Annotated in this window: 226 protein-coding genes, 1 tRNA gene and 8 pseudogenes (1 of these 235 running past the window's edge); 123 read left to right on the top strand and 112 right to left on the bottom strand. The window is 53.2% G+C overall.

Annotated features, from left to right (window positions below):
* The 6 genes from LIX00_RS16865 to LIX00_RS16840 all read left to right on the top strand — a co-directional run.
* Nucleotides 1-548, top strand: partial view of an amidase gene (locus LIX00_RS16865; protein WP_227356143.1) — the 3' portion only. It extends 922 nt beyond the left edge of the window; the window shows 548 of its 1,470 coding nt (coding positions 923-1,470); the start codon falls outside the window, past its left edge; it ends in the stop codon at nt 546-548.
* Complete coding sequence (locus LIX00_RS16860) at nt 548-1,285, top strand: ABC transporter ATP-binding protein (RefSeq protein WP_227356142.1); 738 nt, start codon at nt 548-550, stop codon at nt 1,283-1,285. Before LIX00_RS16865 ends, LIX00_RS16860 begins: the two co-directional genes overlap by 1 nt.
* A gap of 1 nt (nt 1,286) precedes the next feature.
* A complete protein-coding gene (locus LIX00_RS16855; protein WP_227356141.1) occupies nt 1,287-2,006 on the top strand; it encodes an ABC transporter ATP-binding protein in 720 nt (239 codons plus the stop codon).
* Nucleotides 2,007-2,087: 81 nt separating this feature from the next.
* A complete protein-coding gene (locus LIX00_RS16850; protein WP_227356140.1) occupies nt 2,088-2,963 on the top strand; it encodes a branched-chain amino acid ABC transporter permease in 876 nt (291 codons plus the stop codon).
* Nucleotides 2,960-3,952 carry a branched-chain amino acid ABC transporter permease gene (locus LIX00_RS16845; protein WP_227356139.1) on the top strand — a complete coding sequence of 331 codons (993 nt, stop codon included), beginning with the start codon at nt 2,960-2,962 and terminating at the stop codon, nt 3,950-3,952. The genes LIX00_RS16850 and LIX00_RS16845 overlap by 4 nt, the downstream gene beginning before the upstream one ends.
* Before the next feature lie 150 nt (nt 3,953-4,102).
* Nucleotides 4,103-5,392, top strand: coding sequence for an ArgE/DapE family deacylase (locus tag LIX00_RS16840; protein ID WP_227356138.1), 1,290 nt, complete (start codon nt 4,103-4,105; stop codon nt 5,390-5,392).
* Between the two features lie 191 nt (nt 5,393-5,583).
* Here the strand turns inward: LIX00_RS16840 and LIX00_RS16835 are convergent, their stop codons facing one another.
* The 3 genes from LIX00_RS16835 to LIX00_RS16825 form a co-directional block, all read right to left on the bottom strand.
* On the bottom strand, nt 5,584-5,820 hold the full coding sequence (locus LIX00_RS16835; RefSeq protein ID WP_227356137.1) for a putative DNA binding domain-containing protein: 237 nt from the start codon (nt 5,818-5,820) through the stop codon (nt 5,584-5,586).
* A 44-nt stretch (nt 5,821-5,864) separates the two neighbouring features.
* Nucleotides 5,865-7,181, bottom strand: a complete 1,317-nt coding sequence (locus LIX00_RS16830) for an amidase (protein ID WP_227356136.1) — start codon at nt 7,179-7,181, stop codon at nt 5,865-5,867.
* A 66-nt stretch (nt 7,182-7,247) separates the two neighbouring features.
* Nucleotides 7,248-7,321: transfer RNA gene (locus LIX00_RS16825), tRNA-Thr, on the bottom strand.
* Nucleotides 7,322-7,800: 479 nt separating this feature from the next.
* Here LIX00_RS16825 and LIX00_RS16820 point away from each other — a divergent pair.
* The 4 genes from LIX00_RS16820 (at nt 7,801) to LIX00_RS16805 (ending at nt 11,986) form a co-directional block, all read left to right on the top strand.
* Nucleotides 7,801-8,079, top strand: coding sequence for a helix-turn-helix transcriptional regulator (locus tag LIX00_RS16820; protein WP_227356135.1), 279 nt, complete (start codon nt 7,801-7,803; stop codon nt 8,077-8,079).
* A gap of 557 nt (nt 8,080-8,636) precedes the next feature.
* Nucleotides 8,637-10,103, top strand: coding sequence for an arginine/ornithine antiporter ArcD (gene arcD, locus LIX00_RS16815; RefSeq protein WP_227356134.1), 1,467 nt, complete (start codon nt 8,637-8,639; stop codon nt 10,101-10,103).
* A 322-nt stretch (nt 10,104-10,425) separates the two neighbouring features.
* Complete coding sequence (locus LIX00_RS16810; RefSeq protein WP_227356133.1) at nt 10,426-11,532, top strand: nitrilase-related carbon-nitrogen hydrolase; 1,107 nt, start codon at nt 10,426-10,428, stop codon at nt 11,530-11,532.
* Nucleotides 11,533-11,764: 232 nt separating this feature from the next.
* Nucleotides 11,765-11,986: a hypothetical protein gene (locus tag LIX00_RS16805; RefSeq protein ID WP_227356132.1), complete on the top strand. Its 222-nt coding sequence runs from the start codon at nt 11,765-11,767 to the stop codon at nt 11,984-11,986.
* Nucleotides 11,987-12,227: 241 nt separating this feature from the next.
* On the opposite strand, the gene LIX00_RS16800 is transcribed toward LIX00_RS16805, so the two are convergent.
* Nucleotides 12,228-12,938: a haloacid dehalogenase type II gene (locus LIX00_RS16800; RefSeq protein ID WP_227356131.1), complete on the bottom strand. Its 711-nt coding sequence runs from the start codon at nt 12,936-12,938 to the stop codon at nt 12,228-12,230.
* Between the two features lie 688 nt (nt 12,939-13,626).
* Here LIX00_RS16800 and LIX00_RS16795 point away from each other — a divergent pair.
* From LIX00_RS16795 to LIX00_RS16785, 3 genes are all read left to right on the top strand, one after another.
* On the top strand, nt 13,627-13,794 hold the full coding sequence (locus LIX00_RS16795; RefSeq protein ID WP_227356130.1) for a DUF1931 domain-containing protein: 168 nt from the start codon (nt 13,627-13,629) through the stop codon (nt 13,792-13,794).
* Between the two features lie 158 nt (nt 13,795-13,952).
* Nucleotides 13,953-15,407 (top strand): lamin tail domain-containing protein, encoded by a 1,455-nt coding sequence (locus LIX00_RS16790; RefSeq protein ID WP_227356129.1) that lies wholly within the window; start codon nt 13,953-13,955, stop codon nt 15,405-15,407.
* Nucleotides 15,404-15,694, top strand: a complete 291-nt coding sequence (locus tag LIX00_RS16785) for a DUF3006 domain-containing protein (RefSeq protein ID WP_227356128.1) — start codon at nt 15,404-15,406, stop codon at nt 15,692-15,694. The genes LIX00_RS16790 and LIX00_RS16785 overlap by 4 nt, the downstream gene beginning before the upstream one ends.
* 78 nt (nt 15,695-15,772) lie before the next feature.
* On the opposite strand, the gene LIX00_RS16780 is transcribed toward LIX00_RS16785, so the two are convergent.
* From LIX00_RS16780 to LIX00_RS16770, 4 genes are all read right to left on the bottom strand, one after another.
* Entirely contained in the window at nt 15,773-16,216 is a 444-nt protein-coding gene (locus LIX00_RS16780; protein ID WP_227356127.1) for a type II toxin-antitoxin system VapC family toxin, read from the bottom strand.
* Nucleotides 16,217-16,382: 166 nt separating this feature from the next.
* Nucleotides 16,383-16,931, bottom strand: a complete 549-nt coding sequence (locus tag LIX00_RS26335; protein WP_438267090.1) for a DUF7344 domain-containing protein — start codon at nt 16,929-16,931, stop codon at nt 16,383-16,385.
* Between the two features lie 366 nt (nt 16,932-17,297).
* A complete protein-coding gene (gene ddfA / locus LIX00_RS16775) occupies nt 17,298-17,627 on the bottom strand; it encodes a DdfA family disk-determining factor (RefSeq protein WP_227356126.1) in 330 nt (109 codons plus the stop codon).
* Between the two features lie 237 nt (nt 17,628-17,864).
* Complete coding sequence (locus tag LIX00_RS16770) at nt 17,865-18,839, bottom strand: endonuclease/exonuclease/phosphatase family protein (RefSeq protein ID WP_227356125.1); 975 nt, start codon at nt 18,837-18,839, stop codon at nt 17,865-17,867.
* Nucleotides 18,840-19,544: 705 nt separating this feature from the next.
* Here LIX00_RS16770 and LIX00_RS16765 point away from each other — a divergent pair.
* From LIX00_RS16765 to LIX00_RS16720, 10 genes and pseudogenes are all read left to right on the top strand, one after another.
* The gene (locus LIX00_RS16765) at nt 19,545-20,645 is read left to right on the top strand and encodes a metallophosphoesterase (protein ID WP_227356124.1); all 1,101 of its coding nucleotides are present in this window, start codon (nt 19,545-19,547) and stop codon (nt 20,643-20,645) included.
* A gap of 210 nt (nt 20,646-20,855) precedes the next feature.
* Entirely contained in the window at nt 20,856-21,806 is a 951-nt protein-coding gene (locus LIX00_RS16760; protein ID WP_227356123.1) for a glycerophosphodiester phosphodiesterase, read from the top strand.
* Between the two features lie 237 nt (nt 21,807-22,043).
* Nucleotides 22,044-22,472, top strand: coding sequence for a hypothetical protein (locus LIX00_RS16755; RefSeq protein WP_227356122.1), 429 nt, complete (start codon nt 22,044-22,046; stop codon nt 22,470-22,472).
* A 350-nt stretch (nt 22,473-22,822) separates the two neighbouring features.
* Nucleotides 22,823-24,907, top strand: coding sequence for an alkaline phosphatase PhoX (locus tag LIX00_RS16750; RefSeq protein ID WP_227356121.1), 2,085 nt, complete (start codon nt 22,823-22,825; stop codon nt 24,905-24,907).
* A gap of 208 nt (nt 24,908-25,115) precedes the next feature.
* Nucleotides 25,116-26,168, top strand: coding sequence for a DUF6454 family protein (locus tag LIX00_RS16745; protein WP_227356120.1), 1,053 nt, complete (start codon nt 25,116-25,118; stop codon nt 26,166-26,168).
* A 935-nt stretch (nt 26,169-27,103) separates the two neighbouring features.
* Nucleotides 27,104-28,054, top strand: a complete 951-nt coding sequence (locus tag LIX00_RS16740) for a TIGR03557 family F420-dependent LLM class oxidoreductase (RefSeq protein WP_227356119.1) — start codon at nt 27,104-27,106, stop codon at nt 28,052-28,054.
* A gap of 176 nt (nt 28,055-28,230) precedes the next feature.
* Nucleotides 28,231-28,545: an SWIM zinc finger family protein gene (locus LIX00_RS16735; protein WP_227356118.1), complete on the top strand. Its 315-nt coding sequence runs from the start codon at nt 28,231-28,233 to the stop codon at nt 28,543-28,545.
* A gap of 167 nt (nt 28,546-28,712) precedes the next feature.
* On the top strand, nt 28,713-29,297 hold the full coding sequence (locus LIX00_RS16730) for an alpha/beta fold hydrolase (RefSeq protein ID WP_227356117.1): 585 nt from the start codon (nt 28,713-28,715) through the stop codon (nt 29,295-29,297).
* A 674-nt stretch (nt 29,298-29,971) separates the two neighbouring features.
* Nucleotides 29,972-30,178 carry a hypothetical protein gene (locus tag LIX00_RS16725; protein ID WP_227356116.1) on the top strand — a complete coding sequence of 69 codons (207 nt, stop codon included), beginning with the start codon at nt 29,972-29,974 and terminating at the stop codon, nt 30,176-30,178.
* A 153-nt stretch (nt 30,179-30,331) separates the two neighbouring features.
* Nucleotides 30,332-31,182, top strand: a pseudogene (locus LIX00_RS16720) (IS5 family transposase).
* Nucleotides 31,183-31,237: 55 nt separating this feature from the next.
* On the opposite strand, the gene LIX00_RS16715 reads toward LIX00_RS16720, so the two are convergent.
* The 4 genes from LIX00_RS16715 to LIX00_RS16700 all read right to left on the bottom strand — a co-directional run bounded on the left by LIX00_RS16715 (nt 31,238) and on the right by LIX00_RS16700 (nt 34,099).
* Nucleotides 31,238-31,450 (bottom strand): hypothetical protein, encoded by a 213-nt coding sequence (locus LIX00_RS16715; protein ID WP_227356115.1) that lies wholly within the window; start codon nt 31,448-31,450, stop codon nt 31,238-31,240.
* 528 nt (nt 31,451-31,978) lie between these two features.
* The gene (locus tag LIX00_RS16710; RefSeq protein WP_227356114.1) at nt 31,979-32,281 is read right to left on the bottom strand and encodes a HalOD1 output domain-containing protein; all 303 of its coding nucleotides are present in this window, start codon (nt 32,279-32,281) and stop codon (nt 31,979-31,981) included.
* A 2-nt stretch (nt 32,282-32,283) separates the two neighbouring features.
* Entirely contained in the window at nt 32,284-33,135 is an 852-nt protein-coding gene (locus tag LIX00_RS16705; protein WP_227356113.1) for a DUF7344 domain-containing protein, read from the bottom strand.
* A gap of 757 nt (nt 33,136-33,892) precedes the next feature.
* A complete protein-coding gene (locus tag LIX00_RS16700; RefSeq protein ID WP_227356112.1) occupies nt 33,893-34,099 on the bottom strand; it encodes a hypothetical protein in 207 nt (68 codons plus the stop codon).
* Between the two features lie 286 nt (nt 34,100-34,385).
* Here LIX00_RS16700 and LIX00_RS16695 point away from each other — a divergent pair, with 286 nt between their 5' ends.
* Entirely contained in the window at nt 34,386-35,060 is a 675-nt protein-coding gene (locus LIX00_RS16695; RefSeq protein ID WP_227356111.1) for a bacterio-opsin activator domain-containing protein, read from the top strand.
* 433 nt (nt 35,061-35,493) lie between these two features.
* Here the strand turns inward: LIX00_RS16695 and LIX00_RS16690 are convergent, their stop codons facing one another.
* Nucleotides 35,494-35,823, bottom strand: a complete 330-nt coding sequence (locus tag LIX00_RS16690) for a hypothetical protein (protein ID WP_227356110.1) — start codon at nt 35,821-35,823, stop codon at nt 35,494-35,496.
* A gap of 7 nt (nt 35,824-35,830) precedes the next feature.
* On the opposite strand from LIX00_RS16690, the gene LIX00_RS16685 reads away from it, so the two are divergent.
* Together LIX00_RS16685 and LIX00_RS16680 are read left to right on the top strand one after the other, a co-directional pair.
* Entirely contained in the window at nt 35,831-36,082 is a 252-nt protein-coding gene (locus LIX00_RS16685) for an AbrB/MazE/SpoVT family DNA-binding domain-containing protein (protein ID WP_227356109.1), read from the top strand.
* Nucleotides 36,083-36,517: a type II toxin-antitoxin system VapC family toxin gene (locus LIX00_RS16680; protein ID WP_227356108.1), complete on the top strand. Its 435-nt coding sequence runs from the start codon at nt 36,083-36,085 to the stop codon at nt 36,515-36,517.
* A gap of 289 nt (nt 36,518-36,806) precedes the next feature.
* On the opposite strand, the pseudogene LIX00_RS26535 reads toward LIX00_RS16680, so the two are convergent.
* Nucleotides 36,807-37,148, bottom strand: a pseudogene (locus tag LIX00_RS26535) (DUF8008 family protein); the annotation flags it as partial.
* A 185-nt stretch (nt 37,149-37,333) separates the two neighbouring features.
* Here LIX00_RS26535 and LIX00_RS16670 point away from each other — a divergent pair.
* From LIX00_RS16670 to LIX00_RS16660, 3 genes are all read left to right on the top strand, one after another.
* Nucleotides 37,334-37,576 (top strand): SWIM zinc finger family protein, encoded by a 243-nt coding sequence (locus tag LIX00_RS16670; RefSeq protein ID WP_227356106.1) that lies wholly within the window; start codon nt 37,334-37,336, stop codon nt 37,574-37,576.
* Between the two features lie 90 nt (nt 37,577-37,666).
* Nucleotides 37,667-38,125, top strand: a complete 459-nt coding sequence (gene lrp, locus LIX00_RS16665) for an HTH-type transcriptional regulator Lrp (RefSeq protein WP_227356105.1) — start codon at nt 37,667-37,669, stop codon at nt 38,123-38,125.
* A gap of 117 nt (nt 38,126-38,242) precedes the next feature.
* Nucleotides 38,243-38,521, top strand: a complete 279-nt coding sequence (locus tag LIX00_RS16660) for a hypothetical protein (protein ID WP_227356104.1) — start codon at nt 38,243-38,245, stop codon at nt 38,519-38,521.
* A gap of 540 nt (nt 38,522-39,061) precedes the next feature.
* Here the strand turns inward: LIX00_RS16660 and LIX00_RS16655 are convergent.
* The 8 genes from LIX00_RS16655 to LIX00_RS16620 all read right to left on the bottom strand — a co-directional run bounded on the left by LIX00_RS16655 (nt 39,062) and on the right by LIX00_RS16620 (nt 44,845).
* Nucleotides 39,062-39,217, bottom strand: a complete 156-nt coding sequence (locus tag LIX00_RS16655; RefSeq protein WP_227356103.1) for a hypothetical protein — start codon at nt 39,215-39,217, stop codon at nt 39,062-39,064.
* 517 nt (nt 39,218-39,734) lie between these two features.
* Complete coding sequence (gene ddfA, locus LIX00_RS16650) at nt 39,735-40,076, bottom strand: DdfA family disk-determining factor (protein WP_227356102.1); 342 nt, start codon at nt 40,074-40,076, stop codon at nt 39,735-39,737.
* A gap of 248 nt (nt 40,077-40,324) precedes the next feature.
* Complete coding sequence (locus tag LIX00_RS16645; protein WP_227356101.1) at nt 40,325-40,693, bottom strand: HalOD1 output domain-containing protein; 369 nt, start codon at nt 40,691-40,693, stop codon at nt 40,325-40,327.
* Between the two features lie 76 nt (nt 40,694-40,769).
* Nucleotides 40,770-41,246 carry a DUF7344 domain-containing protein gene (locus tag LIX00_RS16640; protein ID WP_227356100.1) on the bottom strand — a complete coding sequence of 159 codons (477 nt, stop codon included), beginning with the start codon at nt 41,244-41,246 and terminating at the stop codon, nt 40,770-40,772.
* Nucleotides 41,247-41,835: 589 nt separating this feature from the next.
* On the bottom strand, nt 41,836-43,029 hold the full coding sequence (locus tag LIX00_RS16635) for a low temperature requirement protein A (RefSeq protein WP_227356099.1): 1,194 nt from the start codon (nt 43,027-43,029) through the stop codon (nt 41,836-41,838).
* 674 nt (nt 43,030-43,703) lie between these two features.
* Nucleotides 43,704-43,898 (bottom strand): hypothetical protein, encoded by a 195-nt coding sequence (locus LIX00_RS16630; RefSeq protein WP_227356098.1) that lies wholly within the window; start codon nt 43,896-43,898, stop codon nt 43,704-43,706.
* Nucleotides 43,899-44,204: 306 nt separating this feature from the next.
* Nucleotides 44,205-44,600 (bottom strand): PIN domain-containing protein, encoded by a 396-nt coding sequence (locus LIX00_RS16625; protein WP_227356097.1) that lies wholly within the window; start codon nt 44,598-44,600, stop codon nt 44,205-44,207.
* A complete protein-coding gene (locus LIX00_RS16620; RefSeq protein ID WP_227356096.1) occupies nt 44,597-44,845 on the bottom strand; it encodes a hypothetical protein in 249 nt (82 codons plus the stop codon). The genes LIX00_RS16625 and LIX00_RS16620 overlap by 4 nt, the downstream gene beginning before the upstream one ends.
* An 807-nt stretch (nt 44,846-45,652) precedes the next feature.
* Between LIX00_RS16620 and LIX00_RS16615 the strand changes: the two genes are divergently transcribed.
* Entirely contained in the window at nt 45,653-45,910 is a 258-nt protein-coding gene (locus LIX00_RS16615; RefSeq protein ID WP_227356095.1) for a hypothetical protein, read from the top strand.
* Nucleotides 45,911-46,839: 929 nt separating this feature from the next.
* Nucleotides 46,840-47,316, top strand: a complete 477-nt coding sequence (locus tag LIX00_RS16610; protein WP_227356094.1) for a helix-turn-helix domain-containing protein — start codon at nt 46,840-46,842, stop codon at nt 47,314-47,316.
* 149 nt (nt 47,317-47,465) lie between these two features.
* Here the strand turns inward: LIX00_RS16610 and LIX00_RS16605 are convergent, their stop codons facing one another.
* Complete coding sequence (locus LIX00_RS16605; RefSeq protein WP_227356093.1) at nt 47,466-48,095, bottom strand: helix-turn-helix domain-containing protein; 630 nt, start codon at nt 48,093-48,095, stop codon at nt 47,466-47,468.
* A gap of 164 nt (nt 48,096-48,259) precedes the next feature.
* Here LIX00_RS16605 and LIX00_RS16600 point away from each other — a divergent pair, with 164 nt between their 5' ends.
* Nucleotides 48,260-49,141, top strand: coding sequence for an NmrA/HSCARG family protein (locus LIX00_RS16600; RefSeq protein WP_227356092.1), 882 nt, complete (start codon nt 48,260-48,262; stop codon nt 49,139-49,141).
* A 172-nt stretch (nt 49,142-49,313) separates the two neighbouring features.
* Nucleotides 49,314-49,835 (top strand): annotated as a pseudogene (locus LIX00_RS16595) (alpha/beta hydrolase).
* 140 nt (nt 49,836-49,975) lie between these two features.
* Here LIX00_RS16595 and LIX00_RS16590 read toward each other — a convergent pair.
* The 5 genes from LIX00_RS16590 to LIX00_RS16570 all read right to left on the bottom strand — a co-directional run bounded on the left by LIX00_RS16590 (nt 49,976) and on the right by LIX00_RS16570 (nt 59,040).
* Nucleotides 49,976-52,768 (bottom strand): type IV secretory system conjugative DNA transfer family protein, encoded by a 2,793-nt coding sequence (locus LIX00_RS16590; protein WP_227356091.1) that lies wholly within the window; start codon nt 52,766-52,768, stop codon nt 49,976-49,978.
* Between the two features lie 84 nt (nt 52,769-52,852).
* Nucleotides 52,853-53,905 (bottom strand): DUF8128 domain-containing protein, encoded by a 1,053-nt coding sequence (locus LIX00_RS16585; protein WP_227356090.1) that lies wholly within the window; start codon nt 53,903-53,905, stop codon nt 52,853-52,855.
* The gene (locus LIX00_RS16580; protein WP_227356089.1) at nt 53,905-57,123 is read right to left on the bottom strand and encodes a VirB4 family type IV secretion system protein; all 3,219 of its coding nucleotides are present in this window, start codon (nt 57,121-57,123) and stop codon (nt 53,905-53,907) included. Before LIX00_RS16580 ends, LIX00_RS16585 begins: the two co-directional genes overlap by 1 nt.
* A 57-nt stretch (nt 57,124-57,180) precedes the next feature.
* Nucleotides 57,181-58,413 (bottom strand): TrbL/VirB6 family protein, encoded by a 1,233-nt coding sequence (locus LIX00_RS16575; protein WP_227356088.1) that lies wholly within the window; start codon nt 58,411-58,413, stop codon nt 57,181-57,183.
* 135 nt (nt 58,414-58,548) lie between these two features.
* A complete protein-coding gene (locus LIX00_RS16570) occupies nt 58,549-59,040 on the bottom strand; it encodes a hypothetical protein (protein WP_227356087.1) in 492 nt (163 codons plus the stop codon).
* A gap of 54 nt (nt 59,041-59,094) precedes the next feature.
* Between LIX00_RS16570 and LIX00_RS16565 the strand changes: the two genes are divergently transcribed.
* Nucleotides 59,095-59,409, top strand: coding sequence for a helix-turn-helix transcriptional regulator (locus LIX00_RS16565; protein WP_368410768.1), 315 nt, complete (start codon nt 59,095-59,097; stop codon nt 59,407-59,409).
* On the top strand, nt 59,399-59,701 hold the full coding sequence (locus tag LIX00_RS16560; protein ID WP_227356085.1) for a hypothetical protein: 303 nt from the start codon (nt 59,399-59,401) through the stop codon (nt 59,699-59,701). The genes LIX00_RS16565 and LIX00_RS16560 overlap by 11 nt, the downstream gene beginning before the upstream one ends.
* A gap of 164 nt (nt 59,702-59,865) precedes the next feature.
* Here LIX00_RS16560 and LIX00_RS16555 read toward each other — a convergent pair whose 3' ends face one another.
* From LIX00_RS16555 to LIX00_RS16495, 14 genes are all read right to left on the bottom strand, one after another.
* Nucleotides 59,866-60,576 carry a phosphoglycerol geranylgeranyltransferase gene (locus tag LIX00_RS16555; RefSeq protein WP_227356084.1) on the bottom strand — a complete coding sequence of 237 codons (711 nt, stop codon included), beginning with the start codon at nt 60,574-60,576 and terminating at the stop codon, nt 59,866-59,868.
* Nucleotides 60,577-60,629: 53 nt separating this feature from the next.
* Nucleotides 60,630-61,172, bottom strand: a complete 543-nt coding sequence (locus LIX00_RS16550) for a hypothetical protein (RefSeq protein ID WP_227356083.1) — start codon at nt 61,170-61,172, stop codon at nt 60,630-60,632.
* Between the two features lie 137 nt (nt 61,173-61,309).
* Nucleotides 61,310-62,719, bottom strand: coding sequence for an FAD-dependent oxidoreductase (locus LIX00_RS16545; protein WP_227356082.1), 1,410 nt, complete (start codon nt 62,717-62,719; stop codon nt 61,310-61,312).
* Nucleotides 62,720-62,963: 244 nt separating this feature from the next.
* Complete coding sequence (locus LIX00_RS16540) at nt 62,964-64,112, bottom strand: MBL fold metallo-hydrolase (protein WP_227356164.1); 1,149 nt, start codon at nt 64,110-64,112, stop codon at nt 62,964-62,966.
* A 55-nt stretch (nt 64,113-64,167) separates the two neighbouring features.
* A complete protein-coding gene (locus tag LIX00_RS26330) occupies nt 64,168-64,416 on the bottom strand; it encodes a DUF7344 domain-containing protein (protein ID WP_438267094.1) in 249 nt (82 codons plus the stop codon).
* Between the two features lie 180 nt (nt 64,417-64,596).
* The gene (locus tag LIX00_RS16535; RefSeq protein WP_227356081.1) at nt 64,597-64,863 is read right to left on the bottom strand and encodes a HalOD1 output domain-containing protein; all 267 of its coding nucleotides are present in this window, start codon (nt 64,861-64,863) and stop codon (nt 64,597-64,599) included.
* A 415-nt stretch (nt 64,864-65,278) separates the two neighbouring features.
* Nucleotides 65,279-66,310: an NAD(P)/FAD-dependent oxidoreductase gene (locus tag LIX00_RS16530; protein WP_227356080.1), complete on the bottom strand. Its 1,032-nt coding sequence runs from the start codon at nt 66,308-66,310 to the stop codon at nt 65,279-65,281.
* Between the two features lie 61 nt (nt 66,311-66,371).
* Complete coding sequence (gene trxA / locus LIX00_RS16525; RefSeq protein ID WP_227356079.1) at nt 66,372-66,779, bottom strand: thioredoxin; 408 nt, start codon at nt 66,777-66,779, stop codon at nt 66,372-66,374.
* A gap of 320 nt (nt 66,780-67,099) precedes the next feature.
* Entirely contained in the window at nt 67,100-67,501 is a 402-nt protein-coding gene (locus LIX00_RS16520; RefSeq protein WP_227356078.1) for a helix-turn-helix domain-containing protein, read from the bottom strand.
* A gap of 66 nt (nt 67,502-67,567) precedes the next feature.
* Nucleotides 67,568-68,563 (bottom strand): sulfite exporter TauE/SafE family protein, encoded by a 996-nt coding sequence (locus LIX00_RS16515; protein WP_438267089.1) that lies wholly within the window; start codon nt 68,561-68,563, stop codon nt 67,568-67,570.
* Between the two features lie 2 nt (nt 68,564-68,565).
* Nucleotides 68,566-68,715 carry a DUF7512 family protein gene (locus tag LIX00_RS16510; protein WP_227356077.1) on the bottom strand — a complete coding sequence of 50 codons (150 nt, stop codon included), beginning with the start codon at nt 68,713-68,715 and terminating at the stop codon, nt 68,566-68,568.
* A 364-nt stretch (nt 68,716-69,079) separates the two neighbouring features.
* Entirely contained in the window at nt 69,080-69,547 is a 468-nt protein-coding gene (locus LIX00_RS16505) for a YeeE/YedE family protein (RefSeq protein ID WP_227356076.1), read from the bottom strand.
* Nucleotides 69,544-70,038: a YeeE/YedE family protein gene (locus LIX00_RS16500; protein WP_227356075.1), complete on the bottom strand. Its 495-nt coding sequence runs from the start codon at nt 70,036-70,038 to the stop codon at nt 69,544-69,546. The genes LIX00_RS16505 and LIX00_RS16500 overlap by 4 nt, the downstream gene beginning before the upstream one ends.
* 1 nt (nt 70,039) lies before the next feature.
* Nucleotides 70,040-71,221: an MBL fold metallo-hydrolase gene (locus tag LIX00_RS16495; protein WP_227356074.1), complete on the bottom strand. Its 1,182-nt coding sequence runs from the start codon at nt 71,219-71,221 to the stop codon at nt 70,040-70,042.
* Nucleotides 71,222-71,426: 205 nt separating this feature from the next.
* Between LIX00_RS16495 and LIX00_RS16490 the strand changes: the two genes are divergently transcribed.
* The 3 genes from LIX00_RS16490 to LIX00_RS16480 are packed head-to-tail and all read left to right on the top strand — an operon-like array spanning nt 71,427 to nt 72,644.
* The gene (locus tag LIX00_RS16490; RefSeq protein ID WP_227356073.1) at nt 71,427-71,669 is read left to right on the top strand and encodes a sulfurtransferase TusA family protein; all 243 of its coding nucleotides are present in this window, start codon (nt 71,427-71,429) and stop codon (nt 71,667-71,669) included.
* A gap of 4 nt (nt 71,670-71,673) precedes the next feature.
* Complete coding sequence (locus LIX00_RS16485; protein WP_227356072.1) at nt 71,674-72,057, top strand: DsrE family protein; 384 nt, start codon at nt 71,674-71,676, stop codon at nt 72,055-72,057.
* A gap of 2 nt (nt 72,058-72,059) precedes the next feature.
* The gene (locus LIX00_RS16480; RefSeq protein WP_227356071.1) at nt 72,060-72,644 is read left to right on the top strand and encodes a DsrE/DsrF/DrsH-like family protein; all 585 of its coding nucleotides are present in this window, start codon (nt 72,060-72,062) and stop codon (nt 72,642-72,644) included.
* Nucleotides 72,645-72,974: 330 nt separating this feature from the next.
* Here LIX00_RS16480 and LIX00_RS16475 read toward each other — a convergent pair whose 3' ends face one another.
* A complete protein-coding gene (locus tag LIX00_RS16475) occupies nt 72,975-73,427 on the bottom strand; it encodes a pyridoxamine 5'-phosphate oxidase family protein (protein WP_227356070.1) in 453 nt (150 codons plus the stop codon).
* Between the two features lie 257 nt (nt 73,428-73,684).
* On the opposite strand from LIX00_RS16475, the gene LIX00_RS16470 reads away from it, so the two are divergent.
* The 4 genes from LIX00_RS16470 (at nt 73,685) to LIX00_RS16455 (ending at nt 78,164) form a co-directional block, all read left to right on the top strand.
* A complete protein-coding gene (locus tag LIX00_RS16470; protein ID WP_227356069.1) occupies nt 73,685-74,269 on the top strand; it encodes a flavodoxin domain-containing protein in 585 nt (194 codons plus the stop codon).
* Nucleotides 74,270-74,599: 330 nt separating this feature from the next.
* Nucleotides 74,600-75,400 (top strand): ZIP family metal transporter, encoded by an 801-nt coding sequence (locus LIX00_RS16465; protein ID WP_227356068.1) that lies wholly within the window; start codon nt 74,600-74,602, stop codon nt 75,398-75,400.
* 548 nt (nt 75,401-75,948) lie between these two features.
* The gene (locus tag LIX00_RS16460; RefSeq protein WP_227356067.1) at nt 75,949-77,079 is read left to right on the top strand and encodes a demethoxyubiquinone hydroxylase family protein; all 1,131 of its coding nucleotides are present in this window, start codon (nt 75,949-75,951) and stop codon (nt 77,077-77,079) included.
* A gap of 272 nt (nt 77,080-77,351) precedes the next feature.
* Nucleotides 77,352-78,164, top strand: a complete 813-nt coding sequence (locus LIX00_RS16455) for a HoxN/HupN/NixA family nickel/cobalt transporter (RefSeq protein ID WP_227356066.1) — start codon at nt 77,352-77,354, stop codon at nt 78,162-78,164.
* A gap of 46 nt (nt 78,165-78,210) precedes the next feature.
* Here LIX00_RS16455 and LIX00_RS16450 read toward each other — a convergent pair whose 3' ends face one another.
* The 4 genes from LIX00_RS16450 to LIX00_RS16435 all read right to left on the bottom strand — a co-directional run bounded on the left by LIX00_RS16450 (nt 78,211) and on the right by LIX00_RS16435 (nt 83,222).
* Nucleotides 78,211-79,212, bottom strand: a complete 1,002-nt coding sequence (locus LIX00_RS16450) for an ion channel (protein ID WP_227356065.1) — start codon at nt 79,210-79,212, stop codon at nt 78,211-78,213.
* A gap of 184 nt (nt 79,213-79,396) precedes the next feature.
* The gene (locus LIX00_RS16445; RefSeq protein ID WP_227356064.1) at nt 79,397-80,044 is read right to left on the bottom strand and encodes a plastocyanin/azurin family copper-binding protein; all 648 of its coding nucleotides are present in this window, start codon (nt 80,042-80,044) and stop codon (nt 79,397-79,399) included.
* Between the two features lie 689 nt (nt 80,045-80,733).
* Complete coding sequence (locus LIX00_RS16440; RefSeq protein WP_227356063.1) at nt 80,734-81,612, bottom strand: DNA-3-methyladenine glycosylase family protein; 879 nt, start codon at nt 81,610-81,612, stop codon at nt 80,734-80,736.
* A 62-nt stretch (nt 81,613-81,674) separates the two neighbouring features.
* Nucleotides 81,675-83,222, bottom strand: coding sequence for an FAD-dependent oxidoreductase (locus tag LIX00_RS16435; RefSeq protein ID WP_227356062.1), 1,548 nt, complete (start codon nt 83,220-83,222; stop codon nt 81,675-81,677).
* Nucleotides 83,223-83,307: 85 nt separating this feature from the next.
* On the opposite strand from LIX00_RS16435, the gene LIX00_RS16430 reads away from it, so the two are divergent.
* Both LIX00_RS16430 and LIX00_RS16425 read left to right on the top strand, forming a co-directional pair.
* Nucleotides 83,308-83,616, top strand: a complete 309-nt coding sequence (locus LIX00_RS16430) for a cupredoxin domain-containing protein (protein WP_227356061.1) — start codon at nt 83,308-83,310, stop codon at nt 83,614-83,616.
* Between the two features lie 243 nt (nt 83,617-83,859).
* Nucleotides 83,860-84,171: a hypothetical protein gene (locus tag LIX00_RS16425; protein WP_227356060.1), complete on the top strand. Its 312-nt coding sequence runs from the start codon at nt 83,860-83,862 to the stop codon at nt 84,169-84,171.
* Between the two features lie 16 nt (nt 84,172-84,187).
* On the opposite strand, the gene LIX00_RS16420 is transcribed toward LIX00_RS16425, so the two are convergent.
* Nucleotides 84,188-84,496: a hypothetical protein gene (locus LIX00_RS16420; RefSeq protein WP_227356059.1), complete on the bottom strand. Its 309-nt coding sequence runs from the start codon at nt 84,494-84,496 to the stop codon at nt 84,188-84,190.
* 270 nt (nt 84,497-84,766) lie between these two features.
* Nucleotides 84,767-85,120: an SHOCT domain-containing protein gene (locus tag LIX00_RS16415; protein WP_227356058.1), complete on the bottom strand. Its 354-nt coding sequence runs from the start codon at nt 85,118-85,120 to the stop codon at nt 84,767-84,769.
* A gap of 245 nt (nt 85,121-85,365) precedes the next feature.
* On the opposite strand from LIX00_RS16415, the gene LIX00_RS16410 reads away from it, so the two are divergent.
* On the top strand, nt 85,366-85,926 hold the full coding sequence (locus LIX00_RS16410) for a DoxX family protein (RefSeq protein ID WP_227356057.1): 561 nt from the start codon (nt 85,366-85,368) through the stop codon (nt 85,924-85,926).
* Nucleotides 85,927-86,063: 137 nt separating this feature from the next.
* Here the strand turns inward: LIX00_RS16410 and LIX00_RS16405 are convergent, their stop codons facing one another.
* Together LIX00_RS16405 and LIX00_RS16400 are read right to left on the bottom strand one after the other, a co-directional pair.
* On the bottom strand, nt 86,064-86,951 hold the full coding sequence (locus LIX00_RS16405; protein ID WP_227356056.1) for a complex I NDUFA9 subunit family protein: 888 nt from the start codon (nt 86,949-86,951) through the stop codon (nt 86,064-86,066).
* Between the two features lie 93 nt (nt 86,952-87,044).
* On the bottom strand, nt 87,045-88,409 hold the full coding sequence (locus tag LIX00_RS16400; RefSeq protein WP_227356055.1) for a vitamin K epoxide reductase family protein: 1,365 nt from the start codon (nt 88,407-88,409) through the stop codon (nt 87,045-87,047).
* Between the two features lie 332 nt (nt 88,410-88,741).
* Between LIX00_RS16400 and LIX00_RS16395 the strand changes: the two genes are divergently transcribed.
* The gene (locus LIX00_RS16395; RefSeq protein ID WP_227356054.1) at nt 88,742-89,230 is read left to right on the top strand and encodes a CBS domain-containing protein; all 489 of its coding nucleotides are present in this window, start codon (nt 88,742-88,744) and stop codon (nt 89,228-89,230) included.
* A gap of 78 nt (nt 89,231-89,308) precedes the next feature.
* Here LIX00_RS16395 and LIX00_RS16390 read toward each other — a convergent pair whose 3' ends face one another.
* Nucleotides 89,309-89,506 (bottom strand): heavy-metal-associated domain-containing protein, encoded by a 198-nt coding sequence (locus tag LIX00_RS16390; protein WP_227356053.1) that lies wholly within the window; start codon nt 89,504-89,506, stop codon nt 89,309-89,311.
* A 128-nt stretch (nt 89,507-89,634) separates the two neighbouring features.
* Here LIX00_RS16390 and LIX00_RS16385 point away from each other — a divergent pair, with 128 nt between their 5' ends.
* From LIX00_RS16385 to LIX00_RS16370, 4 genes are all read left to right on the top strand, one after another.
* Nucleotides 89,635-90,234 (top strand): AsnC family transcriptional regulator, encoded by a 600-nt coding sequence (locus LIX00_RS16385; RefSeq protein ID WP_227356052.1) that lies wholly within the window; start codon nt 89,635-89,637, stop codon nt 90,232-90,234.
* Nucleotides 90,235-90,338: 104 nt separating this feature from the next.
* Entirely contained in the window at nt 90,339-92,933 is a 2,595-nt protein-coding gene (locus LIX00_RS16380) for a heavy metal translocating P-type ATPase (protein WP_227356051.1), read from the top strand.
* 293 nt (nt 92,934-93,226) lie between these two features.
* Nucleotides 93,227-94,132 (top strand): DUF7282 domain-containing protein, encoded by a 906-nt coding sequence (locus tag LIX00_RS16375; protein ID WP_227356050.1) that lies wholly within the window; start codon nt 93,227-93,229, stop codon nt 94,130-94,132.
* A gap of 661 nt (nt 94,133-94,793) precedes the next feature.
* Nucleotides 94,794-95,795 carry a sulfite exporter TauE/SafE family protein gene (locus LIX00_RS16370; protein ID WP_227356049.1) on the top strand — a complete coding sequence of 334 codons (1,002 nt, stop codon included), beginning with the start codon at nt 94,794-94,796 and terminating at the stop codon, nt 95,793-95,795.
* A 228-nt stretch (nt 95,796-96,023) separates the two neighbouring features.
* Here the strand turns inward: LIX00_RS16370 and LIX00_RS16365 are convergent, their stop codons facing one another.
* The 5 genes from LIX00_RS16365 to LIX00_RS16345 all read right to left on the bottom strand — a co-directional run bounded on the left by LIX00_RS16365 (nt 96,024) and on the right by LIX00_RS16345 (nt 99,780).
* Nucleotides 96,024-97,253, bottom strand: a complete 1,230-nt coding sequence (locus LIX00_RS16365) for a permease (RefSeq protein WP_227356048.1) — start codon at nt 97,251-97,253, stop codon at nt 96,024-96,026.
* A 279-nt stretch (nt 97,254-97,532) separates the two neighbouring features.
* Nucleotides 97,533-97,805 (bottom strand): DUF7521 family protein, encoded by a 273-nt coding sequence (locus LIX00_RS16360; protein ID WP_227356047.1) that lies wholly within the window; start codon nt 97,803-97,805, stop codon nt 97,533-97,535.
* Nucleotides 97,805-98,167, bottom strand: coding sequence for a winged helix-turn-helix domain-containing protein (locus LIX00_RS16355; RefSeq protein WP_227356046.1), 363 nt, complete (start codon nt 98,165-98,167; stop codon nt 97,805-97,807). The genes LIX00_RS16360 and LIX00_RS16355 overlap by 1 nt, the downstream gene beginning before the upstream one ends.
* 231 nt (nt 98,168-98,398) lie before the next feature.
* On the bottom strand, nt 98,399-99,007 hold the full coding sequence (locus LIX00_RS16350; RefSeq protein ID WP_227356045.1) for a DUF7475 family protein: 609 nt from the start codon (nt 99,005-99,007) through the stop codon (nt 98,399-98,401).
* A 179-nt stretch (nt 99,008-99,186) separates the two neighbouring features.
* Nucleotides 99,187-99,780: a winged helix-turn-helix transcriptional regulator gene (locus LIX00_RS16345; protein WP_227356044.1), complete on the bottom strand. Its 594-nt coding sequence runs from the start codon at nt 99,778-99,780 to the stop codon at nt 99,187-99,189.
* Between the two features lie 176 nt (nt 99,781-99,956).
* On the opposite strand from LIX00_RS16345, the gene LIX00_RS16340 reads away from it, so the two are divergent.
* Complete coding sequence (locus tag LIX00_RS16340; protein ID WP_227356043.1) at nt 99,957-100,310, top strand: four-helix bundle copper-binding protein; 354 nt, start codon at nt 99,957-99,959, stop codon at nt 100,308-100,310.
* 232 nt (nt 100,311-100,542) lie between these two features.
* Here the strand turns inward: LIX00_RS16340 and LIX00_RS16335 are convergent, their stop codons facing one another.
* The 4 genes from LIX00_RS16335 to LIX00_RS26530 form a co-directional block, all read right to left on the bottom strand.
* Nucleotides 100,543-101,322 carry an SDR family oxidoreductase gene (locus LIX00_RS16335; protein WP_227356042.1) on the bottom strand — a complete coding sequence of 260 codons (780 nt, stop codon included), beginning with the start codon at nt 101,320-101,322 and terminating at the stop codon, nt 100,543-100,545.
* A 930-nt stretch (nt 101,323-102,252) separates the two neighbouring features.
* The gene (locus tag LIX00_RS16330; RefSeq protein ID WP_227356162.1) at nt 102,253-102,453 is read right to left on the bottom strand and encodes a SprT-like domain-containing protein; all 201 of its coding nucleotides are present in this window, start codon (nt 102,451-102,453) and stop codon (nt 102,253-102,255) included.
* A gap of 126 nt (nt 102,454-102,579) precedes the next feature.
* On the bottom strand, nt 102,580-102,705 hold the full coding sequence (locus LIX00_RS25995; protein WP_255679362.1) for a hypothetical protein: 126 nt from the start codon (nt 102,703-102,705) through the stop codon (nt 102,580-102,582).
* A gap of 27 nt (nt 102,706-102,732) precedes the next feature.
* Complete coding sequence (locus LIX00_RS26530; RefSeq protein ID WP_497007349.1) at nt 102,733-102,846, bottom strand: DUF8118 domain-containing protein; 114 nt, start codon at nt 102,844-102,846, stop codon at nt 102,733-102,735.
* A gap of 1,157 nt (nt 102,847-104,003) precedes the next feature.
* Here LIX00_RS26530 and LIX00_RS16325 point away from each other — a divergent pair.
* Complete coding sequence (locus LIX00_RS16325; RefSeq protein WP_227356041.1) at nt 104,004-104,423, top strand: YybH family protein; 420 nt, start codon at nt 104,004-104,006, stop codon at nt 104,421-104,423.
* Between the two features lie 222 nt (nt 104,424-104,645).
* Here LIX00_RS16325 and LIX00_RS16320 read toward each other — a convergent pair whose 3' ends face one another.
* Nucleotides 104,646-105,332 (bottom strand): DUF2270 domain-containing protein, encoded by a 687-nt coding sequence (locus LIX00_RS16320; protein ID WP_227356040.1) that lies wholly within the window; start codon nt 105,330-105,332, stop codon nt 104,646-104,648.
* A gap of 270 nt (nt 105,333-105,602) precedes the next feature.
* Here LIX00_RS16320 and LIX00_RS16315 point away from each other — a divergent pair, with 270 nt between their 5' ends.
* The gene (locus LIX00_RS16315; RefSeq protein WP_227356039.1) at nt 105,603-106,667 is read left to right on the top strand and encodes a pentapeptide repeat-containing protein; all 1,065 of its coding nucleotides are present in this window, start codon (nt 105,603-105,605) and stop codon (nt 106,665-106,667) included.
* A 357-nt stretch (nt 106,668-107,024) separates the two neighbouring features.
* On the opposite strand, the gene LIX00_RS16310 is transcribed toward LIX00_RS16315, so the two are convergent.
* Nucleotides 107,025-107,204, bottom strand: coding sequence for a hypothetical protein (locus LIX00_RS16310; RefSeq protein WP_227356038.1), 180 nt, complete (start codon nt 107,202-107,204; stop codon nt 107,025-107,027).
* A 366-nt stretch (nt 107,205-107,570) separates the two neighbouring features.
* Between LIX00_RS16310 and LIX00_RS16300 the strand changes: the two genes are divergently transcribed.
* On the top strand, nt 107,571-109,127 hold the full coding sequence (locus LIX00_RS16300) for a flippase (RefSeq protein ID WP_227356037.1): 1,557 nt from the start codon (nt 107,571-107,573) through the stop codon (nt 109,125-109,127).
* A 42-nt stretch (nt 109,128-109,169) separates the two neighbouring features.
* On the opposite strand, the gene LIX00_RS16295 is transcribed toward LIX00_RS16300, so the two are convergent.
* A complete protein-coding gene (locus tag LIX00_RS16295) occupies nt 109,170-109,571 on the bottom strand; it encodes a lysylphosphatidylglycerol synthase domain-containing protein (protein ID WP_227356036.1) in 402 nt (133 codons plus the stop codon).
* Between LIX00_RS16295 and LIX00_RS16290 the strand changes: the two genes are divergently transcribed.
* On the top strand, nt 109,561-109,842 hold the full coding sequence (locus LIX00_RS16290) for a hypothetical protein (protein WP_227356035.1): 282 nt from the start codon (nt 109,561-109,563) through the stop codon (nt 109,840-109,842). The genes LIX00_RS16295 and LIX00_RS16290 overlap by 11 nt on opposite strands.
* 577 nt (nt 109,843-110,419) lie before the next feature.
* On the opposite strand, the gene LIX00_RS26325 is transcribed toward LIX00_RS16290, so the two are convergent.
* A complete protein-coding gene (locus tag LIX00_RS26325) occupies nt 110,420-110,602 on the bottom strand; it encodes a hypothetical protein (RefSeq protein WP_438267088.1) in 183 nt (60 codons plus the stop codon).
* Between the two features lie 335 nt (nt 110,603-110,937).
* Complete coding sequence (locus LIX00_RS16285) at nt 110,938-111,375, bottom strand: DoxX family protein (RefSeq protein ID WP_227356034.1); 438 nt, start codon at nt 111,373-111,375, stop codon at nt 110,938-110,940.
* 112 nt (nt 111,376-111,487) lie between these two features.
* Here LIX00_RS16285 and LIX00_RS16280 point away from each other — a divergent pair, with 112 nt between their 5' ends.
* On the top strand, nt 111,488-111,790 hold the full coding sequence (locus tag LIX00_RS16280; protein WP_227356033.1) for a hypothetical protein: 303 nt from the start codon (nt 111,488-111,490) through the stop codon (nt 111,788-111,790).
* Nucleotides 111,791-111,814: 24 nt separating this feature from the next.
* Here the strand turns inward: LIX00_RS16280 and LIX00_RS16275 are convergent, their stop codons facing one another.
* Both LIX00_RS16275 and LIX00_RS16270 read right to left on the bottom strand, forming a co-directional pair.
* The gene (locus LIX00_RS16275) at nt 111,815-112,927 is read right to left on the bottom strand and encodes a flavin-containing monooxygenase (protein ID WP_227356032.1); all 1,113 of its coding nucleotides are present in this window, start codon (nt 112,925-112,927) and stop codon (nt 111,815-111,817) included.
* 109 nt (nt 112,928-113,036) lie between these two features.
* Entirely contained in the window at nt 113,037-113,450 is a 414-nt protein-coding gene (locus LIX00_RS16270; protein ID WP_227356031.1) for an SRPBCC domain-containing protein, read from the bottom strand.
* A gap of 332 nt (nt 113,451-113,782) precedes the next feature.
* On the opposite strand from LIX00_RS16270, the gene LIX00_RS16265 reads away from it, so the two are divergent.
* The 18 genes and pseudogenes from LIX00_RS16265 (at nt 113,783) to LIX00_RS16175 (ending at nt 132,250) form a co-directional block, all read left to right on the top strand.
* Nucleotides 113,783-114,427, top strand: a complete 645-nt coding sequence (locus LIX00_RS16265; protein ID WP_227356030.1) for a helix-turn-helix domain-containing protein — start codon at nt 113,783-113,785, stop codon at nt 114,425-114,427.
* Nucleotides 114,428-114,532: 105 nt separating this feature from the next.
* Nucleotides 114,533-114,949 (top strand): DUF8172 family protein, encoded by a 417-nt coding sequence (locus LIX00_RS16260; protein ID WP_227356029.1) that lies wholly within the window; start codon nt 114,533-114,535, stop codon nt 114,947-114,949.
* A gap of 37 nt (nt 114,950-114,986) precedes the next feature.
* Entirely contained in the window at nt 114,987-115,127 is a 141-nt protein-coding gene (locus LIX00_RS16255; RefSeq protein WP_227356028.1) for a hypothetical protein, read from the top strand.
* 501 nt (nt 115,128-115,628) lie between these two features.
* Complete coding sequence (locus tag LIX00_RS16250; protein ID WP_227356027.1) at nt 115,629-116,009, top strand: hypothetical protein; 381 nt, start codon at nt 115,629-115,631, stop codon at nt 116,007-116,009.
* A 153-nt stretch (nt 116,010-116,162) separates the two neighbouring features.
* On the top strand, nt 116,163-116,552 hold the full coding sequence (locus LIX00_RS16245; RefSeq protein WP_227356026.1) for a hypothetical protein: 390 nt from the start codon (nt 116,163-116,165) through the stop codon (nt 116,550-116,552).
* Between the two features lie 502 nt (nt 116,553-117,054).
* Nucleotides 117,055-117,720, top strand: coding sequence for a thiaminase II (gene tenA / locus LIX00_RS16240; protein ID WP_227356025.1), 666 nt, complete (start codon nt 117,055-117,057; stop codon nt 117,718-117,720).
* Nucleotides 117,717-118,469, top strand: a complete 753-nt coding sequence (locus LIX00_RS16235) for a TenA family protein (protein ID WP_227356024.1) — start codon at nt 117,717-117,719, stop codon at nt 118,467-118,469. The genes tenA and LIX00_RS16235 overlap by 4 nt, the downstream gene beginning before the upstream one ends.
* Nucleotides 118,469-120,031 (top strand): sodium:solute symporter family transporter, encoded by a 1,563-nt coding sequence (locus LIX00_RS16230; RefSeq protein WP_227356023.1) that lies wholly within the window; start codon nt 118,469-118,471, stop codon nt 120,029-120,031. The genes LIX00_RS16235 and LIX00_RS16230 overlap by 1 nt, the downstream gene beginning before the upstream one ends.
* Nucleotides 120,032-120,243: 212 nt before the next feature.
* On the top strand, nt 120,244-121,569 hold the full coding sequence (locus tag LIX00_RS16225) for an NRAMP family divalent metal transporter (protein WP_227356022.1): 1,326 nt from the start codon (nt 120,244-120,246) through the stop codon (nt 121,567-121,569).
* Nucleotides 121,566-122,099: a hypothetical protein gene (locus tag LIX00_RS16220; RefSeq protein ID WP_227356021.1), complete on the top strand. Its 534-nt coding sequence runs from the start codon at nt 121,566-121,568 to the stop codon at nt 122,097-122,099. Before LIX00_RS16225 ends, LIX00_RS16220 begins: the two co-directional genes overlap by 4 nt.
* Nucleotides 122,100-122,597: 498 nt before the next feature.
* Nucleotides 122,598-123,461, top strand: a pseudogene (locus tag LIX00_RS26525) (DUF8008 family protein).
* A 351-nt stretch (nt 123,462-123,812) separates the two neighbouring features.
* Nucleotides 123,813-124,496 (top strand): nucleotidyltransferase domain-containing protein, encoded by a 684-nt coding sequence (locus LIX00_RS16205; protein ID WP_227356018.1) that lies wholly within the window; start codon nt 123,813-123,815, stop codon nt 124,494-124,496.
* A gap of 3 nt (nt 124,497-124,499) precedes the next feature.
* Entirely contained in the window at nt 124,500-124,994 is a 495-nt protein-coding gene (locus LIX00_RS16200) for a DUF8154 family protein (protein ID WP_227356017.1), read from the top strand.
* Nucleotides 124,995-125,428: 434 nt separating this feature from the next.
* Nucleotides 125,429-126,094 carry a helix-turn-helix domain-containing protein gene (locus tag LIX00_RS16195; RefSeq protein WP_438267093.1) on the top strand — a complete coding sequence of 222 codons (666 nt, stop codon included), beginning with the start codon at nt 125,429-125,431 and terminating at the stop codon, nt 126,092-126,094.
* A 108-nt stretch (nt 126,095-126,202) separates the two neighbouring features.
* Nucleotides 126,203-128,152: an ABC transporter substrate-binding protein gene (locus LIX00_RS16190; protein ID WP_227356015.1), complete on the top strand. Its 1,950-nt coding sequence runs from the start codon at nt 126,203-126,205 to the stop codon at nt 128,150-128,152.
* Between the two features lie 143 nt (nt 128,153-128,295).
* Nucleotides 128,296-129,288, top strand: a complete 993-nt coding sequence (locus tag LIX00_RS16185; protein ID WP_227356014.1) for an ABC transporter permease — start codon at nt 128,296-128,298, stop codon at nt 129,286-129,288.
* Complete coding sequence (locus tag LIX00_RS16180; protein ID WP_227356013.1) at nt 129,288-130,199, top strand: ABC transporter permease; 912 nt, start codon at nt 129,288-129,290, stop codon at nt 130,197-130,199. Before LIX00_RS16185 ends, LIX00_RS16180 begins: the two co-directional genes overlap by 1 nt.
* A complete protein-coding gene (locus LIX00_RS16175; protein WP_227356012.1) occupies nt 130,196-132,250 on the top strand; it encodes a dipeptide ABC transporter ATP-binding protein in 2,055 nt (684 codons plus the stop codon). Before LIX00_RS16180 ends, LIX00_RS16175 begins: the two co-directional genes overlap by 4 nt.
* Nucleotides 132,251-132,296: 46 nt before the next feature.
* Here LIX00_RS16175 and LIX00_RS16170 read toward each other — a convergent pair whose 3' ends face one another.
* Nucleotides 132,297-132,455, bottom strand: a complete 159-nt coding sequence (locus LIX00_RS16170; RefSeq protein WP_227356011.1) for a hypothetical protein — start codon at nt 132,453-132,455, stop codon at nt 132,297-132,299.
* Between the two features lie 145 nt (nt 132,456-132,600).
* Here LIX00_RS16170 and LIX00_RS16165 point away from each other — a divergent pair, with 145 nt between their 5' ends.
* Nucleotides 132,601-133,650 carry a TrmB family transcriptional regulator gene (locus LIX00_RS16165; protein WP_227356010.1) on the top strand — a complete coding sequence of 350 codons (1,050 nt, stop codon included), beginning with the start codon at nt 132,601-132,603 and terminating at the stop codon, nt 133,648-133,650.
* A gap of 246 nt (nt 133,651-133,896) precedes the next feature.
* On the top strand, nt 133,897-135,231 hold the full coding sequence (locus tag LIX00_RS16160) for a glycoside hydrolase family 68 protein (RefSeq protein ID WP_227356009.1): 1,335 nt from the start codon (nt 133,897-133,899) through the stop codon (nt 135,229-135,231).
* 129 nt (nt 135,232-135,360) lie between these two features.
* On the opposite strand, the gene LIX00_RS16155 is transcribed toward LIX00_RS16160, so the two are convergent.
* Both LIX00_RS16155 and LIX00_RS16150 read right to left on the bottom strand, forming a co-directional pair.
* Nucleotides 135,361-136,443 carry a class I SAM-dependent methyltransferase gene (locus LIX00_RS16155; protein WP_227356008.1) on the bottom strand — a complete coding sequence of 361 codons (1,083 nt, stop codon included), beginning with the start codon at nt 136,441-136,443 and terminating at the stop codon, nt 135,361-135,363.
* A 16-nt stretch (nt 136,444-136,459) separates the two neighbouring features.
* On the bottom strand, nt 136,460-136,633 hold the full coding sequence (locus tag LIX00_RS16150) for a DUF1059 domain-containing protein (RefSeq protein ID WP_227356007.1): 174 nt from the start codon (nt 136,631-136,633) through the stop codon (nt 136,460-136,462).
* A 234-nt stretch (nt 136,634-136,867) separates the two neighbouring features.
* Here LIX00_RS16150 and LIX00_RS16145 point away from each other — a divergent pair, with 234 nt between their 5' ends.
* Entirely contained in the window at nt 136,868-137,830 is a 963-nt protein-coding gene (locus LIX00_RS16145) for a winged helix-turn-helix domain-containing protein (RefSeq protein WP_227356006.1), read from the top strand.
* Nucleotides 137,831-137,917: 87 nt separating this feature from the next.
* Here the strand turns inward: LIX00_RS16145 and LIX00_RS16140 are convergent, their stop codons facing one another.
* Complete coding sequence (locus LIX00_RS16140) at nt 137,918-138,355, bottom strand: ester cyclase (protein ID WP_227356005.1); 438 nt, start codon at nt 138,353-138,355, stop codon at nt 137,918-137,920.
* A gap of 962 nt (nt 138,356-139,317) precedes the next feature.
* Here LIX00_RS16140 and LIX00_RS16135 point away from each other — a divergent pair.
* On the top strand, nt 139,318-141,039 hold the full coding sequence (locus LIX00_RS16135; protein WP_227356004.1) for an outer membrane protein assembly factor BamB: 1,722 nt from the start codon (nt 139,318-139,320) through the stop codon (nt 141,037-141,039).
* 375 nt (nt 141,040-141,414) lie between these two features.
* Here the strand turns inward: LIX00_RS16135 and LIX00_RS16130 are convergent, their stop codons facing one another.
* Entirely contained in the window at nt 141,415-142,050 is a 636-nt protein-coding gene (locus tag LIX00_RS16130; protein ID WP_227356003.1) for a helix-turn-helix domain-containing protein, read from the bottom strand.
* A 146-nt stretch (nt 142,051-142,196) separates the two neighbouring features.
* Here LIX00_RS16130 and LIX00_RS16125 point away from each other — a divergent pair, with 146 nt between their 5' ends.
* From LIX00_RS16125 to LIX00_RS16115, 3 genes are all read left to right on the top strand, one after another.
* On the top strand, nt 142,197-142,640 hold the full coding sequence (locus LIX00_RS16125) for an ester cyclase (protein ID WP_227356002.1): 444 nt from the start codon (nt 142,197-142,199) through the stop codon (nt 142,638-142,640).
* Between the two features lie 99 nt (nt 142,641-142,739).
* Nucleotides 142,740-143,231, top strand: a complete 492-nt coding sequence (locus tag LIX00_RS16120; protein ID WP_227356001.1) for a hypothetical protein — start codon at nt 142,740-142,742, stop codon at nt 143,229-143,231.
* Between the two features lie 876 nt (nt 143,232-144,107).
* On the top strand, nt 144,108-144,341 hold the full coding sequence (locus LIX00_RS16115; protein WP_227356000.1) for a hypothetical protein: 234 nt from the start codon (nt 144,108-144,110) through the stop codon (nt 144,339-144,341).
* A gap of 417 nt (nt 144,342-144,758) precedes the next feature.
* Here the strand turns inward: LIX00_RS16115 and LIX00_RS26520 are convergent, their stop codons facing one another.
* A complete protein-coding gene (locus LIX00_RS26520) occupies nt 144,759-144,878 on the bottom strand; it encodes a DUF8139 family protein (protein ID WP_497007348.1) in 120 nt (39 codons plus the stop codon).
* Nucleotides 144,879-145,079: 201 nt separating this feature from the next.
* Between LIX00_RS26520 and LIX00_RS16110 the strand changes: the two genes are divergently transcribed.
* Both LIX00_RS16110 and LIX00_RS16105 read left to right on the top strand, forming a co-directional pair.
* Nucleotides 145,080-145,883 carry a DUF8081 domain-containing protein gene (locus LIX00_RS16110; RefSeq protein WP_227355999.1) on the top strand — a complete coding sequence of 268 codons (804 nt, stop codon included), beginning with the start codon at nt 145,080-145,082 and terminating at the stop codon, nt 145,881-145,883.
* A 419-nt stretch (nt 145,884-146,302) separates the two neighbouring features.
* Nucleotides 146,303-146,512 carry a hypothetical protein gene (locus LIX00_RS16105; protein ID WP_227355998.1) on the top strand — a complete coding sequence of 70 codons (210 nt, stop codon included), beginning with the start codon at nt 146,303-146,305 and terminating at the stop codon, nt 146,510-146,512.
* A 575-nt stretch (nt 146,513-147,087) separates the two neighbouring features.
* Here the strand turns inward: LIX00_RS16105 and LIX00_RS26320 are convergent.
* A complete protein-coding gene (locus LIX00_RS26320) occupies nt 147,088-147,933 on the bottom strand; it encodes a DUF7537 family lipoprotein (RefSeq protein ID WP_438267087.1) in 846 nt (281 codons plus the stop codon).
* An 87-nt stretch (nt 147,934-148,020) separates the two neighbouring features.
* Between LIX00_RS26320 and LIX00_RS16100 the strand changes: the two genes are divergently transcribed.
* A complete protein-coding gene (locus LIX00_RS16100; RefSeq protein WP_227355997.1) occupies nt 148,021-148,272 on the top strand; it encodes a hypothetical protein in 252 nt (83 codons plus the stop codon).
* A 29-nt stretch (nt 148,273-148,301) separates the two neighbouring features.
* Here the strand turns inward: LIX00_RS16100 and LIX00_RS26315 are convergent, their stop codons facing one another.
* Nucleotides 148,302-148,880 (bottom strand): hypothetical protein, encoded by a 579-nt coding sequence (locus LIX00_RS26315; protein ID WP_438267086.1) that lies wholly within the window; start codon nt 148,878-148,880, stop codon nt 148,302-148,304.
* Between the two features lie 834 nt (nt 148,881-149,714).
* On the opposite strand from LIX00_RS26315, the gene LIX00_RS16090 reads away from it, so the two are divergent.
* Both LIX00_RS16090 and LIX00_RS16085 read left to right on the top strand, forming a co-directional pair.
* A complete protein-coding gene (locus LIX00_RS16090) occupies nt 149,715-150,359 on the top strand; it encodes a helix-turn-helix domain-containing protein (protein ID WP_227355996.1) in 645 nt (214 codons plus the stop codon).
* A 159-nt stretch (nt 150,360-150,518) separates the two neighbouring features.
* The gene (locus LIX00_RS16085; RefSeq protein ID WP_227355995.1) at nt 150,519-150,878 is read left to right on the top strand and encodes a group I truncated hemoglobin; all 360 of its coding nucleotides are present in this window, start codon (nt 150,519-150,521) and stop codon (nt 150,876-150,878) included.
* Nucleotides 150,879-151,089: 211 nt separating this feature from the next.
* Here LIX00_RS16085 and LIX00_RS16080 read toward each other — a convergent pair whose 3' ends face one another.
* On the bottom strand, nt 151,090-151,506 hold the full coding sequence (locus tag LIX00_RS16080) for a hypothetical protein (protein ID WP_227355994.1): 417 nt from the start codon (nt 151,504-151,506) through the stop codon (nt 151,090-151,092).
* Nucleotides 151,507-151,827: 321 nt separating this feature from the next.
* Entirely contained in the window at nt 151,828-152,775 is a 948-nt protein-coding gene (locus LIX00_RS16075) for a malate dehydrogenase (protein ID WP_227355993.1), read from the bottom strand.
* 266 nt (nt 152,776-153,041) lie between these two features.
* Here LIX00_RS16075 and LIX00_RS16070 point away from each other — a divergent pair, with 266 nt between their 5' ends.
* Nucleotides 153,042-154,208 carry an enolase C-terminal domain-like protein gene (locus tag LIX00_RS16070; RefSeq protein WP_227355992.1) on the top strand — a complete coding sequence of 389 codons (1,167 nt, stop codon included), beginning with the start codon at nt 153,042-153,044 and terminating at the stop codon, nt 154,206-154,208.
* A gap of 126 nt (nt 154,209-154,334) precedes the next feature.
* On the opposite strand, the gene LIX00_RS16065 is transcribed toward LIX00_RS16070, so the two are convergent.
* Nucleotides 154,335-155,237: a dihydrodipicolinate synthase family protein gene (locus LIX00_RS16065; RefSeq protein ID WP_227355991.1), complete on the bottom strand. Its 903-nt coding sequence runs from the start codon at nt 155,235-155,237 to the stop codon at nt 154,335-154,337.
* A gap of 141 nt (nt 155,238-155,378) precedes the next feature.
* Here LIX00_RS16065 and LIX00_RS16060 point away from each other — a divergent pair, with 141 nt between their 5' ends.
* Nucleotides 155,379-155,657 carry a ubiquitin-like small modifier protein 1 gene (locus LIX00_RS16060; protein ID WP_227355990.1) on the top strand — a complete coding sequence of 93 codons (279 nt, stop codon included), beginning with the start codon at nt 155,379-155,381 and terminating at the stop codon, nt 155,655-155,657.
* Nucleotides 155,658-155,694: 37 nt separating this feature from the next.
* Here the strand turns inward: LIX00_RS16060 and LIX00_RS16055 are convergent, their stop codons facing one another.
* The gene (locus LIX00_RS16055) at nt 155,695-157,365 is read right to left on the bottom strand and encodes an aldehyde ferredoxin oxidoreductase family protein (RefSeq protein WP_227356161.1); all 1,671 of its coding nucleotides are present in this window, start codon (nt 157,363-157,365) and stop codon (nt 155,695-155,697) included.
* Between the two features lie 353 nt (nt 157,366-157,718).
* Between LIX00_RS16055 and LIX00_RS16050 the strand changes: the two genes are divergently transcribed.
* The 6 genes from LIX00_RS16050 (at nt 157,719) to LIX00_RS16025 (ending at nt 163,577) form a co-directional block, all read left to right on the top strand.
* Nucleotides 157,719-158,903, top strand: coding sequence for a UxaA family hydrolase (locus LIX00_RS16050; protein ID WP_227355989.1), 1,185 nt, complete (start codon nt 157,719-157,721; stop codon nt 158,901-158,903).
* On the top strand, nt 158,900-159,211 hold the full coding sequence (locus LIX00_RS16045; RefSeq protein WP_227355988.1) for a UxaA family hydrolase: 312 nt from the start codon (nt 158,900-158,902) through the stop codon (nt 159,209-159,211). The genes LIX00_RS16050 and LIX00_RS16045 overlap by 4 nt, the downstream gene beginning before the upstream one ends.
* A complete protein-coding gene (locus LIX00_RS16040; protein ID WP_227355987.1) occupies nt 159,208-160,341 on the top strand; it encodes a UxaA family hydrolase in 1,134 nt (377 codons plus the stop codon). The genes LIX00_RS16045 and LIX00_RS16040 overlap by 4 nt, the downstream gene beginning before the upstream one ends.
* A 112-nt stretch (nt 160,342-160,453) precedes the next feature.
* Nucleotides 160,454-161,185: a fumarylacetoacetate hydrolase family protein gene (locus tag LIX00_RS16035; protein WP_227355986.1), complete on the top strand. Its 732-nt coding sequence runs from the start codon at nt 160,454-160,456 to the stop codon at nt 161,183-161,185.
* A gap of 46 nt (nt 161,186-161,231) precedes the next feature.
* A complete protein-coding gene (locus LIX00_RS16030; protein WP_227355985.1) occupies nt 161,232-162,356 on the top strand; it encodes a zinc-dependent alcohol dehydrogenase in 1,125 nt (374 codons plus the stop codon).
* A gap of 45 nt (nt 162,357-162,401) precedes the next feature.
* A complete protein-coding gene (locus LIX00_RS16025) occupies nt 162,402-163,577 on the top strand; it encodes a mandelate racemase family protein (protein WP_227355984.1) in 1,176 nt (391 codons plus the stop codon).
* An 18-nt stretch (nt 163,578-163,595) separates the two neighbouring features.
* Here the strand turns inward: LIX00_RS16025 and LIX00_RS16020 are convergent, their stop codons facing one another.
* The 4 genes from LIX00_RS16020 to LIX00_RS16005 form a co-directional block, all read right to left on the bottom strand.
* Nucleotides 163,596-164,774 carry an ABC transporter ATP-binding protein gene (locus LIX00_RS16020; RefSeq protein ID WP_227355983.1) on the bottom strand — a complete coding sequence of 393 codons (1,179 nt, stop codon included), beginning with the start codon at nt 164,772-164,774 and terminating at the stop codon, nt 163,596-163,598.
* Between the two features lie 90 nt (nt 164,775-164,864).
* Nucleotides 164,865-165,638, bottom strand: a complete 774-nt coding sequence (locus tag LIX00_RS16015) for a carbohydrate ABC transporter permease (RefSeq protein WP_227355982.1) — start codon at nt 165,636-165,638, stop codon at nt 164,865-164,867.
* Between the two features lie 56 nt (nt 165,639-165,694).
* On the bottom strand, nt 165,695-166,648 hold the full coding sequence (locus LIX00_RS16010; protein WP_227355981.1) for a carbohydrate ABC transporter permease: 954 nt from the start codon (nt 166,646-166,648) through the stop codon (nt 165,695-165,697).
* Between the two features lie 82 nt (nt 166,649-166,730).
* Entirely contained in the window at nt 166,731-168,236 is a 1,506-nt protein-coding gene (locus LIX00_RS16005) for an ABC transporter substrate-binding protein (RefSeq protein ID WP_227356160.1), read from the bottom strand.
* A 172-nt stretch (nt 168,237-168,408) separates the two neighbouring features.
* Between LIX00_RS16005 and LIX00_RS16000 the strand changes: the two genes are divergently transcribed.
* Nucleotides 168,409-169,989 (top strand): TCP-1/cpn60 chaperonin family protein, encoded by a 1,581-nt coding sequence (locus LIX00_RS16000; protein ID WP_227355980.1) that lies wholly within the window; start codon nt 168,409-168,411, stop codon nt 169,987-169,989.
* On the opposite strand, the gene LIX00_RS15995 is transcribed toward LIX00_RS16000, so the two are convergent.
* Complete coding sequence (locus LIX00_RS15995; protein WP_227355979.1) at nt 169,986-171,668, bottom strand: TCP-1/cpn60 chaperonin family protein; 1,683 nt, start codon at nt 171,666-171,668, stop codon at nt 169,986-169,988. The genes LIX00_RS16000 and LIX00_RS15995 overlap by 4 nt on opposite strands.
* A gap of 42 nt (nt 171,669-171,710) precedes the next feature.
* Here LIX00_RS15995 and LIX00_RS26310 point away from each other — a divergent pair.
* A pseudogene (locus tag LIX00_RS26310) lies at nt 171,711-171,991 on the top strand (zinc ribbon domain-containing protein); the annotation flags it as partial.
* Nucleotides 171,992-172,011: 20 nt separating this feature from the next.
* On the opposite strand, the gene LIX00_RS15985 reads toward LIX00_RS26310, so the two are convergent.
* Nucleotides 172,012-172,935 (bottom strand): dihydrodipicolinate synthase family protein, encoded by a 924-nt coding sequence (locus LIX00_RS15985; protein ID WP_227355978.1) that lies wholly within the window; start codon nt 172,933-172,935, stop codon nt 172,012-172,014.
* Between the two features lie 115 nt (nt 172,936-173,050).
* Between LIX00_RS15985 and LIX00_RS15980 the strand changes: the two genes are divergently transcribed.
* The gene (locus tag LIX00_RS15980; RefSeq protein ID WP_227355977.1) at nt 173,051-173,500 is read left to right on the top strand and encodes a mandelate racemase/muconate lactonizing enzyme family protein; all 450 of its coding nucleotides are present in this window, start codon (nt 173,051-173,053) and stop codon (nt 173,498-173,500) included.
* A 4-nt stretch (nt 173,501-173,504) separates the two neighbouring features.
* A complete protein-coding gene (locus LIX00_RS15975) occupies nt 173,505-174,758 on the top strand; it encodes an MFS transporter (RefSeq protein WP_227355976.1) in 1,254 nt (417 codons plus the stop codon).
* A gap of 149 nt (nt 174,759-174,907) precedes the next feature.
* Here the strand turns inward: LIX00_RS15975 and LIX00_RS15970 are convergent, their stop codons facing one another.
* The 10 genes from LIX00_RS15970 to LIX00_RS15925 form a co-directional block, all read right to left on the bottom strand.
* Nucleotides 174,908-177,115 carry an LUD domain-containing protein gene (locus LIX00_RS15970; RefSeq protein WP_227355975.1) on the bottom strand — a complete coding sequence of 736 codons (2,208 nt, stop codon included), beginning with the start codon at nt 177,113-177,115 and terminating at the stop codon, nt 174,908-174,910.
* Nucleotides 177,112-177,618 carry an LUD domain-containing protein gene (locus LIX00_RS15965; RefSeq protein WP_227355974.1) on the bottom strand — a complete coding sequence of 169 codons (507 nt, stop codon included), beginning with the start codon at nt 177,616-177,618 and terminating at the stop codon, nt 177,112-177,114. Before LIX00_RS15965 ends, LIX00_RS15970 begins: the two co-directional genes overlap by 4 nt.
* Before the next feature lie 463 nt (nt 177,619-178,081).
* The gene (locus tag LIX00_RS15960) at nt 178,082-179,287 is read right to left on the bottom strand and encodes an ABC transporter ATP-binding protein (RefSeq protein WP_227355973.1); all 1,206 of its coding nucleotides are present in this window, start codon (nt 179,285-179,287) and stop codon (nt 178,082-178,084) included.
* Nucleotides 179,288-179,306: 19 nt separating this feature from the next.
* The gene (locus LIX00_RS15955) at nt 179,307-180,185 is read right to left on the bottom strand and encodes a carbohydrate ABC transporter permease (RefSeq protein ID WP_227355972.1); all 879 of its coding nucleotides are present in this window, start codon (nt 180,183-180,185) and stop codon (nt 179,307-179,309) included.
* Nucleotides 180,182-181,135 (bottom strand): carbohydrate ABC transporter permease, encoded by a 954-nt coding sequence (locus LIX00_RS15950; protein WP_227355971.1) that lies wholly within the window; start codon nt 181,133-181,135, stop codon nt 180,182-180,184. The genes LIX00_RS15955 and LIX00_RS15950 overlap by 4 nt, the downstream gene beginning before the upstream one ends.
* A 16-nt stretch (nt 181,136-181,151) precedes the next feature.
* Nucleotides 181,152-182,690, bottom strand: a complete 1,539-nt coding sequence (locus tag LIX00_RS15945; RefSeq protein ID WP_227355970.1) for an ABC transporter substrate-binding protein — start codon at nt 182,688-182,690, stop codon at nt 181,152-181,154.
* A gap of 265 nt (nt 182,691-182,955) precedes the next feature.
* Entirely contained in the window at nt 182,956-183,963 is a 1,008-nt protein-coding gene (pdxA, locus tag LIX00_RS15940; RefSeq protein ID WP_255679361.1) for a 4-hydroxythreonine-4-phosphate dehydrogenase PdxA, read from the bottom strand.
* The gene (locus LIX00_RS15935) at nt 183,960-184,310 is read right to left on the bottom strand and encodes a cupin domain-containing protein (RefSeq protein WP_227355969.1); all 351 of its coding nucleotides are present in this window, start codon (nt 184,308-184,310) and stop codon (nt 183,960-183,962) included. Before LIX00_RS15935 ends, pdxA begins: the two co-directional genes overlap by 4 nt.
* 27 nt (nt 184,311-184,337) lie before the next feature.
* Entirely contained in the window at nt 184,338-185,627 is a 1,290-nt protein-coding gene (locus tag LIX00_RS15930) for a four-carbon acid sugar kinase family protein (protein ID WP_227355968.1), read from the bottom strand.
* The gene (locus tag LIX00_RS15925) at nt 185,617-186,939 is read right to left on the bottom strand and encodes a nickel pincer cofactor-dependent isomerase, group 22 (protein ID WP_227355967.1); all 1,323 of its coding nucleotides are present in this window, start codon (nt 186,937-186,939) and stop codon (nt 185,617-185,619) included. The genes LIX00_RS15930 and LIX00_RS15925 overlap by 11 nt, the downstream gene beginning before the upstream one ends.
* 253 nt (nt 186,940-187,192) lie before the next feature.
* On the opposite strand from LIX00_RS15925, the gene LIX00_RS15920 reads away from it, so the two are divergent.
* The gene (locus tag LIX00_RS15920) at nt 187,193-188,062 is read left to right on the top strand and encodes a fumarylacetoacetate hydrolase family protein (RefSeq protein WP_227355966.1); all 870 of its coding nucleotides are present in this window, start codon (nt 187,193-187,195) and stop codon (nt 188,060-188,062) included.
* A 434-nt stretch (nt 188,063-188,496) separates the two neighbouring features.
* Here the strand turns inward: LIX00_RS15920 and LIX00_RS15915 are convergent, their stop codons facing one another.
* The gene (locus LIX00_RS15915; RefSeq protein WP_227355965.1) at nt 188,497-188,847 is read right to left on the bottom strand and encodes a cupin domain-containing protein; all 351 of its coding nucleotides are present in this window, start codon (nt 188,845-188,847) and stop codon (nt 188,497-188,499) included.
* Between the two features lie 98 nt (nt 188,848-188,945).
* Here LIX00_RS15915 and LIX00_RS15910 point away from each other — a divergent pair, with 98 nt between their 5' ends.
* Complete coding sequence (locus LIX00_RS15910; protein ID WP_227355964.1) at nt 188,946-189,239, top strand: hypothetical protein; 294 nt, start codon at nt 188,946-188,948, stop codon at nt 189,237-189,239.
* A 4-nt stretch (nt 189,240-189,243) separates the two neighbouring features.
* Entirely contained in the window at nt 189,244-190,365 is a 1,122-nt protein-coding gene (locus LIX00_RS15905; RefSeq protein WP_227355963.1) for a hypothetical protein, read from the top strand.
* Nucleotides 190,366-190,446: 81 nt separating this feature from the next.
* Here the strand turns inward: LIX00_RS15905 and LIX00_RS15900 are convergent, their stop codons facing one another.
* Nucleotides 190,447-191,664: a mandelate racemase/muconate lactonizing enzyme family protein gene (locus LIX00_RS15900; RefSeq protein WP_227355962.1), complete on the bottom strand. Its 1,218-nt coding sequence runs from the start codon at nt 191,662-191,664 to the stop codon at nt 190,447-190,449.
* 120 nt (nt 191,665-191,784) lie between these two features.
* On the opposite strand from LIX00_RS15900, the gene LIX00_RS15895 reads away from it, so the two are divergent.
* Nucleotides 191,785-193,458 carry a thiamine pyrophosphate-binding protein gene (locus LIX00_RS15895; protein WP_227355961.1) on the top strand — a complete coding sequence of 558 codons (1,674 nt, stop codon included), beginning with the start codon at nt 191,785-191,787 and terminating at the stop codon, nt 193,456-193,458.
* Here LIX00_RS15895 and LIX00_RS15890 read toward each other — a convergent pair.
* Nucleotides 193,451-194,668, bottom strand: coding sequence for a mandelate racemase/muconate lactonizing enzyme family protein (locus LIX00_RS15890; protein WP_227355960.1), 1,218 nt, complete (start codon nt 194,666-194,668; stop codon nt 193,451-193,453). The genes LIX00_RS15895 and LIX00_RS15890 overlap by 8 nt on opposite strands.
* A gap of 157 nt (nt 194,669-194,825) precedes the next feature.
* Here LIX00_RS15890 and LIX00_RS15885 point away from each other — a divergent pair, with 157 nt between their 5' ends.
* The 4 genes from LIX00_RS15885 to LIX00_RS15870 all read left to right on the top strand — a co-directional run bounded on the left by LIX00_RS15885 (nt 194,826) and on the right by LIX00_RS15870 (nt 199,616).
* On the top strand, nt 194,826-196,115 hold the full coding sequence (locus LIX00_RS15885; protein WP_227355959.1) for a nickel pincer cofactor-dependent isomerase, group 22: 1,290 nt from the start codon (nt 194,826-194,828) through the stop codon (nt 196,113-196,115).
* Between the two features lie 49 nt (nt 196,116-196,164).
* Entirely contained in the window at nt 196,165-197,508 is a 1,344-nt protein-coding gene (locus tag LIX00_RS15880) for a nickel pincer cofactor-dependent isomerase, group 22 (protein ID WP_227355958.1), read from the top strand.
* Nucleotides 197,509-197,597: 89 nt separating this feature from the next.
* On the top strand, nt 197,598-198,554 hold the full coding sequence (locus LIX00_RS15875) for a mannonate dehydratase (RefSeq protein WP_227355957.1): 957 nt from the start codon (nt 197,598-197,600) through the stop codon (nt 198,552-198,554).
* Between the two features lie 294 nt (nt 198,555-198,848).
* The gene (locus LIX00_RS15870) at nt 198,849-199,616 is read left to right on the top strand and encodes an IclR family transcriptional regulator (RefSeq protein ID WP_227355956.1); all 768 of its coding nucleotides are present in this window, start codon (nt 198,849-198,851) and stop codon (nt 199,614-199,616) included.
* Between the two features lie 384 nt (nt 199,617-200,000).
* Here LIX00_RS15870 and LIX00_RS15865 read toward each other — a convergent pair whose 3' ends face one another.
* Entirely contained in the window at nt 200,001-200,762 is a 762-nt protein-coding gene (locus LIX00_RS15865; protein ID WP_227355955.1) for an IclR family transcriptional regulator, read from the bottom strand.
* Nucleotides 200,763-201,029: 267 nt separating this feature from the next.
* On the opposite strand from LIX00_RS15865, the gene LIX00_RS15855 reads away from it, so the two are divergent.
* The 5 genes and pseudogenes from LIX00_RS15855 (at nt 201,030) to LIX00_RS15835 (ending at nt 207,591) form a co-directional block, all read left to right on the top strand.
* Nucleotides 201,030-201,821, top strand: coding sequence for an SDR family oxidoreductase (locus LIX00_RS15855; RefSeq protein WP_255679360.1), 792 nt, complete (start codon nt 201,030-201,032; stop codon nt 201,819-201,821).
* A 2-nt stretch (nt 201,822-201,823) separates the two neighbouring features.
* On the top strand, nt 201,824-202,645 hold the full coding sequence (locus LIX00_RS15850) for a fumarylacetoacetate hydrolase family protein (protein WP_227355954.1): 822 nt from the start codon (nt 201,824-201,826) through the stop codon (nt 202,643-202,645).
* A 64-nt stretch (nt 202,646-202,709) separates the two neighbouring features.
* Nucleotides 202,710-203,813, top strand: a complete 1,104-nt coding sequence (locus tag LIX00_RS15845; protein ID WP_227355953.1) for a mandelate racemase/muconate lactonizing enzyme family protein — start codon at nt 202,710-202,712, stop codon at nt 203,811-203,813.
* An 874-nt stretch (nt 203,814-204,687) separates the two neighbouring features.
* Nucleotides 204,688-205,026, top strand: a pseudogene (locus tag LIX00_RS15840) (zinc ribbon domain-containing protein); the annotation flags it as partial.
* A gap of 1,134 nt (nt 205,027-206,160) precedes the next feature.
* Nucleotides 206,161-207,591, top strand: coding sequence for an ABC transporter permease family protein (locus LIX00_RS15835; RefSeq protein WP_438267092.1), 1,431 nt, complete (start codon nt 206,161-206,163; stop codon nt 207,589-207,591).
* Here LIX00_RS15835 and LIX00_RS15830 read toward each other — a convergent pair whose 3' ends face one another.
* Entirely contained in the window at nt 207,592-208,656 is a 1,065-nt protein-coding gene (locus tag LIX00_RS15830) for an iron transporter (RefSeq protein WP_227355951.1), read from the bottom strand.
* 102 nt (nt 208,657-208,758) lie between these two features.
* Between LIX00_RS15830 and LIX00_RS15825 the strand changes: the two genes are divergently transcribed.
* Nucleotides 208,759-209,493, top strand: a complete 735-nt coding sequence (locus LIX00_RS15825) for a CPBP family intramembrane glutamic endopeptidase (protein WP_227355950.1) — start codon at nt 208,759-208,761, stop codon at nt 209,491-209,493.
* Nucleotides 209,494-210,481, top strand: a pseudogene (locus LIX00_RS15820) (transposase); the annotation flags it as partial. It lies immediately after the preceding gene.
* A 234-nt stretch (nt 210,482-210,715) separates the two neighbouring features.
* On the opposite strand, the gene LIX00_RS26305 reads toward LIX00_RS15820, so the two are convergent.
* Nucleotides 210,716-210,901: a DUF7333 family protein gene (locus tag LIX00_RS26305; RefSeq protein ID WP_438267091.1), complete on the bottom strand. Its 186-nt coding sequence runs from the start codon at nt 210,899-210,901 to the stop codon at nt 210,716-210,718.
* A gap of 131 nt (nt 210,902-211,032) precedes the next feature.
* Here LIX00_RS26305 and LIX00_RS15815 point away from each other — a divergent pair, with 131 nt between their 5' ends.
* Nucleotides 211,033-211,998, top strand: a complete 966-nt coding sequence (locus tag LIX00_RS15815) for a transcription initiation factor IIB (protein ID WP_227355949.1) — start codon at nt 211,033-211,035, stop codon at nt 211,996-211,998.
* A gap of 113 nt (nt 211,999-212,111) precedes the next feature.
* Here LIX00_RS15815 and LIX00_RS15810 read toward each other — a convergent pair whose 3' ends face one another.
* Entirely contained in the window at nt 212,112-212,654 is a 543-nt protein-coding gene (locus LIX00_RS15810; RefSeq protein WP_227355948.1) for a plastocyanin/azurin family copper-binding protein, read from the bottom strand.
* Between the two features lie 233 nt (nt 212,655-212,887).
* Between LIX00_RS15810 and LIX00_RS15805 the strand changes: the two genes are divergently transcribed.
* The gene (locus tag LIX00_RS15805; RefSeq protein ID WP_227355947.1) at nt 212,888-213,169 is read left to right on the top strand and encodes a hypothetical protein; all 282 of its coding nucleotides are present in this window, start codon (nt 212,888-212,890) and stop codon (nt 213,167-213,169) included.
* Nucleotides 213,170-213,662: 493 nt separating this feature from the next.
* On the opposite strand, the gene LIX00_RS15800 is transcribed toward LIX00_RS15805, so the two are convergent.
* On the bottom strand, nt 213,663-214,223 hold the full coding sequence (locus tag LIX00_RS15800) for a hypothetical protein (RefSeq protein WP_227355946.1): 561 nt from the start codon (nt 214,221-214,223) through the stop codon (nt 213,663-213,665).
* A gap of 447 nt (nt 214,224-214,670) precedes the next feature.
* Between LIX00_RS15800 and LIX00_RS15795 the strand changes: the two genes are divergently transcribed.
* Both LIX00_RS15795 and LIX00_RS26515 read left to right on the top strand, forming a co-directional pair.
* Nucleotides 214,671-214,961, top strand: coding sequence for a PadR family transcriptional regulator (locus LIX00_RS15795; protein WP_227355945.1), 291 nt, complete (start codon nt 214,671-214,673; stop codon nt 214,959-214,961).
* Nucleotides 214,962-216,913: 1,952 nt separating this feature from the next.
* Nucleotides 216,914-217,198 carry a DUF7975 family protein gene (locus LIX00_RS26515; RefSeq protein ID WP_497007350.1) on the top strand — a complete coding sequence of 95 codons (285 nt, stop codon included), beginning with the start codon at nt 216,914-216,916 and terminating at the stop codon, nt 217,196-217,198.
* On the opposite strand, the gene LIX00_RS15790 is transcribed toward LIX00_RS26515, so the two are convergent.
* Nucleotides 217,095-217,874, bottom strand: coding sequence for a helix-turn-helix transcriptional regulator (locus LIX00_RS15790; protein ID WP_227355944.1), 780 nt, complete (start codon nt 217,872-217,874; stop codon nt 217,095-217,097). The two genes, LIX00_RS26515 and LIX00_RS15790, sit on opposite strands and share 104 nt — an antisense overlap.
* A 557-nt stretch (nt 217,875-218,431) precedes the next feature.
* On the bottom strand, nt 218,432-218,527 hold the full coding sequence (locus LIX00_RS26300; protein WP_438267085.1) for a DUF7835 family putative zinc beta-ribbon protein: 96 nt from the start codon (nt 218,525-218,527) through the stop codon (nt 218,432-218,434).
* Between the two features lie 199 nt (nt 218,528-218,726).
* On the opposite strand from LIX00_RS26300, the gene LIX00_RS26140 reads away from it, so the two are divergent.
* A complete protein-coding gene (locus LIX00_RS26140) occupies nt 218,727-218,897 on the top strand; it encodes a DUF1272 domain-containing protein (protein ID WP_368410763.1) in 171 nt (56 codons plus the stop codon).
* Nucleotides 218,898-219,438: 541 nt separating this feature from the next.
* Here the strand turns inward: LIX00_RS26140 and LIX00_RS26135 are convergent.
* Nucleotides 219,439-219,576 carry a hypothetical protein gene (locus LIX00_RS26135; RefSeq protein WP_368410762.1) on the bottom strand — a complete coding sequence of 46 codons (138 nt, stop codon included), beginning with the start codon at nt 219,574-219,576 and terminating at the stop codon, nt 219,439-219,441.
* 523 nt (nt 219,577-220,099) lie between these two features.
* Here LIX00_RS26135 and LIX00_RS15780 point away from each other — a divergent pair.
* Together LIX00_RS15780 and LIX00_RS15775 are read left to right on the top strand one after the other, a co-directional pair.
* A complete protein-coding gene (locus tag LIX00_RS15780; protein ID WP_227355943.1) occupies nt 220,100-220,543 on the top strand; it encodes a hypothetical protein in 444 nt (147 codons plus the stop codon).
* A gap of 60 nt (nt 220,544-220,603) precedes the next feature.
* Nucleotides 220,604-221,017, top strand: a complete 414-nt coding sequence (locus LIX00_RS15775) for an FxLYD domain-containing protein (protein WP_227355942.1) — start codon at nt 220,604-220,606, stop codon at nt 221,015-221,017.
* 53 nt (nt 221,018-221,070) lie between these two features.
* Here LIX00_RS15775 and LIX00_RS15770 read toward each other — a convergent pair whose 3' ends face one another.
* Both LIX00_RS15770 and LIX00_RS15765 read right to left on the bottom strand, forming a co-directional pair.
* A complete protein-coding gene (locus LIX00_RS15770) occupies nt 221,071-221,304 on the bottom strand; it encodes a DUF8156 family protein (protein WP_227355941.1) in 234 nt (77 codons plus the stop codon).
* 520 nt (nt 221,305-221,824) lie between these two features.
* The gene (locus LIX00_RS15765) at nt 221,825-222,052 is read right to left on the bottom strand and encodes a hypothetical protein (protein WP_227355940.1); all 228 of its coding nucleotides are present in this window, start codon (nt 222,050-222,052) and stop codon (nt 221,825-221,827) included.
* Nucleotides 222,053-222,380: 328 nt separating this feature from the next.
* Between LIX00_RS15765 and LIX00_RS15760 the strand changes: the two genes are divergently transcribed.
* Both LIX00_RS15760 and LIX00_RS15755 read left to right on the top strand, forming a co-directional pair.
* Entirely contained in the window at nt 222,381-222,800 is a 420-nt protein-coding gene (locus LIX00_RS15760; protein ID WP_227355939.1) for a hypothetical protein, read from the top strand.
* A 698-nt stretch (nt 222,801-223,498) separates the two neighbouring features.
* Nucleotides 223,499-224,878: a Cdc6/Cdc18 family protein gene (locus tag LIX00_RS15755; RefSeq protein WP_227355938.1), complete on the top strand. Its 1,380-nt coding sequence runs from the start codon at nt 223,499-223,501 to the stop codon at nt 224,876-224,878.
* Nucleotides 224,879-224,973: 95 nt separating this feature from the next.
* Here the strand turns inward: LIX00_RS15755 and LIX00_RS15750 are convergent, their stop codons facing one another.
* A complete protein-coding gene (locus tag LIX00_RS15750) occupies nt 224,974-225,384 on the bottom strand; it encodes a helix-turn-helix domain-containing protein (protein WP_227355937.1) in 411 nt (136 codons plus the stop codon).
* A gap of 119 nt (nt 225,385-225,503) precedes the next feature.
* Between LIX00_RS15750 and LIX00_RS15745 the strand changes: the two are divergent.
* Nucleotides 225,504-226,081: pseudogene (locus LIX00_RS15745) on the top strand (DUF8170 family protein).
* Here the strand turns inward: LIX00_RS15745 and LIX00_RS15740 are convergent.
* Together LIX00_RS15740 and LIX00_RS15735 are read right to left on the bottom strand one after the other, a co-directional pair.
* Nucleotides 226,082-226,486: a DUF7970 domain-containing protein gene (locus LIX00_RS15740; RefSeq protein ID WP_227355936.1), complete on the bottom strand. Its 405-nt coding sequence runs from the start codon at nt 226,484-226,486 to the stop codon at nt 226,082-226,084.
* A complete protein-coding gene (locus LIX00_RS15735) occupies nt 226,483-227,364 on the bottom strand; it encodes a ParA family protein (protein ID WP_227355935.1) in 882 nt (293 codons plus the stop codon). The genes LIX00_RS15740 and LIX00_RS15735 overlap by 4 nt, the downstream gene beginning before the upstream one ends.
* Nucleotides 227,365-228,143 lie beyond the last annotated feature (779 nt).

Below are 228,143 nucleotides of genomic sequence, written 5' to 3'. Positions count from 1 at the left end.
AAGGAACATGGGAAGAACGACACGATGCACTTGAATTGATTCTCCAATCCCGGTATGTTGGACTATATGAGAATTTGAAGCGAGATTCAGACGTTGATCTACTTGCAGATGATATCGAGGTCACCCCAGAAGTTCGATCTCGCATTCAGAAGGGTCTTCAAATCGGGACTCGAGAACTCGCTGAAGCACGACGGGTTAGAACCTCGATATTCCGAGAAGTCCAAGAGGTCGTCTCTCAGTTCGACATTCTTGCAACACCAACACTTGGACGAACCGCGTTTGAGCTAAATACTGATCACCCGACTGTTGACGGCGTCTCGGTGCATCCAATGCATGGGTGGACCCTCACGTGGCTCCTTAACCTAAGTGGGAATCCAGCTGGGTCAGTACCAATCGGATTCTCAGACGAGGGGCTCCCTATCGGAATGCAACTGATTGGACCTCGCTTCGGTGACCGAACCGTAATCATGGCCAGTTCATTCGTCGAACAAACACTGCCATGGGAAGGATCCTATCCGCCAACAGCTATCGCGGAGGGAAATGAGTAATGGCTGGACAGACTCCACAATCAGACCGAAAGCAGATTCTCGCAACAGATGGCCTCAAGAAGTCATTTGGAGGTGTGATGGCAGTCGATGGTCTCGATATCTCGATTAAATCCAGCGAGTTGGTCGGATTGATTGGTCCCAATGGATCCGGGAAGACGACTACACTGAATCTCATTACCGGATTTTTATCGCCAAGCAACGGTGAGATCGTCTTCAATGGGGATGACATCACGAATAAGAAACCGTATGAGGTGTCCACGCTTGGTGTTGGTCGAACATTCCAGATCTCGAAACCATTCGGACGACTAACCGTCGTAGAAAATATGATGGTTCCAAATGTGTCGGTGGGACCGGATGAGCGTGATGAACGGATCTGGAAACTACTGGAAGAGTTACATCTTGCTCAAGTTGCTGAAAACCGTGCTGATGAACTTAGCGGAGGACAAAAGAAACTCCTCGAACTTGCTCGTGTACTAATGCTCGAGCCAGAGCTAATCCTTCTCGATGAACCGGCTGCTGGTGTCAACCCGGCACTCATGGATGAAATCATGGCAGACATCAAACAAATAAACAATCGGGGGACTGCCATTCTTGTGATTGAGCACGATATGTCAGTTATAAGTGAGCTATGTGAACGAGTTATCGTGATGAACGCCGGGAGACAGGTGATGACAGGTACATTCGAAGAGATCCAAGCGGATGACCAGGTTCGCGAAGCCTATCTCGGAGGGACATAATATGTCCTTGGTAAATTTAGAGTCAGTCAATGCAGGGTATGATGAAAATCAGGTGTTACACGATATTACCCTCGATATCAAACCCGACCGTGTCAACTGTATCATTGGCCCAAATGGATCTGGCAAATCGACCCTTCTAAAAACGATTTGTGGTCTCGTTGAGGTTTGGGATGGGTCAATTCGGATTCGAGACACCGATGTAACAAACGCTCACCCACGTGACGTTATCGAACAGGGTGCAATCATGCTACCTCAAGGCGGAAACGCCTTTCCGGAGATGACGGTCCAAGAAAATCTTCGGATCGGAGCTTTCTTAGTCGATGATAAGGAGTTTTTGGAGAATCAATATGAGACAGTGTTCGAGATGTTTCCGGTGCTCAAGGAGAAACGGAGCCAACGAGCTGGAGAACTTAGCGGTGGCCAACAAATGATGGTCGCGTTTGGCCGTGCACTAATGTCAGATCCGAAAATATTGCTCCTCGACGAACCGAGTGCAGGACTTGCTCCAGATCTCGTTGAACTTGTCTTCGAACAAGTAGCCAGGCTCAAAGAGGAAGGACGAGATATGATAATCATCGAGCAAAATATTCGAAAAGTCCTCAACATCGCTGAGTACGTTTACGTCCTTGATCAGGGAAGAGTCGTGTTCGAAGGGTGGACAGATGAACTACGGAATGAGGATGAAATCATGAAAATGTACATTGGAGAGCGTCACAAATGAACTGGCAAGTAGATGAATTGATCATAGACATCTCCAGGGTAGAGAGTGTTCACGCAGTAGTGAGCAGGAGTGTGAACTAATATGGTCAGTCTTGAACTCGTTGTACAGCAAATCGTCAATGGAGTATTCTTTGGTGGGCAGCTTGCACTGATCGCGGTCGGGCTGACTCTTATTTGGGGTGTCGCTCGTGTCCTCAACTTTTCCCATGGAGCGATGTTTATGATCGGCGGATTTGTCGGATTTTTCGCTCTAAGGATATCTGGTAGTATTTTCGTGGCGATTCTCAGTGCGATTCTCGTCGTTTTTATCGTTGGGTGGATTATCGAGTATTCACTGATAGAGCCATTGCGGGATCGAGAGGAATTCGATATCGCTTCAATGGTGATCACACTCGGGTTTGCGATTTTCATTGAAAATACGATTCTCGTGGGGATCGGCTCAAGTCGGCGGGCATTTCCACAGATAACAAATGCAGCATGGGAAATAGCGGGGATAACCGTGAATGCACAGCGACTTCTGATCTTTTTGATTTCAGTTGTTGCACTAAGCCTGCTTTTTCTAATCATTTCTCGAACGAAATTGGGACTTGCTATTCGGGCAGTCTCGCAGGATAGTCAGACAGCACTCCTCATGGGGGTACGCCCAAAACGAATCTATGCAATTACTTTCGGCGTGAGCGCAGCACTTGCGGGGCTAGCAGGAGTGCTGCTTGCACCACTCTTTGCGATCTATCCATCAGTCGGGTGGTATCCATTTCTACTCGCGTTTATCGTCGTTATGGTCGGTGGGCTTGGTAGTGTTCGGGGAACACTTATAGCGGCGATAGGGCTCGCGGTGATTCGGAGCATTAGCATGATCTGGGTAGCGAGCGAAACGGCAATGATCATCCTCTTTGTGATCATGATCGTCATTCTAGTCGCCACGCCGGACGGTATTGGAGGGTGGATCAGCGGATGATTGGGCAAACACTCCGTGCTGCGTTCGAACGAACCACGACACGACTCAAAGAAGACGCCCGAACTCGAAATGGGGTACTTTTCCTTCTTGGTGGATTCATTGCTGCGATTGCTCCACTGATCTTCACATCCTATGGGATTGAGATCCTCATGCAGCTATTCATAATCGTGCTATTGGTTGGGAGTTGGATCTTCATTGCAGGATACTTTGGGATCTTCACGTTCGCCCACGTTGCATTGTATGGCGTTGGAGCGTATGCAGCGGTACTGGTTGTGGGCGAACTTGGCGTACCGCCACTTATATCGATCCTCATTGCAGGGCTTGCAGCAGGTGTGTTCTGCCTTCCGATCGCGTATCCAGTACTGCGACTCAAGGGTGCCTACGTTGGGATGGTGACGTTGGCCTATGCAGAAATCATCTACCGAGGTACGATCATTCTTCGGGATGTAACCGGCGGTCCGACAGGGTATACGAGTTTCTCACCCCTTTTCGGTGGCGATCAGCTGCTCATGTATTACTTCGTCGTGGGTATTGTCGTGTTACTCATGGGTGTTCAATACGGATTTCTTGTAAATCGGTTTGGGCTCGTTGCCCGTGCAATTCGCGAATCAGAAGAAGCTGCAGAAATGCTCGGAAATAACGTCCCACGCTACAAGCTCTCTGGATTCATCATTGGATCAGCAATCGCTGGTGTTGCTGGTGCACTGCAAGCATATACACTGCTCATTATCTCGCCGCCGATGCTCCAACTGTCCCAGATGATTGAGGTAATGGCGATGGGTATCATTGGGGGACCACGGATGATCGGTGGTGCCATTTTTGGCGGCGTTGCTGTCTTTGGTCTCTCAGAAATGCTTCGTGATGTCGGTGAAGTTCGGCTGATCATTTGGGGAGCGTTGTTGGTTATTGTGACGCTGTTCTTCCCGAATGGGCTCGCTGGAAGTGATTTCGGAATTCAATCCCGTTTCCAGGAGTTGTTCGACCGATGAGGATGAGTTTTCGAATCAGAGGTTACACTCAGTTCCGAGGAGAGCGTTGGCCACCGCCACGTGACATCTACAACTAGATACCATTGCCTACTGAACAGCGAGAAGAACTAGCAACGAAAAACCACAACCAACGCTCACGATATAACGATAATGTCCACGAAAGCTACACTCGAAGAAACGATCGACTCCAAGGAATCGGATCTCATAGAATTAGTAACTGAACTTGTCGAGGCCAACACGGTAACCGGCAATGAAAAACCTGGACAAGAGGTTGTTAGAAACCAACTTGAGTCGATTGGCTACGAACCAGATGTCTGGGAACCATCGGCAGACGAACTCGCGGATCACGAGGGATATTTTCAAACCTCCTCGTACGACGCTGTTGGATACGACGGGCGGCCAAATGTTGCTGTTCGAATCGAGGGTGGTGATGGGCCGACACTTACGCTCGGTGGTCATATCGATGTAGTCGATGTGACTGAAAGCGAGTGGGAGCGAGAACCGTGGACGGTTACCCAAGAGGGAGAAATCCTTTATGGGCGTGGTGTGGCCGACATGAAGGGAGGATTGGCATCAGTTCTACTAGCGATCGAAGCACTTGAGGATAGTGGGGTAGAACTCGGTGGCGATATCATCTTCCAAAGCACCATTGAGGAAGAGGATGGTGGCATTGGCGGTGCTTTGTCAGCCCTCGAACGCGGCTATGTCCCAGATGCAGCCGTAATTGCTGAACCATTTGACATCCCGAATATTGGCATTGCAAGTGCTGGTGTCATGTATTTCCGGGTCGTGGTTCCCGGAAAAAGTGTTCATGCTGCATGGGGGCATCAAGGTGTCAATGCAATCGGTAACGCAACGAAGATCTACCAGGCGATCGAGGAACTCGACCAACAACGAAAAGCCGAGATTGACTATGAGCCTGCCTATCGAAGTGATCCTGAACTCGAAGGAAATGTAACGAACATCAATATCGGCATGATTGAGGCCGGCGATTGGCCATCGACTCTCCCAGGAAAAGCGATTCTTCAGGGCCGTGTTGGATGGCCACCAGGTGAAAGTCGTAAAAGTGTTCGAGAACAGATCGAGAGTGCGATTCATGAAGCAGCAAACGATGATCCGTGGCTCAAAGACCATCATCCATCGATCGAGTGGTTTGGATGGCAGGCTGTCCCCCATGAAATCAGTCCGGACGCTGAGATCGCACAGATCTCGAAGCAAAATGCTGAACGGATTACGAAACAGTCTGGTTCATTTGTGGGGGGCAATGCAGCACTAGATGAGCGATTTTACGAACTCTACTACGATGTTGATGCAGTTTCAGTGGGTCCGATGGGCTGGAACCTCCACGGTGCCGATGAGCACACTACGGTTCCTGCATTGCTTGAGACGGCGAAAACGATCGCTGGGATTGCTGTCGACTATTGTGGAGTTGACGGCTGAATAGCATTCTTGCGTTCCCAAAGTAGTTGGTACTGGAGGTCATTGTGAAATGAAATGAGTACTAGCCTCACTCAATGTCCTGACTGTGGATGGACCGGTAATACAAGCGATTGCGTGATCGATGAACTCGAACGACAGTGTCCTGTTTGTCACTACATCTTTCGACGTACTTCGTGAATTGAGGAATCTCTTCATTCTTTCTCTGGAATCCACCAGATCACAACCCGCGGACTCAACTTCCCACGCTCAACCCCTCCATTCTCGTGTAGTTCCTCAAGCCGTCGATGAGCGGAGGGCCGCTCAATGTCAAGCGTATCCGCCACCCACCGAGCGGTCACCGCCGGAAACTCCGACGTGCGTATCGCCGCGAGAATATCGTCGTCAGTCGCTTGCTCTGTATAATTGACCGCGGTATCGAACTGCATCATACGTTTGAGATACATACCGTTCACGTCAAAGAATCGTATAGCAATTATTCCGTTATCGTTCCGAGGTCATCAGCGAGGGTCGTCGCCCACCCGAGGAGTTCCTCATCTGCATTAGGTGCTGCCGCACACTGGAGACCGAGCGGAAGGCCTGCGTCAGTCTGGTCAACTGGAAGTGTCACCGTCGGAACTCCAGCATTTGTCCATGGCAAGTTCATTATCGGGTCGCCGGTGCTATCGATGCCTTTTGGTGCTGGTCCGGGTGCAGCAGGACTTATCCATACATCGATGTCAGTCTCGGCCATCTTCGTCCTGAGTTCCGTCCGAAGGTTCGCACGATCAGCGCGACCAGCTGCAACTTCCTTAATAGAAACTTCCCTCCCCTCCTCAATAAGGTCGCGCGTTTTCTCGGCGTAGCGATCCTGATAGGCGGGGTACCACTCGTTCTCCTGATGGACAAGTGCTGCCTCGGCTGCCATGAGACGATTGTGCCGACTGTTGATACCGCCGATGTCTGCGAAAAGATCGGTTTTGATTACGCTGTATCCTGAATCTGATAAATCATTGAGATGACGCTCGAAATGCGATTGGCCCGTTTCACCAGCTTGGTTGAGGTAGGCGTCCGCTGGCACACCGAGCGTTGGTCGTTCCACGGGATCGGGGAGGGTTCGCCAGTTGTCACAGAGAATCGCCGCTGGAAGAGCAGCGTCTGCGATGGTCTGAGTGAAAAACCCAACGTGGTCGAGTGATGGTGAGAGCGGAATTACCCCATCTATGGGAATGCGCCCAAAGGTAGGCTTGAAGCCGACAATGCCACAGAACGCCGCAGGGCGGATGACTGATCCGATGGTCTGGGTACCCAGTGCAAGTGGGCATCCCCCGGCGGCGACAAGAGCGGCCGACCCGCTGCTCGACCCACCAGGGGTTCGGTTGGCGTCGTGTGGATTGCGTGTTGGGCCTGGATCAAAGTACGCAAACTCAGTGGTTACTGTCTTTCCGAACGGGATCGCACCTGCTTCTCGGAGTCGATGCCACGCCACCGATTCCCTTCCGGCAAGCGCACTAAGAGGGAGATCCGATCCTGCACGGGTCGGCATACCGTCGACCCGAAAGATATCCTTTATGCCGACCGGAATACCGTACAACGGCGGTCGACTGGTCGGGTCCGACCTGCTATTTGCCTCGCGTTCACGCGTCTGACGCTGAAGTCGCTCCCAGCGATTAGCCTCCGGAACCAACGCGCAAATGTCGTCTTCAATCGCTTCCACTCGGTCGCGGCAGTCCTCGACGTAGGTTGTCGGCGTCTCGCACCCCGAACGGAGTGCATGGATCGCTTCCGTGAGCTGTGCGTTTCCTACAAACATGTGTCTCGATATCGTTCATCATAACGTAAGCATTATCCTCTATGATATTCGAGGAGAGCTCAAGAAAGCCTTGGGAGAGATTTGAACTCCCGACCGACTCCTTACAAAGGAGCTGCTCTGCCAGCCTGAGCTACCAAGGCATCTCGAGATTAATACGCTCACGACAAAGGTCTTCTCCTTCCTTTACCCTTCTCCTTGTGACTTTGACGTTAATGGATCCTAAAGCAACTCAGAATCAAACTACAACCGTGATTCTCTACGATGCCAATCGAGTAAAATCTCGTAGGCCGACGTGGCCATCCAAGCAACTCCATACTCTTGCTCGTCACAACGGGGTTAATTGACTGCTCCCGGCATAAAAGCCAGCTCTTAGCGCCCCCCACAAGTAGTAAACCACTTATTCTGAACGGAGTAATCGACTGGCAGGCGAGGATTGCCAAGCCAGGCCAACAGCGGTGGGCTTAAGACCCGCTCGCGGAGGCGTCCATGGGTTCGAATCCACCCTCGTATTCACCTTCACACTCACCCCGACCAATATTTGTAGGCGATCAGTTTCGACCCGACAGACCTCTCTGCCATATCAACGGTGTCTTGACTTGTTAGCCACATTTGTCGTCTAATGCAACAACGTGTACAAACTCCAGAAGACACAGACAATCCACAAATAAAACCGCCGATTAACGTGCTTTCCGAGCTCCCACCAAGTGCAAAACTGGTTGCGAAAGTGCTCGAATACAACGACGATGCGCTCACGCAGGCTGAACTTGCCGATGAAACCTTGCTCCCGCCACGCACGGTTCGCTACGCATTGACTCGACTCGAAGAACATGATCTCGTTGACTCACGCTTCTCGTTTGCCGATGCACGAAAACGATGCTATTCTCTTGCCTTCGACTAATTACGTACAACAGACGTAAAAGATAACTGCTCTACACAATCAATTCTAAATTAGCATCGGTTGTAACGACATCTGCATGGGTCACTAATCAGAGCCACAACAACCCCATAGCCCACCAGTACACCATCTCCATCGACGACGTGACCCACGAACTGATGGCCTGCACCTGCATGTATCACGTCCACCGCAACGCCTCCTGCAAACATATGGCCGCTGTCGAGAACGCAGCCCAAGACGGGACACTCGATGCCTTCCCTTCGGATGACGAAGGCGATGCCAAGCGAGAGGAGTGTGACTGTGATACAGAATCGAGCGCATACCCGCATCTTTAGGCGTGGGAGGAGGTCAAGCTGAGGTGGTTTGCGCCAACGTTGTCGAACGATTTGTTCGTGACTCTCGAATGTTGACAAATTCCTTTTATTCGCAGCTCTCCGAGTGACCGTGAACGTTTAGATATTTGGTTGAAAACTGCCCTTTCATTTGTAATCTTTTGTTATTGTAGGTTAACGGTTAGGAAATGGACAAACTCAAATACTGATAGTCAATAGCACTCTCTCATGGTCAAGTTAACGTTCGAACCAAGATCATTCGATGATATTGTACCTGAGCGCCAACCAACGCTCGGTCAAGCACTCACGCCGGTTATTGGAATGGTTCTATTCTTAGGGGTTGGTGCAATTGCGCTCGATCTCGATCCACAAATGCCGTTGATTTGGAGTATCGCACTTACTGGGCTCGTGGGCCGGTATTGGTTGAACATCCCGTGGGCAGAGATGTACGAAGGAATCGTTGATGGCCTACGGATGGGAATGCAAGCGATTTTGATTCTGTTCGTAATTTATATGCTCATTGCTACACTCACAGCGGCAGGGACGATTCCAGCGATCATCTATTATGGCCTTGAAGTGCTTACCCCAGGCGTATTTCTCCCGCTTACAGCGATTTTCGCCGTTATCATTGCATTCACCATTGGGTCTTCGTGGACAACAGCTGGAACACTTGGCGTGGCGTTCATGGGTATCGGTGCCGGCCTCGGTGTACCGGCACCGATGACGGCGGGAGCAATTCTCACCGGTGCGTACACCGGCGATAAGGTTTCACCCCTCTCAGACACAACGAATCTCGCCGCAGCTGTGACGAACACCGAGTTGATGACCCACGTCAGAACAATGCGCGTCGGCACTGGCATCGCATTTGTACTCTCGCTTCTCGGCTACATCGCACTCGGATTCCAGTTTACCGGTTCAATACCGCTCAACCAAGTTGAGACGATTCAAACGGCAATTATGCAGAACTATTCAGTAACGCCGATCGTCTTTCTCCCACTTCTCATCACCTTTGCATTTGCGCTGTACGGATATCCGGCGCTGCCATCGCTCGGAGCTGGCGTCTTTGCAAGCGTTGGGACGATGCTGCTAGCACAAGGGATTTCGTTTACGAAGGCGTGGGATATTGCGCAGAATGGAGCTGCCCCGCAGACAGGGACAAAGGTTGTCAATGAATTGTTGGCTACGACAGGACTAATTGGATCATCGTGGACGATTACCATCGTCGCTGCTGCCCTTGCACTCGGTGGCCTACTAGAGCGCACTGGAATTCTTGCAGCTCTGGCTTATCATATGCGGCGGATTATCAGTGGCACGTCGAGCCTTACAATCGGCACTGGCCTTTCAGCGATCACGATGAATATCCTCACTGCTGAACAGTACATGAGTATCGTTATCCCGGGGATGACTCTTCGGGGCCTCTATAATGAGTACGACCTCGAAAACCGGAATCTCTCGCGAGCTGTCGAAGCGGCTGGCACGACAACCAGTGCTCTAATTCCCTGGAACGCTGGCGGTGTCTACATGGCTGGCGTCCTTGGTGTCCCAACGCTCACCTATGCACCATACTATTTCCTCGGATTCCTCTCGCCTCTCATTCTCTTTGCTATGGGGCTGACCGGATGGCGCATTACGCATCGCGACACAACCACTGAGAGTTCGACGAACGCTCAAACGAGTTCACCGACCGATGATTGAGTGCCGTGTGCGGAGGGCATCGAGAAGTACCGGGAGACACTTCGCGAGAACAAGCGCTCCAAGTTCGCACGATTGTTCAAGCAGTTCATCGACTTTTTGAATACCGAAAGTGGCCACCGGTTCACGCCACTTCTTCTTTTCTTTTCTGTGTCTATCATCCATCGGTCTATTAGCCCCAATCAACTTACGAGAAATCGATTTGCCCACGAGATGAGTTAACGACATATGTCGCTGATTATACTATCCCTGCTTGCCAACCTTGGTCAACAATAGCACCCCGCATAATTATATCCTGCCCAGAAATAATACTAATCAAGTACCAATGGCGAAGATCGAACAATACACGGCGGTTGGTCTCTCTCCAACCGTCTGGGGCGCGACAAAACGCAGCGATATACAGAAGAACCTTGACCACATCCACGACAATCTCAAAGCAGCGACGTGGCTGAGTGGACTCGAGTTGCCAGTGAAGCTTGCTGTCATTCCCGAGGGAGCGCTGCAGGGATTCACTGATGAGGTCATGGACATGGATCACGCGACGTACGCAAACAAAATCGCGATAGACATCCCCGGTGACGAGACCCACACACTCGGTGAATATGCTGCAGAATTCGAGACCTTCATCGTGGCCTCAGCGAAGGAGAAAGCTGAACCGAAGTTTCCAAATAAGTTCTTTAATACCGCATTCATTATTGACCCAGACGGTGACATCATCCTAAAACACCGGAAAGTGACGCCACTCCTCCCCGTCGAACGATCAGTCAGTCCCCACGACGTCTGGGATGCATGGATTGACGAACACGGGAAGGATCTTGACGCATTTTTCCCAGTTGCAGACACGGATATTGGACGTCTTGGCATCTCATTGGCTATCGAAGGTGCCTATCCGGAATATGTTCGCGGCCTTGCGATGAATGGAGCAGAAGTTATTTGTCGGATTTCTTGTCCCGAACCTCTCGTTGCTAATGACGGGTGGCGTATTCAGAATCGGGCCCGGGCACTCGACAACACCGCCTACCTCGTTGCACCGAATTTGGGTACCTACTATCTTACACCGGATGAAGAGACGCCCGTTGACACCTTCGGTGGAGGGTCGATGGTCGTTAACCATCGAGGTGACGTACTTGCCGAACACGACTATGGTGCCGGATCTTCATATGTCGGTGCCCCCATCGATATCGAAGGATTGCGTGAACACCGTACTCGATCGCCGCTGACGAATTGGCTGAAAGATCTTCGCACCGAGCTCTGCCAGGTCATTTACGATCAGGAACTCTACCCGAAGAACCGGTATCTCGATGCACAACCACCCCACCATGACGAGTATGCCGAAGAAGTTACGCAGGCGCGTATCGACTCCATGATTAAACAAGATATTTGGGTACCACCGTATCAAGATCGAGACGAAGCTAACGAGTCTATAGAGTAACCATTTCGAACATGCTTTTCACAACCAAAAATAGTGTTTAGCTAATGAGCAAGCAGCTCTTGAAGGTAGGTCTCAGACATCCAAGGTCCGTCCACCATCGCTCTCAAATCCGATTCTATTGAATGCTGGATTGACGAACGCAACGCACGCAAATCCATAGCCCGTGACACTGACGAGACGGCACAGCAACGCGCAGTGGGAACAATTCAGTTTCGGGGTCGAGGCTCCCGGAATGGTCGAAGTGACCAACGAGAGCTACGACAACCCCGCTGACCACCACTACGTCGTCACGCTGGGCAACGTGATGGCGTGTACCTGCCCGCACCACGTTCACCGACATGCCTTCTGCAGCCACGAGATCGGCCACATGGCGGCGTTGATCGACGCTCCGCCCCTCGACCCGCTCTCGCCCGGCGAGTGGCTCACGAAGTTCCTCGCCAACTCTGATGACTAACACCCCCCTGACGCTTCGATCCTCCCCCTAGTCTCTCATTCGTTCGTTTCCGAACGGACTGGTGCTGACGCTGGTTAGTAGGTTATACTAACCGTAGCGTATTCACATTCAATCTGACTGACAACTGTTTGCAGCGATTTGGAGCAAACCGTCCGTGTAGAGTTCGTGAAGACCGTTCGAGACGACTACTGCGATGGGCTCATAGTCTGAGCCGAGTGGTTTCAGAGATACGGAACGTCTTTCAGAGCAGTTCCTCAGTCAGCTGTCCAGTGTCATCGACGACTACGTCCGGTTGGTATGGCCACCCACCAAAAGGATTTGCGTGGCGGTTGAGAAATACTCCTCGCATACCAACTGCCTTGGCACCGACCAGATCGAACGTATGTGCGGTCACGAACATGACCTCGTGTGGCGCGACATCAAATCGCTCACAGCAGAGATCATAGGATGCACGGTGGGGCTTATATGCACCTGCTTCCGCAACTGAAATGACGCCGTCGAGATCCGTCTTGAAGTTCGGCCGAACCGCAGCGAGCATGTCTGGATCGCCGTTCGAGAGGCCGACCAAGGTATACTCTTCACCGAGGTCGCTCAGTGCGGCATCGACATCGGGATACGGTTGCAACTCCTTCCACTGACGAATGAGGTCGCGAACCTCCTCATCGGAAATGTCGAGACCGAGTTGCTTGACACGATATGTGAGGGCACGTCGACTGATCTCTTTGAATGGTGTATGGGGTCCAGGTATCAATGAATCGATCATCGAATCACGAAAATGCATGGCCAAATAGCGTCGAAGCAGGATTTCGGCGTCGTAGTCACTCCCATTAGCATCGAGGAGGTCTTTGAGCGCCGGAACGAGTGTTGATTCCCGGTCAAGTAGCGTATCCCAGAGATCGAAAGCGAGCACCTCAGTCTCTTCGCGAATCGTGCTTATGCCAGTCGTTGCCATGCTGAATAGTGGCAAAGGCGATTCGATAAATATACTGGTTCTTTCTTAATCAGATGTTTTGACTGCCGCTACGTCTTCAAATAGACCCATAAGCCGACACAGCTCCCGACCCAATACAGGGAGAGATTGGCCGCAGCCCAATAACGGATTATTAGTCGAAAGCCACTACCTTTGCACCGCCATCTGCAAGTATATGGCCGCAGTTGGGAATGCAACCGATGACGGCAGATTCAAGACCTTCTCCTCGGAGGACGATGAAGATAGTGCTGAGCCAGAGGAATGCGACTGCGACGGCCTCAGTGGTCTTCCTTGCTGGCCGTGCGTGTGGACGGGACGGAAGGAACTGCCGAACGAAGAACTGCACCTCGGAAAGGAACTATGATACTTCAAAGTACGATACTTCAGAGTATGATTAGAAGAAGTATTATACGCTACGAGAGAGTACGGTCATCATGATCGATTTTCGCATGCTCGAGAACATCGAGATACTTATCTTCGACTTGCTGACTCTTCGATGAGCGGACGATCGATTGATCCTAAGCGTATCCGCCAACCACCGAGCGGTTACCGCCGGAAACTCTGACTCGCGCGTATCGCCGTCAGAATATCACCGTAAGTGATCCAAATCATTATTCCCCCGACTATTTTCCGCTGCATTTTTGTAGTATTATACCGTCTAGAGGACTGGATGGCTAATTTAATCACCAAATCTGCAGTCAAAGAACAGTTAGAAGGACAAAATGTTGCAAGTGACTTCTATGACGCACTTGACGAGGAAGTTGTAACAGTTCTTGAAAACGCCGCCCGCCGAGCCGAGGAAAACGACCGCAAGACCGTCCAAGCGCGCGATTTGTAGCGGTCCGCCCTTTTTCATTCGCAATTTCCTGCACGAGGGTGCGATAGCCTTTCGAGGTTCTTCATGTATGAACAGCACCTCTGATCCATAGATCACCGCACGAACCCCACCCTCAAAGCGCAGGCAACCTTTTTACACCTTCCTTGTGAGTACAAGATATGCGACCGAAACGTGCGTTGCTTGTGCTACTTATCGCGTGTCTCGTTGTTCTCGCCGGGTGTGCAAGTAGTGGACCCAATCCAACACAGACATCGACCACTACATCCACAGACACCCTCTCCAGCGCAACAACACACTCACCCCCAACTTCCTCGACCACAACATCATCAGCGGGGTCACTCAAAGTCCACTACATCAATGTAGGACAATCCGCAAGCACCCTCATCGTCTCTCCAACGGGCGAAACAATGCTCATCGATTCCGGTGACTGGCGGAATGACGGTGAGTATGTCCTTCAGTATCTCAAACAGCACAATATCTCCCGCATCGACTATCTTGTCACCTCCCACGCAGACGCCGATCACATCGGCGGCCATGCAGCCATCATCAACTACTACGAAACCAAAGCGAACGGCATTGGTGCCGTGTATGACCCAGGCATTGCATCCAGCTCCAATACGTATCAACGCTACCTGGATGCTGTCAAACAACACAACGTTACGCTCTACAAGACCCAAGAAGGAGATCGCATCCCATTCGAATGTGCCACGGTGAACGTCCTTGGTCCCCCAGACCCCTATATTGCCAACAAAGAACGCAACGAGAACAGTATTGTCCTCAAAGTCACGTACGGGCAAACAAGTTTTCTCCTCCCAGGCGACGCCGCCGAACACGAAGAGCAGTACCTCATCGAGCACCATCGCTCAGCACTCAACTCGACGGTGCTCTACGCTGGGCATCATGGGAGTCGCTCTAGTAGTAGTGATGCATTCCTCGATGCCGTCACGCCACAAGCAGTAGTAATTTCAAGCGCCTACGACTCTCAATACGGCCATCCACACGAAGAGATGCTGGATCGGCTCGCTGCACGCAATATCCCGACCTACTGGACTGCCGTCCACGGCAATATCGTACTCGAAAGCACTGGTACGCAAATCACCGTGAAAACACAAGCGAAAGCACCAACCGATCCCCACTCCCTTCGGTCTGCGTCACCTTTCGAGCCGGGCACCACGACACCAGTAACGGAGCGAACGACGATTGATGTCGGCGGTTCTAGTGGGCCTGGCGGAGGCTCTCCAACAACAACAGCGCCGACAATGACAACGTCACAACCAGCTAATGCACTTCAACTGACTGAAGTCCATGCTGATGCTGCTGGCGATGACGCTGACAATCTCAACGATGAATACATCGTCCTCAAGAACACAGGGAACACGCCACTCGACCTCTCGGGATGGCAGATCCGTGACGAAGCAGATCATAGCTATACTGTTCCAAATGGTGTTACGCTCGAACCTGGTGCGCAAATCACTATCCATACTGGGAGTGGTGAGAAGACGAACACCGACCTCTACTGGGGCTCAGGGCAGCCAATCTGGAACAATGGAGGCGATACCGTCATTGTTGTGGATACCGAGGGGACGACTGTACTTCGGGAGACCTATCAATGACTGAATCGCCGCAGACGTTCACGGCCGTTCTCGATCGGTTTGAGGAGGAGCAGGCAGTCTTATTGCTCGAAACCGATGGCGAGACCGTCGATGAACTCGTCATGCATCGCGATAAGCTTCCTGAATCCGGGCGTCACCAAGACGCGATCTTCACTGTGACTGTTGATGAAGAAACAGTACTAGAAATGGAGTACATGCCAACAGAAACGGAAGAGCGAGCAAAGGCTGCCCAACAGCAATTCGACCGCCTTGCACGCCGACCACCGAGTGAGGACGAAAACAGCTGAACGTCCAATTTTATTAAAATCTATTTCGCAAACAGTATACAGTCATCCGTTTGTAGCGACTTACAGAACCAAGATAATTCACTCCGAGAAGTGAATATCCGCAGGAATCCGAGTGAGCCCGAGCATTGTGAAATTCTGATCAAAGGTAAAGATATGGTCGATATCGTACTCACGAGCAAGGACCGCACTTGTGTGGTCGACGAACGAAATCTGCTGGTCGTCACATCGCTCGAACTCATCAGACGCTGCAGCAAACACACCCTCTCCAACGGGGAGAATATTGAAACTCTCTGAACGACGAATCGTCTGAAGCGCATCAACCGCCGTCTTATGATTAACTTTCCTGGTGAGCGTCGCTAACTCCGAGAGCACATATCGACTCGTGAACAACGGCTGATACGGAATCGCTTCTCGGCGAAGCGCGTCGAACACAGACCGAGCGGTTTCATGCCGTCCAGCACAAGTGTTTACCCAGGCAAAGAATGCCCCTATATCGATGAATAGGTGGCTGTGGCTGCTCACTCATCGCCACATGAGATTCGTGCTGGTACCGCATATGTCCAGGCTCACGCCGGTTCAGAAGGCACGAAAGTGATCCGAGGGCAACTCGGCTAATACTGTTAACAAAAGTCATACAATCTATCTCCCTCATTATACCGTCAGGACTCGATTTTACAGCAAACCATCATTACTGATCTTCGACAATACCCAGTTCTGGTGGTGTCTCTGGTACAGTATTTTGAGTATAGCAATAGTGGCTCACGGCTACGATTCCATACAGCGTCAGAATTCCTAGTACGGCCGTGCCCCAAGAAAAATGTGCTAGGAGGACAATTTCGGCCCAAATACCTCCAAGAACCAGTACACTGCCGAGCGCAAGCCCAAAATAATATCGATACCATGGCCGAGTTGGCTTGGTGAATGCACCAAGATAGGAATCGAACAGTCGAATCCGACGAGTGGGCTGGATTTTCCCAGTATCACGATCGTAGTCTACTATGCCAGCATCGGCCAAAGCGGGGAGATGTGTTTGATACAGTGAGATATACACTCGTTTTCGTTGCTTGCTCGCGAGCTCTTCCGGTGGTGTCTCATACTCCCAGGCCGCGACGTGATCGGTGAGATCAGATAAATTGACAGTGTGATTCACTCGTCGAAGATAGTGAAGTGCGTAGCGCCGCCGCACGTTCCGCAACAAATCGAATACTTGGTCTCGTGAGAGTCTGGATTGATTCATTGATTAGCGTACATGATTGGCTGCCATCAATTCACCACTCGTTTCCAGATCGGACATGGTCATCGACATACAACCCCCATTCTAGATGTAATCCCTATTCTTCGACTTTGTTATCATGGGACTGTTCGTGGGTAGCCATATGATACGCCCGAGGTGCCATGATATCTAATATACCATATACACCTTCCGATGGGAGTGCGTGCAAGCAGGACGGAAGAAACTGCCGAACTAACCTCGATCTCTTCTATACATATCGTCGATAACCGCTACCGGAATTCACCGATCAGCGAACACTCTGGTGTCCACAGGGAGAGCGACTGAGGAGCGTGCCTCCCACCCTTTTGTGTCACAATCACACCGCTGGATTCAGCTGTTTGTCGCCGATTTGGCGTTCTCGAGAGTAATCGTCCCACCGCTGTCGACCGTGACGTGATATGAGTCGTAGGTGAACTCAACCTGGCCGTCGGTTTCACGTGGGGTACCATCCACTCGTGGCTTAAACAGTGCATCAAGAGCGTCTGGGTCAATAAAATCCGCCAAGACTGCCAGCTCGGTAGGATCGGCGTTGTTACGTGTTGCAACAGTCTTGACGAGTTCCTCGCTGACGCTGTCTGTGATGGGATCAAACTCCAGAGAATAGGGGGTAGTGGTTACCTGCTCCTTACTCTCGGTATCTAGCGGAGTGTCATTACTCATGGTAAAATACAGACGGACAATTTGTGGTACGGTACTTTAAACAGAACACCGGCTATATTTGGTGTCAAGTCAACATTGTCTATTCAACCGGGAGCTCGCACAAAATAGTCTGTTAAATCTAGAATATAGCAACTATCATGGAGGCAGCTACCATCGAGGACTTCTGATTTGATGGCCTGTATCCCGAAATTTCAGACACAAGAAACGTGGTAGTTTGGATCTAACGAGGAGGTACTGTTAGTTCTCTTCGTTGGGCCGGTGACGGGCACGATACTCAAATTCAGTCACGACTGGGAGATGGTCAGACCGATAATTCCCTTCTCTAACATCGAGTGTTCGGTACCACTCAATGGCAGCGGTATCCAAAGTGAAGATGTAGTCGATCCGATCCTTGATTTCGTTTGTAAATCCGTGATAGGTTCCCCATGGCCCGTAGACCGTGTCGGTGTCGGCTTCTCTCCGTGGGTCGAACAAGGGGCTGTCGGTGGTACCGTTCGTCCCAGTCATAATCTGGTACGGGCTCCGACTTGGTTTGGAGTTGAAATCGCCAGTTATTACGACCTCCTCACCGTCTTCTGCACGCTTCCGTGCGCGCTTGGTGAGGAGCTTCGCTGACTCCACCCGAGCTGTTTCCCCGACGTGGGAAAAGTGCGTATTGCAGAACCAGACCCGCCGTCCAGTCTTGCGGTGACGCAGACTCGCCCACGTCGTCACACGCGGAAGATCGGCGTCCCATCCGACACTTGGCTCGGCAGGTGTTTCCGAGAGCCAAAACGCGCCGGTCTCAACTGCGCGAAATCGGTCGGGGTGCCATGCGACGGGTACCATCTCACCTTCCCGGTCACCATCTTCTCGGCCAACACCATACCACTCGTACTCAGCAACCTCTTTTCGAAGGTCGTCATACTGATTTGGCTGGGCCTCTTGCACGCCGAGAAGACCTGGCTTAATATCGGTGATTGTCTCAACGACACGACTCAACCGTTCGTCCCACGAATACTCATCGTCAGGGTTGTCATAGCGAATATTAAACGAACATGCCCTGAGGCGGGTTGGGTGGGTGTTGGACATAGATGAATCGTCGGTTCGGTCTGTGTTCTCTTGGTTGGTTGCGTCCTCGGTTGCTGATCCAGTCGCTGATCCAAGTGCGACTCCAGTTGTGGTTACTCCTGTCCGTTGGAGGAACGTTCGCCGTGAGAAGTCATCGAACATTGCGTTTCTCCCTTCCCCAGATATCATTAAACCGTTTATAATTCGCGTAAATAACCCTATTTTGTCTCACCGAGAGATCCCCAATCGTATCTCTCGATTACTCCAGTGAACTACTCGATCAGTAACTTTGAAAACACGCAAACAAGTTGAATAAACAAATTCTTGATGGAGTGGTATTCATAGAGGTATTTACGCAACAGAAAATGTATTATAAAGGTATTCAAATGGCCGACGGCATCCTTCAGTTGCCCTTGGACGTGAGGGCAACCAGCCGAGAAGAAGTCAGGCTCAATAGGTTCGAGACCTGTTTCCACCGGCACGAAGCGTCCTGGTATTATCAGCCCCGCCGTACTCCATGGTCATATCATGGCTCACCCTAAGGGAGCGCACTCCGCTCCCTTCACACTCCCTCGTTACCTCTCGTTAAGCTAATGGCATTCCATTGTCCACTTCCGATAACCGTGTCACTTGTTTTTCCTTTCGTTACTTGCCCACTGCAACCTGTATCTCTTCACCCGGACGCAGTTCCTTTCAGAGGACAAAGTGATGGTTACGATAGCTCTCTCCGATGAGGTTTGCTCAAGTCTATTTTCGGCGTACACGACTGAACCGTTCCGGGACCAAACCCACATTCTACAGAATATTATTTCTCGTATATAGAAGAATTATAAACGGATTTTACAAACGCATGCATTCGCGAAACCGATGTCAGAGACGCACACAGAGAGCGCCACAGAATCGAATCAGCGGAACGTACCGTCTGCAACGCGACGCCAAACGCTGGCGTTCCTCGGCGGCCTTGGCGGACTGGGGCTCACGACAAGTCACCGAACTGCAGCGCAGCGTGCGAGTGAAAGGGGCGAACCAACTGTTGACCCTGACACTGAGTTTAGTATCGCAATATTCCCGGATACACAGTACTACGCAGAGCAAGCTAATGGCATCTTCGAGCAGATGGGGCAGTGGGTCGCCGATAATAAGGAGCGGTACAATATCCAGATGTTCCTGCACGAAGGGGACATCGTGCAGAATTACGGGTCAGATAACGATTCCGAGTGGGATATTGCCCAAGATGCGATCGGCAGGATGGACGATGCGAATGTCCCAACCGTGCTGTCTCTTGGAAACCACGATGCGGACAATATCCGAAATCCGCAAACCTTCCGCAGTCGGTTCCCGGCGACCCGCTACAAGGAAACCACACAGAGCAACGAGACGATTCTCGACTGGGGGACGTTCGAGGGATATGCCGAAAACGCGTATTTCCTCCAAGAGATCCATGGAGAGCGATTTCTCTTCCTCACGTTGGAGTTCGGGCCGCGCGACGCGGCGTTGAAATGGGCCGGGCAGCTTCTGAAAACCTATACTGACGCGACCGCGATTCTCGTCACGCATACATACACGTATCACGACGGTACCCGAACGGATGCAAACGACAATTTCGCCCCGAATTGGTACGAAGGTGGGGGCCTCCCTGAGGGCAGCAATTATAATAACGGAGAGCAGATGTGGCAATCTGAATTGCGGTACCACGAGAACTTAGCGAATGTACACTCTGGGCACCACATCACTGGCCCATACGTTGCACGAAAAACCGCCCGTGCAGAAGGCAATCGTACCACTCAGATGTTCATGGATTACCAAACGATTGACAATGGTGGTGATGGGTGGTTCCGCCTCTTGACGGTAAACACACAGACGTACGAGGCGGAGATTAACACGTATTCACCGTACCTCGAGAAGTGGAGTGACAACGAAGAGGAGTCATTCGAGTTTAATCTCTACCCGTACAAGAAAGGCGCATAAGGATCAGAACTCGATAGTGAGTTAGGCAATCGAGGTGTAGAAAATCATCTCGCATGGTGTGATGAAGATTGGATAACGTTGCCATTGTCGACGCTTCCCTCGAAGCAATCATTCATCACTACGACCGGTTATTGAGAAGGACATAGACTCGTGAACAAATCCGTATTCATATTATAAATCTACTTTTTGGTGCCCTAACGGCTCCTTCCTATGGTGTCCGATCGACTCCAAACGCTGAACCGGCGCACGTTCGTGGGAGCCAGCGCAGCTATTGCAAGTACGGCGATGACTGGTCTTGGGACAGCTCACGAAGTAGACGATAAAGAGCAAGAGGATGATAACGAGAACGGTGATGACCTTACAGATATTGCCCACCGTGGCTATATGGGCCAGTATCCAGAAAATACACTTCTTGCGTTCGAAGAGGCGTCGCAAACCGCCGACATGATCGAACTTGACGTCATGCCGTGCAAAGAGGGCGACGTTGTCGTCTTCCACGACGAGAAACTCAGCAGCCGTGATGGCGGAACTCGTGGTCTCACCGATGTAGATGGCTACGTCTGGAAGACACCTTGCGAGACAGTACACGACGCAGAAGTGCTCGACAGTGGGGAGACTATTCCGCTTCTCTCAGAGGCCTTGGAGACCATCCCTGACGATGTTGCTGTCAACATCGAGTTCAAGAACCCTGGCTCGTCTGACGTGAAATCCTCGACGAATCTCTCGGGCGACGAACTCGAAAAAGGAAAAGACCGCTGGCGGTCGTTCACCGAGAAAACCCTCGAAATCGCTACGGAGTACAACAATGACATTCTCGTCTCATCGTTCTACGAAGCGGCCATCGCCACCGTCCGAGAAACTGATTCGAGCATCCCTGTAGGCTACCTGTTCTGGGATTCTATCGAACGCGGCCTTGACATCGCTCGTGAGTACGACTGTGAAGCACTCCACCCACCATACAATATGGTGAAAGGCTCACCCTACTTCAACGACGACTACTATATCGACGACCCGGACTTTGCGGATATCGACCTCGTCGAGATAGCCCACGAAGAGGGGCGTGCAGTCAACGTCTACACCCTCGATACGTGGTATCAAACTGACGAACTCGTGGAGGCAGGTGTTGACGGTGTCATCGTCAACTACCCGAATCTGCTTTGAGTGCGTTGTTGCCTTCGAATTTCAGCCAACTATCTCTTTTTGTGCGTCTCAAGAGGTGCCAGTAAGATGAACCAGCGACCAACAAGCAATTGATCGAGAGGGAGTACGAGTAGCTCTATAGCAGTATATATTGGAATTACAAACGTTCAAATTACCGCCCGTCACTCACTACAATGCCGAGTATTCACACTAGTCGCCGGTTCTCTAGAGGAGTCAGATTACGCCACAACACGTGCTATGACAACAGCCAATCAAAGCAGGACGTTCGAAGCGGACGAATCGATTTTCGAGGAATATATACTGGATGTCCGGATTATCGAATCACAGTGTCCAGATGAGGACAGAACACGGTATCGGTTTGAAGCGCCTGGTCATACGGAGATTTACTTCGACGATCCAGACTTGGCGAAACTGTACACTGACATCTACTTCGACGTAAACGGGTTTGAAGAAGCCGGCACGGGTGACCGTGGCGTCCCACCAGAGATAATTCAAGCTGGCCGAGATACACTGGCCGCGTACTTTCTTACACAACCGTACACGGACATCAACTGGGTTGCGTCATTTTACGGGAAGAATCCTACGAAAATCGAACGATATGTGGCTGCAGTTCAAAAGCGTGCGCAAGAAATCCGTGCCGGTGCGAAGGAACACGGAATAAAATAGCTCTTCGACTCTTTCGACCATCAAGTACCGTTGGAACTATTGGCCGCTTGTGGATCGAGACGATTAACCTGCATCGATACGGGGCGGCGATGCGCATGCTCGTCACGGCCGATTTATTCTGCATCTTAAATCGAGTCTAGTTCTTATAGATTGATAGAGATAGATTCGGAACCGACTAGCGTTCAAACCATCCATTTCCAGTAGCCATAGCTACTTTCGCGACCCTATTTTCTACCTATCAATAATATCAGCGACAGGTACAGAGGAAGCAGTAACTCTCGGTTTTGGTATATAAACTCTGTACTCCTATTATAAATGTACATCATTCACGGATAGAAATGCGCGGCTGTATGGTGGAGTTCACCCGCCGGAAATTGATGGCAACGTCCATGGCTGCCGCATTGGGAGCAAGTGTCGCAGGAACAGGCGTCTCAGGGGGCAAGAGCGGCAATCCTCCAGAAGATAAGAATACACCGCGAGCTCCCTACGTGAAGGGGGGACTCAAGCGATTTTCGTCGACGGCATTCGGCGCTGAGGTTACAGGGCCATTCGTGTTCGCAGACGGCACCCCACTTTACAGTCTCCAACACCCGAGTCGGGACAATCCTGCACCCTACAACAAGGCAGGTATTGGATACTTCAAGGGATTCCAGTTCTCGATGGACGGGAACAATGACGACTTCAGTGGGCTCTCAACACCACAAACGAACGAGGAGAAAGGAAAGATACGAAGCGCCAACGGCACGTACGAATTCCTCGCGCAAGAGGAAGACCGCATCAACGGCGGTGCTGAACGCCTCGGCGTCGTCCAAACGCCGGACGGGAAAAACATTACCCAAGACAACTTCGCTGGCACCCAATATGGAAACGCTGCGTCCAACCCGGACTGCAACCAGTTCATCCCAACGAACGACGACGGAACCGAAGGCTACCTCTTCACGAACTGGGAGAACAGCCCCGGAAACGTTTCCCGAATCCCACTCAGGCAGACCGATGACGGTGAATGGAACGCCGATCTGGAGAATGCGATCAACCTCGCCAACACGGCCCTGCTGCGTGAACTTGGTGGAACCCGGATCAACTGCTACGGTGACCGGTCTCCGTGGAATACGATGCTCTCCTCCGAGGAGAACTACGCCCAACCGCGTGTCTCGCTCACCGCGACGGTGAGCGACATCGTCGATCAGGGGACTGGAAAGGGACTCATCGGTGCGTGCCAGTTCTGGAACCGCCCCAACCCGACTGGGATTCAGAAGGCCATCGAGGAGTACTACGGCAGTGACTCTTGGGACGTTCAGGGCTACTGGGCACTGACGGGCCTCGAATTCCTTGCCTACTACCTCGGTGCCGACCCCGTCGACCAATCGTCCGACAACAAGAGCAACATGACCACGCCGATTGGCGATGTTTACCCGAACCCCTATCGCTACGGGTACCACGTCGATTTCCGTGAGCCAACTGCCGACCCACCGAAGCCGGTCAAGTATTACGTGATGGGACGAGCTGCCTGGGAAGCGCCGGACATCCAGAGTGATAAACAGACGGTGTACGGCTGCTCGGACGGCGACAGCAAAGGCATCTACAAATTTGTCGCCGACCGGCCAATCGACAGTTACCGTGACCCCATGGACATCGCTGGCACGCTCTACGCGCCGAAGGTGACCAACGAGGACGCCGCAAAGAAGAACCCACCTGCTGACGTCAATCTTGAATTCGAGTGGCTGAAACTAGGTCACGCCACCAATCGTGAAATTGAGGAGTGGATCGCCGCGTACGACGACATCACGCAAGAAGACTACCTCGAAACCCACGCCGACACCGATTGGCAGGACGACCTCGCCGCGGCGCTCAAAGAAGCTGATAAGGAGGTCGTCGAGAACGGCAACCAGAACTACATCACGAACCAGGAGATCGTCGAGTGGGCAGAGCAATACGACCGTGAGGGTCCAGAGGGCGTCAGTGATGACCTCCGAAAGGTGCCGTTCCTCGAAACGCGTGCGGCCGCGAAAGAAATCGGCGCAACTATCGAGTTCAACAAGGCCGAAGGGGTCGACAGCATCGATGGTGCAGCACCCGGCGACTACGTCTACTTCGCCGTCTCCGAACTCAACGATGACATGGCCACCGGCCAAGGCGACATTCAATTAGACCGCGTCGATGGCGGCGTTGTCTACCGCGCCGAACTCGAAGAGGACTACAACGTCTCGACGCTCGAACCCGTCATCGTCGGCCCGGACGCCAGCGACCCGGCCGCTGTCGCGGACGACGCGCTCATCAACATCGACAACGTCTACGTAATGGACGACGGGCGCGTTCTCTGCTGTGAGGACGCGGACAAATTCGGTCGGTCGTACAGCAACGACTGTCTGTACGTCTACGAACCCGATGGGGATGCACGCCGTAGTCGCGGACAGAACGAGACTGGCGGCTGCTAATACACGCTCCAGCGCGGAAATCGAGCACCTAATCGCTCCTGTTCGATGGAGCTTGGCTCGGGCCGTCAGTTATTCTCACTTCCTTGTTGGCAATCAAACGCAAATATCGGAGTATATTCTATCATTCCTCTCTGTTGTTCTGAATATGGCTATGTTTGTCTATCTTATCCCAGATTTTAATTAAGGTAATAAACTACGTATTGATGCAATGCGAGAATCTAACGACTACGGCCAGTTCAAGACATCGACGGCAAACGGGACGAGTCGACGAACGTATCTTTCGGTTTTCGGACTTGGATCGCTCGCTCTCGGTAGTGGCACCGTATCGGCGGGAACAGATGACCGGGCCGGGTCGAACCTCGGAAGGTCGGCACTTCACGGACAAGGTGCAACTCGAAACTCACTCGCAAAGAAATTCAAAATGCTCTCACGAGAAACTGAGTGGAAGCGCCTGAACCAACACCAGGTAAATTTCGACACGCATCATCCTCAGGGGATGAGTAACGTTGGCGAAGAGTTCTTCCTCTCGTCCGTCGAGGTGCTCGAACTTCCCGGTCGATACACGAAACGAGACGATGATAACGACGATCCCGGCCGTGGTGTCGGGCATTTATTTAAGATGGACGTCCGCGGTCAACTTCTCGATAGCATCGAACTTGGCGATGGGGCAATCTACCACCCCGGTGGTATCGATTTCGATGGGGAGTATTTGTGGGTGCCCGTCGCAGAATATCGGCCAGACAGCCGGTCGATCATCTATCGCGTCGATCCAGATACGCTTGAAGCGACGCCAGTGTTCCGCGTCGCCGACCACATCGGCGGGGTAATCTTCGATACGGACTCCGAGTCACTCTACGGATTAAACTGGGGTTCCAGAACGTTCTATCGATGGAGACTGTCTGGCTCTGGGGAAGTCATCAACCAGAACAAACCATTGGCAGAGCGAGCAATGAAGAATCCGGAGCATTACGTCGATTACCAGGACTGCCAATATATCGGAGATGGATTGGCGATGTGCTCTGGCATGGCTGGGTACCAGCCACCGAACACGGCTGATGTAAAGCTCGGTGGCATTGATTTGGTTGATCTTCGATCAGCGGCACCGATCTACCAAGTCCCCGTTACGGAGTGGACGGACGATGGCTTGGTCATGACGCGCAATCCGTTTTTAGTTAAAGAACGCTCTAATGGCCTGCGGTTTTACTTCCTGCCGGAGGACGATACGTCGTACCTGTTCGTATACGATGTCAAAACTTCCTAAGAGCTTTATCAGGCTCGCTTCGAAACGTCATCTGTGAACCGATTTCTCTCTTTTCCCATGTGTTAGTTGATGTATGATGATGCAAGAAACAGCGGTCCACGAACAATTCGGGTATCTCCAGACTGTTCCATTGTCGTCAAACCCCCACAGGTCGATGGGTATCGATACCTTTGTCCATCAAATTCTATTATATAGATTTACTATGTAAAGTCGTAGAAATTCGCCGAAGAGACAATGCCTAACGATAAACAACCTAGCCGGCGAACTATCCTCCAATCGATCAGCACACTTGGGGCAATGGGAATTGCGCCAACAGAGATCACGGACGTGAGAGCGGGGTCTCGCGCAGAATACGTGAAACGGATTAAAGGACATTTAGAACCCGATACGCCCGATTGGGTGTACGTTCCATTCGAGGTTACCGACGACACTGCCGAACTAACCACGCTCTCTCGTTTCTATCTCATCAGACTACAAAAAGAACGTATGCCATTCGAGGTACCGCTATTACGCAGGCTACTCCTTCACTATCAGTATGATCGATTCCTTCGAGAGCGATCCACGTACGGCTCCTTTTCATGACAGCCCTTGACAGCCTTTGGCTCACCTCGTGTGTCCTTATCCTCTGTTTCACCTAACGTATCAAAAGGCAGAAATACAGCCAAAGCGTCTATAGCTATTACAGTTGTGCCTTACAAATGGGGGTACGGTTAGGTGTCGAGATCTGCATGACAGATTCGTGTGACCTGGAGGTGATGGTACTGCATCGGAACTGGTTCGTCGATGAACTCGGCGAATTGCTTCGCTGACGTCCTTCATTGGGATCTCGTTTCGTTGCAGTCAGCGTTCGAGGACCGAGATATTCAACAGTTCGGTCGGTTCGAACAGAGGGTAGTAGGAGTATCAGCCGTGATAATCGAAAGTGGTGATAAAGCATGACAAAATTTGGATTCAACCTTGCGAGTGAGACGCACGGCCCGAACGAACTAACAGAGTATGCTCGTCGTGCCGAAGATGCGGGCTTTGACTTCGCCGTCATCTCGGATCACTACCATCCGTGGACGAGAAAACAGGGAAACAGTCCGTTCGTGTGGGGGACGATCGGCGCGATCGCACAGCAAACTGAGGAGTTGGAACTCGGTACGTCGGTTACCTGTCCGACGATTCGAACGCATCCTGCAATTGCTGCGCAGGCTGCGGCCACGGCACAGGTGCAAATGGACGGTCGATTCTTCTTTGGCGTCGGCACGGGCGAACGGCTCAACGAACATATCCTGGGTGACCCGTGGCCACCCTTCAGCGTTCGCCTCGACATGCTCGAAGAAGCGTTGGAGGTGATACGAGCTCTTTGGACCGGCGAGATGCTCACCCATCACGGCGAGCATTATACCGTGGAAAACGCGCAGTTGTTCACGCTTCCCGAGGAACTTCCACCGATACACGTGTCCGGACTGGGCCCTCGCGCTGCGAAGGCGGCGGGGCGCCTCGGCGACGGATTCATTGCCACGTCGCCCGACGGTGAGCTAGTAAACCAATTCGAGAAGGGCGGGGGAGACGGCCCACGATACGGAGGGATGATGGTATCGTATGCTGAAACCGACGAGCAAGCGCGAAATAACGCCCACGAATGGTGGCCAAATGCGGGTTTCAAAGGTGGAGGACAAGAGTTACCGACTCCGAAGCACTTCGAGGATGCCCTCCAATCAGTCACCCCGGAGGATATCGAGGACGCCGTCGTTACCGGGCCCGACCCACAACCGTACATCGAACGAATCCAGAAGTACCTCGACGCGGGGTTCGATCACATCTACCTGCAACAAACCGGGGCGAATCAGGAGGAGGCTATCGAATTCTTCCAGCAGGAGGTTGTATCGGAGTTCGCGTAGCAAAACTCATACCATCCCAAATTTTACAACTTCGCGTTCACTCGATCCACATGCGGTTGCGAAAGGAAACGGCACAGCAGCAGGTATCGATCATGCCGGTATCGAGGGTCAAATATAAGCGATACAGTTTCGACTTCTTTGGGCAAACGTGAATTAGATATTGCTGCGCTGATCCATTGGAACAGGTCAACGCGAAACAACTTTCCTTCGACGTCGATGCCCCCGGACTCATTGACGTCACCACCGAGAGCCACGACAACCCCACTGAGCATCAATACGTCGTCCAGCGTGACGACGTGACTGATAACGCGATGGCTTGCACCTGCCTACACCATATTCACCGCAACGCGTTCTGCAAACACATGGCTGCCGTCGAACACGCAACCGACGATGGGACGCTCGACGCCTTCCCGTCCGAGAACGAAAACGATACCGAACCAGAAGACTGCGACTGTGAGGGCCTCGTGGTTTCCCGTGCTGGCCATGCGTGAAAACGGGACAGAAAGAACTACCGAATTAACCACCGCTTCAGCCCTTTTTATTGCTACTTCGGCGTGTAATACAACGTGACCAGAATCCCATGCTGGCAATGATTGGCTATCCGTCACAGACGAGAGCTAGTCCATGTTCGTCGCCCAGCGCACCTAAGACGATTAGAGTGGAACAGATACCCATAGAGAGGAACGCTATGGATCACCAAGTGCTGTTCATTCATGGTGCTGGGGGATACGAAGAAGATGAAAAACTAGCAGTGGATCTACAGGATGTATTGGGGGCTGCATACGAGGTGCAGTATCCACAGATGCCAGATGAAGATAATCTCGAATACGAGGCATGGAAACAACAGATCGTAACGGAACTTGCTGCATTGGATGATGAGGTGATTCTTCTCGGACACTCTTTGGGCGGTTCGATTCTGTTAAAATGTCTTTCCGAGGAGAAGATAGACGTGCCTATCGCTGGTCTATTCCTTATCGCAGTACCGTTCTGGAATGCCGAAGGGTGGCAAGTCAGCGAGTATGAGTTGGAGGAAAACGTTGCGTCAAAGCTCCCAAGTGAACTACCTCTGTTTTTTTACCACAGCCGAGACGATGAAATAGTACCGTTTTCCCACCTCGCGCTATACGCGGAAAAACTTCCGCAGGCAACTATTCGCAAGTATGATACTGGTGGACACCAGTTCAACAACGATTTGTCTGACGTTGCTCGGGACATCAAACGACTAGAAAAGAAGAACTCATAGCGAGATAAACGCTGGCTCACTCAGACTACGTCGACAGTTGAACCAGAACCGCTGATGTAGTATTATCCATGGCACGCCAATTCATATTCTCAGATAGCACCGCCCAGCGAACGCTCACGGAAAGCCCGACCGCTGCCCGAGATGTGGCCGCGAGGTGCTGGCGACGGCGATCCGTGGGCCGTCGTCGGTCGTGCTCACGCCGTGCGGCCACGAGATTGCCGGACGAATCGTAGTTACGCGAGGATGGCGATCTCGCCCCGCTGGCACCCGACGAGTGGCTCGTGCGAGTGCTCGCCGACGCTGACGGCGAGTAGCATTGGCCCCGTACTGACGTATTCTGCCTTCCTTTCTCATTTCCTGGGGGTATGGTGGTTCGGGGTCGTTTAAGTGGTTCTCGCGATAACGGAAAGTTATGAGGAAGATTCTCGCGACTGCTGCTGTATCGTTGAGTTCGTGGTGCTGCTCATCCTCCAACTGAAACGCTGCTATGTTAGTTAGTATTTCATGCTAACATGAGTTTGTTGAACCCTCATGCGGCGATCGGTTTCTGAGGGTGTTGCATACACAGCATGTGGTCATCAAGATTGTTGTCTTCAGTCGAACTTAGACTGTCACGAGGAGTTGTAGTAGTGGACGGTCGGAACGCTTTGGCTGTTCCACCAAGAATTATGGATATGGCGACAACCGTTGAAACCCCCGACACGGACGAACCATGTGCGTACTGTGGCTCGCGTATTTTTGACCACGACCCCATCTGTGTACGCGACTGTACCGCCGACTGCGGCTCACCCTACTACTTCTGCAACTACGCGTGCCTGTCAGCGTATATCGACAAGAACGAACTAACATACGGCGCCACCTGCGAGTGGTCGCCCGAGTAACACAGAGCGACTATTGGTTGCTGAACCTACCCTCTGTAGGTAGCAATGCAATCCGATCAGCTGGTTAGGATTTCAACAGAACCGCTAACATATCAAATCATTCTTTCTGCCTTGTTTAGACGCTGTAGAGAACGACTCACTCCGATGAACTAACTGACCTCTGCGTCAGACCGAAGTAGTGTTCCCTCTCGTCTCTTGCGCTTCACAAATCGCCTCATAACACTGGCAAAACGCTCGATCTCTGGCGATCCAACACCAGTAGTCAAGAAGGGTGACGGCGGCTACGCTGACTGGGTCATCGTTGTGATCCACGGACTCCGCGAATACCTTGACGTTCCATATCGACGGCTCCTCGACGTCCTTCACGAGATGCACGACATCGTCGAGAAACTGAATCTTGCACAGAGCGAGCTGCCGGACTTCACGACCGTCTGCGCATGGAAACAGCAGCTCAAGATGGCGGTCTGGCGAACCCTCCTGCGGCTCTCCGCTGATCTTTACGATGTCGGAGACGTGCCGGCTATTGATGCAACTGGCTTCGACCGCCACTCGGCCAGCCGTCACTACGCAAACCGGACAGACTACACCTGCAGATCGGTCAAGACGACAGTGTTGGTAGACTGCGAAACCAGCACTGTCTTAGACATTCACTGTTCGACGAAGCAGCCGCACGATACCCACGTCGGGTGGCAAGTATCACGCGGAATCTCAACCGATTAGAGATTATTATCGCTGACAAAGGGTATGACTGGGACGGCCTGCGTGAAGAACTTCGGGAGGCCGACGTTCGACCAGTGATCAAACACCGGGAGTTCTCTCCGCTTGATATGGCACACAACGCTCGCCATGACGATGACATCTATCACCAGCGATCAATCATTGGGGCCGTGTTCTTTGGCCTCAAGCAGCGGTACAGTGACACGCTCCGGGCTCGAACATGGTTCGGGCAGTTCCGAGAACTTGTTCTGAAAGCGACTGTGAGAAATGTTGAACTTGCTCTCTAACGTCGGTCAGGACTGAGGATATATTGTATAGTTGTCGGATTGAGGCCTCTGTGTGTTAGTTTGGTTCTTGTTTTGTGTAGAGGCGGGTGAGCCCGCACTCCGGGCAGACGTGTGCGGTTGGTTTGAGTACCTCTTTTGAGCCAAGTTTCCCCCATATGCCCTCTAATGGTTCGTCGGTTTCTATACGGAGGAAGTGCCCCTCTGCTGTCTTTATTTTGAGTGCTTCTAGTTCGACGCCACAGTCGGGACACCGTTTCGGTGAGGACATTCGTATGCGGAGAGAGTCGGACAGGCCATAATAGTTACTGCGGATACACTCGGCGGTATTTCTGTCTACGTATTCTTCTCGAAGGAATTGCTGAGTCGTTAAATACGCACTTCAACTGAACAACTGATTTGAGGTGTCCTTGACGAAATAAATGGGCCGTTGCTCCACGTCTAAACAAGGCCATTCTTTCAAAACTCCCGCCTGAAAGCGTGCCAAGAGTGCATGCGCTACCAGACGTTAGTAAGCTCTACTAACTACGCACCATCCCATCAATCGGCTTTCTCGCTGGAATACTGGCGTATTCAGTAGTACGAGTACTGTGACTCCCATTACGACTACCAATCCACTCATTGCGTGGCTATTGCTGGCGCGAGAGGGACTCAGCGATGACGATCGTCCGTGGACGGTAGACGAGGGTGAGAGCGCCTCGAACGTGAACTCCACCTCAGCGAGACCCTATTTGTCCATACTCGTCGGCACGGTCGTTGGGAGCGTCGGCTCCACAAGCTTCGTATGAGTGACGGTGGTCTACCCAGCCGCGTAGAACGCCGTGGATCTTGTCACAGAAATGAGGCACTCGTTGAAGCGAAACGTCACCGATTTCTCTTCGTGAATCGTTCGGCTGTTTGATTCGCGAAAAACGCCATCAAGATGCACAGGATCTACCACGTCGTAGAGTGGGTCGAGTTCGATCACCGGTGTATTCGTGAGAGCGGTAGTTGCTCGAACGACGGCTTCACTCGGTAGTTCATCTGCCCCAATTTCGTAGGTGACCTCAGGGGCTTGGTGGGCAATCCCGTTACCCGGTTCGTCAGGTGACGAGTCTGTCATTGCTATGAGTAGAGTTCCTTTTGGGAATCTGCACTTTGATAGTCAAGATGATTGAGCCGTGGTCCGAGCAGCTCCCGAGTGAGGACAACCAATGGGTTTTCCTCGCCTTCCCCTACCATCGCCGTCTCCTCGGGGTACCTGGCATTGGAATTCGGTTCGTCTAAAATAGCGAGCATGACTTTTTGGCGGTCGACGAGAACCAGCCGACCGACCTTTGGGTACCCTAATGGCGCATTTAACCACCCGCGCTGGGGTTCCCAGAAAGTGGCTTCTGGTAGGTGTTTGCGGGTGAGATCGCGGACATCAGGATTTCGTGAACCCAAGTATATCTCCACGTCTCGGGCAATGGCATCTTCTGCGTGACAGAGACACTTCTCTTCGAGCAAATCAGTGCTGACATACATGCAAAATAGTTCTTCTTCCGCCTCGTCAGCAAGTTGTCTCCCATATTCGATTATTGTCTGACGACCTTCGAGAATCCCAATTGGATTCCCATCAGATTGCCGATCAGTTAGGAACCTCGCTAGCAACTCCTCAAACATATCTCCTTCAAACCAGTCAATATTAGCCGTGGTATCGTTCAGCACTGTAATGGTGTTTGTCTCTCGGTTGTAGTCGATGAACTCGTTGTCGGCAAGTTTTGGAAGATGGTTATGATGTAAAGTAATCCGTTCTCGTTTAAAGTGATGCTCATACTCGTCGGAGCTCATCACAGTCTCGTTTTGTTTCACCAGCCATTCGGCCAGTTCGTCCACGTGGAGAGGTCGTGATACACCTTCAAGAACGGCTAGTATTTCCTGAATTTTAGGATTAGAGAGGATAGTTGTCCGATCGCGACGCTCATTGTGCGTCATATAAATTCTATATAGAGATGCCATAATAAGTGGTTGGGATGATTACACAGGGTCAAAAAGAGCACTGGCGGTTAGCGACGAAATGACTTTTTGCAGGGAATCTCCTGCTGAGATCAAAACCACGCTCAAAGTGGAACATTGGGAACAACGGATTTGGTGAAAAATAAAATCCTTCGAAATTGTGAGATACACGACCATGCTCCTCGTCAGACGGTCGCTTTTCTAGTGTGATCGGATCGGTCGTCATCGAGAATACTGGACGCTCCGAAAGCAGTTCGTGAGGAACTGCGGTCGTGGGTTGAGCGACTGGATCAGCACGCCGTTTGTGATAGAGTCTTGCCAACGTGGTGAACCGCTAAATGATACACGGCGCGAATTTATCACTGAATGATGGAGTGTTAACTTGAGCCATTCACGCTCTCCGTTCGGTATACAATCTTCAAATACTGCAAGTTTGCGACAGAGCGACTTGGGCAGAAAGGATATGCCATCTTCCGTGGAATCGTCGGAATGTGTCGATAAGCAATACAAATGGTGCCGTCGGTCGAAATTATCGAGTTTCGGCGCTTCACTTCGGAGCTGCAGGAGTGTTGTTTTTACTTATGGCGACAGACATACTCTTGTCAGTACCTCCGTTTTCGGAAGATTTGCAAGTACATACTCTCCTGGTGGTTAGTGTTTTTCTGGGAGTCATTCATTCGTCTATAAATCGTGGATGGCTGGTCAATATGGTACTCATATTTTCAGTGTCATATCCTCACTTTCTGTCGACTTGTTCTATACAACCTGCTGCCGCAGGTATAAAAATACCTACCAACTTGTACTGTCCTGTGGATGCTGAAGGACTTATCGGATTTCTCGTTGGAGGAATCCCCTCTGCAGCGATGGTAGCGGTTGTTGGGGGAGCAATAACATACGGAGTTGGAGTATTCATAAATAGGTTGTGAAGGATTCTCTCAATCATTGTGATTCCAACTCCATTCGATCGCGGAAGGCAACAGATGCGAAGTATTGGATAACGGTTTCGACGACTCTGTTGCAACAGTCAATCCAAAATGTGTTCATGAAACCATGCTGAATACAACCTCAGTATCTCGCGCGTCACTTTTGACAGGTGTTGGGTAGTTCGTTGAGCCGCTGCAAGAATGGGGCGCGTATCTATCAACATAATAGGGTATGAATGGTCGCAATACGTGCTCCACATTTTCTGCCCACAACATCCATAGCTCTTTAGAAACCTACTCCGAAATATGAGCACGATCGCGGAGTTTAGTATTCCGGCGGAGGAGTTCGCGCTGTCCGAGACGTTGGAGCGCCTACCGGAGATGGCGTTCACAATCGATCGGGTGGTGGCGCACGATACAGATTATGTAATGCCGTTCGTTTGGGCATCAAATGGTGATTTTGAGACGCTGACAGCGACACTTGAAGACGACCCTAGTATTGGGAAGGTCGAACTTCTCACTGAACTCGACGAGGAGCGTCTCTACCGCATGGAATGGGTCGACAAGACCCAGATAATCAGCTATATGTTACTTGAACAGGAAGCGACCGTGCAGCGCGCAACGGCGCACGACAACCAGTGGTATCTTCGTGTGCTGTTTCCCAAGCGAAACAAGATTTCGGCAACCGGCAAGTACGCGCGCGAACACGGGTACTCCCTCGATGTTTCGCGCATCTATGACGTCGATAGCACCCAGCGGGTTCGGTTCGATCTTACCGATGACCAACAAGAAGCCCTTATGCTGGCCGTCAAGCAGGGCTATTACGATGTCCCCCGGAAGGCCGACCAAGCTGAGTTGGCCGACGAACTCGGCGTGACACATCAAGCGCTTTCTGAGCGGCTCCGCCGGGGAACCAAGGGAATCCTCAAGCAGGTCCTTCCGAACACCTCTGACGAGGAGGACGCAAATCGTAATCTCTAGCGCTACACTGTTGAGACAGTTACTTACGCCGTACGATGCGCTGCTTGGCGACTGCTCTGTTCACACATCAAATCATCTCGTGGGTGCAATAGCCTGAGAATCTATTGGTTGTTCCTCAGGTTTACCCAGTTCCTAACACGTCTTGTCTCCGTGAAAATGACCCTCGTTTACACGATTGGATGACTAGGGGTTGTGCATGCTTGACGATGGCCTACCCTCGGCCGACGAAGAAGTGGCTCGACTCCGTCTCCTACTCTGCCACACCGATCTCTCTCTCTCCTAATGGAACGCGGATTCGTCACCTGGGATCGTAACGAAAACATAGTGAAGAAAGGTTCCCGATTCGACGCCATCACCCCATTGTTAGACCGTCCGAATGACCACGGTGGCGACCTCCCCGACGTGTATCTGTAGCGCGACATCACTCAGTTGCTCACTCTACAGGCGGAGCAGGCCGAATGTCTCGGGGCTTGACCCCGGGGTGGTTCACTTGCTGGCTCTCTGCGCGCTTCTCGCGGAAGTTGACAAGTTCGGTATTCTGTTCCGAGCGTTGGACTGTCTCGAAGAGTTGGCGGCCTGCATTTGCTGCTTCCGCGGCAAGGTTCGGCGAGTCGTCGTCAACACTTTCTTCGGTCTCGTAATCTCGCACGGGATTGATCAGCCGCGAGACTGACGCTCGCATACGCGCGTTCTTCTCCTCTGCGTCGGTGAGATCGATGGTAGTGTGAGCACACACTACATTTATACCGAGCGCTCCCCTCATGGTCTGTATGAGCAGTGAGAGCGTGGATTCCGAGAGCAAAGTCTCGGGAAATCAAGCGAATATTCCCGCACGAATCCGTCGTGAACTCGATATCGATGATGGTGATAAACTTCGCTGGCAGCTCCAAGATGACGGTACGGTTCGTATTCGCGTCGTCCAGCGCCGAAGTGGTACGTTTAGTGACTTCGGTGGCTACGACGGTGACGACGAGACTGACGTAACGACTGAACACGACGCGTGGGGCGTCGACGTCAACTGAATGCCACGCGCACTTATCGACACGACCGTCCTCTTCGCTGCTGCCTACCGTCGAGACAGTGCACACAACGCTGCCCTCCCAATCGTACAGGGTGTGGACACAGCATCACTTCCGGAGGCAGTTATCCTTGATTACGTGCTTGCGGAGACGCTCAACGGGCTGATCACGCACGCCGGTCATGACGCTGCGACGGATTTCCTCGACCGACTGGAGGAGAATGCGCGCATTCACATCGAGTTTTTGACCACCGACGCCTTCGCCACCGCGAAAGCACTCTTCCGCCAGTACGAGCGGTTCTCGTTCGTTGACGCCTGCATCGTCGCCTACATGCAGACCGAAGGACTCGGCTATCTCTATGCCTTCGATGACGACTTTGACACTGCTCAGGACGTTTACCGACTCGATACCGCGACTAATCCCTATCAGCCTGAGTAACAGAGCGAACTTTTTCACGGTTCCGCAGCGTCTGGGACACGGACGTGGGCAGTCAACTTTGCCACCAGTGAGTCGACTAGTCGCTCCGACCACAAATACGGTGGCCGGTACCACCTCTTCCCCTCCCGCTGGCATCTAACCGATAGCCGCCGATACAACTGCCGTACTCACAAGTAACCGTACAACGTCAGTCCTGAACTGTGTCACTTCGGGGCGTCCAATTCCGCGTTTGCTAGGGTGTTCGTGTTAGAATCGTGTCCCTCTCGGGCGTGATTTGGTCCCGACCACGTTACTCTCCGGCAACCGGGTCTGTGGTTGGACTGTCATCTGTATCGTTGCTCGTGACTTCTCCGGGTAGCTCGACGTCCGACTTGAGCACGAGACGCGTCTCCTGGTAACTCAAGCCGTCTTTCGATCGTTGGCGCTTGATTTTCCCGAGGCGGCCATTCGAGAGTTCGTGCATCGCGTCCATCGTCCGCCGAGCAAGTTCCTGGCTGTACTTCTTACTCACACCGGACTCTTTCAGGCGAATCCATTCGGCGAGGTCTGGGGCATCGAGGTAGGAACGTGTCTCGCAACTCCCCTTCGACCAAAGTGAATAGCGACCGGCCTCATCACGTTCGCGCCATACCTTGCCTGCAAGTCACTTCATTCGACACAATTTAAGAACAAGAATAGCAGCAAGCCACCGATCCTAAAGAATGATGAGACGGCACAGAAACGCGCACAGGTCGAACAATTCTCCTACGACGTCGATGCCCCGGACTCATCGACGTCACCAACGAGAGCCACGAGAACTCCGCTGAACACCAGTACGTGGTCTCCATCGACGACGTGACCGAAGACCTGATGGCCTGTACCTGTCCACATCACGTTCACCGCAACGCCTTCTGCAAGCACATGGCTGCTGTCGAGAACGCGACTGACGACGGAACGCTCGACGTCTCCCCCACCGAGGACGACGACGATGTCAAACCTGAAGACTGCGACTGCGACGACTTCGGTGGCTTCCCGTACTGGGAGTGCGTGAGGACAGGGCGGAAGGAACCGCCGAACTAAACTCTGCCCTTTCTCACCGAGTTGATTTTCAACCGGCAGTATTTAGACATTAGTCAAGAAGTAAGCGTCTAGAAGGAGTTCACACACCTAATGACCTACGAAAATTTAGATTCAGAATTAATCAATGTCTTACTGAATGACGGTCGAGCGAGTCTCCGTGGCATTGCCGAAGAATTGGATGTCTCGGTAACAACGGTCTCAAACCACCTCGAAGACTTACAGGACACAGGTGTCATTACTAGCTACACCCCGACGCTTGATTATGATTCATTAGGCTACGATGTTACCGCTGTTATTCAACTGAAAGTGGAAGGAACGGCACTTCCGGACGTCACTGCTCGTCTGCAAGACCAACCGCGGATGATCAGCGTGTATGAAGTCACCGGTGACCATGACATCATTGCGATCGGCAAATATACAGATACCGATGAGATGAATCAACAGATCAAAACGCTCCTTAGTGATGCAGACATTAATGAAAGCAATACTAGCGTGGTTCTGAACACAGCTAGCGAACACGAACAGTTCGAAATTGGAGAAGAGAGCTAAGATTGTAAACCCACTCAAGGAGAGAGGTCATTCAAGCAGATGGACATTGTTGTCTATGTCCATTCTAAACACGCGCTCGTGTAGTCTTGTACGTCGATCCCGATTCCCGCGAGCACAATGAGCTTGATCCCACCCACGGCGGCAACCGTTTTGCCAGCAGTCGCAACAAGCCAGTCGGAGCCGAACAGCGCGAACGTTGCGATCGACGATACTCCCGAGACACCGACGGCCCTCCTCGACCGAGCACAACAGCACGCAATGAACGTCGCCACCGAGCATTTCCCTGACCTGCTGGTCGAAACGATCGACTGGGAGATCTCACATCGAGCACAACGACAAGCAGGCGTCACGAAGTATAATCTAGCAACAGCCGAGATCACGATTGCGCTCACATGAGCGGCGTACGAACAACACGGCTGGGAGTTCAGTTCGTCCGTCTGCCACGAGCTTATCCATATATGACAGTATCCTGAGTTCGGGGGGTTGACCATGGAGCGATAGTGACTGTAGGTTGCTTTACGTTGAGACCGAAATTAGATACCGAATAAAACACAAGAATCACTATTGGTCGATTTCTGCTATTGGTTTGTTTTAACTAGGTAAATATTCTAGGTATTCCTATTTGTCAGGCTGCGTCGGTTGATTGATGAAGTTGCGATAGGCTGCAAAGCAATTTTCACAAATAATATACCCATCATCGATTAATTCATACTCAAGATTGGCATCTTGAATGGTTACCCACGCGTGTGGAGCATCGTCTGTAAGTGGATCGCCACACCGGGCACGCAGGTATTCTGGGGACGCCATATAAATCTGAATAGACAGAGCATGTGAATTGCTGTCAGTCTTCCGGCGAATGGGATTCTAAGTTCGTATCCTCATCTCGTGGAATTGTTATGATTTTGAATAATCTATCTTTCCTTCGTTTTCACTCATCTAGATCCAATAGAGGCGCGCATACGGAATGTGCAGATAGGCTTCGTCTTTGAGCTTGACCCTAATTCCTTCAACTTTTCCAGAATCAGAGACGTTGTCTGCGTCTACGGTCTGTTCCTGGATTTCGTCTGGCCCTTCGTAGACAATATTTGCCATATCACGTGCTAGCGGCCATCTTCAATAAGCATGTTTCCATTCAGACGACATTGACCTCCCCCCACGCCTGCCGACTCGGGAAGATACGACTTGGGCTCCTGCCGGCAAATTCCGACCTGAGAGGTTGCCCCAGTGCTGCTCTTTCTCGTATTCGAGCGTGTAGTCTGAAATAAACCGCTTGAGAACGAAACCTCAGTAATAAACCCCTTCCTCGTTGGATCTAGGTCTATAATGGAAGAGAAGGTTCTCTCCTGCGTCGAGTGTCAGTGGAGAATCAGCACAAAAGACGCTCCACCTGATACGATAAATCGGCTCGCTATTCAGCATTATTGTGAAACTGGTCATCAAATCAAAAGTCCTCATTGGTAACTCCTTCGTCGTCGTCGATCTCCCTTGCAGCTTGTTCAGAACGTATTTTTACTTACCTTCCTGGGACGGCGACTTCTTGTTACGCCAACTGAAATCCACTTCACCACGGACGAGGAGGATACGCTCCAATTCTATTCAGGGTCCTCCCCTAGCGTAAGTGATCATTCCCAGACCCGAACTCAGGCTGATGGAGTGTAATCTGTCCGTTGCTGTCGACTTTGACGTGATAGGCATCGTAATTGAACAGGATATGTCCATTCGCCTCACGCGGGTTCCCTGTAGCCCGTGGGCCGAAGAGGGCATCAAGTGCCTCCGGATCAACGAAATCCGAGAGCAGCGCTAGCTCAGTTGGATCTACATCGTTGAGTGTCGCAACCGCTGTGATTAGCTCTTCACAGACGCTGTCCGTTGTTGGATCAAATTCTGTCTGGTAGGCCGCATCGTCTGCATGATCATCCACGTCATCAGACGGGGGTGTATGATTTGTCATGGTGGGTGCGAGAAGGACTAATTATTGAATGCACCCCACACACGGCATGTGAAACAGCCAGACTGCTTCTGAAAGGTTCGTCTCCGCGCCCTGGAAACGGATACACAGTATGTTCTTGCTTCTCCGTTAGAGGCCTACACGCTAGTCATATAAAGTTCTGGCTGGACATAGACCATTATTTGAAGAACGTCCTACACTCCACGTGTGACTCCGTTCCTCACGGCCACAAACGATACCGCTGAGTGGAGTCAGTCCCCGCCCGCAGAAGGCGCGGAGACAGTAATCCAGCCGTCACTAGCAACCTCAACGTGATACTGATTATATCGGAAGGAAACACTCCCCTTGCTATCCCGTGAATGACCTGCAACTTTCGGCCCGAAAAATCCGTCTTTGATCGCGGCGATATCTACACACTCGTATAACGGGGGATCCTTGAGCTCGGTTGGAGCAACATCTTCGGCATCCGCGATCGCGAAGATGATTTCGGTGGTGAGATCGCGATGGCTCTCGCGGTCATAGTGAGCCTGTGTTACAAAGGTCAAGTCGGGATCGTCGGTTTCATTTCCATCTTGTGCAAGTCTAGTACCATCATCGGTGTGGTCATTACTTGAGGTCATCTGTCGTCCTCCGTGTGAAAGCGTCCTATTGGTGGGCCATTCCCGAGAATGTAATACCTCTTTCGGCAGTCATGGGTTACTGAGTGTCTTCCCGGTCGAATTCGCTGCGAGCATGCGTTTCTTGCTGATTATCGAGACTACCACCCGCGCCCTCTAATGCCGCTAACACCTGGACCGCATGTTGTCCAGGGGTGATCGTCTCGGTCCTATCATCGAACTCTATCACGTCCAAATCCACGAGTTTCGGAACATGGGAGTGATAGAGCGACGTGTACATCTCCTGGCGCGTGAGCGTCGCGATGTTCGCCTCTGCCGTATCGGTCTCCCATGCAGCGAGTTTGGTCGCAAGGTCATCGAGCGACCATTGGGTCTCTTCGGCGAGGGTGTAGACGAGATAGCGTCGTCGTGGATGTGCAATCGCCTCGAAGACGGGTTGCAACTCGAGGATAGACTCCGAGACATCAACGTCGAGATCGCGCTCGGCGGCACTCTCCTCGATGGTTCGACCGGAGTCTGTTTCCCTCTCGTCGGGAGGTGGGTCGTCCTCCGCCATAGCTCACATAGGAGTGTGAATATCTTAAAAATTCGGTGTAGAGCGTGTCTTCCGACCATTTTGAACTCATGTGTATGCAGTCGCAGTATCTTCATATTAATTCATAGTGTCTTGTTTCTCGTTCGACTACTTGGAATCGCCTGATAGTGACGATCTCTTACTTGCCCATTTCCGAACGGCACAGATACGAGCGTGGGTTAGTATATCATACTAACTTTTGGAATTCACTTTCGCTTTGACTGACGATTGTTTACAGTGCTTTCTAGCGAAGGATCTTCTATGCTCCGTGAGACGGCCCTATTCAATACGTTTGTACCGTCTGAAATGTAAGAGTTCGGCCTGTTTCTAAATACGTGATTGATTCTATAACCGACGTAGAACGTACGACGGCGGCGAGATCTATCTCTCGAATTTGCTCGGTTTGGGCCGTTTGACTGCCGGTTGAGAGTATAAGCGGCAGTAGATAGTATCTGGATTTCTGAATCGATCTTTTTTCCAGTATTGTACCTGAAGGGGCGCATCTACGGTAATCGGCCCAGCATTCAATCCAAAACTGATCCAATAATAGAAATCGAGAAGACAGGCAAAATCAATCATTTTGAGAAAAATAGCGTCGGCGAATTGACTTCCGGTCTTCGGAATAAACCGTTTCGTATGCGGCTAGCCCGACGAAGAAACCCGTGAGAGCAGTGAGAATGACAAAGGCAGTGAACCTACCTGCGACGAAAATTAGTCCAACGATGGCGACCGCCACGGTGAGCCGGGCACCATTTACAGTATGGTATTCGTTGTACTGCCATGCAGTATGACCCAGCAGATAGAGCGTACTCCCACCGCACAGTCCGATGGCAGCAATGGGACCGAGTGGTTCGTTGACGTGGGCGAGAGTCTGCTCGATTCCGAAGGCGATGAAGATGATACTGCCGACTATCAATAAATGAAGACCGCTGAATGAAATATGTGCCAGTAAAACCTGCTCATACCCGCTCATTCTGGCGAGTTGCTGCCCTGCGACAAGGACAGTGTAGTCGAAATAGAGCCACCACAACGCGACGATGAGGGCAAATCCAAGGAAAGTGGCGAGACCAACCACTAGACTACTGAGTAATTCTTCCGTCCCAACGGCGATGCCGATCGCTATAATAGACTCACCCAGCGCAACAATCACGATAAGTTGGTGACGTTCGATAAAATGGCCGATATCAATCTGGAATCCTTCTATACTCCGGCCGAATACTATTCCATACTCAAAAATTATTGCTGCAATCCAGAGTATACTCGCAAGCAAGCCGTCTACAAACCCAGCGACAACGAGCAACGCTGGTCCTCCTACCCATCCAGGTGTAAGCCGATGGAGTGCAGCGCGTGTTTCGGACGGTGCAACAAGGTAATATAGAATGACATGAAACAGTCGAGCGATAAAGTATGTTACACCGAAGATCAATGCTGTATCGCCAAACGCATCAGGAATTGACAAAGCAACAGCGGCCATAAACGTCATGCCGCCAAGGAGTATCAATCGTTCTACCACATCTTTCTCTGCGGACGCAGCCCCCGTCAGCCACGAGTAGGCCACCCAAGCCCTCCAGACTACCGCGAGTATCGCTGCACCCTGCGCAAGACCAACCCACGTTTGATGTTCAACAAGAAAGCTCGTAACTTGTGTGAACGCGAAGACAAACACTAAATCGAAGAACAGCTCTAATGTGGAAGCTGATTTGCCTTGTTCGCTTACATCAAATACATCCGGGTCGAGTTGTATGGCGGAATCAGTTGTGCTCATTGGTATTGATTGACAAACTAGTCGGGAATGATTATAACACTCTCCGTGTTCCGAGCGAAGCACAGGATGTATTTGTACTCGAATTGATCAATGAACTTTCAGCGGAGTGGGAAGGTAAGGAGCAGGTGTGTCTACACCCGCTAAGTGCAACAACCGGCAGTGAGACAAGGGGATTCCAACTGATCGACTCTTTACCGCCGGTGGAATCGCTAATAGACGGATGAATAACTCGATACGATATCCATAGGAAATTTCGTTAGTCATTGGATATGACTGTAATCACGACCCCGACAAGATCATTGCTACTTCGAACATCTCTCGCTACCTACAAAGATTGATTAGTTATCTGGTCTAAGAAACACTATGAGCAAGTCTTCCGGGCTGCTACTAAACGCTGTGATTGCTATTGTTGCAATCGCAGGAGCGGCTATCCTCTCTTGATTCGCCAGTATTGATGAAATACTGCCGATGATGGGTATCGCAGGTCTGGTGCTCGGACTTGTACTATACGTTAGCAACTGGTATACTACGAAAAAGGCCGAAATGTATCGATAAGGAGTGTACCTTCGGGGTGGTGAACGATGCCGGAACAGTCCTACTACTGGCGTATTTCTAGTCGCCTGCAACAGGAGTGGTATGACGAACAGTGAGATGGCCGACGATGGTCTGGTGGATCAGTTCCGTCGGCCGAAAGCTGCCGAGTAGATGGTGTTGAGGGAACCGAAATAGAGACCTCTGAGGAAGAAGATAGCGAGTGTGCCACCGACGACACCCCAGAAGCCTAAAAGCCGGTAGAATTCGATTACGAGAAGGAGCATGAGGAGTGCTCCAATATACTGGAGTTGGCGTTCGGTGAATTCATCGGCCATAGTTCTCAATGTGAGTACACTGTAATAATGGTTGGCACAATAGACCGTGAAAGATGAGGCCGCGGACTATCGCACAACAGGAGGCCGGGCGGAACTGTATCCGATGGATGCTGTTCTTTGTTCCCCGGCTGAGAATTGGGGGTGTATCGTTGCAGCAACGGTAGGCGCGGCGATTCTCGAATATGACGACTGGTGATGGCGAGCGAATGACCGCCACTGGTGACCAGTGGACAGTCAGCCCCAGCTCTTGACAGTCCGCTGGTGACACACCGGATTCCGGGGTATCCAGGGCAGTCCGATACGAACTCAGTAGGCCTCAACTGGAACGCCCAGCGCTTCGAAGTCATCGACGTTGTCCGTGAGAACTGCATCGTCGAGGACCTCGGCCATCGCGGCGATGTACGCGTCGTTCGGCCCGACACCAGCGTTTCCGCCCTCGCGGTCGTCTGCAGCGGCGAGTAGTTCACCCGCCACACGAGCGATCTCTTCATCAACCTCAATCCGAGGATAGCCCAGAAGGCGGTTTCGTACCTCCTGCTCGATCGTATCGCTCCGAGCCATAGCAACACCGTAGTAGGTTTCGGCGACGACCGGAGTGGGCAACCACTGCATCTCCCCGCGCTCTACGAGTTCCGTCCCCTTCGAGAAGGCATCAGGGTCCTCCGCCATCAGGTCGAACAGGTACGACGAATCGATGATCATTCGCCCGTGTCACCGCTCTCGAAGGCGTTGCGGGCGGCGTCGAGACGGTCGCGGTCACGTCCGCGGAGGCGGTCAACTGCCTCCTTGGCGTCCTCCGCGTCCTCTTTCGACAGGAGGCCGGCGACGTCGCTGGGGTGAGGGCCACGCGTCATCCGGCGCAGCGTCTCCTCCATCGTCTCATCGTTCCTCTTGTGCGCGGTCAGCCACTCGTGATACTCTTCCGAGACTCGGATGGTTTTGACCATACAATATATTCGGATATATGGGCCTAAGAGTCTTACGCCGCCAGTTCTCCTCCTTCCCCCGTGTACGTCAAGTCGCTACCGCCTTATGCCGATCTCTCGACATCGTAGCCGACCGAGTGTTCCGGCATCACCTCGGGAACCGAGGCGATTGACCGAAGGTTGTACTCATAGCTGTGCATGGTGACTGCCGAATGGTGGACAGTCGGCCGGCAGCAACCAGACGGGGTGCCCACCCAGCTGGTACACACCGGATTTCCTTTGCTTTTCCACCAGACAGACAGTTTGTTGGAGTTCTTCTAACCGTCCTCTTGGTGACACACTGGATTTCCTTTGCTTTTCACTGGACCAACAATCAGTCCCAGCTCCTGACAGTCCCGCTGGTGACACACCAGAGTTCCGATGTACGTAGAGCTCGCTCGACAGTCCCACCGTCGCGGGAGATGACTCACTCCTGCTGGTACTTAGAGGACAGTCCCATCGGCTCTAGCACTCTCACTTGTGGTGTACTGCTCAGTCTTGGACAGTCCAGAGTGTTGCTCTGTACCGTCGCAGGGGCGGTTCCCCTTGACTTCTTGTGGACAGTCTAGCAGTGCTTTACTGCCGCCCCTCGTGCGTTCTGTGGAAGACGGTTGCTCTCCTGTAGATATTCTAGTATAGCGCTGTTTTGGCACTTAATAGAGCCGTGAACTGGAATCTAACGTCGGCTAATCGTGGTTAACTAGTGGTGGAATATCCTGTACATCCACGTTTAGATACAGGGTGAATATTTTAGAAATCTATATTATGGTTGCAGTTGTACTGTCAGTCATGAGTTCAGTTGTGCAGTCACTCAAGAAACCCTACACTCGAAATATCCTCGAAGTCATTGGTGCGTCTCTTCTCGCGCTAATCTTCATTGGGCCACTCATCTATTCGGCCCTTGGAAAGCTCATCAGCGTTGGGCTTGACCTCTTAGGGGTTACCCAGCCACTGCCGCTCCTCTGGATGAATGTGCTCTTCATCAGCTCTATCTTCATCACTGTCTGGGCTGTCTTCAAAGTCGTTGAATTCTACTACCAACGCTAACTCTCGTTTTCTCGCTGCTGTATTTCTTTGGCGCCCATATGGCACCCCACCTTTGCCGTCACACGGGCATTCCGTGAGTACGTGCTGCTGGCACCCCAGCCAGTGCACCAAGACCGGTTGACTGCGTGTCGCTCGGCGGCACCCCATTCCAGTACGGAGACTGGCGCCCCACATCGTCGCTTAGCGGGTTTTTCGTCATGTCCTGGGCGTGCAGACTGTCCACTCTTCTTGTCGACCACTGGCTCAAGGATATCACGGCCATACTCGCTTATGTTGGTCATCATTCCACTTCTGCTGTCGTTAGTTGTTGCTGTGCTGTTGCGGCCTCCTCGCTGTGGGGTACACTGTTCAGTGCTACTCATGGCGGCTTGCCGCCAGTGCTATCTCATTGGTCCTGCCGGCAGTTCGTTCTTCTTTGCGGGCCCGCTGGTCGCACTGGCGGACTGTCCCCTGATCGTTAGTTTGGTCCTCGCTGGATTCGCCATGGTCTGACTGTCTTATTGTCTCACTCACTAGGTATCTTGCGTGACCTCGGGTGGACTGTCCCATTGCTGTAGCTCTGCTTTCCCGTGGTAGAACTGTTTAGTGGACTGTCCCATGCCATGTGTCGGTGTGGTCTGTCCGCCGCTTCTCGTCGGTTCTGCTTGGGTCTGTGTCGCCCTCTGGGGTGTCCACTTGCATTGTCGGAGTCTGAGTCTATTTTGTGACATATTGGGGTGCAGTCTCTGGCGCTTTATTGGGTGCTGCTCTGTCTTGGTACCGGCAGCATTCTTATGCGTGGCGCTATTTCTTATATCTGATATTTCTCGCAACCCACGCCAATTTTCTATTCGCCACCGTATTGTTCCCCCATGAGTGGGTTGTCGGGAGTGGGTCGCATAGCTATGTAGTGGATTAGTATTAAGGCCTTTCAACCTTAATATGGCTTCATGAACGAAGATAGCCAAATTGAAACATCCACTGACTCGCTCCCCACCTTCGATGAGATGCGTGACCACCTCGGCGACGCCCGCCAGAACATCCTCACGGTTCTTTATGGAACTGACACATCTGGCGTGAACACCTCTGACCTCCGAGAGCAAGCAGGCATCCCCAGCGGCAGCATGAGCCATCATATGCGGAAGCTCCAACGGTGGGAACTGGTCGAAGAAATTGACCGTGAATATGCGGGCCGTGGATCACGCGCCATCGTCTGGGCCCTCACAGCACGTGGGCACGAATTCTGTGACGATGGCTTGGAATTACCCGATGATCCACTCGTGGAACCCGAGGATTTCGAAGCGCTTCGCGCCGAAGTCTCGGAGTTACGAGACGATGTCGAGACGATGAAGAGGGCGATGGTCCAGATTGCCGTGAAAGCAGGCGGCGTCAAAGAAGAGACCGCACAGGAATGGCTCTCAGGCTAATAGGGATTAGCAAAAGAATCCATATTTTCAGTAGGCAACTAGGTCAGAGATAATCGCTTAGATTAGGTGACGACTGCACAGCATATCGCGGAGTCCCAATTCGAAGGATTCCGCCTCTATCTCAATATTCTCCGTCGCGACGGCCCAGTTTAGACAGCTGGCTCGCCGAGGAAGTTCTTGATAATGCGGCCTTCAGCGCGGTGCAGAATACCACTTGCTCCTCCTTTACTGACATTCAACGCAGCCGCGAGCTCGGTGAGCGTGCACTCGCGCGGGCTATCGTAGTACCCATGCTCGACTGCTGCGGTAATGAACCGCCGCTGGCGATCCGTTAGCAGGTCGGTTGGGTCGGTTGACTGTGTGACCGAGCCGATTTCATAAGGAAATCCCTCGTCCTCAAACACGTCTTTGAGTTGGGACAGCTGCTCGTGCGAGGTAGTCAAGTCACTACTCATCCACCCGTTTCGAAGAGTCAGGGGATACTGCAAGAGAGGCCCCGAGGAGAGGAGTGCACGATGTAGCGCGGGGAGGAACTCGTGGGAGTACTGAATGAGCATCGTCTGCTCATCGGCGTGTAGCACGTCATAGGACGGCAACCACGACGCTTCGTCAAGATGTCGAATGAGGGCTTCGGTGTCAGACGTCTGGATTTCAAGGACGACTTGGATGCCATCTGTTGTCGGGAGGGCTGCTAGAATCCGGAACTCATCGTCCGGGCGCTTGGTCGAGAGTGCGCCTGGTCCGTCAGAGAATTCGAATTTGATCTGTGCACTTGGCATATACCGCTGATTTCGACTCCCAGCCTTATCCGCATGACGTTGAACATGTTTACGCTCATCACCAAGCAGCATCCCCCCGTAGTACATCTCATGGTGAGACAAATGCACCACGACGAACGTGCCGCCAGAATCAGACAGTTGAAGAGGGATACGGAGGATTCGCTATGAGTCAATTCAGCGTCTTAGTCGTCGGAGCTACTGGCCGCCAGGGTGGGGCGGTTGCTGACCACCTCCTATCTGGCGAGTACGGCGACTTCGATGTTCATGCGTTAACGCGCAGTCCCGAGAGCGACCGTGCGCAGGCGCTTGCCGACCGGGGTGCGACGCTCGTTGAGGGAAACCTCCTGAATAAACCTAGCCTCACGCCAGCGGTTGAAGCCGTTGACGCGGTATACTGCGTCACGATTGAGGCTGAGAGCGGCACGATACCTACTGAGGCAGGGATTGAGGCTGAGATCGAACAAGGAACGAACATGGCTGAGGTTGCCTCCGAAAATGGCATCGAGCAGTTCGTGTTTAGCTCTGTCACCGGAGCCGAGCGTGACACAGGGATTCCTAATTTCGAGTCGAAGTACGACATCGAACAACGAATCCACGATCTCGGACTTCCCGCTACGATCCTTCGACCCGTCACGATCATGCAGAACTACGAGCGCCAACGCGAAATGATCCTGAACGGAACCCTTGCGTCCCCCCTCGCCGAAGGTGCCTCGATGCAGATGGTCGATGTCGGAGACATCGGCGCGTTCGCTGCCACCGCGTTGGCGACCCCCGACGTGTACGTTGGTGAGACCATTGAAGTTGCCGGTGACGAACACACGCTTGAAAGTGCAGCCGAGGTTTTCACCACCGTCACGGGAATCGATATCGAACCCCAGCACGTCCCAATCGAGGTCGCCCGTAAGGAGATGGGGGAGGTGTTGGCAATGATGTTCGAGTGGATCAACGACTACGGATACGGGGTCGATATCGAGGCACTGGAGCGTGACCATAATATCGATCTTACCCAGCTTGAGATGTATCTTCGCGAGCACGACTGGGATTAGCGAATGACGCCTGACAAACAATTACTCCACAGATGACCAACGAATTGCACAACGTGGTCGCGACGGAGAAACCGCATACAGAAATAACCGACCTTCTCCAACAGATGGGGGCCGCACCAATGCCGAACCTCTCGTCGTTGTCACCGGAGGGGCTCGGCGGTTTAGCAAGCAGATGTTCCCGACAGCTGATGATCCCGAACCAGTGAAGGAGGTTTTCGAGTTGTCTATCACTGACGAGGGAATCCCAATTCGCGTTTATGTCCCAGCGCAAGAGGGCCCATACCCGACGTTAGTGTATCTTCATGGCGGTGGCTGGGTGATTGGAGATACTGCCATGTATGATGCGACCTGTAGAGCGATAACGAACGTAGCTAACTGCATGGTCGTGTCTGTCGACTATCGGCTTGCACCCGAATACAAATTCCCGATTCCGCTCGAAGACTGTTATGCCGCTGCCGAATGGATATTCGATACGGCGGAGATGATGTAGGTTGACACGGATAATATCGCTATCAGCGGTGACAGTGCTGGAGGGGACATGGCGGCAGCCGTTGCACAGATGGCTCGCGACCGTGACGGTCCTTCGTTCGCTCGCCAGGTACTCATCTACCCCGTCACCGACCACGAATTCGATACGCAATCCTACAAGGAGAACGCCGAAGGCTACCTACTCACCAAAGCCGACATGGTGTAGAGGAACGATATCAGCTCGCCCTTCAGTCTTTATCCACCCACAAGCCAATTTCGTCGTTTATCGAAATCCAAACAAAACTATTGTTGGTAGAATTTTGCGGTCTACTGAGTGGGAATGGGTTGGATGATATCCTTAGAACTTCACTCAAAGATTCCGGATAGGTCGTTCTCAAGATACTCCTCGTCACCAGTCTCTGTTTTCTTGTCGCTCGTCTCCACAGTGTCCGCTGAGTGGTTCCGTTCGTCTTTGTCACGAGCGTCACTGGAGTCAGCCGTGTTCCCGGACGAGTTTCCATCGTCGTCCACTAGATCGGTCAGCGGCGTCTGTGTGTCGCCCTTGTACAGCCGGAGATCCATCGGCGTCTCCGTCTCCAGCGGAACCACGATCACGTTCCACTCGACCTCGCTTAGGTCGCCGTCCATCTCATACTCTGGAATCACCGGCGGCTTGACGTTCCGCTTGCCACCGTCGGGATAGGCACTTGCGTCGGTGAAGATGTCGGCGGCCGTCTCGAAGTGGGCATGAACTGTGTCGTCGCCATCGCGCAGGATGTACTCGCCGGTCTGCTCGTCGTACACCCAGACATTCTCTCGGCCGCCGGGCCGCGTTATCGTTTCGCCTTCAATGGTAAGCGTCTGCGTGCCGGTGTAGAACCGCCGTTCGGTGTCGTCGGGGTGATTGCTCCGACAACAGAACGGATCGTTGGCAACCGTATCATACACGTCTTCGGCTACATCTTCACGGGCGAAGAACAGGCACTGATGCCCAGCGTTGTGGGCTTGAGCGAGATTTCGTACTGTCTGTGATGGTTGGGTACTCCCGGTTGTATGCTCGCTTTCGATGTAGGCGTCACTCGTCCCCGCCAGCCGATTCAAGAGCGCGTGATTCTCTCGATAGCTGTTCACTGTGTCGGCTATCGTTTCAGGATCGTCGTCCGGCGCAATCGCTAGTACGTCATCGAGGCGAGCGAGACCGTCGGGCATAGCGTCGCCCGTCTGCTCGGGAATCTCGAAGATGAACCCGAGTTGCGTCATTGGGATGTAAGCGTCGGCCATCGGTGCCCAGTGCTCGGCGTTGCCGTCGTTCTCCGAGTCACCGAGATTCAGGAACCCGGTATCAAGCGGCTTCACTTCCATCTCGTCCTCGACTTCGCGATGGTCCAAGTGCGTATCCGGCACTCGCTGGAGGACTTTCCGCCACGCTTTCCCGGCATCAGTTACGTCGTCACCGGGCAGATACCGATTCAGTCGCTCAACACACGCCGCTATTTGCACCCAACCGCCCGGATCACCTTGCCGAATGCTCTCGTCGTAGACGGCTTTCAACGTCTGATTCCGTAAGTGCTCATCTGTTCCAACCGGGAGGTCTGCCGGATCGTCAGCAGTCGTTCCTTCGTTCAATTCGCCATACGGCAGTTCGCGCTGAATTTCGGCGTCGGTAATCGGCGGACTGCCATACTGCTCCAGACTGCGTCGAATCACGTCCTCGGCGTCCGCTTCCGAGCGAAGTGGTGGATACGGAGCAAACGTGTGAATTTTGAGCGGGTCCGAGTACTGCATCCCGCCCTTGATCGGAATTCGCGTCCACACCTGGTAGTTCTCGGTCTCCATCAAATCCTCCTCCGTGTACCCTTTGAACAGCTTCGCGACGGGACGAGCGTCTTCGTCGTTCGGCAGCCGGAAGATCACTGGGTTGTTGCAGTTCGCTTTGACGGCGCTCAGTACGCCTGCTTCTTTGAGTTGCTCGGGGTACTGGCAGGCAATGGTCACGGACAGGCGCATCGACCGCGCCCGAGCAAGCATATTCTTCACATCGAGATTCTGGCTCGCAATGGCGTCGAACTCGTCGAAAATCGCAAAGAACGGCTCGTTCTCTCCATCTTCGAACGACCGATTCTGGACGGCGCTCCAAATCGGGCGCATTACGCCAAGGGTGATCATCTGCTTAACGTCCTGGTTCGATACCGGCGTACGAACAATCACGATTTTGTTCTCGTCGATGATCTCCTGGAAGTCAATCGAACTCTCACGCTGGGCAATAATCCGGCGAATCACACCGTTCTCGACCCAGTTTTTCACTCGCGAGAGAAGAGGGCGAACAGCATCGTCGTCCATTTCCGCGATTTCGTTCACAAATTCCTTGATGTAGGGGTCCTTGACCTCCTCGGCGAACTGTTCGCGACGCTCCTGGTTCAGGAGGACGAAGTAGAAATCGATCACCGAATAGTCTTTGTCCGATTTCATCATCGCCCGACCCATGCTTTCGGTAATCGCCCGCATTCTCGGTCCCCAATAGTCGTCGTTATCGAGAATCGCTTTTAAGTTCTCCAGACGGTCCTCGATTTCTCGTTCCTGCTCAACCTGGCTATCCGTCTGGGGGATTTCGAGGAAGTTGATGCCGATGTCCCGCTCAAAGTCTTCGTCGCCCGGTTCGATCCAAATCACGTCATCAAGCCGATCCTCTGGGAGCAGCTGGAGGAGTTCTTTCGAGTCATGTGCCTTGGGGTCGAAGTAGACGAAACCGTGGCCAGCGTACGCTAGTTGTACCATCCAGTTCAGCAGCTCGGTCGTCTTTCCGGCACCCGTCGTTCCACACACCCAATTGTGCTGAAAGAGCGAACCGAATTCGATTGGTACTTCGCGGAATCCCTCCTGAGTGCTGTCATTGTAACCCGTCCAGAGTGGGCCTTCGGGGCGCGTCCGTGAGCCTTCGAGCAGTCGTCGAACTTTTGGCCCGGCGACGACACCGTGTTCTTCGGTGTGCGTAAGCACCTCGGCACCGCCGACTCGGTCGTTTCCGGTCGGCGTTATCTGATACGGATCGCCGGTTGGCGCTCGAAGCTCGTTGGGGATATCGTCGTCCTGCTCATCGCGATCGGCGTCTGCTGACTCGGTATCCGGGGTGTCGTCACCGCCGAATAGGTTGTTGAACATTGTGTATCACCAAAGCCCTGGTGTCGGCCTTGCACTGACGTGACGGCGTGTACCGTCTGGGAGATAGGGGGAGCGCCATCGCTGTTATTCACTTCGCTGACTGTCAGCTGGCACTTCGCCGCCGCGTTGGGAGTAGCGCCAGTCAATTTTCGGCGTCTCGATCTCCTTGTTCGGGATATGTGCAGCGCCAGCGAGCTCACTCACTGAGAGAATCATTTCACGGTCCTCCCATTCTCGAGCGTGCAGTTTCTCGATGAACGCGCCACGCTCGTCAGCGGGAATGGGCTCGTCGGTAAACCCCTGCTCAGTCATCGTGTTGTAGTAGCGAGTGAACATTCCCGCGACGCCTCGAGCGCGTGATTCAGCCTCGTACTTGTCCGGTGAAACGGCGAGAATCCGCAGGTTGGTGTGAAATCCATACTGTCCGCGCTGCATTTCGACGACGTCCGCCGCTTCGCGGTCTTTCTTACTGGCGTCACGAGTGCGGGGATTCAGCCACCCAACGACTCGGTCCGACCGAAGCCCTTCGGCGACATCGTCTACACTCTCACCTCGAGAAAAGGGCCCACCGTCGCCTTCCGTCCAATCGTTTTTCGCGGGTTTGAAGACGACTTGCACAACAACGCGCGTCTCCAGTGTCGAGAGCATCTCGCTCGTCACTTCACCGTATGGATCGCGCTCGAAGCCGTCGCCCTGGTGGTTGCGAATCGGATAGTAGTAGTGGCGGTTCAAGTCAAGCTCAGCACCCGCGACATAGTCATCAGGACGGATCTGTGGGAATGCGTCGCCGCCCTCCACTCGGAATACCTGGGTATTCGAGTAGCTGTTTGCGACTCGTCGACGAAATTTATCCGCGGCATTCTCGTCGGCAGCGTGCATGTAGAATTTGAGCTTCTCCTCGTCGAACCACAATTCGAAGGTGTGGTGCTGGCTAATGTTCGTGTTCCGAAGCCCTTTCGTCCGAACGTCGTGGAGTGACTGAAGCATCGCTGCACCATCGACGATGCCCTGGTTGTCTTTGTAGGGGCGAATCCCGAGCAGGACACCCGATGTTTCGTCCACGGTTTGGGTGTACGACTCGTCAAGTTGCGTCGCAGTGTAGCTCCCCTTCGTCTCGTCACTGCCGAACAGCCCCATCAGATCTCACCCCATTCGTCCTCGATATACTCCTCGAAAGGGCCGTGCTCGCTAGCTTTGTAGCTATAGACGATATCCTCGAACGGTGAGGCCCTCACTTGAGCGTGCATCCACCCCTCGACGTCCGCATAATCGACGAGATAGTCGGTGTACCCGAGTCCCTGCTCACCGCGTTTAGCGTGCTGGGTGATGAACTGCAGTTGCTCGTCGTTCATCCCAAAGCGCTCTTTTGCGTCTTGCTCTTCCAGCTTGTCCGTGTAGAAAAACTCTGTCGTCGGAATCTGGCTCAAGATAGCGCGTTTGTATTCCTGCGTATCCGTGTCGTCAGCGCTCGCGAAGTCACCCGGTCGGTGTGAGAGGAACCACAGTCCGGCGTTAAAGTGCCGCCAGTGGCGGGCCGACTGTTGAAGCCACGCCAGAATCTCTTTCGATTGGAAGAGATAGTGCGCCTCGTCGACCACGAACAGGGTCTCACCGGGCGCTCGTTTTACCGTCTGATAGACCTGCCCGAGCATCAACTGGAGCATCGTTGCTTTGTCTGCCGCCGCCCCAAGCCCCTGAATCTGCTGAAGGTCGAGATACGACACCCGACCCGGGCGAATGTGGGCCTCTGACTCACCCACAAGAGCGTCGTGTTCGCCACCCTCTTTGAAGCCACTGAGCCGTCGGAGAAGTGGACCGGCGTTCTCTTTGATTTGCGCCTTCTCGAGCTCCGAATCGACGTAGTCACCCGGATTTTCACCCATGTCATTGACGATAGCCTGGAAGTTGGCCATTGTCGGGCTGTTCTCCGGTTTGTGTGTCGAGACGTCGTTTTTCAGTATTCCCGCCTGTTCGTAGGTGGCGTTCAGTGCATCGGAGACGAGCGGAGCAAAGTCCCCATTCGTGTCGCCGATCATATCGAGAATGAAATTCCGCGCTTCGGTGAACTTCATATCGTACGGATCCAGGTTCCCCGACGCTCGAAGCACATCCTCCGGCGTCTCCTCAATGTGAAGCGGGTTGATTGTCTGTGAGCCATCAACCGTGATATGCTGGCCGTTCATGAGTTTGACGAGACCACCGAACTCGCCCATCGTATCGCACAAGATGAGCGTGCGATCCTCGCTAGCCAGATACCACCGCGTCGCTTGCTTGCCGACGTGATAGGATTTTCCGCTACCGGAACTCCCGATCGTGAGGCGATGGCCCGGCGCAACCGAGAACTGGTTTTTGATGATCTCGCTTCCGTTCTGCACGTTCCGGCCCTGCTCGACGCCGTTCTCCTGGTCGATGTACGCGGATACCGGCGGGAAGGCCGCTGCAATCGTCCCCGACAGCGTCAGCGAATAGCGTTCGCGCGTCGAGACGTCGGCGAACGCGTCCCGACTGTTCGGTGAACAGGATTCGAAGAGTTCGGCTTGTCGCTGTTCTGGTGCCAGCACCGTTAGATGAGCGGGAGCACTCTCGAGCGTACCGGTCACTTTCTCGCAGGCGCTTTCGAGCGCTCGGTGTTTGGCAATATCCAGCGTTAGTTCGTCTTCACTCGCTAGGCCCTCCTCGATACGCTCCTCGGCTTCATCCAACGCCTGCCGGGTGCCAGCCCGAACCGTCACGTAGCCGCTCAAATCCCACGGTTGGGCTTGCGTGTGGTGGAGGAGTTTGTACATCTTCACGTACGGGTCAAGGTCATCCTCGACGAGAATCGCCGAGACATCGCTCACGTCTTTGCGCTCGTCGATGTTCGCATCGATTTCCCCAATTGTGTCTTTCAATTCGAGTTCGGTCGCCCGCTTGTCCTGTGCTCGAACGTCTAAACACACATCGACGTCCACGCCCCGAATGGTGTAGATCTCCTCAAGAAACTTCTCTCGGGGTTCAACCGGCCAATCGGCGATCCAGTAGGTCCGACAGTACTGCTGGCCTGTCCGAACGTAGCCATCGCGAGCGTCGAACGTTTGTGGCGCGAGGAGTTCCTGTACCCGATCGTAGGCCAGTCCGTTTGTCTCGTCTTCGTCGCTGGCGAGTGGCGCGAGGAGTCCTTCACGGACTCGTGCGAGGAACGACGTTTCTTCGTTGACGTCCTCGTCAACATGCGTGTTCGTTGCGACTGGTTGCGAGATAGTGTCGCCGTCTGTTGCCGCTTCGACCGTCGCAACGTCCGCTACTCCTGTCGATGGTGTGTCGGTCGCATCCACGGCTTCAGGACGTGGACTGTCGCCGTCCTCGGCGCTATGTGGCCACACTGCTGCATCGACGTCCTTCGTCACACTGTCGGCATCGAAGGAATGCTCTGTCCCGCTCCAATATCGGCCCAGGAGCAGCGCATGCTCAGCAGGTCCGACTCGCGTGGTGTCACACCCATCGGTACTCCCAAATGCACGGGAGAGCCGAGAGAGTCGGCTCTTCACTTCTCGTTGCATTCGTCGGCGTTTGCCGTCCCACTGCTCATCATCATCGCCGAATAGCAGCGATCGAATCTCGCCTTCATCGGTCATGTCCGGTACCGACACCTCGTCTGGGCGAACTTCAACGACGAGATAGTGCTGCCACTCGCGAGCGTGGAACCGCGGAAAGTCGGTGTTCTCGGTCCACATGATAACGCTCCGAAGGAGCTCTCGCGCTAGCTTCCACTCTTCGCCAGCGTACTCCGACGAATAGAGTTTCGCCCGATACTTCTCGGTGACATCGCGAGGGTCAATCTCCAGCGCCGTGCTGAACAGGCGGAAATTGAAATCGGTCACGTGTTGATCGAGTTCGCCACGGATCCGGCCAATCATCTCGCGGGCGTCACTTGTCTCTTGCATTGTCGTATTTCGACCAGAAATCTGCGACATCGCGACGAGTCGTCCGTCGTCCATCTCAGCAGTACCGTCGGCATGGATCCGTTTCACGCCGTGGACAGTCGCCGCTTCATCGCCGGACTTTGGGAAGCCACGTTTAGCCTTCGCGTAGGCGAGCGGGGTTTTGATGCGGTCGAGTCCCGTCGAGTACTCGCCTGATGAGACGGCCAGTCCAATTCCACCTATCCCACCAAGCACGCCGACACCAGCACCCACTAATGATGGGCCAAGCGGGGCTCCGAATAGTGTAGCAAGACCGCTGGCACCGACGATACCAGCACCAGGCGTGCCGTAGAGCAGGTCGTTCACTTTGAACCCGTGATAGTTGAGCCCGGAATCGACGTACGGAGGGACGAGCTGACTCGGATCTTTCGGTGCTTCTTCGTTGTCTGTCATAGGTGAGGCCCGTTCCCAGCCTTGCACTGGGGCGTCGGCGTGAACCGAAACAGGGGATCAGTCGTAGCGTTGCAGTATCTCACGGCCCTGATTCAACTCATAGTCAGCGCGTTCTTGCTCTTCCCGAACGTCTTGAGCGTCGATACCGCCGTCCGCGTTCAACGCATTGTTCACCGATCGGTAGTTCACGGTGTCCTCAGTCGCCGGCGTGCCGGTGCTAAACGTCGAATTGGCCGATTGTTCCCAACTGGAACCGTCGCTCTGGTAGTCTTGGTACTTCTCGTGGACTTCGTGCCCGACACGCTCGCCAGCTTTGTCCACATACTTGCCCGCCTTGCGCTGATTCGCTGCTGAGGTACCGAGGGCGATCGAGGCCGCGTCGTTCGCGTGTGCTAGCATCTCCTTTGGGAGAACGAGCAAGGCGAAGACGAGCCCGCCAACGACGAGGGTGAACGTCTCCAACACGCCGAGTGCGCCTGACGTCCAGGGCAAATCGGCGAGCAACCGAAGGACGAGTGCTTGGAAGAGCTTCGTGACGATCACGACGCCGAAGAGGTAGACAAAGGTGTCACCAATGCTCTTCAAGAACCCCGAATACGCACGACAGGCCCAGGAGAGCGGCCATAGAAACACGCACACGTAGATGAGCGCTCGCTCGAGGCCGAGGATGAGAAGCCCGACCGCGATTGTGCCCGATTGAAGAAAGCCGAGGAGGACACCAAGACCAATTCCCACACTGAGTTTCGCGAGCTTTGCATTCGTCTGAATGAACTCAGCGCCATTAGGGGCGACTGACATCGCGGTCTCGTTCGCCAGATGGAGCAAGAGGGGCGGGATAATCCAGGTCGTGGCGACCATGACAAGCGCGATTCCGACATGCTTCCATGCTTGGCGCTTCTCGTACGGATCCGACCGATAGAACGACATCCCGAAGGCCGCCATCAACACGACGCTCGCGAGACCGGCTGTCCACGCCGAGGCTTTGTACACACCAGGCCACAAGCCATTTTGAGGATTGACCCACGTATTCGGCTTGTCCGGTTGACCGGGAGCGGGTACGGCAGCAACGCTATCGCGAACCATATTCGGGATGCCCTTCCCGATACCCAGGAAAATCCCAGCGATGGCTCTGAGTTGCCCCTTCGCCATCTCGACTGAGTTGATCGATGGGACGAGTCCACCACCAAGGAGACCAACGCTGTTGCCACTGCTTTCGCCGCTCGTCGAATTATTCGTTGGTGTCGTCGTCTGGCCATCGCCGGAAGCACCAATCCAGTGGTTCTGGGACATCGTCGAGTTGTTTACACTGGCTGATTGTGCTGCGACTGGAGCAGCGAGCGACGCGACTAGTACGACGAGAAGGAGCGCTGACAGCCATTCGGTGCGTCTCTTCGATAACATAGTCAGAAAGGGAACTTGAGAGACTCACATTATATTCGCAAAATTCACGCATGAGAGCGTGCTTACGCCAGCCTTGTCGAGCACGACGGCGAAGAGCGGGAAGAACCACGCACCACAAAACGTGATCACCGCTCCACGAGCCGCGTCACGTCCCTCTTTCTTCTTGTCCGACCGGGCACTCCCCATCTTCAGCCAGGCCATTGCACCCCGGAATGCTGCGAGCAGAAACATCCCGATCGTGATCATCCCGAACGCGAGCGTAATGACGGGGCCAAGTCCGGACGCACACATCACGTCGCTTGCTTCTTGAGTGGCTTGAGCTGCCACTGGCACTGAAAACGCCGCGGTTGTGGCGACGATCCCGACGCTGCGACGAATGAATCGAGTGAGAATCGCTTCACACTTCTCGACCATCAAGCGCTTCAGTGCGTAATATTTCTGAGTCGAATCGTCTGTCAATCGGTGAAATCGGTCAGAGATGGTTCTCTCATCCGATTTCGGCTTTTGTTTATCCATTGTACTCACTACCACATCTAGAAGGCTAGATAAATACCTTACGCACACAGTGAGATGCCGTATACACCGAACGAAGCCAGTGTGTGCGTAATCTATTTATGTCATGGTCTAGGGCTGTTCTATATGCTCCCACACAATTCTAATCGAATGGTCTCTCTCACCGATGTCGACAAAGAAATTCTCGAACTACTCCGTGATGGGCGGGCAACCCAATCGTATATCGTCGACGAAACCGGTCGCTCGCGCCAATACGTCCACACCCGACTCGGAATACTCGCTGCTGCCGGGTACCTCGAGAACATCCATGCGAAAACAGCCTTGTACGAGTTAGTCAGTGATCCGCTTGCTAACGAGGAAAATGGGGGATAAGATCGTGCGAATCCCTCCGCTCTCGATCGAGGCACCAAATGAAACTGCACGAGACACACTTCACCGACACGTCGCGGTACTCGTCGGGATTGGCAAACTCCTTCTCGTCGGGAGTCTCATTCAGATACTGGTTCTCGGGACAACTGGCGCTATCGCCCTGTATTTCCTTGATGTCTCGAAGTATGTCGGTGGTTGGATGGTAATCCTCTCGTGGTTCCTCGCCGCGTATTTGATCAAACTCTATGGTCGCAGCATCTTCCCAGTAAACACCGACCAATTCACTCAGCTCTAAAATTTCGGATTCACGCAATTTTGTTGCCGTTAAGGTAGTCTGTTTGAACGCCGATATACAGTAGGCCGCCTACGTTAGTATATTATACTAACCTCTGAACGACTAATTGCGAGCTCACACTTTCGATCATCTCACTCGTTCCTCGGGACCACAGAGGAGCACGGTTATGACTCGTGATGAGCATCCTTTGCTCCGCGAACGGTTGCCGCGACTGCCTCGATCCCAGCCTCATGAAGTACATTACCAACAATGACCGTGTCAGCGACACTCGCCATCTCGAAGGCCGAATCGTAGTCGTGAATTCCGCCACCATAGAAAAGTCGCGCTGACGAAAGGGCATCTCGCGCCGCAGCAACAACAGCTGGATCGCCGAGGGTGCCGGAATACTCGAGATAAACGATTTCCTGGCCAAGGATCTGTTCGGCGAGTTCAGCATACGCAACGACGTCATCGACATCCAAGTCACAGTTGGCCTGCGTGTACGTCGCCACTGACGACGCTGGATTCAGAACAATGTACGCTTCCGACTGTACGTAGTTCCAGTCAGGATCGGATGAGCGAACCCATTCGTGGTGTGCTCCTGTGATCCACAATGGGTCATCGGCATTCAAGACAATCGGAACGAGGTAGCCAGCGAGTCCCTCACGATGGAATAGAGTTGGGCGATAGGTCGGCTCGACGAAGATCGGGATCTCAGCCGGAGTAAGTGCAGCAAGAATCGACTGAACACTAGATTCTGTGACGTTCGTGGTGCCACCGAGAATGAGTGCATCTGTTCCCGTCTCAGCGATTGCTGCGTAGGTATCGCCATCATGCAGTGCTTTATCTGGGTCAATTTTCGTCACATGACCCCACTGTGCCCACGCAGCCGCCATAGCTTACCGTAGTCCCATCATGTGCAAACCGCTTTCCCTCTGTCTCTATCGGATTACTCGCGAATGACTCCTCCAATAGCCACTAGCAAGCCGGAGCACCCCTTATCGATTTGTGGATACGTTGCCAGCAATGACTCTATCGTGTTTTCGGCAGCCGAGATTGCATCTATCGGCGTTCCTTCGACATGTTGCCACGTTGGGGCAACAAAGCGAGCCGAGTCATAGTACTCAACATTTCCCTGGGCGCGAAAGGGAAACTGAACCATGCTCCGGTCTCCGGGGAGTGCCCTCGACATAAAGGTATTGAGTCCGGTTCCCGATCGTGAAACTTCCGTATAGCCGCCGAGTTCATCGAGCAAATAATCTACTTCGTCGGAGATCTCGCCGGTTGCTGGATCGCGCACATTGTCGAAATATAACACGGTAATGGGATCGTCGGGCTCATGTTCCAAGAGGATCGCTGGGATAACTTCATCTGGGAGATCGTCATTCGGAAACGGCCAACTGCGGTGGATCTCTCGAATGGGAAGATCGACAACCATATTCGCTTTCACAAACGTTCTGCGTGAATCCTCGCGGTTGATTGGAGTAGCCATTGTTCAAGGCGAGCCAAAGGATACGAGCTACCTGTCGGTAAAACTAGTAAGTAGTACTGACTTCATTGGCGGAGCGACACATAATCGACTTATCAGTGATAGTATCCCGATTGATGGACTCTCGCGAAATACTTTGGTTAAAGATGGCCACCCAACACCTTCGCCGCGGTCAACACCGGATCCCAGGTCGTGTTAAACGGCGGTGCATAGGCGAGATCGTAATTGGATAGCTCATCGACGGTTACCCTCTCGGTCACTGCAGCGACGAGAGCGTGGCTGCGGTGGACAGCACCCTCTCCGTATTCCGATACGAGGCATCCGCCGAGGATGCGTTCAGACTCACGGTCAGCAGTGAGCGTCACCCGTACTGTTCCCCCTTCTGGATAATAGCCAGCTCGGGATTTGGCGTCGATCGTCTCTGTGACTGGGTCAAATCCCGCATCGGAGGCTTTCCTGTGGTCGATAATCCCAGTTCGGGCTGCCTCGACGTCGAAGGCCTTGATTGCTGCTGTCCCTGCAACGCCACCGCCTTCGGTAGGGGTACCAGCCACGGTTTGTCCGACTGCCCGACCGTGTCGATTCGCAGTCAGTGCCAGTGGAACGTAGACTGCTTTATTGGTGATGACATGCTTGACCTCAGCGCAGTCTCCTGCTGCGTACACATTCGGTTGGTTTGTCTCTCGATACGAGTCGGTCGCGATGGCCCCCGTCTCACCAAGTTTTATTCCCGCATCTTCAGCCAATTTCGTTCGAGGTCTTACACCCGTTCCGAGAAGAACCATTTCGACTGGAACGTGGGTATCGCTGGTTACCACTGCTTCAACTCTATCGTCGCCGGCGAGTGCTTTAACGTCCGAATTTAGATGGACTGCTACATCCTGTTCCGCGAGATGTTCAGCAATTATTTCGCTCGTTGCCTCACTAAATGTCTTCAGTATGCGATCACTCCGTTGAAAGAGGTGTACTTCGAAGTCGTTTGCTGCAAGCGCTTCAGCCATCTCGATGCCAATGTAGCCGCCGCCGACGATGCCGATTGGTCCGTTACACGTCTCAAGATATTGGCAAGCAGGACCTCTGTCGGGTTGTTGTAAGTTACCATCTGATCGTGCCCGGGCTACGTACTCACGCAGCTCTTTCCCATCAGTCATCGAATCGAGAGTGTATACCCCTTCGTGATCGATTCCATCAATAGACGGGAGAATGGCTTCGGCTCCGACCGCAATGAGCAAGTCATCGTATTTCTGAACGACCTCACCGGTAGTACCGTGAGCAGTGACGACACGTTCGTCGGGATTAATATCAACCACTTCGTGGCCCGTTCGAAGATCGATATCCCGCTCCTTACGGAACTCCTCTGGTGTCACGGAAACGAGGTCGTCTAACGATCGAATTTCTCCTTTAATATAATATGGTAAGCCACAGGCACCATACGAAACCCAGGAGCCCTGTTCGAAAACGATAACATCTAAATCTGGATCATCCCGTTTCGCTTTACTCGCGGCTGACATACCGGCGGCGTCACCGCCGACGACCACGAACGTACTCATAGGAAGGATATCGATCGCAGCCATCAACTGCCTTGGGGTTAAGCCCCATGGCATCCGCCTAGTATTTCTGTTAATTGTCGGGGTAACGCACCGAGGCATTCGGCCTGCTCAGCCTGTTGATTGGAGAGCTTTCTCTGTGAAAGCAAACAAGGGGGCAATGGGTTCGATAGCTACTCCCACAAATGATCGCTTGGGATATAATGGAAAAGAGGATTTATAGCGGAGGACTAGGCTCCTAATCGTATTACGCTGCACAGTTGTTCGGACCGAGTTCGAGTTCCGTTGCTTCCTTCTCGTCTTCGATCGTCTCTTTGCCAGTATTGATGTCGATAACCGTTTCGTAGTTCGGTGGCTTTTCCGGTGCGTTCTCGGTCAGTCGTTCGACAAATTCCTCCTTTTCGAGTTGGAGAACGTCGAGATGATGCGCCAGATCACCTAACTGCCTGTTGATCAGCTCTCCAGGTGCTCCGTTTTCATATCGACCATCCGCAGTCACGGTAACGTGTCCTGGGAGCACTCGAAGGTCGTCGGGCAACTCGAGTAAAGTATCGTGGAGGGTGTCATAGAGCAATTCTGCCCCACGAGTTGCGTCAGCGTCACCGAACTGGAGTTCGGTTCGGCCCACAGAATCGACGAAGAGTGTATCACCGGTCAATACGGCTTCGTCATTGACGACATAGTTTATCATCTCGGATGTATGCCCCGGTGCATGCAATGCTTCAATTTCGACGTTCCCGATTTCGATGACATCCCCATCTTCGAGCGGTTCGTACTCATATTCGACATCGCGCTCGCGCGCCTGCTCGCCGAGGTGATATGGGACGTCTAGCGCATCCGCAAGTCGAGGACTACCGGAGATGTGGTCGGCGTGAATGTGAGTATCGAGGGCGTGTGTGATCGTCAGACCGCGTTCTTCGGCGGCCACTTTGAATTCGTTCGTCTGACGAGTGACGTCGATCACCGCTGCTTCCCCACTACTCTTTGAGCCGACGAGATAGCCGAGGCACCCTTTTGCACGACGCTGGAGTTGGAGCATGACGAGATCATCATCTTTCGTGTTAATCGGGACAACTTCATACACCTTGCTCCAGTCTTCCATTCCACCCTTGACGACGGCCACGTCGTCATACCCACGCTCATCGAGTTCGAAGGCGAAGGGTGTTGAGGTCAGTCCCTTTCCGCACATCGTGACGACTGGCCGGTCGTCGGCAAGCGCGTTAACCCGGTCGAGATCGTCGTCGGATATCCCCTCCTTTGGGTCGAAGGGGACATTCTCCGCACCGGTGACGTGCCAAGCTTCGTAGCTGTCCTCGGGTCGGGTATCGATAAGTGTGAATGCCTCATTGCTGTCGAGTTTGTCCGCTAACTGGTGAGCAGTTATCTGGTTCACCATTGGAAACACCTCACAATACACATTCGCTACGATGTCTATAGTGCTTGTTGCCATACTACCGTCCCGCCGATGGGTGGGTTGCTAATACAAGCGAGATTTTGAACTTCCGGCCCGCGAAAGAATGCCAGGTAATATATAGGACGTGCATGAGCGAATCTTTGGTTGACTGTCGACGTAGCGTCTCAGTCGTTGTGGAATCATGCTCCCGCACAGTGACTTCCTTAGCTAAGTCCGCCATCGAAAGTGCAGGAGTGTGCTGATTTAGGCAGTCGATGACAAGACGGCGACGGCCCTTGGCAAGCAAGGTCAAGAGAATGCTAATTTCGGCTTCATCTGGGTCGGCGACTGGGTCCCCATCTCCAGAATCCGTAACCAGAAGTCCAGTAACGCTCCGGATGGAAAAGTCCGTTGCGGAGCGTATCGTTTGACATCCGTGGATGCAGCAGTAATAGTGGAGCTTTGCGCCGATTTCCGCAGTTCGCTTTCAATCGACTGGCGATTCGTCTGCCTGTGAGGTCGTACTCTCCGCCTCACCACTTTCCTTGTGTACTTGCACTGAGCTAGGCCATTCAGCGACAATGGTGTACCCGCAGTACGTGAATTTCACGACACTCGGTGTTTTGAAGAGTGTGTCAAGCGCATCTGGATTGATAACCTCGTAGAGCGGTGTTTCTAGCTCAACTGGGTCGACATCCTCACAGGCCGCGACTTTCTCAATGACTTTGGTACTTAGGTCATCAGTTGAGGTCATTACTTCGGTTATCCTGTTCAGTTGCCCATCGTAGTAAGAGTTTTTTCCATATTGTCAATACCACGCACTATTATCCATTTTCCTGTTTACTCTCGGATTTACTTGGTGTATTACTGGGGTGGTCGCATCTGGGTGCGCTAGGTGTGGTGCTGGCCTGCTGAGATTCCTCGGCTTCGCCGGCGCATTGGTGGCGATGCCCTTCCATGGCGATCTGCTCCGAGTTGGCGGCATCGTTCTCCTGCTGGCGTTCCTTGCCTGAGCAGGTGACCCACGAAAGTGTCGAATCCGGCCGTAGCGTAGTCAAAACATCCTCTCCGCCCTGAAGGGCGTGGATTTGCGCTCGACAGTCCGTAACCGGCTGCCTCCAGATGCGGATACATGCTCGCCTTTTTATTCCACACTAACTGTGGCCTTCTTACGAGCCTTCGGTTGTACGATCGAGTTCCTCAAGGTACTCATCGGCATCAATGGCTGCCTTGCTACCCATACCAGCAGCGGTGACTGCTTGCTGGTAGTAGTAATCGACGACATCCCCTGCGCCGAAGATACCGAGGGCATCCGTCTCGGTTTGGCCAGCACCACGACCACCTGCTGTTTTGATGTAACCATCTTGGTCGAGTTCAACATCTGTTTCTTTCAGGTAGTCCGTGTTGGGCGTGTGACCAATGGCGAGGAAGACGGCACCGACATCGAAATCAAACTCTTCAACTTCGTCGGCCTCCGCTGGGTTTTCTAGTTTTTGTTTCGGATAGCCCTCTGGATGGCGCACCAACGTCACATGGTCAACACCCTCTTCGGGCGAACCATCGATCTCGATTACTTCGGTGTTCTTCATGATCTCAATATCGCCCTCTTCGACCTTCTCATTGATTCGGTCGATCCAGTAGTCCTCTGCCCGAAATTCCTCACGCCGATGGGCAATGTAGACCGTATCAGCGAATTTCGTGAGGAAGTTTGCTTCTTCCATTGCAGCGTCCCCGCCGCCGACAATCAGCATATCCTCACCGCGGAAGAACGCACCGTCACAGGTCGCACACGTCGAGACACCGTACCCCATCAGTCCGCTCTCGCCGGGAATCTCTAGAGTACGGGCGCTGGCACCACTCGCTGCGATGAACGAATCGGTGGTATAGTCGTCCCCGTTTTGAAGTTCGACGCGGAACGGCCGCGTTGAATCGTCGACAGTAGCAATAATACCGTGGTCTATTTCAGCGCCAAACTGCGTGGCCTGTTCTTTCATCTGCTGGAGTAGATCTGGGCCAGAGATCCCGTCCGGGAAGCCAGGATAGTTCGCAACGTCCGTCGTAAGCGTCAATTGTCCGCCCGGCTCTGTTCCTTCGAGTACCAGCGTGTCGTTGTTCGCCCGACCAGCGTAGATCGCCGCAGTGAGGCCTGCGATACCTGTTCCAGCGATGATGAGGTCTCTGTGTTCGATTGAGTCAGTCATGATTCAGTGATTCTTATCAGTCGTACTCGGTTCTACGAGTGAATTCGAACGCAAGCGAAGGCTAGCTGTACTGTCCGACAACGTCGATGAGCGCCTCTTTGCTCTGCACACCGACGAGCCGTTCCACTGGTTCACCATCGGCGAACAGGATCAACGTGGGAACGCCCTGGACACCATACTCCCTAGCGAGACGCTGGTTGGTATCAACGTCGACCTTGGCGACTGCCGCATCGGTTTCGGCGGCGACATCCTTGACGACAGGTTCGAGCATTTGGCACGGCCCACACCAATCTGCGTAGAAGTCCACCAGGACTACTTTGTGGGTCCCGAAAGTTTCGGTCAACTCTGATTGTCCATCGATGTAGACTGGCTCCGTCGGAGTGCCGTTATTGCTCTCGTTTTCGCTACCCTCCTGTAGTTCCTTCATTTTCTGTTCACGAATCTCCTCGATAGATCGGTCATTGCTCATCACATCTTGTGTTGGTGCCAAGCACTCTTATGTGTTTTGCACAATGGGTACAATACTATGCTCGAGAGGATGTTCGGCTTCGCCGGATCGACAGTCGCTCTGGTTCCAATCCGAGGGTACTCAACTGTTGTCCGAGAGTATCTACAAGAACATCGGTCTTGCTAGATGTGTTCTGTGTGGCGACCGAGAGTAAATAGAGCGCGGTTTTGGCATCGCCCACATCTTCAGTCGTGGGCTTTCTCCTCGAAACCGTGTAATGAGTTATTCTCTGTCTTTCTCGAGATACGCCTAGGGTGTAACAGATTCGCTGTTCACAGTCGTTACTGTTGGACGGCCGTCGCCTGTTGGGTATGGTCGTACTTGTCTTCGAACTCTTGGATGAGTTGGCCCATCTTCGCGTACCAGTCATTGAGCATCCGCTGCATGTCGCCCGCGATCTCGCCTGGACTCGTCGGGTAGTAGACGTGGTAGTAGCCGCCCTGCTCGTAGTTTACCTGTTCTTTTTGAACGAACCCCGCCTGGATCAATCGCTGGATAGATCGGTACGCGGTCGATCGTTCGCGATCGATACGTTCCGCGATCTCGTCGACCGTCAGCGGTTCAGCACTTTCTGCAAGAAGTTTGAAGGTCTCTTTGTCGAGATTTTTCAGGCCGTGCATACACTCTAAGAGGCCTTCGCACTCCATGTCTGTCTTGAGATACTCGCTCATCGAATCTGCCATTGTATCGAATCATAGGGTCTCAACAGTTAAAAATGATTTGCAAGATTCTCACAATACCGCGCTCGTCTACGACGTTGTCAGGCGGCACAAAGATTCAGTGCGCTCCTCTCGAAGTCGACAGACGGCCGCAAGTACTACGGCCCCGCTGACGAGAAATGCCGCCCCGAAGATGAGCACGATACTCACCGTGTTGAGCAGTTCAATTCCGTAGGCGGTGCTGAGCTTCTTTGCAGCGACCGCGATACTCCCGGCCAGTAACATCGCCGCAAAATACCCTTTGATCTCGTCATCGTCGACGAGTTTCGTGGCTCCGGCGCCGATACGTGCTCCGAGTGCACTTCCAATGAGCAGCGAAGCGACCACCGGAAGCGCGACGGCGTCGGCCTGCGCGTACGCGAATGCACCATAGGCGCCGGAAATCGTGATCTGGAGGATATCAGTTCCCACAGCGACCGCCGCAGGAACGCCGAGGCCGTACATCATTCCAGGCATCAACAAGAACCCACCGCCGACGCCGAGGAAGCCAGACAAGACACCAACGACGAGTCCGACGGCGAAGACGATGACGCCCGAGACGCGGACGTCACCCTGGAGCGTCACCATCGGCGGGATTTCTATCGACTGGACTCTTTCAGAGAGGTCGACGCCCGCCGCTTCGTCACTTTGAGAGCGAGCGTCACGTAGCGTGAATAACCCCACTATGGCCAACAGCCCAACGTATGCGACGCTGATGATTAAATCAGCCATTCCCGTTTCCTCGAGGAAGAGGACGACACCTTTGCCGCCCTCGATACCGAGCGTCATGGCCACCGTCATGAGTGCTGCGAGCTTGTAGTCAACCTGACCGTGATCACGGTGTCTGAGCGCACCGATGACGCTCGTCCCGAAGACGAACGCAAGCCCACTTCCGACCGCCACTTTCGCGGGATAGCCCATCACCAACAGCGCCGGCGTTACGAGGAACGATCCACCCATCCCGAAGAACCCGAAGAGAGTGCCGATTAGCAGGCCGAATCCGACGAATATGAAAATCGTCACGAGGCCCATTCCGAGTACCGCCATGACTACTCACCTTCGAGTGCTTCGAGGACGTTCGAGCCGACGACGCCTGCCAGCGCACCGTACCCAATGTAGAGAGTGATGGCCTCAGCGAGGACGGCCCCCACAGTAGCCGCCGCCTGTGCTGATCCTCCGAGCGATTCAATTCCGAACATCTTAGCTCACCGTTGTTGTCTCGCATGCTATTGTACAATACATACTATCTCTCACAATACCTGATTAGGTACCTAGGTTGAAAACGGTTTTGGGTGAATTACACAATACTATATTTCGGTAACGGATAGATGGCGTCGTATGTGTTATACATAGGTTATAGCTCGAAGCGCACAGATTCAGGGAGATGATGCAGTGAACCACTGAGATTAGAAGAAAAGACTCGTTTTTCGAGAGAACGAGTCATCCTCTTTCTCAGTTGTATTTCCAACGATTAAACTCCAGTCTCCAACAAACAGGAACAGGCACTGTGTTTCCGATAGCCATTCGGAAACTTGTCTTCTCTGTACTCGATAACCAGAAAAATCAGTCGTCCGCGGCCACTGCGTCTGCGGGTTCCGATGTTCTGGCTTCCCGCCAGTATCCTTGGGCGTACGCACCGAGGAACATCCCCACGATGGCCCATAGAATCGGGTAGTTACCAATTCCGACGCTCGCGTAGGCAGCCCCCGGACAGATACCGGAGAGCCCCCAGCCAACGCCGAAGATCGTTCCACCAATAACGACGTTGCGATCGAACTCTTTGATCCGACGCGTGTAATCGCGTGCGGTCAGCGGTGCACGGTCGAGGAACCGCGTCGCGACGGTGAAGGTAATCCCCGTCACGACTGCCGCAGCCCCCATCACGAACAGTAGGCCGAAATCTTCGAATTGGAGGAAGTCAAGAACGACCTCTGGACGAGCCATCCCGCTGATGGCCAGGCCGAAGCCGAAGATTAGTCCACCGGCGTAGATGAAGGGGAGGAACCACGGACTACGTTTAGCATCGCTCACGGTACCACCCCGAGCGCCTGGACGAGTTGAGCAGTTCCGATGGCAACGACAAGGAACGTCCCGACGTTCACCAGCGACGTATTCGAGAGCGAGCCAACGCCACAGACGCCATGGCCGGACGTGCACCCTTTCCCGAGGCGAGTGCCGACACCGACGAGGAAGCCACCGCCAAGCAGTCGCCACCACTGGACATCAGTCGTCCAGATACCGGGATTCAACACAAGTCCGTAGACAGCTGCGCCGCTGACGATTCCCGCGGTGAACACGAGCCGCCAGTCGCGTGAGCGGACGTACGTGAAGCGGTTGAACCGAGGAACGTCAGAAACGTACGACAGCGTCGACTCAAGGAACGTGCTCGCACCTGCGATGATCCCCGTCGCGAGGTAGATAACCGCCGCTCCAAGGCCGACGAGCAATCCGCCGAGGAGATACGGCAGGATTCCTCGCGGGAAGAACTCATTGACCGCAATCAATGGAATATGCATAGTCATCTTAGTTCGTGAGCGCCTCCCCACTTGCTGCACAATTGTTCGGACCAAGCTCGAGTTCGAACGCCTTCTCGTCATCGGGCGACTGCTGACCAAGGTTGGTCGCGATGATTTCTTCGTAGTTCGCAGGGCGAGGTGGCATGTCCGAGACGATGAACTCGACGAATGCGTCTTTCTCCATCGAGAGCGCGGCCATCGACGCCTTCAGCTCGCCGAGCGTGGCCGTGTACGTGCCATCGTCGTTCGGCGTCGCGGAGTCGCTGAAGTGTGCAGGAGCAATAATCGTGTCGTCGGGGAGGGCCAGGATCCTCTCCTGAAGCGTCTCGTAGAGCGTCTGTGCAGCGTTCTTCGCGGCTTCAGGGTCTTCGAGATCCGGTCGGGCAACGCTTTCGGTGAAAAGCCCATCGCCGGTGAACAACATATTTCCGACTTTGTAGGCGGTCATCCCTGTCGTGTGGCCGGGCGTGTGGATGACCTCGATCTCCACGTCACCGACGGTGAGCGTGTCACCGTTTTCGACGGTCGAGTACGGCAGATCGTACTCGACACCACGGTCGGCGGCAAGTTTTGGGAGGACTGCCGTCGCGTCAGTTTGTTCGACAAGCATCCGGATACCGGAGATGTGGTCCGCATGGATGTGTGTATCGAGTGCATAGGTGAGGTCAGCACCGAGTGTGCGGAGGTCCTGCACGTACTCGGAGGTGAACGCCCGAAGTGGGTCGATGAGCGCAGCTTCGCCGTCCGAGACGACGAGGTATGCCAGACAGCCACTCGATGGCCGCTGATACTGCGCGATCGTCGCGTCGACATCGACGTCCAGTTCAGCGTACTCGTAGAGACGCGCCCAGCCTTTCATTCCGCGATCTAGATGGTTGACATCGTAACCCTCGTCCTCGAGGTTCTCAGCAACCATCTCGCTCGAGCCACCCTTCGCACAGAGGGCGGTGATTTTCTGATCGTTAGGGAGCTCGGTGTGGAGTTCCTCTGGAATCCCATCTAGTAACTCGAAATAGGGGTAGTTCACGATTTCGACGTTCTCCCCGTCAATGTGCCACTCTTCGAACTCACTTTCAGCGCGTGCGTCGAGAAGGAACACGTCCTCGCCACTGTCAATGCGTTTTTTCAATTCATCAGGCGTGATCGATTCGACCGGTTTCTCAGTGTTCGGGGTGGATTCATCAGTCATCGTCACCCATACGTATTCGTGCGTCCCCAATAAGACTTTGCATAGTAGTCCGAGAAGCACACAATACAATAGCCAGGATAAGCGCTTAATATCTGGTTAGACCCCATTTTCACTATGAAATGCGAAAGTAGTTGTGTGGAACTATTGAACCACTACCAACACACTTTTACTCGTGGCACTAATATTGGGCAGTGAAGTCAATACCATGACCGAGTACGAAATCACCCAAACTCTCGACGTCAAAGGACAGAATTGCCCGATGCCGGTGGTCAAAACCAAGCAGACTATCGATCAACTCACGACAAACAATGTCCTCAAAGTGCTCGCAACGGATCCCGGAAGCATGAGTGACATTGCCGGCTGGGCCGAGACCACAGACGGTGTCGAACTCATCGACCAAAAAGAGGGCGACGACGTGTACACGCACTACGTTCGAAAGACGGAGTAAAACAATGGACAAAATAGGAATCATCGTTTCCAACGATAACCCGAAAAGCCTCGCAATGGCCATGAATCTCGGCCATACTGCACTTGCGTCCAACATCGAGGTCATCACCTACTTCACTTTCGATGGATTGACGCACTTGATGGAAGGCGAGAAAGATCTGTCTGAGATCGAGCCGCTCCTCGAAGCGGGGATGCCGAATCCATACGATTTGCTTGACCAGTTCGTGACTGACGGTGACGACCTGGTTTCGACGGTCGCCTGCACTACGACGCTCGACATGCTGGAGTGGGAACAGGACGCGATGGACGAATCGGTGACTACCAAGTTCGCAGGAGCAGCGACGTTCCTCGAAGAAGTCGACGACGCAGATCAGGTGTTCAGCTTCTGACTATGAGTACGGATACGCCTTCAACGTCGGCTGATGCCGCTTCCGACACCGATGTGGCAGCGCTAGAGACCCGTATCGAGGAGCTCGAGTCAGAGCTCGCTGACCTCCGTGCCGAGAGCGATGACGCCCCGAAGAAGATGTCGATTATCGCGACCAAGGGCACTCTCGACATGGCCTACCCGCCGCTCATCCTCGCGAGTACGGCCGCCGCCTTCGGCTGGGAAGTCACGGTCTTCCACACTTTCTGGGGGCTCGATATCCTCCACGAGGAACGCTCGAAGAACCTCAAGCTGAGCTCGGTCGGCAATCCCAGTATGCCCGTGCCGAACGCGATCGGCGCCCTTCCTGGCATGGATCGCGTGACGACCAAGATGATGGAAAAGCGGATTCGGGACAACGACACCGCCACCATCGAGGAGCTGCTCGAAACTTCGTTAGAGATGGGCGTTGAACTGCAGGCTTGCCAGATGACGATCGACCTGATGGAGTACGACGAAGACGACTTCCACGATGGGGTTACCACCGGCGTTGGTGCCGCTACGGCACTCCAAGACATGGCCGATGCGGATATCCAACTGCTCATCTAATACGGTTTCACGACGTTGCCGATTGGCCTGAGGATCTTACTTTCAGTCGGGTTTCTCCCCCGATACGAAGCCGCCCCAAAGAGCTAGTGCATTGACCGCGAGTATACGGACATGGAATCGAGATGGCGACAGACGCTCAAGGAGCAACGCGCGAAGAAGAACGAGTACTGTGTTCGCTTACGATGTATTCGCCAAACTCCGCCACTCCGAGACCGCTACTGACGTGGAATACCTGCCCGATCAACCGATCGCCCGCCGCGTCCTTGGCGACGAGGACTACACACCAGAAGACGATGACTGATCGAACACCATCGATAGGAGACTAGATTGCTAGCCCTCGCTCTGCTGGCCCGTCACGTCATCCATCCGGAGCTCCCAGCCCTGAATATCTCGCATTGGTTCGGCCTCGGAGAAGAGGCTCGGATACCACGCATTATCCTCGATCGCTGTCTCAAGTTCATTCCACTCTCGGTCAGGAATCTGATGGAGCGACCCGGAGACAATGACGCTCGTCCAAACGTGCTTCGAGTCCACATTGTAGACGGTGAGACTCGCACGCTCGGTCTGTTCGGCAAATTGCTCCTTTTTACTCTGCTCGCCAATACGCAGGAACACGAAGTAGAGACTATCCTCCCCGTCGTAGCCGAATGAGACCGGGACACCGTAGGCTTCTTGACCGTCAGTGAGCGAAAGCACGCCCACGCCCTGTTCACGAAGGAACGTGTCGACCTCCTCGCGCTCCATTCCGATGCCCTCTATCTCCGCGAATGTTTCAGGTGCCATCTCTCGTCACCATCGGTGACTTCTCCGGCCACGGTGATAACCTTCCTGCCCACTGTTCGGGGGGAACTAGTTGCATGGATTCGCCGTTATCTGCTCGCGTGACGTCGCATGTCTGCGCAAGAATCCGAAAACTCACTGCTCCGCAGTCTCGTCATCGTGCCTATTCCGCGCCGACTATTTGAGTGGCTCTTGATACCGTCTCCCGACGTGGCACGGATTTATCCACCTCGAGGGCGTATTCCACCTGGTGATTCCACATGGTGTCATTCCTCGTACTCTACGGAACCGGTGAGGGACAGACAGCGAAGGTAGCTGATCGTATCGTCGACACACTCACGGCACGGGGCCACGACGCCACCGCGGTGGATGCCGGCAAAACGCCTCTGAACCTCACTGTCGACGACTTTGACGCGGTTCTCGTCGGTGCGTCGATCCACGGCGGTAAACACCAACCGGCAATCCGAGAGTTTGTCACGTCCAATCGTGAGATGCTGGCAGCGAAACCGACGGCGTTTTTCCAAGTGTCACTGTCGTCCGCCGATGAACAAGGAGAGGCTCAGGCGGCGGGTTACGTTGAGGAATTTGTCGAGGAGACTGGCTGGCATCCTGACCGGATTGGCCTCTTTGGTGGCGCGTTGCGCTATTCACAGTACGGCTTCCTCAAGCGGTTGGTGATGAAACAGGTCGCCAAGCGAGCCCTCCCCGACGTGGACACCTCCCACGATACTGAATTTACCGACTGGGCCGAGGTTGAAGCGTTCACCGCGGATGTCGCCGCGTTCGTCGAGAGTCGGCTCGGCGTCACACCACCTGTCTATAATAATGCAGAAGACCGTGAATGACCGATCTGATGAGTCTCGCGGGATGTGTCGCTAGAAACGAACGAATGAAAGAGTGAAGGAGAGCCGAAAGCGTCAGCGGGAGTTAGTGAGATTCAACGAGGAAGTCCGTCACCCACACATCAGGGCGTGGGAGGTGCAGATCGCCCATCTCAAGCATTATGTCCGGCTCTACAAACCGCACGATGAGGTTCTCTACGGGTTCTATCAGTTCCCAAATCCTCAGCCAGTTAAATGAGGCATCGAATGAACGCTGAAGGGACTCGATCGGAATCAGTAGGGGTGGACAAGATTTGAATACGTGTCGCGTGTACTACTCTCACCTTCTACCCAATGGCACCCACAGAAGCGGTTGTATTTGTTTTCTTCGCCGCCCTCCTGACGGATTTAGCTGCTGGACTTGGTGCTGTACCGTTTTTCTTCGTTGAGGATGTCAGCGATCGGACGTACGTGACGCTATGGGGCTTCGCTGCCGGAATCATGCTGTCGGCGTCCCTCTTTGGTCTTCTCCCTGAGGCAGTAGATCAAGGTCCACTCGTTGAGGTTGCCAGTGGTGTAGTCGTCGGCGCGCTGCTCGTATTCGGGGCGAGCCGTCTTCTTGGCGAGTACAAGTTTCATCCTCAAACTATCTCAGAGGCGGATTTCCGTCGGTTAGTGCTCATCGTCGGAACGCTCACCGTCCACAGTTTTCCCGAGGGGGTTGCGGTCGGCGTCTCGTTCGCCGATTTGAACCTTAGGATGGGAGAATCGATCCTTGGGTTCAGTGTTCCTATTCTCGCTATTTTTGTCACAACGGCGATTGCTCTTCAGAACATTCCTGAAGGACTGGCGGTTGCGATTCCGCTCAAAACCCAGGGCATTTCGAACTGGAAACTCGTCGGGTGGGCAGTGTTTTCGAGTATTCCCCAGCCGCTCGCGGCAATTGTCGCGTTCTATTTCGTTCAAATTGCTCGTCGCACGCTTTCATTTGGGCTCGGGTTTGCCGCTGGAGCAATGTTGTTTCTCGTTGCCTATGAACTGCTGCCCGAAGCACGGACTCGTGGTCAAAATCTCCAAGGACAGGGACACCGAGAGATTATGGTCGGATTCACAATCGGAATCGCACTTATGTCGCCCCTCCTCATCGTTGGATAATTCAACCTGTTAGTAGGTCGTTTCGAGTCTAGATGAATCTTCGATAGTCGGCCAATACGGCTATTTTCGTCGGGATTGTGAACCGTCTGTGACCACTGAATCAGGTAGCCAAGTTCGACAGTAGCCAGCGCTTACGAGCCTTGACTATGTCGGGATTGTTCTCGTGATTCTCACCGGCGCGATCCATATCTATGAAAGTATTGAAGATATTAATGAAGGTATCATTGGCATACTCTTCATCTTGGCTGGACTCGGCTTCTTTGGTACACTTGTACTGCTCTACTCGGCGTGAATCAACCACTGCTGTACGGTGTTGGGATCATTTACACAGGTATTCAATTCATCGCGTATTTCGTCCTCCGATGGCCCGATATCATTGATCCCTCGGGCTCTTCGACAAAGCAGTCCAAGCACTGCTCATCCTCATCCTCGTGATTCTCTATCTGCAGAAACGATCGTAACTCACCGTTCTGGGAAGCTAACTACGCGAGATTCGAGTCAGTATTTCACCCCCCGATTGATTAGATTGGTCGTTGACGAAGTGTTCTATGGCGTCCGACAACTCAGTAGATCGCTATCAAGCGAATCGTCAAGCTGAGATCGACAGCAGTACCATCTATCGAGCCATTGCGGAGGCTGAATCACGACCCGAACTCGCGGAGGTGTATCGTCGCTTAGCAACCACTGAAGAGGAGCATGCACACTTCTGGGAGACACAACTGCAAGAAGCAGGTGTCCAACCAGGCGATCGACGTCCGAGTTGGCGGGCACGAACATTAAGTTGGCTTGCACAACGATTTGGGCCAGCAGTCGTCCTCCCCATCGTCACTGCTGGTGAACGAACCGATAGTCACGGCTATGCGGAACAACCAGAAGCCAAAGATACAGCCCTTCCTCAGCATGAGCAATCGCATGCCCGACTTCTTGACGAGATTGAGACAACCACTGGTGGAGGACTTGAAGGTGGAACACTGGCGCAGCTGGAGGGCCGCCACCGGTCTGCAAGTGGTAATGCTTTGCGTGCGGCAGTCCTCGGCGCAAACGACGGCCTCGTCTCGAACCTCAGTCTGGTCATGGGTGTTGCTGGCGCTGCCCTCTCCGCATCCTCGATTCTCATTACTGGGCTAGCGGGGCTCCTTGCTGGCGCGGGCTCGATGGCGATGGGCGAATGGCTCTCTGTCCAGAGTTCGCGAGAATTATACCAGCGTCAATTAGCGATCGAAGCCGAGGAGTTGGCAACAGTGCCAGATGAGGAAGAACGGGAACTTGCGCTCATTTATCAGGCGAAAGGTCTCCCGCAAGAGCAAGCTGAACAACTAGCAGCACAACTCGTCGCCAATCAGGAGGAGGCACTTGATACCCTCGCGCGTGAAGAACTCGGCATTAATCCTGAAGAACTTGGAGGGTCAGCATGGGAAGCTGCAGGTACCTCATTCGTTTTATTTGCATTTGGAGCGATCGTTCCCGTCCTCCCGTTCTTTTTCTTCACGGGCATTCCAGCAGTCGGTGGGAGTCTCATCCTGAGTGCAGCTGCACTCTTCCTCATTGGAGCCGGAATCACGCTCCTCACTGGCCGGAGCCTGCTGCATTCTGGCTTCCGACAGGTGATTATCGGACTTGCTGCTGCCGGCTTGACATACGGGATTGGAAGTCTTATTGGCGTGGCGATCGCTGGATGATCTGACGACGCTCCCTTACCTACATGAGCTGGTGCAGTGAGAGTGGTCGTTTTATCTTCTGTTGGAGGTCGTTGCAATGCCAGCGAAGGGATGACAGTCATTGCACGTCCCCGTCTTATCGTTGCAGGGAATGGCTCTATAGCCTCTGTGGATCGGTCGGATTCGTTTATATCGCGATTAGGTTAGACACCGAGTAAGGGAGATTCTGTATTACGGGATCTGTGGATCGGTCATAACAATCCATATGAGTTCCCTCTTCCCGTAGTATCTATATGGCAGATGGATTGGTAGGGCTCGCTCTTGGTGCAAGTGCACTCGGTCTGACCCACGGACTTGCACCCGGCCACGGCTGGGCAATCGCTGCGAGTTACGCCCTCGATAAGCCGAACAAGTGGTTCTACGGGGCTGCATCGAGTCTTATCCTCGGGATTGGCCACCTTATCAGTAGCATCGCGATGGTAGTGGTCTACTTCTGGGCGCTTTCGTACTTCGGGTTCACTCAACTTGGGTGGATGAACTACGTCGCAGGTGCGTTACTCATCGCCCTCGGGATTTGGCAGTATTTCAATGGCCATAAGCATACCACGCCCAATCACGATACTCATGACAGTGAGCATCACCACGACTCTGATCACGATCATTCACATGATCACGACCACGGGCACAGTCATGACCATGACCATACACACGCTCATCACCATGAGGAACGTGCGAGTTGGGTCACTCGGCTGCGACAGATGCTCCCGTTCGTGGGACGTTCTACCCACGATCATTCGCACGACCATACCCATGAGGAACCCGACCGAGGGCTCTACGGGATGGTGGCCCTTGCATTCGTACTTGGGTTCACCCACAACGAAGAGTTTGACATCATTGCGATTTGTACGGGATCCACCTACTGCCTTGAGTTGATGCTCCTCTACTCAGTTGCTGTCCTCGTCTCCCTCGTCGGAGTAACACTCCTGCTCGTCACTGGGTATGATCGCTACGAAGATCGGCTCAAGAATTACACTGACTATCTGCCAACATTCACGGCTGCAATCCTTATCGCAATGGGCATTGGATTCTTTCTCGGGATTTTTTGATCGCAATCCTATTTGCCAATTCTCTATAAAACAAAAGTCTCCTTCATCATGGCTCGTCTGAGGACGGCCACTCTCGTGCATCAGACTCAACGAGGCCAAGAAGCGTCCGCCGTCGCTCGTCCAATCCCTTAAGCGATGTAGCGAACTCTTTATCGGGTAGAGTTGGCACACCAACTTCACGGATTGCATCAAGGTCTGGTGACGGTGGAGACTGTTCTGCAGGCTCGATAAACGCACTATGAAGTGTATTGAGGTAGCTCTGGACACTTGCGCGTGCATTTGTGAGAATGACATTACTGGGCTGATTTTGTTCAGGGACACCAAATCGCAGTAGCGTCAAGGCTCCGTCGAGAACCGTGATCCCGATCACTGACGCTTGTTCGGGTTGTTTGCTATAGAAATAGTGGAGAATTGGATACGCTTTGTGATTCGACGTCAGAGTGTTGAGCTGTGACGTAAGGGTATTCAAGGTCAACTCAAGTCCGTGAAATTCTTCGCCATTCCAACTCCTTCGGATAATATCTTCACTCTGCATACCAAGTCCGGTTACATTACTCGCGAAGGCACGTTTCTGGGTAACAGCATCGAGCACCGAGAGAATGTACGTAACACTCAGTGTCAATAAGAGGAGCCCACTCCCGGCAGCAAGTGTCGTGGCAAGCTGCCAGACACCGTCCTGAGGAACGAAATCGCCGATTCCCAAGGTGAAGAAAGTATAGCCAGTAAAATAGATTCGGTCGAACCATGAGATAGAGCCTCGATTAAGCGAGTCAATGAGAGCGCCCTCGGCACTGGCGAAAATTAACGTCCAGCCACCCCAAAGTAGTAGTATCCACGTTGTAAGGCCAACAATGAAAATGAATGGCCCGGTAAGACTCAGTATCCACGAGTTCCGATCGCCGATTCGTCGCACCAATCGCCAAGACCATGCCATCAATCGAGAAGTGAGTGGTCCGGCACCACCTTCGATCCAGACTGTCGTCCATAGTAAATCCACTACGACAGTCGTGAGGAGGATGATACCAAGAATGAAATACACGAGGTTCATGCAATCTCTACCTGGTATAGGTGGTGATCGAGCAATTCAGTAAATTCTTTGGCTTACTGAGCAGTACTATTTTCATTCTCCATTACTACATCAATTAAGCTGTGAGTTTCATCCGATTGTTCAAAGGTTTTACAAAGGCACATCGCTATCAGTAGCAACTTTAGTAAAGGATTAGATCCATTGTCTAGTGTCCATCTCCAAGCGCTTTTGACGCTTTTTCGTTTAGGCTTTTGATTTTCAGTTGTGCCTTTGACGGTAAGTTCTTTTGTGGTGGCTTCAGTCCGGCTTGTCTATTCGTTGGTGGATTTCCGACAATTACACTGCCGAGCATTCCAGTGGTCTCATGAGGAATACAGAAATAATCATAGATCCCTGCTGTCTTAAATGTCTGTTTGAATGTTTCACCACTTTTACTCAATATCCCGCTGTCCCAACCGGCTGCACCGTCAGGCATGCGTTGAGGTTTATTATTTGAGGAGTGATACGCCGTCGTTGAATGTGAACCACTTTCGAGGTGCCAAGTTACTGTGCCGCCTTTGTTTACCCATACGATGTGGGGTTCAAAATGCGAGCCATTATTCATGGTTGTCATCTTGACATCGGCGTGGTTACTTGGGCCATCAAGCGCACCGTTATGCCCGTGACCGTCGGTCTCCGACCCATGGCCGCTCTGTTCGCCGTGATGATTCGCCGTGGTTATCGTCGACGCGCTTGTAGTGTTCTCCGGTTTCTCATTGGTCTGTGCACTGGCATAGCTGGCAGTGAACGCGAACAGGACACTCCCATTGAGTGAAAGAAAGTGCCGTCGGCCGAGCGTACGGTCGTTGCTCATAGCTATCGTCCTCGACCTTGAAACGGCAGTCAATGAGAAAAACGTAGTGGCCCGTGTTTCAGCCCTTGAAAGCACATGGAACGTTTATTCTATGCATTTAGAGTAGAGAACACCCTTCACATATCGATCTAATAGAGCAACCAAAACCGTCGAATGGAAGACGATCTAAAACCAGATACGCGAGAACTGAATGGCGGTAAACATCGAAGATGGGTGGTTTTAGCGCCAGACAGGCAACCACCCACCTTCAAAACGTAGGTAATCGGCCTATTTGAATTTTCCCATGTAACATGAAATGAATTAATAGTAGACCTTAGCCCTTGTACTGTTTCCATGAATATCCAAAACCATGACAGGATGAAGGGGGTGGGTGCAACAACCGAGTTCCCCTTCTGACAACCTTCCCGCCAATGTGGTGTATTTTAGTATATCTCTTAATGGTTACTGCCACCAATTGGAAATTCGACAACTGAAGTGAAATCGATGATAATATCCCAATTAGATATCAATGATTTTGTTTATTTAGAACGTGTTCTTAAGTCCCAGTCTATTCCATCCAGTGGAAGAAACGGATTAATCGGTGAAATTATACTACTGATAACTGAGTTGACTCCATTCAATGCGGGGTGAGAATACTTTAGATCATCTACGAGAAGTGTACCGAGTAGTCAGGATCACATCTAACGTGGTCATGAACGGACATTGTGGTAGAGGTAAGTCTGTGCATAGCTAGCGTACTTGCCAAACATTGAACGGAACGCGTCGGCAGTCGCTTCGTAGGATCCCTGATCACACATTGGGTAGTACAGTTTGATAAGTTGTCGAGTCCACGTATCAATTGGTACTGCCCGTAAGTGTCCAAGGGCGAACAATGCCACACAGTCAGCGATTTTCGGGCCAACGCCGGGAAGCACTTGTACTGCTTCGTGAGCATCCTCGTATGATTTCTCCCGGATATCATCGACAGGCAACTCACCGGTCGCGATCATCTCTGCAGTCTCTTGGATGTACGGCGCTCGAAAACCAAGTCCCAAGTTTCGAAGATTGGACTCGGACGCTGCTGCGAGCTGCTCCGGTCGGGGGAACGAGTAGTAAGTAGTTTCTTCGATACGCAGAGGATCGCCGAATGTTCTTGCTAGTTCGATCTGGATGGCGTGAATCCGCTTGACGCGCATCCGTGCAGAGCAGATAAACGAAATCACGCACGGAAAGAAGGGGTCGTGGACGATCCGTAGTCCAGAGTACTCCTGATAGGCTTGCTCAAGCATCGAGTCATCGGCGAGGGCATCAAAGATAGCATCGAGATCATCGTCGAGTCGGAGCCGTCGGTAAAGGAGTTGCTCAGCGTCGATTGTTGCTTGCCATTCAAGGACACCATTTCGTTGTCGTACGTACACGACATCATCCCCAGCAACTGTATAGTACCATGCGTCACCGCCGTAGGCATTCGTCGATTCGTATATTCCATCGTCCGCTCGCTGCCAGAGGAACGTTTGTGCACTCTCTAGCGTTGATTGCAGGTCGAACCCGCCAGCAAGGTCGGGTACCGAAATCGATCCTGATTTCATTAGATGAGGTATTGAGACGAGGCCGAACGTATCTGGCGGTTTATGAGGATAGCTACAGACGATTATGACTCATCTTCCAAGTCTAGCTGTGAAAGTGCGCTGTTTGCTGGGCCATCGAGTACTTCGCCATTGTAGTCGAATCGGGAGCCATGGCACGGACAGTCCCACGACTGTTCGCCGTCGTTCCAACTCACGAGGCAGCCCATGTGTGTGCAAACCGCAGAAACGGCGTGGAGGTTCTTGTCTTCATCGCGATAGACGGCTGTCGGTTCTGAGTCCTGCTCAAGTATCATGGCTTCATCCGGGGCGACTGATTCGACCGTTTCTGTTTGGGGCTTTCTCGAGTAGTCCTCTAGATAGTGTTTGACGTCATGCTCGTTATGGTGGCGGAAGCTATCGCTTGACGCCTTTTCGTTGAACCGCATCGGCTGGTAGACCTCCTGCCACGGATTCTCCCGATCAAGTATCATGTCCGAGAGCACGATCCCAGCGACGGTGCCATTCGTCATCCCCCACCCGCCGAACCCCGTTGCGGTGTAGACGTTCTGACTTTGTGGCCCGAGACGGCCGATGAACGGGACTCGGTCGACTGAGACGAAGTCCTGGGTTGACCAGCGATACTCGATTGATTCAATGTTGAGGCGGTCATGTGCTTCTTGTTCAAGGTTCCGATACCGATCGACGGTGCTCCCGCCGTGCCCCGTTCGATGACTCTGGCCGCCGACGAGCGCCATTGACTCCTCACCCGCTGGATGCGGGCGAACCGAGAAATACGGCTCCTCGGGCTCGTAGTACATCCCCTCCGGAACCTCGTCGGCCAAGCGCACTGCGAGTACGTACGACCGCTTTGGAGAGAGGCGTTCGTAATAGCGCGCTTTGTCGAATACTGGGAAGTGGGTAGCGACGACGACGTGGTCGGCGGTCACTTTTCCGTGCTCGGTTGAGACCGTGCAGGGCTGTCCATCTTCAACGTTCGTGGCGGTCGTATTCTCGAAGACGTAGCTGCCATCGTCGGCAATCTCTTGAGCGAGTGCGAGGAGATACTTCCGCGGATGAAAGTGTGCCTGATCATCGAACTTGACCGCCGCCACGTCAAATGGTAGGTCAGTAGACTCTATCACTGACGCTGGGAGGCCGAGGCGTTTCGCAGCATCTACCTCGTCCTCGATCTGTTGGCGCTTGTCGGAGGACTCAGTGTAAGTGTACGCAGGTACTCGCTCGAAGTTACAATCGATATTCCAATCCTCAACAGTCGATTCGATATCGTCAATCGCAGCTTCGTTGGCCTCGGCGTACTGTCGTGCTTGTTCCTCACCAAAGTACTCGATGAGATGACCGTAGATGAGACCGTGGAGGGACGTAAGCTTCGCTGTCGTATAGCCAGTTACGCCAGTAAGGAGACGATCACGCTCAATGACCGCAACGGACTGACCAGCCGTTTTGAGCTTCGCCGCTGCCGTGATACCGGCGATACCGCCACCGACTACAGCAACGTCGACTGTGATGCCATCCTCAAGTGCCTCGTAGGACGTTTCTGGCGTCGTCTCCATCCAGATAGACGCTGTCTCTCCGTGGAGTGATTGATCTCCGCCGTTGGTGTTTGAATTCATTAGCACTTCCCCCGCCCAACCGAGTACGGTTGGTAGCATAGACCACAGGCGCATGGTCAATAAACCTGGCCCACTTTTCTCAAGTATGACCCGTGCCACAGTTGAAATGCACCAGCAAACGTTCGATCCAGTAAAGAACGCTGTCACCCCCGGAACGACAGTTGTCTGGAAAAACACGAGTTCAGTTGACCATGACGTGACGAGTGTACAGTTTCACGATACGGCTGAGAAATGGAGCTTTTCAACACAGACTCTTCGGCCGGACGACAGTGTCGTCTACACATTCGACGATGCGGGAATCTATGAGTACTTCTGCTCGCTTCACGGTGAAGAGATGTGCGGAGCAATCCTCGTCGGTGATGTTTCACTTGATGCGTCTCTTCCGTGTGAGTGATTCTTTTTCATATTCTTGTGTAAATTACCATTTTGACTATTCCATCGAGAAGAACTACTTAACAATACGTTATTTGCCCCTCGATAGTCGCCATCGCTGCGACTGGTGATAGATCCACTGAACCAATGCGAAACCTAGAATTGCACTTCTTTTGAGAATGACGATGGTGGTTGGCCAATTCCGAATCGGTTCACGAGAAGCGGGAAAACCCACAAATGATTCGCTCTCGTAGCATGAGTCACAATGAGAGAGCAAACTGAAACGACCGAAGGATACCTTATGGACGGAGGGTGCATCAGAAAGAACGCGCGTGACGAGTTATTGGAGAAAGCACGGACTCACACGCGGGAGTGCGCTTTGATGGGGCACTGTATCGAGAGTGGGTACGGTATTGTCTCGGAGGACGACCGCCTCGTGATGCTCGATCCTGAAGCGACGCGGAAAGTTGTCGATATCGTCGAAGCAACGGACACCGAAGAAGGGATTCGACTACGCGTCGCCCGCGAAAAACAGGACGGCCAAATGGAGACAACCACCGTCGAAGAAATCAGTTAACTGCCGACGTTGGCCCCTACGATTTCTCTTGGTTTTGTAAGTAGTTCTGCGCCTCCTCACGTAATGTATTGTCTAAGCTCCCATCTTCTGCGAGACTTTGGAGTATCGGATCACATGGTGCCTTCATGAGTCCATTTAGTGCCGCTCGGCGATAATTTGCGTCCAAGCCACTCATTTGGACGAGAATCGCCAGTTTATCACATTCATTTGCGAGTGCGAGTTCGTGAATTGCATCTTCTCGGGTTTCTCTATTGACTGACTTTTTCGTCGCTGTCTCGAAGTCTTCTTCCGGAGTTCCCATGTCTCTATGCTTACTCACGACCATGGAGCGGATTGTTCTTGTGGCCCGTTATAACTGCATAGAGCATGCTCTTCTTCGATTGATGGAGAGTGTTTCTTCTCCATCGGCGGATTCCCTATGTGTTCACGTCTCTGCGAACACCCCACTTCTCCGTCAAAGAAAAGAGGACTCGACAATTTCCATTCACAACCTCAAGAGCTGGAAAACGTACTGAAATCAGGAGGTGGTCTTAGAATTTCTGCGAGTCCGTAGTGATCCTGTATTGGGGTGCGGCGATGACACCTCTGTTTCCCCTCACTCCGACCGGCGAAGTGCGTCCCGACGCTGCTCATATTCGTCATCGGTCAGTTCACCACGTGCATATGCAACGCGGAGTTCCTCAAGCGCTCGGTCTTGTGAACTGAGCGATCCATCTGCGATTGATTTAAACAACAGGTATCCCAGGCCTGCTAAGATGAGGAGAAACAGGAGCATCATCCCGACCCCCCACAGTGGTGAGATTCCGACCTGTGCGCCGGCGCCACCCCACCAACCCATCATCCCCATCATTGGAACCGCGAACACCATCATTAGCATTGGAAAGAGAAGTATGAATGCGAGGACGATAAGCACGGTTCGAAGTACTGAATCAGTTTCTGTTCTGGCCATGACGAGGATTCCCCCTCTTCAACAACGGTAGCAAACCAATAAAGTGTAGTGGGTGAATCGAAGTTCCGCTGATATCGTTTGAGAGGAACTTTCCTGCACCGGAAGATGGAGGTTTGCGCTATCGACGATATCACTAGAAGTAATATTATTGTTATACTAACCTGTTTTATTACCGCGTCCATGAGGGCGATACAGACGTCACCTATACGTTCCATGCGACCAAACCTGAATAAGTGGTGATGTCAATGGCTGATACACAACACCAGTACAATGAATTCCGATCCACAATTGGGGGCATTACTGTGGATGGCCGTGCACACTCGCTGAGTGCCTGGTTCGTCCTTGCACTCCGTCTCGTCATCGGGTTCGCATTCTTCTATTCTGGCGCCGAAAAACTTCTAGGTAGCTTCGAGGCACAGAGCTACCTTGCGAACGTCGCTGCAACGAACGGCAATCCCTTGGAAGGGGTGTTTCTTTGGATGAGTCAGACGCCGTGGTTCATGGACTTTCTCAACGTTGTCGTTCCGTGGGGTGAAGCGGCAATTGGCCTTGGCCTCATAGTTGGCTTCCTGACTCGCCTCGCTGCGTTTTTCGGTGCGTTCATGATGCTGTTGTTCTACTTCGGCAACTGGGACATGGCGCACGGATTCATCAATTCTGACTTCATGTATATGCTGGTGTTTCTCTCGGTCGCCGCATTCGGTGCTGGCCGCATCCTCGGACTTGATGCTTACATGGAACAGTACGAGATTGACGGCCAACCCCTCCTGGAAAAATATCCCTCCCTTGAGTACATCCTTGGTTGATATCTGTGCCACCGTGAACGACATATTTTGCTCTTTAAAGGAAGTCAGATATACCATCTCTGGCTCGCGTTGTATTCCTGTTTAGCTGCGCTTGTCCCGAGCTTTGGAAAATCCGTTATAGTAGCCATCGATTTGGCCTACCTCCTGCTCAAGTACGTTGCAATTCGCATCAAATCAGTCTCTTCGAGGCCAAAGTCCGTAATATCATTGTGGTCAGTGATGTTTGTCATTTCCAATGCCCTTGCCTGATCGATGCCAAACGGGATAATCGAAAGTGGTTCCGCGGCATAAAGAGCACTCTCTACCAATCGCATTGGTACTGGGATGATCTTGATCGATTTTCCCTCAGCGCGATAGAGCATCCGTGCGACCTCCCCGAACGTTAGTACCTCGGGTCCACCGAGATCATAGACCTGGCCGACATGACGATCCTCTTCAATCGTATCTGCGACAATCTGCGCAATATCCTTGACCCAAATCGGTTGGAAGCTAGGCTTTTCTCCCCCGGCTGGGAGGACCGTTACATACGGCGTTGTGTACTGCTTGATGAACGCAAACGTTTCACTCCCCTCACCGAAAATGAATGAGGGGCGAAGAATCACCCAGTCTAAATCGGAATACTGAGCTACCAAGTCACCGAGTCCTTGAGTTCGCCAATAAGCAATCAGACTATCTGGATCTGCACCAAGCGAACTCATCTCGATGTATCGAGCCACTCCATGTTCCTGCGCAGCGTGTACCGCGTTCATCACACCGCCGATACAGACGGTATCGTGAAACGTTCCAGGTCGGGGTTGATGAAGTGGCGGTAGTGCTGTAAGGTTCACTATGGCGTCCTTCGCTTCGAACGCCCCCTCGATGGAGTCGTAGTTCGTGATGTCGCCTGATATCAATTCGACGGCATCCGGAAGAACACTGGAATCGGGCGATCGAGAGAGCGAAGTAACTGTATGACCCTGCTCGACGAGTTCAGCACACACGTTTCGGCCCACAAAGCCATCACCCCCCGCGACAAGAACATTCATGCACAGTGTGACATCGGGAGCGACCGTAAAGGTTCAGCCCGGTACTGGGTTTCGTAACGAGGAGACGAAGAGAGCGACGCTTTCAGATTAGCGTTATCTTATATATTGGTTCCAGGAGCCGTACTGTTCGTGAATACTCCCACGAGGAAGACTTGCGAAAATGACGAGAGTACCGACAGCAATACCGTTCCACAGGCCAACCGTGGGTCCTCCTGTAAGAATCCATGGCGCCACGATGACCCATATCCCAAGAGGAACGTTCACGAAGCGGACGATGCGTACTGGTTCGCCCATGGCGATTACAGAGAATGTGGCGATGAGCGCGCCGATGAGGTGACTACTGTCTGCGGCGGCACCCGTCGTACCGAAGAGTGCGGGAGATAGCATCAACCAGAGCCCCAGCCCTGTTGCACCGAGGAGATGCCAGGGTATAGACATCCCCCAGAACATCGACAAAAACGAGTTAGCGCCTGAGCGCGTCTCGCCGTCCACACCAGCATCTGCAGCGCGGTACGACCCTCCCATCCAAAAGGCATGCCAGAGTGATTCGCCCTTTTGCGTTCGCCGGTAGAGGAACTGCCCCATCGCGGCGACCTCATCGACCGTCAACGCAATCATGAACAGCATCGCGAGTGCAGAAAGAAGGCAGAGGGTACACCACGACCCGACGGCCAGCGGTTGGAGGATAATGAGGACGATACTGACAAGTCCCAGTGGGATGACGACGATGCCGAAAAACGTCACCATCCAGGGCATTGTCCGCCAGCGGCGCTTATCGCCCATGAATCCCATGAGGACTTCGATCGCATATGCAACAGCCCCGAGGCCAGCGTCGGAAATCGGAAACATCTTCGAGACATCGGAAGTGAGCACGTTCACCGTTCCACGGCCGAAGAACGGTTCGAAGACGAAGTTGGTATAACCGAGTTGGAACGTGGCCATGTGGGTCGAAAAGAAGAACCCAATGAGCCCAGCGACGATGATTGGCGCCCGCTGCGCCGCCGTCGAGGGGTTATACGTCCAGCCGCGGGGGACATCTGGCCCCGACATCTCCATCCGCATAACAACGAGCACAGCAAACGTGATGACAAAGACCCCGACGAGTGTGTCGTTTAGGTAGGCGGCACTTGTCGGTGCCCAGAAGAGTAGCGGTGCAAGGAGCAGCCAGACGCCCACGAAACCGTTTGCGTAATTCGCGAAACCACTCTCGAGGAAAATCACAGCACCTGCGAGCACAATCAGGAGTATTCCGCTAACGACGTCACTGACGGTCATCGCAAAGCTCTCGTATCCGAAAGTGATCGGACTCGCAATGAGCCAGAGTCCAAGAATGACAATAGGATACTGCGGCCAGATCTCCATCGTTGGATGCTTGAGCATCATGGTGCCCGGTTCCTGGGACTCCTCGTGTTGGTGGTCGGTTACCTCGTCGGACGAAAGCCCATGATGCTCACTCATTGTGTACCCACCCGAGAGTTTTCTTTCGGTGTCCTGGGTAAAAGGATCACCGGCGGACGACCGCTGGTGTTGTCTATAGTATGATTCCTATAACGCGGTATTTCGCCACGGAGGTAACCCTCTCTGTTGGAGTTGGAAATCCGATCACGGCTGGCAATACTCGTCACCGACTTCGACAGCAATCTGGGCTGCACCCCATCGTTTCCATAGGTAGTTGGTATCTATGTCCTATTTACACTTCCACTGACTCCCACCACTCCAGTAGGCAAGTAGCGTCTCACGACACCGATTGGGGCACTACCTTTTTTGATCTCTCTGGTGTATGGTAGTCGATGACGAACGAACATCCCAACACCAACCTCCATGTAGGGAGAATTGCTCGAAAAGACGTAGTGAGTGTCTCCCGTGATACGACTATTGATAAAGTCGCACAAACGATGGCCGATGAAAACGTGGGGGATGTCTTAGTCACCGAAAACGGAGATCTTGTCGGGATCATCACCGATCGTGATCTCGTGATTCATCTCCTAACAGACGAGCATGGAACAAACATTCTACACGGTGACGAGTCAGGGATAGACCGTACGGCAGAGGACATAATGACCAAAGATCCGCACACTATCGACTCTCATGCACGTGTTCCACGGTTACTGCACCACATGAATCAGGTGAACGCACGGCGAATTCCTGTTGTCCAAAATGAGGACGTTGTCGGGATTATCACGTTTGACGATCTTGTCGTCCACTTAGCGGGTGAGAGTGAACACGTAGCTGCACAACTCGAAAGTCTCGCCGACGTTGTCCACGCAGAATCGCCATAGCGTAACTTAACCACCAGCACAGAGCTAAGAAGAAACCAGTACGAGTGGGTTGAGCTGTGTGGATACTTTCAATCCTTTTCAGACGTTCGCCGTGTACCCTGCATTTTCGACGGCCTGGACGAGTTCTGAGGTATCGGCGTCCCCATCGATGCTCACCTCCTTGGCTTCATGATTGGCAGTCGCGTTGGTAATACCGTCTACATCATGAAGGGCTTCCTCGACAGTTTGTTCACAGTGCTCGCACGACATTCCCTCAACAGTGATGGTAGTCGTCATACACTTCGATATACGATTGGCTGTCTTTTATGGATTCTTCTTTTGATTTGTAGATTGAGTTCGGCAGTAACATTAGAAACGAAGGCAAAATGCGCGTGGCTTTTAGCTCTCGACGGCGTAACACCACTATGCACGATCTAGACGAAACCGACCTCGAAATCTTACAGCTCTTGACGTCGAACGCCCGTCGGCCTTACAGTGATATTGCGGATGCAGTTGGGCTTTCTCCACCAGCTGTATCAGATCGGGTTGCTCGACTCCAAGAGCGAGGAATCATCCGTGGTTTTACGCTCGATATCGACCGCTCCCAACTCCGCAAAGGGACACCGGTTCTGCTGACGCTCGAGATCGCAACTGGCAGTCAGGATGTCTCATCGGTCAAGGAAACGCTCCTCGATACTGGTGCAGTCGAGAACGTGTTCACCACTGCAGAGGCTGACCTTGTAGCCTATGTACGAGCCCCAGACACCGATGTCGCCGGTTGGCTTGCCGCCACCTTTAGCGAGGAAACAATCGATGACTTCGAGGTAACACTCCTCTCGGGTGCAGATTGGTCTCCTAACGTAGGGGGGATGGAGTTTGCGCTGACTTGCGCAGAGTGTGGAAACACAGTTGATAGCGAAGGAACGTCGGCTCGCATCGATGGAGATCTCTATCAGTTCTGTTGCCCGTCGTGTGAAACCCGCTTCGAGGAGAAGTACGAGCTACTCCAACAAGGCGCAGATTGAGTCCCACTGTCACTGTTGTACCTTTGATTCAAAGATTTCTGAGTTCGTCTCCTGAACATTCGAAAGGGCAAATCGATTGAATAGGGGAGACGTATGAAGTAGTAATGAGCCAGCGTCGAATCCACATCAATATCCAGGGAATGAGCTGCGCGAATTGTTCGCAGACTATCGCCGACTCTGTCGACTCCCTCGACGGGGTATCAGAAGCGACCATCAACTTCGCCACCGACGAGGGAACCATTGAGTACGACCCGGACGAAGTTTCGTTGAAAAAGATCTACGAAGCCATCGAGACCGCCGGATATACGCCTGTTACGGAGACGAAGACGATCGGCATCACGGGAATGTCGTGCGCAAACTGCTCAGAGACGGTGCAGTCTGTACTCGAGCGAACGCCGGGTGTCATCGAGGCCGACGTCAACTTCGCAACAGACGAGGCACAAGTCAGGTACAACCCTGCTGAAGCAACCCTCACGAACCTCTACGACGCCATCGAAGACGCTGGTTATACACCCGTCCGTGAAGATGGTGAATCTGAAGATTCCGCCGAGGATCGTCGTGATGCCGCCCGACAGGCCGAAATCCGCAAACAGCTTCGGCTCACGCTGTTCGGTGCCGTCCTCTCTGCACCTCTCATCCTCTTTCTTGCTGATAAACTCATTCTGGGCGGCGGAATCCTTCCAGAGATGATTTTCGGCATCGAGTTCGGCTGGGTTGAGTTCCTGCTTGCGACGCCTGTCCAAGCCATCCTCGGCTGGGAGTTCTACAAGAACTCCTACAAGGCGCTCGTGAAGAACAAACGCGCCAATATGGACGTGCTTATCGCGCTCGGTTCGTCCACGGCGTACGTCTACAGCGTCGTAGTACTTCTCGGATTGATCGCGGGCGGTCTCTACTTCGACACGGCCGCGCTCATCCTCGTGTTCATCACACTCGGCAACTACCTCGAAGCGCGCTCGAAGGGCCAAGCAAGCGATGCGCTCCGTAAGTTGTTGGAGATGGAGGCGGACACTGCAACAGTTGTCGAGGACGATGGCACTGAGCGTGACGTGCCCATCGAAGACGTGGCAGTTGGCGATCGAATGAAGATTCAACCTGGCAAGAAGATCCCTACTGATGGTGTCGTCGTGGACGGCCAGAGTGCGGTCGACGAATCGATGGTCACTGGCGAATCTGTTCCCGTGGAAAAAGGAGAAGGTGACGAAGTCGTCGGCTCGACCATCAACGAGAACGGCGTACTCATCGTCGAGGCGACGAGGGTCGGCGAGGATACTGCACTCCAGCAGATCGTCCAAACGGTCAAGGAGGCGCAGTCCCGTCAACCTGATATCCAGAATCTCGCCGATCGAATCTCTGCGTACTTCGTTCCCGCAGTGATCGTGAACGCCCTGTTCTGGGGAACAGTCTGGTACCTCTTCCCCGGAACACTTGCTAACTTCGTGGCCGCACTTCCGCTGTGGGGGTTAGTTGGAGGCGGTCCAGCTGCGCTGTCGGCGTTTGAATTCGCAACCATCGTGTTCGCAAGTGCGGTTCTCATCGCGTGTCCCTGCGCGCTTGGACTAGCTACGCCGGCAGCAACGATGGTGGGCACTACGCTTGGTGCACAGAACGGTGTTCTCTTCAAGGGCGGTGACGTCCTCGAACGAGCAAAGGATGTCGACACCATCGTGTTCGATAAGACCGGCACCTTGACGAAAGGGGAGATGGAGCTAACGGATGTCGTTGCAGTTGGTGCCGATGGCCAGCCGCTCACCGATGGTGGCGATACGGCAGCTGACGGAGGCCAACTGACCGCTCGCGAACGCCTCAACGAGGACGACGTACTCAGCTTGGCTGCCAGTGCGGAGAGTGGGAGCGAACACCCGCTCGCGCAGGCCATCGTCGAGGGAGCCGAAAAGCGTGGCCTCAACGTCATGGAACCCGACGCGTTCGAAAACGTCCCAGGGCACGGTATCCAAGCGACACTCGATGAGAGTGAAATCCTCATCGGCAACCGCAAGCTCCTGCGCGATAACGATGTCGATCCGGCACCCGCCGAAGAAACAATGGAACACCTCGAAAACGAGGGGAAGACAGCAATGCTCGTCGCCTACGAGGGTGAACTCGTGGGCGTGGTCGCTGATGCCGACACGGTCAAGGAAAGTGCGAAAGACGCGGTGAGCGCTCTTGAGGAGCGCGGCCTTGACGTGATGATGATTACCGGCGATAACGAGCGGACCGCCCGTGCTGTCGCCGCGCAAGTGGGTATTGACCCCGAGAACGTCCGCGCAGAGGTACTCCCTGAGGACAAGTCCGACGCAATCGAAGCCATACAAGACGGAGGACGCATGGCAATGATGGTCGGCGACGGGGTCAATGACGCGCCAGCGCTCGCCGTTGCCAATGTCGGAACTGCTATCGGGTCAGGAACGGATGTCGCTATCGAGGCTGCGGATGTCACACTCATGCGTGACGACCCACTTGACGTGGTAAAGGCGATTCGTATCTCCGACGCGACGCTCGCCAAGATCAAGCAGAACCTCGTGTGGGCGCTGGGCTACAACACCGCGATGATCCCGTTAGCATCGCTGGGGCTTCTCCAGCCTATACTGGCCGCAGGTGCGATGGCGTTTTCCAGTGTATCGGTACTCACCAATAGTCTGCTGTTCCGCAAGTACACTCCTGACCACGATTACAAGCTCTTCGGCAGGCTGCGCTAATTATCTACCACACACTGCTCGTGTCGATTAAACCAATATCGTAGGTAAACCTAAGTTTCAATCACTGGCGAGAAGTAGACTGTCTCTTCCAAAGAGTTTCTGGGACAGGAGACTCCCAAAATCACGACCATCACTGAACGACACGTCCCGCGCTCTTATTATTAGATGTCCTAATGTAGGCTTACAGGCTAAACAAACCCTCTAAAAATGTGTGTCAAAGAAAACAAGTTCTAGCTAGTGGCGTTAAGGAGTTGGCTCTCGTCGTTAGGCAATGCCTCTTAGGGGGTGACCGAATGAGAAAACCAACGACAATCAAATTTCGGCAAATCACTGTAGTAGCAACGGTGTGTTTGCTCGTTATTGGCACTGGAGTTGCTGCCGCTAAAACGGGTATGAATGTCACAGATGCAGAACAAGCACAAAACGCACAACCACAGGTCGTGTTTGAGGAGCAGACCGCGAATGGAACGACCGTGACCGTGGCGTCCGCGACACTGCCAAATGGTGGGTTTATCCTCATCCATGATGAAAGCGGTGCAGTCATCGGACAATCGAACTATCTCGAAGCGGGAACACACAAGAATGTTAAAATCGAATTGGCTCCGAGCGCAGTATCTCACTATTCACAGATGCAGGAGATGATGCAGTTGTTGAACCATACCCAATCACAAGGAATTATGATGACGATGCGGGCTCAGCAGATGCCACACCAGGATATGCAACGCATCATGAACGATTCTAGTGGCCCTCACATGGGCGGCGAGATGATGAAACAGACGCAGATGAATCGGATGATGGGGCTCATGATGCAGCAGATGCAGGATCGACAACGCATGCACGCGTTGATGCAGGCGATGATGGCCGATGGCCAACACCAAGCCCAGATGCAAGAGATGGCGCAATTGATGAACCAAACGAGCATGCGTGAACGACAAATGCTGATGCATACAGCTGACGAGTCGATGAACCAAGGGCAGATGCGCCACATGATGCGCCAGCAGACGAAAGATTATGCACGAATGCGCCAGTTGATGCAGCAGATGCAAACTCAAGCACAGCAGCAACGATCAGCGCAGTCGCTGACGGCGATGCTCCACACCGACGCGAACAACAATCGCCAGCTTGAGTTCCCCGGCGTTGATGGGCCATATACGCAGAATGAACAGCCCGTGGCTGCCACTGCACGAGTGACGACCTAGTGATGAACTGCCTCAGGGCTTGACCCTGAGCACTTGGCCTACCTCTTCTGTACATTCGCTCGTTTCGTTAGAACTCCGGCGATTCGACAGCGACTAGTCAGAGTGTGTACCGATCATTAGCGGATACCCAGTATCACGAGGCAATGAGACCAGGACACTTATTTTTGATTCACCTTATTATCTAAGACGGTACTTACGAGGGTTGGAATTGGGGCCCTCACGACTTTCCCATCATCAACAACATAGATAATACGCTAATGGTTAATGAAGAATCGAATATGACCCCCAATATTCCAATCTAACCGTTGTTCGTTACAGGTATAGGCACGTAATGGAAGCAAGACAGTATTTAAAGGAGTTCAGAGGAGGGAGTTGTGAGAACATTGAGTTTTGCCCATGATTACCTCTTCCAGCGAACGTCCCACAGAACTCTATGTTCTCCCTTGTCGAAATTGAGGACGTTTCCCCAATGCTCACAAAACTAGCCTCAAGCTCATCGTGAGTTATTCGGTGAAAATAAGCGACACGCTGTTTTTGTGGTTTGATACTCCTTTTGTGATACAGATCCGTTTTCTGAAATTGCTTTAGACGGCTACTGCTACGGATTTTCTACCGTGGAAAAGAATCAAGCGTGATGGTGACGTCCACTATGACGAGTATCATGGGGGGGATGAGCGTCTGGGTGTTTGAGTCAGGAACGATATTCTTTGTCGTGTTTGGCTTGCTCATTGGAATTCTCTTTGGATTCTTCGGTCTCGGCGGGAGCTTTTTCGTAACGCCAGCATTACTCGTTCTGGGTCATCCAGCGAAGGCAGCAGTCGGTTCCGGTCTGGTGTTCGTCTTCGGGACGTCAATCGCTGCTGTTGTCACACATCGCGGGTTAGGCCACATTGATTACAAACTCGGATTGTTGCTCGTCCTCGGTATGACGACGGGGATAGAAGTGGGGAAACGGCTCCTGTTTGCGCTAGCTACCGTCGGCGTCGCTAATTTCGCAATCAGCGTCATGTACGTAGGGTTATTAACAGCTGTCGGACTCTACACGTTACACGATGTTCGGACGGTTGGCTCTGAAGTTGCGTCAGATGCCAATACATCATTGATTCGCCAGATTAGTACCTTCCCCGCTCCACCAATGATGACGTTCAAAGGCGGTATTTCTGCTTCAGCATCAGTGATAATAGTACTCTCCTTTATAACAGGTATCCTAGCTGGTGTACTTGGGGTTGGGGGAGGATTTCTTGTTCTGCCCGGCTTGATGTATGGATTAGCGCTACCAGAAGCAGTGGCGGTCGGAACTGATATCTTCCAAATCGCAATTTCGAGTGGATATGGGGCGTTTCTGTACGCCCGAGCAGATGCCGTTCACCTGACAGTTGTGATTCCATTACTTGGCGGAAGCATTTTTGGTGCATATGTTGGCTCACATTTGACGGAGTACGTTGACGCCACGAAGTTCAAGCAATATTTTGCAATGATGCTACTCATCGATAGTGTGGCGGTGATGAGCAAAATAGTTAGCCATACCTATGGTATCGTTGCGCTCCATGTATTGAGTCTCGTTCTTCTCTTTGGGACAGCACTCATCGTGAGTCTCGTAGTCGTCTTCCTTGGTACTCGAAACTTCCTGCGACACAAACACCAGCCATTGGGAGATAGCTAAGCTGGATCGTGCTGTTTCATTCGAACGAGGCTCATTTCACGCTGTTTCACGGTGACGTATATCTCGAATAGCATACGACAAAACTACTAATTGCAGACTGATAAGAAGGATCGTGGCAACCCAGAGGAGAAGCCCAGTGAACACTGATGCACTACCTAACCAAAGGCTGACCACCGTAAGTGTGATGAGCAAATAGGTCACTTCTCTCATTGTTTCCCTATAATAGGCTTAATCACCATGAGTCGCCATCTCCTCTTGTTCACTACCGGACTCGAAATACGTCACATACACTTCTGCAATGAAGATAATACTGAATATGATGTTAAGCACGGTGGTATAAGCATGAGGAACAGATCCACCGGTTGAGCCACGCTTTGGAATGAGGTTAATGGCGCCCCAGGCAAAGTGAGTCACAATGCCCGCAACAGCAGCAACTGCGAAGATAGAGACGAACAGCGTTGCTGCCATGCGCTTTCCGTAGTACTTCCGGTACATGTCCACGATGTGTGGGACGATGAGGTCGGCGTAGATGAAGCTCATCACGCCGCCGAACGGAATCCCGGAGGTCCACAGCACCAACGCGAAGGGGACGTTCGCCACCGAGCAGACGAACGTGATGACACCGACTGCAACACCGATAACACTCCCGAGAATGATCCACGCGACAGTTCCTTTTGGTGCGAGCGTGAACAACTGCGCCCACCACGTTTTCGGGATAAATGCGGCGATAAGAGCTGCAATGATGAACCCTGCAACGAGATCATCCCATAGCATTTCCCACTCACCAATGGCGTTGCGGAAGGCATTCTTCCAGCCATGGACTGTGAGAAGCTTGTCCTTCCATGTTTCGTCCTCTCGCTGATTTAGAAAGGTCTGCTTGCATGATTCCGAGCAGAAGTACTCGGTTCCCCCGTCGGTGTCGACGCTGAGCGTTCCCTCGTCGTTAGGGTCAACTTCCATTCCACAGACGGGATCTCGAACCATTCCGTCTTCGTCATCATCGATGTGATTGCGCGCAACGTCGAACCACGAATTGGGAATAATGTACTTCGTCAGCGCGGCCAGCAGGAGGATCATCAGGATGCCGCCAAACACGTCGGCGGCGACGAACTGCCAGCCGAGCAGGATCCACATCACCAGCCCGAGTTCAATGACGAGGTTCGTGCTGGCGAACTGGAACGCGGCGAACGAGGACTCCGGCGACGCCCCCTTCTTGAACAGCGACTTCGTCGTGGCGACGGCCCCAAACGAACAACTCGACGAGAGGAAGCCGAAGAAGCTCCCCAACCCGAGTTCCTTCAGACCGCGACCGCCCAACACGTCCGTCATTCGCTCCTCGCTCACAAACGCTTGCACCGCGCCCGCGATGGTGAACCCGAGCACCAGTGCCCACCACGTCTTCCACGTCATGTTGCCGAGGAACTTCGCGGCCTCGACGAGACTTTGGACGACGTTCATAGTAATCGATTGGCGTTGTAGACTTTACTCCATTCTGGTTAACAAGCTAAAGCAGGCAGTGAATTTCCGCTAAAACGGCTACCCTTGAGCGTTCGCCCGTTGTAGCGTCGTTACTGTTGTTCGTTCTAAAGGTCGTAACTGCCGATACCGACTGTAGTTCCCTAACGTTTAAAACCCTGAGTAGCCACGCAGTTTCGCTTCCAAAACGATAGTACAAGAAGCACTATGCCTGATTATACGGTACAGGTGATCACCTGAGAATAGTGGCACTGTATTCTTCTACTGTGTTTGGTAGTGGATAGAGTACAAAATGAAGCACATGCCTATCGCTACAATTGTAGATTGAATCATCCCCGCATAGAAAATAGAGAAATTCACAACGTCATAGAGTACGCCTTCAGTGACGGCACCGATGCTGATCATGAAAAAACCAACCGCGAGTAAGAACATTGGTTGACTATCATAGCGTTTGTACGCCCGATAGCTTTGGAACGAGATGAGGAGGCCAAGGATCACGATAATGACTTTAGCAATAATAAGACCAAGGTGCATTATGAGTCCTCCCTCCGGATATTGTCCCACATACGTTTAAAGCGATCAGATGCATCGTCCTTCATTGAGCTCCTAACATTGACCTTGAAGTCCCCCTGATCAAGTCGGATATCAATATGTTCGACTGACGTCTTATATTTCTTAAAATGATTCCCATCAGGAGCCAGTTCATCCTGCTCTGAGATGAGGTCGTGTTCAACGAGCTTTTCGAGTCGCCGATAAACTGTCACCAATGAAACGTCACACGTGTCACTGAGTTCATTTGCAGACATTGGTTGCTCACTTGTAACGGATAGTATGGTTTGGACGTGTTCGTCACCCAGGAGAGCAAGGGTTTCACGCGGAGGACTATCCTCACACACACATGCCGATGCTCACGTCTAGACTAAAGTATTGTGGATCTACTAGAGAAGGGAACTTATAGCCACGGTGATGGCACAGTCTCTGTCACCAGGACGCCATATAGAGCATGATGCGCCCATGTTGAAAGTAGTATGATTTCAGCCTCATCGAGTTGGTGGTTACTTCTACGGGTATAGTATCAATACAGGCCTATAACTAAAATACCAAAGTAGTAAATGTCCAGAACTTGCTCATCGTTTTAAATACAAGTATCCAAGAGTGACAATAAGGAGCGTCTGAACTACTTTGTCAATAAGACCAAAACTCCCGAGATGGGGCATTCCATCGTTGACCCATAGCAGAATTTGTACTGCAGTAAAGAGGATTCCGACCAAATAGAGGTACTGACGGTTAATGCCAACAAAGAATAAGCCAATTCCGCCCAGGAATCCTAATCCAGCGAAAAGCATGATCAGCGAACCATGCTCGAGGAAGAGATAGAGATGCACAGCAGCGGTAAAGAGCGCAAGTAACGCGACGAAAAGATGGACTGATGAAACTGAGAAATCCTGTCGACGCTTATTGGTATATTGATAGACTGGCGCCGTAGCTACTGTCCCAAGTAGGAATAGTCCACCAATCATCGTCGGCCAACCACTCGCAAATCCTGCTTCACCTTCACTTTGACCCTCTCCTTCGTGACTGTGCCCCTCTTCAGTTTGACCCTCTGCTCCATGACTCTGTCCTTCTTTGTCGTGATGACCTTCTTCTTGATGTGATGTTGTCGATGAAGTTTTTGTCTTATCATCATCGTTCACGATGAGAATGCCCGGTGAGGCGAGCAGGAGTACGATACTCACGAGGAGGAGGACACGTCCGATGCGTCGCCAATTGTATGGCATGTGCGGCGATAATCTGGGTGAATATATAATCCCCCACGCGTAGTTTCACACGATGAAAATGCCCTGTGTAAGGTGAAATACAATAATTAGATCATTGATTAATTCTCGAACTGGCTGGATTGAGAAAGCAGTGAAACTCACGTAGTTCCTTCGTTAAACTCCTCAAACCGGTCACGCAACAATGATTCGCATGACGGGCAGCACAAGAAGTACCGTCGGTCTTCAAGGGTCACGGACACTCCCTCACCCTTGATTGGCTTCCCACACTCGTCGCACTCGGTGACCAAGTCACCCTCTCCGAGGGCTGGGCGCCAACTCGATTCGACCACCTTCCGAACGTCGAACTCTGCTATGACATCTGGCCCAATTATCTCTGAAACGAGACGTTGTAATTCAGCGTCGCTCATATACGTCTGTACGTATACGCGATCGTCGACTGTCTGGACGACGTGCTCGACAGAATCGAACTCATGGAGTGCAGAAACAACCTCGTCCGCTTGACCAGGGTTAGTGCGAAGATGAACGAACAACGATTCTCCATCTACTATCTTCGAGCGATCAAGATTGACCGTGAATCCTCGAATGATACCTAACTCTTCGAGTCGTGCAATTCGATCCGAGATTGTTGGTGGCGAGAGTCCAACTTGGTCGCCTATGTCGCGATATGACTGGCGAGCACCTTCTAGCAGTAATTGTAGGATTTCACGATCAATATCATCAAGCTCAACCATGTATTGTCAATTCTCCTGTCCGCCAGATACCTGTTATGGCGGTAGTATCACAGTGAATTTTCGAGTTCGCGATTCATCCCCCACTTCACTACCGAATTCCCCCTTACCCTGAGCTCTTTGGTCGAACATTGTTAGCCTCAAGTGGAAAAAGCGAGTCTCTCGTTGTACTAGGTGCGATGGCTCTAACTGAAATTGACCATGTGAACGAGGACGAGGAGATGGCAGAGTGCATCGACAATTGTTTCGAGGCCGCTCAAGCGTGTGAGTGGTGTGCTGACGAATGCGCTGGCCAAGGTGAGGAAATGGCTGAGTGTCTCCGACTCTGTCGGGACACTGCCGATCTCGTGACGCTCCACGCTCGATTCATGGCACGTGATTCAAATTACAGTCCAGAACTTGCCGAGGCCTGTGCTGGTGCATGTGAAGAGTGTGCCGAAGAATGTGACCGCCATGATGACGAGCACTGTCAGGTCTGTGCCGACGTGCTCCGTGACTGTGCTGAATCCTGTCGGAACATGATGGCATCGTAACTAGCGAATTCGAACAGTAACGGTAGATACAACTTTTTCGATGCTAGATGGTAACTTTCGGTGATAGGAAAGTGGGATAGTCGGTCACCTGCTCAGTCTATCAACGACCGGTTAGAGCTCAGCGTTGATTCTTCACAGCCAGCTCGGTCAATAGTAATGAACTAGACTATGTATTGTCATCACAACTGTCCTTTCTTTGTGTGGAGTCTTGCCGTTTCTGGTGAAGAGGATGTCAGGCTGTATTTACGAGACCACCATCCACAACGATCGATTCGCCAGTGACATAACTCGAAAGGTCACTCGCAAGGTATAGCGCGGTTTTTGCGACCTCGTCCGGTGTTCCAAAGCGATGTAATGGAACCATCTGTTCCATCTGTTCTCCTGTTTCGGTTCCGACAATTGGGACATCTTCTTTGGTCATCGTCGTCTCAATTACGCCTGGGTGAATCGCATTCACTCGAATGCCCTTTGCACCGAGCTCGGCGGCCAACGAGTACGTGAGCAGGCGGATCCCCCCTTTCGACGCACAATACGGAGAGAGCTCGCTATATCCACGAATACCTGCAATGCTCGAGATATTTATGATACTACCACTTCCAGTATCGCTCATTCGAGTGGCTGCTGCTTGTGAACCGTAGAATACACCATTCAAATTTATATCGATCAACTGTTGGTACTCCTCAGGGTTGATTTCACTGATCGGTTGCTGCGGTCCGACAATCCCCGCATTGTTTACCATCACATCTAAACTACCGAACTCGGTTTGTGCTCGCTCGACAATCGTTACGACGTCCTCTAAATCACTGACATCGCACATCTCGAATACTGCCTTCGAATCCGTGTGTTCGTTAATTTGTATGTGCGTTGCCGTGCCACTCTCACGTGGTTCTTCTTTGAGGTCTGCGACGACGACGTTAGCACCATTCTTGGCAAACAGGAGCGCGATGGCGCGTCCAATGCCACTGGCCCCACCTGTGACGACGGCTGTGTTGTCGGCTAATAGCTCCCCCATAGAAGGTAGAATAGGTGATCCACGACCGTCATAATTTCCTTAATAAATCTGATATCTACTCCTCAGTAAGGAACAAACCTTTTTTTGGAAACTATTGATTTATCCGGATTCATCACTTTCTTAAATCAAGGCTAAAAAATATGTCTCATCAAGGTTGATATCGGGTTCGTCCGTTGAGAAATCTACTGAGATCACTACAAAAACGTTGTGCTGATCGTATCGGACTTACCTATCCCCGAGTGGTACAGTTCCTTCGCCAGCCAATGCGCACCACGAACTGCGCACAAATCGATTCGAGGGTACCGGGGGCAGTCTACTTCCACTTATGAATTTAACCGGCAGGAAATCAGGTTCAGTCTTCTTGTTTGTCCTCGTCGGTAGGGGCATTGTCAATCGTATCGAACGGACTACCGGATGGCACTTCTTGGTGGTAATTACTGCCATCAATTCCCACGCTCGTTGTCGCCGATCTAAATCAAATTGTCTGGTGGGGTTCATCGCTAGCCAGACTGGAAATGAATGCGCTAAAGTTAGTATATTATACTAGCTTTCATTAGCACCTGGAGCGCCGGAAAACGTACGAATAAGAGAATGAGAGAGGGCCGAAACGGTCGCGGGAGTCAGTGAGAGTCAGCGAGGAAGGCCGTCACCCACACATCAGGGCGGGGTGGGTAGAGATCGCCCATTGCAAGCACTGCATCCAGGGAAGCGAGACGATGGCCGCACGGACTCACATGGACCCGCGACGGGCCAGCCACCGTCAGCGTCCCAATAACTCTCAGACAGTGTGGACAGCGGTACTTACGCGTCATTCAGTGGCCTCCTCGACGCGAAGCGACCCGCCGCAGTCGCCACAACTGTATTTCTCAGGCTGTTTGACGACCTTCGAACGCTGGAAGCGCGAGAGTCGTTCATCGCACTCCTCGCAGATCACCCACCAGTCGGCGATGTGAACCGCTCGCAGTGCTGGGTTGTGTCGAGCGCGTCGATCCACCGCTCGAACGTTCGCCCGTGGTCTGCCTCGCCGAACTCGTGGTACTGCCACGCATGGATGAGTTCGTGGCGCACCGTCAAACTGAATTGCTCCCAGCCGTGCAAGTCGTAGGCGTCCCACGTGAGCGAAATCGTAATCTCGTCCGTCTGTGGGTCGTATGTCGTCGCTCCTGCCGTTCGTTGCGCGCGCTCCGAGAGTTCCTAGTCGATGCCTTCGACGGGGAACGCAGGGAAGTGGTCGGCCACGACTGTTGCGGCGTGCTGTTATGCGCGGTCGAGCAGCGCCGCCTGCGTTGTCGGGGTGGTGTCGTCGCTGTCGGCAGTCGGCGCGGTCGTTTCCGAGCGCGTTCGCTGGGCGGCCACGTCGGAGAACGTCAATTGGCGTGACATAAATTGGAAGGAGTGGGGGATCAGTGGTTAGCAGCAGTCGCCGAATTCGCCACCGAGTGCGCGCTTATCGGTGGATTCTCGTCCACACTCCTCACACCGCCAGTAGCGATGATCCGCACGGCCGTACTTGTCAGTGTTCATCTATCGCTCTAAGAATGGATTTACCCTTGGGAAGCGATACAGCATCTATGGTCACCACAGAACTTTCTTCAAGAATTTCTTTCGAGCGATATTTTCACTCAGGAGGATGGTGGCTGGCGATACTCGCAATACCGGTGTTTTTCGTTCTCTGACTATTCGTGACGGTTTTTACGATGAGCATCGCCAGATTCGTTCCGCTTACTGTCTCAGCGTTTCTGTCTACCTATCTTAGTGGGGGAATCATCCTCGTTAGTTACGTAGCTGCACTTCTCTCACTGCTTGCCGTGTATTCTGACCGTCAATATGTTCAGGATCAATCTGCGTGGAAGCCAACCATTCTCTATTATCTCATGGTTATTCCGCTGCTCAATGTCCCGATTGTATGCCTCTATCTGTTCTTTCAGCATCGGCACATCGGAGTTCCGTAGTGGCTGAGAAACTATGGGATACGACTGAGAGTGAGGACAAAAGTCAACAGGACGAATGGAGACTGTTTCCGAAGAAAGCGATTGACGACGCGGTTCTCAACGATAGTATCGAGTACATCATTTTGGATAGTTCGTCGTAGAGAAGATCGACAGATAGGGGTTTTCTAAATCGACTCCAGGATCTCCGATCTGAAAGTTGATACCAACACACTCGGCATCCTGTTCAGAGAAATCAAAACTCCGTGCATCTTCCTGTGATTGGTTATCTTTCCAGGCAGAGACGAGATACGGGGCGGGTTTCGACGGATAGCCTTCGAACATGATTCCAGTTGCACCATTTGAGGGAGCAGCTTTCTTCCGCTTTGAGGCTTGCCAGACTGTGTGTCCATCTTTTTCAATGAGTACAGCAGACCTTACATCGCCAAGACCCTACCAGTCACATAGTTCCCATCTTATCACCCTACCGTCATCACACGGATTTCTTGTATCGTTCTATTCCTGAAAAGCGGGACATAATATCTGTCGATTTCGCCCGCTATATCGAATCTCCACCGGAGGTAATGGTGGAGTAGCGGAGATCCGATGTTAATAACTATTACACTACAAGACGACTTCGGATCGAGTGATTTAGACACATGGCCCGAGCAAAGTCAGAAAACGAGCACTCCACCACGAGATTAGCGTCCGACGTGTGGAGCAATCACGTCCCGGGGAATGGAGGAGGAAGCCATGGCTGAAGACCCCATTCGACAGCGCATAGAGGATTACACGAAGGCGATTCGTGCGAAGGACATTGACGGCGTCATGTCCTTCTTTGCACCGAACCTCGTTTCATTTGATCTCGCTCCGCCCCTGCGATACACTGGGGCTGACAATAAACGTCAAGAATGGCAAGATGCCTTCGATGCATACGACTCCATTGACTACGAGGTACGCGACTTGACCGTCACGGTGCACGGCGACGTGGCCTTCGTTCATGGCCTCAATCACTTCAAGGGCACGCTGGCGAGCGGGAACATCACCGACACATGGGTGCGTTGGACAGCGTGCTTCCAGCAAATCGATGGTGTCTGGCTAGTGGTTCACGACCACGTGTCAGTCCCAGCAGACATCGAGCATGGTCAGGCTGTTCTGGATCTTTCACCTTGAGCTCTTGAGCCCATTCTGAATTTCATCGAGCTGAGAGTGTTCCGTGCTGTTCGAGGAGCATTGAGACAAGTGCTGGGATTTCAATGAACCGGTGGTTCTACAGCCCGCTAGCGTCAATGTGCGATCGTGCATACTCAAACAGTCGAGAGTACTGATTGTCCTTATAACAATTTCAAGAGTATCGTTATGTTACAATCACGAATTTTAAAATTTTTAAGTAACCTAAAGTCGATCGAAGTCCTCCCTCGCGTGCCGCGACCGAGGGCGATATGTGATCCACACGAGACTAAGATAGAACACCGCGACAAGCCCGAAAACTACATTCCCAGGCATGACGCCGATCGCAGCATTATTTATTAACGATCGATCTCCTGTGATAGTTGTGAGGCGAAATAGCCAGGCGCCAAGGATAATAAACAAAAGCGGCAGGTAGATTCTGTGCAATCGTCTGGCGATCGCCTCTGGAAACGGAATTCTAAGTGACGGATCACGGAGATCCTCACTAAGCTGCCGGCGCCAATCACGCTGTTCAACGCCTGCTGATGGATCGAGTGCATTCGCAAAAAGATTTTCTTGTACTATGCGAACTCGTGAGCGAAAAACATCGTAGTCTTGGTAGCGGCGCGCTTCAATCACCAAGAAGAGAAGCGTGACGATAATCACAGCGAGGAGAATCGAATGTGACCCACTAGTTGAAAAGCCATAAGCAAGCAGAGCCGCGATGACCGTCACTGCCCACGTTGTCGTCTCATCGAGTCGTCGGCGCCATGTCGTAACACGATCCATTTCACCGCGGTAAAAGTGAGCCATGACTGACCCAAGACCCGTACTCTGATTAACCATCTCCCACCCGATTTCACTTTCCTCTGGTGCTTCCGGATCGAATTTGCGCGCATCTTTGGTACTCATAGACAGAGATAGGCGACGGAAGTATAAACAGAAGTATGGTCGGAGCTAGCTGTCGGTTTTTATTATGGTAGGTCGAGTCTTCTTCAGCAAGCAATTAATTACCTAGTAGGAATGTGGCTCCAGTGAACTACCATATTTTACTTGCCTCGTTTGGTCACTCCGTGAAGAGGAAGACTTGCGCCTGTAATCAGTCGAACCGCTCTTGCCACTCTCAAGTACTGAAGTCAAACCAATAATGGTGTGGCGCATAGGTATTGCACTGATCAACAGATGCCATCCAATGAGCAACCGTCTGACCGATGTGGGTACAGCCCTGATATCACGTTAGTCCACGAAAGTATTCCAGAAACAGCCTGTTATCGGCCTGTTTGGGGTGACCGTGATTACTGCGTTTGGCACGCGAAAGAGACCGGGAAATCAATAGAAGATTTAAAGGAACTAAAACCCGAACCGAAAGAGCATATCGATGGAGCGTACCTGAAAGAAGCGACGCTTAGAAATGTCAGTTGGTTCAAAGACGTTTCATTAATTAATGCTGATTTTACACGAGCAGATCTTCGGGCAGTTAATCTCTCGAATGCAGATATGAGATTGACAACGTTTGAGGGAACAACTGCAATATATACAGATTTTAGTGGCGGAAATCTCGAAGGAGCAATCATTTCCGAGACAGATCTACGAAGTGCGAAACTTGTCGATGCTCAGCTTAACGGAGCAATATTTTCAAACGTGTATGTAAATAGAGATACTGATTTTGGCGAATATTCGATTTATGAAAAAGAGAAAGAAATCGCGCCGAGAACGCTCTATGAAACCCATCCACTACAGGCCGCTGCATGGGTATATCGGGAACTTCAAGAAATCTATCATGACAATTCACTTCCGACATTGACCCAGAGCAGTTACCAACAAGAGAAGGACGTCCGCCGCCGGCTCGCTTGGGATGAAAGAGAGTATGGGCATGCAATCAAGTATGAACTTTCACGATGGGTGATGTTGTATGGTACGAGCCCGTACCGTATTCTGGCAGTTTCAGCGGCATTTATCCTCTTGTGTGGTTTTTTATATCCGCTAATCGGTGGTGTTCAGATAGTAAGCGGAGAGAGAACCATTACATATACATTTGAGCGCTCTCAGACCATTTCCCTCTGGTGGATAGGGGAAGTCTTGTTCCGAAGCATTTACTTCAGTGTAATCACCTTCTCCACGCTCGGCTATGGTAATCTTCAGCCTGTTGGACCGTGGACACAACTTCTATCTGGGATTGAGGCGATCCTTGGGTCGTTGTTTGCGGCATTATTAGTATTTGTCTTGGCGCGCAGTGTTACGTGGTGAAAATTTCGTATATATTGCTAATGATGTCCGTGTTCTCACTGGAAGTCGCCAATCTAGTTAGACATGAGTATCTCGTCATAAGTCACGATGAAATATCCATCATCCGTGAGTACTCTGCAGACGGACGGGACGACAATACGCGCAAATGCCGGGTTAGTGACGCCCTCTGAACGGTATTACCAATAGCCAGCTATAGACCGCTCCCTCGTCACTGACGGTGGGACATAGGATGAGGAAGAGCACGATCACCACCCCGTGGTGTTGGTAGGCGCTCCAAGTCAGCGCAATCGTGATCTCCTCTGTTGCAGGATCGTACTTCGTGACCCCTGCCTGTCGTTGGGCTCGATGTGAGACCTCTCACCCAATCGCTTCGACCGGCTGGTCCGGGAAGTGCTCGGCGGCGACGTTCGTTGCGTGCTGTCGTGCTCGGTCGAGCAGGGCTGTCGGTGTCTCCGGTGTATCGTCGGTCACAGTGCTCGCGCTTTCCGTCAGCGTTCGCTGATTGGTGATCTCCGAGAACGTCAATTGGCGTGCCATGGATAAAAAGAGCTGAAGCGGTGGTTAGTTCGGTAGTTCTCTTCGACCCGTTCTCACGCATGGCCAACACGGGAAGTCACCGAGGCCATCGCAGTCGCAGTCTTCGGGTTTGACATCATGTTCGTCCTCCGAGGGGAAGGCGTCGAGCGTCCCGTCGTTGGTTGCAGTTTCGACGGCGACCATGTGTAGCCATTGAGCGATAGTCGTGGGAGTGTTGCTTAGATCCCTCCTAAATCGTTTACTGGGTTCATGAACCGTCGACAATCGTTGCGATTTTTGGTAACCGAGGTCAGTTGAAAACCAAGGACTGTGGCGCAGTAGAGATAAATTATATATTTATTATCTTAAAATAATTGGAGACAAAACATGGAAGTTGATGACCAAAATACTACAACTGAGACGAATCAATCCGAGAGTCACGGACGAAGTTCAACACTCGCTTCCGTGTCTCGCGGTGCAGGTCTCTTTTTGGTGGGAAAGGGGGCAGATAACGCGCTTCGATTCGGTCTCAATATCGTTCTAACGCGGGGGCTCGGTGAAGGACTGTTCGGTGTTTACAGCTACGGATACGTGATTCTCTCCATCGTTCGGACGGTGACGAACCTCGGGACGGATACATCGATACTCAAATTCCTGCCGCAGTACAGCGGGCAGCAATCGAAACAGAATCAAATGCTCGGATTAGCACTTCTCACATCGCTTGTCGGGAGTCTACTCATCAGCGGGTTCATCTTTCTCGGGGCACCCTTCATCACGAGATTGACGCTGAAGAATCCGCTTCTGACGGACGTTCTGCGTATTTTAGCCCTCGTCCTTCCGTTCACGACGGTGAGCAATATCTTGCAAACCGTCTTCAAGGCGCTCGAACTCCCCGAATACCAAGTACTTCTCATGAACATTGTGACGCCGGCCGTTCGACTTCTCTTCATCGCCGTTCCAATTTTCCTCGGCTACAAACTTCTCGACGTCGTTGCGGCGGGTGTCGCAGCGGGTATCGTCGTCTTCGTTGCCACGGTTTCACTCTTTGCCTCACGAACGACGTTCCAACCGACGTTACGGGGGTCGCGCGGGGATATCGTTGAATTTTATAACTATTCGCTCCCGCTAACGCTCACGCAAGCGGGGGCGATCCTCGCGAACCGAATCGACTTGCTGATGGTCGGCATCTTTATTTCGCAGGGGAGCACCGTCGGGATTTATAAAGCGGCGTTGGTCGTCGCGGGAATGCTCGTCCTGCCGCTGAGTGCATTCAATCAAATCTTCCCGCCCGTCGCCTCCCGTCTCTACACGAACGGGAAAATGACCGAGTTACAGTCACTCTACCAACAACTCACGCGCTGGATCTTTACCGTCGCACTATTTCTCGCGCTCGGTGCGATCGTTTACTCGAAGGAGATTCTGTTCATCTTCGGGGAGGGATATACTGATGGGAGTTCTATCCTCGTGCTCTTTACCCTCGGCCAGTTAGCGAACGCGGCGGTCGGCCCCAGTGGTTTCTTGCTGATGATGACGGATCACCAGTATCTCTCACTTGTCAACCGGTGGGGGCTCGGCATCTTAAACGTGATTTGTAACTACGTGTTCATCCAGGAGTTCGGCGTTATCGGGGCGGCACTGGCAACGGCAAGCGTCCTCGCGCTTATAAATTTCGCGCGGGTCGCCGAAGTATGGTACACCGAAGGACTCTTCCCCTACTCCCGGCGATTCATAAAACCCATCGTTGCTGGTATCGGCGCTGGGCTAATCATGTACGGATTACGGTCTGTGCTCTCCGGGTACGCGCTTCTCGTTGTCGGTGGTGGAGTTGGGTTTTGTGTCTTCGGCGCACTTCTACTGACTGCTGGCATCGAGGAGGAAGATTACGAGTTTTTCTCGATGTGTATCTCGTACGTTAGAGACACGTCGGATTCCTCCCACGGCTAAAGCCGTGGGCATTCTCCTCGAATCTCTGTAATGTTGCGGTAATTAGCTAACGCGATTGGCCGTAACGACCGCGAGCACACTTCCGCCAATCATGGTTGGTACCCAGTACACGAAACCGCGGAAGATGACAACTGCCGCGACCACGACTGCGGATTCAATACTGGTTGTCGAAACGAGAAGTGCAACGAGAACCGACTCAATACCTCCTGTCCCGCCTGGAAGCGGTGTTACACCGGCGATCGCACTGATCGGAATAGCAAACAAAACGACGGCAAAAGGGACGGTTGTTCCAATCGCGTAGAACGCTAGCCACAGAGCGTTTGCTTGAAATAGCCAGCCGACCCCGGAATACCCAATTCCACCTCGTGCTGAAAGTTCGAGCGATTGGGACAGGGCGAATCCTTCAAATGAAGGCCTACCGAATAAGCAGTTAGTGAGCTTCAAAACGGTATATTTGAGTATTGAGAAAGAAGATGCTCACGAAATTATCTCTCAGTCAGTCGATAATATTCGATCAAAAGCGGTGAACGATTCAATTGAATATCAGGATATGGGTGGTATGCTACTAGCTGTGCTTTCCGACGAAACTTCTAAAAGTGGAGTGAAGGCTAAACTTCGCTATCAGACGTCGGTACTCATGCCGCTCCTGGCTCATGGTCGAGTGAAAGCACGCGAGATTCGAGATGCAGTCGAAGATTACCGAGTTCCCGAGTAGATGCAACTTCACATGAGACTGCTTCACTAAAGAAGCTTATCGGGCAGTAAAGACCGGTTCACGATATGAAAACAGCGTCACCGGAGTTGGCATTACTGTCGAACTCAGGCGACACTTCGGACGTGGTTCGATCCGCACATTTGGCAGGTGACTTTGGCCATGTGACTCTGACGATCCAAATGTATTATGACAATCCATACTCTGGTATTTGTATCTCTTTTCCTCTTTGTTACCGAGTATCGTCTTGAGCCGGTCGAGGACACTCATGGTGGTTGCCCCAAGTATGGTCATTGGTAACAGGAAGTGTTCGACCATTTTGTTAATAGTATATACTAGTAATTCTATTCAAGGCGCATGAGATGTGGCAACAAAATCGAGAGGCGACTTCCTCATGAATAAAAACGGCAGAAGCATGGGTTAGCTCGGTAATTTCTTCTGTCCCGTTTGTACGCACGGTCAGCACAAGTCACCAAGGCCGTCGCAGTCACAGTCCTCTGGTTCGGCATCGACTTCATTTTCCTCTGACGGGAATGCCTCCAGCGTCCCCTTGTTAGTTGACGAGACACAGAATCAGTCGTCAAGAGAGATCAAGTTGACAGCAGGCACCAGTCTCAAGTTCCTTCTCCTCGATGTACCGCGCGAGACACGCATAATTACAGAACTGTCCGACAGTGGTCTGTTCTCCCCCTCGTTCTTCGTTGACAAAGATGGGAGTGTGCATATGCACGTCCCTCCCACAGTACGTACAGGCTTTATTCATACGGGAGAGGAACGAGCTACTGTGGGAAAAGAGTAGCCTCAGCGAGTCGAATTCCTGATTATGAGGCGATCACAAATCGGGATCGTAGAAAGAGTATCGGGCTGAAGCGGTGGTTCGTTCGGCAGTTCCTTCCGTCCCGTCCGCACGCACGGCCAGCACGGGAAGTCACCGAGACCGTCATAGTCGCAGTCTTCCGGTTCGGTATCGTCTTCGTCCTCGGTCACGTCGTCGATAGACGCGTTGTACTGGTGGGCTGCGGGCGTCTCGTGGCTCTCGTTGGTGACTTCGATGAGTCCGGCGACATCTCTTCTCAGAGCATTGATCGGTTGAACGCCTCACCGATAGTCTCTACCTTTTCGATCTGAATGAGCGATTCCAGTCTCGCCAGGACGTACGATGGCTAGAACGAGATCAAGTACGCGGGAACTCGTGACGATGAGTCCGGCTATGAGGTAGATCGCTGGCCCGACTGATCTCCAGAGTGGATCGTCAACCCGGAAGAGATGCGTCAGGATTGCCCCGATCATCGTGGCGATGATTAACATTCCGCCGAAAACAGCAAGAATCGGCGCAAATACGAGACCGACGAGCAACCCGAGACCGCCAATAACTTCGATGCCCCCGGTAACGAATCGGAACCACTCCGGATAGCCGTACCGCTCGAAATCCTTTTTCGCGAGATCAATGCCGATTAGCTTCGCGCTACCTGCACCCACCATGATGAGGCCGAGTAGCCCTTGCACGACGGGGATGGCCCTTTTCATTTTCCTCATAGATATTCTCGACTACGCTGGGCGAGAACATGGAATTTGCGCCTGAATAGATACACCTTTTTAACTCACCCGCGAGTCGGTTAAACCACTCGTCAGCCAATTCTAGCGGGTTATGCCTCGGATACGCCTCAAAGTAAAAATTGGGGCAGACAACGATAATTGGCTGGCTGGTGTCTCGACCGGCTTCTCAGATGCCAAGTTCAAAATCCTGTCGAGCAATCTCACAGACAATGGCGTGCTCGAAATAGCCGAAGTAACGACACCGGACGGGGACGCCATCATTCGCCGGTTCGACGACGCACCAGAAGTGCGCTCGTACGAAGTGCTCCATTCCGACGCCCAGATGGTCGATGGAGTATCCGAGGGTTGGGGGAACATCCTCGACACCCTGGAGGCTGTGGTTGCCGAGGCCTGACTGACACCGAGACCACGAGATGGATTATTCTGTCTCGCCGGCATCGGCTCGCCTGCGCAGGTGAGTGGCGATATACCGAGCATCAGCACCAACACCGACGAGAGTAGCCGAGAGGAGCGAACGCTGGAAGGGCAGGCCGAGGAAGTACAGACCCGGTTCGTCCTCCACGACTCCCCGGTCGTGGATGGGGGAGCCGTCCGCATCACAGCGCAGCCCTGGAACCTCGATCCAGCTGACGTCCGGACGGAACCCCGTCGCCCAGATCACGGCATTCACGTCGAGAAGTCGTCCGTCGTCGAGACGCGGCGTGCCGTTTACCACTCCCTCAACCCGGGGAACTCGCTCGACGCCTGCGCGTTCGAGATCGTCGGGTGTGAGACGAATCAACGGATCACCTCCCTTCTGACCGCGCGCTTTTAGCTTTCGACCGATCCACGTATCAACGGTCAATAGGTCGGTGAACAGCCACCGGAAGATGCGTCCGTCGAACCAGAACAACCAGCGAGGGAGGTCGTCGGAATCCCATTTCGGGAGGTGGCCCGTGTCCGGTCCGGAGAGCCAAACACGTCGATAAGCGGCGAGTTCGATGGCGATTTCGGCTCCCGAGTTGCCAGCACCGACGACGAGAACGTCCCCCTTGGGCAGTTGGTCGGGGTTCCGATACTCGCTAGAGTGGAGTTGGGTAATCGACGAGGCAAGTTGCGGGGCGAACTCTGGGACGTTCGGGTGGTGATACGGCCCGGTCGCCACCACGACGTGATCCGCCGTGATGCGATGTGTGTCGGCCTCCAGCACGTAACGATCGCCGCTCCGAGTGAGCGACTCGACGGTCGTGTCGAGCTGTACTGGCAGGTTGAATCGGTCGGCATACGCTTCGAGGTAGTCGGCCAATTCGTCTTTTGTCGGGAAGTAGGCGTTCGCAGCGGGGAACGGCACTCCCGGCAGGCTGCTGAGCCCGGCCGGGATGAACAGCCGAAGGGAATCCCAGCGGTTTCGCCAGGCGTCGCCCACGCGGCTCCCAGCGTCAAGGATCATGAATGAGTGGTCGTGTTGTGCGAGGTAGTAGCCCATGACCAACCCGGCCTGGCCGCCACCGATCACGACGGTTTCGACGTGTTGTGTGATTCCCTTCGTCATCGGTGTCCCCGTACCCTTAGCGTGGTCCCGCTATCTGTCGCTCGGCGGGGCAACACGACAACGAATCCCCTGAGTACAAGATCGAACGCGACGAGCACGACGGATGTCATCAGCGACCTCGGTGCCGCCAAATTCTTCCTTCGCTTCGCGTTCGATCGCCAATTCCGAGGCGCATCTGCATTGTAAGCTCCGTCTTACCGTCTTCTTGCTCGTCAAGGATTACCGACATCTGGAACTGTGATTCGCCTTCTTCGCTACTGCGATGGGTGTAGACCAAGCGCTCAGGCTCTACGACCTCGTAGTAGACGATCGTGTCCTGGTATTCGTCACCCTCGGGGGCGGTCATCACGAATCGCCAGATACCACCCGGCCGTATGTCCAACTCCTCGGTGGTTGTGACGACTCCGTCCGTCCCCCACCAGTGCTGTACTTCCTCGGATGAAGTCCACGCCGCCCACACAGGTTCGCGTGGTACGTCGAAGGTTCGCCGGATGGTCAGACTCGTCTCGTCGGTTTCGGTCATCGTTTCTGGCCCTCACAATGTCGGTGCGATTCCCGAGCGAGTCGGTCGGGCCAGCATCGGTGTCGTCGGGAACCGTATCGGGGTTGTTTGCCTGGTGGACGGCGACCTCGGTGCCGTCGGCGACCACCTGAAAGGTGATTGTGGCGGTCATATCGCCGCTCGATGTCGTTCGTCGCTGTCAGCGATCCAATCATCTCGACTGTCGGAACGACAGCTGAGTGAAAGGCATTAGCACCCCTTATTCCGGGATCGTTTATATAGCCGTATTCGAAGAATGCACTCGTAGCGGCGGTCTCAAAACGGCTATGCACCTCCCGAACGGAGCAATGATAATGAAGCGTGAAGCTGTCGTCCGGATCCCTACGGCGGAGTTCTCACACCCAGGCCTCGAAGCGTTCATCTCGCTGTGCCGTGACGCAGGCGTCAAGAAGTGGCGTCCAGCCGTTTGTACTGGCCCCGGTGGAATCGTGGCGATACAGGTCGAGCGGCCGTTCGACGAAGAACAACTGTCTGCCCTTGAGTATGTTGCGTGGTGGGAACGCACGAATCAGGCCACGGCGGCCATCGGCTATCTCATAAAGCTGGATATCTCCGACTTGACGGATGAGTTCCCCCCTCTTCACGAACTAAATGTGTCGAACGAGGAGATAACCGTAAACGACCATGGGCTGGACATCTCGTTCGTCGGCACCCAGGAGGCACTCTCCTATGTGGTGAGTCAGTATATTGATGCTGGTATCCCGATGGACTTGCGAGCCATAACCGACTATCACGGACCTACTGGTGTACTGGACTCCTTGACCCACCGACAGCACGAGGTCGTTCGCATCGCCTACGAGATGGGCTATTACGAGATTCCCCGACGCGTTTCGTCCGTGGAGGTCGCGGCCGAACTTGATTTGGATCAATCGACGGTGTCGGAACATCTGCAACGGGCGGAGCGTAATCTGCTGAGGCACGTATTGGATGCCGACTGAGTATTTCGTTTCTGCCGGCTGAGTGTCCACTGAGTGGGATGGTTTGTGAGCGTTAGGTTGGGCACTGTTCAGATAAGGATGAGGCGGTGCGATTTGCTGGTGGTTATGGCAGAAATCGACCGCCTCAACGGAGATAGCGACTGGATCGAGATTTTGTGGAGCGAGAAGCCTCGGACCTTTCACACGTTTTCCGACGCTCCACAAACGAATCATGGAGACGACTGGGCAACGTGGGCAAATGAGTACATTCGCGAATCAAAGCGAATCCTCACGGTCCGACGGAAAGCAGCCCTCTTTTCGTTTCTTCAATCGCTAGGCGCTACTGGCGTTCGCAGAAAGAACGATGTAGTCATCCCGTTCGAGACATATCCACCCGATGTCGACAATCCGTGGGCGTACTATGCTGTCGAGCATGAATATATCTGGGAGGAGTTTGCAACGGACTATCTCCAACGATCAGGGGCATCGGAGTTACTTACGCAGACTGACGACGGGAAACGCGTCTTTGCAAGCCGATTGTGACCCAATCGTTATGGTTCCTCAGTTCCGAATTAGTAGTATGAGCAAGAACGAATCCGCACACGTCGACGCTCAGGAGTATATCCAGAGTGCCCGTGAGCGGGTTGAAGCGCGAGAAAATGGTGTTGCAGCCGAGAGTCTTTCGGCCGTCGCAGCGCACGTTGCCGACCTTGAAGACTAGCGTTTTTCGACAGCTCGACTTTCTCGGGTTTATTGTGGCGTTTGTGACCATACGGCGATTCAGAAGGATTCGACAATTAGGACGAGCTATGATGCTTTTGCAAAGTATCGCGGGAGAGTGAGCATGATGAGCAGGGACGATTTACAGAGGAAACGACTGACGACGATATTCTGACGGCGATGCGCGAGTCAGAGTTTCCGGCAGTAACCGCTCGGTGGGGAGCGGACACGCTTGGCATTGAGCGGCCGTCCGCGCATCGACGGCTTGAAGCATTGCATGAGGATGAAGAGGTTGAGCGGGGGAAGTTGAGTCCGCGGGTCGTTATTTGGTGGATTTCCGAGGAAGAGTGAGCTCTTGAACGATATTGTAACGTAGTCCTATCCGAATAGCCCTTGGTCGAGATGAGTTGATTCAGTATCAAAAGTAAAGTCGAGAAGTCCCATTCGAGTAGTTACTCGTACTCTAGAAATGGATTTATCCCTGAAAGACGATATAGAATCCATGGGCACCAGAGATCTTTTTTCGGGAACTTTTTTCGAGCGATATCTTCAATCAAAGCGATGGTGGCTCGTGATACTCGCAATTCCGGTGCTGTTCGCTCTCTGGCTAGTCGTGTCAATCCTTATACTGAGTACAGCTAGATATGCGCCATTGAAGGTCTCTGGATTTGCGACCACCTACTTCGGTGGAATACTCATTCTCGCGAGTTACGCAGCTGCACTTCTCTCGCTGATTGCCGTCTATTATGACCGTCGGTACGTTCGAAGCCACTCCGCGTGGAATCCATCTGGTCTCTACTATCTCATGGTCATTCCGCTGCTTAACGTCCCCATTGCGTGTCTTTATCTGTTCTATCGGCACCGGTATGTCGGGATTCCCTAATCATGGGCAGTTATTTCGGTGTTTTTGAAATATTGTAAATGCAAAAAGGAGGCGGTCGATACCCCAAGAAAATCAGACTCAGGTTGAATTTCGGGGTGATAACTCGTTTGTAGACCCCGTTATTCTTATTTCTCCACAAACAAACACCATAATATGGAAGTTGAAGAGCCAGGAAATCTACACATTCAACCGCAACCAGATGGAATGCCAGTAGTAGTTATGATCTCAGACAAACTCTCTGAGAGATATCTCGAAATCCGAAAATCAATCGCCAATCTTGAAGTGGTAAACGTCACTATCGACAGAGACTTCCTTCCTGATGCGATTGACCAACTACTCGGATTCCTAACCGTGGATCTTGGCCCCATCTCAATCTCACTCGGTTTAATAGCTCTCGTACTCTGTGAGATGAGCAAGCAAATCGTTGTTCGAGGATACGAAATTACCCGAACTCCGGCGGTTCTGGGCAAAGCCGTCGTTGGCAAAACTCAGGTAGGCCGAGAAGGCTATGATATCGAACCAATTCCATTCAACTCTGAGTAACGAACCCGTTGTGTGATCTAGACTCGGCCAGAATAGCAATCATTCGATGGTATGGATAATCACTATCTGATGGAGGATAGCACTCTCAACCAACGAAGTCAATTGGTATGTGATCTGCGTACGGTCTCGATTGAGTGACGTTATTCGAATTCCTCGTTAGTACGTGTGTAGAGCAATTCACTCTCACCATCATCATAGTCACTCTCCGGACCACCGATGATGAGATCTAACTCTCGGGTGATGCCACCAACCACAATCGTCTCAGGATAGCGTCCGTCATATTCGAATGATCGAAAAGGCGGGGGTGCGACCAGTCACATACTGAAGTGGCCGCTGTCTGCGATCCCTCCGCCGAATATGGGACTTCCCGCGGGCAAAAGTGAATAAAACGGCGGTGAGACTCCACCCATTGGCGTAGCGCACGACGTTCGTGAACGTACCATCTTCATACAATGGGGTTATATTACGTGGTTATATTGGAACCGAGTGCGTACACTAGGACATGAGCTTCACAAACGACCTCGAACCAATGGCCGAACCCATTTGGAACGCTATCCTGGAGCACCCGATGGTCGAAGAGCTCGGGGACGGAACTCTTGATGAGGAGCCATTCAGGTACTGGGTTAGGCAGGACTACGTCTACTTGATCGACTACGCACGGGTCTTCGCCCACGGTGCGACGAAGGCCCCCGATCTCGAACGCATGGGAACGTTCGCGGAGCTGCTCGAGTCGACGATAAACACCGAAATGGATCTCCATCGCGAGTATGCAGCCGAGTTCGGCATCTCGGAGACCGAACTGGAAACTACCGAACCCTCACCCACTACAAGGGCATATACCGATTTCCTCGTGCGCATCGCAACGACGGGGACGTTCGGTGATCTCGTGGCTGCACTCTTGCCGTGCATGTGGGGTTTCAACGAGACGGGAAAGCGACTTGCGGCACGTGGACTGCCTGCCGATGACCGGTACGCTACGTGGGTCGAGATGTACGCAGGCGATGAGTTCACGGAACTCACGACTTGGTGCAAGGAGTTGATGGACGACGTAGCTAGGGATAAAAACGAGGTCGAGCGTGAGCGTTTTCGGAACTTGTTTCGAACGTCCGCCCGCTACGAATACCGCTTCTGGGACGCCGCTTGGCGACGGGAGGAATGGTCGATATGACCCGCCGCGATGCCGACGCCGAAAGTCAACCGGGCAGCTTTGAGGAGTACGCCGAAGCATATGAGACGGCCGGATTCACCGACTGGCTTCGCGAACGTGCGCAACCGGAATGGTCGAACGCGACGTCCCATCAGTTCACACGCGAACTCGGAACCGACAACCTCGACGATGAGGTCTTCCGGCGGTATCTAGTACAGGACTACGCCTTCGTCGGGACGCTCGTCGGGGTCTTCGGACACGCCGTTGGAGACGCACCGACTATGGAATCGAAGTCACGACTCGTTGATTTTCTCGGGACGCTGACCGCCGACGAGAACGACTACTTCGAGCGCTCCTTCGAGGCACTTGACGTTCCGGAAGCCGAGTACGCTGATCCCGAATTAACCCCCGCAACGCAGGCGTTCGAGGATCTCTTAGAGCGGGCCGCGAGAGAAGGCGGGTATGCCGAGACGCTCGCGGTTCTCCTTCCCGCGGAGTGGATCTACTTGGAATGGGCCAATACCGTTGAAGACGAGTCGCCCTCGAGATTTTACCTCGCGGAGTGGATCGACCTTCACGCCAACGAGGAGTTCGAGGCCTTCGTGGAGTGGCTCCGCGACGAACTCGATCGAGAAGGCGAGACCGCCTCACCCCGTCGTCGGCGACGGATCGAGCGACTCTTCCGGCGAACGGTTTCGCTAGAGATCGCCTTTTTCGAGACGGCATACGACCCCGACGGTGCGATGGACGTCGCAGGGGGCGAGAAGTGATGGTGAGTTCTGCCGTGGCGCTCGGACTGACGGTTGCGACGCTCGCGGTCTTTACCGGGGTCGGGGTTTGGTTCTCGCATGGTAAGGTCGAGTCTGTAGAGGATCTCATCACTGCACGCGATTCAACTGGGGAAGGGCGGACGTCGGCCACGCTCATCGCCTCGGTCATGGGTGTTTGGATCCTTCTCTCGGCCCCAGAAGCTGGCGCCCTCTACGGAATCGCGGCCGTGGTGGGTTACGGGGTCGGTGAGGCCATTCCGATGCTCGCGTACTCGAAGCTCGGCCCGCGGATCCGCGAGGTGATTCCGAAAGGCCATTCGCTCACCGAGTATGCCTACGCGCGGTACGGCGGCGCGATGTACGCGTTCGTGATCGCTGTCAGCGTCCTCTATATGTTCGTATTCCTCGCCGCGGAGTTGACCGGGATTTCCCTGGCGCTCCACCACGTGGCGGGAGTTCCTCAATGGCAGACGGCGGTTCTCGTTGGCGGATTTGTCCTGCTGTACACCGGCTACGGTGGCCTCCGGGCGAGCATCGTCACCGACACGATACAGATGTTGTTGATCCTCCCACTGCTCGTCGCGAGCGTCGTCACGGTCGTATTCGTGCTCGGCGGAACCGGCGGCGTTTACGAGGGAATTGTGTCTGCGGACTCCACGCTCCTGGATCCTGGGTTCGTTCCAGGGATCAGATTCGGCGTTGCGTTGGTTTTCGCGATCCTCGGCGCGGAACTCATCAATCAAACGTGGTGGCAGCGTATTTACGCTGCTGACGGATCCGACACGGTCGAGCGAGGGTTCCGCACCGCGACCGTCGCCAATGGCCTAATTCTCCTCTTGGCCACGCTCCTCGGCGTTGTCGCAGTCGGCCACGCCGATGTCGTCACTCAGTTCGGCAGTGAGAATTATAACGCTGGAATTGCCTTTTTCGTTCTGCTCGAAGGCACCGTCGCAGAGTGGGTCGTCCTCACCGTTCTCTTGCTCGCGCTCGTGTTGGTGATGAGCACAGCCGACACGCTGTTCAATGCGTTGTCGAGCCTCGTGACGGCCGATCTCCCGCGGTTGCTCGAAGATCCGGACGACCGAACCCTGCGATTCAGTGCGCGGGCGTTTACCGTGGTCATTGCGGTCGCCGCAATCGCAGTGAGCCTTCGCGCTCGGAGTGTCCTTCGCCTCTTTTTCGTTGCCGACCTCCTCGGTGCCGCCGTCGGCTTCCCGCTCGTCTACGGCCTGTTTAGTGGCCGTCTCTCGGGCACCGGAGCCCTCGTGAGCAGTCTCGCCGGACTCGCGGTCGGGAGTGCTTACTTCCCCTTCCCGTTCGGCCTCCACGAGGTATTAGATTCGTTGCTCGGAGATGCTCTCCCGGCGGCCGACACGACGTATCTGATTCCCTTCGCCGGCGCGTTTCTCATCTCGACTGGGCTAACGTTGATTATCGCACGATTTTCGAGCGGAGAGTTCGACTTATCTCGACTCTCCCACGAGATTCGCAGATTCGACGAACCGGCAACCGACGGCGGTTCGCCGGTGGACACGGACACTGACGCGGGGGTGGGTAAGTAATGGCTGTCATGGGTCCGTCGGCTTTCGCGGTCGTTCTCTGGGGAAGTCTTCTCGGCGTTTTCCTCGTGTTTTGCTACGAGGTGGCCGTGATCACCAGGGATATCCGTCAGTTAGAGTGAGGGTCAACCGCTTGAGATCACGCCCCGAGGCAGTCGACCTGCTCCGTCTGTAGAGTCGGCACGTATTTTATTCGTCGATAATATTACTAAGGCATGAACGAGACACCGACTACCGTGACCACCGCGGAGGGCGGAGCAATTCGCGACTACCTCCGTGAGATGGGCCCGTCGTGGGTTGCCGGGGCGATCGCCGCAGGGCCGGCGACGATGGCGAGTCTAATCACTGCGGGTGCACGCTTCAACTACGCCCTGCTTTGGGTCGTGATTCTCTCTGCGGTCGCAGGTGCACTAGCGCAGTATCTCGCAATGCGACTGGGACTCCTCAGCGAGCGAGGAATCGTGGGCGTCGTCGAGGAGTATCTCGGGAAGTGGTGGGCCTGGATTCTCGTCATCGATGTGGTGATTGCAGCTGGCGTCGCACAGCTCGTGATTATGAACACCGTCGCTTCAGTCTCGTCGACGATAACGGGAATCGACACCAGAATATGGGGCGGTATCTGGGCGCTGGTTCTCGCCGTCGGTCTCGCCGGGCGAGGGTACCATTTCATCGAATTTGTTGCGAAGGTCCTCGTTGCCGCGGTCGTCCTCGCGTTCGTCGCATCCCTTTCCGTCGTTCCGATCGACCCAGGGAGTGCCGTTCAGGGACTTTCTCCGTCACTTCCCTCCGGCAGTGCGGTCGTGGCCGCGGGCATCCTCGGCGGTGCGGTTCACATCACGCTGATCACGATGCATTCCTACACGATGCACGCTCGCGGGTGGACTGACCGTGAGTACGGCCTCGCGACCTTCGATATCGTCGCCTCGATGCTCGTCGCGTTTGGCATTTACAGCGTCGCAATCTTCCTCGTTACTGCCAGCGTGCTCACCGACCCCAACCTGACGACCATGAGCGCGGCACAGGCTCTCGGCCCGCTTGTCGGATCGAGCGCCAAGTTGCTTTTCCTGTTTGGACTTGGTGGTGCAGCAGTCTCGACGCTCGGTGGGAATACGATCGTCCCACCTTTCCTCGTCGCTGATAAACTCGGCTGGAACACGACGGTCGAAGACTCGCGGTATCGGACACTCCTCGCCGCTTTCGCGCTGCTGTCTGCTCCCGGTGCCTTCATTGGTGGGGAGGTTATTGGCCAGCTCGTGCTCGTTCTCGCGCTTGGCACAGTTGGGACGCCGTTCGCTATCGCCATCGTCCTCTATCTCCTGAACTCCAAGGCAGTGCCAGAGTCAAACTCGACGCTCGCCAACAGTGGGGGACTCGCTTTACTTCTCGTTTCGGGGGCGCTTGCAGTGAACTTCGTTCGCGAACAGATTGCAGGTGGCATCGATTCGTTGTCGGGAATCGTCCTAGCGTTTGCCGTCATCCTCGGAATCGCGACTATCGTCCTCCTGGGGAAATATGTCCATGAGGAGGCAGCCATCATATGACCAACCTACCTTTCCCACTCTCCGGTTCGACCCTGATTGTCGGCCCTTCTCAGACGGGAAAAACCCGTCTCACCGCCCAAGCGCTCGATGCCTGGATCGAACGGAAAGGTACTGAGGGCGTAGTCGTCTTAGAGTTCGCACCCGAAGTCGAACACGACGGACGTGTACTTGGCGGCAGGCTCGACCGCTTTACGACGATTCCTGATCGAGTATGGTACGGTGTCCTTGATGCGAACGCCCCGCGATCGGAAGGTGAGACTGAAGAGGAGATGGTCGCACTGGCCCGGGACAACGCCAAGCGAGCGGAACGAATTCTCGATGAGGCTCCCAAACCGCGAGCAGTATTTATAAACGATTCTACAATACCGTTTCAGCACAAATCGTTCGACCCTGAACGACTCATTTCTTACTGCAGATGGGCTGAGTGTGTGGTTATGAACGCCTTTGAAAGCGACGAACTTGGGACGGATGATCCCGTCTCGCGTTACGAACGAGAGGTTGTAGGGTTTCTCCGGGCGTGGGCCGACTGAACCATCTCACGTGAGCGGTAGGTTGTTAAGGGTTGGTGGTAGTTCTGGGTGGTTATCGAAAGTGAGTGTATTCGAGGGGACGTGATGCGGACACATGCAGACCATCAGGTCGCGGTCACGTCGTCGATGGACACGACGTAGTGGTGGGCTGCGAGGCGCTCATGGCTCTTGTTGGAGATGTTGACGAGTCCGGGGATGTCGACCTCGAAGGAGAACTGCACCCACTGGGCCCGTTTCTGTGGGTGGCAGATACGCGTCGCGCCCCACAGCTAGTGCTAACGGCTCCGCCGATCACCACGACTGCACAGGACGAAACGCAACAAGCCACCTACCACTGCACGGCCAGCCGCTCCGATTCGCCCATGACTGTTCTCGAGTACACCCACACCGCTAGCGACACGACTGCTCATTGTATCGGTTCACTCACTACGATTGCGCACTTCCCCCGGCTCTCCACGCCAACAGAGGACACGGCGGTCACAGCGGAGGTGGCTGCCGATGAGTAACACCACTCCGTCCGGAGCGTCCAGTGCTCTTGAAAACCTCTCGATCACCGACCTCGCCAAGCACGTTGAGTCGCTTACCGACCGTGTTGACGACCTTGAGCAAGAAGTCGCCGAGAAAGACGAGCGGATCAACGAGCTTGAAGGGCAAGTCGCAGATCTCTCGAACAAAGCCGACGAAGCAGAGGCCCACCGAAGCGCAATCGTCCGCCAAACACAGGTACGTGACGAGCGGATCGATGAGTTGCAAGCCCGTGAATTTGAAAAAGGTGCGCATCTGCTCGCCGAAAACGTCGACGAAGACCGTATCTTCGTCGAAGGGAACAAACTCGAACGCATTACGAAAGACGACGGCAACACCTACTTCTGACTCCCTGGCGAGGAAGACGCACTTGGTCGCGGTGGTGCAGTCGCTCATTCGACCGCCGATCTCCTGCCCATTCAGCGACTGGCTCGCTATGACGACGAGATGCTCGCGTCGGTGACCAACCGTAAGCCCGACGAACTCGCGGGGAAAGCGTGGCGTGAGCGTGACGATGCAAGCCGGTATTCACTCTGGTCGAGGGGCAGTGGAGAGATTCGAGCCTATCTCGATGCCTCAGACCTCGCCGAGTGGATTCGACTCAAGGAGTCCGGCGTGAGTAAGAAGTACAGCCAGGAACTCGCTCGCAGGACGATGGACGCGATGCACGAACTCTCGAAGAATCGGCTCGGGAGAATCAAACGCCAACGATCCAAAGACGGCTTGAACTACCAAGAGACTCGTCTCGTCCTGAAAGCCGATGTGGAGCTTCCCGGTGAAGTCTCGAAGGAGAACACGGACGATAGCCCGGCCACAGACGGGGTTGCCGGAGAGTAGCGTGGTCGGGACGAAAACACGCCCGAGAGGGACACAAATCTAACACGATCACCACCACGAACGCGGATGTGGATGCCCCGAATTGACACAGTTCGGGACTGACGCTGTACGGTTACTTGTGAGTACGGCAATTGTATCGGCATCTATCGGCTTCAAACCAGCGGGAGGGGGAGAGGTGGTACCGGCCACCGCGTCTGTGGTCGGGAAGTGTGAAACACCGAGGACCGAAGGGTTTCCATCCGAACAAGGAATGCAGAGACAGGGTGGCTGAACAGGAACGTGATTAGAGCAACCATCCGAAAAGCAATTCGACCACAACGTTTTTGCATATTCTGCAAAAACTTGTGAAACATGCAAACACAATCGGGAGTAGTCCTCGATTTTCCGTTCCCGGAGGAGCGAGTGTTCCGATATCAAGCGATGCAAGATATCCTCCATCATCTCGTAAATGAACCTCACCAGGGCTTCACTCAGAAGGAACTCGCAAAGATAACAGAGACAGACATTTCAACGATTTCTCGGTCAGTCGATCTACTCGAACAATTGGGTGTCGTAACACAGAATGCCGGTCGTCCTGCTCAAATCCGAATCGATCACGACCATCTTCAAAAACCGGATCCACTCCTCTCGATCTCCCAGAGTGAGTTTCGGAAACCGATCGAAGCATTTCTTACCGAGTTACAGCAGGAGGTTGCCGAATCAGATGACGTCGAAACCCTTGTCGGTGTCATCCTTTTCGGCAGTGTTGCCCGTGGGACAGCCGACCGAAGCAGTGACATTGACCTTTTAGTCATTATCGACGGAAATCACACCTATGGACGACGGATTGCAAACCAGATAGCACGCAGCCTCGAAGAACAATCGTTCGATGGCGATCGATATGAGTTCGAGGTACTTGTCGAAACGCCGGAAAGCGCCACACAGTATGGCGCAAAACTTCGGGAGATCTTTGACGAAGGGCTCATTTTGCACCAAAATTCTGACTTTCGATATATTCGAGTGGCAGTGTATACTGATGAATCGGAGGAGGTCTGATCGATGCCCATCGAACTCGACGACATTGAGCCATTGCTCACTGAGGCTGAAGAAGCGTTCCGGTGGGGCGGACAGTACCCAGAAGAAGGACTCGATATTTCTGATGCCGGTCTCATCCAACTCCGCAAAGCGTGTCGATCTCTCTCGGGTGCGGATAGATTGCTGTCGGATGGATACTACACGCTGACGATCGAAGCAGCATTCACATCGATCGAGAAGACGCTTCTCTTTTGGCTGATTCATGAAGGGCATCACGAACCTTCGAATCCACCGCAATCACATACCACCGCGATCCAGCGGAGCGCCGAAGTTGGATTTGTCAGCGATGAAATTGCCACTCGACTGGTTGATCTCTGGCGGATGAATCGAGCGCAAACGTACTATCAGGATGGACTAGCTACACAGGAACGGGCAACAGCGCTTCTCAAATTAGCAACCCACACGCATAGCTATATTATCGATCTCGTCCGAGTCCGCCACGAATGCGTCTGTGAGTAAACTACCTGAAGTTCTAACACGGTCGGTGGTCACCACATTGAGACCACGTTCGGCCATCCAGACTTAGCCGGGTGGATGCGAGCACACGAAGCGAACGCGGGAGGAAACGGAGGGCGCTGATTATAGTGGTGTAATCACGGGGGTTCGCAGAAACCCTTTTCGGCGGCACCACCACACGAGATTCACACCGCCTTGGCGGTGACACATGGTGGTAGTAGTGCGCTGGGTACGGTGGAGTGCGTCTATTTCTGCGAAACGGCGGGGGTCGCTCTCGCGATCCCCCTCTATTACAACGGTATAATCGACCCCCAGCGACAGTCGAGGACGGCATCCGATTGAAGTTGGATCTACAAATGGTGGTAACTTATATCCTCGCGCACTGGATGCCGGATAAGATGCTGCGAGTGGAATTCCGAACACAGCCAACAGGTGTTATAGAACGCCTCGGGGATCATATCGACGGTGTTCGGAGCATCGAACTTGATAACGCATTTTATATCGAAGATGGAACGTGGATCGAGTCACTAACTGTATCCGCAACTGATTCATTTGACTTTCTAGATATTTGCGAAAATATTTCTGGAGTCAGTATTTTTTATCGGTCTCCACTTCCGACCGGGCCGATGGGAATTCAGTCCGAGCGGGCCATCATTACAGCAAGAGAACCATATCCATCGATCCTGGGACTCGTCCTCAGGAACGAAGCAATTCCGAACCGAATCGTACTTGCTAATGATCAAATCACAGTCGTAGCAACAGTACGGGATTGGGAACAATTCAGAGAGATGGGGGACGATATCGAACTCAAACTCGGGAAATTTGGGTTGGAGAGTGTCACGCAAGTCGACACGATCGGCGAACCACTCGACAGTGGGCGATTGACGGCAACCGTACTATCAAAACTCTCGGACGAGCAGCTGCAAACACTCGAGACTGCATACGAGATGGGATATTTTGATGTCCCGCGAAGAACTTCCGCAACGGATGTAGCAGACCAAATTGGCGTTAGTCAATCGAGTTTTAGCGAACGTCTCCGACGGGCAGAACGGAACCTCATTGCACTTCTCTTCGGTCCGAGTTCTGCGGATGTGGATGGATGAATATCGTACCGACGAATTCTCCAGTGAATACGCGACCCCATATAAAGAAAAATCTGTATCGAACCGCTTCGGACATAAGGAGATTAAGTAGGAGCCTATAGGGCACCAATGTCCATGGAAGAACATGGGAGATCAAATGAGGCGAATGGGCTAGCGAGGAGAACTGCACTCTCACGCAGGAAGTATCTCACCACCACTCTCGCTACAACGGCTGCTGTCGGGTCGTTAGCGGGATGTAATAGTAAAGCTGGAGAGTCCATCGTGGCGAAGGTCCCAGCAGGCGTACCAAAATCGGTTGAAACACAGTATTGGCACGACTGGCAGACGATCGACGTCGAATCACCGGGAATGGAATACACGGCATCTGCAGGTGCGCAACTCGATCCAATCACGGTCGAATATTCGAGTGAAGATGACCCGTGGATGCGCGAACACGCCCTCATGTTCCGGCGGTCACTCGGTGACTTGGGGGCACCAATGAAGCTCATCGACCGACCACTCAACCAGCTGTACGCACAGAGCTGGGAGACCAGCGGGCTTGAGAACATGATTTCGATGAGTTCACAGGGTCCGGACCCACAACGGGGACTCGATCCGAATCCATTCTTGATGCGGTTGCATAAGGAGAACTCCTCGAACTATACGAATTACTGGAACGACCAGATCAACCGGCTTCTCGAAAAACAGCGTCAAATGACCGGTGCTGAACGGAAGCGTAAAAATCTCGTTTCAAAAGTCCAGCGGCTGTTCGGAGAGGATGTCGGTGATATAATCACGCTCTTTCCGAATGTGATTACGGCGGTCAACGCCGAAAAATGGGAAGGATATGTCCCGACCCCTGGAAACGGGCCAACGGGCGATTCGTTCCAATGGACGGAGGTGAATCTCCAACCGAAAACAGACGAACGGACGTACGTAAAAGGCGTCTCAACGTCGATGAATTCGCTCAACCTCCCTTGGTCCGCAGGTGGAGCCGAAGAAGCGCGTCTCAAGTTCATCTATGACGGGCTCTTCGACGCATCTCCATCGCTCGAGGTCATCCCCGGATTGGCGACGAGCGCCGAATTCATCGACAAGACCACTGTCGAAGTCTCGCTCCGAGACAACGTAACGTGGCACGACGGGAAGCCGTTCAGCGCCGACGATGTCGTCTTCTCAACGAACCTCTATATCAAGAAGACATCTACGAGTCAAGGGACGTTTTACGAACCGATTGAATCGGTCGAAAAACGCTCCAACTTACGGGTTCAGTTCAATCTGAAACGTCCCGATGCTTCGTTCACAACACAACGCATGGTTCGGAGCATCATCGTTCCAAAACACCGATGGAAAGAAATTGATACGCCATCGCAACACAATCCGGGTTCTCCCATCGGAACTGGTCCGTTTAAATTTGAGGATTGGGACCAAGGAACTCGATTTGCCGTTTCACGAAACGAGGGCCATTGGATGTTCGACGATGAGTGGCGACAGCAACACCTCGGTGATGCTGCCGCGCGTGGTCCAGGAATCGAGCGAGTGGTTTGGATCAACGTCGGGAATATCGACGCGATGATCGGTGCGCTGCAAAACGGCGAACTCGATGCAATTGGGACGACCCTTTCGAACGCTCAAGCTGATCGTGCCACGAACTCGGCCCGAATCGAGCGTCTGTCGGCGAAGAGTTTCGCACCCGTCGCGGTGAAGCTCGTGCACTCGAATCCACTGATTCGGGATAAGGAATTCCGAGTCGCCCTCGCTAAATCATTGCCGAAGCAACAGTTCGTTGACGACGTTTTACTCGGTGAAGCGACGGTTCCGAACGGAGAGAACTACATTTCGGAATTGACGAAATGGCACGCAAACAGCGTCAAACACTACGAATACGAGCCAGAGGGTGCTCGGGAAATCTTGGAGCGAGCGGGCTACATTTGGGACGAGGATGGCATCCTGCATTTCCCGAATGGGAGAGCTTGGAAAGCATTCGTCGAGCGGATACAACCTGGAAAGACGCATAAACGCCGTGCGGAACTCGGACAGGCTGATTTCTCGAATGAAAAGAACACGACGACAGTATAAGATGAGACATAAGATACCAACACAGTTGATTCAAACACCGGCGAAAACCGATCGTCACCCGGTCTTGACCCGAGGGTCGATATCCGAGAGTGACGTGAATCGATTCGACGATCGTTGTGTGAGTACGCGAAGGGAGAATCACGATGAGTGACTTTCGACGGGTCCTCTTGAAACGACTCGGTATCGCGGTGATGCTCACGCTTATCGCTGTCACCGTGATTTTTTTCGTCCTGCGATTGCTGCCTGGCAATCCATTCGAATCCCTGATCACCACCGGCAATCTGAATGAGGCACAGGCCCAACGGATCATGGCGTTGTACGGACTCGACAAGCCGCTCTGGCAACAGTATCTACTCTACCTCCGTAACCTGCTCACATTCCAATTCGGCTATTCGATCCTGCAGAGTCGGCCAGTGTGGGAGATACTCGCCCCGAAGCTTGCAAACACACTCATCTTGCTAGTTCCGGCGCTGATAACGACGGCCATTCTAAGTTCACTCTTAGGAATGGTAGCTGGGTGGAAACGTGGCTCCGCGCTCGAAGCGGGGAGTATCCTCACGACGACGGCGCTCCGGTCAACCCCCGTGTTCATCACCGCCATTCTCTTCATCATTCTCTTTTCCTATACGTTGGATTTCACCCCCGCATTCGGGATGCGGGATATCACAGCAACGCCCGAAGGAGCGGTCGCCACCTATCTCTCCCTTGATTTCCTTCATCACTACATCCTCCCGTTCAGTGTCGCCGTTCTCTACTATAGCGGCGATTTCCTTCTCTTGGCACGGAACGGTGTTGTCGAGAAGCAGGGTTCGGAGTTCCTCAAACTACATCGAGCGAAAGGGTTGTCCGAGTACGAACAACTCTTCCGTGCCGGTCGAAATTCGATGCTTCCGATATTGACGTACTTCGCGCTTCGACTTGGGATGATCTTCCAAGGGCTCATCCTCCTCGAAGTCGTATTCGGATGGCCAGGTATCGGACGAGCACTCGTTCTCGCGATTCAGCAACAGGACTATCCGCTCGTCCAAGCGGCTGTGTTCATCATGGCACTCGCGGTCATCGTGATGAACTTGGTTGCGGACCTGCTCTATGCGTACTTCGATCCGACGGTTTCCGTCAGCGGAGGTGCTGCCTGATGAGTACTGAATCTGCTTCATACCGCGCCCGTTTCTCGGACCGGGCAAGCCGAATCCGGTCGCAGTTCGAGTTCCTGGCACAGGATCGCCTCGCGCTCACGGGGATGATCGTCCTTGGCGTGTTCGTCTTCCTCGGTCTATTCGGGCCGTTACTCGCCCCACACGACCCGATCGTCTCGGACGTTCACACGAAGAGCGGTGAAATCATGCGGCTGCAACCACCGAACGCGGCGGCTCCGTTCGGAACAACCGAGTTCGGGAAGGACGTCCTCAGTCAATTTTTGGCAGGAGCACGACCGACTTTCATCGTGGGATTGATCGGCGGTGTCGGCACCGGTGCGCTCGGGTTTCTCATCGGCCTCGTGAGCGGCTACTACGGCGGGTGGGTCGATGAGTTCCTGATGCGTTTGACCGACCTTACGTTCTCGCTTCCGTTCATGCCGATGGCTTTGTTGTTGTTGACGTTCGTGACGCCATCGATCTGGCTCATCACTGCGATCATCGTCCTCTTCCTGTGGAAGATGCCCGCTCGCGTCGTTCGAGCAGAAGTACTCTCGGTTCGCGAGCAGACGTTCGTTCGCTCTGCGCGGGCGAGCGGTGCCGGTCACCTGCGGACGATGTTCGTCCACGTTGCACCGAACGTCCTTCCAATCGGATTCCTCTACGTGGCATACGGTGTCGCGTGGGCAATCGCCTCACAGGCGAGTTTAGCATTTCTGGGCTTTGGAGACCCGACATCAACAAGTTGGGGGCGGATGCTCAGAATGGTGTTCGAATCCGGCACGATCCGAATCGCTTGGTGGTGGGTTATTCCACCGGCCGTCGGTATCGCTGCCGTCACGACCGCAGTGTTCCTCATTGGCCGTGCATACGAGGAAGTCATCAACCCCGAAATCCAATCCAATAAATGACGCTCTTAGAAATAAGCGACCTCGAAATCAAGTATGGTACGCAAAACGGATCGATCCACGCCGTCAATGGTGTCTCGTTTACCGTCGATGAAGGCGTGAACTACGGCCTTGCGGGCGAGAGTGGTTCGGGGAAGTCGACAGCGGCAGAAGCTATCCTCGGCTTACTTCCTGATAATGGGTCCATCACTGGCGGTGAAGTCCTGTACAAAGGGCAAGACTTGCTTTCGCTCTCCGAACAGGAACGACGGGATATTCTCTGGGAGGAAATCGCATACATCCCCCAGAGTGCAATGGACGCCCTCGACCCCGTCATGTCGACGGGTGCACAGATTCGCCAGGCGATTCAAACACACCGGAACGTTTCGAAGACGAAGGCGCGGGAGCGGGTCAGAGAGTTATATGATCTGGTCGGCCTCGATCCGAAGCGGATCGACGACTATCCCCACGAGTTCAGCGGCGGGATGCGGCAGCGAGTCACAATCGCGATGGCGCTCGCGCTCGAACCGGATCTCATCATCGCCGACGAACCGACCACCGGACTCGACGTTATCGTCCAAGACAAGATCATCGAGACGATCCTCGATATTCAAGATCGCGTCGATAGTTCGTTACTGCTCATCACGCACGAAATCGGCGTTATCGCCGAGACCTGTGATGAACTCTCGATACTCTATGGCGGGAAGGTGATGGAACAAGGGAGCACAGGTAATGTACTCATCAATCCGACGAACCCGTACACGATGGGGCTGAAAAATTCGTTCCCGGAGATCGAATCCGGAACGGATGATGCGGTATCGATTCCCGGATCACCACCGAACTTGAACACCCCTCCAACGGGATGTACGTTCGTTGACCGTTGTCCGTTTGCCGATGAAACATGTGAAGGATCCCATCCAGATTTCGTTGATTTACCAAACCGAAATCAACGTTCGGCCTGTCATCACGTCGATCGGGCCGCGCAAATCCGACGTGACGCCTGCCAACCCGAGACGTGGGGCGTCGAAACCACTGGAGAGGATACCCACACGGAGCAAGACGTTATTCTCTCGGTTTCGGATCTGGAAAAGCACTACTCACAGAGTCAGTCGCTGATAGACCAATTCCGAGGCAACGAACCATCCAAAGTCAGAGCCGTCGATGGGGTTTCGTTTTCCGTCTCCCGATCGGAGATACTCGGAGTCGCTGGTGAGAGTGGGTGTGGAAAATCGACGCTCGGGGAGACGATCGCACTCCTTGAGGAACCGACTGGTGGTGAGATACTGTTTGATGGAAAGTCAGTAGAGGAGTATCAAAAAGACGGGATGAAACAGTTCCGGGAAAAAGCCCAGATCGTGTTTCAGGACCCCTTCGATTCGCTCAACCCGCGGATGACCGTCTGGCAACTCGTGAGCGAACCCCTCAAAATCCATGACCGATCGCCGTCCGATCGTGAAGCGGTAGTTCGGGAAACCCTAGAACGAGTTGGGTTGACACCTCCCTCGAAGTTCCTCGACCAGTATCCGCACGAACTTTCAGGGGGACAACGTCAGCGTGTCGCAATCGCTCGGGCGCTGGTGCTCGACCCCGACTTCTTGATCTGTGATGAACCAGCGTCGATGCTCGATGTTTCATTGAAGGTTAACCTTCTCAACCTCCTTCGATCGCTTGCTGACGAAGAAAACATCGGGATCATCTATATCTCACATGACCTGGCGAGTCTTGCTCAGGTCTCCGACCAACTGGCAATCATGTATCTGGGTAAGATCGTCGAAATTGGCGAAACTGACCGTGTCGTTGAGACACCACACCACCCCTATACGGAACGATTGCTTTCGGCGACACCCGAGAAGGATCCATCCATTGATCGCGAGCGAGTCACGCTAGACGGAGAACCACCGAACCCAATCGAACTCCCGTCCGGGTGTGTCTTTGCACCGCGGTGTCCAAAAGCCCAAGATGAGTGTCGAACTGTGGACCCGCAGCTCGAGTCGACGGTGACCGATGATCACTCTGCAGCCTGTTTTTTCCCCATTGAGAAGGAAGCTGTCGACCGAACCTCCTCATCCGATTAACTACAAGACGATCCATTTTTCTATTTTGTTAATTTAATATTACTTCTTAAGAATGATAGTAGTGCGAGGTGTCGAGAGTGTCAATCCATGGGATGACTGTTGCTCCATCCTCGGCCATGATCGCGTCGACGGTGTCTTCCTCAATGTCGCTCGTTGCTGCCAGCAGTAGCGCTTTTCTCTGAGCGACTATTTCTATGGAGGTCACCAACGGCACGCGATTTTACAAGAGTATGAACCAAGAAAGATGAGGTCATGTACTCCTCAGACGACTTCACACGAATGAACAGTCAAATTATCCCCGAGCCTCAACGACCAGTATAATGTCTCGGCACGGTGAGCAGAACGACGGAATGCTTAGGGAAGAGCTGGGCGAGTTTGGATTTTCGGACAAAGAGATTGATGTCTATCTCACTCTCCTCTCTCAAGGTGAAGCGACTACAGGCACCATTTCGGAAAACGCTGACGTTACACAGCAGGCAGTGTATACCATCACTGATCGGCTTGAAGACCGTGGCCTCGTTCGCGTTAACGACCACGCGTCACCAAAGACGATCTGTGCCATACCACCGGAAGAATCGATGGCAACCCTCGCAAGTCGAATTGATTCAATAACACCGGTGCTTACAGAGCGGTTTAACGATACAGAACCCCAGACACCCGAGCTGAAGATGGTAAAGTCTCAAAAGACCGCAATCAAACGGCTGCGAGACGCCATCTCGAAAGCCCAAAGAGAAGTCATCGTTGCGATTCCAGAATATATCTATCCGGAGATTGAATCAGAACTCAAAGATGCGGTCGAGCGAGACCTTCTTGTTTTCCTCCTCGTTCAAGACGTGGATGACCTTGAGAAAGCACGAAATCAGTATAGAGGTGCCGCAGATGTTGTTCGTTGTTGGAGCGAGAATGTCTTGTTTCTGTTTGCAACAGACTCCCAGTCAAGAAATCATTCAACAACACAATCGGTTCTGATAGGTGATGCTCAATTATTGTCTGGAACTCACGATCTCGGAGACGGTGTCGCAGTCTCGGAACGACACTTAGCAGGCTCGGTTCGCGGGATGTTCTTTAGCGCCTATTGGCTAGCGGGGAAGGAAGTCTTCGTCACTGAATCAGATTCGCTCCCGAAAACGTTCGAGTGGTTTTGGCAGGCAGTCCTTCACGCACGGCTTCATCAAAAGTCAGGGATGGATCTCTGGGCGGACATCGAAACGACCGATGGGCAGACGATATCCGGGACAGTGAGCCAAATCCGCCAGGCGCTCGTCGAACCACCGACTAACAAACATACACTGGAGACAAGTCTCTACATTGAGACCGATGCAGGCGAGGTCAGCGTCGGGGGGCAGAATACGATTTTGGAAGATTACGAAGCGATGTCGGTCACTCTGCGACCTAATTGATTTTATTTACGGGACAAGGTACTTTTCAGGTCTCTTCAAATCCTCTGTGCGCGACACATAATGGTATTTTACTGATATATTCCATCTATCCACGTCAGAGTAATAGCTGAGATCAACAAGCCATCACTTATATTAGAAAATTCAGATTGGCAAATTTGTTAGATAACATTCGTAAGCATCGATATCTCTATAATCAAAATTCTCGCCAGAAACTTATTCAAGTGGTAGAATAAAGATTTGGCTGCAATGTTGGACGAGAACAACTCGCCGAAAACGAACCGACGAAGTTTCATGAAAACAGCCGCTGGCCTTGGTGTCGCCAGTCTGAGTCTCTCATCCATGGGTGGCTCAGCGGCTGCCGTTGAAACAGGCAATACCGACCAATGGACAGGCACAGAAGCAGAACAGATCGAGCTGACTGATGCTACCACCGCACCAGTAATCAGCGACAATTCAAACTCAATTTCCGATGATTATTGGATCTGGGACACGTGGCCGCTTCGGACTCGTAACGGGTCCATTGTGAAGATTAACGGGTGGCAAATCGTCTTCTCACTCACAGCGCCCAACGACCTTGTCCCAGGTGCCCGTCACAACGCAGCAACCATCCGGTACTTCTACTCACGGAACGGTAAGAATTGGCAAGAGGGTGGTGAGGCATTCGATGCCCCACTTGGGCATCATCAATGGGCCGGCTCTGCGATGTATGATCAGACCGAAGAGCAGATTTATCACTTCTACACGGCTGTCAGCCCCGAGCCGGAGTTCCGACAGCGACCCGCGGTGGGCATCGGTGCTTCGATCGAAACGAGTCCCAAGGGCGTCGAACTGACCGGCGATCAAGAACACGTCATTATGGGAACTCCCGACGGTGAGATGTACCAGACACTCGAGCAGTCTCGGGAGCAAGGTATCATCTATGCGTTCCGTGATCCGTGGTATTTCAAGCATCCCAAAACGGGTGAAGACCTTGTCGTGTTCGAGGCGAACACGCCAACTGGAAGTAAAGATCCAAGCGACCCGGAAAGTTTCAACGGAAACATTGGCGTCATGCGAGCGACAAATGATGAGTTGACTGATTGGGAACTATTGCCGCCGGTGATGGAAGCAATCGGAACCAACCAGCAGCTTGAGCGTCCTCACTTCGTATTCCAGGACGACAAGTGGTATCTATTCACCATCAGCCATAAATTCACCTTTGCGCCCGGTCTGAGCGGTCCTGACGCTCTGTACGGATTCGTGGGCGATTCGATGTACGGCGACTACGAACCGCTTAACGAGAGTGGGCTGGTTATCGCCAATCCTGAAGAACAACCGTTCCAGGCGTATTCGTGGCTTGCGATGCCGCAGGGAGACGACATCTTGGTCGAGAGTTTCGAGAACTTCATCGGACTGGACGATACCTCGCACGGTTCGATCAGTCTCAAAGAAGTCGGAAACCTCCCACCAGAAGAGCAAAAGGAACTCTTTCGCGGAACGCTCGCTCCCAGTTTGAAGGTCCAACTCAACGGTACAGAGACAAAAATTGTCGCCGAGCTCAACGACGGCCACTTCTTCCCGTCAGTCGGTCGATCGGGCTGAGGCCTACTAAAGGATCAGCCTACAGAATTCGGAAGTTTTCAGTCACAACGCGGCACAAGCCCATCAAGAGGCAATCACCTTGTCGATTTGACCAGTGATGGCCTACGATATAATCGATCGTGGGTAAGCCTATGGCTTCGCTTCGAAGACGAGACTGGTCGGCGTCTCTGCCGCGCGGCGAAAGCGCGTAAATCCACCCTCAGCGACAACTTCACGAGTCCGCTCTTCACCCGCTTGTGCGCCGAGACCGTAGCCGACATCCTGGCTGAGCGAATTCGGCGTGCAGGCCAGCGTCGAGATCGAGTACGCGAGGCGGCCAAACGGGGTGAGATTGTCTTCAACCCGATTCTCGGCATAGGGTTCGACGATCATCCACGCACCGTCGTTGGTGAGCGTCTCCCGGACATGGGCCGCCACACCGACGGGATCGCCCATGTCGTGGAAGCAGTTGAACATCGTTACGAGGTCGTAATCGGTTCCGCTGTACTCCCTCGCGGTCGCCACCTCGAAGTCGACGCGGTCGGCGACGCCCGCCGTTTCCGCCCGCTTCCGTGCCACTGCTATCGATGCCTCGTGGTAGTCAATACCGACGACCGTCGAGTTGGGATACGCTTCGGTCATACGGATCGTTGGTGCGCCGTGTCCACAACCTACGTCGGCAATCCGCCCGCCCGCTTTCAGCTTGGCATCTATCCCATCAAGCGCCGCGATCCAGTCGAGCAGAAAGGCTCCGTAGGACGGTCCGAAGAAGCGTTCGGTGCCGTGAAACACGTCCTCGTCATGTTCGTGCCAGCCGATGCCCTCGCCCGTTCGAAACGCCTCGCGGAGTTCGGGTTCGATCTTGGCCGCCGACGCAACCAGCTGGAACGCGCCCGGCATGAACACCGGGCTCTCCTTGTTGGCTAATACGTACGCCTGCTCGGGAGAGAGATCGTAGCGGTCGGTCTCGGGGACGTAAGTCACGTATCCGCCGGCGGCCTGTGAGCGCAGCCATTCGCGGACGTAGCGTTCGGTGGTATCCGTTTTCTCGGCCACCTCTGCGGACGTGAGCGGCCCATCATCGTCCAGTACTGCATAGAGCCCGAGTTCGTCGCCGATGACTTCCAGCGCGGCGTGGACCGTCGCGCCGAGATCGATGAGGGACGATTCCACAAGTTCGTTTAGTTTTTCTTCGTTGATCGGGTCCTCCCCCGCTCGGGTTTCTGTTGTCATTGTTTTGTTTCCATTACTACACGATTTTCAGGTGTTCACTTCGGAGTTCTTCGTCCGTATAGTCTTTCCCGTGGACGTCGCGCATATGGGTTTTCGCTAATTCAACCGCTTCTTCCTCGTTTTCCGATTGAATGATGAATCGACAATCGGCTTCTGCCGCTTCACAATCTAGCCTGTGGGCTTGTGCCATTTCTATCCACCTCCAACTACACCATCGACTGCAATCGGAATAAGCGTAATTAGAACGACATTTCTATCGGCACGCCGATCGAACCCGATTTATATAAACAAATTAATATATTGGTCCTAGCTCGATGTATCACGGGTAAGATTCCCCTCGGGAACTGTCGACACCCTTTGAGTCGTTTTCGTGTTGCATGTTAACATGGGAAAAAGCCATTACTGTCGTTCACCTACATGCTGTATGGACTCCTCAATTTCGAACGAAACGGTACGGTCGTCCCAGTCCACCGGAAATGAGGCGTTCCAGCTCCTCTCAGATGAGACCAGATTGGCAATATTACAGGTTCTCTGGGAAGCACACGATCCCGCAGACGAGACGCCGATGCGGTTCGCCGAACTCCGCGAACACATCGGCGTTGAGGATCCCGGCCGCCTCAACTATCACTTGAATAAGCTTATGGATCATTTCGTCCGGCGGACCGAAGATGGATACAAGCTCATGGATTCGGGAAAGCGGATTGTCAGAATGCTGCTTTCCGGCACCGCGATCGATGATCCGGAGATTAAACCCGTGGCGGTGGATATCTCATGTTGGTATTGCGGGGGACAACCTGAGTGGAGCTACCGTGAGGGGTGGCGCTACTTGGAGTGCACCAACTGCGACGCTCGGTGTGTCGAGTCCTTCCCGCCCGGCGTGATCAGCAAGACCGAATTCCCACCGTCAGGGTTACGGGGTCGCACGCCAGACGAGATCAATGAGGCCGACCGGATTTGGGGCGCTCATCGAAGAGCGTCTGTGATGGACGGCGTCTGTCCGGAGTGTGCGGGTGATATGCCTGTCACCTCGGTTGAAATCTGTGAGGATCATCACCCTGATTGGGACGAGTATCAGTTCTGCGAGGCTTGCGGATCGATCTTCTGGATGCTCGTCTCGCACGTCTGCGAGGGCTGTAAATACCGGTGGCGGATGCCGACGTTGTTCTACCCGACGAGACAGCCGGCGGTAATCGCGTTCTATTACGAGCACGGCATTGAGTTCGACCTCGCCACGTACGAACAACGCACGCACCTCCTCGGCTTCAAGGAGGAACTCCTCTCGGAGGAGCCGCTTCGCTTCCGCATCTCGATTCCGTTGGAGGACGAAGCGCTAGGGCTCACATATGATGAAAAGATGGAGGTGGTGGATGTGAATCGGCGAGGGTGAAAACACTGAATCAAGTGGCTGGTTGCCTATTCCTGGGTGGATGGCACTCGAATACCTGATTCGGTTAAACCCGCTTATGGTGATCCCTCAACTCTCGGTGATGATACCCAGTTGGCGCATCAGACTGATATTGTCTGCATAGAGATAGAGGTCAATGATTTTCCCGTTTTTAATTCGAAAGACACCTGCATTCTCTAGGGTAATCTCGTTGCCCGTTGGTTCGACCCCCATAATTTCCCCTTTATGCGTCCCGGTCAATGTATGCCGATATACAACGGTATTCCCTTCGGCAATGCATCCATCTTCCGTGACTGTGAGGTCGGGAAACGCAGTGAAAAAGTCTGCATTTCCCGCTTTGAACTCCTCACGGCTTTGGAACGATTCTCCATTTCCAGTCGCGTATTCGGTGTAGTCAATGGCTAAAAATTCATCAGCAGCGTCCACGTTCTTCTCGTTGAAAACTTCCTCCATGAGGTTACGCACAAGTTCTTTATTATCAGCTTCTGTTTGGTTCTGATCGGCCATCGTTTTCACCCAAGGAGAGGTACGTCTTCGTTACAGATAACGTATTCCCACTTGCGTGAAATTCCTTTTCTGGATAAAATAAGAGCCAAGTAAGTTAGTTTGGCAGTGCTTTGCCGGCCCGTTCTTACGCACGGCCAGCACGGGAAGCCATTTAGACCGTCACACTCGCACTCTGCCGGTGCAGCATCGACTTCGTCCGTCTCGTCGGTGTTCTCGTCCTCTTCGGATGGGAACGGCGTCAGCGTCCCGTCATCCGTCGCGGTTCGATGGCAGCCATGTGCTTACAGAATGCATTGCGGGGAACGTGATACCGGGCACGTGCAGGCAGTCAGGCCGTCGGCCACGTCGTCGATGGTGACGGTGTACGGATGATGGTGAGATCCACAAGAAGCTAGAAGCGCGTCGAGTAATTTAGATTCGACTGAAATAGCAATCGCTCTGACTCTGTTGAAACGCTGATTGGCCGATCATGATCCACTCGCCCTGATCCGATGCTCGAAAAGAAACAGCACCACCACAGTCAAAACGAAAGCAGGAGCGGCTACAGTATGTGGAACTGTCCACCAGTGACACGCCGGGGGACTTACTCACCTGAATAGTAGCCGTGGTAATCCCTGCTCTACAGCAGTGGAAACCCGTGTTGAGTAATCTAATTATTCAGTTGAAGACTCAGTGCCATTCGCTGTGATTCTGACTCGATGAATGTTTGTGAGAGGCCGGTCATCAGCCATATATCCTCGTCATGTTCGAGCAGTCGTGTGGCAAACTGCTCAGCATCAATCTCGTTGTCTTCTGTCTTCTGTCGCACCAAAACTATACATTCAGACCAGAAAGCATATGCCGTCGCCCTTTTCTTGGAAAGTTACACAATGATTCAAACTCGGCGAGATCTACTTGCGAGCATTGGGACGCTATCCACGCTTGGACTCGGTACACCGCAAGTGGTGGGCAAGTCTACAGCGATGACAGACCACGATAAAGGTGACAAGATGGACATGCGATCTGACAACGGATCAGATGGTCAATATGGCGGTGTGATGTGGACGAACCGCCCTGGCGGCAATCCAACGACGGCTGTCGTCGACGACGATACGTTGTATCTCGGCGCGACGACGATGGCCACAGAACGACGGACCAACGGAAAGATCGTCGCATACGATCAATCAACTGGTACCATTAAGTGGACCAACTCCAGTATCGGATCGGTTGATGAGGCGCTCGCCGTAGTGAATGGAACAGTATATATTGCAGCTGATGGTGTGACCTGGCACGATCACCCGCATGTGGATTCGGGCAAACCGGGTGTTTTTGCACTTGACGCTGGCACCGGCGAGATACAATGGCGGAACGACGCGACAAAGATGTGGGGTCTAATCTATGTCGTCGGTGACCGCGTGTACGCGACAAGCTATGACGTTAACACGAATTCCGACGTCGTATACGTCATCGATGCCGACACCGGGACAACAATCACTACGTACGAACTCATCTCGACGGAAAATTCGACAGACGAGACGAGCTACCGTGTCGCCGAGTTCACCGTCGTCGATGAGACGATGTACCTGGCAATCGAGCAATCGACGGAAACGGATACTGAAGATTATGTGGCCACGTATTCATATGCCACCAGTCTCCTTGCACTCGACGCAAATAACGGTGATCAGCTGTGGAAGATTACCATCGACGCCAAACCAGTTGGTATGGCGGTCTCGGACAATGGTGTCTACTTGACTGCCGAGTCAGATCGGCTGTATCGCTTCTCTACCGACGGGTCACGAAGCTGGGCAAAACACCTCGATACCGACGACCAGAAGGATACTCCCACGAACATCACTGCGCCCAGCGTAGGAAACGGGACGGTATACGTTGGTATCGACGACGCTGAAGAGACCAATGGCCAAAAACGGGGAACGGTTCATGCCCTCGAGGCGGCGACTGGTGCGATGCAGTGGCGTTTCGAGACCGATGCCCACATCAACAGTATGCCAGTCGTAGACACCAACTCAGTCTACGTTGGTGCCGCACATCCAAACGAGACGTCGAAACAAGCGAAGGCAGTTGTCTATGCACTAAACCGGTCAGATGGCTCCGAGCGCTGGAGCTACGCCACCGAGTCTGCTGGGTACCCGGACATGTCTCAGTGGGACGCAATCGATGGAATGGTGCCTGCGAACGGGCACCTTTATCTCTGGACTAATACCCCTCACGTCGAACCCCAGCACTACGACTATAGGGTTTATGCACTGACTGAGAGCAACCATCGACCAGCACCCGAACACCGAGTGGCAGACGACTCAGCGCAGACAATAGTCCCCGACGGCACATCAGGTTCAGATGACACGGAGTCGGAGAGTGGTGGTGGGTCAGGCGATGACAGCACCGAAACAGGCGACGAGCAGAAAACGCAGACGGCCACACAAACCACCAGCCAACAACCGACGACCACGACCCACACAACACACCCAAGCACAACAACTGCAACGCAATCAATTACTACTGGCTCATCGACATCAGCACAGACATCAACTACTCGCTCAACTGCAGCGTCAAACCCAGAGAAGACAGCATCGCAATCGACAACAACCACGTCAGGACAACCAGGATTTGAATTTCTGCCAGCGCTTGGCGGGCTTGCAGGTGTTGGGTCTTATCTTCTGGCCCGGAAAGGAAACGACGACGAGTGAATCTCAATATTGCCGTGCGTGGATCAACTCACGACGGGCGGTTTCGCTGAATTGCTCCTGGCCCTGCAAGTCGGAGGCGTCCCACGTCAGCGAGATCGTAATTTCGTCGTTCGCAGGATTGTACTTCGTTGCGCTTGTCGTTCGATGTGCCCGCGTTGAAATCTCTCACTCAAGCGCATCAACCGGCAAGGATGGGAAATCCTCTGCCGCAACGTCCTCCGCGTGCGCTTGCGCTCGGTCGAGCAGGGCGTGCTCAGTCGTCGGTGTGTCGTCCTTACGTTCGGTCGAATCAGCCGGGCACTCAGTCAGCGTTCTCATCGAGACGATCCGAGAGTTCAGGAGCTGAAGATCCAGTACCGAGTCGTCATCTATTTCCTATTGTGCTGCTTGTGCGACGAAATTCTTGATAATCCGGCTTTCAGCGCGGTGGCGCAACCGACTCGCCGCGGACTTGTGGATCTCAAGAATGTCCCCTAACTCAGCGAGTGTACACCTTCGAGGAGTATCGTAGAACCCCCGCTCAACTGCCTCAATAATAAACTCCCACTGGCGATCCGTGAGCATCTCACTTGCAGTGTGAGATTGGACGAGCGACACGATTTCATATGGAATGCCAGCCGCTGCTAACTCGTCGGTATATTTTGATAGTCGTTCGTGTGAGGCTGTTAGCTCTACTGAAAACCATCCGTCTCGAAGAATCGTCGGATAAATTGAGATGTTCTTCGACCTGCGAAGTGGATCGTACGACTTCATCGCTGATGTCTGGAACTGAAGCAATACCATCCGTTCATCGGTATGGTAGACCTCAATTGTATCTACTTCGGGTGTATTCTCAAATCGGCGAATGAGTGCGTTTCCCTTAGACGTCAGTACTTCAAGAATAACGAACGCGGTTGTGTCCCGTAGCTGGGTCGCCAGTAGTCTGAACTCAGCATCGGGGAATTCGGTTGAAATTGTGGCGAGCCAACCATCCACCGCTGTCCCATCGAGCTTCACTTGAATTTGCGGCATCTCAGTGGAGAGTTGCCCCTTGATTTACTTAAAGGCAGAAACTAGTTCCTATACAAACTCACGAGTGTTCCCCTCCTCCTACTAGACGTGGTTGCAGTGAATTCACAGATCGATATCCATACTGACACCGACGAGGAACAGTATCCATGACAGACTCATCACCAACGTCCCAACAAGAGCAAAATAAAGAGCTTATCCGCCGGATTCCGGAGGATGTCTTTGCGGAGGGCAACCTTGACCTGATTGATGAGCTATATGCCGCAGATGCCATTGAGCACAATGCTTTTGGCAATCAGCAGGGACGACCGGAAATCCGAGAATCCTATGAAGCGTTTCTCACTGCGTTTCCGGACATCTCGCAGACCGTCGAGGATATTGTTGCCGAAGAAAACACAGTTGCAGTCTACATTACAAGCCGAGGGACGCACAAGGGTGAATTCTGGGGGATTGAACCGACTGGTGAGGAGATCGAGGTTCAACAAATGTTCTTTGCTCAGATCGAAGACGGGATGATCACTGAACGATGGTTCTTGCCGGATAGCCTCAGTCTCTTGCACCAGCTTGGCGTCATCGACTTTCCACCGACGTAATGTTATCCAAGTCGACCACGATTCACCACGGCCATTATTTATCAGACAGATAGTGGCAGTAAGCGAATCCGATCTAATTTTGGCACGAAGCAGAATCTCATGACAATCGTCCACTGTAACAGAACACACGTCTGCTCCAATGGCGCAACCGCGTATCCACGTGTTATCGATATCCATGGAGCAATTGAGCAACACCAGGTTGCCAGCGACGCACTCACTAAGGCACTGACGGGAGTGGTAAATGAAGAAACAACGACAGACCTCACTGACCTTTCTGTGCTGTGGAGCTACCACTCTATAACCTGGATCAACCAACGAGGTATTGCTCGGCGTGAAGTCCCATTACAGCCGCCGCTTGTTGTCCTCGTCATACGCTCGAATAGAGAGCGGACAGTTACGATGACAGACGACGGAGTGCGCGATGCTTGTGGGCAATTTGCAGAGGAAACGACTGACGATGAGATTCTGACGGCGATGCGCGAGGTAGAGTTTCCGGCAGTAACCGCTCGGTGGGGAGCGGACACGCTTGCGATGGAGCGGCCGTCCGCACATCGACGGCTTGAGGAACTGCTTGAGGAGGGGGAAGGTTGAGCGTGGGAAATTGAGTCCGCGGGTGGTTATCTAGTGGATTCCAAAGAACGAATGAATAGATTCCTCGCTTCACGAAGTACGTCGAAATACGTAGTGGCAGACAGGGCACTTTCGTTCGAGGTCATCGATCACGCAATCGCTTGTATTACCGGTCCATCCACAGTCAGGACATTGAGTGAAGTCAGTACTTATTTCATTCTACAAGGATCCCTGTATCAACTACTTTGAGAACGCAAGAGATGTCGTGATTCGACGACCGAATTGACGAGGGCGTCTCCGAAAATATAAGTGTATAATATTATATTTACAAAATTTTAATAATTTAGATCTAAGGCTGGATAGAGGCGTTCTATCTCGTGATAATTCCCGTGTAAGCCAATATCGACTGGTAAGTGTAAGGTTGGATGAGTAACAGGAAGTAGGATAACACGGTAATGGCCAGTTTTCAGTCGTTTGAAGCCGTGGAAGGCTACATTGATGATTTCGATCCAGCCTTAGGATTCTAAGGCTGGATTCGATGGCCGGAAACTAGCCCTAAGCGATTCTATGCAATTTTAAAGCCGTCAAGTCGCTCTGCGTACCTCCAAATTCTTCCAAAGTAATAGGGGGGTACGAACAAATGGAACGAAGATCTACAGTGATGGGAATACCATGAGAGCAATACGCTACTGAAGGTCGGTATTTTCACTATTTGAGAGCAACGTCTGGACAGTAAACCATTGATGACTATCGCTAGTCGATGGAGCTGTATCTTTCCCCAGCCTAGCCAACACACGGGGATGGGATGAGTCACACCGTACTATCGGACCCTACTCATATACTCCCTGTTCCAACAGGCCGAAATGTTTTATCACTAGTATATCAACCCGAGCGTGGATGAAAATCTCGATTGAGTTGCTAGATGGTCACGAGTTGGAACTCACAGATGTGGGAATTGAAACGCACAATGAATCCAATACAATAGCGCTGAGCGTTGATGCTCTCATTAAAGGACTTGACGATGACACACTTGCTGCATTCGAAGACTGGAAACTCCATCCACTCTCCCTAGTCTTCGTGAGCGAGGACGAACTCCCGATCGATGACGATGATCGCCCCAGTAGAAAATAAAGCACATTCATATTCCCCGTTGGTATGTGTGTAGAGTAATTCGCTCTCACCATCATCGTAATCGCTCTCCGAACCACCGAGGATGAGATCTGGCTCTCGATGCTACCGACCGCGATCGTCTCCGAATAGCGTCCGTCATAGTCGAATTCGTCGATGGCCTCGTTGGTCTCGAATGCGAGAACAACATCAACGTCGCTCTCTTGTGTGACTTCTTTAGTCAGGTTTACGAAACTTCCCGTAAGTCATGCACTGAGAAGGCAATCTTCGTTGACTTCAAGTGCATCTCAGATCTGTGGCCACGTTGGCTTGCGTTCGTTATCGCCCATTGCAGTGGACGTATCGGTAAGTGGTTACTGTGATACCGGTACCAAGTCGCGATGCCGGACCCAGACATCGATTTCCTCGCTATCGGTTTCGTTACCGGTAGCTGTAGGAGTCCAGTTCCCGTCCAGTCGTGTCGCCGAGAGTGTCCTGCAAGACGACCATGATAGTGCCTTCTTTCCCATGGTGTTCGCTGTCGGGATCAGTCTCGGACACATAGACCTGTACAACGTCGCCCGATTCGTAGGGATCGCTCGCTGGCTGGGGCACATCCTCCGACTATTATAGTCCCTTATCTGGTTCGTCTGTAACTACCAAGGTTCGTCTCGGGATGCGTGATGATGAGGTTTAACCCAATAAGGGTACACCTGAAACCATCGACGAATCTCTTTAGATGAAGAGGTGACAAAATCGCCCATGCCCGATCCTGAGTCAGATACGGTGCAACTACAATTCGACAAGGAAAGTCTTGTGAAGCGGTCGCCGGAGGGGTCAGCAAGCGAGAAATACACCGCTGAACCAATCATACCGGGCGATCAAACGGGATTCTCTGTCGAAATGAAAGACAATGCCATCGAGGTAAACAACACGCTCTCGAAAGTCGTCACGACACATGGTCGTACTCTCGACTTTGGATCAAGGGCCCATGCCGAGGCGTACGGGAGTCAGTTGGCGGCAGGCGATGGGTCGCTGCGGATTCAGGCCGCACCAGCGAATGACTCGAGTAATGTGGATGCCTATCTTCTTGCTGATCACACACCGTCGATTACGGACCCGGCTGAAACCGATGGTAAGACGTGGACGTTCGACGTTGGTGCGAACCTCTACGGGACGCTTGGGGAGGCGATTCTAACGTCCACTCCGAAACCCCACGCTCTCTACTACTTTGTTCGGCAGGATCTGGTGCTCGATGATCGTGAGCTAGAGTCTAGGCTAGCCCTTGAGATCGAGAGTGGGAGGCCGATCTCAGTTGACCATCCAGATGGGGAAAAGTGGTGGATACCTGACTGTATCGTTCGGGCAAAGGATGGGTGGGATGGATGTGTGTTGGCGAGGTACTACTGTGAGATCAAGACCGGCAACGCGTCGTTTGAGCGGTCACAGGGTGTGGTGATGGAGGAATTGGCAGCCCAAGAGCGAGTGTTGAAGATCTGTGTGAAGATTGATGATTTACCTGAGCAGTATTCGCTCCGAATTCAGGAAGTGACGCCTGCGGAATGACTTTCGCAGTTGAACAAGCCGATACAGGTTCAGCTCCGAGTACACCAATTCTCGAACGCGGTTTCGAATTCGTTGAAAAGATTTCGATGAAAATCACCGATGTACAGCAGTGGGTACTCTAAATCCGAATCGAGTACATGAACCAGATAATCGCCGGAGCTATCGAGATTTCCTTTTGCAGTCACCTCGAAATGCTCTTTCTTACTTTGATCGGGATTTCTCGACGCTCGAATTCATTCGTGTTCCTGCGGATGTTCACTTCTCGGAGTGAGTTTGGTTAGGAGTGCAAGAAGAGTTCTATTTGGATGAGGTGTAGGTTATGTTCCTTGTCCTACACATACATTCGAACGGCGATTTGTCAGGGAACGATAGCCTATTTTACAGGAACAATTTTGTGTATCCAAAACTATAGAAATACTATGTCTACGCCAGATTCCACATCCGAGGAAACGACAATATTCCCGAACCAGCGGTGGAATCTGGCGCTTGCAGCCATGTTTACCCTTCTGGGCGTCTACTTCATACTCTCTCCACAGACGGGTGCTGGATCATCTATGGCTGGTGTCCTACTCCTGTTATTCGGCGTATTTGGATTCATCGTCTCTTTTGTGAGATACGTCCGTCAATAGCTATGATCTTGAATCAAGAGTGACTATTGGTACTTTTATTTCACAGGATCAATTTATTCGTCATTCTAGAACTGTATTTGCCGCTGTAGAGCGATACAATATCCATGGTGAATACAGTACTTTCTTCAAGAGCCTCTATCGAGCGATATCTCCACTCAGGACAATGGTGGCTGGTGATACTCGGAATTCCTGTTCTATTCGCTCTTTGGCTCATTGTGACCGTTTTCACAATGAGTATCGCCAGATTTGTTTCACTCAATATCTCCGGGTATTTGACTACGTATCTTGATGGGAGAAGTATCCTCATTAGTTATGCAGCTACACTTCTCTCACTGCCTGCCGTGCATCATGACCGACAGTATGTCCGGACTCACTCTGCGTGGAAGCCAACTATTTTCTATTATCTCATGGTCATTCCGCAGCTCAATGTTCCGATTGCATGCCTCTATCTGCTCTTTCGGCATCGGCATATCGGAATTCCGTGATAGATGCGCTATGACTGAGAACGAGAGTGAGCGCGACGAGCAGGGAAGGTTTGCGGAGAAAACGAGTGATGACGACATTCTCAACAAGGATCACCGGTCATCTTCTCCCGTAACCGATTGAGTCGTTGTAACATTGTGGATCCAGGTTGGTTGCGGGACTTGAGTACTCCCTATCTTAGTAAAGCGAACTGTTCTGCTTCCGAACACAGTTTGATTGTTCGTTTGACCAGTGTAAGTAAGTTGGTAGTGATGAATCACCCCCCAGCGATCAATCGTCGCTGTCAGTGATGCATTCGTCACAGTCTCGAGACCGTGATAGTTTGCAACAAGTGCCGAACGTTCAAGTCGCGTTAGTTGGACCTCATAGCGAGGTGGAGATGAATTCGGATGTTCTGTAACTGTAAAACCTAGAGACTTATTAAACGCGTTCAAGACAGCATAGAAATACTCTCGAGATGTAAATGTTTTAGCCACCGGTGCTTCTGAGCGATTAAAAACGTCAACTGTCGTGTTATTCTGGCCGGTATATCTTTGGTAAACCGTATCGCTCTTCCCATAATACTCATAGCGCTGTAAAGAAAAGCTGGCAAAGGTCGGTGGGGGAGTGGGGAATCGGGTTTGTGAATAGAAGTGTGTACTATTGGAACCACGTCGCGTTTGACCATGCGATTGGTACCGCACTGTTCTATTTGAATATCGCTGGACATTCGTCCAGGTGACAGTATAGGACTCTTCTTGGAGAATCCGTGCATGGGCATCTGTAAGTGCGCCTACGTCGGTTACGCCTTGAGCAGTCAGCCCAGGGGCGAGTTGTCCCTGAAGGGTTGAGGTAGTCGACGTCTGAGGGTCAGATCCTGGAAAGAGGGAATCGCATCCAGCGGTAAGACAGAGACATCCAACCAGCAGGAGTGCGAGCCAGCGGCGAGGGATAACCATTGAGATTCAGTATTGGTGACAAGATAGCATAAATCCATTGAATCATTGGATGAGAATTGAGTCGGGAGAAATGGAGACAATGAACTAATGGCTACGATGACAGACGAGAGAGAATGCAATACTCGTGGACAATTTGCAGAGGAAACAACTGACGACGATATACTGGCGGCGATACGCGAGTCGGAGTTTCCGGCGGTGATCGCTCGGTGGGTGGCAGATACACTTGAGATCGAGCGGCCCTCTGCGCATCGACGGCTCGAATGGTTGTATGAGGATGGAGAGGTTGAGCGTGGGAAGTTGAGTCCGCGGGTTGTCATCTGGTGGATTCCCAGAGAATAGCCAAGAGGATGGAAAACAAATCTTGATCACTAGAGGACCGTCAACGGATCACGTAATATGACGTTCTCTGCTATCTCGTGCCGGGCTGCGATGTCTTGGACGATAGTACGAAGTTTCGTATCAGCGCTGACTAGATAGACAGTGTCACTAGTAGCGAGATCACGAACGAGCGCCGGAATATATTGATCGGCTTTGATGGTATGTTTCGGAAGTGTATCGTCTGCAGTGCGTCGACGCGCTTCGTCAATGACGCCGCCGTACCTCTCAAAATCAGGCGTCCGAAGGACCAGAAATCCTTCGTTGACGAGGTCTTGGATTGCCTCTGCTGAGGCACGATGGTTGGTAGGTGCATCGTCATTCGCAAGCACGTCGTCAACGAGTTCGTCTGTTAGGAGAACGCGCCGACACTCCTCTGCCTCAAAGAGCTTGTCGCCATCAAACGTGAATTGGATATCATAGTGCCGGACGAAGACATCGTCAAATGGGACTTGCATCGCGAGTGCAGCTTCGCCAACGAGATCCCACACGAGATTTTGATCGGGATTTTCGACATCCTCTCTAAGAGAAAACCGAGCGATTGGCACGACGATTGGTTCTCCGTCAGGCACTTCGTTGACAACCGGCGACACCCGTTATACCACAATCTTCAACGGCGTAGCCACCACGCTCAACGGCCTCGTGGAGCGCTTCATCTGCCTTGTTTTGTCGCGATTCCAGATCGACTTGCTCGTCTGGAGTGTCGCTGCCGAGGAGTCGTTCGAGTAGTGAAGGCATTGTATCGGAATCATTCGTGTACTGTATCTTTGCTATTTGGGTGGTGGAACAGGCTGTTGACGAGCGTGAGCATGTCTCTCGAATTCACCAGTGTGCCAACGTGGTTTTCATGGCCATGCGCTCGGGGATTTTGCTCAATGGACGCCGACGAGACATTGACCGATCGGTTATACCGTTGTAATAGAGGGGAATCGCATTCGCGATCCCCTCTGTTTCGCAGAAACAGACACAGAAACAGACGCACTCCACCGTAGCCAACACGCTAGTACCACCATGTGTCACCGGCAATGCGGTGTGAATCTCGGGTGGTGGTATGGTTCGAGAGGGGGTTCTGCGAACTCTTGTGATTACAACGCTATAATCACCGCCCTCCCTTTTGTCCCGCGTTGGCTTCGTGTGCTCGCATCCATCCGGCTAAGTCGGGATGGGCGAACGTGATTTCGATGGTCACCGACGCCCATCGCATTGTTAACCGACAACGTCCGTGAGGTCTTGTAGGTCACGCCGGGCACCCGTTCGGCCACCTCCATAACGCGGTAGCCATTGTTCTTGTACGCACAGCCATAGTGGATTGCGACTTTTTGATCCTGAATCGGGCACCCATCACGTCGTTCGTTTCTCTGGGCGAAAGACTCCCACTTATACTTCGCTGGTGCTGTTATCCAAGCATGGCTTCTGGGATTCACGTGCAGATTGAGCTAAGCAGTGCAGATAACTGCCCTGTCTCTTCAATCAGTGAGAACTGCGAAATCGAGTCCCTGACTGTTAATCAACATTCCACCCCGGAGAGGACAGAAGTTGTCGGTGAGCTAACGGTTGACCACTCCGAAAACACTGAAGGAGAACTAAACATGGTCGATGAAGTCTTCAGTGACGATACGAAGTCGGTATATCGATACACGCATGGCAACGATACGTGTCCGTGTATGTGCGTGCCAAACCATGGGTGTCCCGTTCGTGACCTCCGTGCGAACTCTGGTCAGCTCATCTTGTCATTTATTACACCGGATCTTGAGACGCTTCGATCGGTCGTTGCTGACCTCCGAGAAAGTTGTGAGAACGTTACGATTCGTCAGCTTACGCGATCGAGTGTTGCCGATAACGGGCGGTCACTTCTGTTAGTCAACCGCACCGAATTTACCGACCGACAATACGAAGCACTCGAAACAGCACACGAGATGGGCTATTTCGACTCGCCAAAGAAATCGAACTCCAAAGAAGTGGCTGATAAAATGGGAATTTCAGTGGCCACGTTCGTCGAGCATCTCTCTGTTGCCCAAACAAAACTATTAGATCAGATTCTCACAGACTGATCGCGCTAATTTATCAGTCTAATTTTGGTTGGTCAGAATGGCTCTCCCCGGCATGGTGCTATCTTTGCCCATTGTCCCCGTGCGACATGGCGTTAAATAAACCCAAGTATATTAGCGACAGCTCGTATCCTGCTTCTCCACCAATTTTGATTCGTCACAATGTCTCAATCAGTCTATGGGGAAATTGGCGGTCGTGATGCAGTCGAAGCGGTCGTCACGGACTTCTACGACCGGGTGCTATCAGACGAACAGCTGATCCCGTATTTTGAAGGGATGGATATGGATGAGTTACGTGCGCACCAAATTCAGTTCATCAGTGCAGTTGCTGGTGGGCCAGTTGAATATTCGGGGGCTGACATGCGCGAAGCACATATCCACCTTGATATCGATGAAGCGGACTTCGAGGCCGTCGGTACACACCTCGAAACCGCGCTTCGAACGAATGGAGTTGGCGAAGACAATATTGACGCGATCATGGCCGAAGTCGTTGCGCTGAAAGATCCGATTCTCGACCGGTGATCGTGGGCTGATTACACTGTCGTAATCTCCTTCAGCCGCCCAGTGTAATCAGCTGAACTGCTTCATTCCTTCTCTTCCGGCCGCGAATAGAAGAAGAAGCAATTACACCCTCCAGTAGCCAACCATTCATTCCACCATCAGAGTGGGTGCAACTTGCACCCCCTCCTCATCTCTTAGAGATCGTCGATTACGGTCGGTGGCTCGGTGGTGATTACGACACCGTAATCTCCTCCGTGATGCTCTCGTCTTCATCGGATGTGATTACTGACGCTGACGAGAGAACGTCAAACTCTTCGTCAGCGTCTTCCGCCACTGCGTTCGGGTCTTCCTGGTCGTCAGTGCCGTCGTCGCTTCTGTAGTTGTTGGTATCTGCGTCCCCGTCCACGGTGCAGACGTGCTGCATCTGTTCCGAGAAGAACGCCTCCCATTCGTCTTGGTCGGCCACAAGGACGTTTTTCTTGTTGCGGTGTTTCAGCGTGACAAGATTGGTTTTGTCCTCTGGGTTAGGCGTCTCACTCTGACTCATCCCCCGTGCAACGAACTCCATGCCACGGCGCACTGTGTTTGGGTTGGTTTCAAGGTCATGCTCATCGAGGACCCGTTTGACGAGCCATGGCGGGAGTCGCATCTTGTCGTGGCCTCGTCGTGCGCGTCGTGGAATACTGCCCACACGAAGGTTGCTCGCTCCTTGTTCTTCGAGAGGTCGTGATTCCCGCTCTTCCGCGCGGCTGTAATGCGTTGAATCTGCAGTTGATTCCCTGCGCTATCGAGATCGAGAACGTCGGTCACATCGACCTCATCGCGTTCTAGATAGTTGATATGCTGGTCTTGATCGTCAAGTCGCTCACCGTGTCGTTCGACGGCCTTCCCGAGTGGATAATGTCCGGCCTAGAAATTCTCCGCTTTCTTCGCTTCTCCCCGCCACTTGATAGGTGCTTGCTCTTCGAGTCTAGCACAACTCACCAACTGCGTCGGCAGCTTCGTCTAACGCACGGCGTTCGAACGCCGAAAGTTCCCACTCGATGATGTCCTCAACGCCGTCGGACGAGAGGCGGAGAGGAACAGAGAGTGACAGATTCCGATAGCCGTACTCGCCATCGAGGGGAACTGAACAACAGATAGGGTCTGATGGACCGTCCTCAAGGATGGACGCGACTAGCGAGGCGACACCGCGGCTAGTCACCCAGCGGGATGTTTCTTGGGGGCCTCGGAGGTGGATGACATCGTAGGGGACGTCTTTCACGGCTTCGGTGATCTGCTTACGTTCGTTGATAGAGAGAGAAATTTGTTCACCGTCTACAGTCGCCCGGGAGAAGACTGGAACAAGGTGTTCGCCATGTTCGCCCATCGTCGGACAGGAAATCGCGGCGGGTGGGACGTCGAGACACCGTGCGAGCTGGTCGGCAAGTCGCGCTGTTTCTGACAGCGAGTAACCGATGCAGTAGCGTCGATCCCAGTCTAACGCGCGAGCAAGCCGGTAGTTGATTAGGTCAAGCGGGTTCGTTACCGTCACGACCGGACGAGGTTCGATCTGTCCAAGCCACGAGGCAATCTGCTCTATCAGTTCACTGTTGTGCTTGAGGAAAGTACGTCGACCGCCACGTTCTGCACTATCGGCGGGACGCGGGACACTTGCTGCCATGACGATGCAGTCGGCGTCTTCGAGGTTCCTAGCGCCTGGTTCGACAGTCCGCACTTGACCGCCGCCGCTCGAAAAGTCCTTCCCGGCGGGGTGTGCAGCATGTCCGAGTGCTGTGCGCATATCGATAGTATGGCCCGCCGCAACGTCGCTGGCAATATCAACGAGCGTCACATCAACATTCGGTTTGATGAGCGAGAGTGTGTAGGCTGTCGTAGCACCAACGGTGCCAGCACCGCCAATGATGGCTGCGTTCATGTGGCATGCTATCCCGCATCGATAGTAATATTGTCGACTATCCCCTAAACTCGCCGGTGCGTCAGATTTCATATTCCTTTTATCTGAACGTAAGCGCTAAATCTCCTTTCTAGTTTAAAATACCCCACCAAATGTGGGTTAATTCACAAGAAGCAACTTCGCCGGTAAACGTGGCTGTTCTCACCGTCGATGTCGGCCGCTCGAATGCCGTCACCGAAACTGCTGTGTTACCAACCTTCTTGTCCTCGGTCTTCATGAAGTGTAATGTGTCACCAACTATCACGCGTATCGAGAGCACCGAGTTCAGCTACCCGGTCGAGGACGTCGGTTACAGCGACGGCGGATTCAGCCTCGTCTACGAACCCGGGAGAGAGATCGACCGGAAATTGTTCGGACTGCGGATTCGCACCGACGAGGGGATTTCCGGCGAGTACGTCGGCGGCAACTCGCCGGCGTTCGCCCAGATACACATGTTCGCGAACTACTTGATCGGGAAGAATCCACTCCACCGCGAACGCCATTGGAGCGAGATCAAGCGGGCGCTCCGGAAGTACGATCGGATGGGAATGGGTCCGATCGATATCGCCCTCTGGGACTTCGCCGGAAAGTACTATGACGCGCCCATCCACGAACTCCTCGGCACCTACCGCGAGCGGTTACCGACGTACGCCTCGACCTATCAGGGCGATGAGAACGGCGGACTTGACTCCCCCGAGGCATACGCCGACTTTGCCGAGGAGTGTCTGGAAATGGGGTATCCGGGATTCAAGATCCACGACTGGGGCGGTGAGTGGCTGGACACGGAGAAGACGGTCGAAACCGTCCACGCGGTGGGCGAGCGCGTGGGCGACGAGATGGATCTCATGATAGACCCCGCCTGCGAGCTCGAGACCTGGGGTGATGCACTGAAGGTGGGCAAGGCATGCGACGAACAGGAGTTCTTCTGGTACGAGGATCCGTTCCGTGACGCGGGTATCAGCCAGCACGCTCACCGAAAGCTCGCCGAGAAACTCGACACGCCCATTCTACAGACTGAACATATCCGAGGGTTAGAGTCAAACACCGACTTCGTCGCGAACGACGCGACGGACTTCGTGCGGGCCGACCCGGAGTACGACGCCGGCATCACAGGCGCGATGAAGATTGCTCGGGTCGCCGAGGGCTTCGGCCTCGACGTGGAGTTCCACGCACCTGGGCCGGCCCAGCGTCACTGCATGGCCGCTACCCGTAACGCGAACTACTACGAGATGGCACTCGTCGGGCCGAAATGTAAGAATACGCAGCCCCCCGTCTATCTCGGCGATTACGTCGACCAGCTTGATGCTATCGATTCGGAGGGGACGATCCCCGTACCGGACGGCCCAGGTCTTGGTGTCGAGTATGACTGGGAGTACATCGAGGCGAACCGCCTCGGCGGCCGCGTCTATGAGTAGCTGACAATGCAGTAGAAGCACGGTACCTGTCACGTCGGTAGCGTTGGCAGGCTTATCCGGTTGAATATATCGATGTTCCGATTCGAACTGCTTAACAGGGGTGAAGATTGGCTGTCTGTCGTGTGATCAGTCGATGGTAAGCGCGTGGTCGACGCTCATCGCGATCTCCTCTTTCGTCTGCTCGTCGAGTTCGACAAGCGGCGGCCGAACCGCTGCGGTCTCCAGCCAGCCACGCGATTCGAGTGCGGCCTTCGTCGCCGGCGCGAAGCCGTGGGTTACACACTGCTGAAAGAGTGGTGCGATCCACTTGGCACCGATTGCCCGGGCTCGCTCGACATCACCTACGGCCACCGCATCGCGTGCCGCGACGAATACTTCCGGAATCACATTCGAAAGCGCGTTGATACCTCCCTCAGCACCCATAAACATCCCTGGGACGACGTGGCTATCAAACCCTTGATATAGTTGGAAGTCATCGGGTACACGGGTCGCCACATCGATAAAATAGTTGAAGTCACCGCTTGAATCCTTCAATCCGTAGACGTTATCGTGGCGACCGACGCTCTCGACGATGGCGGGTGGTATCTCCTTACCGGTGCAGGCCGGAATGTTATAGAGGTAAACTGGGAGTGCCGCATCGTCAGCGACTGCTGAGAGGAACGCTTCATTTCCCGCTGGATCATTTGCGCTATGAAAGTACGGGAGAACGACAAGTGCGGCGTCGGCACCTATGTCCGCCGCAGTCTCGATGCGGCCGAGCGTCCCAGACACGGTGGTAGCAGCGGTACCGGCCATCACTGGCATGCCGTCGGCGGCGGCGACGGTCGTTTCTAGTACGACCCGGTACTCCTCGCTAGTTAGGCTGGCGAACTCACCGGTGGTTCCCGCTGGAACAAAGCCATTCATGTCGGCATCGTCCAGTCGCTCAACTAACTCCGTAAGCGCAGTCTCGTCGACACTATCGCCTGCAAAGGGAGTGACGAGGGGACATAGAACTCCCTCGAAGGACACTGTATTAGATGTTAACATGGATTGGTAAAGCCATGCCAGAGAGTTAATTCTTGCCAGTATTTCGATTCTTGCCGGCATTCAGTTGACCCGTCGAATCGATGTTCGGCGGGATTTCTCCACCGTCGGGAGATACAAGAGAGGTGCCCAAGAAGTGGGAGTATGGAAGTCGAGGTGAATCTCTTCGGACCGTATCGCGAGGCTGTCGGCGAGAAAACCGTCCGCCGGAAGATCCCGGAGGGGGCGACGATTGCGGATCTTTTTCGCGATCTTGGGACGGATTATCCGGATCTTTCGGGGCAACTACTCGACGATGGCTCGATCTCCGGATCTGTGACGGTGACGAAAAACGGAAAGAATGTTGCTCTATTCGACGGCGCTGGGACCGAACTGGCCGACGGCGATTTAATACGAGCGGCGCCGCCGGTTCACGGCGGTTGATGCGATGTATGACGGGACGACATCGTTACGCGGCAGTTTAATCCGTTTGTGCGTATTCGTCGACGGTCTCGTCCGGAACGGTGCCGTCGTCGTTCCAACCCCGTAGCTCGTAATACTCGTCCAGTGCGTCCTCAATACCGGGCAGGTCGTAGGGAAGCGTATCGTCCTCGCGGTTCTTCCCGCGTTTATTGTTGAAGTGGCGTTCTAATTCCACCACGCGGTTGCCGACTGCGAGTAGGTCATCGTAGTCACAACCGAACAGTATCTCGTGTTGATCCTCATCGATCAGACCGGTACCGCCGGCGAACGCACAAACGATGCCGCTGTCGCGGAAGGCTGCGTGATCCTCGCGTCGTCGAACGATCTCAGGCTTGCCCTCCAGTCCTTCGGGATCGATCTCACCGGAGTATTCGACGCGCAGCGTCGTCGAATACATGTGATCACCGCCACGGTTGGCGACCGCATAGGAGAGGCCCTGTCCGTGTAGAACACGGCCGTCATGGGCGGCGAACTCCATGTTTTTGACCGTGTAGTCGCGGACGCCTAACTCCTCAGCGAAGCGGGCAATTCCCTCGGCTAGGATGTCGCCAATTCCCTCGCGGTGTGCGATCTTCTCGACCGTCTCGTGGACTAACTCCGCGTTGCCGAACTCGTCCTCGGCGGCGAGGTAGGCGGCAACGGCGTTGCCCGCGCTGATGGTGTCGAGGCCGTAACGGTCACACAACTCGTTCGATTTCATCACGTCCACCACGTCGTCGATTAACATGTTTGAGCCGAACGAGAACACCGTCTCAAATTCCGGTCCCTCGGTCTCGACGCCCCGCTCTTCGTCGCGGGTTGGGAGTTTACACGCGAACGCACAAACCGAACAGGCTGCCTTTTTGTACTTCTTCTCCTCGACAGCGTCACCGCCAATTTGGTCGGCGTGTTCGAAGTGAAACTCTTCAAAGTACTTAGTGGGCAACGAGAAGTTATCGTTGATGAACTCGGTGCCTTGCGTCGTCCCCTGCCGGCGCATCATATCGTCGGAGGTAGCGGCGTTGCGGTGAACCTTCGACTGGACGTCCTCGTCCATCTCGATTTCGGGTGGCGAGTCGCCCGCGAACGTGACGCACTTGACGTTCTTGGAGCCGAGCACCGCGCCTAGCCCACCGCGGCCGAACGCGCGGCTATTGTAGGTCATCACGCAGGCGTAGCGGACGAGATTTTCGCCCGCAGGACCGATGGCGATGATGTTCTCCGCCTCCAAGTCGTGATGTTCACTCATATAGTCGGTGACGGCAGGGACCTCTGCACCCTCGAGTTCGGCTACCTCCTCGAACTCGATACCGTCGTCAGTAACGTGTATCGCGAGTAATTCGTCGCTTACGCCGGTTAACTCGACGACGCTGTAGCCCGTATCGCAGAAATTCCGCGAGAGGTAGCCGCCTGCGTTCGTCGAGACGAGGCCGTCGGTCAACGGTGAGAGGCCGGTCATGCTCATCCGTCCGGTGAAGCTCATACTCGACATTTGGAGCGGACCGGTCGCCAAATAAGCGCGATTCTCCGAACCAAACGGATCGGCATCGAACGGGATGCGGTCGTGAGCGAGCTTCGTTGCTACTCCACGCCCACCGATGAACGCCGCCAGTTCATCGTCGATGTTCGTTTCGGACGTCTCCCTAGCGTTCACGTCGATCGTCAGGAGTGGACCTTCAGCGTGTAACATACGATAGCCAATGCCTATCAATGACAATAAAGATACGGATTAAACGTCGTTCCTACTCAAGAGACATCGAATGCATTTCGGAGTGCAGCCGCAGCCTCTGCACAGGTCTCTTCCGCCCGGTCAAGTCCGGGAAATGAGACGAACGCGCGGAAGACGTCATCGCATTCTGAGTAGGAAACGGGAACGCCAGCATCAGCGAATCGATCGGCGTAGATACGCCCGTCGCAACAATTCGGCCTGCGGGTGTAGTGTCGAGGTCATCGATACGTACAGTCGAGGTCATATGAACACTTGGGAATCACACACGTCGTCCGCGAAAGAACTTTCCTCTCGCACAAAAAACACAGTGAGTAATGGCACCTTCTTTCACGGGATACCGGCGAGAGAACGGACGCATCGGCGTCCGAAACCACGTCGCGGTGATTCCGACGTCAGTAGCGGCGAGCAGTATCGCCAGTCACATCGCTGAGCGAGCAGGCGCGTGGGCGCGTGCAACACCACATCAGATGGGGACGTCTCAACAGGGGCCGACCCAACGACAAACAGAGCGTGTCCTCGTCGGCATTGGACGCAACCCGAACGTCGGTGCCGCTCTCGTCGTCGAACTCGGCATTGAGGACATCGACGCGGCTGACCTCGCCGATCGAATTGCTAGCACCGGTAAGGCTGTCGAGAAACTCACCATCCGCGAGACCGGTGGAACAAAGCCTGCCATAGATGAGGGTGTGTCTCTTCTCCGTACTCTGAACGAAGAAGCAAAGACCGCGCGACAGGAAGAGGCGGACGCAAGTGAGCTTATCTTCGCCGCAGAGTGTGGCGGCAGTGACGCCACGTCCGGCATCGCCGCCAACCCTGCCGTTGGCAATGCCTGCGACCGTCTCATCGAGGATGGAGGAACGGCCTCGTTCAGTGAGACACCTGAGTTCATCGGCGCAGAACATATCCTCGCAGAGCGCTGCACCGACGATGAGGTGCGTGAACGCCTACTCAAACGGGTCGATCAGCGTGAAGCCCAAGCCGGGATCATGGGCGTTGACCTCCGCGGCGCACAGCCCACCCCAGGAAACCAGGAAGGCGGTCTGACAACTATCGAGGAAAAAAGCCTTGGCGCCATCGCAAAAGGCGGGACGACGCCCGTGCGTGGATTGGTTGAGTTCGCCGAAGAACTGCCTGTTGGCGCCGGTCTCGTCCTGATGGACACTCCAGGGTACGACGTTGAGTCCGTCGTGGCTAAGGTGGCCGGCGGGGCCCAAGTCGTCGCTTTCACCACCGGTCGTGGCAGTACAACAGGGAACCCGATCGCTCCAGTCATCAAAGTCACCGGAAATCCACAGACTTGGGAGAAGATGTCTAACAATATGGACGTGAACGCGAGCACCGTCATTGACGGTGAGCCAATAGAGAACGTTGGCGAGCGTATCTACAATGAACTGTTCGCCGTCGCTGACGGTAAGCGAACGGAAGCAGAAGCGCGCGGTCTCGAGGAGTTCGCCATCAATGAAATCCAACCGCAGGAACTAGCGGAGGTCGGAAAATGAAGGGCATCGTGCTCGATGATGTCGCGCTGCTCATGACCGGATCCGACAACGTCGCAACGGTTCTCGACGACGTTGATGCCGGTCGCACTATCGAGTACGAGGGTGACACCATCACCCTTGACGAACGCGTCTCGTTTGGGCATAAGATCGCACTCACGGATATTTCCGAAGGTGAGACGGTTCAGAAGTATGGCGAGGTCATCGGTCGGATGACCCAAGACGTCATCGCCGGCGAATGGGTTCATACGCATAACTGCGAGAGTACACGTGGCCGCGGCGACCGTGCGGCCAAAGAGGGGACAGTATGACGACTGACGCCTTCACCGAAGAGACTGAATTGAATGAGGAGACGTTCATCGGATACCGTCGCTCGGATGGGCGACTTGGGACTCGAAACCGGGTTCTCGTCCTTCCGTCGGTCATCTGCTCACACCTTGTCGCCGAGGAGGTTGCAGCTCGCGCCGACCGTGCAGTGGTCGCGCCACACGATCACGGTTGTGCGCAACTCGGCGCTGATAACGATCAGACGAAGGAGACGTTTCTTGGCGTCGGGTCAAATCCGAATATTGCCGGAACGGTCGTCGTCGGACTCGGCTGCGAGCACGTGCAAAGCGACAGTGTCGCCGCCGCACTCTCCTCTCGTAATCTCCCCGTTCGCGAAATCGCCATCCAAGACGCCGGGGGGACCGAACCTTGCATCAAACAGGGTATCGAGGCCGTCTCGGATCTCGGCGAGCACATCGAGGCTGCTACACGGACACGATCCTCGCTTGGCGATTTAACGGTAGGCATCGTAAGCAGCGACCTCGGTGAGTCCACCATGCGAGAGGCCGATCCCCTTGTTGGTGAATTCGCCCGCGCTGTCATCAAGGCGGGTGGCCGTGTTATCGTTGCTGGCAATGAGCGGTTTACTGCTCATCCTAAAGAAACGTGTGCAGCCGCCGACGGGGATACGACACTGGACGTCGAGGCATTCCTCCAACGTCATCAGAACCTTCCGGCGCGAGCCACGCGTGTCTATTCGAAGGCGAGAGAATGTGATTTCAAAGATTGCACCCGCTTCTGTGGCAGCCTTCCCATCCGCGAGATCGTTTCGTACGGTGAGGTAGCCACCCACGATCAAGGACTCGCCATCGTCGATGCACCCTCGCGCTTCGAAGAGGCGGCGACTGGCCTCGCAGCAGCCGGCGCACAAATCGTGCTCCACGTCACCGGTGAGGGCATTCCTACGGGTCACCCGATCGTGCCAGTTCTAAAGGTATCCGCCAACGAGGACACGCTCGCAGCACTGCCGGATGATATCGACATCGATGCCTCGGCGATCACCTCCACGGACTTGGCCGAACGTGTTCTCACCGTTGCAAACGGTGAAAAGACCTGTTCAGAGCGTCACGGTATCACTGAGTTTGCTATCACGCGAGTCGGTCCTTCAATGTAGCTGCCAGCTTGCCATTGCCGAGAGATCTCCTTACAATTCTACGCGATGAAAATTCCCTTCCGAGTAGGATAATAGAAAGCCTTTTGATGGTAACTGCGAACCGCCTTATCATATGGGTATTGTACGATTTCTGGATCCCGCCGGGAGTGTCCGGCGTGGTACTTGGAAAAATGACGCCGTCATGTTCGCTGACCGTACCTACGACTTAGAGGAAATCACCGTTCTCCCGCCGGCCGATCCCTCGAAAATCGTCTGTGTCGGTCTCAACTATGAGGACCACGCCGAGGAGTCGGGCATGGAAGTTCCTGAGCGCCCTCTTCTCTTCTTGAAACCTCCGAACACACTCGCGGCTCACGATGACACGATATCGTTACTTCCCAACAAAGACGAAATTGAGTACGAGGCCGAGCTGGCCGTCGTCATCGGGAAACAGTGTCGGAACGTCAATACCGAGAACGCCTACGATGTCGTCGAGGGCTTCACTTGTGCGAACGATATTTCGAACCGTGACGATCAGATGGTCGAGCAAAATTGGATCCGCGGCAAGGCGTTTGACAATGCTTGTCCTCTCGGTCCAGTCATCGTTCCTGCAGAGGACGTCCCTGAGGATGCATCCATTCAGCTTCGACATAACGGCGAAGTCGTTCAAAATTCGTCTCGCGCAGAGTTCATCTTCACGATTCCTGAGCTTATCGCAGAGATAACAGCTTATATGACCCTTGAAGCTGGTGACGTGATTCTCACGGGTACGCCCGCTGGCGTGGGGCCACTCTCCGACGGGGATACTACCGAAGTCGAAATCGAAGGTGTCGGTACACTCGTCAACGAGTTCAGGGCCAACTGAGATTCCGGGCGAATTTATTTGTAGTCGGTGACGTTTGTTCAATGTGATGCAATCACAAACAATTGTTATGGACGAGTCAGGTGACATCGACATCCGGACTGTCGATGTCCCCGATATCGGTACTGACGAACTACTTGTCCACGTCGAACTCACCGGTATCTGTGGCTCAGACGTCCACATGCGAGAGGGTGGACTGGACCTCGACTTCCCAGTCGTCCCCGGCCATGAACTTGCGGGCATCGTCGAGGAGGTCGGTGAAAACGTTACGACCGATTCAGCAGGTAATCGCATCGAGCCGGGAGACGGTATCACTGTCGTCCCCGGTGTCAATGTCGTTGACGATTGGTATACGAACCATGTCCCTGCCCATCCACTTGCGTGCACCGAGCGAAAAGTATACGGTTTTCGTGACATCGAGGACGAACCACACATCCACGGCGGTATGAGCGAGTACTTCATCATCGAGAAGGATGCGCACTTCTTCCGCCTACCCGACGACCTCGACGTGGAACTTGGCGCACTCGTCGAACCACTTGCTGTCGCAACCCACGCCCTTGATCTCTCCTATCAGCCAGGTATTCCCTGGATTCGTGAGGGGTTCGGCATCGGTCAGTCCGTTGTCGTGCAGGGTGCCGGCCCGATTGGGATGCTCACCTCTGCTGCGGCAAATCACGCAGGCGCTGGCCAAGTCATCTCTGTCGATTTGGTTGACGAGCGCCTCGACCTCGCCACCCGGTTCGGTGCGACTCACACCGTTAATGTCGGTGACTATGAGGATGAAACCTTCATCGACGCTATCGACGAGATGACGCCCAGCGGTGACGGGCCAGATGTCGTCATCGAGGCAGTTGGCCACCCGACTGCGTTCGAACAGGCGATCGACATTTCGCGAAAGGCTGGCACCGTCGTCGAGGTGGGCCATTACGCCTCCAACGGTGAGGCTGAGATCGACCCCTCCCAGCTTATTCACAAGGAACTGTCCATCCGCGGGAGTCTTGCCTACCCGCCTTCCCAGTTCGAGACGGCCATTTCGCTGCTTAATCAGACATCTGAAAACCTCCCTTTCCGTGAACTGTTCAATCATCGTGTCAGCCTTGACGAAGCTGAATCCGCCTACGAGGCGCAAGCCGCCGGCGAAGCCTATCGTGCAACCGTCCATCCGAATCGCTGACATCCCCCCCGTCTTTATCAATTAGCCGTGTGACGGTATGTGTGAATGCCACCGGAGATAACGTTAATAGAGAGTACCGAGTTTAGCTACGAACTGGAAGACGTCGGAACTGACAAACACGGCTTCAATCTCGTCTACGACCCGGGCGAAACGACTGAGCGTAAATTGTTCGGCATCAAGATCCATACGGATACGGGGATTACTGGCGAGTACGTCGGTGGTAACTCGCCCGCAGCCGCACAGTATAACATTATCGCGAACTACTTGATTGGGAAGAACCCACTTGAGCGCGAGAAACATTGGAGCGAAGTGAAACGAGCGCTCCGGAAGTACGATCGGATGGGGATGGGTCCGATCGATATCGCCCTCTGGGACTTCGCCGGGAAGTACTATGACGCGCCCATCCACGAACTCCTCGGCACCTACCGTGAACGATTCCCTGCGTACGCGTCCACGTACCACGGCGATGAGAACGATGGTCTCGACTCGCCGCAAGCGTTCGCCGACTTTGCCGAGGAGTGTCTGGAAATGGGGTACAACGGCTTCAAAATTCATGGTTGGGGTGGTGGTGACGATCAGCGTGAACTCCAGCGGGAAATCGACGCGGTCCACGCCGTCGGCGAACGAGTAGGCGATGAGATGGATCTAATGCACGACCCGGCCTGCGAACTTGAGACATTCGCCGACACACTCCAACTTGGCAAGGCATGCGACGAACAGGAGTTCTTCTGGTACGAGGATCCATTCCGTGACGGCGGAATCTCGATGCACGCTCACCGAAAGCTCTCACAGAGACTTGACACGCCCATCCTCCAGACCGAACACGTCCGAGGTCTTGAACTTAAGTCAGACTTCGCAGCGAGCGAGTCTACTGACTTTGTGCGGGCAGATCCTGAGTACGACGCCGGCATTACAGGCGCGATGAAGGTCGCCCACATCGCTGAAGGCTTCGGAATCGACGTGGAATTCCACGCGCCCGGGCCGGCCCAGCGCCATTGTATTGCCGCGACACGCAACACCAATTACTACGAACTCGCACTCGTCCATCCGAACTGCCAGAATACGCAACCGCCGGTTTACCGAGGTGGCTACTCCGATATGCTCGATACCATCGATAATGACGGAATGGTCGAAGTACCTAACGGTCCCGGCTTGGGTGTTGAGTATGATTGGGAGTATATCGAGTCGAATACGACCGGGAGCGTCCACGTCTACGAGTAGTGATCCCGGAGAAGGATTTCAGTCACTGACTGCGCGATCCTGTTCGCCTTTCGCTGGGGTTGGCATCTCGTCCGACTCGTGAGTGACGGTTCCGTGGACAAGAGCCTCACGAGTATTGCCATCAAAGAGGTGAATTGCCTCCTCATCGAAGGTGATTGTGACCACTTCACCCTCCGCTGGTTCAATATAGGAGGGGCTGCGGACGCGGAACTCCTTTCCGTCTAGGTCGAGGTAGATAAAGTTGTCCGATCCGATGACTTCGACAACTTCGACAGTCGCTTTCACGGCTTGGGCGTCAGGGATGTTCTCGTCAACTCGGATGTTCTCCGGGCGGACACCGAACGTAAACTGCGTGCTATCCGAGACGCTTTTGAGCGTGTCGACGAACTTATCGGAGACTTGGAAGTCAAAGCTCCCATCGTTAACAAGACGATTACCTCCATCTAGCTCGACATCGAGGAAGTTCATCGAGGGACTCCCGATGAAGTCTGCGACGAATAGGTTCGTCGGCTGGTAGTACACCTCTTTAGGTTCGCCGACCTGCTGGAGTGCGCCACCGTTGAGGATGACGATGCGATCAGACATCGTCATCGCCTCCTCCTGGTCGTGCGTGACGTAAATAGTCGTGATGCCGAGTTCTGAGTGAATACGGGAGAGCTCCGTTCGCATATGCTTGCGGAGTTTCGCGTCGAGATTTGACAACGGCTCGTCGAAGAGGAATACTTCTGGTTCGCGGACGATAGCGCGCCCTGTTGCGACGCGCTGTTGTTGACCGCCTGAGAGAGAACCCGGCTTCTTATCAAGGAGGTCTTCGATACCCATCATTTCGGCCGCTTCCTCGACTCGACTGTTAATCTCCTCATCGGTCAAGTCGGTACTCAGTCCAAGGCCGTAGCCCATGTTACCCCGAACGGTTTTGTGGGGATAGAGTGCATACGACTGAAACACCATGGCGATGTCTCGATCCTTCGGGGATACATTGTTGACGCGCTGCCCGTCGATACGAAGTTCGCCGTCAGTGATGGACTCCAAGCCTGCGGCCATGCGGAGAGTGGTCGATTTCCCACAGCCAGATGGGCCGACGAAGACGATGAACTCACCGTCTTTGATTTCTAGGTCAAGTTCCTCAACAGCGACGATAGTGTTTGAACTAGTATCAAACACTTTAGTGACGTTATCGAATTCGACGTTAGCCATGATATATGCTCTCCTTTGACGTACTGTTTACACTGTAGTTGTTAGTTCTTACCGTTTCAATCGCGTGGGATAGAGGTACCTGCATTGGTATCACCCGGCAAGGCCCTCCCCGACGAAGCGTTGTGAGAGCGCGTAGAAAATGACCGGTGGTAGCACTAAGAGCACTGCCGCGGCCATCAGCAAGTTCCACTGGCGGAATGCATCACTGCCGAGGATGTAGTGGATAGCGACGGTTGCCGTCCGCACGCTCTTGTCGCTGGTCAGTACGAACACCCACAGGAAGTTATTCCACGCAGTGAGAAACGAGAAGAGGGCGGCCGCACCGACGGCGGGCAGTGAGAGTGGCAAGACGATACGTACGAATGCACCGATCTCTGAATGGCCGTCGATGAGTGCAGCCTCTTCGATGTTCGGTGGGATGCCTTGCCGAAAGAATCCCTGGAGAAGCCAGATTGTCTGGGGCAGAACGAAGATAGACAGCGCAATAATGATGCCCTCTAACGAGTTGATGAGTCCTAGGGTATAGAAGATGTTGTACACTGGAATCGTGATAACGATCCAGGGAAACATTATTGTGAACACCGCGGTGTAGAACAGGAATTTGCGACCTGGGAAGTCAAGCCGGGCAAATGCGTACGCACCTGGGATGGAGAAGAACAGCGAGATGAGCGTTGCTGAAAGCGCGACGATGATGCTGTTCTTGAAATATGTCGTCATTGCAAACGAATTCCAAATTTGAAAGTATGGTTCGAGCGTGAGTTCCGAGATGGGAAAGTACCCCGTCGACGGATCGATAGAAGCAAAGTTGCTTAGGATAGATGTTCGGATGACCCAGTAATAGGGTAAAAGCGCCCAGACTGCCATGACGAGCAGCCCAGCGTACAACAGGAACCGTGAGCGTTTATTTGCGTTGATCATGGCTATAGATAGAGATCCTCCTCTTCGTTTATCACGGTCACGTAGAAGATGGCGGCGCTCATCGCCAGCACGATCATCACCATTCCGATAGTGTAGGCACGTGCGAAGTTGAGTCTTACGTAGGCTACTTCATACGTGAGGATGCTCAAAAGCATAGTGCGAGTTCCTGGTCCTCCACCGGTCAATTCGAACGGCTGGGCGAACTCGGCAATGTTCCACGCGGTACGTAGCGCGAGGACGATAATCGTCGGGGTGACGAGATGAGGAAGGGTGACATCACGGAACCGGCGCAGACGCCCCGCACCCGCGAGTGCGGCAGCTTCATACTGTTCACTTGGAATATTGATGACGGCCGCCGAGTAAATGATTCCTGCATAGCCGAAGTCGTGCCAGGCCTGTGCGATGATCATAGAGATATAGGGCCAAAGCCCTTGGGAGAGGAACGTCGGTGGGTTCTGTATCCCGATATCGGATAGAAACATGTTCATGAATCCGAAATCAGGGCTCAAGAACCACATCCACACGACACCACCTGCAAGTGGCGCCGAGAAGTATGGAGACATAATGATTGCACTTAGCCATTCCCGAGGGCCTTCTTTAATTTCGCTCAAGAGGACAGCCACGAGCATGCCAAGCACAAGTTGGAGAAGCGTTGTCGCGAAGACGAAGACGATGGACCAGCCAAGCGCGAATACGAATAGATCGTTTGTGATCATCCACATGTAGTTATCGAGCCCAATGAAATTCGAAGAGCCCGCACCGCCAAGCTGGGCGTTCGTGAACGTCAGCCACACCCCTTGTATCATCGGAATATAAAATAGTAACGTGAACATCACGAACGTCGGGAGGATAAAGAGGTATCCCGTCCAGTTCCGCTTCAGACGATTCCAGAGCGACTCCTCAGTCAACCCATACTTACGTCGGATCTCTTCGGCACTTTGTGCTGCTTGCGCCATGTTATCCATACCCTGGATTCGACCCATAAAAAAGATATGGATTACCAGTTTGAAACAAGTGACGAGTGATCAATGTAAGCGTTCACTTGTTCTGTTCCTTCAGCGTCTTCTTGATATTCTGATTAATTTTCTTGGGTACTTCCTGGGGAGAGAGCTGTCCAGCAATGCTCGACGAGATGGTCTTGTTAATGTTGTTCCAGCGGATATCGCTGGTTCCCTTCACGTCCCATGATGCCCCGGTCGTGGCATACTGGGGACCGTACTTGTTCACACTGTCAATTGCATTCGTCGTCCATGATGTGAGCTTGTCACCGTAGTTTTTGAGGAGCTTCTTCCCCATCGACGTGGTGCCGGGGATCGCTTCGTAGTACTTACCCCATGCAGGAAGGGCGAAGTCCTTATCCGTGAGCATGTAGACGTTGAGATCCCACGCGGCTTGCTGTTTCTTCTTACTGACGTCGAAGATGGATGTCTGCTGTTCGAGTGACCAAACATGACCGCCATGTTCGCCAGAAACACCCTCAAGTTCCGGGATTCCGACCTTTGCCCCGTATTCTGGGTCGAGTTTTGGGTTGGGAAGCAGCATGACGTCCCCGTTACCGCCCTTCCAACCGAACTTGACGTCCGACTTGACTTGTCGCCAGCGGTTGGCCGTTGGTGTCGCGTACATGAAGGACGCGACGCGGTTCGTGAGCATGAGTGAAGGAATCTCCTCGTCCCCCCGTGAGGCGGACTTGTTGCTCGAGAACTTTCGTGCGAGTTTGATGCAGTTTTTGATCATACCGTCCGTCTTCGGTGCGTCCTTGTGGTTGCTTCCGACGACGATAGTCGGATCCTTTGGATTGCCACGAAGCCATGGGTCGGTTCCGCCAGTGTAGGCAGTACGTGCCTCACCCCAGTAGGATTCAAGGTCATTATAGACACCCGTCTCCTCCCAAGCGGTGATGTCCTGGTTTTTGTCGATTTTCTCAAGATAGTCGTAAAACTGACTCCACGTCGCCAAATCCTTCTTTGGGTTGGTGACGCCCGCCTTCTTGAACGCCTGAACGTTGATACCTAGGTTGCTGCTTGTATGGCGCTGGGCACCGCCGGACCAGTACTTCCCGCGGAACTGTGCAGAGTTCTTGTTCGCTGAGGTGAGGTCGTCCGGGAGACTGTCTGTTTTGTCGAAGAATGGTTTGTGATCCGGCACCTTCCCTTGGTTGTAGAACTTTAGGCCGAGCGCGCCACCCTCGGCGATCGCCGGCGGATTACCGGCGTTGACGGTCGATGACAACTTCGTTTTAATATCCCCGTAGGAAACGGCCTGTAGGTTGACGTTGACCTTACCGTTCTTTTTCGCGAAGTCCTTCATGGACTTCTGATAGTGGCTCCGAATGTCAGAGTTCTCTGCGGCCATCCCAGAAACGAAGTTGACGGTCATTGACGCCTGACTTCCTCCATTATTGTTTCCGGGGGTATCGCCGCCACCATTATTGCTAGAACAACCAGCGAGGCCACCAAGAGCGCCTGCAGCCGCCGTAGCCCCCGCACCTTTCATGAAAGTTCGTCTTGTAGTTGACTCGTTTTCATTGTCATCGCGCAGCATGTCACTTTCTGGCATACCCTTGTACAGTTGGAAATGATATGCTATTAAGCTTTGCCCCAACCCAAATTTATTGGTCCTTAATTATTCTTCCAAATAGATGGAAGAATGAGAATCAAGTTCTCAAGAATGGATTCTACAACAAACATAAGAGCAGTGCCACACACTATCAACCATGACCAACGAAAAAGAAACCTCGATCACGCGCGACATTCAGACAGTGTGTGATATCGTCCAGTCGTCGCTCGGTCCCTTCGGGGCAAACAAGATGATCATCGAGGCTAACGGAACAGTCACAACAACATCGTCGGGTTCCGAGATAATCGAACGTTTGGACGTGTCAAATCCCGCGGTCTCGCTCCTCACAACAGCTGTGTCCGACTTCTCTAAGGAACACGGGGACGGAGCAGCAACCGCTATTACGATCCTAGGGGGGCTCCTGAAGGAGGCAAATCGGCTTCTTGATCAGGGGTGTCACCCAACCGTCATCGAGCGCGGCTACCGTGAGGCGATGAACGTCGCGAGTGAGTACCTGGATCAGTACGCCAGACCTCTTGATGAGTTCGGCACGGCTGCTGTCGCACGGACTGCTCTTACGGGCACGCGTGACGTGAGTAAGCACACAATGATTGCTCAGTATATCACAGAGGTTCTCGACGAGGTTGCCGAATCTGACCAAAAATCGGTCGATCAATCGGTCAAGGTCACCTCTCGCATTGGCGGAGCACAGGCCGAGACGCAACTCGTCCCTGGGGTCGTTCTTGACCTCAACCCCGCTGTGGAAACAATGCCGCGATCGGTCAACCACGCCGGCGTGGCCGTCCTCACGACCACACTTGATGTCCCAAACGTCGGCGGAACTGGTTCCTCAAGTAAGACTCAATTTCACGTAGACTCCTTTGAGACTCGGAACGCTCTTAGCGAGCACGAACGGGCGCAGTTCCGTGAGACACTCACCACAGCCGTCGATGCGGGTTGTAACGTTATTTTCACCTCGATGGCGGTAAACGAACGAGTCGTAAATTTTCTTGCAAACCGGGGCGTCCTCGCCGTACCACAGGTCGATGATGGCGACCTTGGCCGAATCGCTCGTGCGACCGGAGCGACGGTTGTTCCGTCGCTCAAGGACGTCTCTGCTGAGTCCCTTGGACAAGGGGATATCAATGTGCGGCGGCATGCGGGAACTGATATGGTTCACGTCGAGGGTCGAACGAAATCAGTCTATACTCTCTTCTGTCGAGCTCCCGATCCACGTGCAACTTCCGAATTCAAAGCGTCCGTGGAACGCGCGCTGTTCGCAGCAGCAAGCGCGCGCGATAGTAAAACCGTTGTTCCCGGCGGCGGTGCAGCCGTAATTGGGGCCTCCCAAGCCGTCAAAAAGCACGCCCGATCGATCTCGGGACGGGAACAATTGGCTGTAGAGGCCTTCGCTGTGGCCCTTTCTACTGTCCCGCGCGCGCTCGCCCGAAACGGTGGCGCAGATGGTTGGGAGGCAATCATCCAACTTATCGTCGCACATACTGAAGGACGGGACACCTATGGCGTCGACTCTATCCTTGGCGAAACCCGGGACGTACTCGCCGACGATTCACTCGTCGATCCGCCGGAACAAGTTCGCGCGACGTTTACCGTCGCTACGGATCTCGCCGTTCAACTTATACGAATCGACGAGCAACTAGCAGCGTCTGACCTTGGGGAAAAAGGTGAAACGACCGGCGTTGACGTACCTGATCCAGGATCTGGAAGTATGCATTAATCGTGCTCTATCTCGGGTGAAAACGACTCTAGATTGACATTTGGGTATAAGATAGTGTCGACGGTTAATAGCTGCTCGGTGGTCGAGCAGGCGGTCTCGATCGCTTGCGAGAACACTCGCCGAGGTTCAACAACGCCAGCCTCCCAGGCATCCATGATCTCTCCGGATGTGAAGTTCATGCCGAGTGGGACGACTGAATCGTCGGCGTGCGCATTCCGGAGAGTCGTCACGACGTCGATCGGGTCGAATCCCGCGTTTTCGCTGAGTAACCTCAGGAAGTCCTCGAGGGCATCGGCGAACGCCTCTACAGCCAGTTGTTCCCGCTCAGCAATCGTTCGAGAGTACTGGCGCAGATCACTTGCGATAGCGGCGGCCGGAGCGCCCGCACCTGGAATTACCTGCTGATCGATTGCTGCCATCGTGGTGACCTCAAGAGCATTCGAGACGATACGCTCGTGCTCGGTCGCCGCAAACGCTGTGTCGGCCGATACAACGAGAGAGAAGACACTGCCCTCACATTCGTCGAAGATGATCCACTTCTCGTCCGAGAGGATCAACTCACGTACGCGGCCGGCGGTTCCAAGCATATCCGGTGTGAAATCATCGATGTGCGAAACGACCGAGGCATCTGTCGCCCGTGCTAAACGGGTAATGTCCGATTTTGGATATTGAACGCGGTCGATAACTGTAATTCCTTCCCGCTCAAGGGCACTTCGAACGTCATCGTCGATGTCTTCCTGTGAGATAAATACATCTACCTCAAGCGTGGCGAGATGGTCGGCAAATGCTTCTCGGCTGTTGACGAGCGCCCTCTGTTGCTGTTTGAGGGTGTTCAGCGAGGAGAGTCGCGTCTCCTCGAGCGATGTCGCAGTCTTCCCGAAGGACACCTCACTATCCATAATCGCCACCGTCGCATCTTCGAGAGTATCCTTAACGGTGGGTGTCCAATCGAACGCAGCAAGTGAGTCTTCGTCCTCTTGGATGGGAGAAGGGTGGCGTTGGACAATAACGCCACGGTACAGATGCTCTTCGACACCGGTGTCGGCGATGACATCCACGTCATCAGTGTTAAGCCACTGGCCGTCCGTTGCCTCAGCGAGTCCAACGATGGCGTCAGCCACTTGTTCTGCATACTGGAACCGTGCCGCATCATCGAGATCAATGGTCATTGCTGTGCTTGCGACTTGGCGGAGCAATTGGTGGTCGTCAAGGGGACACTCCCGAGCGAAGTCGTCGAGCACCTTGCCAGCTCGATTTGCGGCTATCGAATAGCCAACGATAACTGCACTTGGATGGATACCGTCTTTTATAAGATCGAATCCCCTCTTGATAAGTGCATCTGTAAGAACGAGCGCCGTTGCGGTTCCATCACCTAGTCCTCGCTGCATCGAGTCGACTGCATCGACGAACAACGCAGCGACCGGTTCGTTGAAGCCGTCTCCGCGTTCGACTGCGGCGAGAATTTGGTCTGCGTCCGCCGCAAGGACGACTTCTGGTTGGTTCTGGTAGTCGTAAGTCTCGATGAGTTTCTCTAACCCGTAAGGACCAATTGTAGAGCGGACAAGCGAGGCGATTTCGTCCGTTGATCGGCGGATGTGCTCACGTGCTTCCTCGTCTTGTATCGTCCACTCGGTCTTATCAACATCTTCTATATCGAGATCCGTGTTACCAACGTCCATTGTCGGGTGCTTGGTGATTAGGTGGTATAAAAGTGACCCAACGTCGCTGTCAACCCACGAGGAACGACCAAGCAGTACGTGGCGTGTGGCGTGTCGTCCGATAAGCCACGCTGGGTACGCGAGCACTCCTGTCCGTCGTGTGGAGTCACAACGAAGAGGAACTGGAACACGGTGTAAAATATCTTGGTTTTCGGGTTGAAGAACGCAGATATCGAAGCGGGACGCCCCGGATCAATACCTATGGAGACCGTGCTCCTACGGGAACCGCTTCGGTCCCTGCAGAGTACATTCTCGAAGCAGGAAGCCCCACCCTTAACGTGTGAGGCACATAGAGTGGGGTAGTTCACAGTGATGCATCGGAAATGACCTCGTAATACTCTTCTGCGCGCTTTTGGTCATCTTCTGAGAGTGCGACCAGTGGTTCACGGACGGAACCGCCGTATTGACCTGCAAGTTCGAGACCGTACTTGACGGCGGGAACGTTGTTTGCCGAGCTAAAGCGGTTGTTCGAACCGGTTTCTTCGCGAAGATCCTCGTATGGCCGGAGCAGGTCGCGGATTTTCTTCGCACGCGTCAGATCACCATCATCGAGCGCTTCCTGAAGGGTAAGAACCTTCTGCGGGATGAAGTTTCCAATACCCGTCGTAAAGCCCTCGGCACCTTCCACGTGGAACGAGGGAGCGAATCGTTCGGCAATGCCATTGATCCAAACAATATCTCCGGGAGTTGTTCGGACGCCCTTCGAGAACGCCGAGAGATCACCAACTGCATATTTGACCGCAACCACATTCTCACGTTCTGAGAGTGCGCGAATATGCTCGTGGGTGAGTTCTGCTCCACGCTTATAGAGGACGACACCAAGATCCGTGTGGTCGACGAGCGATCGGTAGTAGTCAAGAATGCCATCTTCGTGCATGTAGGTGTGAACCGGGTGCATTACCATGATAGCGTCAGCCCCTACATCTGCGTAGCGGTCGGCGAGCATCTTTGCGTTCTTCGTGCTTCCCCCGACGCCACCGACGACGGATCCAGCACCTTCGAAGGCTTCCGTTGTTGTCTCGACGACAGCAACTCGCTCGTCGTTCGAGAGGGAGTAGTACTCGCCGGTGTTGCCACAGGGAACGATTAGACGAGCGCCAGCATTCCGGACGTATTCGATGTTCGACGCCAGTTCGTCATGGAGAACCATCTCGCCATCCTCGTCGAACGGCGTCGGATTCGTGAAGGCAACGTCTCGGAGATCGTCCTTCAAAGGCTCATAGGTCATTGCTATCAATAATCATGCTTTTAGAACTCACTAAAAGACTTGCCTTTAGGCAAGATGAAACAGAAGATCAATTTCGAGGGGGAGAATTAATAATAGATACGACAACAGACACCATATGCACGTTACTAACGTAGAAGTTATCCCGGCTGCCTATCGAGAACCCCGTCTCCGAAACTCGTGGGGAGGATATAGCGACATTGCGGCACGAGCACTGGTTCGGCTCACGACGATTGACGGTGAGGTTGGCCTCGGGGAAACATACAGAGATCAAAGTGAAGCCCTGAATAGGGTTCGTAATCTCGTCAAAGGGATGAATCCCTTCGAGCGCAGACCTTTAGAACTGAAACTTCAAAACACGGTCTACGGTGCAATCGACATGGCCCTCCACGACCTCATCGGCCGAGCACTAAATGAACCGGTCTGCAGTCTGGAGCGCCCCCGCCAAAAGTACGAAGAATCCGACCCGCTAGCGTACTCCCCGGTTAAGTCAACGGCGACGGAGTACGCAGAGGCAATGGACGACATCGACCGATCGAATTGGTTGCGGAACAAACCCAGGTGGTAACGCTGTGAAGTTCGGTTCGACAGGACAGACTAGCGGACAGAACATAGCTATTGCGGTGGCAGCTGCTGCCAATAAGGGTGCTACTATTCTGATGGGTACCGTCATGGCCATCTACGTCGGCCGCGTCGGAACGCCCCTCGCCGTCAGCCTAGTGACGGCGACGTTCTTCTTTGGTCTAATGGTGTTCTCCCCGGTTTGGGGCGCGATCGCGGACGTGACAGGCCGCCGCCGGGCAGTTCTCGTCCTCTCGGCGGCACTAGCAGCCGCCGCCGTCTTCCCGCTAACGTTCGTCGACGGTGTGTTGGGATCGCTCGGCTTCCGCACCCTATTCGCTATCTTCGCGGCTGGATTCCTACCGGTGATGCTGACGGTCGTCAGTGAGCAGGGTGGCGACGCAGGGCGTGGTCGAGCCGTCGGATTGTTCTCGAGCGCCGCTGCGGTCGGCTTCATGCTCGGCCAATTCGCCTCCGGAGCGCTCATCGAACTGTTCGCTCGCTCAACCGTCTACCTCCTACTCGCTGTATTCTCGGCCATTGTCGCCGTCGCCTGTCTCGTTATCGAGGATCCGACACCCGACCATAATCGCAAGATCACCGTAAGCCATATCGCACAATACACAATTCGCCGGCTTCTTCCGACCACAGGCATCGATCACCTGCGGACGAACGGTCTCCAGTGGCTATACGTCGCCTCTTTCCTCCGGAGCTTGACTGTCCTCGGGATGACGAGCCTGCTCCCCGTCTACCTCGTTTCGAACGTCGGCGTCTCCCCATTTATGATGGGTATCCTTCTCGCAATAAATCCTGCCGTCCAAATCGGCGGAATGTATCTGATGGGACGGCTTGCCGACGACATCGGTCGGAAGCAACTCATCGTCGTCGGCCTTGCGGGAAGCGGATTCTACTCATTCTTCCTCGGACTTGCGACGCTTCCGGACTTGCTTTTCTTTCGCGTGCTCATCGCCGGAGTAGGGTTGTTCGCTCTGGGTGCAGCGTTTTCTGCTCTCCAGACTGGTATCATAGCCTTCATCGGCGATGTCGCGCCGGTCGAACGTGAGTCCGAACTCATCGGCCTCCGGTCGACTGCCCGTGGGCTTGGTGGGATGGTTGGGCCGCCGCTGTTCGGCATCTCTGCGATGGTTGTCGGCTTCGAGACGACGTTCATCGCCGCGAGCTCCCTCGCATGGACAGGCGCAGCCCTCGTAGGATTTCGCGTCGCTGAGAGCCACGGCCCACATGCCGTACCCGCAGACGATTAGAAGTCGAGTAGATCCTCATCCGCAGTCACGTCAAGGTTAAATTTTCGCTGAATATAGACGCTAATCCCCCATCCTCAAGGAGCGAGCGAAGCGAGTAGGGAGGGGAGACAGTGCCATCATCGAATTGTTGTACAGAGCTCCAGTTACCCCTACCGAGTCGGGGCGATCAGCTCGATCGGGTGAGTGATCTCCCGGCCGAACAACGACTCCATCTGTTCCGTGCACGAGGTTCCGCTCGCCACGAGTGTCTTGTCGGTCTTGTTGGTGAACTGTGCCTCGAGATCCGACCCGACTTCCATGCTCAACTCGTAGTACTCGCTCTTGTAGCCGAAACTCCCGGCCATGCCGCAGCACTCGACGTCGGAGGTTACGACATCGAAGCCAAGATCAGAGAGAACGGCCTCGGTGTACACTTCGAGACCGAGGGTTCGTTGTTGGCAGTGACTGTGATACGCGATGGAACCATCGGGGTCGGCAAGCACGTCCAGGTCGGCGCCGTTGTGGAACAGGCCGTAGACATACTCCATGATCTCGTAGCTGTTTTCGCGGATACTGTCGTGGACATCATCGTCGAGCAGTTTTTCGTATTCACGCTGGAACATGGCAATATCGCTCGGTTCGATGACGACGATGTCAAAACCCGCTTCGATATATGGATCAAGATCGTCGGCGATCTCGGTCGCACACTCGGTTGCCGTTGAAATCATCCCCTGTGAAAGTGGGGCCCGCCCGCTCTCTGCGGGTGCCGTGAGTTCGACGTGTACGTCGAGCGCCTCAAGTGTCCGGACTGCGGCCTTCCCTCGGTCGACCATCACGTAGTTAGTGTAGACGTCTGGGTAGAGAACGACCTTACGATCGGCGGTGGCGTTAGGCGTCCGCGGACGGCGGCTCTCAAACCAGTCTACAAGCGTTTCGCGCTCAAACGATGGGAGATCTCGACGTGGGTCGATACCCAGATACCTTTCCATTGCGATCCGCACTGGGTCAATGTTAGTAATCCAATTTGAGAGGGGTGCAGTTGCGCTCCCTAGTTTCGCGAGTGTTTCGAAGTTCCCGAACACCCGCTTCTGGATATCGAGACCGCTCGGCTCGGTATCTGGCGTTAGTCCTTCGACGAGGAAGTCAAACGTCTTAGAGTCATCTGCGCGGTTGACCCGGTCACGGACAGCCGTGTTAATCCACGGGATATCTATCTTCACCGGGCACGCATTGACGCAGCGTGAACAGCCAGTACAGAGGTCGTTGAAGTCAGACGCGGCGTCCTGACCGTGGACGCCGCTCTCCCAGCCGGTAGCAATACCACCGGTGTAAGTCTCACCGCCGAACGCATGGCCGCCGACGTGCTGGAAGTTACCACAGGAGTTCGCACAGGCGCCACACCGGATGCAATATAGCGTCTCTCGGAGCTGGTCGTCCTCGCGCATCGCCAATCGACCGTTGTCGACGAGGACGAGGTGGAACTCCCGGTTGCGCTTGCCGGATCCGATTGGCTCGTCGGGACGGTCGAAGTCAATAGTTGGTGAATCGACAGGTGGTGTGAGCATAGTCACGTACTGCGAGATATCCTGACCAGTTGCAGTCTTGGAGATAAGCTCTATGAACGGCTGAAGACACTCTGCGTCGGGAATGATTTTCTCAATGCCTGCGACAGCGATGTGCGTATCAGGAGTCACGGCGCACTTTCGGGCGTTACCTTCATTCGTGATGAGGGTGATGGTGCCCGACTCGGCGAGTACGAAGTTCGCTCCGGTCATTCCAAGATCGGCTGAACAAATCTTTTCCCCGAGATAATCCCGGGCAAACGCGGTGAGTTCCTCGGCCGTCTCGAAGGGTTCCTCCGGGGCAAAATACTCGTTAAACAGAGCGGCGACGTCGTCCTTAGACTTGTGAAGCGACGGGCCGACGAGGTGCGACGGTTCCTCGTCTGCAACCTGCAAGACGAACTCGCCGAGATCCGTCTCAAAGACGTCAATACCTATTTCTTCTAGGTGTTCGTTGACTTCGAGCTCTTCGGTAGTCATCGACTTACTCTTCACGAGTGTCTCCGCGTCTTCAGACTTGGCGATCTCCTCGATGTAGCGGTTGGCATCTGCCGCACCGTCAGCGAGATAGAGATTCCCACCATTCGCCTCAACGCTTTCGCGAAGTTGATCGAGGAGGGTAGGAAGATTTTCGATAGCCTCCTCCTTGATAGCGCGCGCCTCGGTTCGGAGATTCTCGAACTTGTCAAAGCCCTCGATTGCGTTGTACCGATCCTCGTTGAACACCGATGTATTCTCGTGAATGGCGTCCCCCTCTGTTTTCAGAAGTTGGCGGATTTTCTCTGCTTTCCGACGACGTGCTCTACTTGCACTCATTGGTCAGTAAGGAGGATGACGTGGACGGTCTTCGGTCCATGGACACCCTCGACGAGGGCACCCATGTCACCTGTCGAACTAACACCGGTTGCGAAGACGGTGGACTTCCCGGCAGTGAATCGGTTTGAGAGGTAGGTAGTCGCCGACTCGACGTCCGGGATAATGTCACTCTCCCTTACGACGCCGACGTGTGTCGGCGGATAGAGGCTGACCGGTTCATTGCCGGCGGTGTTCGACTCAATGACGAGCGACCCGTACTCAGCGATCGCTCGTTCGATGGGGGTGACCCCTACTGCAGCGTTCCGTAGTTGACGTGGTGTAGGGTTGAGCTCGACTCGCGTGTTTTCGAGTGAGACGTCGTATCCCTCAAACGGTGTGCCAACTGCAGGTTCTTCGATAACGTCGTGCAGTATATCGACAAACTCGGAACTATCTGTACGCGTACAGTCGATATGAAGTTCGGAGAGCGATGATTCAAATACCGATGTGGTATGGGTAGACATAGCCGCCAATTTATCGAGGAACTGGATAAGTGTTGTCCATATCGTAATTCCCACGCCTTGGCCACCTTTTCCACGATAACTAAGTTCCCCGGCGCGTGCAAGAATGTGGCTGCTTTCGAAGCATCAGATACCTCCAGTCCACGTACGCTCGGAGGACAGCCTATCCGTGAGACCGACCGAGACAGTCAATTCGTCCGATATAATTAGACGGTATCGAGAGTTCCGATTGTATTATCGACGGTATCCTCATCTATTGCCGCTTTAGGATACCGCCGGAAAACAGGTGAGAGATCCCCGAATCACCCTACAATCGCTGTTCCTCTCGTGAACGCCGCGCTAGACCTCACGCTGATCGTCCCCAATTGAGATCGATCTCGTTCGACAACTACTACCTACGGCAGGGAGCGTGTCACTTCGGCGTTACGCGTAGGACGGAGAGTGAAAAACAGGTTGAGCTTTGCGGCTATCGATGCTTGGTGACGTTGTCACCTGTCTGCTCATCGAAAATATGAACCTTGTCCATGTCCACCACCAGGGTGACGATGTCACCGACCGAGGCACCACTGTCGGGTGAGACACGTGCACTGATTTCGGATTCGTCCTCGAACGGTTCGACGGTGAGGAATTTATCCGAACCCATCGGCTCAACGACCTTAACGTTGGCTTCGAAGGTGTTCTCCTCGGTAACGGGTACCGTCTGAACCTCAGAGGCGTCGTGGAGATCCTCGGGACGAACTCCGAAGGTCACGTCATCGAGTTCACTCGCGTATCCATCGAGTTCGCTATTGACGTCGTCTGGGAGTTCAAGATCCATGGTTTCGCGTTGAATACGGAAAGCGTCGTTAGAACTGACGAGATCGATATCCATGAAATTCATCGGTGGTTCGCCGATGAACCCAGCCACGAAGCGATTCGTCGGTCGGTCATAGAGTTTTTGAGGCTTGCCGATCTGCTGGAGTTCACCATTATTTAGAACGGCGACGCGGTCACCGAGAGTCATCGCCTCGGCCTGATCGTGGGTCACGTATATGGTTGTCTTCCCGACGCGCTGGTGGATCTCGTTGAGCTCCGTCCGCATCTGCACTCGGAGCTTTGCGTCGAGATTCGAGAGTGGCTCGTCCATCAGAAACACCGACGGTTCACGGACGATAGCGCGACCGAGCGCCACGCGTTGTTGTTGACCGCCCGAGAGTTGCGAAGGTTTCCGATCAAGCAGGTCGGCTATTTCGAGCAGTTGAGCTGCCTCTTGGACTCGCTCGTCAATCTCGGTCTCTGGATAATTCCGAATTCGGAGTGGAAATGACATATTCTTGCGAACCGTCATGTGGGGATAGAGCGCGTAGTTTTGGAACACCATCGCGATACCACGTTCCCGTGGATCGAGTCCCGTGACGTCCTCGTCTTCGATAATGATGCGCCCTTCCGTAGGGGTCTCCAGGCCGGCAACGGTTCGAAGCGTCGTCGTCTTTCCGCACCCTGACGGTCCGACGAAGACGAGGAACTCGCCCCGCCGGATGTCGATGTTCACGTCCTCGACTGCGACGACATCGTCGCCGGTCTGATTCTGAAAGACCTTCGTGAAGCCGTCGATCTGGACGTTAATGTCTTCGTCGTCTGTACGATCGGTCGAAGCCGAAATATCGGCCGTTGTGGAATCTGATTCGCTCATAGGTTCTTCTTGTTAATATTCATTCTTTCAGTGCGCCCGCGGTCAGTCCGCTCACGATGTACCGCTGGAAGAACATCACGATGATAATCGTCGGTACTATGGCGACCATGCTCGCGGCTGCCAGACCCGCCCACTGGACGGAGACGTCACCGACGAACTTGTACACAGCCACCGAGATGGGCATCGACGCTAGGTCGGTCGTGACGATGAGCGAGAAGAGGAACTCGCGCCATGAGTACAGGAACGTCAGGATGGAGCACGCTGCTATACCTGGTGCTGCCAGCGGTAACGCAATTTTGCGGAATGCTTGGAACTTTGTACAGCCGTCCACGCGGGCGGACTCGTCGAGATCCGACGGGATGGACATGAAGAAATTCCGCATGATGTAGATCATCAGCGGAAGCCAGAGATACACCTGTGCGATGATAATGCCTGGAAGGCTGTTAAGCAGTCCTAACCAGGCCATAATCTGGTAATAGGGGACGATAAGCCCGATTGGTGGGAACAACCGTGAAAACAGTACGCCGATGAAGATGATATTGTCCCCGGGAAACCGGAATCGGCTGAACGCATAGCCCGCCGGTGTCGCGAGTACCATTACGATTGCCGTAGTGGTGCTTGAGATGATGATGCTGTTCAGCAGTGCCTTCCAGTAATTCTGCTGGACGAGGACGTTGTAATAGGTCGAGAGCGTCGGATTTTGTGGTATATATGACATATTATAGACCGCATCATTCGTCTTCAGTGACGTCAAGAATTCCCAGAAGAGCGGCACGATGACGGTGAGAACCGCAAGCCCAAGTACAAGGTGGACGACGTACTTGCTCTCGATGATGTCCCAAAACCGCTGTCTGGTTTCGTAATTTATGCGTTCGTGGCCCTCATCAGTCAAACTCATTCTTCTTGCACACCTCCCATCACTTTCGTCACGTAGAAGGTGGCCACGGCCAGCGATATCAGGATGATGAACACCGCGATTGCGGAAGCTTGGCCGTAGTTGAAGTTGACCATGCCAGTTCGGTAGATATAGATGCTGAATACGGTTGTTTGCGTTCCGGGTCCACCACGAGTCATCGGGAAGATGATGGCAAACGCACGGAAGGCGAACATCCAGTTAATCAGCGCAACGATCGCGATGTATGGCCGGAGGTACGGAAGGGTGATGGCACGGAACGTCTGGAATGTTGTTGCACCATCGACCTTCGCAGCGTCATACATATGCTGGGGAATCGATTGTAAGCCCGCTAACAACACGATCATCGCAAACGGCATCCGCGCCCAAGCATCGGTCAGCGTCACTATCAACATCGCTAATTGTTGATTGGCCAGCCACGCATAGGGTTGGCTGATGAGACCGAGGTCCATCAAGACCATGTTGATAAATCCAAGTTGGTTGCCGGTGAAGAGCCACTTCCAGATGAGGGCGACGACAGCTAGCGGAATCGCCCACGAGAACATTAAGACTGTAGAGTAGGCATTGCGCAGTCGCTGGTTTGTGATGTGATTTATCGCAAATGCAACGGTGAGACCGCTACCCAAACTAACTAGAAGCGACCCGAACGAGTAGATCAATGTCTGTTGGAAGTAACTCCAGAATTCTTGTTCATTGAACATATTGGCGAAGTTCTCAAGCCCAATGAACCGGTTCGGGACACCTGGGATGGTCAAATAGAACGATTGTTTGACCAGCTGGATAACGGGATAGATGAAAATGGCTGTAATAACCAACAACGCTGGCCCCAGCAGCACGAGGAGGATATGATCGTTTACGATCCCCGAAATCTGAGAGCGAATTTCCTCGTATCTCGTCTCGGGTTCCGTAAAGGAAGTCTCTGTTTGATGTGACATATGTGTGAGGGAATAGTCACTGACCAGTGACCGTGTTGATGAAGTCTTGTGCACTATCGAGCGCCTTCTTAGCGGAGATATTGCCCGCAATGGCTTTTTGACATTCTTGACTGACTCGTTGTTTGATCGGACGCTCCTGTGGGAAAACTTCGGCTTTATTAAGCTTTACTTGCTTCCCACGGATCTTTGCAAACTTGGCAGCATCTGTTTTTGCTGCTTCTTCGTAGACGCGCTTGCTGTAGGACTGATTTCCTTCTGTGACGAACTGCCACCACTGACTAGACTGGCTGAGGCATGCGTCGAGGTAGAGAAGTGATGCGAGCTTCGCACCTTTGCTTGCATTCGTGTTGATAGCGACGCTAGTCGGAGAGGCGACGCCTGCGCGAGTTGGGGTAGGCGCATCTTTTCCGCCCTTTGGGCTGAGAGTAGGTTGGTACTGTTCGCCTTTCTTGTATTTCTCTAGTGATTTCGGCACCAGGTCACCGAAGACTGGAACCATCGCGAATTGGCCGGACAGGAAGCCATCTGCGAGATCACCCTGACCATAGTTGACGACCGAATCGGGCACCCATCCCTTCTCACGCCACTCAACCATCTTGCTCAGGGCAGTATAGCCGGCTTTAGAATTTATCTTCAAAGATCCATCTTCTTGTACAAATGACCCGCCTGCCTGGTAAAATAACTTCAAGAAGTCCCGCATCGTATAGACACGTGAGGAACCACGATATGCCCACGCGTATGAACCAGTACCCTCGAACGCCTTCATGGCGGCCTCAAGGTCGTCCCATGTCCAGGTTCCGTTTAAGATGGACTTCACCGAATCTTTGGGAACGCCCTGTTCTTTGAGAAGATCCGGACGTACGTGCACTAAACTACCTTCAAGGTAAGTAGGACCCGCGTAGGTGTGCTTTCGGTACTTCATCGTCTGCTTAGCCACCGGCTGATATGGATCCCACATCTTACTCTTCGACATCAATGGATCGAGATTTGTCAGATGTCCCCCTTGCACGAAGGAAGAAAGAGAGTCAGCATTAACGATATTGAACATTTGCGGTTTTGACTGATTAGCCTTCAAGAATGATGTCTCTTTCTGAATTGCTTGATCGACAACAATTTCGAGGGGTTCGAGTTTAATACCAGTGCGATCCTCGAACATCGCGTTCGTTGCTACTGTCGCAGGATCGTATTTTAAATCCCCGAAGTTCAGTATTTGGATGCTATTGATATCCGAGGCGGCCGTATCTTTCCAACCCTTTGGAGGCTTCCAGGGTGCCGACTTAACTGACTGTGAACCTTTCCAAGCTTTTTTATTCGTAAGCTTGTTCCCGCTAGGTACGGCTTTCCGATCCTCGATCTTCCACTCGTCGAGCGTGGTCAGGCGGCGTTTTTCCCAATTTTCCCCAAAGTTGATTGAATTGGCGGCTTTGAGATATTCACTTTGACCTCCACCTCCACTACCACCGTTACCCAGACAACCGGCAAGGCCGGCCATCCCCGTGACTCCCGCAGCTTTTAATAGCTTCCTACGGTCTACTGCCTTGCTATTATCTAACATACGAACTAATTATCCAATTGTATGTATTTAAATCTAACTCCGTGTTACGAGTTGTTATTCAGCGTTAAGACATTAAATTAGACACTTTACTTTCTATTTTCGCCATCAATACTATCTCTTTACCACTTACTTTCATCCTATACTCGGTAATCGGAATCGTAGTAAGGGATAGAAGCCAATTTAACTCAGATGGTAAGTGAAAAATAACAAATCAGACTGCAAAAAAAGAAACCCGTCCAGATTGAGGAACGGGATAATTCTGGGATTAGCGGTTACGAACAGCCATAACTGCTACCTCGATCGCATCAATCATACTCCGAGGTGAGGCAATTCCTTCACCTGCGATGTCGAACGCCGTTCCGTGATCAACACTCGTCCGTACGATAGGCAGACCAACGGTCATGTTGACACCACTGACCTCACCTTCTTTGCCGAATCCAAGGAGCTTGATTGGGATGTGTCCCTCATCGTGATACATCGAGACGACACAGTCGTAATTTCCCCGAGCCGCCTGAACGTAGACAGTATCTGGAGACTTGGGACCTTCAACATCGATGCCCTCTTTTTGGGCGCGCTCGACGGCTGGCACAATCTCCTCGAGATCTTCATCGCCAAGGAGTCCGCCATCGCTCGCATGGGGATTCAGCCCGGCGACAGCGATGGTGGGATCTTCGAATCCGAGGTCGCGGAGACCGTCTTGTGTGACATAAATGGTGTCGAGGACATTCTCAGTGGTGACGAGATCGCAGGCCTCACGAAGAGGGACGTGAGTACTAACATGAGTGACCCGGAGGTTCTCCTCGATGAGCATCATCGAGTAGGTCATTACACCCGTGCGTTCAGCGAGTAATCCGGTGTGTCCAGCGTGGTCACTCCCGGCCATCTGTGTTGATTGCTTGTTAATGGGCGCAGTGACGATGCCATCGATGTCACCGTCAGACGCGAAGTCGATGGCATGTTCTACGTATTCAAGACTCGCCTTCCCATACTCCTTGCGTAAGTCACCCCAGTCGTGGTTTGTCGAATCGACGTTATCAACGTCAAGGACATCAAGTACACTCGCCTCAAATCGTGCTTCAGAGACGGCGTCGATGGCATTAACTGCGAAGTCGACGTCACAGATCTGCATCGCCTTGCGCATCACGTCGGCATCTCCAACGACGATGATGTCGGCCACATCGCGTGCCTCTTCGTACGCCTTGACGGAAATCTCACAACCGATCCCTGATGGATCTCCCATCGTGATCCCAAGACGAGGGCGGTGATCGCTCACGTCTCTTCCCCCTCGACCCAGGGAGGGGTCTCGGGTGACGGTACGAACACTTCGATTCCACTTGAAACGTCGTCACTACGGTTTTCGGCAGCGCGAGGTTCATCTGCTGGAATCACAGAGGATTCGTTGGGCCCGACGAATTGTTCCTCCCCGTCGATAGTGAAGACCAGTTCGCCTCTGTTCATGAAGCCGAGTTGCTCGTGTTCATGGCTATGCGTATCAACGATAGCACGTGGTTCAATACAGAAATATTGGAAACTTGCCCGGTCACCTGTAACAAGTTGGGCCAAGTGGACACCCTCGAGAACCTCGACGGCATCCTCTGCATCATAGGAATCAATGTCCATATCGCCATGTTTGCAGATAACCCCTTATCACTTGCTCCTCTCTGGGGTTCGTCGAAGATAGTTTATCGCATCGACAATAGTGGAGTCATCGCCAAATGCGCCTGCCTTCGTCACGATGGGCGTACCGTTCGCTGGACCACCGCGAATCTCACCTGCGGGGACGCCTACGGAAATCCCCTCGCCGCGGAGGGCGATCCCGCCTGCATCGAGTCGACCGAGTACAGCTTTCGCCACCGAACCGCCGGTAAGAAACAGCCCACCGGGTTCGGATGCCTCCCAGACTTGTGCGGCGGCCATTCCCAGTGCCGAGGTCACATACTCACGGGCTTTTCGCTCCGGGATACTCGCCCGGTTTGCCGCATCGAGCGTTCCCTCTACGTCACCGTGGTCGCGCGCCGACGCGAGGACGACGGCCGGTTCCGAATCGAACCGTTTGAGACATTTATCGGCGGCAGCCGCCGCAGCGGCAGCGGGGTCGTGCACTGCGACTGTAGTGTCGAGACTGATGACTCGGTTCCGGGAGAGCGCGTCCAACTGTGTCAACGTCTGGGGGTTCACGCTTCCTACAATGCCGAAGGCGGTGGCTGTCGGATTATCAGCGAGGGTGAGTCGTTCAGCCGTCGGTTTGCCGGGGAGACGGACGGCCTCTGCGAGGCCTGCACTTCCAACTAATAACACGTCACCGTCGTATTCATGTGCGGCCTCGGCGATGATATCGAGGTGCGAGTCGTGAACAGCATCGAATACAACGATACGGCGCTCATCCCCCGTAATTTCGTTCGAGCAATAAAGTTTCTTGGCTGCTGATCGGGAAGCGACGCATTCGACGTCTGCGTAGGCGATAGAGTCGTCAATCTGTGTACGCAGGAGACGTGGAATATGTGATGTTTCGACGGGACTGTCCGGGTCTTTGCCTGCCTCGGTGTTCGTGACGAGTTTACCGCCAACGAGGTGGTACCCGCTCGCGGTAAGACGGTCATTCGAGGGGAACGCTGGCGCGACGGTGGCTGCATCCGCGTCCATAGCATCGTAGGCGGCGACGATCTCGGCACCTAGGTTTCCACGGAGCGTCGAGTCGACCTTCTTATAGACGATGGCTGCCTCAATCGACGCAACGACGTCCTGAACTCTCGTGGCCGCCTCATCACGATCGACGTAGCGTGAATCAGTATCGACGACGAAAACCGCCGCTTCGGGTGCGTCGAAATCGGGGTCGATGCGGACGATCGTCTCGTATCCTCGCGCGGCGAAAGAGTGGCCAGTATCGGTCGCACCGGTTAAATCGTCGGCGACGACGAGGGTGCGATCAGTGGTCATCGAAACAGAATTTGAAGTCGCCCGTTTCGTCGAAGGCCAGTTGTTCACGCTCGCTGACGGTGACATCCTCCCGCGACTCGAGTTCATCTGCAACAGGCTCAGAGACGTAGAGATCATCGGGCCTCAGGGTGTTTACAATATAGCCGACGCGAAGATTGGCCGGATTGCGGACGCCGGTCACGGAGGCAGCGAGGATGAGCAGAGTCCGGTCGCAGGGAGCGACGATCGGAATGCGTGCTCGGGCGGGTTCTCCGCTTGTGACAATATTCATGTAGACATCCGCTAGGTTCAGATCAGCGACGAGATCCTCGTGGACAAACTCTGCAAGACCCATGCCGATACCGTTGCCGTGAGAAGCTTCAGTGATGCCGCGGACGGCAATGCGCTTGATATCCGGGTTCTCCGGTTCTGGCTCGTCATCGAACATGTACCGACCGACGACGTTCGTGTCCATGCCGGTGCCTGAGATATCCTTGCCGATTTCATCGATGATGAGGAGATCAAGATGGTCGACCGGAAGCCCCGGGAAAAGTTTGCGAGATCGATCGAGGAGTTCCGGCTCGCACTCGGGAATTTCCTCAACCGGCACCCCTTTGATGATGGCTGCACGGTCATTAGCGTTCTCGACGAGAGCGATGCCGCCCACGACGGGGGAATTCTCAAAGATGAGCGTTGCCCGTTCGGGAATAATTGTACCTAATCCGCGGTTCAGCGCCGCATTATGCATAACTTCGGCTCCACGTTGTTTCCCAAGGCCGACAACCGCCATCTTCGTGAGGCCGCTCTCGATATCACCCCGGAAGTCGGTGTGGAGTTTCACCCGGTTTGCAAGGAGAACCGCATCGGAGTTTAGTGCGACTGACGAGACCGGTACGGGCCACCCTTCGTCGTCCTCTGCAACTATCTCAGTGTCCATGGAAGCGCGAATCTCGCAGCCGAGTCGCTCCTCGGTGATGTTGTAGGAGGCGAGCACCTCGCGCTGGCCCTGGGCGGTGGCGCCGCCGTGACTGCCCATGGCGGGAATCACAAACGGAACAAATCCCCGATTTTGTAGTTCTGTGACAGTAGCCTCTAACACTTCGGGCATGTCGTGAATTCCACGGCTCCCGGCAGTGATGGCTATTTCGGCACCGCTTTTGAGGTCGTCGAACGCCGGAATGTCGTTGAGAACCGCCTGCGTTGTTGCTGAAACGTCGGCAATTCGTGGCGGGTCCCGATGGCGTTGAGCGCGGGCGAATCGCGGAAATTGCCCGATAGACAGGTCATTGACTCCTTCAAGTCGTTCCGGGCTGGGGATGTCGAGTGATACCATGACATTCCTCACTTCTCGGACGCCTTAATTCTGTCTTCGGTGACGTGGTATGACCGATAAAACCGCCGGAAAACCCGTAAACGGCCATGCCTCTTTGTCGCCGGAGATGCGTCTGTGTGCTTGCAGGATCTTGTCAGAAAATATTAATTAACCGGAGAGAGGTCGGGCGGCCTCGTTCTTCCACGCTACAGATCTCCTTCTAAGATACTTTGGTACATAAGAGCTTTATAATCCGTCGACAGTGGTTTGGGACATGCGCTACTACCAGGTTAGCCGCGATGCCGAGGAGCACCTCGTGGCGGAGACGAATGGGCAGTACCATGACCTGAGTTCTGTGAAGGTAGAACTATCTGGATTCGACGATTTGTTGCGAACTGCGGCTGTGGTCGAGAAATCCGCCGACGAGGTAGCCTCAAAGCTCGTCGACTCTGCACCGACAGTGGATCCAGACGAGGTCGCCGTGAACTGTGGTCTCCCGATTATCCCAGAGGAGGTGTGGGCCGCCGGCGTAACTTACGAGATCAGCGAGCAGGCGCGCAAGGAGGAGAGCGGGATGCCCGAGATGTACCTTGACGTCTACCAAGCCGAGCGCCCTGAGATTTTCTTTAAAGCGACGCCGTCACGGACGGTCGGTCCGGACGAAGCCATCGGGGTACGCGAGGATTCCCAATGGAACGTCCCCGAACCGGAACTTGGTATCGTACTCTACCAGGGAGACATCGTCGGTTACACCATCGGAAATGACGTGAGCAGCCGTGAAATCGAAGGTGCGAATCCACTTTACCTCCCACAGGCGAAGGTCTATGACCGATGTGTAGCCGTCGGGCCAGCGATAGCGAGCCCGGACACGGTTGGCGACCCCCAGGATCTCTCGATGACGATGACGATCGAACGCGACGGGGAGACGTGCTTTTCGGGAGAGACATCCACCGGTGAAATGATTCGAACCTGTGAGGAGCTCACTCACTGTTACACGCAGCACAACGCAGTCCCTGAACTCGCTGTTCTTATGACTGGGACGTCTATCGTTCCGGCGGCCGACTTTAACTTGCAGGAGGGCGATACGGTCACGATAGATATCGAGTCGATCGGAACGCTGTTAAATCCCGTCATTTCGGTGTAAAACAGTGGATTCAAGGGTGGAGGTAGACCGCTTACAGTAGATTTCGTAATCGGCCTTCTCAATGGTGTAGAAATCCACACCGGCATCTCCTTATTCGCGCCACGTTTCACTGAAGACTCGACCGCCTTTACGCGTTAGTGACGCTGTTCGGATCTGTGGGATTTACGACCTCCAACGTTTCTCCCGTTTCTGACTCAGTCAACTCGTCTGATATGTGGTTCTGGATCGCATCCGGTATATTCGGGTGATACATGGCCGTCAGTAACGAGGCTTTTAGTTCCAGTAAACGAGTGATACGGTTTTAACTCGGGTGACAATGACGAACAGATCGTGGTATCCGGTAGGCGATTTCACCCAAGAGGTGAAGGTGGATCTATTTGACAACGTTTTGGTTGTATACAGACCGAAGTGCGGCCACGACCGGTGGGAGGGGGTTATTCATCTTCCTTATTAAGCCAGAAGTCGAACGAGCGCCCCGGCGCAAACACGTCGATGCCGACAGCACGGTTGTGGCCCGTGTTCTCAACGCGGTGAGCCTCCCAGGAGTCAAGCCACACCGAATCGTACTCGTTGAGAGTGATCCTATCGTCCTCGGTGTGGATGGTGAGTTCACCTTGGAGTACGAGGCATACTTGCTCGTTCTCATGGTCGTGCATCGGGGAACTGTGTCCCGGAGGCTTTTCGAACCACTCGAAGCTGAATTTCTCGCTCCCGGCCATCGAGACGCGCCGCCAATCTTTCTCTGGTTCGTAGGTCTCTGCTCCGTCGAAGAAGTTGGGCTCCATAGTCATTTGTCATTGCTCACCCAACGGTAAAAATCTATATGGGAAGGGCCACAGAGGCGATGTAAGATTTATACTCGTTCAGTGGTCTATCACAGGACATGACTTACGGATCAAAGAAGGTAGCCGAACTGGTGGAGAAGAGCGGGTGGTCCTACCCTGTCTCCGTGTCTCGGCTCGAGCGTGAATACGCGCTGACCAATATTTCGATCGACAAGAAGGGTGAGTCAATGATGCTCGGTGAGCTCCTCGCACAAGGTGACATTGATCGATTCGAGGACGAAGACGATCTATACGAGAAACTGGAGCCGTTGTTCGAACAGGAGCGACAACAGAGGAGCGTCGGTCTTATTGGTAAAATCAAACAGTTAGTTCTCGGCACCTACACTCGGTAAATCAATGAATAAACTGCGCGCAACCGCTATCACGGGCGGTGTGATTCTCTTCGTCGCCGCTACGTGGGGTGCCCTTGAGTACGGTAACAAGGATGGTCTCCAACAGTTCGTGTGGGTGGCCGCTCTCGGCGCCCTCGTGTCCACCACACCGGACGCTATCGCCGTTGTGAAACATACCGTCCACCAACACCACCGTGAATTCAAGGCTGAAAATACACGTGCAGGAACGAAAGACCGGTTCTTTACGTCGGCAGAGAAATTCAACAATCGTGAGGAGATCCTAGATACTATCTGTGACGTCGTCAAGGACACTGACGATTATGAGCGTGTCGCCCTCAACGAATTCCCCGAAGGCATGGGCCTCTCGATCACGCATGCGGGATTTCATAATTCTTTCGTGCGCGTGAGCGCTTCAGGCCGACTTATCCTCGCAGGCGCATCAAAGCGGACAGCAGATCTCGCTGGAGACCTTGCGGAAGCGCTCGGAACTTCCTTCGATCAGTTATGGGCGAATCCAATGAACCGGCGCAAGCCCATCAAAGGTGGATTTCGGATTGTCCTCGCCGTCGCTCTTGTGACAGCGACAGGCATTGGCGTTGGCTCCGTCGCCACCGCCGGCTACCCCTCGAATGCGTATAACCCCCTTGAGAAGGTCGCTCTTGCGTCCTATGACGCCCGCGCCACGGTTGATCCCGATATGAGCGAGAGCGACGCCGCCATTGCAAAAGCACGATTCCGAGTTACTATCCTCCGGGAATCAACGGTCGAAGTCCGGTGGACTGACAACGAGTCCGCCCGTCTCGCGAGTACAGGGCGGGATGCCCTCAGGATCGCCGACGATACTCGCTCAGCGCTCGTCGACCTCCGAGATCGGGACTTAACCGCCAGACAGAGGAGTCGCGTCAACCGAATCGCCACCGATCTGCGTGAGGCTGAAGACCGCGTCGCCACCACCCTGCGGAAACGGGCTGAAGATCGGGGAACCGGCGCAGGTGCGGAGGATATTCGTGAGATTATACGTGCGTTGCGCAGTCATCGGTTGGGTACCGGTGAGCGCTCGCTCGCCATCGACATGCCGAAACGGAGTTCGAAATCTCTCTCCGCTGGATCAATACCGACGGCGTGACTAACCGGAGGACTGGGAACGTTCCGCCGCCTTATTGTCGCGAATCGCTTGGAGGGTGTTACCCGAGGCACTCTGCCCGATTCATTTGTAGATAAATTCGGTCCACGCCCCCTCAATATAGGGGTACTCCTCAACGACGTTTTCGTTTACTTCGACGCCGAGACCGGGACCGTTCGGCACTTCGAGGGCGCCGTTCTCAAGTTGCAATTCATCGTGGAGGATGTCTTCTGCCAGCGGGAACGGATACATCCCTCCCTTGTCCTCACCAAACACCGGATATTCGAGCATCGGAGACTCAGGTGAAGCAGCAATTAGATGTGCATTGGTGATCAGTCCTAACTGCGTTCCAAAGTTATGTGGGACGAATGTGATATCCTCCCGGTCGGAGCAGGCCCTGATAGCCTGCCAACAACCGGTGAAGCCGGCGTGGTGGCGAGTGTCACCCTGCAGGTACGAAATACCTGTCTCGGCTAGCCGAAGTAACCCCTCGACTGTTTCCTCGCTCTCACCACCCGCAAGCGGGAGAGCGGTCTGATTGGCGAGCCGCTGGTACGTATCGTAGTCGGCGGGCTCGACCGGCTCCTCGACCCAGTAGGGATTTACTTTCTCGAATGTATCGAGAAGCTTGACCACCTGCTCGAAGTTATATGTGTTCTTCCCAAGTTTCCACCACGTGTGGGCGTCGACCATCACGTCCATCTCATCGCCAACGGTGTCGCGAATGAGCCGAAGAGTGCGCTTGTCAGCCTCGACACCGAGGCCAGGCCGGTACTTGTATGCCGTAAAGCCCCGATCTTGGAGTATACGGGCCTGTTCAGCGTAGCCTTTCGGCTCCATGTACATCCCAGCGCTAGCGTACAATTCAAGCGGATCAGGGTCAACCTCACGATCTGCGAGCAGGGCGTAGACCGGCGCTCCAAGTTGCTTCCCGAGAATGTCGTAGTAGGCGACGTCAATAACGCCGATAGCCTCTGATTCGATCTTTGTGGGTAGGTCAAGGGCTTTGATGGTTTTAGCGATATCTTCTGGTGTCTCAATCTCTGTGTGTGCGAGGGCGTCACGAACTTGATCCTCAATAAGAGTCGCGAAGTTGTCGTGAGAAGTACCGTCGAAGTACTCGCGCATGGCTGAACTCGTCGCCGCACCGGGTGCGTATCCGACGAGGCCATCAACTGTTTCGACACGGACGAGAACGAAATCACGCTTGTGCAGCCGACGGACGCCACCGTAGAACCGACGATCCTGTGAAGGTTTAATGGGTGAAGAGAGCGTGTGTACTGTTACCTCGGAGAGACGCATGCTTGTTTCACAGCCGGACAGAAATTAACTCTTCCTCTGTATTCCTTTTCTAGGTAAGAGACCTCCGAGTTCGTTTTTCCGAGGAGTACCTCTTTGTAGAAGTGTGCGCAATGCATTCGCATGGCAGACAGAACCGGTGGTGAACTTGTATACGACGCGTTAGTCGATTCGGACGTGAAATTACTCGTTGGACTGCCCGGAACCCAGACTCTCCCCTTAGACCGGATCGTGGTTCAGCGCGACGAGATGGAGTACCTAATGGCTCGCCACGAGACGGCCGTCCCTCATATAGCCTGGGGGTACTACGAAACGACTGGGCGACCTGCCGCGACGCTTACCGTGCCCGGCCCTGGCGATACAAACGCGATGCACGGCCTAAAGAACGCCTACGAGGACTGCGTTCCTATCCTGCATGTATCCGCCGATGCGGATCCTGCTGAGCGCGGAAAGAATCCTATTCACGAAATTGAGCCAGATACCTTTGACAATGTGGTCAAGCAAAACGTGATCGTCGAAGACGATCTCGATCTACTTGGACAGATTGAGGAGGGAATTGTAACCGCACTCACCCCACCATACGGCCCTGTTCGGCTTGGTATTCCCTCTGGAATTCTTGCCGGGGAGGTCGAAGCGCCGACCTCAAGCGTGGAACCAGAGCGAGTTTCGTACGAGAACGACACTTATAGAGAAGCCGTGGATCTCCTCGCCAATTCCGAACGTCCAGTAATTTACGCGGGTGGAGGATCGCGACGATCACCAGAAGGTCCCCGCGTCGTCCAGGAACTCGCAACGACCCTCGATGCACCCGTCATTACCTCCTATAAGGGGAAAGGCGTCTTCCCGGAAGACGATGACCGCTGGCTCGGCGTTACTGGAAGTCCTTCACCTGCCGGAATGCGTGAGACACTCGCAGCTGCCGACGTTGTTCTCGCGCTGGGCACCGACTTCGACGGCGTTACCACCGCCCACTGGGACATTCCCTTGGGGGAGACGCTTATCCACGTCAATCTGGACTCTAAGGACGTGAATGCGGGCTACGAGGCTAATATCGCAATTATCGATGACGTCACTCACGCGGGTGACCGCCTCCTCGAGGAACTCGACGGACGAGGCGGAGACGGCTGGAATGGTGCAGCTATCGCCCAACGGGTTCGGTCAGAGTACGAAGCACATCTCCGCGACCTCGGGCTCTTCAACGGCGATAGTCCTGCCAATACGCCGGAGCTGCTTACAGCGGTCCGTGCCGTTACACCCCGTGAATCCCCAGTCACAACCGACGTTGGCGGGTTCCGGCTCTGGGCTATGCAACTGTTTGAAACGTACGATCCGAATCGAGTAGTCACTGCCGGGTCGTGGGCTGGGATGGGTGTTGGTCTCCCGGCAGCAATCGGCGTAGCGGCCGGTCGTAATGACGACCAACCTGTTATTTGCCTCACCGGTGACGGTGGATTGATGATGTGCATTCACGAACTCCATACAGCCGCAGAGTACGGCCTTAATATCGTAGTTGTCGTTTCGGATAACGCAGACTACGGTATTATCTCGAAATCTCCGAAGATCATGCAATACACCAACCAGCACGAGTTCACCTGGAACCGCCCGAACTTCGCTGAAATCGCTAACGGGTTCGGAGTGAGAGCCGCCAGTGTCGACACGGCAGCGGCCGCTGGTGATGCCGTCGAAGCTGCCGTCGAGCGCCGATCCGGGCCGGAACTTATCGACGTGACGGTGCGAACGGAAGAGCCGTCCGCAATAGAAGCTGCGGATTACAAAACCGACCTCCCGTTCAGCTAAAACCAGACTCCCCCTTAAGGAGGTGTTCTTCGACAATATCCTCGTCAAGGTCGATGCCGAGCCCCGGTTTCTCGGGGACTTCGATATATCCGTCCTCGATCAGTGGGTCACTCGTGTGCAGGTCGTCCCACCAGTCGACTTCGAGGGCATGGTACTCCAGCACGTCGAAGTTCGGAATGCAGGCGCCCAGATGGACGCAAGCCATTGTCCCGATGGGGCTGCAGACGTTGTGCGGTGAGAAGGCGATGTAGTTCTCCTCGGCACGGTTGGCGATAGCCTTTGACTCGGCGAGGCCGCCGCAGGTCGACGGGTCAGGCGTTATGACATCGACGCCGAAGTCGTAGAGTAGATCTTTGAATTCGTGGACGCGGAATCGGTTCTCACCGGTGGCGAGTGGCACACCGGTTGCCCGGGCTACCTCCCGCTGAGCATCCATGTTTTCCGGGGGGACGACGTCCTCAAGCCACATTAGATCGTAGGGCTCCATCTTCCGCGCGATACGTTTGGCACTGTCCAGTGAGTAATCCCAGTGGACGTCAAACGCGAGATCGATATCGTAGCCGATAGTTTCGCGAACCGCCTCTACGATGTCGACCTTGCGTTGCATGGCACGGTTCGATATCCGCCCGTTGTACGGATCTGGGTGATTGTCCATGTCCATGTCGAGATCGAATTTCAACGCGGTAAATCCCATATCGGCCACGCGCGCAGCTTCTTCAGCGTACGCCTTGGGCTGGTAGACTTCCTCATCGTGGTGGGCGACGTACCCGGCCTCGGTTTCGAAGGCTTCGCCTGCGTGACAGTCACAGTAGATGCGCACCTCGTCGCGGTATTTCCCGCCGAGTAACTGATAGACGGGGACGTCGAGAACTTTCCCCATAATATCCCAACAGGCGATTTCGATGCCAGAAGCTGCGGTCACCACTTTTCCAGTAGTGCCACCGTGCCCCGACATATCTTGGACGATGCGGCGGAAGATGCGCTCCGGATCGAGCGGGTTCTCTCCGACAAGGAAGCGCTTCGTGTATTCCATGATGTCCGTGACGGTTCCGCCACGGTACGACTCGCCGATGCCCGTGACTCCAGCGTTAGTATGGACTTTCACCAGATTCCACTCGAAATTCCCTTCGACGACTGCAGTCTCTATGTCCGTGATCTCCACGTCCCGTTCCGGAGGACGGTTGGTTGCGTGATTCGAGAAGTCCCGCATCAGATTACCCTCCTGTGGCCGTTCGTCTTACTATCTGCTACCGTACTGTTTGGTTTCATAGGCTGACGTTCGGAGAGCCGGGGTGAACCCTAATAACCATTGTCACTGATTAACTAGTCGCATCATTGTTTAAGTGACTACCTATCCGAGCCAGGGTATGCAGTTTCCAGAACCGCACGAGATTAATTCCGTCATCACCGACGTGCCGCCACCCCGGTTCGCTCGGGTGCACTACGAGCCGACTTCGTCAGAACTCGACCATCCGGAAGCAGTCGCGCGTGACGAAATCCAATCCCTTCCTCTGGACCAGTTCAAAGAGGGGGCATCCATAGCAGTTGGCGTTGGAAGCCGCGGCATCGACCGGATCGACAGTGTGACCACTGCCGTCGTAACCGAGCTTGACGAGCGCGGATTTGCCCCGTTCGTGGTTCCTGCAATGGGCAGTCACGGCGGCGCCACTGCCCAAGGCCAGCGCGAGGTGCTCGCCTCCTACAACATCACCGAGGAGCGACTCGGCTGTCCCATCGACCCGCGTACAGGAACCACGGTACTCGATGAGGCGAACCATGGCTTCCCCGTAAACTGGTCGACGGCCGCCCTCGAAGCAGACGCGACGATAGTAATCAACCGAGTCAAGGCGCACACGAACTTTCAGGGCACCTTTGAGAGTGGCCTCACGAAGATGGCCGTCATCGGTCTCGGGAAGCAGGAGGGTGCCCAGAAGGCTCACGAACACGCCGTTATCAAGGGGTATGAGACTATATTGCGCGATGCGTTCGACGTTATACGCTCCCGATCGAATCTCATCGGTGGTATCGGCCTCGTTGAGAATTTTCACGACAGACTCGTCGAGGTGGCAGGCATCCCAGTCGGCGAACTGCCGAACGGTGAGGCACCACTCCTTGAGCGTGCCTACGAGTACATGCCAACGCTACCGTACGACGAACTCGACGTCCTTGTCGTCGACCGGATAGGAAAAGATGTCTCCGGAGCGGGCATGGATACGAACGTTATCGGCCGCTATAACGTGTTGAACACGGACGATCCCGAATTCCCCGACGTCAAGCGCATCTATGTACGCGGCCTGACGGAAGCGACTCACGGGAACGGCGCCGGTATTGGCCTTGCGGACGTGACTCGCCGATCACTGGTCGAAGAGCTCGATCTGAAGCAGGTCTATACGAATATCATTACGAGCAACTCCCTCTCGAAAGCTGCCATCCCGCTTGTCCTCCCTACGGACGAGCACGCATTGAACACCGTGCTTGCCTCGGTCGGTCCCTACGACCCTGAGCAAATCCGCGTCGCCTGGATCCGTGATACCGGCCATCTCTCCGATTTCCGCATTTCGGAGGCCCTCGTCGGTGAGGCCGATGATGTCTCGGTGAATGCGTGGGAACGCCTTACCTTCGAGAATGGGGAGGCCATGTTCGAGGAAACGCAGTGAAAAAGTGGTCAACGCCAAGCTTTTGTCGGTGACGGTAAATAACAGCCACATGAAGCAGAGTACCCCTGCCGGCCCTCAGCCAGTCTCCGAAGAGACAGTCATCGAGGCCTGTGGCGATCATTCACTCCCCGAACTTGGCGTCATCGAACAGGTGTGGGAGACCAATCCGATTTCGGCGGGGGCGCTCGCGGATCAAGCCACGGTCGCCGTGGACGCATTTGACCTCGCGGACGTCCCCGAGGGTGGCGAGGTAGCCATCGGTGCGGGCAGTCGTGGCATCGCAAACATCCCGACCATTGTGCGCGGCGTCGTCTCAGAACTCCGTGAACGGGGGTATGAACCGTTCGTGTTTCCCGCGATGGGCAGTCACGGCGGCGCCACTGCCCAGGGCCAACGTGAAATGCTCGAATCGATCGACATTACTGAAGACACCATCGGCTGTGAAATTCGGGCGACGATGGAGACGACTGTCGTGGGTGTGACCCCCGATCGCGGCGTTGAAGTCCACGCCGACACGAACGCCGCCGCCGCAGACGCCATCGTTCCCATCAACCGGGTGAAACCCCATACTGACTTCCAGGGGAACGTCGAGAGCGGTCTCTCGAAAATGCTCGTCATCGGCATGGGAAAACAACGGGGTGCAAAGACCGCTCATGAGTGGGCCATGGACTGGAGCTTCCGTAACATGCTCCCTGAAATCGCATCCCTGCTCATCGAGAAACTTCCGGTCGTGGGCGGCGTAGCCATCGTTGAGGATGAGCGCGACGATACTACCATCATCGAAGGTATCCCGCCCGAAGGCTTCCTCGACCGCGAAGCTGAACTCTTGGCGAAGGCTTACGATCGTCTTCCAACAATCCCCTTCGACGAGATTGATGTTCTCGTCATCGATTGTATGGGCAAGAACATTTCCGGAGCGGGAATGGACACAAATGTCATCGGCAGGCTCGTATTCGGACCCGAGCCAGCGCCTGAAAAGCCTGATATTGGCCGTATTTTTGTCCGCGGCCTCACCGAGGCTTCGCACGGGAACGCCGTGGGAATCGGATCAGCCGATTTCATTCATGCTAATCTTTTCGAGGCAACGGATCTCTCCGATACGCTTGTGAACGCCCTCACCGCCTCTACGCCCCGCGGAGCCCGCATCCCACCAGCCGTCGAGACAGATCGGGCAGGTCTCCTCGCGTGTCTCTCGACCATTGGTGTCAGCGCACTCAAGGCGGTGCGCATCGTCCGCATCCGCGATACAATGCGGCTAAGGCGGGTGGCTGCCTCGCCCGCATTGATCGCGGAAGCACGCGAGCGCGACGACCTTCGGGTTGTCTCGGAGCCCAAACCCATCGACCTAGAGGACGGCCAGTTCGTGGAGGATATCCTCGCCACCAACGGGTAAGCCTAGATCATGGTGTCCGCCGCCGATAAAATATAATCAAACTAATAAAAACTCTCAATACCACCCCACCCACAGACATTTGACACTGCATGGAACCAGCACTCATACTCCCACCAGTACGAGACGAACGATGGGACCTCGCGAAACAGATGGGCGTCGATAAGGCGGTTGTCCACACACTCGAAATCGGCGATAACTCTCGTCCCTGGCGGTACGAAGAGCTCCTTGACCTAACACAGCGATTCAGCGACTACGGACTCGACGTCGAAGTTATCGAGGGTTGTGTCCCTATCTCTGACGACACTCGCCTCGGCCGCGCGGGTCGCGACGAGGAGATCGAGCGCTTCAAACGGTACCTCCGTCACCTTGGCGAACTCGACGTTCCGGTCGTCGCCTATGACTGGATGGCAGGCAAGCGCTGGGCGCGCACCTCGACCGCCATCCCTACCCGTGGAGGGTCGCTCACGACTGGTTACGACCACGACTTGATGCGGGACGCCCCCGATCAAAAACTCGCGCCCGTCGAGGCCGATGAACTCTGGGCGGGCCTGGAGCATTTCCTGAACGAGGTTGTGCCCATCGCCGAGGAGGCAGACGTGAAGCTCGCGCTCCACCCCGACGACCCCCCGCTCGGCAACATTCGGGGCGTCGACCGCATCGTTACAAGCATTGAGAACTACGAACGCATCATGAATCTCTACGACAGCGAGTACAACGGCATCACCTTCTGTCAGGGGAATTTCGCCGCCATGGGAGCGGACGTTCCACGGACCATCCGCCGGTTCGGCGACCGCATCAACTTCGTTCACTTCCGCGACGTGGAGGGCAACGCGGAACGATTCATCGAGACTTGGCACGACAACGGCCCGACGGATATGCTCGCCTGCATCGAGGCCTATCGCGATGTCGGTTTTGAGGGTCCCGCCCGCCCCGATCACGTTCCGACGATGACCGGTGAGGACAACGACAACCCAGGCTACATGACGCTCGGACGCCTCTACGCGATGGGTTACATGAAGGGGTTGCTCGAACAGACGGCAGAGTGAAGAAATCGCTCGTCAGAGAGACCGAAGTTTCATAGACGGCAAAACCCGTTTACCCTCTTTTACGATTCAAATTTTAAATCAATTTCTTCTCTGTATATCTACGGTAGTGTCTACCTCGGGATTCTCAGCTATACAGAACACTTCTCTGATTCCTATACAGGAACGTAGTACCCTCCTACGCCCCCCTCATTGAGCATATTTCATCTTATTTAGCCACCTTTTTCTTTACTTTGCTGACGCCGATATTCCATATTTCAGAACAACAGTTAAATAGCGGGGCAGAGAGTGCTATGCATGAACAAAACAACCAGTGAAAATCGAGTAAGAACCACGGAAAAGACGTTTCGGATCATTCATGCACTGAAGGAGCAAGATGGGGCTCGAATCACTACGTTAGCTAATTCATTAGACATGGGAAAAAGTACAGTCCACAACCATCTGAGCACCCTTGTCCATGAGGGATACGTGATAAAACAAGACAAGGAATACCAGCTCAGCCTGCAGTTCCTCGAACTCGGAGGGTATATCCGTAATCAACTAGACCTATACAAGATTGCTAAACCAGAAATCAAACGATTGGCAGAAGAGACCAGCGAGTTGGCCAATCTTGCGGTCTGCGAACAAGGGGCACTAATCTATATTGATCGCTCAAAAGGTGACCAAGCGGTCGACCTAGATACCTACACTGGCCTCCAGGTCCCCCTTCACTGCACTGCACTCGGTAAGGCCATTCTAGCGTACATGCCACGGGAAGAAGTCGAGTCGGTGCTCGACAGACATGGAATGCCAAAACTTACTTCGAATACAATCTCTAACCGTCAGAATCTTTATCAAGAATTGGAACAGATTAGAGAGGATGGTTTTGCCCAAGATCAGGGGGAGCGTCTCGAAGGACTATGCTGTGTTGCAGCTCCAATCAAGTCCTCTGAGGACGCAGTTAAAGGTGCTATAAGTGTTTCTGCACCCTCAAGCAGAATGAAATCTGACCGCTACAATCGAGAGATCCCCGAAAAGGTTCGTAGCGCAGCAAACGTTATCGAACTCAACCTCAAGTACTCGTAGCTGTTCCCCATGATTGAATCCCTCACCATCGGATCAATCACCGCCTTAAATCGTCATTTTCGAGCGATTAGGCAGATATTTCTGGATTGAGGGTTCTGATATGCAGAAACGCGAATGCGAAAAATCCATCGAACGAATAGGGAAAAGCTGATTTACGCAAAAGAGAACTCCTGGAATCGGATTCACCTACTATTACAGTACGAGGCGTATGAGGTTCTGTCTTTATGGCAGGATCTATCGGCACAATAAACGCATTACTTCGCATAAATACAGCAAATCGGGAATCAGCAGAAATCCATTACAGATATAGGATTGTAATACTGGGCGAGAGGAAAAATGAGTTCAGAAATAACGTGGCGTTTGGCAGAGCAAAACACGCGGGGATCAGCTATAAGAGAGGTTGATACCGATGACATCCGCGGCACGCATCACCATGTCGGAAACCTTCGATTCCAAGTAATCACCACGCATCCTACTCGCAGGCCCCGCAACACTAACCGCACCGCGAACGGTACCGTCATTCGTGATTACTGGTGCTGCGACACATTGAATTCCTTCGGCTCGCTCTTCCATATCAAGTGCGTACCCACGTTCACGAATCTGCTCCAAATCTTCGAAGAGGGACTCGCGAGTCGAATGGGTGTGTTCGGTGCTTGGTCTGAGACTGTGTTCGTCGATGATTTCATCGACGCGTTCTTCCGGAATGTGAGCGAGGATCGCCTTTCCGAGGCCCGTCTGGTGGAGATAGACGCGGGAACCAATTCCCGTATCGAGCGAGAGAGCGTTTTCTCCATTGGCGCGATAGAGGTAGATGCCTCGCCCATGCTCTTCGACAAGAATATTACCGAGTTCGCCTGTTTTCTCGGCGAGTTTATCTACTTCCGGCACTCCAACTTCGCAAATCTTGTGCTTGTTTTTTATTTGTTCACCGAACTCGAAAAACCGAAGTCCTAAGTGAAATTGGTCTCCGTCTTTCACGACTAATTCGTTCTCTTCTAGCGTCGTGAGATGGTTATGAACAGTTCCCTTCGTGATGTCGAGGTGGTTCGAGAGTTCGGTCACCCCTGCTCCATCGAGCTCCGCTAGCTTTTTAATGATGGTGACAGTGTTTCCCACAGCCTTTACCGGGTTTTTTGCGCGTCCCATATTCCCTGAGGGGTATCCAACTACAAAAAAGTTGTTTAGCTGCTCTAAACATATTTTCACACAAACGTTATTTATCCTCTGTTTATATAACAGGCCATAAATGCTCGTGCGTCCCTGTCCGCGTATTGTTGGTGGAATCTCTTTTTGAACGGGTCGAAACACCGAAAGCTCACCTCTGGGCAACTGTTTAGCAATACTAAACGGACTTTTGAATGTAATCCGGCGAAACCTTTTATATGCGGTGCCTTAGATACTCTATTGCCGAAAATGGACTATAAACTAGATGGAAATGTGGCTCTTGTCACAGCATCGAGCAGTGGCCTCGGAAAGGCGTCGGCGAAAGCACTGGCAAGCGAAGGTGCGAACGTTGTCATCAACGGTCGGAGCGAGGAGAACCTCGCGGAGGCTAAAGACGATATCCTGGCAGTCGCTGAGGGTGACGTTCTCGCCGTGCGTGGCGACTTGACGATCCCGGACGATATTGAGCGACTCACTGACCGGACGGTCGAGGAGTTCGGCGGAATCGACCACCTCGTGACCAACGCTGGCGGTCCACCAAGTGGTCCATTCATGGAGATGGACGACGAGGACTGGTACAGTGCGTTCGACCTCCTCGTGATGAGCGTCGTTCGCCTCGTCCGCAATGCAGCCCCATACCTTCGCGACGACGGCGGCGGAACTATCGTCACGATCGCGTCTCGAAGTGTCAAGGAGGCAATTCCGTCGCTCGTCCTTTCGAACGCCGTTCGTATGAGCGTTATCGGTCTCGAAAAAACGCTTTCGAAGGAACTCGCGCCGGACGTACGAGCAAACGCGGTTCTCCCAGCGCCGCACGAGACGACCCGCCAGCGGGAACTAATCCAAGCAGCCGTCGATCGAGGTGAGTACGACAGTTATGAGGATGGCCTTGACGCAAAGGGTGACATTAATCCACTCGGTCGGATCGGCGACCCGATGGAACTCGGCGACGCCGTCGCCTACCTCTCCTCGGAGCGGTCAAGCTTCATCAACGGGGTTGCTATCCCGATTGACGGAGGGCAAGGTGCATCCAACCTGTAGCCATGACACGACTTGCACGAACGATAGACGGTGAACCTATGCTCGGCGATGACGACGGATTTGTTCCGCTCTCATCCGCCGACCCATCACTCACGAAGGTTAAAGACGCCCTTCCGCTCGCGGCTGCGGGCGACCTACCGACACCGGATGAGGCGTCTGCGCGCCGAATCCCGGAGGATAAACTTTCGTTCACCGCACCGTTGAACCGCCCAGGAAAACTCTGGGGGATTGGATTGAACTACGCGGACCATGCGTCAGATTTGAACGAAGACAGCCCGACTGAACCGGCGAGTTTCATGAAACCCGCCACGGCGATCATCGGCCCTGAGAGTTCAATTCGACTACCGCCAAGCGATATCACGAACCACGTAACTGCGGAGGCCGAACTTGCTCTGGTTATTGGTCGGACGTGCTCCGACGTGGACGAAGCCGAGGTCGAGGACGTCATCGCTGGATACGTTCCCATCATCGATATGACAGCGGAGGATATCCTAGAGCGGAATCCTCGCTTCCTAACTCGGTCAAAGAGCTTCGATACCTTCCTCATGTTTGGCTCTTCGTTGGTTACCACTGACCAAGTCGGGTTGCTCGATGAACTGTCGGTTAGAACCATCGTCAACGAGGAGGTTGCCGCGGAAAACCGGATTCGAAACATGATGACGTCGCCACACGAACTCGTAACTTTCCACTCGAAGATCATGACACTCGAACCAGGTGACGTCATCTCGACAGGGACGCCCGGGGCGAAACGTATCATTCCCGGCGATAGCGTTAAGGCTGAAGTAGAGCGCGTCGGCACTGTCAGTTCGGACGTGGTCGGATGACGCTCAAACGTCAGTCAGGCGTTAGAAAGATAGTAGATACCTTACGCGACACTAAACGATACATATGAAAATCACAGAAGTAGAGAGCTTTGCCGTATCGATTCCGCTAAAAGAACCCGTCGCCTTCGCGACTCGCGTCGTCGAAGAACGAGATCACGCGATCGTCTACGTCCGAACCGAAGATGGCACTGAGGGCGTCGGATACTCCCTCGGCTACGGCGGTGCTGACGTTGTTGCGCAGGCCGTCGAAAGCGTCCTCGCGCCGATCGTCGAGGGTGAAGATCCCCGCGATACGTCGCGTCTGTGGCGTGAGATGTTCGACGGCACGGTCCAGATCGGTCGGAAAGGTGTAATGATCAGGGCCATCTCCTGTATCGACACCGCGCTCTGGGACATTAAGGCAAAGGCAGCCGGAATGCCCCTCTACAAACTGCTCGGCGGACACGTCGATGAGGTTCCGGCGTACGCCAGTGGCGGCTACTACCGCGAAGGGAAGGGTCTTGACGGTCTCCGCGCGGAGATGGAGACTTACGTCGACCGCGGCCACGATGTCGTCAAGATGAAGGTCGGTAGAAAGTCCTTGGAAGAGGAAGTCGAACGAGTTCGCGTCGCCCGTGAGGCCATTGGCCCGAACCGAACGCTCCTCATGGACGCGAACGGAAAGTGGAAGAACAAGCAGGAGGCTGTCAGAGCCTGCCGCAAGTTTGCCGAGTATGACCCCTACTTCATTGAAGAACCGGTGATGCCCGACAGCCTCGACCTTTACCGGGAGGTTAACGAATCACTCGACTACGCTGTCGCCGGCGGTGAACTGGAGTTCAGCCGTTATGGCTTCGCCGATCTACTCCGTGAGAACGCCGTCGAAATCATTCAACCGGACGTGACGGTCGTTGGCGGTGTTACTGAGTGGATGCGCGTCGCCGATATGGCTGCGTGCCACGACATTCCAGTCGCACCGCATTACAACTGGGATCTACACATTCAACTACTCGCGGCTATCGAAAACGGTCTCTGGATCGAATACTTCTATCGCGATTCGGACGTGAAGGCGTTCGATGACGTGCTAACGTACCCGATCGAGCCGGAGAACGGCATAATACAACTTCCCCAGCGTCCCGGTCATGGCGTCGAACTCGAACGGGATACCCTCGAAGAATTCCGTATCTGACCGCTTGCAAAGGAGGATCAAAGTATTTACGAGGGACAAACGGTCATTCGGATGTAGTTACAGCTTATACTGTTCACCGGCGGACAATTCAACGACGGTCGGCGCATCATCGCCCGCTCGGCTGGCTAGTTCTGCGGTAAATTCGTCGACTTCGTCGCTTCCCGGGACGAAGTGGTCTGGAATCACGATTTCGACGTTTAACCATCCGGCTACAACAGCGGCCGGATATAGAGGTGACACAGACACCTAGACGGATACAGTGATAGTCCAATTGTCCCGTTTTTCTTCCGAATGAGCCATTTGATACGGATTCCGTATACAGACAGTAACGCCGAATATTGACCGCCTCTCTGATCACGAGAGCGCGAATCTGAGCATCCAAGTGATCTTCACCGTGGATTTGAACATCTTGATTTACTTTCACGCAAGGCTATTAATGTCAACTAAAGCATACCGGCTCAGCGAGTGATCAGAATGACCCTCGAGATCGAACGGCTCGGAGAGACAACTCGGCGGAGTAATCGGTGGTGATAACGAACGTCGATGATCGTAGGATAACAATATTATTTACACATAACCGTGCCATTTTGTGGTACACCGCTTCAAGTTCATCCTCTAATTAGAAGAAAGGCTTTAGCAGGATTCTGAGCGATAATGAGGCTTTTTCTAGCCGATCACCGAACATCATTATAAAGAATAAGTCAAAGCCCTCACTTACTGGACAAATCATTCGTAATACCGTCTCAAATGCTGAAGAATGAGTATACTGCTTGTCCAATGGCATACCGATACGAAGATCGATGCCATGAATTCGCGTAAGAATACCATCGTATTCTTCCAGAAATCGGGTAATTTATTTTGGGAAAATTGGCCATTTTTGACCAAGAACAGAAGGAGATGTCCTTCTCAACATAGTAACTTAGTCGCCGTCGAACCGGCAGGGACGACGAAGGAATGCGCGTCGTGCGGTGTCTCGACCAATAAACCGTTGTGGGTCCGCGAACACTCCTGTCCCGCCTGTGGTTTCACGGCGGATAGGGACGCGAACGCTGCATTGTACATTCTTTCTCGCGGTATCACGAAAGTAGGAGTGGGACACTCCGAATCAACGCCTGTGGAGACTGCTCTCCCTGTGGATACGTCTGTATCTGCAAAGCGCGTCGTTGAAGCAGGAAGCCCTACCCTCAAGCGCAAGCCGTCAGGCGAGCGATAGGGTAGGGTAGTTCACTTGTATTCACTGAAATTCCAGCCCGCGGCAATAATAGTTAATAGGTTTGCTATCGTTTGCCACATTGACGGGAAGGTTGTCAGAAAGGGAACGCAGTTGTTGCACCCAATTCCCTTCTCCTGTCATACTGGATGGGTAAATGCCTGTCTGATACATAACCACCCATCTTAGAAAGCTCACTCCTTAATCAATGCTATTGTTTCCAACTCTAAACTGCCTCTCGTTCAATGCCATCATCGCTTATCTCAGAGAGGAATCGGAAAGGTTTGGGCGTACACGTAGTAGTGTCCAGAATTAATCTCACATCGTACCCTCACGCAGTGAATAGGTCAGTACGTTTTACTTGTTGGCTGTCAGCTCAGGGACGAGGACGACAGCTATGAGTAACGGTCGTACCATCGGCCGACGACGCACTCTTTCGCTCATGGTGAGTACACTATTCTAATCCACCGCCGGCTGTATCGGTACGTAAAACAGCATAAACCAAATGAACCCACTGACACTACAAAGTTGACTACGACGAGTGGTCACGGCAACCAAAACGGACATAAATCGGAAACGATAGTTACGGAAATGATAGCGCGCTTGACGGTCCCAGCAATCACGCCGAGGTAAAGATGACGACTACAAGTAACGGTTCACACTTTGCACCCCGTATTATCTAGGTGAAAAGAGGTAGCACGGTGACGTAGCACCTTGAAAGTGGTTCTCACTCAACGACAGCATACCCGTTATCGTCGGAGAACTATCAGCAGATGTGAGATCTGGATTAAAGAAACCCGGTTCTTATGGACTCTAATGGAGCGTAGCAATATGGGTAACTGGCATAAAGATTACGAAGATTATATTCGCTCAAAACAACTGGAAATTCTGGATGGGAACTGGGACAAATGTGAGGGGCAGAAATGCAACTGTCATCGTCACCGCATGGTCACCAATGACGCTCGTTGTCCCCGCGGTGACTTGTCCACTCCGAGCCACGCTCCTGGTTGCAAAGACTTCCGGCGTCATAGCTTCACTCGACTACGGAGGCACAGGTATGCTAACGACTTTTTCCTGTCGTAGTTGTTGAGTCACTCGTTCGATGGATACAATACTCACGCTCCTAATCACCAATTAATGGGCTTAGATGGAGCTGGCTCTCGGTATCCGGCTGCGCGCCGCCTCTTAGTGAGCACCGTCATGGGATTTTGTACGCTCCTCTTCATCGACACGGTGCTCGCCAGTAATGCTGCAGTTGGATTATCTGGTGCATCACGTGAGACGCTAAATATTCCACAATGGCTGTATATCGCGACCGGTGGTGCCGCAATCGGTGCCTCTGCGTTGCTTGCAAGTGTCGTTACTGACCGCGTCCTTATCCATACGGTGCACGACTGGTACACGCTTGTCCCGACGCGCGCGACTATCCGGACAGTAGCAATAACGGCGGCTCAGGTGATTGGTGTCGTCGGGCTCGCCATCGTGCTCTATCGAGGGTTTACTGGCCCACAGATCCCGACCGTTAATGTGGCTCTTATTCTGGTGTTCGCAGGTGTTCGAGCAGGACTGACAATGGTCGTCTATCTCTTTGGAAACGTTTGGCCTGCGTTGAATCCCTGGCGAACCATTGCTTCTTTCCTCACTAATTACTTGCCAACGCGAACCCTTTCCTATCCAGCCAAGGTTAGCCGTTGGCCGGCTGTTCTCGGCCTCCTCTTGCTTGTGTGGGTAGAGACTGTTACGCAAGTCAATAAACAACCGGCCCTCTTAGCAGGAGCAATTCTCGTTTACACGGTCATCACCATCGCTGGTGCTGTTCTGTTCTCGCCCTCGACATGGTTCATAAACGTCGATCCAATTTCGGTGACATTTCGATTCTATGGACAGGTTAGTCCCCTCCGCTGGGCGGATTCTGGTCTCACGTTTCGGCCACCAGGATTCGAATTGCCCGAGTCGGATTTTGTCTCAGAGTCAGCCGATATCGCGTTTATTATTGCTCTCGTGTGGGAACTCACCTTTAGCGGATTCGTGACGACGACGACCGGTGTTACAGTTGTCAAGAGCATCGTTACGATCGGTGTTCCGCCGCTTGTGTTGTACGCGGTTCTTTTTGTTGTTGGGTACCTTGCCTTCCTAAGTGCGTATTTCATAGCGGCATATATCGCCCGTCGTATTGGGGAGACGTACCTTACGCCTCACATCCTTGCTGTCCAATTTGCGCCTTCACTCCTCGCCATTGCGGCAGGATATCACCTTGCGCACTACTTCGGATTCTTCGTCTCGCTGTCCCCACTCCTCGTCACTGCAATTGCCACCCCGTTCTCACCACCTGCGAACCCGCTCGTATTGTCACTGCCAGGCTGGTTCGGGATGCTCTCGATCGCGTTCATTCTCATCGGACACATACTGGCAGTGTGGGTCGCACATGCAGACGCTTATGCAACTTTCCCTAGTCGAATGCAAGCAATTCAGAGCCAGTATCCATTCGTCCTCGTGATGATTAGCTATACCGTCATTAGTCTCTGGCTTATCTCACTGCCGACTGCAAGTCCGGCGTTCGTCTCCTAGTCAAACAGTAAACGTCATCGGCGGCATTTTCATAAATGCCGTTTCGTATCCATCGTGTCGTGCGAGCTGTGGCGGCGAATCCACCGTAATCTGTAGTGTATCACCAGATTGTACATCTTTGAGAGGCATTCCGTAATGCATGTCAAGCTCTGGATCAAGACTCGGTGCAAGTGATCCGTTTGCGATGGTTGAGCCCTTCCGCTTCAGCGTTGCAGAGAGTGACATGCGAGGTAGTACGATGCGGTTATACGGTGTCCGCGGTGACACCGCCACATACGGCGTCTCGTTCTCAGTGAAGCGATTTGCTCCCTCAAGGAGTGTGACGACGAAGTCAGCGTCGCCCGACGTTTTGGTGCCAATCATGCGCCCAGGAAGTGATTTCGGCTTGGGTGCCCGTCCGGCAGGAACGTTCTTCATCATCGGTTCGATGGCACCGCGAGTACCTTGTTTCTCGCCGAGCCGACGAAACTGGAGTCCGTATACTTCATCTGTATCGAATTTGAACGGGATGTCCACCGACCCTTGCTTCGTGAATCGAGACGCGAATGCACCGGTTTGCTTTGTCTGTACCGAACTTACTTGAAGCGTCGCAGTATACGATCCTTCGCCATCGAGCGAGATGTTATCGCCATAATGAAAGCCCATGTTCTGCGAGAGCATCGGCCACGGAACACGGTTGGTGACCGTCTTTCCGTCTTTTTTAATCGTCATTTGAATATCTGCTGGAAGGACAGTCTCCGTTTTTAGGTCCCAGAGCGATACCATGATGTGCAACGAGTCGTCTGAATGAACGACAACCTTATTCCCTGTTTGGCCAGTCACGTTCCAAAATCGGTGGGGAAACGAGTACATGAGAGCGAATCGATAGTCACCGTCGGTCGCCATTCCATACATCCCCATTTCCTCAACATAGGCAGGATAGTAGACGGCATTGGGACGATTTTTGACGAGCGGTGGATCTCGCCATGCAGACTTCGTTTGGAATCCGAGCGTCTCGAGGCAGCCTGTGAGTGTAACGCCACCTGTAAACGCCCCGCCAGTGCGGAGAAAGTCCCGTCGATGCATCTAATTGGAGTTACCAAGGCACGCGAAAGAGTGTGTTGGTTCAGACGTCGAACGAGGTCCGTAATCGAAAGAAGAAGGTGTGATGCTCACGAACACTGAGGGATGAGCGATTTGTACAATCAATTCCGTGCCGTAGGTGTTGGACTGTTACTTGCCCTTGGCGCGTATTTTATCGGACAAATTGTCGTCCTGGTGATTGCTATCGTCTTCATGGCCGCAGGAATTAATATTCGGTCTCAACCAGCCCTGTTATTAGGAGTCAGTGTTGTCATGCTCCAAGGTGTCACCTTTGGCGGTGTTGCACTTGCATATCTCTCATACAAAGATCTTGGTCTTCAGTTTATCCGTGCTCGTATTCCGTCGCTTCGTGATATTGGGCTCACGATCGGCGGTTTCGGTGCCCTTCTTGGGGCACTCTGGTCACTCTCGATGGTAATTTCTGCGCTTGGGCTGCAATCTGCCCAGAACGCTATCGTGGATGTCGCAAGTCGAAACCCGGTTGTGTTCTTGCTACTCATCCCCTTATCGTTTCTCCTCATTGGCCCAGGAGAGGAGCTGTTGTACCGCGGGCTCATTCAAGGTATTCTGCGGGAGGCGTTTAACCCTGCTCGCGCAATTGTTCTCGCGAGCGCTCTTTTCGCCGTCGTTCACGTATTCTCGCTCCAAGGGCAAGGCAAGCTCGTGTACCTTGGTGTCGTGTTCGTGCTCGCGTTGATTCTCGGTGGGTTATACGAATATACGGATAACTTGGTTGTTCCAGCACTTGTTCACGGTGGGTACAATGCAACGCTATTTGCGATTCAGTATCTCGCTGCTACTGGTGGGTTGCCTACATGAGCGTACTGGGGCAACGTAGAGGACGGACGCGAACTCCGTACCTATATTCGGTGTGACCAATACACGTTTCAGTGGGGCAAGCGGTCGCGTCTCGAAATCCCAGTCGGGCAAGAACTGAAAGACGAACACGGACTCGGTTACCCGAACGACTCCGCCTTGAAGTCCGAGGCAACCCGTAGTAGGACGGCAAGCAGGGTCGTCTGGAACTCAAATACGATGAGGTTAGTGACACGTTCAGGGCTTTCCAACTAGTCACCGTACCTGATTCTCGACTGGATTCACCACTGGCATCTCACGAAGCCGCCCTCTACATTGGCGCGAACGACCTCGTCGCGTGTTCCACGACTGCCGGTTCTCAGTACCTTTACAACAGACGGGAGTTGTTCAAACGGTTCCATGAGACGATTGACGAAATCGCCCGCCTACAGTTGAAACTCCGCGAGGAACGCTACTCCTCAAAGCGGATTCGACGGCTGTACCGACAGCAAGCGAAGCGCCGTGACCACGCACAGAACGCGCTGGTGCGCGACCTCGTTGAATGATTGTACGATGAGGGTGTGACGACGGGGTGCATAGGCGACCCAATAGATGTGCTGGAGTCACACTGGTCGGTTAGAGTGAACGAGAAGACTCACAACTTCTGGGCGTTCAAGAGGTTCATCCACCGCCTCGCGTGCGTCTGTGAGGAGTACGGTATCTCTCGAAGTCGAGTCGGAAGCGTGGACGAGTAGACGTGTCCTGACAGTGGCGACCCGAGGAGACGGTTCGTCACGAAGATACGCTGACGTGTCCGTGTGGCCCTGAGGGACACACCAACCTCACGGCGTCAGAGACGTTCCTTCGAGAAAACAGTGATAGTGAAGTCAGGCCGATGGCACGGCCCATTCGATTCGAGTGGGACGACCACGACTGGTCGGGGAAATCACACCCTCACGACAGTCCTAAAGAAGTGCGCACGAACTCGCAAGTTGCCTCTGTGGGTCGGTAGTCGAACCCCCAACGTGAGGAATCCTCGCGCTTGAGCCCGGAGAGGATATCAACGTTGTAGAGAGCACCGGCGGCCTATTAGAAGCGCTCAGATGAATTGCAGCAGTACTTCAGTGTTACATAACAGTACGACGATTTCAAGGGGGGTGGCAAGTAGCTGTTCTTTCTTATTCATAGTAGTACGCTTGTAGTCGGATCATGATAATCCTCTTTTTTCTGCTTGTCGTGATCTCTACTAACTCGACAATTGACGAGTTGAACCGTACTCTACTCCGAGATAAAATGCAGCGAATCCGAGAAGAAGTAAGCCGCCACTAACCACCATCTTCGTTGTGTTGGTCATTGGGCTGGTGATCATTCCTGCCAGAACTACTCCGAGAATTACGATGAAGATTCCAAAATGCGACCTCGGCGTCGACATTACCATATCTATCTCTATTACCTGTTGTAAAAAATAGCTATTCCAGTTCTCACGTTTTGAAAATCACCTGCGAAGCTCTTGTGGATGGGTGGCACACTCTCTAGGAGACGCAGTCAACCGGGGTCGAACAAATGAATCAACAGGCACGACCGCTTGACCAGCATACTGAAACGAGTCTCGGTGATCAGCAGGCAGTTGACCCTCAACCGAACTCGAGAACATGTCCAGAATGCCAAACGAACGTATCTGCGTCAGATAATGAAGGGGAGATCGTTTGTGATGAGTGTGGACTCGTCCTTGGCGAAAATCGCATCGACCGTGGACCGGAATGGCGATCCTTTTCATCCGACGAACAAAACGAAAGTCGGGTTGGTGCGCCGGTGACCCGTCAATTACACGATAAAGGATTGAGCTCTGTCATCGGGTATCGCGATGTCGATGCTGGCGGAAATCCACTTTCTACTGCACAACGCCGGAAAATGCAACGGCTTCGCACATGGGACGAACGCTTTCGTGCAAAGTCAGACCACGAGCGGAATCTCAAGCAGGCACTCGGGGAGATTTCTCGTATGGGGGCGGCAGTTGATGTGCCAGATGATGTTGTTGAAACAGCAAGCGTTCTTTACCGTCGGGCACTTGAGGCAGATCTCCTCCCCGGCCGATCCATCGAAGGCATTGCAACAGCATGTCTTTATGCCGCAGCACGACGGGCGAATATTCCCCGTAGTCTTGATGATTTTGCAGAAGTGAGCCGTGTCGAACGACGCCGCATTCAGCGTGCATATCGGTATCTCGCAAGTGAACTTAGACTCGAAATTGCACCGACTGACCCTGTCCAGTTTCTCCCACGTTTTGTCTCAGCCCTCAAACTCAGTACTGAGACAGAGCATCTCGGTCGTGAGCTTCTCGAATCTGCCAAGCGTCAGAACGCACATAGTGGGAAAAGTCCAGTCGCACTAGCTGCAGGAGCAGTATATGCAGCAGCTGGGTTAACAAATGAATCAATCACCCAAGAGACTGTCGCGAACGTTACTAATGTTTCCCCGGTGACAATCAGGAATCGGTATCAAGAACTACTTGAATTGTACTCGAAGTAAACAAGATCAGTTGTGTCAATATACATCGTAGTAAAGACAGAATTGAACTATTGAGTTGCGACTCTATATCGGAAACGGGCGAGCGTCTGGTTACTGGATTCAAGGCGCGTCAGTCATCTGCTCTCATTGAATTGCTTATAGCTCACAGCTCCTTTGTTGACAATTTGCTGGCTCGTCGGCACTGTTCCATCAGGAGGCATACTCCCCTTTGCTGGCCCGCCCGGTTTACCCACAACAAGACGGGCTATCATCCCCATCGTCTTGTGTGGAATGCAGTAATAGTCATAGGTTCCTTTTGTGTCGAAGGTGTGTTTGAACGTCTTTCCTTGTTCGATGATAACACCGCTATCAAAGGGGTCTGCCTTCTTCGGGATTCGCGTTTCCTCTGCCAGATCGTACCGTCGGTGATATGCTGTCGCTGAGTGGTTGCCACTCTTCATCACAAATGTAATCGTTTCGCCGGGGTCGACGAACAGGCCAATTGGATCGAAAAACGATTGCTGATCCTTTGTAACCATTTTGACTGTGTTTGATGCCCCCGGCTGATTGGTCGTGCTTGATGGACTTGACGGATTTAGGCGAGTACACCCGGTAAGGGTCGTACTGCCTCCCATCATACTTGAGCCAAGTAGTTTGATGACCGTGCGCCGTTGCATTACTGTTCCTTTGACTTTGGGCCTAAAGCATTTCTCCATCCGTCTGTAGGTACAAGGTAATAATGGACTAGAAAACAATTGCCATCGGTGCGAGCATCCAAGTTGGCATCGTAGTAGTGGCCGATTTAGCTCCTATTACAAAGGCATCGCGCTGAGCGAGCAGTATTCTCCTCCTCCTTTGCTCTGACTTCTTCGGTGGATACCTTGTCGAACAGCTAGTAGGATCACCGCGAATGGGAGCTCTACACGGTGCAATCAGTGGGACTATGGGTGGGGTTGTGTTCGCCCTCATGTTTAGAGATGTACTTGTTGGAGCTGGTGGTGCTGACGGCGCCTATTGGGGGATCGCTTATCTCGTTGCAACAATAACTTCCCCCTCGATTGCAGCCCAGTTTGATTCACTTCTCGCCATCCTGTTGCCTATTGGTGGTGACCTATTGTTCATCAGTGAAGCTGCGGTTACAGCAACAAGTTTTGGAGGGCAGAATCACCCAGTTTGCGATATAGAGGTCTAATTTTCAGCATAGGGGTGATGATTCGTGTATTTGGGAGCAGCTTGTTGATTCATGGCTTTCTAAAATCGTGGTAGTAATAATGTCGATATTGGTCACCGCCGAGAATGACGCTCTTACTTCCTGACAACAGGCATCATTACGATCTTAGTGACGTAACGAAATTGATTAACAACTCTGAGTAAAATTACTCTAAGCGCAACATTGTTCATTAATCCTTCTTTCTTCAGATTTGACGTAAATGACAAACGAAAGAAGACGATGTAGAACTGGAGCCGTCATTAACAATTCATGACGGATCGATAGAAACGACCTGATGAACATACGTGAGGCAATGGGAGAGCAGTTGAGTTGAACTGGGTCGGTCCAGCCGATTGACGAGCAAATACGGTTCTTAAGAAGGGAAGAGATGACTGAGGTCTTCCGCCGACCTAGCAAATCTCTTCCACTCTACCGTATAAGATATGATAGCGAATTACGGTTAAATTGAGTCAGTCTAAAAGATACCAATGGTTTTCACACGAAGAACACCGAGAAAACTGAGATTGAAGGCTATCATTTGGCAAAGTGCAAGCCCGGATTCCTCTGGATTCCAGTAGATGAAAATGACATATGATACGGGGGTTAGTACCAGAAAGTTGAAATCCATCCCATAGTGCTGGGAATTTTTTATTGGGACAGTAACAAATGTGATTGGAATGGTGGTGATCGTCATCGTCGCCGCATTGTCCATGATCGTACCCGTTGTCCCTGATGAGAACTGTCTACTCCGCTCCACACTCCATGTCGCGAACAGTTCGGGCAGCGTGCTCATTGTCCCGGTGATGAAGAGCCCCCTGACGATTTCTGTACTGCCGAACAGAGCAACAAATGGCTCAGTCGCTCGAATTGCAAAATACGACCCGACAGTATGAACCCTTGCGATAGCGAATCCAATTTCTTTCTCCGTCCAGTGGACACTCTCGCCCTCCTGTCGGCCACGTACAAGTACCTGCCCTGTATTTACGAGATAAGCGACGGCCAGTAGCCATCCATCAAGGGTTGAAACCCTTGCCACGGCGCAGGCAGTGAAAACACAGCAACGAGGGTCAACATAAGCAATTAGGGGATCGCTAAAACGGTGACTGCTATTCGATGGACTGGTTGACTACAGATGATATCGAAAAATCGTCGATGGATTCGGAAATCGGAGCCCAAATTCACTAATATTTACAACGATGGTAGCGACGTGGGAACAGCAGGGACTCAATCCACTTAATTAACTAATACCAGTGCTCTGAGGGCAATAGCCAGATTCATAAATAGAGGCATAGACGATGAAGACCCGTTTGACAGCCAATATAGCAGTGCCTGAGAGGTATCTCCCCCAATTGGTGGGATAAAAGCAGAGGAGTCTCAATGGAGTAATTCTCTACCATGAGCGTAAATCGCATTGGTTAGTCGATGACCTTCAACATGCCGCAAGTGATTTTATGAATCCGTTCCAGTATCTATGGGGAGAACAATGAACGACCTGACTGGCTTTCAACGTGACCTCCTGTACGTCGTCGCGGGATTAGACGAACCCCATGGTCTCGCCATCAAAGACAACCTCGAAGACTACTATGAAACTGAAGTCCATCACGGGCGACTTTATCCAAATCTAGATACACTCGTCGACAAGGGGTTGATCGAGAAGAGCCAAAAAGACCGCCGAACAAACATCTATACGTTGACTCAACGTGGTCAGCGAGAAATCGAAACGAGACGAGACTGGGAAAAGGAATATCTCGGACAAGAAGTTGCAACAACCTGATTACCCTGTCCTAAATTCATTCTTTCGACAACCACTACTCCAACAATTGAACCATCGTTCTGCCATAATACGAGTGTTTCAGCAAATCTAATTACACTCTATCGGAACCGTCGTACGAAGATCATCAACATCTACACCTTTGTTGTTCTCGCACTTTATCTATATGTATTATTTCATAACTCTTCATACATTAATTTCCAATTCCCGTGACTATCGGTTTGTGATGAGATGATGAGAGGAAGTGTGACCGAATTAGTCGTTCGCCACTCTACGATTCCCATCTTAACCATGAGTCGAAATAGTGACCCACACAAAATAGTAAATCAAACACGCCGAATCGTAGTATCCTGAACTGCCACGACTATCGTAAGACATCAAACCATAGTGGTTAAGCAGTCGGTGCTGTGAGCCACAGAACTACTTACAGAGAACGGGCGGTGTGTAGATACAGTAGAGTAAGGTCGTACGCTACAAAAGGAGAAATGAGTCAGCCACCGACATTACCCTTATAGACAACGCTGTGACCAGCGTCAAGCGTAATATGTCGCCCTCGTTTCCGTCGGCCAGTAAGACGTTCGAGATCAATGGTAAACCGGTCTCGCGTGCGACGATTGCGGGATAGCCCGTGACGCCCGATGATCAAGTGCGCCGCCGACTCGGCCTCGTGGCTGGGGTGATCCCACGACATGCGCCACTGACGGGACCGAACGAAAGTGTAGACGCCGTTATCCAAAACGCGGTTCAAACCACGGTCGACGCGGACGTTTCGAATTCCTCCGATTAAATCCCGACAAAACTATTGTGTTTTCATGTATGTTACTGACTTTAGCTACACTTACGTGTATTAATCCTCTACCGCATCAAACGTGGATTGTGAGGGTAGGTGTTAGCTTCTAACCATGAAGTCCACGTTCATCGAGTGAAAGACAGCAGTTTCACCAACGAACCCACCATGATCCACTCGACAGTCGTAGTATGCTAGTTACTCACTTAGAAATTGGGTTCACTATAACGTGACTGCTCTTGTCCTCATCTACTACAATAGTCCATAGACGCTGCTGTCCTCGTCAGGCGGGAAAGCCATCGAGTGAGCATCGGAGTGACCGAGCTCCGCCTCGTCACAAGCTTTTCTTCCATTTTCAAGCGGCGCATAACAATAGGTGTGGCGACCATTGGAACAACTGCGAGCGTCGCACTGAATACGATGCTCGACGGTGGACGTTCGACCACAGAAAAGCACGTCGCGTTACTACTGGTATCAAGCCAATGGTGCGTGGGATGGTCCGCCGCGTCCCACGGTTGCCACTTTCCCGGGGGTGCCGGGCAGGAACGGGTAGCTTGTTGGTAGAAGCACCATCTCTGTGTAGCGGTCTTCGCATGGGTGATGGCGGCCACTTGGTGGCCCCGGTGGTTCGATTCCACCCCCGTTCGTATTTTGAGGAACAGATGGCTTCAGTGAGATCCTCAAAGAGCGGTTGGATTCGTCGCGTGAGCAAGAGACAACGCGCGTCTTTGTCATTGGTTCCCTGACGTCGAATCATCCTCAACTAGACTACTGTCACTCTTTAGGACGGTTCTGTCGATAGCCCAGCGCGATTAGCCCTACACGGATCTGAAACGCGACGGGTTTCCAGATAGGAATCGTCTCGTAATCAAGCTTGTTTTGAAGTTCCCCAATTCGTTCGTGGGAAACATCCCCGAGTGCCCGTTTCGCTTCTACGAGGGTCTTGTAGGTATTCATTTCCGGACTCATTGCGGCGTGGTCGATGCACCGCAACAACCTTCCGACGTACACGAACAGATCATATTATCTGAGATAGCGTTCGTCAACATATTGTGCGACGGTCGCCAATTCATCAGTCTCCACGACCGACTCTGTCCACTTGACCTTTGTTTCGTACTCGTTTTCAAAGCTCTAGTCACTTCCGGGACAATGAGCACCACATCGGTGGATACAGTTCGGTAATAGCATCATCAACGCCGGCTGCACCGACAAGGAACTCGAACAGTTGAAGAGACTCCTCCGGGAGTTTCCGGCGTTCGGGATCGAGGAACTGCATAGTCCTGAGGAAGCTGAGGGAAGATCAAACGACGGCATCCGATGCTACCCTGTGACGGCAAATTTTAGTGAAGTTACTTCTGGCGTGAAGAGTCGCGGTCCGGTGACTGTGCAGAGTTCCAGTAGAAATCGAGAAGGTCGTTACCCCAGTGTCGTGCTTCGTCCGTCTCAGCGATGAATTCCGTTTGCGAGTCGTAGGTACCGTCCAATGTCGGGAGCGAAAGCAGAAGACAATCCTCGGTAACGGTGACTGCAATCGCCACATCGGACACTCGAATCATCTCGGTGACGTCGAGCTGTGCAGAAGCCGTCTCCTTGATGACTTCCTCGAAAACAGCTTCGTTAAATACGAGTCGAGTGACGTCGGCATCATTGGCTGCGTCGGCCAACCGATCGTTGTACACTGGTACGGTCGCACCGATCACGTCTGCGTTCTTCAGCCGGCGTTCGACTTCGGAGACAGCACGTGCCGGTCGTGTCTCGGTTGCTCGTACAACTTCACCGCCAGCAAGGTCCGAAAGGCGTAGCCGAAACCGGGGCGGTAGTGCAGTCACATCGTGGGACTGCCAGTAGTCTATATCCGCCTCAAGTAGTGACTCCGTTTGTCGGTGTTGGTCGATTTCATTGACAACAATTTGCCCTGCTCCCGTTAACGACCATCGTTTCGATGATGGGTTGTAAATCAATTCGTGCTCGTGTAGCCACGTTAGGGCGTTGTAGACGGCGGATTTGCTGGCGGTATTTTGGTCTATCAACGATTGGGTCGAATCACAGCCGTCAGCGAGCGCTAAGAGAGCGGTCGTTCGTACGTGAGATTGGAGTATAGACACGATCAACGACGGGTGATCGTTCATAGTTAGAGTTCTGTATATTGTCTTATCATCGTTTCTCCTCGGCTGACGGTACTGCTCCAGTTCTACTCAGGATTGGGTCAGTATAGTTGAGCGCGAGGACGGTGACAGTCCGTCCCGTCATTAGTCTGGCTCCCAGTCCTGCGAGTCGGAGGCGTCCCACGTGAGCGATCGTCATCTCGCCGGTCTCAGGGTCGTATATCGTCGCACCTGCCGTTCGATGTGCGCATCCCGAGTATTTCCCACTTAATCGCCTTAACCGGCAAGTCAGGGAAGTGGTCGGCCGTAACCGTTGCGGCGTGCTGTCGGGCGCGGTCGAACAGCACTGTGCGATGATATCCGCAGTAGGTCGATTTGAATCTTGTCCCTGTACGTTGGCGGAAGGCCACTGGTCAAAATGGAGTTTGTCACACCGATCTCGCTGAATCGCCCCCGTGATGGCTGGGCGGCCGGCGAGAGGAGGGATATTCTTCATCTGAAATTCTAAATATAATATTATTGGCTGTACACTGGTAAAAACGTCAATGCAAAGAGACCGAGATACGTTTCATCACTCCTAATTAGGCATCGTTCATACGTTGACGCATTTCCGTACTACAGTCTAAACGTTTTGAAATATAGTATGGTTCCCGTGAAAACCCATCTCCACTGATCAAGCTGTACAGAGATAACGCTACATCCTATTGCAGCAAGTCGTCTACAACGGAATGGATACATCGTTTTCTAGAGATTATGCATGAAATTTCCTGAAATCCGGTGATACCAATAGTTGCCGCGTTCTCGAATAGAATTTGCATATTACTATTTATCCTTAGATTTTTCCTGGTGTACACGAAGAGTGTAAATCACCACTAAATGAGACTAATCAACAAACTCAAACAGTTATTCATTACGAAAAGTGATGCGTCCTTTGAATGCCAGCTGTGTGGTAAAACCTTTGACACCGCGAAAGGAATTTGTCCCAAGTGTGGTGGTCAAGTCACGAAACAGGGTCGACAGTCATCTGACAATCAATTCGGTCGCTGATGACGCCTATATTTGCTGTTGCGGGTAGCGAGCTGCCATTCAATTCATCTTGTATTTATTTACAAACTAGCCCATACATCTCAATCGTGCCAAGTATGCAGAGAAAACCACTAACGACGATATTCTCACAGTGATACACAAGTTAGAGTTTCCGGCGGTGACCGCTCGGTGGGCGGCAGGTACAGTTGGGATAGAGCGGCGGCTAGTGCATCAGCGACTCAAAGAGCTTTACGAGCGAGGTGAGTTAGAACATGGGAATTGAGTCCGCGGGTGGTGATCTAAGTGGATTTCCGAAAACGAGTCAGTTCACGGCTGACATTGAGACGAACCGCTCTCTGAAGGACGCCCCTATTATTGGTACTAATTATGATAATGGTGAAATTAAATAGCCTCAAATAGCCCTCGCCGGCGCAAAAATCCATTAGAAGAGATAGGAACGGATACAATCGTCGTGAAGCGGCTCTATTATGCGCGTTTTCATGGGCTGCATACAGTTCCCTACGCGAAAGGGTTCGAACCTACGTCTTCTCGGAATCTGAAGTCATTCGTCGTTGGCTTCGCGGGGATCCATAACAAACTCGTAGAGCCCGCGAGTATAGCGTCGAATCCATCCTGCGTTGGTCAGTTCACGCAGGTAGAACTCGACATTGCCTTTGGTAATCCCGGTTGTTTCTTGCACTGACCGAGGAGTATGTCGTCCCCATGGATGATTGGTTTCTCGCCCGGCTTTGAATGCATCTAGTACTTTTTCTGAATCTCCGGTCGGTTCGAAGTTCTCATTTACGGTCCCACGCGACATTTTCATCACCTAAATTACTAATAGGTTCTACTTGGTTATCTACTTTCCTTCTCAATAAGGAAATTCACTTTGGACTACAAACGTTTATTATGGTAGACGGCGTACATGTATCTTGAGGAGAGATGAAGGGCACGGTCCCTCACCACTCCACAATTCACAAATGAATCGGGAGGCGGGCGATCTGTAAAGATCTGTGCCGATGAACGATCGGGGGTGGACCATTCCCGTAGGAGTCATACCGCGATGCGGTCACTGGCGATGACAGGCGGGCGGCAACCACAAGCCGAGGAATTGGGAGAACAGCTTGGCGCGTACCCATATGTGTGTATTCTCACCGATGTTCGTACTCCGTCTAGCGATTATAGATGGATCTCAGAATTCAACTCTCCAATAGGTGGTATTAATGACTGACAGACAACACAACTCACAATCTAACTATGACCGCGGCTACGACGAGGGATATAACCAGGCTCGGCGTCGCACTGGACGGTCGACCCGCCGGGGGACGCTGGCCGTCATCGTCGGAGCACTCATTACCGTCTTGCTAGCGTTACTGTTGCTTCTGGTCGTCTTCTTCGGCGGGATTTGGCTCGGCTCGCTCGTGACCGACGAGCCGATCGACGCGCCAGTTGCACCGGTCGTCCCCGCAAACGCAGGTGCCGATGGCGATGTAACGATCGTCGAAGGCGATACCACAGTGACGATTGCCGGGACTGGTGCGGCAACGGTGCCGACGCCGGTTGGTGACTATAGTATCGTGGTCGAACCGACGACGATAACCATCCCAACTAACGGTGACCTTTCGAAACTCTCGGTGCGAACTGGGGGGGTCACCATCCATCACTAATCCATTCATTTCAGTACTCTCGTCCGCGGTTTAAGACGGGAGACAGGACAAGGATAAAAAATGCAACGCAGACAATTCCTCCAGACACTCGGGGTAAGTGTGATCAGCACCTCGTCACTTGGGACAGTCGGGGCATGCAAACACAAACACCGACGGCACCGCAAACAGACTAAACAGCACAACACGGCGCCACACACAGCCATCCGCGACGATTCGTGGGGCGTCGTCGAGACATTCCTCGGCGAGAAGGACTACGCCATCACGGGTGAGGTTGAATGGACAGGCCGCTTCCGGGCTGATATGTTTGTTACGGCAACGTTCTACAACCGCCGCGGACACGTATTGTCATCCGACGGCATCGACTCGCTGACTCTCGGTCCCGGCGAGGTCGGTGGTTTCCAAATCGACTATCTCAATGACGGCCCCGAGCGAGTCGCCGACTACCAGTTGACTACGGAGGTGTTCCGCGTATGAACGCCGTGGCCGCACAGTGATTTCGAGGATAGTGCCACGCCACACACGGTCGTTCAATCATCCTCTACATGATCGAGTCGATCCCCCAAGTCGTCGAGTTGTCGCTGCTGTTCGATCAGAATCGAGATGAGGATCGGCGTCCCAACAAACAGGGGCTTGTGAACCGTGTTGGAATCGGCATGCAGCTGGGCATACTCGAGGAGTCGATCAAAGACCGCTTGATCAGTCGGTCGAAGCGCTCGTCGATACTCGTCCCATCCGGCCTTAATGTGGCTGGTGTGGCTCATTGCAGGTAAACACGACTACCGAGGGTCCCTTAGGTAAGCCAGGGCCGCTTCCGAATATTCCAATACCAGAAATATCGATGGAAGCAAGTAGGAGTACTGGTCGTGCTGGCCACCCACTATGAAGTAAGAGTCGAGGTTCTGTCACCGTCAGTTTGGAGCGAATCAGTCCGTCTCTCTCCAGAATGTTCTCTACGAGATGAGTCTCAAAAAGATCCAGGAGTACCGGCCGTCAGTAGCCCGGTGAATTGTTTCCAATTGGAATTTCCGAAAGCGCGGTTTCCACCAATGCTCACCGGGAGAAAGGCAAGGAAAGCCGACCGCAGGGCTCTCACAACTAGCCAGACCGTCAGCGTCGCATGATGGCGCCGGGGAGTCGCTTTGGCCAGGTGTGAGAGCGCAGTTAGAGCATTGGACGGTAGAATAAAACGCGTTCCGGTAACACAAATGCTGATTGTAGTAACCCGCACACCCAAACCGACGGTACTAGTCAGCATGCTCCGACAGTTGCTCAATTTTGTAGTCAGGAATCGGTGAGTCGAAGTTTCCCCTCAACCTCATAGAGATGGCCCTTATTGTACAGCCGTTCGATGATATCTTCAGCATCGGGTTGTCCAAGGTCTTCTTCCTCAGCGAGAACAGCATAGGCTTGCTCGTAGGTGAGTTCTCCTCCAGGTGGGATAGTGCTCGCGAGCGCGTCGAGTGCTTCTTGCGCAAGTGGGGTGAGTGGCGATGTCCCGTCTGAGACCATTCGTGGTATCAAATTCAAATGCTGAGCAAGTAAATCCTCGGACAGAGTCCACTCGTGACACTACCTAATTCATTATGACAAGGGGAACAAGCAGACGGCGTGGGAGGATGGGGTGGGATGAGTACGGGAGCCCACGTCGCCTGCTGGGTTACGCTGACTGCATTTTACGCTTGGTACCCGACCGATAAAGACCTCAGCCAACCAGAGCGGAAGTGAAACTGAAGACATGGGAGAACTCGCGGAGCGACGCTTCTCATCACCAACGACGAGTCGAGAGCGCATCCACCAAGGAGAGTCTTCTAGGGTTAGTATGCTATACTAACCACCAATGCCCAATAAGATCAAACGGTCCGGCGATGGCTTCGCTCTCCAGGTCACCAAGCCCGCACGAGTAGCAAGACTCGTTGAAGAAACTGACGACGAGACCACCGGCCTAGCCGATATTCGGGTATTCGCGTTCGACAAGCTTCTCCTCGTCGTCGACATTGACCGCATCAAAGACGAAGATGTCGTCGAACTCGCGACATCAGCCGCCCTAGACACTGTCTCGATTCGTCAAATTATAGATTCCTCACTTCAGGTTGCGGGCAATGGCTATCAGGTACAACTCCCCGGTGCTGCTGACGCTGGATTTCACGTTGGTGATCAAGTGCCCTGCACACCAGCGCCAAATCTGCTCGTGATTGCAGCAGAAGAATCGAGACGAGTGGCAGCGGATATGGTGACGATTCGACGAGAGCAGGTGTGAAACCGTCCGCTCTTAGTTAGAATACTAACAAATGGACAGATATAGCCGGTTAATCAGATTGGCAACAATAGTCGAACTCAAGAAAACACCCCCACACCGGATTTCAAATGAATTCCATTCCAAGAGAAAGGGCGGTTCCAAAGAGGACAAAGAAAACGTGAAGACTTGAGGGAGGAATCATGCAATAAAAGGATTGTTCTCGACGAATTCCCGAGAATTAAGTTCATTTGGAGAACAGCATCTTTAACCGCGTTATTATATATATTACTATAACAGTAAGATAGTAGTAGTAGTATGTGTGTAAGAAACCCGGTTTTTAGAGGTGGGACCGATCTGGAATGAGATCGATTTCAACGAGTAGTCCATTTATATAGTAGAAACTGAACCACCGTTCTACTCCTAAGCACTCTTCTTCTCCGTCGTGTTCTATTAAACGACACCGGATTTCAAATGATTACCCCGAGATAACGCTTCTAACGCCCATTTAACGGGTATTCTGATAATCTCCTCTTTTTCTCCCTCGCTGTGTCCCTGCCTGAATCGTGCCTGGATTCATTTGAAATCCGGTGTGGGGGTGCCGAGTATTCCCTGTCTTGCTACACCCTACCGAGAATTCATTTGAAATCTGGTGTGGCCAAGGGGTAGCCAACATCTCTCATCCCGTCTCTTTTATAATGAATTCATTTGAAATCCGGTGTATGGATTCAGGCACAGCACAAGTGAAAACACTCGGCGATTATGCTGCCGAGCATGGGGCTGTTGCCCATTCTCGCTCTAAGGCTCGCGACGATCCTCTTTCCGTACTTGACGAGGACAATCCCATTTTCGCCAACGAAGATTTGCTTCGTATCGACCACATCCCCGAGCATGACAAAATCGTCGGTCGAAACGACCAGATTGAAACCGTCGCTCGGCGACTCAAACCGACGATCACTGGAGGGTCTGGAAAGGGGACACTCCTTCTCGGCAAATCAGGCTCCGGAAAGACGCTTGTTACTCGGTACGTGAGTCGTGAAGTCGAAGAACGTGGTGCAGAGAATGACGTCCGAATCGGCCGTGCGATCATCGATTGTGCACAACGCCGCTCGGAAGTTCAAACCGTCATCCATCTCTCGAAAAGTCTGAATGACCCGCAGAAAACGGGGATTACAATTCCCCATTCTGGAATCGCGACAGGAGCGTACTACGATCGCCTATGGATGGTCATCGACAAACTCTACGACGCAATTATTGTCGTTCTCGACGAGATAGATCGGCTTGCACCATCCGATGACGCCCGGAATATCCCACCAGAGGAAGCAGACGATAGCAAACTTCTCATGCAACTCTCTCGAGCTGGTGAGGAGAACGACGTTGATGCCAGCATTACTGTCGTGGGTATCAGCAACGATCTCAAATACGGTGATCGATTGGATACCCGTGTCGAGAGTTCCTTTGCTCCAGATGAGATCGTCTTCCCAGCGTACGACGCAAATCAACTGGGTGATATTCTAGACCGGCGTCGCGACGCCTATCATGAAGGCGTCCTTTCGGAGGACGTAATCCCGTTGTGCTCTGCATTTTCTGCACAGGAACACGGGGATGCACGACGTGCACTCGATCTCTTTCGACTTGCTGGCGAAGTTGCTCGTGATGCCGATGTCGATCAGGTTCGAGAAGAACACGTCCGAGCTGCGAACGACGATGCTGAGGTCACACGAGTCCAAGATTTGATTCGTGGTTGTCCAACGCAAGCAAAGATCGCGATTACCGCACTCGCCGCCATGGACGAATTCACAAATCAATCCCATTTCAAGGCGACCGAGATGTACCGTGTCTACCGGAAATTTGCTGAGTCAATCGGTACGAATGTCCTTGGTCAGAAGCGCATCACCGATCAACTTCGAGAATATGAAACGCTGAAAATCATCGATATGAACCGGACGAGTGATGGATACCGTGAAGGAACGTATCTAGAACTTTCCCTATTGGATGAAGCAAGTCTTCTACTTCAGTCGATCGGACTTGACGATCAGTGTTCTCGAATTCCGATTGACACTCAAATGCGCCAGCAGATTGTTAGCCTGGTGGGACGCTGACTTATTCTCTAGGACGACTGCTTTCAGGTACTTTTCAGCCCACAATTTTTGGCAATAATTCATCGCTACAGCTTCGAAAACTCACTAGAAGTAGGTCAGCGCTCAGGGCGAGGTGCAGCCTGATACCGTTCGATCGCGTTAGACTTCTCTACACGAGCATAGATTGTCTGTAACGTCTCTTCAGCACGCAGTAACCCGTGATCATCTAGAAAATCTCGTCCCTCGTCACTAATTCCATAGAACTTGTACGGGAGATTGTTCTGCCGTTGTTCGTCTGGGAGGAACACCTCTTCCACGATTCCTACATCGACGAGTTGTTGGAGATGCTGACGGATTGTTGTCTGACTCTTACTTGGATTTACGTAGTCCAGTTCCTTCAGCGTTGGAAGCTGTGATGGATGCCCGAGTATGTCTTGAATGAGTGAAAACCGCGTTTCCTGGGTGACAACGTTCAACCGCTTGCGAACGTTGTCGAGGTCGGATGAGGTGGGGCCAGACGTACTCATACTTGTTTCTTCGAGTAGTGCGTGTAAAAGCGCTTCGCCGAAATACGAATCGGTCTAAAACGATGTAGTCACTGATGAAGTCGCTACAGTGATACTCGGCGATTGAGAGTACAAAAATCATGAGCACAGACGAATCAACGTTGGAAGATCTCGCCGAGAAAGCTGAGGACCATCTCCACGGCACATCGCTCACTCCACAGGAATATGAAGATCTCAAATACAGTATCGCAGAGCTCTCGCCGATTTTCACAAACGAGTTTGCCTACTTCGTTCTCGGAAGCTATGTCGACCGGAAATATACCGACTTCAGATAGTCAAAGACCGACTCAACCGGCGGGCCGATACCTATGCGTTTCTCATGGTGGATATCCGAAGCGAGTGGGTCAACACTTATGTCAAATTTCGACTTCTTGCAGATTATACCGATTATATTGTGGGTGTGACCGAGCACGATCGTGGTGGTTTTCTCGTTGAGCAGGGATACTTCACTGCTCTGGAGACCTACTTTACGAAGACGCATGTTTTTAAGCGTGAATATTCCGACCTAGATACTGATGAAATCAATACAAATGTTAATCTTGAGAAGCCGTATAGTGGAATGCAGACAGCGATTTTTGACATGCTAAACGATGTAGGCCGCCTGGGTATCTGGCAGACTGAGGACGGTCTTTTGGAATGTGCTGAAGCACTCCCCTAGCTACTGTTCTTCGTCGACACCGCGTGCGTCAAGGATTAACTGTGCCATCTCTTCGGGATTTTTCGCCGCTAACCGAACCATCGCATCGTGAACCTCACGACTCTCGTGATTCCGAACGCCTGCATCCCGCAACTCTCGCGTCATTTCTAGATCACGTGCATCCTCGAACTCCTGCCACGATTCTTCGCGCGTGTAGATACTCCGTCGTAGATCTGGGGAAAACTCGAATGCAGGCGTCTTTCGTGGATCTTTTGGCTCTTCCGATGTTTGCGGTTCGCGCGACTCGTACAATTCGTTCGATGTTTGCGATTCGCCCGAATCTCCAGACTCGGACGAACTGTCCGAAGTTGGCGCCTTCTCTGCTTCTTCGTTGATTGCACTCTCGAGATCGTCAAATGCCGTCATTCGTGTACTACCTCCCCGTGCTCGACGATTTGAGCAAGTTCGGTGTAGGCTTCGAGCTGGTCGCAGGTTTCATCGTAATCTCGAAGAGGGACACCTTCATCATGCGCGCGGTCGATCGCTGCTCGGTGACGAATCCCGGGCAAATTCCCGTTTTGCTTTCCTTTGTCGATCGCTTCCCAATCACTGTCGGTCACTCGCGCATAGTTCGGCACGAGCTTTGAAACGCCATCCCGACTGTTGATCTCCTTGAGGAGCGAACGGTCGCGCGTTTCCTGGTCGATACGATCCTGCAAGTCTGTGGGTGTGATCGCGAGGATATTTAACTCGAAGTACTGCCGTGCTTCTTGCACAAGCCGTTGAACGGTACTGGACAGTCCGCTTTCGTAGCCGCTTTCTGCACGAAGAGGGATGATGATGTTCCCTGTTGCGTACATGGCATTGTCGTTCAACTTCCCGCGATTCGCTGGACAGTCGACCACGATATACTCGTACTCGTCACCGAGTAGCGGATTGATGAGATTCTCCTTGAGTCGTGTCGTTCCCATCGTCGCCTCCTTTAGGCCACTCTGGACGTCTTCGAGCTGCACGTGGGCGGGGAAAATATCGAGCCCATGAGTTACTGTTTGAATGTATTGCGTTGGTTCCTCACCGTCAATGAGAACGGCTTCGGCGTGGTTCTCTTCGGCACTATATTGGTCCGTGAATCCGAGATTCTGACTCATGTGGCCGTTGTCGTCGAGGTCGACAACGAGAGCTGAGCCGTTTCGATGAGCTAACTCACGAGCCAGGTTAATCGCCGTTGTTGTCTTTCCAAACCCGCCTTTGAGCACGCCGACAGAAACGGCGCGCGGTTCTCCACTGATGTGTTCTTCTGCCATGATTGATCCTCCTGCACTCTACGAACTTTACGAATCGTGAGAATCGAACAAATCTCTAACATTCTCCGAATCCTAAAGTTCGTAAAGTTCGTGAGTGCCTCTACCCCAATCGACTCATGGTAATTGTATAAATGTTATGTGTGAATTGTACGAATCCCACGAATCGTAAACATCGTACGAATTTTACAGTACGAGACTTGTTGTCGTCGAATTAGGGGCTAAGAAACAAAGCTGTTCCAACGAATTCTTCAATTCGCACGAATCGCAACCATTGTACAAATCGCAAACATCGCACAACTTTCGAAGTGCGAGGTTTTCTATCGTCGGTTCAGAGGCTGAGAAACGAGACTGTTCAAACGAACTCTACGAATCGCAAACATCGAACGAACTCTTAACATCGTAAATCATTGTATCACCAAAACTCCTATTGGCAGAGCGGCGATAACGTGAGTGCATCCTCCAAATGTATACTAGTCTGCGTGAAACTGCGATAGTTGCGTCATGACTGCATCTGTCCACATGTCTAGTTCGTGTTGTAGCCACTCCGTGGTTTCTGCGAGTGGTTGAGCGACGTGAAGATATTCGACGCCACCATTAGAGACAGTGCGCGGATATCGAGTGACTAAGTCCTATTCATACAGCAGTTTCAATTGTTTCCCGGTCGTACTCTGATCTCGAGAATTTCAGTAATTTCAGCGGTTGTACTATATGGATAATCGAGGACGGTGAGGTATACACGGAATGCTGCTATATGGACTCCACAGACCTGAAGTTGCGAC

Source organism: Haladaptatus salinisoli, assembly GCF_020614375.1.
Classification (GTDB): domain Archaea; phylum Halobacteriota; class Halobacteria; order Halobacteriales; family Haladaptataceae; genus Haladaptatus; species Haladaptatus salinisoli.
The sequence above is the reverse complement of the archived record's forward strand: the minus strand, read 5'-3'. Positions and strand labels throughout refer to the sequence as shown.

What these genes read in the sequence shown, in the direction of transcription:
- LIX00_RS15885 (WP_227355959.1), top strand. Translation starts at nt 194,826, where the DNA reads ATGCAGTTTCCAGAACCGCACGAGATTAATTCCGTCATCACCGACGTG.
- LIX00_RS16055 (WP_227356161.1), bottom strand. Translation starts at nt 157,365, where the DNA reads ATGTTACACGCTGAAGGTCCACTCCTGACGATCGACGTGAACGCTAGG.
- LIX00_RS16040 (WP_227355987.1), top strand. Translation starts at nt 159,208, where the DNA reads ATGACGACTGACGCCTTCACCGAAGAGACTGAATTGAATGAGGAGACG.
- LIX00_RS16645 (WP_227356101.1), bottom strand. Translation starts at nt 40,693, where the DNA reads ATGACCTCAAGTAATGACCACACCGATGATGGTACTAGACTTGCACAA.
- LIX00_RS16710 (WP_227356114.1), bottom strand. Translation starts at nt 32,281, where the DNA reads ATGACAGACTCGTCACCTGACGAACCGGGTAACGGGATTGCCCACCAA.
- LIX00_RS16690 (WP_227356110.1), bottom strand. Translation starts at nt 35,823, where the DNA reads ATGAGGGGAGCGCTCGGTATAAATGTAGTGTGTGCTCACACTACCATC.
- LIX00_RS16035 (WP_227355986.1), top strand. Translation starts at nt 160,454, where the DNA reads ATGGGTATTGTACGATTTCTGGATCCCGCCGGGAGTGTCCGGCGTGGT.
- LIX00_RS16385 (WP_227356052.1), top strand. Translation starts at nt 89,635, where the DNA reads ATGCACGATCTAGACGAAACCGACCTCGAAATCTTACAGCTCTTGACG.
- LIX00_RS15935 (WP_227355969.1), bottom strand. Translation starts at nt 184,310, where the DNA reads ATGGACATTGATTCCTATGATGCAGAGGATGCCGTCGAGGTTCTCGAG.
- LIX00_RS16320 (WP_227356040.1), bottom strand. Translation starts at nt 105,332, where the DNA reads ATGAGTACCAAAGATGCGCGCAAATTCGATCCGGAAGCACCAGAGGAA.
- LIX00_RS16695 (WP_227356111.1), top strand. Translation starts at nt 34,386, where the DNA reads ATGAGCACGATCGCGGAGTTTAGTATTCCGGCGGAGGAGTTCGCGCTG.
- LIX00_RS16005 (WP_227356160.1), bottom strand. Translation starts at nt 168,236, where the DNA reads ATGCTGCGCGATGACAATGAAAACGAGTCAACTACAAGACGAACTTTC.
- LIX00_RS16660 (WP_227356104.1), top strand. Translation starts at nt 38,243, where the DNA reads ATGAGCTTGATCCCACCCACGGCGGCAACCGTTTTGCCAGCAGTCGCA.
- LIX00_RS26530 (WP_497007349.1), bottom strand. Translation starts at nt 102,846, where the DNA reads ATGAACACTGACAAGTACGGCCGTGCGGATCATCGCTACTGGCGGTGT.
- LIX00_RS16200 (WP_227356017.1), top strand. Translation starts at nt 124,500, where the DNA reads ATGCCCATCGAACTCGACGACATTGAGCCATTGCTCACTGAGGCTGAA.
- LIX00_RS16390 (WP_227356053.1), bottom strand. Translation starts at nt 89,506, where the DNA reads ATGACGACTACCATCACTGTTGAGGGAATGTCGTGCGAGCACTGTGAA.
- LIX00_RS16360 (WP_227356047.1), bottom strand. Translation starts at nt 97,805, where the DNA reads ATGCACCTTGGTCTTATTATTGCTAAAGTCATTATCGTGATCCTTGGC.
- LIX00_RS16570 (WP_227356087.1), bottom strand. Translation starts at nt 59,040, where the DNA reads ATGGATAAACAAAAGCCGAAATCGGATGAGAGAACCATCTCTGACCGA.
- LIX00_RS16575 (WP_227356088.1), bottom strand. Translation starts at nt 58,413, where the DNA reads ATGTCCCAGAACCACTGGATTGGTGCTTCCGGCGATGGCCAGACGACG.
- LIX00_RS15915 (WP_227355965.1), bottom strand. Translation starts at nt 188,847, where the DNA reads ATGGAGCCCAACTTCTTCGACGGAGCAGAGACCTACGAACCAGAGAAA.
- LIX00_RS15760 (WP_227355939.1), top strand. Translation starts at nt 222,381, where the DNA reads ATGCCCAATAAGATCAAACGGTCCGGCGATGGCTTCGCTCTCCAGGTC.
- LIX00_RS16075 (WP_227355993.1), bottom strand. Translation starts at nt 152,775, where the DNA reads ATGAACGCAGCCATCATTGGCGGTGCTGGCACCGTTGGTGCTACGACA.
- LIX00_RS15830 (WP_227355951.1), bottom strand. Translation starts at nt 208,656, where the DNA reads ATGCATCGACGGGACTTTCTCCGCACTGGCGGGGCGTTTACAGGTGGC.
- LIX00_RS15945 (WP_227355970.1), bottom strand. Translation starts at nt 182,690, where the DNA reads ATGTTAGATAATAGCAAGGCAGTAGACCGTAGGAAGCTATTAAAAGCT.
- LIX00_RS16105 (WP_227355998.1), top strand. Translation starts at nt 146,303, where the DNA reads ATGTCTACGCCAGATTCCACATCCGAGGAAACGACAATATTCCCGAAC.
- LIX00_RS15875 (WP_227355957.1), top strand. Translation starts at nt 197,598, where the DNA reads ATGGAACCAGCACTCATACTCCCACCAGTACGAGACGAACGATGGGAC.
- LIX00_RS26140 (WP_368410763.1), top strand. Translation starts at nt 218,727, where the DNA reads ATGAGACTAATCAACAAACTCAAACAGTTATTCATTACGAAAAGTGAT.
- LIX00_RS16120 (WP_227356001.1), top strand. Translation starts at nt 142,740, where the DNA reads ATGACAATCGTCCACTGTAACAGAACACACGTCTGCTCCAATGGCGCA.
- LIX00_RS15780 (WP_227355943.1), top strand. Translation starts at nt 220,100, where the DNA reads ATGACTGACAGACAACACAACTCACAATCTAACTATGACCGCGGCTAC.
- LIX00_RS16800 (WP_227356131.1), bottom strand. Translation starts at nt 12,938, where the DNA reads ATGGCAACGACTGGCATAAGCACGATTCGCGAAGAGACTGAGGTGCTC.
- LIX00_RS16625 (WP_227356097.1), bottom strand. Translation starts at nt 44,600, where the DNA reads ATGATCATCGATTCGTCGTACCTGTTCGACCTGATGGCGGAGGACCCT.
- ddfA (WP_227356126.1), bottom strand. Translation starts at nt 17,627, where the DNA reads ATGAGTAATGACACTCCGCTAGATACCGAGAGTAAGGAGCAGGTAACC.
- LIX00_RS16725 (WP_227356116.1), top strand. Translation starts at nt 29,972, where the DNA reads ATGGCGACAACCGTTGAAACCCCCGACACGGACGAACCATGTGCGTAC.
- LIX00_RS15960 (WP_227355973.1), bottom strand. Translation starts at nt 179,287, where the DNA reads ATGAGCGAATCAGATTCCACAACGGCCGATATTTCGGCTTCGACCGAT.
- LIX00_RS16555 (WP_227356084.1), bottom strand. Translation starts at nt 60,576, where the DNA reads ATGGCGGCTGCGTGGGCACAGTGGGGTCATGTGACGAAAATTGACCCA.
- LIX00_RS16860 (WP_227356142.1), top strand. Translation starts at nt 548, where the DNA reads ATGGCTGGACAGACTCCACAATCAGACCGAAAGCAGATTCTCGCAACA.
- LIX00_RS15765 (WP_227355940.1), bottom strand. Translation starts at nt 222,052, where the DNA reads ATGGTCTCAGACGGGACATCGCCACTCACCCCACTTGCGCAAGAAGCA.
- LIX00_RS16190 (WP_227356015.1), top strand. Translation starts at nt 126,203, where the DNA reads ATGTCCATGGAAGAACATGGGAGATCAAATGAGGCGAATGGGCTAGCG.
- LIX00_RS16345 (WP_227356044.1), bottom strand. Translation starts at nt 99,780, where the DNA reads ATGGTTGAGCTTGATGATATTGATCGTGAAATCCTACAATTACTGCTA.
- LIX00_RS16010 (WP_227355981.1), bottom strand. Translation starts at nt 166,648, where the DNA reads ATGGCGCAAGCAGCACAAAGTGCCGAAGAGATCCGACGTAAGTATGGG.
- LIX00_RS15890 (WP_227355960.1), bottom strand. Translation starts at nt 194,668, where the DNA reads ATGCGGGACTTCTCGAATCACGCAACCAACCGTCCTCCGGAACGGGAC.
- LIX00_RS16445 (WP_227356064.1), bottom strand. Translation starts at nt 80,044, where the DNA reads ATGAGCAACGACCGTACGCTCGGCCGACGGCACTTTCTTTCACTCAAT.
- LIX00_RS16205 (WP_227356018.1), top strand. Translation starts at nt 123,813, where the DNA reads ATGCAAACACAATCGGGAGTAGTCCTCGATTTTCCGTTCCCGGAGGAG.
- LIX00_RS16335 (WP_227356042.1), bottom strand. Translation starts at nt 101,322, where the DNA reads ATGGGGGAGCTATTAGCCGACAACACAGCCGTCGTCACAGGTGGGGCC.
- LIX00_RS16635 (WP_227356099.1), bottom strand. Translation starts at nt 43,029, where the DNA reads ATGAGCACAACTGATTCCGCCATACAACTCGACCCGGATGTATTTGAT.
- ddfA (WP_227356102.1), bottom strand. Translation starts at nt 40,076, where the DNA reads ATGACAAATCATACACCCCCGTCTGATGACGTGGATGATCATGCAGAC.
- LIX00_RS16600 (WP_227356092.1), top strand. Translation starts at nt 48,260, where the DNA reads ATGAGTCAATTCAGCGTCTTAGTCGTCGGAGCTACTGGCCGCCAGGGT.
- LIX00_RS16140 (WP_227356005.1), bottom strand. Translation starts at nt 138,355, where the DNA reads ATGGCCGATCAGAACCAAACAGAAGCTGATAATAAAGAACTTGTGCGT.
- LIX00_RS16260 (WP_227356029.1), top strand. Translation starts at nt 114,533, where the DNA reads ATGGCAGAAATCGACCGCCTCAACGGAGATAGCGACTGGATCGAGATT.
- LIX00_RS16435 (WP_227356062.1), bottom strand. Translation starts at nt 83,222, where the DNA reads ATGAATTCAAACACCAACGGCGGAGATCAATCACTCCACGGAGAGACA.
- LIX00_RS15855 (WP_255679360.1), top strand. Translation starts at nt 201,030, where the DNA reads ATGGACTATAAACTAGATGGAAATGTGGCTCTTGTCACAGCATCGAGC.
- LIX00_RS16620 (WP_227356096.1), bottom strand. Translation starts at nt 44,845, where the DNA reads ATGGTCAAAACCATCCGAGTCTCGGAAGAGTATCACGAGTGGCTGACC.
- LIX00_RS16785 (WP_227356128.1), top strand. Translation starts at nt 15,404, where the DNA reads ATGACTGAATCGCCGCAGACGTTCACGGCCGTTCTCGATCGGTTTGAG.
- LIX00_RS15865 (WP_227355955.1), bottom strand. Translation starts at nt 200,762, where the DNA reads ATGGGACGCGCAAAAAACCCGGTAAAGGCTGTGGGAAACACTGTCACC.
- LIX00_RS16715 (WP_227356115.1), bottom strand. Translation starts at nt 31,450, where the DNA reads ATGTCCTCACCGAAACGGTGTCCCGACTGTGGCGTCGAACTAGAAGCA.
- LIX00_RS16530 (WP_227356080.1), bottom strand. Translation starts at nt 66,310, where the DNA reads ATGACTGACTCAATCGAACACAGAGACCTCATCATCGCTGGAACAGGT.
- LIX00_RS15985 (WP_227355978.1), bottom strand. Translation starts at nt 172,935, where the DNA reads ATGACCTATGAGCCTTTGAAGGACGATCTCCGAGACGTTGCCTTCACG.
- LIX00_RS15910 (WP_227355964.1), top strand. Translation starts at nt 188,946, where the DNA reads ATGACTTACGGATCAAAGAAGGTAGCCGAACTGGTGGAGAAGAGCGGG.
- LIX00_RS15965 (WP_227355974.1), bottom strand. Translation starts at nt 177,618, where the DNA reads ATGTCTACCCATACCACATCGGTATTTGAATCATCGCTCTCCGAACTT.
- LIX00_RS16835 (WP_227356137.1), bottom strand. Translation starts at nt 5,820, where the DNA reads ATGATGCAGTTCGATACCGCGGTCAATTATACAGAGCAAGCGACTGAC.
- LIX00_RS16130 (WP_227356003.1), bottom strand. Translation starts at nt 142,050, where the DNA reads ATGCCGCAAATTCAAGTGAAGCTCGATGGGACAGCGGTGGATGGTTGG.
- tenA (WP_227356025.1), top strand. Translation starts at nt 117,055, where the DNA reads ATGAGCTTCACAAACGACCTCGAACCAATGGCCGAACCCATTTGGAAC.
- LIX00_RS15970 (WP_227355975.1), bottom strand. Translation starts at nt 177,115, where the DNA reads ATGAGTGCAAGTAGAGCACGTCGTCGGAAAGCAGAGAAAATCCGCCAA.
- LIX00_RS16225 (WP_227356022.1), top strand. Translation starts at nt 120,244, where the DNA reads ATGAACGAGACACCGACTACCGTGACCACCGCGGAGGGCGGAGCAATT.
- LIX00_RS16560 (WP_227356085.1), top strand. Translation starts at nt 59,399, where the DNA reads ATGGGGGATAAGATCGTGCGAATCCCTCCGCTCTCGATCGAGGCACCA.
- LIX00_RS26305 (WP_438267091.1), bottom strand. Translation starts at nt 210,901, where the DNA reads ATGTCGACGCCGAGGTCGCATTTTGGAATCTTCATCGTAATTCTCGGA.
- LIX00_RS16280 (WP_227356033.1), top strand. Translation starts at nt 111,488, where the DNA reads ATGCCTCGGATACGCCTCAAAGTAAAAATTGGGGCAGACAACGATAAT.
- LIX00_RS16425 (WP_227356060.1), top strand. Translation starts at nt 83,860, where the DNA reads ATGAGAGAGCAAACTGAAACGACCGAAGGATACCTTATGGACGGAGGG.
- LIX00_RS16315 (WP_227356039.1), top strand. Translation starts at nt 105,603, where the DNA reads ATGCCATCCAATGAGCAACCGTCTGACCGATGTGGGTACAGCCCTGAT.
- LIX00_RS16380 (WP_227356051.1), top strand. Translation starts at nt 90,339, where the DNA reads ATGAGCCAGCGTCGAATCCACATCAATATCCAGGGAATGAGCTGCGCG.
- LIX00_RS16150 (WP_227356007.1), bottom strand. Translation starts at nt 136,633, where the DNA reads ATGGCACAAGCCCACAGGCTAGATTGTGAAGCGGCAGAAGCCGATTGT.
- LIX00_RS16615 (WP_227356095.1), top strand. Translation starts at nt 45,653, where the DNA reads ATGAGTTCAGTTGTGCAGTCACTCAAGAAACCCTACACTCGAAATATC.
- LIX00_RS16250 (WP_227356027.1), top strand. Translation starts at nt 115,629, where the DNA reads ATGGGCACCAGAGATCTTTTTTCGGGAACTTTTTTCGAGCGATATCTT.
- LIX00_RS15905 (WP_227355963.1), top strand. Translation starts at nt 189,244, where the DNA reads ATGAATAAACTGCGCGCAACCGCTATCACGGGCGGTGTGATTCTCTTC.
- LIX00_RS16765 (WP_227356124.1), top strand. Translation starts at nt 19,545, where the DNA reads ATGTCAGAGACGCACACAGAGAGCGCCACAGAATCGAATCAGCGGAAC.
- LIX00_RS16415 (WP_227356058.1), bottom strand. Translation starts at nt 85,120, where the DNA reads ATGGCCAGAACAGAAACTGATTCAGTACTTCGAACCGTGCTTATCGTC.
- LIX00_RS16310 (WP_227356038.1), bottom strand. Translation starts at nt 107,204, where the DNA reads ATGGCACGCCAATTGACGTTCTCGGAGATCACCAATCAGCGAACGCTG.
- LIX00_RS16745 (WP_227356120.1), top strand. Translation starts at nt 25,116, where the DNA reads ATGCGAGAATCTAACGACTACGGCCAGTTCAAGACATCGACGGCAAAC.
- LIX00_RS15750 (WP_227355937.1), bottom strand. Translation starts at nt 225,384, where the DNA reads ATGAGTACGTCTGGCCCCACCTCATCCGACCTCGACAACGTTCGCAAG.
- LIX00_RS16365 (WP_227356048.1), bottom strand. Translation starts at nt 97,253, where the DNA reads ATGAACGTCGTCCAAAGTCTCGTCGAGGCCGCGAAGTTCCTCGGCAAC.
- LIX00_RS16495 (WP_227356074.1), bottom strand. Translation starts at nt 71,221, where the DNA reads ATGACTGATGAATCCACCCCGAACACTGAGAAACCGGTCGAATCGATC.
- LIX00_RS16370 (WP_227356049.1), top strand. Translation starts at nt 94,794, where the DNA reads ATGGGGGGGATGAGCGTCTGGGTGTTTGAGTCAGGAACGATATTCTTT.
- LIX00_RS16045 (WP_227355988.1), top strand. Translation starts at nt 158,900, where the DNA reads ATGAAGGGCATCGTGCTCGATGATGTCGCGCTGCTCATGACCGGATCC.
- LIX00_RS16565 (WP_368410768.1), top strand. Translation starts at nt 59,095, where the DNA reads ATGCCGTATACACCGAACGAAGCCAGTGTGTGCGTAATCTATTTATGT.
- LIX00_RS16490 (WP_227356073.1), top strand. Translation starts at nt 71,427, where the DNA reads ATGACCGAGTACGAAATCACCCAAACTCTCGACGTCAAAGGACAGAAT.
- LIX00_RS16000 (WP_227355980.1), top strand. Translation starts at nt 168,409, where the DNA reads ATGACCAACGAAAAAGAAACCTCGATCACGCGCGACATTCAGACAGTG.
- LIX00_RS15775 (WP_227355942.1), top strand. Translation starts at nt 220,604, where the DNA reads ATGCAACGCAGACAATTCCTCCAGACACTCGGGGTAAGTGTGATCAGC.
- LIX00_RS16610 (WP_227356094.1), top strand. Translation starts at nt 46,840, where the DNA reads ATGAACGAAGATAGCCAAATTGAAACATCCACTGACTCGCTCCCCACC.
- LIX00_RS15770 (WP_227355941.1), bottom strand. Translation starts at nt 221,304, where the DNA reads ATGAGCCACACCAGCCACATTAAGGCCGGATGGGACGAGTATCGACGA.
- LIX00_RS16300 (WP_227356037.1), top strand. Translation starts at nt 107,571, where the DNA reads ATGGAAGTTGATGACCAAAATACTACAACTGAGACGAATCAATCCGAG.
- LIX00_RS16230 (WP_227356023.1), top strand. Translation starts at nt 118,469, where the DNA reads ATGGTGAGTTCTGCCGTGGCGCTCGGACTGACGGTTGCGACGCTCGCG.
- LIX00_RS16325 (WP_227356041.1), top strand. Translation starts at nt 104,004, where the DNA reads ATGGCTGAAGACCCCATTCGACAGCGCATAGAGGATTACACGAAGGCG.
- LIX00_RS16440 (WP_227356063.1), bottom strand. Translation starts at nt 81,612, where the DNA reads ATGAAATCAGGATCGATTTCGGTACCCGACCTTGCTGGCGGGTTCGAC.
- LIX00_RS16060 (WP_227355990.1), top strand. Translation starts at nt 155,379, where the DNA reads ATGGAAGTCGAGGTGAATCTCTTCGGACCGTATCGCGAGGCTGTCGGC.
- LIX00_RS16705 (WP_227356113.1), bottom strand. Translation starts at nt 33,135, where the DNA reads ATGACGCACAATGAGCGTCGCGATCGGACAACTATCCTCTCTAATCCT.
- LIX00_RS15795 (WP_227355945.1), top strand. Translation starts at nt 214,671, where the DNA reads ATGAACGACCTGACTGGCTTTCAACGTGACCTCCTGTACGTCGTCGCG.
- LIX00_RS16850 (WP_227356140.1), top strand. Translation starts at nt 2,088, where the DNA reads ATGGTCAGTCTTGAACTCGTTGTACAGCAAATCGTCAATGGAGTATTC.
- LIX00_RS16475 (WP_227356070.1), bottom strand. Translation starts at nt 73,427, where the DNA reads ATGGCACCTGAAACATTCGCGGAGATAGAGGGCATCGGAATGGAGCGC.
- LIX00_RS15835 (WP_438267092.1), top strand. Translation starts at nt 206,161, where the DNA reads ATGGGCTTAGATGGAGCTGGCTCTCGGTATCCGGCTGCGCGCCGCCTC.
- LIX00_RS16470 (WP_227356069.1), top strand. Translation starts at nt 73,685, where the DNA reads ATGGTGTCATTCCTCGTACTCTACGGAACCGGTGAGGGACAGACAGCG.
- LIX00_RS16685 (WP_227356109.1), top strand. Translation starts at nt 35,831, where the DNA reads ATGAGCAGTGAGAGCGTGGATTCCGAGAGCAAAGTCTCGGGAAATCAA.
- LIX00_RS16155 (WP_227356008.1), bottom strand. Translation starts at nt 136,443, where the DNA reads ATGACAACAGAAACCCGAGCGGGGGAGGACCCGATCAACGAAGAAAAA.
- LIX00_RS16700 (WP_227356112.1), bottom strand. Translation starts at nt 34,099, where the DNA reads ATGATTGAGAGAATCCTTCACAACCTATTTATGAATACTCCAACTCCG.
- LIX00_RS16110 (WP_227355999.1), top strand. Translation starts at nt 145,080, where the DNA reads ATGCCCGATCCTGAGTCAGATACGGTGCAACTACAATTCGACAAGGAA.
- LIX00_RS15925 (WP_227355967.1), bottom strand. Translation starts at nt 186,939, where the DNA reads ATGGTATCACTCGACATCCCCAGCCCGGAACGACTTGAAGGAGTCAAT.
- LIX00_RS16545 (WP_227356082.1), bottom strand. Translation starts at nt 62,719, where the DNA reads ATGAGTACGTTCGTGGTCGTCGGCGGTGACGCCGCCGGTATGTCAGCC.
- LIX00_RS16090 (WP_227355996.1), top strand. Translation starts at nt 149,715, where the DNA reads ATGGCTTCTGGGATTCACGTGCAGATTGAGCTAAGCAGTGCAGATAAC.
- LIX00_RS16540 (WP_227356164.1), bottom strand. Translation starts at nt 64,112, where the DNA reads ATGGTGAACCAGATAACTGCTCACCAGTTAGCGGACAAACTCGACAGC.
- LIX00_RS16235 (WP_227356024.1), top strand. Translation starts at nt 117,717, where the DNA reads ATGACCCGCCGCGATGCCGACGCCGAAAGTCAACCGGGCAGCTTTGAG.
- LIX00_RS16680 (WP_227356108.1), top strand. Translation starts at nt 36,083, where the DNA reads ATGCCACGCGCACTTATCGACACGACCGTCCTCTTCGCTGCTGCCTAC.
- LIX00_RS15740 (WP_227355936.1), bottom strand. Translation starts at nt 226,486, where the DNA reads ATGACGGCATTTGACGATCTCGAGAGTGCAATCAACGAAGAAGCAGAG.
- LIX00_RS16830 (WP_227356136.1), bottom strand. Translation starts at nt 7,181, where the DNA reads ATGTTTGTAGGAAACGCACAGCTCACGGAAGCGATCCATGCACTCCGT.
- LIX00_RS15815 (WP_227355949.1), top strand. Translation starts at nt 211,033, where the DNA reads ATGAATCAACAGGCACGACCGCTTGACCAGCATACTGAAACGAGTCTC.
- LIX00_RS16845 (WP_227356139.1), top strand. Translation starts at nt 2,960, where the DNA reads ATGATTGGGCAAACACTCCGTGCTGCGTTCGAACGAACCACGACACGA.
- LIX00_RS16795 (WP_227356130.1), top strand. Translation starts at nt 13,627, where the DNA reads ATGGCTAATTTAATCACCAAATCTGCAGTCAAAGAACAGTTAGAAGGA.
- LIX00_RS16840 (WP_227356138.1), top strand. Translation starts at nt 4,103, where the DNA reads ATGTCCACGAAAGCTACACTCGAAGAAACGATCGACTCCAAGGAATCG.
- LIX00_RS26320 (WP_438267087.1), bottom strand. Translation starts at nt 147,933, where the DNA reads ATGGTTATCCCTCGCCGCTGGCTCGCACTCCTGCTGGTTGGATGTCTC.
- LIX00_RS15805 (WP_227355947.1), top strand. Translation starts at nt 212,888, where the DNA reads ATGGGAGCTCTACACGGTGCAATCAGTGGGACTATGGGTGGGGTTGTG.
- LIX00_RS16175 (WP_227356012.1), top strand. Translation starts at nt 130,196, where the DNA reads ATGACGCTCTTAGAAATAAGCGACCTCGAAATCAAGTATGGTACGCAA.
- LIX00_RS16285 (WP_227356034.1), bottom strand. Translation starts at nt 111,375, where the DNA reads ATGAGGAAAATGAAAAGGGCCATCCCCGTCGTGCAAGGGCTACTCGGC.
- LIX00_RS16605 (WP_227356093.1), bottom strand. Translation starts at nt 48,095, where the DNA reads ATGCCAAGTGCACAGATCAAATTCGAATTCTCTGACGGACCAGGCGCA.
- LIX00_RS16750 (WP_227356121.1), top strand. Translation starts at nt 22,823, where the DNA reads ATGGTGGAGTTCACCCGCCGGAAATTGATGGCAACGTCCATGGCTGCC.
- LIX00_RS16220 (WP_227356021.1), top strand. Translation starts at nt 121,566, where the DNA reads ATGACCAACCTACCTTTCCCACTCTCCGGTTCGACCCTGATTGTCGGC.
- LIX00_RS16810 (WP_227356133.1), top strand. Translation starts at nt 10,426, where the DNA reads ATGGCGAAGATCGAACAATACACGGCGGTTGGTCTCTCTCCAACCGTC.
- LIX00_RS16480 (WP_227356071.1), top strand. Translation starts at nt 72,060, where the DNA reads ATGAGTACGGATACGCCTTCAACGTCGGCTGATGCCGCTTCCGACACC.
- LIX00_RS16455 (WP_227356066.1), top strand. Translation starts at nt 77,352, where the DNA reads ATGGCAGATGGATTGGTAGGGCTCGCTCTTGGTGCAAGTGCACTCGGT.
- LIX00_RS16050 (WP_227355989.1), top strand. Translation starts at nt 157,719, where the DNA reads ATGGCACCTTCTTTCACGGGATACCGGCGAGAGAACGGACGCATCGGC.
- LIX00_RS16585 (WP_227356090.1), bottom strand. Translation starts at nt 53,905, where the DNA reads ATGGGGCTGTTCGGCAGTGACGAGACGAAGGGGAGCTACACTGCGACG.
- LIX00_RS15735 (WP_227355935.1), bottom strand. Translation starts at nt 227,364, where the DNA reads ATGGCAGAAGAACACATCAGTGGAGAACCGCGCGCCGTTTCTGTCGGC.
- LIX00_RS26335 (WP_438267090.1), bottom strand. Translation starts at nt 16,931, where the DNA reads ATGAATCAATCCAGACTCTCACGAGACCAAGTATTCGATTTGTTGCGG.
- LIX00_RS16395 (WP_227356054.1), top strand. Translation starts at nt 88,742, where the DNA reads ATGACGAACGAACATCCCAACACCAACCTCCATGTAGGGAGAATTGCT.
- LIX00_RS15900 (WP_227355962.1), bottom strand. Translation starts at nt 191,664, where the DNA reads ATGCGTCTCTCCGAGGTAACAGTACACACGCTCTCTTCACCCATTAAA.
- LIX00_RS15825 (WP_227355950.1), top strand. Translation starts at nt 208,759, where the DNA reads ATGAGCGATTTGTACAATCAATTCCGTGCCGTAGGTGTTGGACTGTTA.
- LIX00_RS16245 (WP_227356026.1), top strand. Translation starts at nt 116,163, where the DNA reads ATGGAAGTTGAAGAGCCAGGAAATCTACACATTCAACCGCAACCAGAT.
- LIX00_RS16630 (WP_227356098.1), bottom strand. Translation starts at nt 43,898, where the DNA reads ATGGCCGATGAATTCACCGAACGCCAACTCCAGTATATTGGAGCACTC.
- LIX00_RS16020 (WP_227355983.1), bottom strand. Translation starts at nt 164,774, where the DNA reads ATGGCTAACGTCGAATTCGATAACGTCACTAAAGTGTTTGATACTAGT.
- LIX00_RS16465 (WP_227356068.1), top strand. Translation starts at nt 74,600, where the DNA reads ATGGCACCCACAGAAGCGGTTGTATTTGTTTTCTTCGCCGCCCTCCTG.
- LIX00_RS16255 (WP_227356028.1), top strand. Translation starts at nt 114,987, where the DNA reads ATGAGCAAGAACGAATCCGCACACGTCGACGCTCAGGAGTATATCCAG.
- lrp (WP_227356105.1), top strand. Translation starts at nt 37,667, where the DNA reads ATGACCTACGAAAATTTAGATTCAGAATTAATCAATGTCTTACTGAAT.
- LIX00_RS15880 (WP_227355958.1), top strand. Translation starts at nt 196,165, where the DNA reads ATGAAGCAGAGTACCCCTGCCGGCCCTCAGCCAGTCTCCGAAGAGACA.
- LIX00_RS16520 (WP_227356078.1), bottom strand. Translation starts at nt 67,501, where the DNA reads ATGGCAGATTCGATGAGCGAGTATCTCAAGACAGACATGGAGTGCGAA.
- LIX00_RS16500 (WP_227356075.1), bottom strand. Translation starts at nt 70,038, where the DNA reads ATGACTATGCATATTCCATTGATTGCGGTCAATGAGTTCTTCCCGCGA.
- LIX00_RS16655 (WP_227356103.1), bottom strand. Translation starts at nt 39,217, where the DNA reads ATGGCAAATATTGTCTACGAAGGGCCAGACGAAATCCAGGAACAGACC.
- LIX00_RS15870 (WP_227355956.1), top strand. Translation starts at nt 198,849, where the DNA reads ATGAACAAAACAACCAGTGAAAATCGAGTAAGAACCACGGAAAAGACG.
- LIX00_RS16460 (WP_227356067.1), top strand. Translation starts at nt 75,949, where the DNA reads ATGGCGTCCGACAACTCAGTAGATCGCTATCAAGCGAATCGTCAAGCT.
- LIX00_RS16270 (WP_227356031.1), bottom strand. Translation starts at nt 113,450, where the DNA reads ATGACCGAAACCGACGAGACGAGTCTGACCATCCGGCGAACCTTCGAC.
- LIX00_RS16025 (WP_227355984.1), top strand. Translation starts at nt 162,402, where the DNA reads ATGCCACCGGAGATAACGTTAATAGAGAGTACCGAGTTTAGCTACGAA.
- LIX00_RS16145 (WP_227356006.1), top strand. Translation starts at nt 136,868, where the DNA reads ATGGACTCCTCAATTTCGAACGAAACGGTACGGTCGTCCCAGTCCACC.
- LIX00_RS16115 (WP_227356000.1), top strand. Translation starts at nt 144,108, where the DNA reads ATGAAAATCTCGATTGAGTTGCTAGATGGTCACGAGTTGGAACTCACA.
- LIX00_RS16160 (WP_227356009.1), top strand. Translation starts at nt 133,897, where the DNA reads ATGTTGGACGAGAACAACTCGCCGAAAACGAACCGACGAAGTTTCATG.
- LIX00_RS16275 (WP_227356032.1), bottom strand. Translation starts at nt 112,927, where the DNA reads ATGACGAAGGGAATCACACAACACGTCGAAACCGTCGTGATCGGTGGC.
- LIX00_RS16820 (WP_227356135.1), top strand. Translation starts at nt 7,801, where the DNA reads ATGCAACAACGTGTACAAACTCCAGAAGACACAGACAATCCACAAATA.
- LIX00_RS15790 (WP_227355944.1), bottom strand. Translation starts at nt 217,874, where the DNA reads ATGAACGATCACCCGTCGTTGATCGTGTCTATACTCCAATCTCACGTA.
- LIX00_RS16180 (WP_227356013.1), top strand. Translation starts at nt 129,288, where the DNA reads ATGAGTACTGAATCTGCTTCATACCGCGCCCGTTTCTCGGACCGGGCA.
- LIX00_RS16375 (WP_227356050.1), top strand. Translation starts at nt 93,227, where the DNA reads ATGAGAAAACCAACGACAATCAAATTTCGGCAAATCACTGTAGTAGCA.
- LIX00_RS16740 (WP_227356119.1), top strand. Translation starts at nt 27,104, where the DNA reads ATGACAAAATTTGGATTCAACCTTGCGAGTGAGACGCACGGCCCGAAC.
- LIX00_RS26325 (WP_438267088.1), bottom strand. Translation starts at nt 110,602, where the DNA reads ATGAATAAAGCCTGTACGTACTGTGGGAGGGACGTGCATATGCACACT.
- LIX00_RS15950 (WP_227355971.1), bottom strand. Translation starts at nt 181,135, where the DNA reads ATGTCACATCAAACAGAGACTTCCTTTACGGAACCCGAGACGAGATAC.
- LIX00_RS16015 (WP_227355982.1), bottom strand. Translation starts at nt 165,638, where the DNA reads ATGGCAGTCTGGGCGCTTTTACCCTATTACTGGGTCATCCGAACATCT.
- LIX00_RS16770 (WP_227356125.1), bottom strand. Translation starts at nt 18,839, where the DNA reads ATGTTCGATGACTTCTCACGGCGAACGTTCCTCCAACGGACAGGAGTA.
- LIX00_RS16065 (WP_227355991.1), bottom strand. Translation starts at nt 155,237, where the DNA reads ATGTTAACATCTAATACAGTGTCCTTCGAGGGAGTTCTATGTCCCCTC.
- LIX00_RS16165 (WP_227356010.1), top strand. Translation starts at nt 132,601, where the DNA reads ATGCTTAGGGAAGAGCTGGGCGAGTTTGGATTTTCGGACAAAGAGATT.
- LIX00_RS15930 (WP_227355968.1), bottom strand. Translation starts at nt 185,627, where the DNA reads ATGACCACTGATCGCACCCTCGTCGTCGCCGACGATTTAACCGGTGCG.
- LIX00_RS16400 (WP_227356055.1), bottom strand. Translation starts at nt 88,409, where the DNA reads ATGAGTGAGCATCATGGGCTTTCGTCCGACGAGGTAACCGACCACCAA.
- LIX00_RS16080 (WP_227355994.1), bottom strand. Translation starts at nt 151,506, where the DNA reads ATGCGACTCCCGCCATGGCTCGTCAAACGGGTCCTCGATGAGCATGAC.
- LIX00_RS16125 (WP_227356002.1), top strand. Translation starts at nt 142,197, where the DNA reads ATGACAGACTCATCACCAACGTCCCAACAAGAGCAAAATAAAGAGCTT.
- LIX00_RS15810 (WP_227355948.1), bottom strand. Translation starts at nt 212,654, where the DNA reads ATGCAACGGCGCACGGTCATCAAACTACTTGGCTCAAGTATGATGGGA.
- LIX00_RS16340 (WP_227356043.1), top strand. Translation starts at nt 99,957, where the DNA reads ATGGCTCTAACTGAAATTGACCATGTGAACGAGGACGAGGAGATGGCA.
- LIX00_RS15755 (WP_227355938.1), top strand. Translation starts at nt 223,499, where the DNA reads ATGGATTCAGGCACAGCACAAGTGAAAACACTCGGCGATTATGCTGCC.
- arcD (WP_227356134.1), top strand. Translation starts at nt 8,637, where the DNA reads ATGGTCAAGTTAACGTTCGAACCAAGATCATTCGATGATATTGTACCT.
- LIX00_RS16135 (WP_227356004.1), top strand. Translation starts at nt 139,318, where the DNA reads ATGACAGACCACGATAAAGGTGACAAGATGGACATGCGATCTGACAAC.
- LIX00_RS15995 (WP_227355979.1), bottom strand. Translation starts at nt 171,668, where the DNA reads ATGGACGTTGGTAACACGGATCTCGATATAGAAGATGTTGATAAGACC.
- LIX00_RS16265 (WP_227356030.1), top strand. Translation starts at nt 113,783, where the DNA reads ATGAAGCGTGAAGCTGTCGTCCGGATCCCTACGGCGGAGTTCTCACAC.
- LIX00_RS16790 (WP_227356129.1), top strand. Translation starts at nt 13,953, where the DNA reads ATGCGACCGAAACGTGCGTTGCTTGTGCTACTTATCGCGTGTCTCGTT.
- LIX00_RS16550 (WP_227356083.1), bottom strand. Translation starts at nt 61,172, where the DNA reads ATGGCTACTCCAATCAACCGCGAGGATTCACGCAGAACGTTTGTGAAA.
- LIX00_RS16450 (WP_227356065.1), bottom strand. Translation starts at nt 79,212, where the DNA reads ATGAACCTCGTGTATTTCATTCTTGGTATCATCCTCCTCACGACTGTC.
- LIX00_RS16760 (WP_227356123.1), top strand. Translation starts at nt 20,856, where the DNA reads ATGGTGTCCGATCGACTCCAAACGCTGAACCGGCGCACGTTCGTGGGA.
- LIX00_RS16805 (WP_227356132.1), top strand. Translation starts at nt 11,765, where the DNA reads ATGGTCGAAGTGACCAACGAGAGCTACGACAACCCCGCTGACCACCAC.
- LIX00_RS16420 (WP_227356059.1), bottom strand. Translation starts at nt 84,496, where the DNA reads ATGGTCGTGAGTAAGCATAGAGACATGGGAACTCCGGAAGAAGACTTC.
- LIX00_RS16855 (WP_227356141.1), top strand. Translation starts at nt 1,287, where the DNA reads ATGTCCTTGGTAAATTTAGAGTCAGTCAATGCAGGGTATGATGAAAAT.
- LIX00_RS16405 (WP_227356056.1), bottom strand. Translation starts at nt 86,951, where the DNA reads ATGAATGTTCTTGTCGCGGGGGGTGATGGCTTTGTGGGCCGAAACGTG.
- LIX00_RS15955 (WP_227355972.1), bottom strand. Translation starts at nt 180,185, where the DNA reads ATGAGTTTGACTGATGAGGGCCACGAACGCATAAATTACGAAACCAGA.
- LIX00_RS25995 (WP_255679362.1), bottom strand. Translation starts at nt 102,705, where the DNA reads ATGTCACGCCAATTGACGTTCTCCGACGTGGCCGCCCAGCGAACGCGC.
- LIX00_RS16640 (WP_227356100.1), bottom strand. Translation starts at nt 41,246, where the DNA reads ATGGCGGAGGACGACCCACCTCCCGACGAGAGGGAAACAGACTCCGGT.
- LIX00_RS15845 (WP_227355953.1), top strand. Translation starts at nt 202,710, where the DNA reads ATGAAAATCACAGAAGTAGAGAGCTTTGCCGTATCGATTCCGCTAAAA.
- LIX00_RS16100 (WP_227355997.1), top strand. Translation starts at nt 148,021, where the DNA reads ATGGCTACGATGACAGACGAGAGAGAATGCAATACTCGTGGACAATTT.
- LIX00_RS16485 (WP_227356072.1), top strand. Translation starts at nt 71,674, where the DNA reads ATGGACAAAATAGGAATCATCGTTTCCAACGATAACCCGAAAAGCCTC.
- LIX00_RS16085 (WP_227355995.1), top strand. Translation starts at nt 150,519, where the DNA reads ATGTCTCAATCAGTCTATGGGGAAATTGGCGGTCGTGATGCAGTCGAA.
- LIX00_RS16755 (WP_227356122.1), top strand. Translation starts at nt 22,044, where the DNA reads ATGACAACAGCCAATCAAAGCAGGACGTTCGAAGCGGACGAATCGATT.
- LIX00_RS16185 (WP_227356014.1), top strand. Translation starts at nt 128,296, where the DNA reads ATGAGTGACTTTCGACGGGTCCTCTTGAAACGACTCGGTATCGCGGTG.
- LIX00_RS16510 (WP_227356077.1), bottom strand. Translation starts at nt 68,715, where the DNA reads ATGTTCGGAATTGAATCGCTCGGAGGATCAGCACAGGCGGCGGCTACT.
- LIX00_RS16580 (WP_227356089.1), bottom strand. Translation starts at nt 57,123, where the DNA reads ATGACAGACAACGAAGAAGCACCGAAAGATCCGAGTCAGCTCGTCCCT.
- LIX00_RS15850 (WP_227355954.1), top strand. Translation starts at nt 201,824, where the DNA reads ATGACACGACTTGCACGAACGATAGACGGTGAACCTATGCTCGGCGAT.
- LIX00_RS16590 (WP_227356091.1), bottom strand. Translation starts at nt 52,768, where the DNA reads ATGTTCAACAACCTATTCGGCGGTGACGACACCCCGGATACCGAGTCA.
- trxA (WP_227356079.1), bottom strand. Translation starts at nt 66,779, where the DNA reads ATGAGCAATGACCGATCTATCGAGGAGATTCGTGAACAGAAAATGAAG.
- LIX00_RS16515 (WP_438267089.1), bottom strand. Translation starts at nt 68,563, where the DNA reads ATGGCGGTACTCGGAATGGGCCTCGTGACGATTTTCATATTCGTCGGA.
- LIX00_RS16430 (WP_227356061.1), top strand. Translation starts at nt 83,308, where the DNA reads ATGACCCGTGCCACAGTTGAAATGCACCAGCAAACGTTCGATCCAGTA.
- LIX00_RS15980 (WP_227355977.1), top strand. Translation starts at nt 173,051, where the DNA reads ATGCACGTTACTAACGTAGAAGTTATCCCGGCTGCCTATCGAGAACCC.
- LIX00_RS15895 (WP_227355961.1), top strand. Translation starts at nt 191,785, where the DNA reads ATGGCAGACAGAACCGGTGGTGAACTTGTATACGACGCGTTAGTCGAT.
- LIX00_RS16410 (WP_227356057.1), top strand. Translation starts at nt 85,366, where the DNA reads ATGGCTGATACACAACACCAGTACAATGAATTCCGATCCACAATTGGG.
- LIX00_RS16030 (WP_227355985.1), top strand. Translation starts at nt 161,232, where the DNA reads ATGCAATCACAAACAATTGTTATGGACGAGTCAGGTGACATCGACATC.
- LIX00_RS15920 (WP_227355966.1), top strand. Translation starts at nt 187,193, where the DNA reads ATGCGCTACTACCAGGTTAGCCGCGATGCCGAGGAGCACCTCGTGGCG.
- LIX00_RS16535 (WP_227356081.1), bottom strand. Translation starts at nt 64,863, where the DNA reads ATGACCTCAACTGATGACCTAAGTACCAAAGTCATTGAGAAAGTCGCG.